Below are 230686 nucleotides of genomic sequence, written 5' to 3' on the forward strand. Positions count from 1 at the left end.
GGGAGTTATAGCTCTTTGGGCTTTTTGCCACTGAAAATTCCTGACTGAGTAATTGACCCAACCATTCTTTTACGATGGTTTTTCCATTAGAACCAGTAATGCCGATGACAGGGCCTTCAAAGCGATTTCGAAGAGCTGCGGCTAAATCCTGCAGGGCAGCCCGAGGATCATCCACTTGAATAAAGTTTCCTCGCTCAAAAGTAGGAGAGTAGGTCGTAGGTATGATGAAATTCCTTACGCCTTTTTGAATCAGCTCCGGTATAAAATCCACACCATTTGCCTTTGCACCTTTCATGGCTACAAAAAGACAATTGGATGCAGAAAGAGTTTGGCGGGAATCGATAGCGACCTGATCGACTACCGACTCAGGGGAATCTGCTATCAGCTTTCCCTTACAGATTATGGCAACCTCTTGAATGGTCAATGCATTAATCATGGCTTATTTCGCCTGTCTTTTTCTTTTTGAAAAACACCTGTTTGATCCATCTCGGCAGAAATATCGCTCCCAAAATCAAGTAAGGATAATAGGAGAGAAGACGCCATAGAATGCTGGTCACAAAGGTGTATCCATCTAAAAATTGAGCAAAAAACTGTCCAAAAAAGAATTCGGCAGTTCCCGAACTTCCTGGAGTTGGAGAAATCATCATGACAATCCACATGATGACTTGTCGTGCAAAAACGATGACGTGATTTTCAAGGCTTAATGGGACAAAAGCAGAAATCAGGGCATTGAGCATTAGGTATCGGGAGCTCCAAATGAAAATGGTGGCCAAGATGATAGGAGTCCAGTAACTCCAGCTTTTACCACTGAGTTCTTTGGAAGCCTCAATGATTTGATTGCCATATTCTTGGGCATCATGCTTCCATTTTCGCAGCCATTTTAGTGAAAATATCTTGATCAAAACCCATTTGAAAACTCGGGGCCTATAAAATAGAGCGGCTGCCATTACTAAGCTGTAAATCGCATAAAGTCCATAGCTAATCCAGAAAATTGCCTGCAAACTATTCTCAAGTTGGCTTTCGAGTACCTGGCTTTCAGGGAAAATATTTCCCTTGGCGAAAAATAGAATAATGGGGGCTCCGATTACAAAGAAAAGATTGTCCAGAATGGCTGTCACCATCACAAAAGAAATCGCTCGGCCTAATTTGATTCCTTCCTTATTTAAAATAAAGATGGCGACGGCTGTTCCACCCACGACAGAAGGAGTCACGGCGGATGCAAATTCCCAGAGTATAATTACATAGATAGCTCTAGTCCAGCTAAGTTCTTGCTGGGTGATTTCCCGTATTCGATAGATATACCCGGCATCCCGAAAAATAATAACTAGGATCGCAAGAAAAACATAAGGAACAGAAGCATCAAAAACCCCTTTCAATGTTTGGGCATTGACATTGGGGTCTAGGTAAAACATGGCAAAGACAATCCCCAGACCGATCAAAATCGGAACCCAAACCTTATTGGGATTCAGTGTTTTGAAAATCTTCTTATTGTCCAGCTTCATATTAGGCTGCGGCGATAGGCTCAGTCTTTTCTACCCAAAAATTATTGTAGCCTTCCCCTATGACAATGGTAACCTGTGAAAGTTGCAGCAGCTCCAAAATGGCCAAGAAGGTATAAATCACAAAAATTTTGTCGGGTTTGTACTCGATAAATTCTGAAAAGGGAACCTGCTTTTTGAAGCTAATTTTTTCCAAAACGAAGTCTTTTTGTTGCTCGATGGTATAGGGATACTGGATAACAGTGTGTTTTGTTTCATCCCTGCGTGCAGCCATTTTAGCCATGCACTTTTGAAATACCTTGAGGAGTTTGTAGAGATCGACATTTTGAAGCTCTGCATCAACGTCATCGATCTTACTAAGGCTTTTTATTTCGGCTGCAATATTACCTCTTTTTTCTTTTGAAAGCCGTTCTGACTCAAGTGCAGCCAAATCCTGAATGACGGATTTATACTTTTTGTATTCGAGTAGATTGCGAATTAGTTCTTCCCGAGGATCTATTTCCTCTCCATGTTCATTCAATTCTGGACGAGGCAAAAGCATCCGGGACTTAATTTTCATCAGCGTGGCTGCAAAAAGAATAAATTCGCTTGCCACCTCAATTTCCATTTGCTCTAGGTGATGCAGGTAATCCAGAAAATCATTCGTGATTTTGGAAATTGGAATGTCATAAATATCCAATTCGTCCCGTTCAATGAAGAACAGCATCAAATCGAATGGTCCTTCGAAAAGCGGTAATTTGATTTCGAAACTCAAGGGATATTTAGATTATTGGTTAATTTTGCGAACTTATAGTCAAAGATATTCAATTAAAGTAAATTAATTGATTTGGTCGAGAAAGGGAGACTTGATTTTAGTTGCTATGCTAACTAAAAAACAATCGATTTCTAACCTAGTTTATCAATCTTGACCATCTAACATAACGCTTCATGTTGATTCAACCAGGAGAACTACTAGCCCAAATAGACAGCCCAGCTGACCTTAAAAAATTTCCTAAAGACAAGCTCGTCCAAATTTGTGATGAGTTGCGTCATTTCATTGTAGATAATGTATCGGTTTATGGTGGGCATTTTGGTGCGAGTTTAGGCGTTGTCGAATTGACAGTTGCTTTGCATTATGTGTTAAATACCCCTGAAGACGAGTTGGTTTGGGACGTAGGTCATCAAGCTTATGGTCATAAGATTTTAACAGGTCGTAGAGATCAATTCCACACAAATCGAATTTTTGGAGGAATCTCAGGTTTCCCAAAGCGTAAAGAAAGCGAGTATGATTCCTTCGGTGTTGGTCACTCCAGTACTTCCATTTCAGCGGCTTTAGGTATGGCAATGGCTTCCAAATATAAGGGAGTCAACAAACAACATATTGCAGTTATCGGTGATGGAGCTTTGACAGGAGGAATGGCTTTTGAAGCCATGAATCATGCAGGAGTTAGCGATAGCAATATCTTGATTATCCTGAATGACAATTGCATGGCTATCGACCCCAATGTCGGTGCATTAAAGGATTATTTGACAGATATCACTACTTCTCATACCTACAATAAGGTAAAGGATGAAGTATGGAAAATATTGGGCAAACTGAGCAAGTTTGGAACATCAGCCCAGGAAGTCATTTCAAAAGTGGAGGGTGCTATCAAATCAGCAGTGCTTCAGCAAAGCAACCTATTTGAATCTTTAAACCTGCGCTATTTCGGTCCGGTTGATGGGCATGATGTTAATCATTTGGTCGAAATCCTTCGTGACCTACGGGATATCCCGGGACCAAAAATTCTTCACTGTGTAACGGTGAAAGGAAAAGGTTATGAACCTGCTGAAAAGGGAAATCATACTACTTGGCATGCGCCCGGTACTTTTGATAAGGTAACTGGAGAAATTTTCAAAAAATCTCCATCCACACCACAGCCTCCAAAATATCAAGATGTTTTCGGTCATACTATTGTAGAATTGGCGGAGCAAGATGAGCGAATCATGGGGGTTACACCCGCCATGCCTTCCGGTTCTTCTCTCAATATTATGATGAAGGAAATGCCTGATCGAGCATTTGATGTGGGAATTGCTGAGCAGCATGCAGTGACACTGTCTGCAGGTATGGCTACTCAAGGTTTGAAGCCTTTCTGTAATATTTATTCCACCTTCATGCAGCGGGCATACGATCAGGTAATCCATGATGTTTGTCTTCAAAATCTCCCCGTTGTTTTCTGTTTAGACCGTGCTGGTTTTGCAGGAGCGGATGGTCCTACGCACCATGGAGCTTATGATATTGCATATTTCCGTTGTATCCCTAATCTTGTGGTGGCAGCGCCAATGAATGAGGAAGAACTCCGAAATATGATGTATTCCTCTCTAAGTCATGAAGGTCCTTATTCCATCCGTTACCCAAGAGGTAATGGTGTGATGCCTGATTGGAGAAAGCCATTCCAGCAAATTCCATTGGGACAAGGCCGAATCGTCAAGGAAGGTGAGGATGTTGCTGTTTTGACCATCGGACATATCGGAAACTATGCAGTTCAAGCCAGCGAAGAATTGGCTAAAGAGGGACTTAATCCTGCGCATTACGATATGCGATTTGTGAAGCCTCTGGATGAGGACTTACTGCATGAGATTTTTGGCAAATTTAAGAAAGTTGTCACCGTAGAGGATGGCTGTCTTATGGGAGGTTTTGGATCTGCAGTGGTCGAGTGGATGATTGATCATGGCTATTCAGCTCAAGTGAAGCGTTTGGGAATTCCAGATGAAATCATAGAGCATGGAGACCAACTGCAATTGCACAAGCTTTGTGGATTTGATCCTGCAGGAATTGCAGATGCAGTCCGCGCTCTCGCAGAAGTCGAAAAAGTCAGCTAAAATTTCATGTCTTCCATTCATTTTTTTGAAAAAGGCTCTGGTCAGCCTGTGGTTTTAATCCATGGGTTTTGTGAAATCGGAGCCATGTGGGAAGACTTTGCTCAGGAGTTATCTAAAGATTTTCGGGTTCTTTGTCCCGATTTACCCGGATTTGGAAAAACTCCCCTTCAAAAAGACCATATCACTTTAGAAGAGGTGGCTGTCCTTTTGGAGGAGTGGCTGGAAGAAAATTCTGTTGAAAATCCCATTTTAATTGGGCATTCTTTGGGAGGCTATGTGTCTTTAGCGATGCTTGAATTAATGGGAAGCCGACTCAAAGGAATCGGTTTATTTCATTCGACGGCCTTTGCGGATGATGAGGAGAAAAAGGCCATGCGGAATCGCACGATTCAGTTTTTGAAGAAGTTTGGAGCAGAAAAATTCGTCAACTCTTTTGTTCCGCCACTTTTTTCGGAGAAACACCGTATTGAATTTGCATCCGAAATCGAAAAGGCCACTGAACAGGCTGGGCAGTCTAGCTTGGAAGGATTGATTGCCTTTTCCGAAGCTATGCGTGACCGAAAAGATAGGTTTGAGGTTTTGAAGAATTTTCACGGTCCGAAGCTGATGATCGCAGGTACTGAAGATGGAGCGGTTAAAATCGAAGCAAGCCGGCAGCAAAAAGAAGCTTTTACAGACTATGTTGAATTGGTGGGAACAGGTCACATGGGAATGATAGAGGACAAGGAAAAGACGTTTGAGATCGTTCGGGATTTTTGTACGAGGATTTAGATATCATTTTTAGGCATTGTTACCTAAGAAGTGGGTTTTAAAAAAATATTAGGTAATATTTTCTTTTTAATTATAATTAATTTATCTTTTGGATAAGTTTTTGGTCAAAGCTTTTTAATTATTCTTAAACTTTTAAATTTTAAAATCATGAAAAATTTATTGAAAACAGCTTTTTCAGGGCTTTTCGCTTCAATTTTATTATCCCTGCCACTTCAATCATTTGCAGGTTGGGAGTTTAAATCAGTGGAAAGCATTGATAGGATGGATGGTAGGACTTATATAGTCACACATTGTGAAACTAAGATAGGTGATGACTGTACTACCCCAGGTAGTGCTACTCGTATGGATATAACTCCTGTAGTGGAGTTGTTAGAAGGTTATGGGTTAATTCGAAAGCTTTAAAATGGATTTGAAGCTTAATTTATATCAGGGATGTCTATTGACATCTCTGATTTTTTATTTCTTTTCTTGTTCAGAAAAAAAGGAAGAATTTTTTTACTCCGAATTCAAGAGTGTAGATAGTTTAGAGGTATTGTTACCACTTAATTATATTTCCCATACTTATTGGACAACCTATTCAAAAGGGGATCAATTTTACCTTATTGAGTATGGATTAAATTCCAATGGTGATTTATTGATTCACACGGTTGATTTTAGGAAAGGAAGTTATTTGGAACCTATTATAATCCCTCGAGAAGGGCCAATGGGATTTAATTCCACTGATGCCTCAGTCTACTTTCATTCTTTTGATTCAATTTTTGTCTTTCCTGCAAGTAAAGAGTCATTTTTTCTTTTTAATTCTAAAGCTAAGAAAGTTGATGAATTCGCTTATAATGGAGGCGATTTTGTGAGCTATTACCGCAGTGGCTTTTATTCTAATGCTGTATTTTTTGATCAGATTGTAGGGATCCCAACTGTGAGTGATATTCGCTATGATGATAAAGATTATTTCGAAAAAGAAATTCCTTTTCGATTATATGATTTAAAAAAGGAAGAATTTAATAGTACGTTTGAGTTTCCGGATTTTCTAAAAGAAAGTTTCTTGCCAAGTGAATTGACTGGTCCCATTTTAGAAAAAATGGGAAAAGATAGAATGATAGTTAATTATAGGTTTTCTGATTCACTTTATGTATTTAATTTTTCAGATAAAACTATTCAATCGATTTATTGTGGTTTAATAGGAAGAGATTCGGCGCCACTTCTAACCCGATATCCTAGTAGAACCCAAGAATTGGAATATAAAATAAAGGAGCCTGATTTTGAAAGTGTATTTTTTAGAAATGATAGGGTATACAGAGTTGTTTCACATTTGAAAGAAGAAAAATTTCGAGACTACACGGGTTTTGAAATTTTAGAGAAAAACCTTCGAGGAGTGACTCTAATTGAATTGGATATTGAAACAGAAGAACAGCACTTTTTTGACTTACCAATAGCTAAATATTTCGTCTTTGATGGTAAATACTTAATAGCAGGTGGTGTTTCTTCAAGGGAAGAAAACGGTGATATTTATAGGAAGTTTTATCGGTATACTTTTTAGCCTAATTCATGGAGGCCCTCACAATTCTATCCTTACCATTCAAGTCCTGAATTATTTCGGCTTTTGAATAACCCATTTCTAAAAGCAAGTCTTTTACTGCTTTTCCGAAGTTTTCATGGATTTCGAAATACAGTCTTCCCCCTGGTTTTATTGCTTTTTTTCCAGCTTCGGCAATTTTCCGATAGAATAAAAGCGGGTCTTCATTGGGTACAAAAAGTGCCAACCCAGGCTCAAAATCCACTACGTTGGTGTGCATACTGGATTTTTCATGTATGGGAATATAGGGAGGGTTAGATACCAAAATATCCAAACCCTCTATTGGAATTTCCTCTTTCAATATATCAGATTTGACGAACTGGACAGGGGCGTGAAGTTCTTGTGCGTTTTTATCTGCAATTTCTAATGCTGATTCGGAAATATCCGTAGCGAAGACTTCTGCATTTTTCATCTCCAAAGACAGAGTGATTGGAATGCAACCTGTTCCGGTGCCGATATCCAAAATCTTCAATCCGTTTTCTGGATTTTCCTTGATGATTAAATGAACCAATTCTTCTGTTTCATTTCGGGGTATCAAGGTGTCTTTCGTAACCAAAAATTCACGACCATAAAATGGCGCTTTCCCGATAATTTGTTGTATAGGTTCCCCCGTTTTCAATCGGGCAAAATCATCCAAAAGTGATTGAGGTAAGTCTTTTTCATCCAGAAAATGCATCATATCCACTCTCCGAAGCCCTAAATGATGTTCCAATAGCCATTCTACCAAATTTTGAGCTTCTTGGATTTCATAAAGCTCAAGTTCTTCGGCCCATTTTTTAACCAAGCTATTGTAATTGATCATGAGTAGCAAATTGGGTTTTCTCTGCGTAAAGGTAAGCACGAATACAGACTCCTATGAAATCGAGCCTGAATTATCCTTTTTTTGAGTTCATTAAAAATATTCTGCATTCCATTTGACAAAAAACTCAAACCAAAGACTCATGAAAAAAACTATCCTATTGCTCTTTTTTGCCCTTCTTCCACTATTGGTTTATTCTCAGGAGAAGCAGGCTTTGTTCTTCGAAATAGATGGGAATTATTGGGAAAAATCCTTAAGCTATCCCCAGCTTTTTGCCCCTGAAAAGGAGAGGTTTGGAGGTGCCCGGTTATTTTTTGGTTTACCCATGGGAGAAAAATGGTCAATTGGTTTGATGGGTAGTTATCAAGCATATTATGAAGCACAGGAAAACGGTTCCTACAATCGAGAGTTGTATGGACCAGAACCTGACGAAAATGGAAATCCAATCATTATCGGCACAAGCCGTGTAGAAATGCCCGTCGGTCTTCAAAATGATTTATTTGGTTTAGGTCTCTTTCTTCAGCGTAGGATTTCTCTCGGAAAAAGGACAACTCTTGCCTTCAATTTCTATGGAATTAGGGAATCAGGGAAAGGTCAATTGGAAATTTTTCCAGATTACTCCTATTTGTATTGGCCCTGTCCGAATTGCCTATCCATCGCTCCGGGACCAATTATCAGGGAAATGGAGGAGAAAAATTGGAAAGCAGGAATTGATATCTCATTTGCTTGGTCGCTCAATGATTGGATGGACTTAGGTATTCGCGCTAATTTTCTGGAATTCCGAAAGCGGACACTTTCTAATAATTCTGATATTGTCAATACGCTTGTTTACGATCCGCTTTGGGCTTTGGCGGATGGATATACGGGAGATCGCTATGATTTTGGCTCGGCTGTTTCAAGAGAGGGCGTTCGGATTTCTCTGACCCTCCGGCCCTTTTGATATTGGAATTAAGAAGACAAGGAAAGAAAGGCTACCTTTGTGTAGAATTTCTCACTAATGAAGCTACATAATAATACCATCCGCGGAGTGCATTCGGCGCTTGAAGCTATTTTCGAACAAGGACAATATGCCGATAAAGTAATAGAGCGTACCCTCAAGTCCAATCCAAAATGGGGAGCTCGGGACCGCTCTTTTATAGCCGAAACTACCTACGAGATGGTCCGCTGGTGGAGATTGATCAACTATCTCAGTCCTTCAGAGGATTATTGGGATCTTTTTGGGACTTATTGGTTGATGCAAGGAAATGAACTTCCCAACTGGGAGGAATTTTCAAAGATCAATCCTCAAAAAATCAAAGAAAAATACGAGAAGCTCGATAATCCTGCCATTCTGGAGTCTGTTCCGGATTGGTTATATCAGCTAGGTAAAAAAGAGTTGGGTGAAGAATGGGAGACCGAACTTCACAGTCTTAATGAAGAGGCGGAGGTTGTTTTGCGAGTGAATACCCTTAAAACTACCCGTGAGCGATTGAAGGCCCAGCTTATGGAAGAAGGGATTCGAACCTATCAGATCAAAGGATATCCAGATGCCTTGATTTTGGAGGAAAGACAAAATGTCTTCCGGTCTGCTGCCTTTAAAGCGGGGCTTTTTGAGGTACAAGATGCTTCCTCTCAATTGGTCGCTGCGGCCTTGGGGGTAGAACCCGGAATGCGTGTGATTGATGCATGCGCAGGTGCAGGGGGAAAAACCCTTCATCTAGCCGCCTTGATGGAAAATAAAGGCAAAATTCTTTCCATGGATTTGGAAGAATGGAAGCTTCAGCAAACCAAATTAAGAGCTCGAAGAAATGGGATTGATATCATTGAGAGAAAGGTGATAGAAGGTTCAAAAACCATCAAAAGACTAAAGGAATCCGCAGATCGATTATTGCTGGACGTGCCTTGTTCTGGCTTGGGAGTATTGCGAAGAAATCCTGATACCAAGTGGAAATTGAGTCCCGAGTCCATCCAGAAAGTGGAGGAAACCCAAGCGGAGATTTTGCAAACCTACCCTTCCATGGTAAAAAAGGGAGGGCAAATGGTTTATGCGACTTGTAGCATTCTTCCTTCAGAAAATGAAAAGCAGGTTCAGAAGTTTTTGGCTTCTGAAGCAGGTAAAGACTTTGAATTGATAGAAGAGAAAAAAGTATTCGCCCATCAAAGTGGATTTGATGGATTTTATATAGCCCGATTGCAAAAGAAATAAAGCTCTATTCTAAGCAGATCGATAAAATCGGGAAGTTGTGAGCACGAACCAAATTCTCTGTCAAGCTGGGCGTGAAGAATTTGGTGATTCCTGACTTCTCAGATTTTGCCAATACCAATATATCTGGATGATTTCGTTCTGCGTAATACATTACTCCGTTCTCCGGATTTTCAGCATTGGTTAGGAATTGCTGAATGGAGGAATCCCCGTCTTTCATATCCTCAAATCGTTCGTCAGATTCTTGATCCTCATAAAAATTATAAGGTGTATTGACAAAAATCAGATCGATCTGAGCTCCAAGTAAGCTCGAAAGGGTCTGTAATTTTTTGAGAACTGGTTTTTGATTTTCCTCTAGGGTAGTCAGAAAAGCAATCTTTTTGATCTCCGGTCTTATAGGGGCATCCTTTACGATAAGCAATGGGATTTTGATATTCCGGAGCATTTTTTGAGCATAGGACCCCATGTAGAAAGGTTTCCTTGATCCCCGACCTTCAGAACCCATTATTACCATGTCAGGCTTGGAGTTAATCACATGTTCAAATACAGTTTCGGAGCCGTAACTGTAAACCAGAGATGAAGTAGCCAAAATTCCCAAATGCTCGAACTCACCTACCAAGGCAAATAATTTGGCATTAGCAGTAGCAATTTCCTGTAAAGTTTCAGGGTAAAACTGTTCCTTTTCCTTTTCTAAATTAACCCAGTCCACCGGAGTGGTCAGGATATGCATTACTTCTACCTTTCCTTGGACTTTTTTGGCGATTTCTTTTGCGAAGAAAGTGGCATAGCCAGCTACCTCCGAAAAATCGGTCATTAGCAGAATTTTGGCTCCAGTCTTCATCTCATAGGGATGTTTGGTAATGCCCTAAATTACAAAACTACATCAGGTTTGGGCGTGAGGAAAGTGAGTTGAAAAGTTGATTTTTATCAGCTAAAACCCAGCTTATCAAGAGATTTCATTCTTAAGCTAAATCTAAAAAGTAAAGCCGATTTCATTCCTTGAATTGTACCTAAGTATCCGTGCTGGTACGGATAAAAAACCCGCATTTTTTGGTATTTCCTTCGAATAAAAAGTAGGTCAACTTGCAAGCTGTATTTCTTTATAATCTTATGAAAAGTCTATTACTAATTTTCCTGCTTCTATTTGTAGAATTTATGCCTGGGTCTGTTTTTTCTGAAAAAGACCTTAAAATCACCAGTTATAATAAGAAAAAACAAGGTAGCAAGGCTCCTAAAAAAGTTTTTATCCGATCCTTTAACGCATATTTTGAAGTATTTGAAGAGGCTTCAGCCAAAACCTCCGGATCTAAGAAAGAGCGAGCAAATCGTACCACATTCACCTCTGGAACTTCTACCAGAATGGGAGTTCAGATACAGGGAGTTGATGTGCCAGATTTTCAACAAATGATTGATGAAGCCTATGAATCTTTTGTCAATCAATTGAAAAGTCAAGGCTTTGAGATCATGACAGCCGATGAAGCAAGCCAATTTGAGTACTATCAAGGATGGACCAAAATGAGAGGGGGGGCTTCCTCGGATTCCCAAGTTGAAGGTTATATCATGGTAACTCCCACGGGATATGAATATTTAGTGAAATCGGTAACAAAAGAAGGGAAAGAGAAAAAAGGTGGAGGGCTTGTGGACCCTACTCCAAAAATTTCAAAGGAATTAGAGAACGCTTTTATCGCAGATGTGACTTTTGCCTTTCCTTTTGTAAATCTTGATGCAGATGCCTCTGTATGGACTAATTCTTCATCTGTAAAAGCAACAATCGGGTATCGAATAGATCCATTTCTGGACCCAAGTGAAAATAACAGGTCGATCTCCAACTTTGGATCTTCTGTGATTCCTACTCAAGTTCGATTCGTTTCCGGCTTGGACATAGGAAGTAGTCCACTGTTCAACGCTAAAGTCGAACCTAAAAAAGCAGTGTTTGCAGAAGGGGTATTTAAAGACAAAAAAATAAAGGAAGTCACCCAAGCACAAACAGATATGTTTTCCAAAACAAGCTATACTCAACTCGTTATGACTTCCGGAGACCAGGCTACTGTTGCTTCCCATTTTGCCGATTGTGACCGAGATGCTTATGTTCAGTTTGCCTCGGGAGCTATGAAGGACATGATTGATACAGGTATTTCTAATTTCTTCGAGTTGACTCAGGAATAGACACTAGACCATTCCTCACACGAGGTTATTTTCTAGGGCAAATTTCAAAAGACCAACCAAGGTGTTGGTCTTTGTTTTTTGGTAGATGTTTTTCCTGTGGGTCTCTACTGTACGCTCAGAGATATGGAGTTTTTCACCGATTTCTTTATTCGAATACTCCTCAAAAATCAATCTGAGTACTTCTTTTTCACGATCAGTCAAGATTCGCTCATCTTCTGGAAAGCGCATTCGCTGAATCAGGATTTTCTGGATTTCTGTACTGAAATACAAACCTCCCCCTGCTACTTCCCTCACGGCTTTAAGCAATTCCTCGTGAGCAGCTTTTTTCAAAACATACCCTTCTGCATTTGTGGAAAGGGCTTCTTTGACCCGATAAGGTTCTTCGTGCATGCTCAGAAAAATCAATTTAGTTTGAGGAAAGAGAGCCTTGACTTTTTGCGCAAAAGCAATCCCCCCAATTTCTGGAATAGAAATATCCGAGACGATCAAGTCCGGTACTTCTGATTGGATCTGAATTAGCGCATGCTCCACGGTGGAAGCGACATGTACCTGCTTAACGAAGGATTGGTTTTGAAGCAAGAACTTCAGGCCGTCCAATAGAATTTGATGGTCGTCAACAAGTAGAATTTTCATAGAAAAAAATCAAATTAATTTGGGTGTTGAACATACGGAAAAGTAACTAAAAGTTCTGTCCCCTGCTGTCCTGGCTGGGTAAATAGTTCCAGTTTTCCATTAAGCAGCTCTGTGCGCGTGGTGATATTTCTCCAGCCGTTTCGCTTGCTTTGTTTGAAAATACCTGCATCAAAACCATTCCCATCATCCAAGATTTGAAGTTGGGCAGTTCCATGATTTTGAGAGATTCTGAGCGAGATTTGATGGGCTTGGGCGTACTTGAGCACATTATTGATCCATTCTTGACAAATTCTGAAAAGATTGATTTCGACTAGTTCATCCATTCGATTGGGAAGGTTTTCTGTCGAAATATCGAGGTGGACTTTTTGACCTGCATTGATGCGATGAGCTAAATCCTCCAAGGCCGGTATCAACCCAAAGCGGATTAATGTAGCCGGCATGAGGTCATAGACCACATTGCTGATTTCCTTGGACATTTCATCCAAAACTAAATCCGTTCGGCTGACGAGTTCAGTTTTTAATTCTTCCTGAGCCTGATTGCTTTTGAGTTGGGAGACATACATCCGAAGGGCTGAAATATATTGCCCAAATCCATCATGAAGGTCTTGAGCCATGCGCCGGCGTTCCTGTTCCTGAGATTCGATTGAGGCTTGGATGTAGGCTTCATTGACTTTCAGCTTCCGGTCTTTTAAAAGAAGATCTTGCTTTCGTTTGTTTTGTTTTTGATAGAAAACAAAAGTACCACCCAACATAAGCAAGAGTAAGCCCAAGGCGGCAAAGCCAAAATAATTTCTTTGAAGGATAGCACTTTGCTCTAAGATTTCAGATTGTTGCAAAGCGATTTGATTTTCCTTCTTTTCCAGATCATATCGTACTTGCAAATCTGTCAGAAGTTTGGCGTTTTCCTCATTGAAAACTTTCTTGTTCAATTCTACATATTCCTCCAAGTAGGCATTTCCTTTCTCAAAGTCTCCTTTTCTGAAATAAATTTTTGCTAAGGCATTTTTCAGGGTTAAGGAGTAATTAACTAGCTCCGGGTTTTCATCCAATACCTGAAGCCCTCGGTTGGCAAATTCCAGTGCCTTATCTGTTTGCCCCAAATCAATGTGCCCTGTGGCCGCATTACTTACGATGCTGAGTTCCATTTTGGGGTCAGGAGTAAAGCCGTCCGAGTCATCCAAGGCGATAGTTAGCATCAGTAGTCCCTTTTCATAGTTTTTTTGTCCTATATAAAGAGCTCCGAGGTTGTCATGCACTCGGTGAAAAAGGACCTTATTTTCAGCAGTTTTGGCATTTTCAATGGCTTGTTGATAGTATTTTTCAGCCCGCTCCTCTTCTCCCATAAGCCTGTAGCAAATACCCAGATTTGCAGATGAAATCGCAATTCCATTTGGATCCTTTAATCGCTCCCGGATTTCCAAAGCTTCCAGATGATACTTGATAGCTTGGTCGTAAAGTTCGAGTTCCTGATTGGCAAGCCCAAGATTCGAAATACTGCTCACAAAATTAGCTTCGAGGGCATTGGGATCATTTCGGCTGATCTCCAGTGACTTGGAGAAATAATCAATGGCTGATTTGTAGTCCGAAGAGTTGAGCCGATTCATCCCTAAATTATTGAATGACCGCTGTTCCAAAGCTTTCCATCCTTGTTTTTGGCTTTCTTCGAGTATTTGGGAAAAAATAATCAGCGAACTGTCTGTCTGCTGATGGACATCGTAGTAGATGCCGAGATTTTGAAGGATTTCAAAGTAAATGCGGGATTTGCCTAACTCCTTTTCAGCCATTTTCAGGACTTCTTGAATTTTGGGTTTGGCTTCTTCTCCATCACTGAAAATCATAGAAAAAGTACGTTGCTGAATGGCTCGATAGCGAATAGAATCAGAGAGGTTCTGATTTTGAAAAACTTGCTCTAAGCTATCAGCTCTTGATTGTTGCTTGCCTAAAGCCAGAGATGTGACTACCAAAAAAATAAAGAGGAAAGAAATGCTGTAGAGTTTTTTCAATGGAGGTATTTTATTCTCACAAAGTAACTTCACTGATTATTTAATCAAACCATTTTTAGCGTAAAGGTTCAGTTTTTTCTTCAAATAATGATGTGGGCGTACTTTCGGGAAAAGTAGGAGAATTTTGAAAACAGCGTTTCCCATTGCTTGCTCTATCCCTTCCAAACCAAATAATATACCCATTGGCACGGATGCCAAATACCCGATTCTTGGTATTTACCCTAGCACTTTTTAAAAACAACTTGCAATCAAAAACGCAGCATGAAACTCAGATCCCTATTACTTGGCCTCCTGGCTTTTGTTTTTTTTGCTTGTCCGGACAAGGACGATAAAATCCCTCAGGGCTCGCTCAATGTCGAAGCCTCAATCGATGGAGAGGCCTGGAGAGGAGCCGGAAATAGTCGAATCACCTCGGTGGGTGGATTTACGGCTTTTGCTATTGCCGCCGGTTCAACTGACCGCTCCAGTTTAGCATTGACATTGGATGCTGAGCGCACGGGGGATTTTGATCTGGCAGGAAAGGGCATTTGGACTACTGCTAATCAGGTGGTTCACACGGCTAGCTCAGGGACGCTCACCATTACCAAGCTTGATAACGATAAGGTTTCAGGCACTTTTTCTTTCGTGGCTCAGCCAGCTACAGGTGGAGGTTCTGAAGTCATAATTACTAACGGGAAGTTTACCGATGTCAATATCATGCGATAATTAAGATTCAATACTTATGAAAAACATAGTCTTACCTCTACTTTTCCTTTTTCTGGTTTTCCAATCTTGTAAAGAGGAGTCCGAAGACCCTCAACCCATTGACTCATTTACCTCGAGCCTTGAGGGAGATTTGGCTGGACAAAGTCTTTCTATCGGAACAGCCGGAATTCAAAGCACCTATTTTTCTGATCAGGGAGAAATTACCGGAGCCTTGGAGGTCGGTGCTCAACTTCCCAATAGTGAGCGATTAACCTTTTTTATCAATGAAGTAAAAGACGGCACAGTCAATCTGAGTCAAGAATTTCCCGCAGTAATGGGTTTGGGTTCCTTTGGCTTGAGAAAAAATGAATCCAAGGATAACAAACGCATTGCCAATACACCGCCTTCGTTTGTCAAATATGCCAATTCTCAAAATACCTTTTTTGCTATTTCGGGTAAGATTGTGATCAAAATCGATGGAGACAATCTCACCTTCGAATGGGAAGTCATATTCAAGGACGCACAGGGCAATACGTTTACTTCTAAGGGTTCAGCCAAAATCAAAGACTATAAATCTATTCAGCGGCCACGCTCTCAGATAAACTCTCCGGCTTCGAATCTTTCCATCACTTCGATAAGTCCAGACTATGGACCGGCAGGCATGGAGGTGACGATCAAAGGAACGGGTTTTAGTGCCCTGAAAAGTGAGAACTCACTCAAATTGGGTGATTTGGATTTGGGAGAACTTACAAGTGCAAGCGCTACAGAGCTCAAAGTGACCGTTCCGGAAAACGGGACTCATGGTAAGTTTTACCTGACCGTATTGGGGGCATCTGCAGAAAGCGGCTCCTTTTTCTACGAGCCGATTATCGAGTCAGTAGACAAAAACGCTGCAAAGTTGGGGGAAGAAGTCGTCATCAATGGGAAGCATTTTGATGCGGATGCAAGTCTTTTGGAGGTCAAAGTTGGAGAAAAAGTGATGGAAATTCTTTCTGCCACTTTGACCAAAATAGTTTTCAAAATCCCAGAAGGAACAGATACAGGAAGTATCACCGTATCTAGAAAAGGAAAACCGGCGGTAGAAGGTCCCGAACTGACCATCACAGCAGAACCCGTCAATGTAGGTCCTCCAATCAATGAAATTTTTGAGGTCATTTCCGGCGAGTTGACCTTTGAGGAGGTCATCGTCAATAGCCACGAATATGGACCATTCTGGAATCTGGAAATAGATAAGGAAAAAAATATCCTCTATGCAGTAGGTGAAAAGGGCTTGGTATCTATCAATCTATCCACCAAATCCATTACCAAAGTCGTGGACACCAGCAATGAAATTTTCCGGAGTGAAATCGGGATCATCAATGCGCTCACCATTCCTCAAACCATTTTTGCGGCGCCTGACGGAAACCTTTATGGAATCAAAAGCGTGTTTGGCCTTCCTCTTTCACCAAATAATGTATTCAAGATGAATTTGGAATCTAAAGCGGTTACCATGCTGGGCAATTCCAAATTCAACAACGGGGCAGGGTTAAATGGGATTTTTGTTGGAGCGAATAAGAGTATCTACATACCAGAGTTTGCATCTGGATACCATTTGGCAGCCTATGACGAAAATCTGGCAAACCGGAATCTGCTCATCGAAGACATGACCGGAGGATTGGCCACTTTCATCATCCCTATGGGTGAAAATAGCTTTCGATTGGTTCGCGACAATACCCTGAACTCCTTGAAATATCATGAGATCAACGGAACTGAAGCTTCGGGTGAAATTGCCATGGGTGCTACACTTTCAGGAATGCAAGTCGGAGGACAGGCACTAACCCAGCCGGTGGGGCTTGATCAGACTGGAGGAGATATTTATGGATTATTTGGAGGAGCAGAAGGAAATGTAGCCAACTATCCTCAATTCGAATACACCTTAGGCGTTCAGCAGGGAGCCACGGGTAACTTCCAAAAGAAAGGAGGCTTCAGGATCAAGCAAACTTTTGAGTACCAGGGGACTACTTACTATGTGAGTTCAAGAAAGACCTTCAATAAGATCATGGGTGTGGATAAAGATGGAAGCATTTATTTTCTGGTCAGTACTCCGATGACCAGTCAAGGAGTCCAGGTTGCAGGGCCTTTGGGTGGAATTTATAAGGTAAGCTTTTGACGGACCTTATCACTATTTTATTGGGAAAGGGGCTGTTTCGGCGGACCTCTTTTCTTTTTTGGAGAAAATATTAGAGCAATCCTTCCTGAGAAAGCTTTGCCCTGATTTCATTATGCTGTTTCCAAAAATCAGACTTGATTTTTTCCATGACTTGTTGAAAGTCGGCCCTTGACCGGATAGGTCCAAATAAAGGTTCATCCTCCAAATACAAAAACCAATATTGGAAATGTTCCTCCTGAGCAAAAGCCTCTAGATATTCCACGGTTTCTACCCAATTTTCATCCAGGGCAGATTGGGTGGCAAGAGCGATATTTCGATAGATAGATTGATCTGATTCAGCAAAAGTTGCAAACTCTTTATATAGCTTCTTTGCCTCTTGGACGTTTCCGGTTTTCTCGTAAACCCATCCAATTTTTGAATTTTCCAATTCATAGATAGCCAGTCCATTCGCCTCTCGAGCTTCCACAAATTGGCGATAGTACATAAAAGCACTATCATATTTCTTTTCCAAATAGAAGAACTTCCCGATATCCTGTAAAATATCAAGACGGCTGGGGTCTTTTTTCCATTCCTTGATCAAGCGTTGAAGCATTTTTTGATTGTCCTTCTCTTCGGCAAAAAGGATGTAAGCTCTCAGGTGCGGGGCATAGTAATTAGTGGAATCATAAACGAGTGAACGATCGATAAACTCCCTAGCCTGCTCCACAAATCCAGCTGTCATCAGGGCATTGGCGAGCTGTAGAAAGCTGTAGCTTTGGGTAGTGGAGTCACCGCTTGCGACTTGGAGCTGGACTGCTTTCAGGGCATATTCCAAGTACTTTTCCGTATCGGGTGCCAAGCGAAAATAGAAATCTGCTAGCATTTGAATTGCCAGGGAAGAATTAGGATTGTACTCCAGGGCCTTCTGTAGATAAGGAAGAGCTAAAGAAAAATCCTCACTTTGGATATAATAAAAAGCCTTTGCAGTCAGGCTTTCAGCAGATTTTGAGTCGTAAAGCAAAGCTTTGTCGGCATAGAAATTGATTTTTTCGGTGTAAAGCTTTTCCGACCGAAACATCTCCAATAAATAGTAACTAATAGCCACGTGGGCATAAGCCAGGGAAAATTCAGGGTCTTGCTCAATCGCCTTTTCGAAGAGTTCGATTCCTCTTTGAAGCCCCTCATCGGTCCTAGAGTGATAGGGCTCTAATGCCTGCAAGTAATAGTCATAGGCTAGAAGATTTTCCGTTGGCCGCTTTTCAATTTGTTGGAGTTCGGTCGGCGTCACGATTACCTTGATCGCATCGGTGATTTGGGTGGCGATTTCATTTTGAAGAGAAAAGATATCAGCCAGTCTACGGTTGTATTGTTCAGCCCAGATTTGGCGCTCATTTGTGGCATCGATGAGCTGAATACTTAGCAAAACCTGCTCACCGACTTTCTGCCCACTTCCCGTGACAAAGTAGCTCACGCCCAGTTCCTCAGCCATTTCAGGGATGCTTTTGTTGGTATTTCGGTATTTCTCTACCGATGAGCGACTGATAACCCTGAGATTTTTGATTTTCTGTAGATTATTGAGGGTGGACTCCATCAGCCCGTTCACGAAGTACAGATTGGTCGAATCAGCACTTTCATTTTTAAAGGGGAGGACTGCTATGGATTTTTCTTCCTGAGATGGCTCTTCGATGTTTTTGGGCCAAAAGAAGTAGGCCAAAGCTATTAACAGAATCACTGCTAAACCTGTGAAAACCCAATATTGAGATCGGTTTCTTGCTGTAGATTTTGAAATTGGATTTTCAGGTTTTTGGAGTTCTTCCACCTTTTTATTTCCTACTTCACCGGGAGAAAAGCCATAGTGCTCCCGAAAGCATTTGATGAAATAAGAAGGGCTTCCAAAACCGACTCGGTAGGAAACTTCAGAAACGCTCAGATTCCCTTCCTTCAACAATTCCATGGCAATTTCCAATCGTACCTGACGGATAAATAGGCTGGCAGAGAGATTGGTTGCCGATTTCACTTTTCGAAGCAGGTTGGAGCGACTCATATTCATCGCTTCGGCCAGCTCGGACACCCCAAATTGCTCATCTGAAGCTCGCTCAACCACGATCGCAGTGGCCTGCGTGAGAAAGTCTTCCATATGTTTTTGGGGCTCCGCCATGCTAAAAATAAAAATTCAAGGTAGGGAAATTTACTGAAAGCCAAAGCTTGTTTTTCCGAAGATTATCCTGCTTTCTTATCCAGGATGCGCCATAGTTTATAAGGATGCGTCATAATTTTTATTTCTGCACGATACTTTATGCTTTTGGCGACTTGCCTTTTACATCGGCCCCTTAGGTCTGTGCGAACTTTGTCTCAAACAAAAATCAAAAAGTTCTCACACAAAAAACAAGATCATGAAAACGTTAAAATTCAACTCGCTCAAAGTCATCCTTGGCCTTTTATTGGTGGCAGCCTTATTCCCCGCCTGTACCAAAGCCCAAGAAAAAACCGTGCAAAGCCAACAAGTCGAGAAGCCACAACTTGATATTCATACTGCCGTCATGACCAATAATTTGGAGGTAGTCAAGCAGCATATTGCCGCAGGCTCGGATATCAATGAAAAGGAGCCATTTAGTGGATCCACTCCTTTGGTTTCTGCCATAACGTTTGGAAAAACTGAAATTGCTAAATCCCTCATCGAAGCAGGAGCAGACCTTTCGCTCGTCAATAATGATGGAGCTACGCCACTTCACGTCGCTGCATTCTTCGGCAGAGTAGAAATCGTCCAATTGCTTCTCGATGCCGATGCGGATAAGACCCTAAAGAATAATTTCGGATTTACTCCTCGGGAAACAGTGATGGGTTCCTTTGAAGAAGTCAAGCCAATCTATGAGATGATGAAGCAGCAATTAGGTCCATTGGGATTGGAATTGGATATGGAACAACTGGAAAAGACCCGTCCAGTCATCGCAATGATGCTTCAATAGTTTATCATTTCTTGATTTACGATCATGACTACTCAAAGAAGATACGATATTGATTGGCTGCGGGTGATTGCAATCGCCCTGCTGCTGATCTACCACATTGCGATTGTCTTTCAGCCATGGGCCATGTTTTTGGGCTTTATAAAAAGCAATGAGCTCATGGAAGGACTTTGGAAACCTATGTCCTTGCTCAATGTTTGGCGAATTCCATTTCTATTTTATGTTTCTGGAATGGGCGTTTACTTTGCTATCCGAAAGAGAAATTGGAAGCAACTACTAATGGAGCGCAGCAAGCGAATCCTGCTTCCTTTCCTCTTTGGGATGGTTGCGATTGTACCCCTGCATTTCCTGATTTTCCAGGCCTACTACCATTTGCCCTTAGGATATGTGCCGCATCCAGCACATTTATGGTTTTTAGGAAATATTTTCGCTTATGTTCTGCTATTGACACCTCTTTTCTTTTTCCTTAAAAAAAGCGAAAGAGGACGGTTTAAGCGGAAATTGGAAGCTTTTATGGGGAATCCCTTTGGTCCGCTTTCGCTTTCTTTGTTGTTTGTACTGGAAGTGTTGTTGGTCAAGCCTCAGGTCTTTGAAATGTATGCCTTGACATGGCACGGCTTCTTTCTTGGTCTATTGGCCTTCTTTTGTGGGTTTCTACTCGTCTACAGTGGAAAGGCCTTTTGGGAAACAATCCTCAAATGGCGCTGGGCTTATCTAGCTTTGGCATTAGGGTTTTATCTAACTCGTTTGCTGGTATTTGATTTAGCTGCTCCGGGCTATCTGCTGGCCATCGAGTCCAATACTTGGATATTTGCAATTTTCGGATTTGGATATAAATATTTGAATAAGCCCAGCGTTTTGCTTAGCTATTTGAGTCAGGCAGCTTATCCAGTTTATATCATCCATATGGTGGCCCTTCATGCAGCAGCCTGGGTGATTTTGCCATTGAACTTACCAGTTTTGCTTAAATTCATTGGCATCGTCGGATTTACCGCAGGATTCTGTTTTGTCGTTTTTGAATTCTTAATCAGAAGAATTCCTTTCCTCAGGCCTTTATTTGGGCTTTCTTGGGATTTTAAAAAAGCAGCAACAAAAAGTATTTCTGTTAGTGCTTCAACTCAAAAGATTTAAAAGAGGCTAAACTCATTCTTGCTAAAGATTTGTCAAGGCTTTCAAATGAATCCAAAACGCAAATGAAAACCAAAACGATTTTCCGAATACTCATGCCTCTGATTGCTATTGCTTGTACTATTTACTTTACGCCTTGGCTTATTCTTCGGGCCTGGTTGGCTCCACTTCCCGATACGGTACAAGAGCAGGTGGATAAGGCGATAGATTATAAATTGGATGGAATCATTGTTTATGTAGACCAAGGGGGAAAAGAGCCTCAATTCTATTCCGCAGGCTGGAAAGATCGGGATCAGAAAATCCCAGCTGACCCAAATTCGCTCTTCAAGATTGCCAGTATCAGTAAGCTCTATATCGCCGCAGCAGTAAGCAAAATGGTTGCTAGTGGACAGCTTTCTTTGGATGATACCTTGGCTGATTTGCTTCCTGAAATATCTAAACATATTGAGAATTCAGATCGAATCACGCTTCGTATGCTCGTTCAGCATCGCTCTGGGATTCCAAATTTTTCTGATCAACCTGACTATCCCTGGGGCGATCCTTTTACCGAAAACAGTCAGGCTTTAGAGCTGATTTATGGTTTGCCTGCTGATTTCGAGCCGGGAGCTGACTATGCCTATTGTAATACCAATTATGTCCTGATTGGGGAGATTTTGGACAAGACTTTGGGTTATTCCCATCATGACTTTATCCGAACTGAGATTTTAGAGCCTCTGGGATTGAAACGAACCTATTGCCTGCTTTCCGAAGTGAATCCGGACGAACTCATGAGTGGGTACTTTATCGGATATCCTTTGGACATCAAAGGAAATGATTTTATCCATCCCGGAGGATCGATGATTTCAACTGCAGAGGAAGTCGGAATTTTCCTCCGAGCCTTAAATGATGGGAGTTTGTTGACCGAAGAAGAGCAGGAGATTTATTCCTCTATCTATGCGTATGAACATACAGGCCTGGTGCCCGGCTACCAAAGCATTGCGAAATACCATCCGGATATCGATGCAGTTGTGGTGCAGTTTGTCAATACCAATGGGGGCTATGCATGGAATATACACGAGATTGTTTACAATCGGGTAGTTAAGATTTTGAAGGAACAATCAGAGTAAAAAAGCGAGGTTTACTTTTCTTCTGCCCCAGTGAGAGCCTTCACTGACCGGATATTAAATAGGCACTTTCCGTTTATTGCCTCACGTATTGAGGCGATTGATTTTCAGAGAAGAGGGGGGAAGAAGGCTCAATAGGTTATTGTCTTCTTAGATCCTGATTTTTCTTAATTCGGCATCATCCATTTGACTTCCAGCGAATTCCAAAAGGTATTCGCATTTTCTTTCCCCAAAAAGCCCAATTCTGCTATCTTTGTGCCTTGTTTTGAGCGGCATAGGCCCGCGTGAGGGATAGAAGCGGTATCCATCCTGCATAGCAGGTGGATAAGAGCGGATAGCCCGACCCCAGAAAGCTGGGGTCACGCCCAAAATCCATTCAAAAAGGAATTCGATAAGCAGGAAGCAGTGAAAACGTATCAGGAATTTAAGCAGGTAGATTATCCGCATATCGGAGAGTCTGTACTGGCCTATTGGAAAGAGAATCAGATCTTCGAAAAGTCCATCGCCAACCGGGAAGGGGCTCAGACCTTTACCTTTTATGAGGGACCGCCTTCGGCTAATGGAACTCCCGGAATTCACCATGTCATGGCCCGGACGCTCAAGGATATTTTTTGTCGATACAAAACCCTTCGGGGCTTTCAAGTGAAGCGTAAAGGCGGATGGGATACGCATGGCCTTCCTGTAGAATTGCAAGTTGAAAAGGAGCTTGGTATCACCAAGGAAGATATCGGTAAGAAAATCTCCGTGGAGGAATACAATAAGCGATGTCGGGAAACGGTCATGCGCTATAAAAATGAATGGGATGATCTGACTGAGAAAATCGGCTATTGGGTAGACCTGGATGATCCTTACATCACTTTTGACAGCAAGTACATCGAGACGCTTTGGTATCTCTTGAAGCGGCTTTATGAAAAAGGCCTTTTATACAAAGGCTACACGATTCAGCCGTATTCTCCAGCAGCGGGAACGGGTCTTTCTTCTCACGAACTGAATCAGCCTGGAACTTACAAAGACGTTAAGGATACTTCCATTACGGCTCAGTTTAAGCTCAAAAATCAGGATAACACTTATATCCTGGCTTGGACTACTACGCCTTGGACTTTGCCATCCAACTCGGCTTTGGCGATTGGGGAAAAGCTTGATTATGTAAAGGTTAAGACTTTTAATCCTTACACCTACGAACCAGTCAACGTGATTTTGGCGAAGGCTCGAATGGGAGCATATCTCAATCCAAAGGCTGCTGATCTGAAATTGGAGGATTATAAGCCGGGCGACAAGTTGATCCCTTTTGAAATCATAGAAGAGTTCAAAGGAAAGGATATGCTCGGCTGGGAATACGAGCAACTTTTCCCGATCGAAGGGTTGGCGCTACCGTATCCTGCCTTTACCGTTGTTGCTGGAGATTATGTCACTACTGAAGATGGTACTGGTATCGTGCACTTGGCGAAAGCCTTTGGTGCGGATGACTTCCGAACTTTGGTGCAGAATAATGTTCCCGGAGTATTTGTAAAGGACGAATTGGGCAATGACATCCCGGTGGTGGATAAGCAAGGGAAATTCCTTCCTGTAGTAGGTGAATATTTGGCTGCCAAAATGAAGGAACATGGAATCACGGCTCATAAAGAATTTGGCCCAGATGATTTCTTTGTGAAGAATTACACGGAAGATGATGAAGGTGCTTCGGATTATAAAAACACGGATATCATTATCTCCATCATTCTCAAGAATGAAAATAAAGCCTTTAAGGTTGAGAAATACGAACACAGCTATCCACACTGCTGGCGTACAGATAAACCGGTGCTTTACTATCCATTAGAAAGCTGGTTCATCAAAACAACCGCTTACAAAGATCAACTGGTAGCACTTAATAAAACTATCAACTGGAAGCCTGAGGCGACTGGAACTGGTCGTTTCGGTAACTGGTTGGAAAATCTGGTGGATTGGAACCTGAGCCGCTCCCGTTTCTGGGGGACTCCACTTCCGATCTGGAGAACTAGTGACGGTTCGGAAGAAAAATGCATTGGTTCGATCTCTGAACTCAACACAGAAATCGAAAAATCCATCGCGGCCGGTTTCATGGAAAAATCTCCTTATGAAGGAAAGGAACTCGACTTACACCGACCTTATGTGGACGATGTGATCTTGGTTTCTTCCAAAGGAGAAAAGATGTTCCGAGAGCCTGATTTGATTGACGTTTGGTTTGATTCCGGAGCCATGCCCTATGCGCAATGGCATTTTCCTTTTGAGAATCAATCCATTTTCAAGCATAATTTTCCTGCTGATTACATCGCAGAGGGGGTAGACCAAACCCGAGGTTGGTTCTTCACCTTGCATGCGATCGCGGTGATGCTTTTTGATTCCGTAGCATTCAAAAATGTAATCGCTAATGGTCTGGTTTTGGATAAAAACGGAAACAAAATGTCCAAGCGATTGGGCAATGCCGTTGACCCATTCAAGACCCTAAAAGAATACGGTCCGGATGCGCTTCGCTGGTACATGCTTAGCAATGCTAATCCTTGGGACAATTTGAAATTCAATTTGGATGGTGTGACTGAAGTGCAGCGTCGCTTCTTTGGGACCCTTCAAAATACCTATAATTTCTTCGCGCTTTATGCCAATTTGGATGCATTTATCTATGATCCATCCAAGGCTATTGTAGTGAAAGATCGTGCTGAACTCGATCAGTGGATTATCTCCAAATTGCAGTCTTTGATCGCGGAAGTGGAGGAAGCAATGGATCAATACGATGCTACCCGAGCTACCCGAGCGATCATGAATTTTACTGTGGACCAACTGTCCAACTGGTACGTTCGTCTGGCTCGAAAGCGATTCTGGAGAGGAGAGATGAATGCGGATAAGCAGGCAGCATACGAAACCTTATACGAGTGCTTGCTTTCCTTGACTCAGTTGATGTCTTCTTTTGCGCCTTTTTATTCAGACTGGTTATACAAAAACTTGACTGAAGCAGGAGAAAGTGGCAAAGAATCCGTGCATTTGACCGATTGGGTTTCGGCAAATCAATCCTTGATCGATGAAGACTTGGAGAGAAGCATGGAATTGGCTCAGACGATTTCTTCCTTGGTGCACTCACTTCGAAAGAAGGAAAAGCTAAAAGTGAGACAGCCTTTGCAGCGTATTTTGATTCCTGTGCTCAGCAAAAAGACACAGGAGCAGATCGAACACGTAGCCGAATTGATCAAAACAGAAGTAAACATCAAGCAAATTGAATTCTTGGATGATGCTTCCGGTATTTTGGTGAAAGAAGTGAAGCCAAACTTGCCTGTTTTGGGTAAAAAGTATGGACCAAAGATGCGCTTTGTGGTTGCTGCTATCAAATCTTGGGGTCAGGATGAGATCAATCAGATAGAACGAGAGGGTAAATTATCCATCGATGTAGATGGGGAAGCAGTGGATTTACTTTTGGAAGAAGTTTTGATTTCTTCACAAGACATTCCTGGCTGGTCGGTAGCTTCTGATGGAGGCGTAACGGTAGCTCTAGATGTGACAGTGACTGAGGATTTGAAGCAGGAGGGAGTCGCCCGTGATCTAGTCAATCGAATCCAAAATCTTCGAAAGGAGATGGGGCTGGAAGTACAGGATAAAATTCATATTCAAATCGCTGATGGCAATACATTGGTGGATGCTTCCGTAGAAAATTTCGGTTCTTACATTCAATCTGAAACCCAAGCGCTGAGTTTGCGTGTGACAGAAGAAGCTAAAGGAGGAACTCTTTTGGACATGGATGATTTCGAAATCGCTGTTATAGTCCAAAAGGCGGAAGGCAACTAATAAGATGAATAAATACCTTAAATATTTTGGAATCACGCTTTTGGTAATCGCCATTGATCAGGCGGTCAAAATGCTGGTTCACTTCCAAATGGATTTTGGTACCCCAGGTCAGATCATAATTTTCGGAGACTGGTTTAAGCTGCATTACACCACGAATCCAGGAATGGCTTTTGGGATGGAGCTTGGGACAGAGTATGGGAAATTGATCCTTACTTCTTTCCGATTAGTCGCCATGTTTGGTATAGGATATTATCTATACTATATCATAAAAAAGAAACAACATCCGGTATATATCATATGTATTGCTATGATATTGGGAGGTGCTATAGGCAATTTGGTAGACTCTATATTTTATGGAGTTTGGTTAAGAAATGCTCCATATGATGCACCGACACCTTGGCTACATGGGCAAGTAGTGGATATGTTTTATTTTGATATTTGGGAAGGATATATACCTGAATGGGTGCCTATTTGGGGTGGTTCCTATACTGCCCTTTGGCCAATTTTTAATGTTGCCGATGCGGCCATATTTATTGGAGTGGCTATTATTTTGATTTTTCAGGGAAAATTTTTCCCGGAGAAACCGAAGGAAAATCACCATCAGGAAAGCGCTCCTTTAGAACAATAGAACTATTTCTACTAGAAATCATCAATAAAAACCCTTTTGACAGCGATGCAAAAGGGTTTTTTTATTATTTTTCGAGCTATTACCCTTTCTAAATTAGCCGAAGCTTGCACTATTTAAAGCCTTGGTTCTTTTGATAAAATTGTATTTAGATGATTGTAGATCCCAGCAAGCCATTTCAAATAGTATATTCTATTTTCAGTCATGAGTATTTAGGATTATTGTTTGAATCTTTTGTAGTCCAGTTGGATGAGCAAGGCAGGCTTTCGCTGGCATATCAAAATATCAGTTCAGCCAATGCTCAGGAATTTGATGCAGGCTTGGATGAAAGGGACTATGAGTTGATTAAGCTCATGGATGCCATGCAGCCTGAGGAGGTAATCAAAGTTTATTTGCCGCAGAAGAAAAAAGTCCGGCCCAAGGATTACCTGCAGCAGATTTATGACCCAAAAACAGAAAACAAACAGGTTCAAGACCTTGTGGAAATTCGCTTAGAACGTCAACGTTCTGCTATTCTTCCTAAATTAATTGGAAGAAGATTGTTTGAAATGGGTTCGGATGGAAGCCCTACTTGGAAGGAAATTGAGGTCATGCCAGAGCCTGCTTCCATCATTTTTCATTTTCATAAAAACCCGGATAATACTCACTACTATCCTACAATCAAATACAAGGGAGAGTCGGTCCTGATTCATGGCAGAGGAGGTTATTTATTGGCGAAAGATCCCGCTTGGTTTACAGTAGAACAAAAGCTATATCATTTTCACAAGCATGTGGATGGAATGAAGCTCCTTCCTTTTTTGAAGAAGAAATTTATTCTCATTGAGAAGAAAATGGAGCCTGTGTATTTCCGGAAATTTATGGCCCCCATGATGACTCAATATGAGGTCGATGCCAGGGGTTTTGAAGTTTCTCGGGAGCATGGAAAACCCGAACCGATTATCCGTATTCATACTTTAGCCGGAACAGATCAGGGTCTTTTTGAAGGTGCCGCTGAAAATGGGGAAGAGGCTAAAATCGTCTTTGAGATTCGTTTCCAATACGGAGACGAAAACTATCCTTTGGGGAAGGCGGATGATGCCGCTTCCAGTCAGCCGGTTACTCTGATTGAGAAGGATGGGGAATTTATGTTTAAGCAGACCATTCGGGCCGTACAAAAGGAAAAATCCATCGTCTCCTATATCAAGAAATTAGGTCTGAATTTGAGCCATGGAAAGGTTGAGCTTCCGAAGACGCAGGCTTTTGAATGGATAGGGGAAAATGAGGAATTGTTGTCTGAGAAGAATATTAAAATCCAACAGCGATCCAATCCTGATGGAAAAATCTACCACATCGGTAAAGCTCAGATCAGCATTGAGGTCAATGAGGGCATTGATTGGTTTGATGTGAAAGCCATGATCAAATTCGGTGTCTACTTGGTTCCTTTCGCCAAAATCCGAAAGATGGTGATGAAAGGGCAGACCGAATTTGAGTTGCCAAATGGTGAAATGGCTGTAATCCCAGCTTCGTGGTTTGTGAATTATTCCGAGCTTTTTTCTTTCATGGAAGAAGGTACCGTCGATGGCCAAGTTATCATGCGAAAGCATCACCTAGCCTTGGCGAAGCAGTTAGAGGAAGGGAATTTGGTGCAGCTAAGCTTGAGTCGAAAACTCGAAAAACTTCGGGATTTTGATAGCATCGATGATTATGAGATGCCGAGAGGCTTTGAAGGCACGCTGCGTCCTTATCAAAAAGCAGGATATAACTGGTTACGCTTTTTAAATGAGTTTCGATTTGGAGGCTGCTTAGCCGATGATATGGGTTTGGGTAAAACCGTTCAAACCCTAGCTCTTTTGGCTTATGAAAAGGAAGAAAATCCAGGGTTCTGTTCTTTGTTGGTGATGCCTACTTCCCTGATATACAACTGGGAATTAGAAGCTAGAAAGTTTTGTCCGGATCTGAAGATTTTGGTTTACTCCGGAACTCAACGTATCAAAGACCCCTGGAAATTCCGTGAGTATGATTTGGTGTTGACATCCTATGGGATTACCCGTTTGGACATTCATATCTTGAAGGATTTTTATTTCAATTATGTGATTTTGGATGAGTCCCAAGCAATCAAAAATCCAAGCAGTAACATCGCCAATGCGGTCAATAAGCTGAAAAGTAAGCAGAAGCTCATCTTGACGGGTACTCCGGTAGAAAATGGAACCATGGATTTGTGGTCTCAAATGAATTTTGTGAATCCCGGGCTTTTGGGCTCTCAGAATAGTTTTAAGAAACAGTTTTTGCAGCCCATTGAAAAGCAAAATGACAAGGACAAATCAGCTAAGCTTCATGCGCTGATCAAGCCTTTTATTCTTCGAAGACTGAAATCCCAAGTTGCTACTGATCTGCCAGAAAAAATCACCAATGTGAAGTTCTCTGCGATGACTGCTGAGCAGGAGAAAGTCTACGAGGAGGTTAAGACCTATTATCGAGAGAAAATCATCGGCGAAAATCCAATTGCCAACTTGGGAAGACAGCAATTCACCTTACTTCGAGGTCTAACTCAACTCCGCCAAATTGCAAATCACCCCAAGTTAGTTCGAGATGACTATGAGGGAAATTCAGGGAAATTGGAGGATGTGACCTACATGCTGCAATCGACCATTTCGGAAGATCACAAGGTCTTGGTGTTTAGCCAATTTGTAAGGCATTTGTCCATTGTTCGGGAATATTTGGATTCAGAAAACATCGATTACTGCTATTTGGATGGTTCGACTAAGGACAGACAAGCGCAGGTGGAACGATTCCAGCAAGATGACAAAGTGAAAGTTTTTTTAATTTCCCTGAAGGCTGGTGGAGTTGGCTTGAACTTAACCAAAGCGGAATATGTGTTCCTTTTGGATCCTTGGTGGAATCCAGCAGTAGAGTCACAGGCAATCGACCGGGCACATCGGATTGGTCAGGAAAACAAGGTCATTATTTACAAATTCATCAGTAGAGGATCTGTCGAAGAAAAAATCATGGCTCTTCAGGACAGAAAATTGGCCTTGGCGGGTGAATTGATTGGAAGCGAAGAAAGCTTTATGAAAAGCCTCGACAATGAGGATATTAGAGCTTTATTGGATTAAAGTTGAAATGTTGTAAAGTGATAAAGTTGTAAAGTGAGTGACTCAGCCTTTTCACTTTGCAACTTTACAAGCTTGGAACTCATTTTTATCATTTTGATTCTCAGTAAGATGACTTTTAAGTTCAAGGTTTAACCATAATTTATTGTTAAATCATGTACAAGGGTTCTGATATTTTTCTAAATTATTACAACGATTACCACTAACATTTTCCTGCACATGCCTAGAGCCAAATCCGATAAAGATCGGAAAATCTTTGTGCTAGACACTTCTGTGATTCTTTACGCACACAACTCCATCATGAATTTTGCCGAGCACGACGTGGTGATTCCAATCACGGTGCTGGAGGAACTTGATCAGTTCAAAAAAGGCAATGACACCAAAAACTTTGAAGCCCGGGAATTTATTCGATTGCTGGATAAGCTTTCACAGGATCACATGATCCACGAATGGACTCCGCTTAATGGAAAGACCAAGGGGAACTTCAAGGTTCTGATGAATCCCGACAATAAGTTGAATGCCAATGTGATTTTCGGGGAAGAAAAGAATGACCATAAAATACTCAACGCAGCCTTATACCTCAAGGAGCATGAGAAAAATCGACGGGTGATTCTAGTTTCCAAGGATATTAACCTTCGACTAAAGGCGAAATCCCTGGAAATCCATGCGGAAGACTACGAAACCGGTAAAATCAAGAATATTGATGAACTGGAAAATACCGGAAAGTACATTCTCGAAGATGTAAATGTTGATGCAATCAATACCCTCTATGAGGTAGGTTTTGTGGAGGCAAAATCGGTTTTGGGTACCAGAAAGCGGAAGGCCAATGCCTACTACATTCTTCGAAACAATAAGAACTCCGTCCTTACCTATTACAATCCAGAAGAAAATATTCTAGAGCGGGTAGATAAGAAGTTGGCCTATAATATCAAGCCAAAAAATGCTGAGCAGACCTTTGCCCTGCATGCCATCATGAACCCCAATATCAAGTTGGTTTCCATTCAAGGGGTAGCTGGTACGGGAAAAACCTTGTTGGCTTTGGCAGGTGCTTTGGAGCAGCGTCGTTTTTACAAGCAGATATTTTTGGCAAGACCAATTGTTCCGCTATCCAACAAAGACATCGGGTATTTGCCCGGGGATATCAAATCTAAATTGAATCCTTATATGGAGCCACTTTGGGATAACCTGAAGTTTATCCAAAATCAATACAAGGAGACCGATAAGGAATACCAGAAAATCACCGAACTCGTCAATCAGGAAAAATTGGTGATTCAGCCTTTGGCTTATATTCGGGGTCGATCCTTATCCAACATCTTCTTTATCGTAGATGAAGCTCAAAACTTAACTCCACATGAGATTAAGACAATCATTTCTCGAGCAGGTGAAAATACCAAGATTGTCTTTACGGGAGATGTGCATCAGATTGATACGCCTTATTTGGATTCTCAATCCAATGGTCTTTCTTATTTGATTGATCGGGTGAAAGATCATCCACTCTATGCTCATATTAAGCTGGAAAAAGGTGAACGATCGGAGTTGGCCAACCTAGCGAATGAGTTGTTGTAAATGAAAGTCTTATTAATGAAAAAAGTCCCTGCCTAATTGGCAGGGACTTTTCTTTCTGGTTGAGTTCTAAAAATTTTCCAAGGATGAAGAATTATCTGTAAGTCGATTCAAAGCGATACTTTCCTGAGCCCAAAGTGATGATAGCTCTTCCATTCTCATACCCAGTTAATTTCAAACCTTTTGACTGATCTAAAGAGGCGCCTCCCTCGGTAATATCACTTTCTGAAATGGCTGGTAGATGTAAAGTGGCAGAGGTATTTGCCGGGACAGTCACTTCATATATCATCTTGTTACCTTCGATGGACCATCCACTCTCGATTTTGCCATACATGGAATCATAATGACCCTTAGCCCAGATCAATTCTCCCGTAGGGTCAGGAGTAGGAGTAAGTGTGAAGGATTTGAACCCCGGTTCACCTCTTTGGATTCCAATCACATAATTGTACATCCATGATCCCACTGCCCCGAAGGCATAGTGATTAAAAGAGTTCATGCTATTATTTCCACCGAATCCATTTTCGATGGTGTAGGAATTTAATCGCTCCCAGATGGTTGTTGCGCCATTAATTACCGGATAAAGCCAGGAAGGGTAAGTTTTTTGCTGGAGAAGTCTATAGGCCTCCTCATGGTGACCATTTGATGACAAAGCTTCATTCAGGGAAGCAGTTCCAATAAATCCTGTCATCAGAGAATATTCCGGTCTTTCTACTCCCGAGTCATCCGTGTTTTTTCGAGCTACAGCATTGACTAAGTGATCAACAACAAAAGGTTTATGTTCTTCATTGATCACATCAAAGGCTAATGGAATGGCATAAGATGCTTGAGTATCCACTAGATCTCCTGGTTTTGGGCGCTCGCTTTCAGAAGGAGGTGGCCCAAATCGGAATCCTACATGACCCGAATGTATGGTTTTATGACTTTCCGGATCAATGTATTTTTCATTAAAGAAGGCTTTTCGGGATGTTCTTAGCTCTTCATATTTTCTTGAGTCCTCTTCTTTTCCGAGAATCTGAGCTGTCTCAGCTACTATTTCAAGGCATCTTACCTGATACGCTGCCCAGAGAAGTGTATTGTCATTTTTATTGTTTTCAGGACTAAGCCAGTCTCCAAGTGGACCTTCATCCAAAACTCCTGTGTCAGGATCAGTTCTGCTCATGAGAAAATCCACATAGGCTTTCATGGCCGGATAATTCTCTTCCAATATTTTGACATCTCCAAACTGCTGGTAGCTTTCCCAAGGGACTTTCACGCCTGCGCTTCCCCATAAAGTTCCTCCGAAACCACCTGTAACAGGAGCTACATCAGGAAATCTTCCATTTTGTCGTTGAAGATCTCTCATTGCTATCATATGCCTTCTGAGAAAGGGTCCAATATCCGCCAAATAAGTTGCCATTTCGGCGAACACATTCAAATCACCACTCCATCCCATTCTTTCGTTTCTTGCAGGAGTGTCGGTTGGAATGGAAAGAAAATTCCCTTGCATGGACCAGCGAATGTTTTGCCATAGGCGGTTCACTAGTTCATTTGAGGATTCGTAGCTGGAAGAAAAGTCATGAACTGAACTCAGTACAATTCCTTTCACATCTTCAAGAGGAAGAGCTTCGTCCATTCCAGTGATTTCTACATATCGATAGCCATGGAAAGTAAATCTTGGTTGAAATGTATCTGCCCCGCCTTTCATTATCCATTGGTCGGTCGTAAGGGCAGCTCTGATATTTTCCATCATGACCATACCCACGTTCGATCCATACTCATCAAGATCAGGATAAAGGACTTCAGAATACCTTAAGTTCAGAATTTCGCCCTTTTCAGTTTCGGACATCTGAATCTGGGGAACCCCAACCATATTTTGACCCATGTCATACACAAATACTCCTGGTCGAACCTCTGTGACACTTTGTGCGATCAGGGTATCAACGGCAGCTACATTTCGCCCAATTTGTCCCAATAATTGCATATTGGAGTAGTCGTGTTCAGATGGTGTAGTACCTTCAAGAGGCACAATGGACGCTGTTTTCCAGGCAGAATCATCATAATCGGCACTGGACCACCCTTCAATTGATTCCTCATAGTTAGCATCATAGACTTCACCCTGAAAAAAACTTCCCATTCGAATCGGGCCATTAGGGTTCACCTTCCATGTTTCCGGAGAGGTGATGATAATGTCCTCTGTCCCATCCTCATAATTGATCACAATTTTTGCGAGAAAGGATTGCCGGTCACCGAAGTAATTCCAGTTATTTCCGGAGTAGGTAATGTTTCCACTCCACCATCCTTCACCCAGCCAGGCACCAAGACTATTTTTTCCATTCTTGAGTTTATCTGTTATGTCATAAGTCTGGTACAAATGATGTTTGTAATATTGAGTGACACCTGGATTAAAAAAGTCGCTACTGATTCTTTTTCCATTCACATGGAGTTCATAAATACCCCTTGCCGTAGCATATACTCTGGCGGATTTTATGGATTTTCCTTCCGTATCAAAAGTAGTCCGAAGCATAGGTGCGGCATTTTTACTGGGATTTGTCAAAAGCAAATTGCCATTAGCTAGCCCATTTAATTCTAGGCCATTTTCCGATTTGGAAAAGCCATCAGAGGAGATGAAAGCTGAAAATGTTTCATCAGACTCCGGCTCTTTTACCAAGGCATTTGATGGATCTCTGAAGTGTGTCACTTCATAGTTAGAGAATATTGCTTTCTGTCCGGGTTTCATTTGAAACCCAATATCCGCTACCATAGGGAAGCTGATATAATTATTCCCTTCTCCAACAGGGTTGAGGTTATAGGTCTCAATATTTCCACCAAAGCCACCGCCTGCTCCCTTGGGATTCAATAAATTTTGATCTTCTCGACCATCTACATACAGGGTTAACAGGCCAAACTCAATGTCGGCAAATACGGAATGTTGCTGATACATATTCCCCTTATTGACGAGACTTAAGGGGATATCAATGGCATACAATGGTGAGTTTTCAGAATCCTTCTCTGTATAACCAACTCGATAGACATTGACTTTTGCCCGGCCATTTTGAGATTCTAGCAGGGGTGAAATATCAAGTTCTAGGCTTAAATAGCTTTCATTTTCATTCACCTCAACACCCATAAGATTTAGATTTTTATCCATGAGTCGAGGGTCATTTCCCCCAAATGCCATGGCGGCTTTTGTGCTTCCACTTTCCTCATCTAATTGAACAGTGTAACCCAGCTTGAATACCGACAATGCATACGAATAGAAAGGAAGATCGATTTCATCGCCTCCTATCCAAGATGCACCGCTCCAAGCCTCAATAGAAGGATTCATCAAGCCAGTTTCAAACCAGGAGCTTTGGGAAACCTCACGACTGTCAGAAGTCCAAATTTTGATGCTAAAGTCATATCGGGTCGTTGGAGATAATGGATCTCCCTCGTATTCTATGCCAAGGGATTCTGAATTCTCAATTCTGCCCGTATTCCAAACCTCCTGACCCTCATCTGAAACCACAATCTGGTAGGCGGTCTGAGATAAGCCTCTAGAATATTCTTCATCAATAAGTTTCCAGGCAAAGCGTGGTTTTTCTACATCAATCCCAAGAGGTTCTTCTAGGTATTCTACTGTCAGGTCATCGAGGTAAAGTGTAGGTTGGGTGGTGCAAGATCCCGCCAGAAATGAGGTGATGAGTAAAGCAACAAGAATCTTCTTAAGCATGAGTCAGTGGTTTGGTGTAAGTAATTTTACTATTTATTTACCAAAGCTTAAAACCACTCAAATATTCGAGTAGTCCGGAAAAAAAGTCCAAGCCAATCATTTGACTGGTTTGGACTTTATAATAGAATGAAGGTGTTAATTGTGTTCACTTAATATTGATCCATCATCATTTGAGTGGAAGGGAGACTTGGTTCAAACTGGACCGTTTCTTGCATCCCAATTTTTTCAATAGTTAAGAATCAAAGCTGAAGGTGTAAACCCCAGAATTCACTTTGTAAATACTGTAATCTTCCTCAGTTCCTTCGAAGCTAATATTCTCATCGTTGGTTATTTGGGATCCACTTTCCATGATTTTTGAAGGATCACTGAAAGGCACATGCACGGTGGCAGTACTGCCTACCGGAACTGTCACCTTCATACTGAATTTGCCATTCACTTCTTCCCAATGGATACCAGCTTCCCCATATGGTGTCACATTGGAATAAGAAACATATTCCATGTCTTCGATTGGTTGGGGTTTGAAAATGATATGCTTGTAGCCTGGGTTTTCGATATCTACGTTCATTCCGGCTAACTTTCTGTAAAACCAGGACAGGCCACCTCCGAACATCGGATGATTCCCGGAACCTGGGCGGAACCAATGTTCCCAAGAAGTGGTATTTCCATTTTCCACCCACCATCCAAAGGAGGGTTGGGTTGTTTTATTCATCGCTTCATAAGCCAAATCATTCATTCCATAATCGGCTAGTACCTCAAAGAAAAACTGAGTACCGAAGATACCTGTGTCCAGATGCCCATCCCGTGCTGCGATGTCCTCTTTCAAAGCATTTATCACCCTTGGTTCCTGATCTTCAGGTACCCCCATGGTAAGAGCAAAAATATTTCCTCCGTTAGGTCCGTAGGTTCCTTTTTCCTCATCATAGAACTCACCGTAGAATCCTTGCATGGTTTGTTCTGCCAAGGCCTCAAATTCAATGGCTTCCTCATTGTAACCAAGTGCTCTTGCTGCTTTTGCAGTGAAATCTGCACACCTCCATAAGTAGAAGGTGTGTACAAGTGCATCCGGTGGTAAATCAAAAGGCTGTGCCCAATCTCCAAGATTTACCCATCGAAATGGCTCATCGGTATGCCCGGTCCGTTGAGAATACATCACACCATTTTGGTCGGTCCATTCCTTCATATAATTGAGGTAGCCTTTCATTCCCTCATAGGTGTTTTCTAACATTTGCCTGTCTCCATAATGAAGGTAGTATTCCCAAGGCATGATGTTAATTGCAGCACCCCATGCAGGACCACCCCCGCAGCCGGGTTGCCATGGGGCTCCATTTGGTACATATCCTGTTTCCGGGTTTTGAGAAGCAACAATGTCGTCGATCCATTTTCGGTAAAATGCCTTCGCATCAAAGTTGTGCATCACCGTGACACAGGCCACTTGACCATCTCCCGTATAGGGAGACCGCTCTCGATTTGGGCAGTCACTTGCGATTCCACCATGCATATTATCAGTTTGGCTTCTCCACCAGATTTCATTGATTTTATTGAAAAGCTCATTTGAGGTTTCAAACTCACCAGTCGTTTCAATATTCGTATAGACAGCTTCCGCAGTAAGCTGATCTGCAGTGAGTTCTCCAGGCCAGTTTGTAAGCTCGGCATATCTAAATACATACCAGCTAAATCGGGTGGCATAGGACTCGTCTCCGGAACCATTCATGATGTAAGAATTGGAACCTGTCGTTTCGGAGGTGCTGTCGTTTGAAATGTATCGGATGGATATTTTCTCTCCAGACTCTCCATTTAGATTGGAAAGTCTTACCCATCCTGTAATTTCTTCACCAAAATCGACCACATAATGCCCCTCATTGACTTCAGTGATTTGGAGTGGTTCAAATACCTCCATGACCCGGTCTGGCTCTGCCATATGAGCAACTAAATCTCCACCGGGAGCCTTTCTTAGAGCGACATTTTCCCACTCAGAATCATCAAAGCCTGGGCTGCTCCACCCTTCTTGCTCCAGCCTAGCATCATAATGCTCACCTTCATAAATAAGATCTGAGATTATTGGGCTTTTATGTGCTTTCCAAGATTCATCACTGATCAATATTTCTTCACTTCCATCGGTATACTTGATGTAAATCTGGCCTAAGAATCGTGGCGTTCCATAGGATGCGGTCCAAGTTTTTGGAGCATTATAAAAGCCATTTCCTAGAATAGCTCCCATGGCATTATTTCCTTGCTGGAGTTGATCGGTGATATCGTAGCTCAGGTACATCACCTTGTATCTAGTGAAGTTATTTTCAATCGGAACGCGATCCGTTTCTATTCCCTCCCGGTGGCCATAATCTGTCTGATTTGGGATGAGGACATCTTCACCGACTTTAGCACCGTTTAGATAAAACTCAAAGTATCCTAATCCCGTGACCAAAGCTTTGGCTTCAGCCACTTCTTTTTCAATGGTAAATTCTTTTCTCAACAAAGGTGCGGGAGGAGGAAGGGAAGATTTTACATCGAATTGATCATTGCTTAGGCTCGCTCTTGGATTTACCGGGTCCGGAAGAGGTTCTTCCCCTTGCCATGGAGCCCCGATCCATTTCGCCTGCCATTCGGAGGAGTCAAGAAGACCCATTCCCCAATGCGCAATGGAGCTCCACTCTGAAGGGACGTCTTGTAAATTCCAGACTTTGACTCTCCAATAATATGTCTCAGTAGATTCTAATTTGGGGCCGTTGTAAATAACCAAATACGATTCTTCTGAGCTCACTTTATCAGAATCCCAAACGTCAGGTTTCCCTGATTCTAACAATTCTTTTGTGCTGGCCACCTGAATTTGATAAGCAGTCTGTCGTTGCCCTCGTTGCCCTTCATTGGCAGAATTTATCCAGGAAAGTCTGGGTTTTTCCACGTCAATTACTGGAGGGTTTTCAAGAAACTCAGTGGTTAACTCAATGGGGGACAAGGGAAGATTCGATTCCTTTTGACTACATCCAATTGTGATCAAAATAACCACCAAGGAAGCCTTCAAATACTGGATTAAATTCTTCATGATTTTGGGTTTTTGAAGCTGTGGAAAGAATAATGAAACAATTGCTTTATGTTTCACAAAAAGCAAGAAATCAGGATAATTTATAAGTCTGATTTATTTCGATTGTAAAGCCAGCCACTGCATGATCGTTACTGGTACACCATTCACGGTAACCGGTCTGCCATCATAATCAGTTTGAGACTTATTCGCATGAGAGTAAATCCATGACCAATGACCTGGATAGTAATAATTCTCCCCACCATAAACGTTTGTGATATCCACCACATGATCATAAAGAGTCAAATGAACATTTGGTGCTCCAGCTGCCTTTAACTTCTCATAAACGGGTATCACCGTATTGCTTGCAACTGTGGTGGAGTCGTCTTTGGAATGAATGAACCACATTGGGATGTCCTTGATATCTTGTACCTGCTCATCAGTTAGATTTTGGGCTCTGTAAGCCAAAGCACTGATATACCCTGCAGCAAAATATTCTGGGTATTCCACAAGTAGTTTCAAACTCATGTACCCTCCATTACTACAGCCACCTACATAAATTCGGTCGGTGTCAATGTCCGGGTGTTTAGCAGTAAAATCATCAAATAAACCCTTCAAGGCTTCGAAGTAAATATCATCTCGCTCTCCTCTAGTAGTTCCCTCTCCACTATCCATCCAGCGAGTAGGAGTTTGTGGTGCAAGTACGTAAGCTCCACCAAAATATTGCTGGATTTCTTCAGAGGCATAGTTTGCTGCACGATTTCCCAATAGTGGTACAGTGGTGTCTGTTCCGCCTTCACCACCTCCATGTAGCCAGATGACTAATGGAGACTTTCCTTCTTTCTTTTTCGGTGTAAAAGAAGCATAGGTAAGAGATATGTCACCTGAAGTGAATTTGCCAGTTAGATCAAATTGATCAACCAAAGGCATCACTTTTCCAGTAAATTGATCCCATGTTTGATTGCCATCCGTAATGCTAAGTTGATAATCTACCCAGAGATTTCCGCTTCCTCGAACATACTGAAAAGGAGAGGCTATCTGCTGTCTAGGTCCTACTGCCAAAACTAAGGTGACATTACTTCCTTCATCCACTCGATTACCATTTTCGTCCGATACATATGCGGAAAGAACCTCCCGCGGACCCTGTGCAGGCTGAATGGGTTGATCAACTGATTCCAACTTTCGAGTGGCATTCACTGTGAAATCTGCTGCATTCACTTCAGTAGTTGTTTGATCAAGAGAAAGGATCACTTTATTCACAGCTGGCCCCCAGTCAAAGCCTTCTACTACAAGTTTGTATGAGTGTTGAGCTTGGGCGCCATTTAGGCTTGCGAAAAGCCAGATTAGGGTAAAAATTTTGATAAAATGTTTCATTGTTAGAGAGAGTTATTTTGGTGATCTATTAGATAAAAGGAGTGGTTGTTCAATACTAAGATAGAATCAAACTAATAGTCTCAAGAATACTGTCCTGCCCTGTCATGGAAAAGAGCATTTCTCGAGTGGATTCTATTTTTGAGCTCTTCGGAATTTGTAATTCCGAAGCGATACTGTATGATTTGTAATCCGCCAACTAGAAAACCATTCAATTGCTCTCATTTTCCTTAAATCTCCTAAAAAGTGAAACCTGAAACTTGCCCAGTTTCTGTCCGTCCGCGATAGAACACTGTCCGAAATCGTACAAGCTTTTCCTTTAAAACCTTGATTTCAGCTCATTTTGAGCCTTTTTTGACTTTGGTAGTCTTTTGGCATATAGGGTAATCACGAAAACAAACCAATTATTGAAAGCCATGAATACTACATTCTTTACCCAAAAAAATATCTGTGCTGCACTGGGATTTGCCATGGCTTTGACGATTGTTATCAAAGCAAAAGTGGAAGCCGATCAGCTGCAACATACTGCCCGATTTGAAACTACTAAACCAACACCACAAGTCGGAATTGAAAGTGCCAAAGGTCCTGAAGTCCTTCAGGTAACTATTTACAAAACAGAAAAGCCCCAGTTAACTGAGGCTTCTTAAAGACAAACTCGTAAGGGTTAATTTGGTTGATTGTTTGGTTACTAGAAAGAGGTGAGCTTTGCTCACCTTTTTTTGTTTATAGAAGAATTAAAGTGGCAATCAATTCTATTGATTTGAAATCAGAATAAAACTTAATTTTTACTTTCAGTAAACAAAAGAAACACCCAAAATTGGACCTTGTACTTTGACTTTGGTACTTAAATCCCCTGTATCTGAAGGATCCGTTCGGGAATACCTGAATGACCTAAATCCAGCATTTATTAGGATATGCTTAGCTATTTTAAATGAATTTAGGTAAGTAAGATCTGAAGAGAAGTCTGAGGAATTTCCCCATCCAAATCCCCCAATACTTCCGTCTACGGTTACTAAAAATTTGCTGCTAATGATAAATTGAGAACGTAACCCAAGCATCAAATCAGTCCATTTTTGATCTTCGGATAGTGTTCCTTCATCCAAAACCCGGTCTCCAAATACCAGGCTATAATCCAGTTCTAAGTTATTCCTCCAAATTTTGGGGCCTGCATTTGCCGCTACTGACCAGCCTTTGATTACTCCGTTTTGGCCTGATTCATAGGATTCAAATAGGATGTAGCGCAATCTCAGATCCAATATTTGTTGTTTCACCTTTAAATCAACCAATAGAGGAGGATCAGGAAACTCCTCGCCTAACCTCGCAAAGGTTCCATCAAAGTTTAGGGATAGGCGTTTATACCTTATTCCAGCCACAATTTGAAATCCGGCATTGGTTATTGATGCCAAGTCTGAAAAGGATTGTCGGATTTTTTGGCCTCCTACATCTGTGGATTGAGAAGCTAAAAGTGCATAAGGTGTAAGGTGAAATCCCCAGTCACTTTGCTTCTCTGTAAAGTCTAGCTGGCCTTCTTGAGCAATGGCAAAATTCAAAGAAAAGGAGAGCAATATTAATACAAATAGCTTTTTCATTTTGAATCTGTTTAAATAAACTAATTCCTTATTAAAAAATAGCTAAATAACTTTACTTATTGGCTAGAGTTGGCTTCTTTTTTACCAGCTCCTACCGGGATGGTCATGAAAAGATATAAGTTTGAATTTTGAGAGGAGTAGTCATATTGTTCCAAGTTGGATTCTTTCATGATATTGACCAATCCGTAATAATATGTCAATCCCAAGCTCATTCCATTCTTCCCTAACTTATATCCAAAACCACCTGAAAGTCCTGCATCAATCCCTCTGATTTGTTCTCGAATATCAAGTAAAAATGAGGCGTCGTCTTGGTCAATGAAGGAGTTTAAAAACTCATCGGAGGCTTTGTTTCTGAGTCCTATTTGACCACCAGCTTGAACAAATAACTTTTTCTCTTTCCCGAGTCTATATTTTAGATGAACTGGAACATAAAAGTATCCCAGCCTTCTTGATATGCTACCGTCATTGAATATAGCGTCCAATTCTGGGTCAAGAAGTGAATACGTAGGAATATCCTTGGCACCTGCATTTGATTTAATTCGTACTCCTGTATTGAGCCATAGGTCATTTTTCATTCTGAAATCAAAATATAATCCCAAGTGAAAAAATCCCTGGCTTTTGGATTGCTCCAAACCACGAAGTTGGGCTTGATTGAATCCTCCCTCGAGACCAAATTCAATATTTTCTGAGTTAAGCTTGTCTCCGAAAAGTAAAGATATAAGTACCTGGCCATTAGAATTTTGAAAAGTAAAAAAGTAAATAAACAGGAAGAATAGAAGAGAAAGCTTGTTCTTAAATGAATTCAATTCTTTTAGTTTTGATGTGATCAGAATCATAGCAGAAATAGTTAATTTGAAAACCAATTTTTCCCCTTTATTCCAAAGCGATAATTCAAGGAAAATAGACCTGCTGTTCGGTCTCCCAGAAATTGGGCCTCTGTCCTAATTTGCCAGCGGTAATTCAATTGCCATTGAGCTCCAATGAGCATATTCCAAGGATTTTCTATGCCTTTATTAAAAGAATAGCTGATGTAGGAATCTTGTATGCTTTCTCCCAAATTGTCCAATCCTTCTCCGAGTCTATTATAGATAAGTGCATATTTGAGTTTGTCTGCAGGGCTCAAATCTTCATACCAATTATCCAGATTTCCCTGAAGCTCTTGGATCCTTTCAGGAGCATTAGGGGCTAGTTCTAAGGATGGAATATTTCCTGTAGTTTCGCTATTGAAGGAAGTGAGCATAGCACCCGCCCAAAAAGTAACATTACTCTGAGGTCTGTTCTTGAATTTGAAGACCGGCCCTGTTCTAATTCCGAATATGGTAACCTTTGCAGGTTCTTCTAATCTAGGATTATAATTGAAAGTCTGATTCATGTCTAAAGAGGCAAATAATCTACCAACTGCCCCAGCTGCCATCAGTCCGTAGCCTACATAGGTTCCACTTACTTCTGTGCTTACATCCAATGGAATTGGTTTCGTTAGGTTGACATTGATGTCTGCCTTTTTTGTTTGACCTACAATTCCATACACATTTAAAAAGGGTAATACCCAAGTGTCAATTCGAATATTGTGTGTGCTAGTTTGTGCCTTTATGTCTTCAAATTCCACCACTTCACTTAAATCGATCATATTGGGTGGGTTTGGATCTGAAAATCTTCCAAACCCCAAGGATAAATCTGTAAGGGATAAAAATTGGGTACCTACCAGATTATTTACCATGATGCCCATAGGGAAGGGGAGACGAACCTTAGCATTGTGGGCCTTATCACCAAGAATTGGTAAAATATATGGGTATGGTTTTTCGAAATAGGAGGAATCACTCGTACTCGCTTTTTTCCCCTTTTGCGCCTCTGTTGAGAAAGGGAGTAAGGCAAAAAGGAGAAGGAAAATTGCCTGGATTTTAAAAATTTTCTTCATAGCAGGTTTTTTTCTTTATGTGGCATTTAGCGTAAGTAAAACCAGTGAGAGTAGAAGAAAGCGAGATTAGAGCTCAACTACCTCGGGCTGATCCATACTTTAATTCACCTTGTATATTTTAGGTTGTTTCCAGCTTCCATCTAGCACTTCTTTTCTAGGTAAGTATAATCTCATAACTATTGAAAATGGTCCCTTTGGTGCAGGCAGCCAATTGGATTCTTTTTCTTTTCCTGGAGATTCATTTTGAAAATAAAGGGTTAGCCCTCCATCTTCGTCAAAAACGAAATCATCCACCATAGGTGAATTGAGTAGATATCGATTAAGCGGGTTCTCTACCAAAAGGCTTGCCGGAAGCTCATACATGGTCAAGGACCAAAACGCATCCACTGGAGGTAAATTTCCTGGCTCAAATCGAAGCTTGTATCTATTTGCACCATTGAGAGGTTGATTATCCGAGTCAACATAATAGGAAGGATAAACAGCTTCTTCAGCACTCACTCCCCAAATTCCCAATACCGCCCCAGCCATTCTCAGGCTGTAATTATTGTTTAGATGACCGCGATTCCCAAATACATCTCCGGAACCTAATTCACCGGTTTCCGCTTTTGCCTTGATTGCGGCTAAGTCCTCCCAAGCATCTGCTATTCCGAGTTTAATCGCTTCTTGAATTTCGGGTGAAAAATCTTCCCAATTAAATTCCATACCCGCACCAATTCTCAGCTTTGCAAAGCGATTCATTAAATCTGCTTCTGATGGATGAACAGGGCAGAATTTGAGAAGATAGTTTAGCTGCTCAAACACCTTTGGGGATGTTCTAATTTCCTCTTGAGTCAATGGTTCAATAAATTGTACCTCAGGTGCTGTTTCTGGTGCAGAAATTCCTAAAAACGAGGATAGCGGTTGAATTTGATATCCGTCTTGGATCTGCTTCACATTTTCAAGATCATCGGGATTGAATAGTTGGGTTCGATAAACAGCATAAACCAACTCCGTTTCGGAACGGATTACTTTTTCTATACCATCAGGAGTTTCACCATCCCACTCAGGTCCGGCAATAAGAAAATTGCCACCACCATTGCCTGTGGTTCGGGTTCCGATAAAGGCAAAGTTATGGGTGTACATATCAATTAATTGCACACTGAAATAACGTCCTTCTTCAATATCCGAAACTGTAAGCACCATTGGTTCTGAACGCAAATCCAATGCAGCAAAGCTATAGGGGGTATCCGAATTTGGGGTTTGTATTGTACGGTCTTCAGGAGTATAAACCCTAGCCAGGTTAATCAGTTTATTCCAGGGGCCCTTGTAGTCCGGGCTGTTTTTGTCCACGAAATAATTATGAAGTCCGCGATAGTGATCCACCATGGGATTCGCATAAGTATAAGCTTCTTTGGCGATGGCGCGCGCTTCCTCAGGGCTAAGTTCCTCTTGCGTGTTGCAAGAATTCAGGAAGATTAAGGCTACTAAAAAAAGGCCTGATTTGATTAGGGTATAAATAGTTTGCTTTTTCATCACTCTCTAATTTTTTTGAACTACTGGTGGTACATATAGTGGATCTAGGGACTCAGGCTCCGGCCAGTAAAAACGGGCCTGAAGAGAAAAGGGGCCGTCATGTGCTGGAAGCCAATTCGACTCTAAATCGGGGCCTGGATTCTCCTTTTGAATATAGATATCCAGAGAGCCGTCGGGATTATACTTTAGGCCTTTTGTATTACTAGCTATGATGTAGCGATCGATCTCATTTGCCACAAGCAATTGCTCGGGTAATTTGTACATTGTGAAGGACCAGAAAGCTTTTACAGGTGGAAGTCGATCTGCCTCAAAATGAACCGTGTAATTGTGCTTAGATCCGTCTAAATCTTCACCGTCTGCATCTACAGTAGCTTCTGGATAGTAAGCTTCTTCCAAGTTGTTTCCCCAAAGTCCAAAATATGCTGCCGCTGCTCTTCTCAAGTATTTACCCTGCATGAATTCCCGGTTTCCAAAAGCTCCCGAAATCAACATCCATCCATTTTGCCGCTCTCCTAGGTTGGAAACTTCTGCTTCAATTTTTTTCATCGCATTGGCTATTCCCGTTTCAATCACCGCTTTTAACTCTGGATCAAGGCCAGTTTCATTAAATGTTTTACCCGGTCCAATACCAATTTTAGAAAATCTGTCGAACAACTCTTTTTCAAAAGGATGAATGGAGGCTGTCGCCATCAATGCATTTAGATAAGAGATGAAATTGATGTTCTTTATCTGATTGGGATTGAAAGGAGGGATATTCGGGTTGTCAGGAATCTTTGCTATTTCACTTAAGCCGATGAAAACATTGAGTGATTCTACTGAAAACCCTTCGAGAATCTTATTGGTAGTTTCCAAATCATCCGGCCCAAAGACCTGCGTTCTGCCAAGGGCTAGGAGGTAATTGCCTTCAGATCGAAACACCTTATTAATGCCATCAGGAACCTCTCCGTCCCAATTAGGGCCTGCAAAAAGGTAGCTACCCTCCTCAAAACCTGTAGCACGTGTTCCCACATAACCGATGTTGTGAGTGTATAAATCAATAATCTGGAAGGAATAATAGCGATTGTCTTCAATCTTAGGGACTTTTAAGATCTGGGGTTGCTCACTTAAATCAAACCAGACGGATGAGTAGATATTATCATTGTTAGGCCGCACAATAATGGTGTCTTTCGCGGTACTCAATTCTGGCTTATGATACAAAACGTTGAATGGTGCTGTGTATGCTCCCGATTCGGGATACATGGCCATGGCAAACATCATTTTATAATGTTCCAACATGGGGTAGGCAAAGATGTATGCTTCTTCAGCAATTTGCTGGGCTTCCTCAAGGTTTATATTTTGCTCCTTTTCGGCACAACGAGTTGAAACGAAAATGATTGAAGAAATAAAAATGAGGGCAAGTAACTTTTTCATTTTGCTTTACTTTAATGGGTTAAAAACACTAAAATTACATCTCTGCAGCCCGCTTTTCGGAAGTACTATACCGTTGAGTATATGAAATGCATGCAATGGTTATTTCTTGAGTATTTCTACCAGAGGTTGTCCTGAAGCTGCTGATGGTATTTTAATTTTTAGGTAATTGGATAAAGTCAATGCGATATCAACCGTTTCTACATTCCGAAAAACAGTTTGATGCTTCAAACCATTTCCTGCAAAAATTATGGGAACAGAAGAATCATATTTCCATGGTGAACCATGTGTACTCGTTACTTGTAAACCATCAAAATCATTGATATACCAATAGGGTTCGTTTACAATGTATATTTCACCTGATCTTTTAGGATTATAATTCCTTAATACCGACCTGTTTAGCTCAGTATCTGCAAGTTTGCCTTCCAGTAAATCAATAGAAGGAATGGCAAAAGCAATGCTTTCCTGATTTTGTAATTCTTTGGCCAGGGTCCGCGAAACTTCATCGATATCCAGATTATTCTGTTCAATAATGTCGCGGTTTAAATACACATAAGGATGGAAATAACCGGAGACAATTTTTTCACTTAGGTTAAATTTCTTTTTAAATACCTCTCTAATGGCTGAGGTATCAACCGAATTGATATCAAAGTAGCCAGCATCAATTCCAAACTTTTTCAGGCGGTCAGGAACATCAGGTGCCCCATGATCGGCTGAAAAAACAATGAGTACATTCTCCAGTCCAATTTTTTCATCCACGAAATTGATCAAATTTGCGAGTGTTCTGTCAAGCTTGATCAGGTTATCCTCGCTCTCCAGACTTGCCGGGCCAAAAGTGTGTCCAATATAATCCGTTGATGAAAAGCTGACGGATAGATAATCAGTAAAATTATCTGTACCCAATTGTTCAGCTACGATTAGTTCTTTTGCAAAATCCAATGTCAATTCATCTCCAACCGGACTCAGTGTTAAAAAGGTTGTGAAATATCCATTGTCCGTATCTCCAAAAGGATGTGGGAATACTACACCATACCCAGGAAGATTTGTTTCATAAGGCATGTCATCTTCTTCTCCATGTATATAGGTTGAAATTTCGTTTGTTAACTCCCAACTTTTATTTGCATAGGATTTATACCATTCTTTCTCATTCCATTTGTTCACCCATCCAGGGTATTCATCGTAGTAGTAAGTGCTGCTTATAAACCCACCGGTGGCTTTACTAAACCAGAATGCTTTTCCGGCATGCCCTGCCATGGGAATTGCGCCACGATCTTTTACCGAAACACCAAATACTTTGGACTTGCCATTGGTAAACATCATTAATTCATCAGAAAATGTGGTTGAAATTATTGCTGAAGGTGATCTTCCATCGGTTGAAGCAGCCGCTTGGGTTGGATCAATCTCAATGGTTTTGTCTACACCTCTACCTGAACCTATCACCGGATAATGGTAGTCTTCCACATTGTATACGGTACGTTTTAAATCTTTATCGTACCATAAATTACTAATCATGCCATGTTTGGAGGGGTCGGCACCTGTTGCTAAGGTGGAATGTCCAACTACTGTTTCGGTATTAGCATGGCGGTGGTGAGCATTTTCGTAAACAATTCCCTGTTTGTATAAATATTTAAACCCCCCTTCAGGTAATCTATCATACACAGTTCTGGGCATATCTGCCCTTAGTTGATCTACAGTTATTTGTAGGATCAATTTGGGATTTGATTCGCCTTGGCCAAACGGATTATTTGAACCAAAAAATATAATTACGCTTAAAAGCAGTAATGATTTTAATATCATTTTCCTTTTTCCCATAAGACCTACTTTTAGATTAGTTGATACTTAGGTCAGAGGGCCACCAATTCGAATCCTTTTTTCCGAATAGCAGCTAGTCTAAAATAAAAAATAAAAAACCCCGGTTCTAGACAATCCTGTACATAATTAAAGGGTTAGGTGATTTTAAAAGTAGAATACACTTGGCTTTTTGCAAACCTCAGCACGGATTTCATGATTTTTTCTCCATGCAATTGTAAAGTGGGGGCTGATAGGTCATCTTTCGTTATTCTTGAATACCAAGCTTCTCCCACTGTTAACCAGAGATCATAAAGATCTTTACTATCCATCGAAAGAGCGAATTGCTTGGCAAAAAGATTTAATAAGAAGGATTTTGCCGACGCTTCATAGGTTTTGATAAACAGCAAATTGTATTCTGGTATGCTCCGATTATGAAAGAGTTGCATATTGAATTGAAGAGGGATAGGATAGTCAGCCAAAAATTCATAGAAATCAGGAAAAAGATATTTACAAGATTTCCCCCTTTCATTAAACTCGGTAACTATCTTCCAATGAACTATCAATAGCTCCTGAATAAATACATCCATATCTCCAAAGTGGTGATAAAAAGATGCTCGGGATACACCCACTTCATTGCTTAATTTATTGACATTTAAAAGCTTAGGGCCAAAAAGTGCAAATTGTTTATACCCTGTTTCAATCCATGTATCTTTCATAAAAACTTTGATAAGAAGCTGAAATATTAAATTGAACTTAAAAAAATCTAATTAGAAATCGGGACAAATTCATTGAAAAAAGCCCAGAAGACAAGAATTTGTCTTCTGAATTTTAGTGGCTTTTTTTACGGTCCCTCAATTTTACTTTTTATTCCAATTAATAAATATCTCGGAAATCAATAAGGGTATGGACCATGAAATCCATAAGTAAGAAGCTCCCGATATGCTAACACAAAAAGATTCAATTATAGGGGAGTCACTTAATATTCGGAAAGTAACAAATGCGGATGGTTCCATATAACGGTTCAGCTAAGTGTTTGGGCGGGAGACGGGACGCAGTCCTATCCACCGTGACGAACACGAGCGCGAAGTGTTTTGCCCCAAGTTACGCAATACCATAGCCCTGATACTTAGCTTTTGTTGGGTGTAGTTTTTCTTTCCAATTTTAATCAGACCTGTCCAACGATGAAACTCCGCTCGCTGAACGCTGGTAATGAAGGCGGGTCTTCATAGAAATAACGAATATCGTCCTTATTATCTGTCATCCCCAGACTATACAGAACGGGCACATAATGGTCGGGTGTGGGAGCCGCCAATTTTCCGAGTTTGTTGCTCTGCTCGTAGTTGATGATGTTCTCGAAGTTTCGCTCGTCAATCTGCTTTTTGAGCCAAGCGTCATAATCGGCTTCCCATCCGAATGGGGTCATGTCGTTTTTTCTCATTTTTTCCCCTACCAACTTTAGGTTGTGAATGAGCGAACCACTACCGATTATGAGTACTCCTTTGTTGCGTAAGGCTTTTAATTGTTTTCCTAACTCAAAGTGATACTCTGGCTTTGCATAATAGTCGATGCTAAGCTGAAAAACGGGAACATTGGCATTGGGAAACAAGTGCATAAGCATAGGCCAAGCCCCATGGTCTAAGCCCCAATCCGTGGTTTCCGTGATGGATGGAACAAGCCTCTTTACCTCATGCGCTATGTCTGGAGCGCCAGTTGCGTTATAATAAACCTTGTAGTATTCGTCTGGAAAACCATAGTAATCGAATATCTGCTCCTGTTGAGGAGAAACATTTACAAAGGTTCCTCTGGTACACCAATGTGCAGAGACTACCAAGGCTGCTTTCACATCATAGGTACTTTGCAGGTTTCTTCCCAATTCGTAAAGACCATTCCAAAATGGACGCTCTTCTTTGGTCATAAGAATATCCATTGGGTTGCCATGAGACGTGAAAAGTACAGGCATTCGTTTTCCCTGTATGGGAAGTGTGTCGGTAAACGCCTTTAAACTGCCTAATGTGCTCATAGCTGCTACTCCTAAAACACTTTTACGAAGAAACGCCTTTCTATCCATCAGAATTATTTTGCTTGGATTGGTGCTTTTTTGGTTCTGCCCCAAGCAATGAATGCTGCTACCAGTGCCAGCATGATATTCATCCCGATAACTTCATTCTCGCCACGCGTAACATGAAAGCCTGCTGCCAACACTTGAACAACAACTAAACCCGCTGCTGCAATTGGAGTAAGTATTGGTTTTATACGCAGTAAAGCAGGAAGCAAAAGACCTAACCCACCCAGAACTTCGCTAATACCGATAAAACGAACCAGTGCCGATGGAACTTCATTTGCCCAAGGTAGCATTTCTGCAAGTGCTTCAATTGGTTGAGTCGATTTCATTGCTCCAGCCATAATGAACATTGCTGCTAATAAGCCTTGCGCAATCCATAATGAGATATTGATTGCCTTGTTGTTTTTTGTAGTTGTCATTTTCTTAAGTGCTAATTGATTACCCGACAAATTTCTTGCGACAATTTGGGCTAAAACTTAAGGTAGCTTAAGAAATGACAATCGGAGGTTACTTACGTGCAATCTTGCGCCTTATCTCGCTCAGGTATTCCGGAGTTATGCCTATGTAAGATGCAATGAGTTTTAGCGGCAACCGTTGAACAAGTGTGGGATAGGTTTCTGTAAAACCAATGTAACGCTCTTCTGCGGTGGCGCTTAGCATTGCAATAAGCCTTTTGTTGGTTGCAATTAAATTGTTGCGCAGTTTAACGTTCATCTGTTTAAGTGCCTCCGTTTCCCAATTTTCTATTTCTGTCAAAACCGCTCTCGAATAAACTTCCACCTCACTGTCTTCTATGGCTTCGATAAACATGTTGGAAGGCAGTTGATGGAAAAAACTGTCCATGTCTGTTATGAGCCAATCCTCAGGCGCAAACTGTAAAATATGTTCTTTGCCCGATCTATCCAGTACATAGCTTTTGAGACACCCTTTTGCAACTCTGTAACCCTTGGTGGTCGTTTCGCCCGCTTGCTGCAAAATTGTCCCTTTTGCAACAGTTACGGTTTCTAGGTTGTTGAATAGTTTCATGAGTCTCTAAACAGCGGCAGGTAGGGTTGTTCAAATTACACCCAACGTTCCGGCTAAGAAACGTAGGGCTTTCGAAGCGATTACTTGTCCACCGAAACTGAAGTTTGCTAAATGAACGAAACTTTCTGAAAGCCTTATCCGCCCTATGTTTTCTTAGCCTTTGTTACCTGCCGTATTTTTTATTAATATCCAAATCAGTACAATCACTGTAAATCTTGCAACTATTCCTAATAAACCACCTTCAGGCCCATAATCCCCTCCCAACCAAAGTTGACTTTCTTCCTTAATATTTATCTCAAACAACCGTTGTTTTATATATCCACTTACCGGAAATCCATAAATGAAACTTTGAAAAAAATTCCAAGAAAAATGAAGTCCCACAGGTAACCAAAGTTTTTCAGTTCTAATAAATGCGTACCCATACATAAGTCCTCCAATAAATGCACTAAAAGAAGATAATAGAGTTGAGCCACTATTCATTATGTGGACAAGGCTGAAAAAAATTGCTGGAACTAATAGAAGGACAATTTTGGACTTGGTAAACTCCTTAAGACCATTTATAAAAAAACTGCGAAATATCAACTCCTCTCCAATAGCTCCTGCCGAGAACATTAGAATTGCAGTTATAAAATTTCCATTCGTCCATGAAAAACTTATTATTTCTATTAGCTCAAGTTTGATTGCGACTAAAAAAATTGTGGTAAAAACGAATGCACCTAGTAAAAGACCACTTACAAGTTGGTATAATGAAAATGGTCGAAATCCAATTTTTTGACCAATTTCTGTGCGTGTAAAATGATTTTTTCTCCACTTTCTTATTGCGTACAAGCCAAATAAAGCGGGTATCAGGTTTCCAAGTATTTTAATAATTACCATGAATCACTTTTTATATGGCAGGTAACGGTTTGGCTATGGCACGTGTCCCGCAGGGCATGTGCTATAGCCGTTGTTGTGGTTAGTTTTTTCTTTTTATTAATTCGCTGAAGTAGAATAGCACTGTAAGTTTGTATAGCCCTGTTCTTTCGAGATCCTTCTCATTAATGCGCCTATGCAATTCATAGTCCATAAGTGAAAATGAAAGACTTAAGGAATCTGGATCAACCGCTGAATAACTAAATATCATTGGCGCTTCTTTCTTCATATCTCCCCGAAAATTAATTGAATTAACTTTCTCAGCAATTGTGGAGTGAATAAAAACATGAGCTGCGTCATCATTTTTCGTGAAGCCAATTTTATTCAATTCGTTTAAAAGGTTTGAATCTAAATCATTCAAAGCAAAACTTGAGGGATATCCCATGACATGATGAGAATACATAAAATCTGCGAGTAGCTCGATCTTACTTTTATTCATCCACAATGGCTCACCAATTGCTTCATAGAATCTATTTTCAATTTGATCCCAAAGGCTTGAATTGAATTGGTTAATTTCTGCTAAGACCAATTCATCAACAATTATATCCAAGTTTTGGGTTTCAGATTTTCTGTCGCAGGAGATCGCAATTATTATTATAAGGAATAGTCTCTTCATTTTCGAAATTAACCACAACTTACTTATTTACGCCATAAAATGGCGGATAGCGTTCTGTTTTGGGTGGCTAAGCGCCATAAAGCCCTAAGAATTGTGGCGTTTATTTTTCCAAAAATCGTCAAATGAAGATTTGACCTAACGGAAAGATGGTGCGCCCTTAGGGATCAATTGGTTTTCGACAGGCTGCTTGCGGTGGTTTTACTTCTAGGCTAATCTTGATCCAATAGGATCATGGTTTTTATTACAGTTGCAATTCACCTGAATAGCCTTCCCTAATTGAAATTTGTATTACCAATTGATAGGCTTTTTACCCAAAAGTTTCACTAATTTTTATTTTTACAATAAACGGTATTCTTGAGATATGTCAAATACCTTGTTTAAGGTATTCTTCATTAAAATTGATCTATTTTCCGAGTATAGGGAGTTTAATCTTGAGCGGGTTAGGTTTTTTTCTTTTTAAAAAGTCTTGGAGTGGGATTTCCTTTTGTTGATTTGACCCTCCTATAGCGTGAGATAAACCATAATACTGCAAAAAAATCCTGCTTCTCTCGAGGCAGGATTCTTTTTTCGTTAATTGGGTGATTAATTAACTTTCCGTAATGGTATTCAATTTCGCCAAGAAACTGTTGTAGTACTGTCTTCCGACCTGAACTACCGCTCCTGACTTGAGATTGATGTCTTTGGTATTGAAGCTTTCGATCTGTCCCAAGTGGACGATAAAGGATTTTTGAACTCGCAAAAACAAATGAGAAGGTAAGATCTCCTCGATTTCCTTCATGGATTTCCGGATACTGTAATCCCGATTTTTGGTATAAATAGTGACCATGTTTCCATTGGCCTCTACGTAATAAATTTCATCATAAGGCACTCGCTCGAAGGCATTATCGGCTTTGATAAAGACTGCATCAGTTACCAAGAATGGACTTTCATTTCCGTTTTTGACCACTGCCGCCTCCACAGCAGGTTTCGTCCGCTTGTTGTAGAGAACGATTTCTACAATGGCATGAATATCATTCGTGTTGAAAGGCTTTACGATAAAGCCGGCAGGTGCGATTCGCTTGGCTCGCTCGATGATAGTGGGGTCACTGTAGGAGGTCACAAAAACCAAGGGTGCATCGACCATTTGCTTGACGATTTCGCCCAATTCGATACCATCTTTGTCGCCCTTTAACTTGATATCCATGAATATCAGGTCGGGGCGGTATTTCTTGATGACCTTGATACACTGATTGGCCGAGTTGGCGATATCTATGTTGACATATCCAAGGAGCTCAAGTATTTCCTGGATATTCTCTGCGATACTTGGATCGTCTTCGACGATGAGAATCCGCTCTTCTTTCATAGCTTGATTAGCAAACTTTAGTGAACAAAATAGAAGGTTTCTATCACATCAAAACCTTGATGTTCCTAAGTTCAGTAATAAAATTCGGAAATCAAATGCTTTTTTTTGTCTATGAAATATTTTTAGAGGCTCATCATTTCCTTAAATCGGGCTGCTTGGCGTCGGCTGACTTCGATTCTGTCTCCTCCTCTGAGAGTTACGACCAATCCTCCGTTAAACCAAGGTTCGATTCCTTCGACCCAACCTAAATTGATGATATGCTTTCGACTCGCTCTAAAAAATGACTTTTCATCCAAGCGCTCATCCAAAGCATTCAGGGATTTGTGAATCATAGGTTTGAAATTGTCGAAATAAACCTTGATGTAGTTTCCGTCAGATTCAAAGAGTCTGACATTAGCAAGGCGAACAAACCAGCATCGGTCACCATCCTTCACAAATACCTGATCGTCCAAAGTTAGTTTCTTGGAGTTGGTGCTTTGAGCCTCTGCTTCAGCTTTTTGCTGTTTTTCGATTTTCCCGGTAAGCTTGGCAATTGCTTCTTCCAAGCGCTTCGGCTCAATTGGTTTCAAAAGGTAATCCAAGGCATTGACTTGAAAAGCTTTTAGGGCATATTCATCATAGGCCGTCGTGAAAATCACGTGAGGAACAGCATCCAATTCTTCTAAGAGATCAAAACCTGTTTTTTCCGGCATTTGGATGTCCAGGAAAATTACATCCGGCTGGAGTTGTTCAATCTTTTCTTTGGCATCCTCTACGTTTACTGCTTCCCCTACTACTTCCACTGTTTCCAGTTGGTTGAGAAGGTTGATCAGCTCTTTTCTCGCCAATCTTTCATCATCGATTACAATGGCTCGCATAGTTTGTTTTTTTATTGTTCTAAGGTAACCCTTTGTTTGGGTATTTTGATTTCTGTGATTACAAATTCGTTTTCGGAGTTAAATATCCGAAAACTGGCCCGATCTCCATAGATCAGCTTGAGGCGTTGTACCGTATTGCTCAGTCCGTGGCCTCCATCGGCAGTAGGCTTCAAGCTAGGTGGTACAGCCAAGTGTCCGCTGTTTTTCACCTGAATATACAAATCATCTTCCAGTCCTTCCCGGCATTTGATTTCGATAATACCTCCTTTGACCAAATTAGAAATGCCGTGCTTGATCGCATTTTCTACGATAGTTTGAAGCATCATGGGAGGGATTTTATAGGAAAAAGCCTCATCCTCTATCCTATAAATGACTTTTAGGCGCTCTTCAAAGCGGATGGATTCCAGCATGAGGTAATCCTTTACCGTATTAAGCTCGTCCTCAAAATCAATGGTTTGTTTTTTATCCATCATCAAGGAAAAGCGGAGAATGTTGGATATACGGGTGATAGCGTTTTTTGCCTTAGTTGGATCCTCATCTACCAATGCTCTTACGGAGTTGAGGGCATTGAAGATAAAGTGGGGATTCAGTTGACTTTTTAAGTGATTGAGGCGGATTTGGTTGATTTTAGCCTCATACTTTAAAGAGGTGTTGTAATTGTCCAAAAAGTGGAAAAGGAAATAGAGCAAAAACCACATCACATAGAAAAGGAATGCGATGAATAGGTTTGCCAGAATTACAAGTATTTGAAAGTCCTCTTCAGGGTTTAAGGTGCCAAAAGCCAAGTTGATTAGAATCTGAGCGCCGATATTCACAAAGCTCAGAGCCAACATGGCCAAAATGGACTGGAATAGTAACTGGGGAATCTTCAGCTTAAACCAATTGTAGCGCTTGACAATAAAGCGAAGGAAATGAGTGGCCCCCAAATTGAACTGGGCCAAAACAATCAGGGCCCAAATTTGGACAGGGGCAATGCCCGTAGGAGAAAGCGAAGCCAGTGCGATCTGCACCAAAGCAATACTTCCCCATCCGAGAATTTGTAAGAGCCAGTATAATTGATTACGGTTCATCGAACCTTAAATATAAAGGAAGAGGATGAAGCTACTTTTTAGATTTTGATAAAAGGACATTTCTACTGATTGTCACCCCTTTCGCGGATTTAATTCCATCTTCAGGAATTTTCCAGTGTGGCTTTTGAAATTAGCGGCGACTTTTTCTGGAGTTCCTTCTACTATAATTTGTCCGCCTTGATCTCCGCCTTCCGGCCCCAAATCCACGATATAGTCAGCCACTTTGATCACGTCTAGATTGTGCTCGATAATTAGGACAGTATTTCCTTTGTCCACTAGCTTTTGCAAGACATTCATCAGGAGCTCGATATCTTGGAAGTGAAGTCCCGTGGTAGGCTCATCCAAAATATAGAAGGTTTTCCCTGTATCCTTTTTGGACAATTCGGTAGCTAATTTCACTCGCTGAGCCTCTCCTCCGGAAAGGGTGGTCGCATGCTGCCCTAAGGTGATGTACCCTAGGCCCACATCGTTCAGGGTTTTGATTTTCCGAAGGATTTTAGGTTGGTTTTCGAAGAATTCCACTGCCTGTTCCACGGTCATTTCCAGGACATCAGAAATAGACTTTCCTTTAAATCGAACTTCTAGGGTTTCCCGATTGTAGCGTTTGCCCTTACAGGTTTCGCAGGGAATATGCACATCCGGAAGGAAATCCATTTCGATGAGTTTCATGCCGGCTCCTTCACAGTCCTCACAGCGTCCTCCTTTCACATTGAAGGAAAAGCGACCCGGTTTGTATCCCCTGATTTTTGCTTCCGGCAATTCTGTAAAGAGTGCCCGAATATCTGAGAAAACCCCTGTATAGGTAGCTGGATTGGATCTTGGAGTTCGTCCAATCGGGGATTGATCTACTTCGATCACTTTATCCAAATGCTCCAAGCCAGAAATCTTGGAGTAAGGCATAGGTTCTTTTTTGGAACTATAAAAATGTTGTCTTAGGATCGGATATAAGGTTTCATGGATCAGGGTACTTTTTCCACTTCCAGAAACACCTGTAATCAAGGTCAAGGTCCCAAGAGGGATGCTTAAATTGACATTTTTAAGATTGTTTCCAGTTGCCCCTTCCAATTCTAAGGAAAGGCCCTTTCCTTTTCTTCGTTCCTCCGGAATAGGTAAGCCTAGTTTACCTTTGAGGTAATCGGCTGTGACGCCACCTTGTTTCAAGATGTCTTTTGGATGACCCTGAGCTACTACATGCCCGCCGTGCCTTCCCGCACCCGGACCCATATCTAGGACGAAGTCTGATTCCAGCATCATGTCCTTGTCATGCTCCACTACGAGGACAGAATTTCCCAAGTCACGCAAGCTTTGGAGTGCCTTGATCAATTTGACATTATCTCGCTGATGTAATCCTATGCTAGGCTCATCCAATATGTAAAGAACTCCGACTAGTTGCGTTCCGATCTGCGTAGCCAAACGAATTCGTTGTGCTTCTCCTCCGGAAAGGGTCCTCAAAGGACGATTGAGTGTCAAATAATCCAACCCTATATCGAGCAAGAAACCGATTCGCTTACGGATTTCCTTCAAAACCTCGGCAGCGATAACCTGCTGTTTTTCATTTAGCCTTTCCTCGAGTCCTTCAAACCATCTACCCAAGTCCCGGATATTCATCATGGCCAATTCCCCGATGTGAGTATCGTCAATCTTGAAGTGCAGAGCCTCCTTTTTTAGGCGATATCCTTCACAATCTGGACAGGTTTTGGTAACAGTAAATTCAGAAACCCATTCCTGAACTTTTTCAGAGCTTCCTTCTTGATGCTTTTGCAGGAAATTGATGATTCCTTCAAAAGTTGTATGCCACTTAGTTCCCGGATATTTGACAGAATCTACTGCCACTTCCACCTGCGAACCGTACAGAAGCACATCGACAACCTTTTCGGGAAGTTTTCCGATAGGGGTACTCATGCTGCACTTATAGTGCTTGAGAATGGCATCGATTTTTTTGAAGATCCAAATATCACGGTACTCCCCAAGTGGAGCGATCCCCCCACGGGTAATGCTTAAACTAGGATCAGGAATGATGCTTTCTTTGGTGATTTCCTCGGTGATACCTAAGCCATTACAAGTTGGGCAGGCTCCATAGGGACTATTGAAAGAAAAAAGATTGGGAGCTGGCTCATCATAGGAAAGCCCTGTCTCCGGATCCATCAGGTATTTGGAAAAATGATGAATCTGGCCTTCCTCATCGCGGACCATCATAACGCCTTTTCCGTGCTGCAAAGCAGATTTGATGGATTGGGTAATCCTATAACGGTCTGCTTCATCAGCCACAATTCGGTCAATGACGATTTCAATGTCGTGGATTTTATATCGGTCCACTTGCATTTTGGGGACCATCTCCATTACCACACCATCTATCCGAACTTTTGAAAATCCCATCTTTCGGATTTGCTCGAAAAGTTCACGATAATGCCCTTTTCTACCTTTTACGACTGGAGCGAGAAGGTAAAGTTTCTTACCGGAGAATTTTGAAAAAAGCTGCTCGATAATCTGATCTTCCGTCTGACGGATCATTTTATTCCCTGTCAGATAGGAAAAAGCCTCCCCTGCTCGAGCATAGAGCAAGCGCATAAAGTCATAAATCTCCGTAACCGTACCCACGGTAGACCGCGGGTTTTTAGAGGTAGTCTTTTGCTCAATGGCAATAACAGGAGAAAGTCCATTGATTTTATCTACATCAGGGCGCTCCATTCCGCCCAAAAATGACCGGGCGTAAGCAGAGAAGCTCTCTAGGTAGCGTCGCTGACCTTCTGCATAGATGGTGTCAAAAGCCAAGGAGCTTTTTCCGCTTCCACTTAATCCTGTGACAACCACCAATTGATTGCGAGGAATCCTCACATCCAAATTCTTCAGGTTGTGCTCCCGTGCTCCAAAGATTTCAATGAATTCTTCCTGCGAGGCAGTGACTTGGCTCATAAACTTGACTGCAATTTTAAATGGCGAAGGTAAGAAATTATTCTACCAAAAGGGATTGAAGTGCCAATAGGAACAACAAGCCAAGGAAGGATTGGTTCAGAATTTTTTGATGATGTTGATCAGTTCCTAGCGAATCAAAACCGGGAGGAGGAATTGCCGGAAAATTCAATAGTAATTTTTATAAACTATCAAATTAAAAAAATATAAGATTGAAATTCTTTATAAAATATAAATAATGTTCTGAAATGTATTCTGAATTAGTTTATGTTCAAAATATAATTACGAATCGCAAAATGACAGAACACCAGTTTCATATGTGATAAAAGTCACTTTTTGGGTTAACTCTTGTCACGACTCGCTAAGCTTTTGTCCTCTACTTTTGAATCATCCAATGCGGATAAAACCCTTTAATCTTATGAAAAAGCTAAGCGCATTATCAGTAATCCTAGCCCTACTCTGGGTAGCCAATCTCAGTACGGTCCTAGCTCAGCAAACTTTCAGTGTAAGCAATGTTGCAGAAATGAAAGTTTCTGGAACTTCCACCTTACATGACTGGGACATGGTCGCAGAGAATGGTGTGGCTGGTCAGGCTGTTATGAAAGTGGAAGATGGGAAAATTGCAGAAATTCAATCGCTCAATTTTGCCTTGGAAACCAAAGCCCTCAAAAGCGGCAAATCTTCCATGGACAAAAATGCCTATGAGGCAATCAATGCAGATGATTTTCCAAAGATCACTTTCCAGCTAACCCAAGTGGAACAGTTGACTGAGTCAACAGTAAAAGCCAAAGGCAAACTTAACATTGGTGGAAATTCCAGGGATATTGTTTTGAATGTAAACTATTCAGTCAAAGGAAACAGTGTCGTTTTCAGCGGCAAACAGGATATTACCTTCGAGCAATTTTCCTTAGAGCCTCCTACGGCGGTATTTGGAACCATCAAAACCGGTAATGAGCTCTCCCTGAGCTTCAATACCACTTACTCAATGAAAAATTAACCCTTTTAATCCTTTTTATTATGAAAAAGCTACTTACTTGGTTGAATGTGGGCATCTTCGCTCTCGCAGCCGTAACAACAACTCTTGCTCAAGAAAGTGAATCTGATAAGCTTCAGTATTTCAGAGCAAATGACAAGAGAGGACTTAACGTCTTTGAAACGCCAAAGGAAACAAACAGCACATTTGAAAAAGTAAAGGTGTTCGTTGGTGGAGACTTCGCTCTTCAGTTTCAGTCTATCAACCATTCTAATTCCTTGAATAATCTGGTGGACCTTGGATCTAATGTCAACTTACCTACTGCCAACTTGAACATCAACACCCAATTGGCGGATGGTCTTCGCTTACACTTGAGAACATACCTTTCTTCCAAGCACCACAATGAGGCTTGGGTAAAAGGTGGTCACATGCAGATTGACAAATTGGACTTCATCAGTCCTGGATTCTTGGAAGGATTCATGAGCGTAGCCACAATTACGGTAGGTTTGGATGAGTTCAACTATGGTGACGCGCACTTCCGAAGATCCGATAACGCACGCGTGATTTTCAACCCTTTCATTGGTAACTATATCATGGATGCGTTTTCAACTGAAGCCTTTGGAGAATTGACTATCCAAAAAAACGGGTTCATTGGTGTGATCGGTCTTACTAACGGTAAATTGAATCAAAGTGTAGTCGTTAACAACAATTCTGACAATAAGGCATCATTCTACGGAAAGTTAGGTTTCGACAAGCAGTTTAATGATGATGTACGCTTCCGTTTGACAGGTTCTTGGTATATAAATAATGGTACAACGACCGGTACTTATCTCTTCGGTGGTGATCGGGCTGGTTCTCGCTACTACAAAATCATGGAAGAAGTTGGAGCAGAAAGAGTAAACGATTTCGAAGGTCGGTTCAACCCACGATTCAAACAAGTATCTGCGATTCAGTTCAACCCATTCTTGAAAGTTTCCGGATTTGAGTTCTTTGGTATCTATGAAATCGCCAATAACTCTGAAGACCAAGGAAATGGTCAATTTACCCAAGTAGCAGGGGAAGCCTTGTATCGATTCGGAGCTATGGAACAGTTCTACCTAGGTGCTCGGTACAATTCTGTAACAGGAAATGCAACAGAGGATGCTGCCGACTTGAAAATTACCCGTACTAATATCGGTGGAGGCTGGTTTATGACCAACAATGTCCTTATCAAATTAGAATATGTGAATCAGCAGTATAAGTCTGGATTTGCAACTGATAGTAAGTACAATGGTGGTCAGTTTAAGGGTGTTAACCTTGAAGCAGCTATCAGCTTCTAATTGATAGAAAGTCAAAATTAGGTATATTTAAGGCTGGCACTGATGAAAGGTGCCAGCTTTTCAACTTGCTTTTGATATGAAAACCTTACTATATATTTTTCTCGGATTGGTAGTTTACTTGGGAAGTATGCCCAAGGAAACTATGGAAGAAAATCAGTGGAAGGTTGCGTCAGAAAGTGAAGTTGTCATAGTTGGGAAAACCAATATCAATACCTTCGAATGTCAGTCATTTAAATATTCAGGAAAAGATGTGTTGACTGAGATTCTCTTCCCAGAACAGAAATATGCGGTATGGTCCGGGGAGGTTGTGTTATCCTCTGATAGCTTTGATTGTTTCAACCGCATTATGACCAAGGATTTTCACGAGACTGTTCGAGCTGAAGAACATCCAGAAATCCGCGTTCGATTTTTAGATTTGGTCCGAAAAAATCTCGGAACTCCACAAGAAAGCTTAACTGGGAACGTGGAAATCACCCTTGCTGGTGTTTGCCGAAGATTTCCTATTTCCTGCAAATTATTCAAAGAAGAAAACGGCAAAACGCTGCTTAAGGGATCCCAAGAGGTTACGTTTAAAGACTTTCAAATCGATCCCCCTGTTAAATTTTTGGGAGCTGTGAAGGTTCAAAATTCCATCAGTGTCAATTTCGGCCTCGTATTAGAAAAGATTTAATTTTTTTAGAATATTCCTTTATGTGAGGAAACTTTCGAGAAAAGTCAAAAAAGGCATCAAAAATTTCAATTTTTTAGCGAGTACAATCAAAAAATTTTAATTTGATTGCTTAATAAATATTTGATGTATGAAAAGAGTTTTATGGCTTTTCGTCGGAGTTTTTCTGATTTTTTCATGTGGTGAAAAATCCGAGTCACTGACAGCATTACCAGCTCCAAAAATCAAGGTTGTAAAAGTCAAAGCCCAAAATGTCCAACTTGAAAAAGACTTTGTAGCTCAGGTTTATGGGAAAGTGGATATCCCTATTAGAGCTAGGACGGAGGGTTATTTGGAGGGAGTTCATTTCCAGGAGGGAAAACTGGTTAAAAAAGGCGAATTACTATACACCGTAGATCAGGATCCTTTTAGAGAAGCTGTCAACGCGGCAACAAGTCAGTTGGCGGAGGCAAAAGTTGCGCTTACTCAAGCGGAAAATGACCTCGCTCGATATGAGCCTTTGGCAGAAATTAATGCAATTTCCCAGAAGGATCTGGATGCAGCAATTGCAAAAAAAGATGCTGCAGAGGCCGCAGTAAATGCAGCACAGGCTAGCTTGAATTTTCAGCAAATCCAATTGGGTTATACCCAAATCAAATCTCCAATAGATGGACTGATAGGAAAGACCAATGCTAAAGTGGGTGAATTTGTGGGAAGGAATCCAAATCCGGTCATTTTGAATACTGTTTCTTTGATTGATTCAGTGAGAGTAGAATTTTTCTTATCGGAGAATGATTATCTCAGTCTTTTCAGAGAATACCAAGAACATCCAGAGCAAGCAAAAGCTCAATTACCCTTGCAGTTGGTGTTATCCGATGGAAGTATTTTTGACCAGGTTGGCTATGTGGATTTCATCGATAGGCAGATTGATGCATCAACGGGTACCATTTTGATTCAGGCTACTTTTCCCAATCCCGATCGCCTGATCCGACCAGGACAGTTTGCCCGAGTCAGAGCTATCATACAGGAAGTTGAAAATGGATCGATTGTGCCACAGCGAACAGTTAGTGAGTTTCAAGGGCGATTTTTTGTGTTCAAAGTAGATTCAAATAATGTGATATCCCGTGATGAGGTTGAGATTTTAGGGAAATACAAAGACTATTTTTTGATAAAATCAGGGGTTTCAGATGGAGATCGTGTAGTCTTGGAAGGTTTACAAATGGTCCGAAATGGAATGACTATAGAACCTGAGGGAGTGGAGTTCCAATCTCAATTCAACCAGTAATTCCATGAGTCAGATCGAAGACCAAAAGCATATCTTTTTCGTCAGAAGACCCATAGTGGCAATAGTGATTGCTCTATTCATGGTCATTATTGGTGGGGTTTCCATTCTTGGATTGGCTATTGAGCAATATCCGGCGATTACTCCGCCGGTGGTTCGTGTAAGTACCGCATTTACTGGAGCCAATGCAATCAGTGTAGAGCAATCAGTAGCTTCTCCGCTCGAGCAGGAGATCAATGGAGTAGAAAACATGCTTTACATGAAATCCACCAATGCCAATGATGGAACCTTGGCACTGGATATAACTTTTGATTTGGGGACGGATCCGGATATGAATACGGTATTTACCCAAACTAGGGCTGCTGCCGCCACTCCTAAACTGCCTGAAGAAGTAAAAAGGCTTGGTGTGAAGACACAAAAATCCATGCCGAATATTTTGATGCTTATTGCATTGACTTCTCCGGATGGTACTTATGATCAGTCATTTTTGGGAAATTATGGATTAATTAATGTACAGGACAAATTGGCTCGAATTCGTGGAGTGGGTCGTGTGCAGGTAATGGGCTCCAGTGATTATTCCATGCGGATTTGGGTGAAACCTGACCGCTTGGCTAGATTGGGAATTACTGTGCCGGAGATTATGAATGCCATTAGGCAGCAAAGCGTCGTCGCTCCAGGTGGAAAATTTGGAGCCGAGCCAGCTCCTCCAGGAACAGAATTTACCTACACTGTAAGGCTCCCCGATCGTCTTGTTACTGAAGAGCAGTTTGGTAACGTGGTCATCCGATCAGAGGCTGATGGCAGCCAAGTAAAAATCAAAGATATCGCCCGGGTGGAATTGGGCGTTGAATCCTATAATTCCTTTTCCAGACTAAATGGAAGTGAGAGTGCCATCATTGCTATCTATCAATCTCCCGGATCTAATGCCGTAGAGCTTTCCCAACAAATTATCTCAACGATGGATGAGTTGAAGCAAAACTTTCCAGATGGGATAGATTATGAAGTTTCTCTAGATTCTACCAAACCAATCACTGCTGGTATAGCTGAAATTATCGAAACACTAGTCATTGCGCTTGTCTTGGTTATTTTGGTGGTTTTTCTCTTTATCCAAGACTGGCGAGCGACCCTAATCCCTACGCTTGCCATCCCAGTCTCTTTGGTTGCTGCCTTTATGGTTTTCCCGCTCTTGGGTTTTTCAATTAACACACTTTCTCTTTTGGGCCTTGTTTTGGCAATTGGTATTGTGGTGGATGATGCTATTGTAGTGGTGGAGGCAGTTCAGGTGAATATGCAGAAGGGGATGAGTCCCAAGGATGCTACTACAGCAGCAATGAAGGAAGTTAGTGCACCAGTAATTGCGACTACATTGGTAATGGTTGCAGTTTTTGTTCCGGTTGCTGCGATGGCAGGGATTACGGGCAAGCTCTATCAGCAATTTGCGATTACTATTGCGATTTCTGTGATTTTTTCATCCATCAACGCCTTGAGTCTCAGCCCGGCACTTTGTTCTCTATTGCTCAAAGATTCCACCGGTCCGCAAAAAGGTCCTTTGGGGAAGTTTTTTGGAGGCTTCAATCGTTGGTTTGATACCAATACAGATCGATATACAGGAGTAGCAAAGCTCTTTGCAGGAAAATTAAAGCGTGGAGCCGTGTATGTTATCATTACCTTGGTAGCAGCAGGTATTTTTGGCAGGATGGTTCCAGGCGGATTCCTTCCAGAAGAAGATCAGGGATACTTATATGTCAATATTCAACTCCCAAATGCCGCCTCCATGCAGCGTACAGATGAGGTCATGCGCCAGGTAGAGGAGATCGTGATGGCTCAGGAAGAAACCGAATTTGCAACTGCTATCTCTGGATTCAGTTTGCTGGCAGGGTCTTTTATTCCCAATACAGGATTTATGTTTGTCACCTTGAAAGACTGGGATGACCGGGAAGCTACCGCAGCTGAAATGATGAGTCGTCTGAACAGGATTTTTGCTACTCAAATAAAGGGAGGTCAAGTCGTGTCCTTTGGTCCACCGGCAATTCCGGGACTTGGAAATGGGTCAGGATTCAGCATCATGATTCAGGATAAGGAAGGCAAGGATCCAGCTTATTTAGCTCAACACACATACGCGTTTATTGAAGCAGCAAAAAGCCGTCCCGAAATTGCTTCAGCTTTTACGACATATCAGGCGACTGTACCCCAGCGTTTTATCGAAATTGATGAGGAAAAAGTGCTGAAAGCAGGACTGCAACTCTCGGATGTGTATAACACCTTTGCCGCTTATTTAGGAGGTGCTTATGTCAATGATTTCAATCGTTTTGGCAGGCTGTACAAAGCCTATATTCAAGCTGAACCTGAATATCGGCAAGGTGAAGAAGGATTGGAGCTTTTTTACATTAAAAACAGAGAAGGGAAATCTGTTCCTATTTCGAGTTTTGTAACGGTTAGACCCATTGTCGGACCTGATTACACCAATAGATTTAACCTGTTCCGTTCCGCTGAAGTTACAGGGGCTCCAGCTCCGGGCTATTCTTCCACACAAGCTTTGGATGCTTTGGAAGAGGTAGCTTCTGAAGTCTTACCGGATGATATGACTTTTAGCTGGAATGCAATGAGCTATCAAGAGCGGGCTGCCTCCGGACAGGCCGGGATTGTTTTTGCTTTCTCTCTATTCTTTGTGTTTTTGATTTTGGCAGCTCAGTATGAGTCTTGGTCAATGCCATTTGCAATTTTGCTAGGAACGCCTTTCGCCCTCTTTGGAGCCTTCTTGTTCTTGTATGTAGCTAGGCTCTTCGATGAATTGTATTTGAATAATATTTTCGCGCAGATTTCTCTGGTGATGCTCATTGCGATGGCAGCTAAAAATGCCATTTTGATAGTAGAATTTGCCAAAATCAAATTTGATGAAGGTATGAGCTTGTTTGATGCGGCAGTAGAATCAGCCAAACTTCGATTCAGACCTATATTGATGACAGTCTTTTCATTCATTCTGGGTGTATTGCCTTTGATTTTGGCAAGTGGTTCGGGAGCAATTGCCCGGAAGGTCATGGGAATGGCTCTGTTGGGAGGTATTGGAGTGGCTACCCTACTGGGCTTGTTTTTATATCCCATGCTTTTTGTGCTGGTAGGAAAGCTGGCGCGCTACGAGCAAAAACGTGATTTGGCCCTAAAATCAGATACAAAATGAGAAGATTACTGGGAATAGCTATCGTAATTTTGGGGCTTTGGTCCTGCAAATCGGGTCAAAATTACCAAGGGGTAGAGGTGTTGGCCTATGACACTTATCGAACGGATGATTTGAGCAGAAGACTGGATTCATTTCCGGTCAATGTGGATACCCTCTTTATTGATTCAGCAGTTAATATCAACTGGTATTCGCTTTTTCCGGATGAGGTGTTGCAGGATTTGATTCAGCAGGCCCTTGAAAATAATCAAGACCTTCAAATTGCTGCAGAATCGATTCAACAGGCACAAGCTGCTTTGGTTGTCCAAAGATCACAGATGCTGCCTAGTATCGGATATTCAGCCGGAGCACAGCGAGGAAATTTTGCGGGATTTAATCTTGGTTCAACTCAAAATGTGTTTACCGGTTTTGGATCGGTCAATTGGGAGATTGATTTCTGGGGAAAATACCGTCGGTTGAATGAAGCAGCTCAAGCGGCAATTCTGGCTTCCGAAGAAGGCCATCGGGCAGTGAAATTAAGCCTTGTTAATACAGTAGCTACTACTTATTTCCGACTCTTGGAATATAAAATGCGGCTCGAAATATCCGAACAAACACTGTCGCTACGGGACAGTATGCTTTCCATCATCGAGCAGCGATTTGATAAAGGAATTATTGCCGAAATTGACCTGAACCAGGCTCAGATTCAAAAGGCTATAGCTGCAGGAAGTATTCCTATTTGGGAAAGATTGATTGTATCATCTGAAAATCTCCTTAGTCGATTAATAGGTCAATTGCCAGATCAAAAAGAGACTGGAATTTCACTTCTTGAGCAGCCTGAAGAAATTGATTTTCCGGAAATCTTACCAGGGGAATTATTGGTTCGCCGTCCGGACATCTTAATTGCAGAACAAGATGTGGTTGAAGCTAATGCCTTTCTTGGCTCAGCCAAGGCGAGTCGGCTGCCTAATATTTCTCTGTCAGGCCTACTTGGAGTAACAGGAAGCCAATTTTCCTCTCTTGGGAGTGATGGGGCTTCTTGGAATATTGGAGCAAGCATTTTAGGTCCATTATTCAATTGGGGCGCGCTTCAGCGGCAGGTGGACATAGAAGAAAGCAGAACCAGACAGGCAATTATAAATTACGAGCGGACAGTCTTGAGTGCCTATGAGGAAGTGGAAAACTTGTTGTATTCCATCGAATCGCTAAAAAAAGAACTGATTGCCAGACGAGAACATGTAGAAGCTGCTGTCAAGGCGCAGTTCCTTTCACAGGAGCGATATAATCAGGGGGTAACTTCCTATTTGGAATACTTGGAATCCCAGCGTCAGGCTTTTGATGCACAATTGAATTTGGCCGGAACCAAGCAAGAATTGCTTAGCTCCTATTCCAGCCTTTATGTTGCCCTAGGAGGAGGATGGTAAGCCCAAAAATCTAAATAGGAATTTTATTTATAGGAGACTGTCTCCCATAATTTGGTTGTCACATTGAGCCCCTGCCGGCAAGGCAAGCGCTCAATGTGAAAGAAATATGCTTTTTAGAAAGCGTTTTTGGAAATCATATTTTTCCTTCACCGCGACTTACCAATTGGAATAACTTTCCAGTTTTGGTCGAAGTATGGGGTCTTTTCATAAAACCAGCGATAGATCTGCCTTGGGTTGGATGCAAATTCTGAATCATCAGCCTTTTTAGCTTCAAACTCCTGCTTGAGTTCAGGATCTTTTCCCAGCATTTGTACAATCATCGGTTCCAAAATGTAAGCTTCGATGTATTCTGTTTGGGATAAAATTGGCATGAAATAACCCCACTGGAAAAAGCTATCTACCGATTGGGGTTCGAGAAGAAGCGCGGCTAAAATACCCTTTTCCTGATCAGTATTCACTCTGACCGAGCCAGGATTTAAAGTGACTTTTCGTTGGATGGGAGTGGTCTCAAAAGACCGAAATCGAACTTTGCCCTCCAATTGCTGATTGGCAAGTTGATAGTCAGTCAGGAAATCAAACTCCAATTCGATTTCCAATGGTCCAGTTAAGGTTTCCATCTCAATTCCATGAATCTTCAGTTTTTCAATGACCTCAGTCCATTCCACTGGTATATAATAGGCCTTTGGAAGATTGACTGATGCAGCAGGGACATCCATCAAGAGACTAGGGACTTGTTGGGTGATGGGTTTGCCTAGCCATTGGACATATTCAGCTCCTGTATTGGGAGACTTGAGTTTTTGAGAAGCAATCCCGAGAAAATCCATCGTATCGGCAGGATTGTCCCGGAATTTGAAACGGACAATCAGCTCCTTCTTAGCTTGGGCTTGGTCATTTGCAATAGCTTTTTCTATGGCATCATGATGAGAGGAAATGGTAGAAATGGCTTGTTCTAAAAACACATAAGTGCCCAAAACCCGTTGCCGAAAAGGCTTTAGGGAGTGATTTTCAATCAATATGGATGGGATATGCCTGGCATCTCCATAGGTATGTGAAAATCTTGGGCTGAAAGAAAAAGCGATATTCCCTTCAGAAAAATCGTCCCCATTTGCCGCAAATAGCAATGGCCCCGGAATATGCCCCCAATCTTTCAGAGCCTGATCAACTTCAGTTTGGAAAGTTTCCGAAAGAAATTGGCTGATGGCAGGAGAGTAGCCACCTGTCTTTACATAGCCATAGGTGACATCATATTGATAATCGGCTCCATCTGTCACGTGTACATCGACATAGAGGTCAGGCTGATACGAATTCAACACACTGATGACAGCCTTCACTCCAGAAGTTTCGACTTTGGTGTAATCACGGTTTAGGTTAAGATTTCTAGCATTGGTTCGCCAGCCCATTTCTTTTGGTCCTCGTTGATTCACCCGACCAAATTCACTCCTTCTTTCGTGCCCATCCACATTAAGAATGGGGATAAATAGAATATTAGCCTTATCCAAAAGCTGCATTTTATCTCCATGAACAATATCTCTCAAAAGCATCATGCCTGCATCTTTCCCATCGATTTCCCCTGCATGAATTCCTCCGTGGAAAAAGAGAGTTGCCTTGTTTTCCTGCGCCAGTTCTTCGGGCGAAAATTTTTGGCTTTTTGAAGCAATCAAGAGAAAAATATCGCGACCCTGTTCACTTTTTCCCAAGGATTTCATTTCTAAATAAGGGGATGAGTTGGCAAGTTTTTGTAGCCAATCCATGGTTTCCTTATAAGTAGGAGATTCGGTTAAATCTGTTAATTCCCCCGGAGTGACCCATGGATTAGAATCTTCCACAATCAAGGATTCAGACTGTCCAGACCAAGGCAATAAGGGAGGCATAAGGTCTTGAGCCAAAAGAGGAAAAGAAGTAAAAAGGAGTATTAAGCTTAGGAGTCGTTTCATTTTGATTGGGATTAGATCAGAAAAATAAAAGCTCAGCTTGGAAAAACCTCGCTGAGCTTTGTGTAAGGTCAAATTTAAGTTTAGGAATTATGCATTATACATGATTTCGTAATATTCCTTGGCCATTCGGTTACTTTCAAAGAAGCCGACCACGTCTTTCATTCCTTTTTGAACGATATTTCTCCAAGCTTCTCGGTCATCGTAGTAAAGAGGAAGAATTTCATTTTCCAGCACTTCATACAGTTTTTCAAAATCGTAATCATCCTGATCTTCCGCATGCATATTGGAATAATCAGCAGGAGGAACGATGAAGCTGTTCTTTCCATGCTCTGCAAATTCGCAGATCCAACCATCATAGGTAGAGAAATTTACTCCGCCATTCATAGAAGCCGTCATTCCGGAAGTACCGGAAGCTTCCCTTGGTACACGAGGATTATTCAACCAAATGTCGGAGGCCTGCTTTAAGCGCTTGCTCAGGGTAAGCTCATATCCTGTACAAACAGCCATATTTGGATAGTTTTTGCTCAGATGGACTAACTGATTGAAAACTGAAATAGCATTGTAATCCAATGGATAAGGCTTGCCAGCCCAAATGATCTGAACAGGGAATTTGGTGTTTCGCATCAAGGCATCGAATCGACGGACATCCCGGGTAATCAATTCCGCCCGTTTATAACTTGCAAACCGACGTGCCCAAACGATGGTCAGCACATTCGGGTTGAAAAGTTTTCCGGTCTGATCGGCTACGATTTCAAAAGCCCGTTTTTTCAAATACCATTTTCGGTCGTCAAAACCTGCTTCGTCATCATTTTCCATGAATCGATACAATTGTTTATCAGACCAGTATTTGAAGTTTTGAGAGTTGGTGATGTGGGTGATTTCGGGAATATTAGGATAAAACTTCCACATTTCACGGCTGACTTCCCCGTGTAGTTTGGAGACACCATTTGCTTTTCTAGCAAATCGAAGAGCAGCCAAACTGTGATTGAAAATATCTCCGGTAAAACCAACCATTTCCTTCACTTCATCGATGGAATAGCCATTGAAGAAGCTCATTTTGTTTAGCAAATGGATGTCATGTTTTTCATTCCCTGCTTCTTCAGGAGTGTGGGTAGTGAACACCAAACGCTTTTTCACCTCTTCCTTTTTGCCAAATTTCCGCATCAAGTGGAAAACCGAACTGACTCCATGAGCCTCATTCAAATGATAGACATCCGGGTTGAAGTTCAATTCATCCAGTAATTTGGCTCCTCCGATACCCAAAAGCAGGCATTGAGCTACTTTGGCTGCAGTGTCGGAGTCGTATAGTTTGTGTGTGATGGTTTGACTGAGGTAATCATTTTCAGGCAAATCGGTACTCAACAAGAAAAGAGGAGCTGATTTGAAGGTGTCAGGAGGTAGATACCAAGCCTTTACCCAAACGGGAACATCATGGACAGTTACCCGAAATTTGATCCCCGTGTCTACTAAGAAACTATAGGTCTTTTCGTACCACTCAGGCTTCAATGTCTGATCTTGATTTCGGGACTGATCGTAATAGCCATATTTCCATAGAATTCCAATTCCGATCAGATTTTGTCCCAATTCATAGGCACTTCGGAGGTGGGAACCGGAAAGGAAGCCCAAGCCACCCGAATAGATTTTTAGGGGTTGGTGAATGGCAAACTCCATAGAGAAGTAAGCCACTTTTTTTGAATATTCAGGAGCGATCTCGTAAGGAACGCTGAAATTTTTAAAGTCGGTCATAGTCTTTGATTTGAGAGCGCCTAATTTATGGGAAAAGGAATGGGAAATGGTGCCCTCTTGGATAAAAAATCAAGGAAAAATCTTGGAAACCGTTTGAAATAAAGAAAAAAGCTGCTCCCTCTCAGGAACAGCTTTTTAATCTTTTAAGCGTTTAGAGCGGCAAGGCCATTTCCATCCGGTTTGTTTTTGACTTGGCAGGTATCGTTCAGGATCATGGTCTCTCCATTTGATGTCGAATAGCTTGGCCAATCCGGAAGAGCTCCTGCATTCGGATTGCCTGTTCGCATAAAGGCTAGAAGGGAAGCAGACATCTTATCAGATAGGTTTCTTGGTCTGGCTCCACCTCCGGTATGCGTGTACATGCGGTCTGTGTTTTGGTACCAGAAACAAATATCAATACAGTGGAATGCCTTCATTCTACCATCGTATAGATTAGGTTCCCATCCAAACCAAGCCAAGTAAACGGGAGCGTTTTGTTTGGACTTGGCATTGGCCGTATTAATGGCTCCTTGGCGATTCGATAAAATCATCGCCCAAATGTCAGCAGGCGAAGCTTCCGGGAAATCTTTTCTATAGGCTGCTAGGATGGATTCAGATTTGTCTCCAAATCTTCCTTTTAATTGTTCTACTACTCCAGCCCAATCGATTTTTTCAAGTTCTGCATTGGTCCGTGATGGATTCCACTCATGGAAAGTCGTACAAATCATCAAAGGCATATTGGAAGCATGAGCGGAAGTTTCACTGAAAAACTCACCCTTTGGAATGTGAAGTCCGTCTGCCACTGGTCCAAATCCTCCCCGGAATCCCGGTTGAGGAAATTCCTTTCGCATCCGCTCCAAAGCAACGTAGGCTACATCCAGATATTCCCTCCAGCTTAAATCATGAAGTTTGTCGAGTGTTGCAGGGGTTAAACCTGCCGCTTCCAATACATATTTTCCGAGCGTTTGTGCATATTCCTTATCATTGGCAGAAAGCATACTACCGCTGAGAGCCACTCCTTTGTGCACGATTCCTTGGGAAGCAGGCATGGCCATGGCGCAGGTCACTTTTGCCCCTCCTCCTGATTGTCCCATAATAGTGACATTGTCAGGGTCTCCTCCAAAATTGGCAATGTTGTCTCGCACCCATTCTAAGGCAAAAATGATATCCAACATTCCTACATTTCCGGAGTCTTTGTATTTATCTCCCCCTACACCGGAAAGGTCCGTAAATCCAATTGGTCCTAAGCGATGATTGATGGAAACGAATACAATGTCCCCGTTTTTGGCAATATTTTCTCCATGATAGCCGTCTTGCTCAATTCCGTTTCCATTGGTAAAACCTCCTCCATGTAGCCAAACCATAACCGGACGCTTTTTGCCTCCAGCCAAGCCATTGGTCCAAACATTCAATCGAAGGCAATCCTCACTCACATCATCATAATTCCAATGGTCTGCAAAGGAATAGTGGACATTGGCATAGCGGTTGTCCATGATCTGAGGGGCTGTATTTCCCCACCAAATAGTCGGCTTGACATCGGTCCAAGGTTCCGGTTTTTTTGGAGCCATAAAACGGTTTTTACCAGAAGTATCAGCTCCATAGGGAATTCCTAAAAAGGTATAAACCCCATTGAGAATATAGCCTCTTACTTTTCCAGAGTCAGTATCCGTGATGGCAATATTGTCTCCTATTTGAAGAAACTGATCATCAGATGATTGGGACTGTGCGGAACGAGCCTGTGCGGAATGGACAAAAGGCACGGAGGCAGCCAAGGTGCCTACTCCTACTTTTTTGAAAAATTCTCTACGGTTGGTATTCATAGGATTAAAGGTTAGGGTTATTGTTTCATTATGAAAAAATAGGGAAAATTCTTGATAATCAATAGATAGGATTGAAATTCGGTAGAAATACTTTTCTACGAATAAAAAAACCGACCCCAATAAATCGGAGCCGGCTTCTTGATACTAGATACTTGTTACTAGATACTAGAATCTTATTGTCCTACCATAAAGATGGCATTGCTTAGAACTAGTTTGCCTGATTCCCAGAATCCTCGGAAAATCGGGTTATCTACAAAGTAAATGAGTTCCCCTCTTCCTTTGGGCTCCACACCTATGGCCATGGATTCTCCCATTTGGGACTTGATTTTGTAGCCGATATAGCCTGTTCGATAAGAATCATTCGAACTGATTTTTCCAGCATTAACACCATCAGTTAGGTATGCATATTTGTCGGAATTATTTTTCAGAGTGTAGAATTTGCCTAGGGTTCCGTAGCCTAATGGATGCGTGATATCCATATCAACTTGGTAAATTGCTCCTGCGGTACCACCCGCGATAGCTAGACGTTCTTCCTGCAGATAAGGAGCAAGTCGTTCTTCTTTAGCTAAGGATTCAGCCGCTTTTTTAGCTTCTTTTTCTTCCTCTTCAGAATCGTATGTTTTGAGATCAAAGCCTTCCTTGTTCGCGAAAAGATTCAAAGCTCCATCAATAGCGATTAGCTTTCCTCCTCCACGTACCCAATCAAGGACTCTTTCTTCTGCAGCTTTGCTAAGACCCCCACCCCAAGTGGAAGGAAGAATCAACACGTCATACTTGCTGAGATCATATCGTCCCAAGTTCTGCATTTCCAAATTGACTAAAGGATAATCCAACTCCTTTTCGAAGAAGTGCCAGATTTCCCCATAGTTCAAGGAAGAAGTTCCTTCACCTCCAGCCAAAGCTACTTTTGGAGCTTGGATTACTCGGATATTTGGTGAGCCGAAGTCTTTCCCTTCTTCCATATAGCCAGTCATCGTAGTTTCCAGCTTGATACCAAATCTGTTGGCTGTTTCGGTCACCTTTTTATCAAAATCAGCTACATACTCATTTCCACCTTTGGTGATCAAAAGAGTACCTGCAGGAAAGCTTTTACCCTCGGTTTTGAATGGAAATTCAGGGTATTTAACTCGGATTCCTTGCTTCAACAGGGCAGCCAAAAATGCTGCATCCCGCGTACCTTCCCAAGAAGCGATATAAGCCACTGGAGTTTTTCCAGCTGTATTTGGAGTAAAGGTTTCCGCTTCAAAATCCTTTGATGGATCCAAGCGGCTTTCCAAAGCATAGGCTTTTACATTGTAGGCATAAGGAAGCGCCCAACTGGTAATATCGTAGGTGATGCTATCATTCAACTGAGGGTTCGGCTCGAAGAATACTTGAGTCAAAACAGCTTTTGGCTGGTAAGCCGATATGACGATATCTTCCTCACTTGTGGAGAAAGTGGTGTTTTTTCCACTTTGGTATTCATAGCCACGAAGACCTGATCTGTTTCCGGCTTGTCCATAGCGAATACCATTTTTGTCCAGTAATTCCAACAACTTGGAAACTTGAGCAGGATTGCTGTCACCTTTGATGACAAAGCTTTTGTATTTGCCTTTTGGATTGCTGGAGTTTTCCTGGAAATATTGACTGTATTCCGCCAAAAGACGATCTGCATTAGAACTGGTAACTTCCACAGCAGACATGGCTGCGGTGTAGTGACCTTCGATTCGATAGCTGAGGGTAACCGTATCTCCAATCGCATTAAAGCCTCCGCGTCCTGCTCGGCCCCCACCTCCCTGCTCAATCGTCATACCGATGGCACCATTGTACATCGGGTAAGTGTCTCCATAAGATGGATAGAGCAAGTCAAAACGCTCCTTGGTGAAATAGAATCGGCCCATTTCATCAAAATATTTCGCAGTATTCTTTCCGAAAATATCCTGAAACTCATGCTGCCAGTCTGTCAATTGCTCATGCAAAGGTTCAGCGGCTGGAGCCATGTAGAAAGGATTATTGATTCCTTGCTCATGGAAATCCAAATGCAACTGAGGCATCCATTGCTGATAGATTTTTAAGCGCTGCTGAGATTCCACCTGAACCTGCCAAGCCCAGTCACGGTTTAGATCAAAAAGGTAGTGGTTTGCCCGTCCACCTGGCCAAGGCTCGTTGTGCTCCACTGACTGAAGATCAGGCTGAAGAATGGTATTCATTTTTTGATTGTACCACATGGCGTAGCGATCCCGGCCATCTGGGTTGATACAAGGATCGATGATCACCACTTGATTTTTCAACCATTCTTGGGATTTACTATTAGTTGGATTTGCTAGGGTATAGATGGTTGAAATAGCTGCTTCCATTCCCACGGATTCATTTCCGTGCACGTTGAAGGACATCCAGTTGATAGGCACAGAAGTGCTGGGAGTACCATCCACGATTCCGGCTCTTTTCAGATTGTCTTCGCGGATTTCTTCCAGGTTAGCCATGTTTTCAGGGCTGGATAGAATTGCCACGAAAAGGGGCCTTTTTTCATTGGTTTCGCCGTATTGCACCAGTTTTACATTGGGATTATTGGCTGCGATATGCTCGAAATAATCCACCATACGGTGATGAGGGGTGAAGCGATCGCCAGGTTTATAGCCAAGAAACTGCTCGGGAGTCTGGATTTGGGCTTGGACAAAAGTCCAGCTTACCAAGCTGAGTAGCGTGAAGAGTAATCTTTTTTGCATAAGAATTTATTTCATTGAATGCCGAATTTAGTGTTAAAACCCTAGCTGTGGAAATCAACTGTGTAAAAGGCTCTGGTGCACCAATAAAAATCCACCGTCTCAATTCAATTTACCATGAAAAACGTAAATTATACTTTCGAATATCATGGTAAAAATATTTGAATTCTAGATTTATATATTTACTTTTACCATGAAAAATGTAAGTCAAATATTCGATTTTCATGGTGAAGAACCGAAAAATTGTTTCGCTTTTACAGGAGTATCTTTCGATTTTCCCCGCTGTAGGGCTTTTGGGGCCTCGGCAGGTGGGGAAGACTACCTTAGTCAAACCCCTGGATTTTGAAAAGGAAAGCCTATATCTCGATCTTGAAAAAGCTTCTGATCGTGCTAAATTGATGGACCCTGAACTATTTTTAAAAACACATGCAGAAAAAACAGTCATTTTGGATGAGATCCAACTTATGCCTGAGCTTTTTTCAGAGTTGCGAAGCTTAATTGATGAGCGACGTGTTCCGGGTCGATATATTATCCTGGGTTCGGCATCTCCTGATTTAATTCGAAAGAGTGCTGATTCTTTGGCAGGAAGAATTGGTTATTTGGAACTAACGCCCTTTTTTCTTGATGAAGTAGAACAAGATGAGGATGAGAAGCTCTGGATACGGGGTGGCTTTCCGCTTTCATTTTTAGCAAAGAGCGAAAGGGAGTCTCAGCTCTGGAGGCAAAATTTCATCAAGACTTATCTGGAGCGAGACTTGGCTCAGATTGGATTGAGTACTGATCCGAGACTGGTAGAGCGTTTTTGGAGAATGTTGGCTCATGCACAAGGAGGAATTTGGAATGGGGAAAGTTTTGCAAGGGCTTTAGGAGTTACTCGCCCAACTGTCAATCGTTATTTAGAATATTTGGAGGGTTCGTTTATGATTCGAGTTCTTCGCCCATTTCACCAAAATATTAAAAAAAGGTTAGTTAAATCACCCAAGGTTTATATTCGAGATACCGGGCTACTTCATTCCCTAATCGGTATTGATTCCATGGTTCAATTGCAAAATCGAATTGAAATTGGATCTTCTTGGGAAGGATTTGTAATTGAGCAAATTATTGCATCAAAAGGAGAAGAGTACGGGTATTTTTTTTATCGTACTCATCAAGGTGCAGAATGTGATCTCTTACTTGTTAAAAATGGGGAAGTACAACGCGCAATTGAAATCAAAAACACACTTTCTCCGAAATTGACCAAAGGCTTAAGGATATCTATGGAGGATACTGGGGCTCGGGAAGGCTTTGTTATTTGTCGAATTGAAGGACAATTTCCGATTTCTGAGAATGTTTTGGCAATTGGACTGAAGGAGTTTCTTTCAGAGTAATTTAAAATATTAGGTTAACCCCTAATCTCCTTTTGAAAAACTGATATCCACCAATATCCCATTTATTCATCCAAGCAGGTTAGGGAAGGAGGTTAATTTATCTGGGTTTTTAATTAAAATTTGCTTTCTTAGTTTTTCTTGACTTGAGCCCCCACCATATAGCGATAGGGATTGAGTCTTAAAAAATAAAATGAAAAAAAGTCAACCCGAAATCGGCCTTTTTATCCCCTGCTATGTGGATCAATTTTTCCCACAAGTGGCAATAGCTACCTTGGAATTATTGGAAAAATTGGGCTGCAAGGTGAGCTATCCTTTGGGTCAAACCTGCTGTGGGCAGCCATTGGCCAACGCGGGATATGAGCGGGATACAGAAGGATCTAGCCGTCATTTTTTGGAGTTATTCAAACAGTTTGACTACATCGTCGCTCCTTCCGGAAGTTGCGTTTTGCATGTAAAAGAGCATTTCCCAAAGCTTTCCGACATGGAGCAAGAGCAAAATCGGGTACATGATCGAATCTATGAATTGACAGAATTCTTGACGGATGTTCTAAAAGTAGATTCCTTGAAAGGATCTTTTCCAAAGAAAGTTGGATTTCATTCTTCTTGCCATGGATTGCGGGGACTTCGCTTGGCTTCCAGCTCTGAGATGAACGTTACCCCTTTCAATAAGGCCAAACAACTTCTACAAAATCTGGAAGGACTGGAGTGGGTTGAACTAAGCCGAGTTGATGAGTGCTGCGGTTTCGGAGGTACTTTTTCCGTGACAGAGGAAGCACTTTCTGTACAAATGGGAAGGGATCGCTTACAAGATCATCAATCTCATCAAGTGGAAATAGTGACTGGAGGGGATATGTCCTGTCTGATGCATCTTCAAGGAATTGCAGATAGAGAAGGGAGCAGCCTGAAATTTATGCATGTGGCAGAAATTCTAAACCAAGCCATCTTATGAGTCATCCTAAAGCCGCAAGTCAGTTTCTGAAGGATCATGCTAATTCCCTTTGGCATGATGAGACGCTTTGGATGGTTCGAGAAAAGCGGGATGCCATCAGTAAGACTATCCCAGAATGGGAAGAATTACGAAACCTTGCCTCCCAAATCAAGGATAAGGTCCTTTCCAATCTCGATGTCTATTTAGAGAATTTTGAGGCAAATGCTCAAAAAAATGGTATTAAGGTTCATTGGGCCAAGGACGCTGCAGAGCATAATCAAATTGTCTTAGGAATCCTACGGGAAAAGAATTGCCAGGCTATCGTCAAGAGCAAATCCATTCTTACGGAGGAATGCCATTTAAATCCCTATTTGGAAAAGAATGGGGTGGAGGTAGTGGACACGGATTTAGGTGAGCGAATTGTCCAATTTCTTCAGCAACCCCCGAGTCATATCGTCATGCCGGCAATTCACTTGAAAAAGCGGGATATTTCGGCACTTTTTCATGAGAAATTGCAAACGGAAAAAGGAAATGAAGATCCTTCTTACCTGACCAATGCCGCTAGACTTCATTTGAGAAAAAAGTTTTTGGGGTCTAAGGTGGCCATTACAGGTGTGAATTTTGGGGTAGCAGAGACTGGTGAATTTGTTGTCTGCACTAATGAAGGAAACGCAGATATGGGAGTGCATCTAGCAGATGTTCATATCGCTTGTATGGGAATCGAGAAGATCATTCCGAGAAGAAAGGATTTGGGAGTTTTCCTACGCTTATTAGCTCGGTCAGCAACTGGACAACCCATCACCAATTACAATTCGCATTTTAGAAGCCCTGCCAAAGGAAAAGAAATCCATTTGGTGCTTGTCGATAATGGAAGAAGTCTTCAATTAGCCCGTGAGAAATTCAGGAATTCGCTGAAGTGTATACGCTGCGGAGCCTGTATGAATACCTGCCCTATCTACCGAAGAAGTGGAGGCTATAGCTACGGAAGCACTGTTCCCGGACCTATTGGATCCATCCTTTCTCCTGGCTTGGATATGAAAAAATACAGCACGCTTCCATTTGCATCTACCCTTTGCGGAAGCTGCTCGGATGTCTGTCCTGTCAAGATCAATATCCACGAACAGCTCTATGAGTGGAGACAGGAAATCACCAAGCATCACGGGGAATTTGGTAAGGGACTTTCAATGAAATTGGCCAGTGGAATTTTCAAAAGCCCTTTGGCTTATAAGATTTCAGGGTCTACTATGAGAAAAGCGATCAAGCTTCTTCCGAAAGGATTGATTTATAATCCTTTGAATGTATGGGGTAAAAACAGAGATCTACCCGAAGCTCCAAAGGAATCTTTTCAGGAATGGTATAAGAAAAATAGAGGATGAGCAGTAGGGAAAATATATTGAAAGCAATCCGTGGTATTCAACGGGAAAGGAAAGAATTACCAACTCTTCCTGATTTCAAATTGGAAGGTGATTTGGTGGATTTATTTATCCGAGCCATCCAAGCCAATAAAGGAGAGGTGATGGGCGAGGAAGAATTCAATAATTGGGTTTCCTCATGCGACTTTCATTCGATTATTTCTTTGTCTGAGCCCTTCCAATCTTTGTCAACCTTCGAACTTCCTGAAGACCCGCATCACCTGAATCATTTGCAACTGGCTATCATTCAAGGGCAATTTGGAGTTGCAGAAAATGGCGCTATTTGGTTGAATGATTCCCAGCTGCCGCATCGGGTACTTCCGTTTATCACCGAGCATTTGGTGATTGTGCTGTCAAAAGAAAACTTGGTGGATACCTTACATCAAGCCTATGAACGAATTGGGGAAGAACACTCGGGCTTTGGATTATTTGTAGCCGGACCTTCCAAAACCGCAGATATAGAGCAATCCCTCGTGGTAGGTGCACATGGTGCGAAAAGTTTGAGAGTTGTACTTATGTGATTTTTGAAATCAAAAAAAACTACCCAATAGGCTAGTTATTGTGAAATCTATGTCATTCAAGCCCCTGTGTAACGGCGGTCAGGCAAGAACTCCGCCCTGTCAAGAGGGCGCTCAAAACCAGTTGAGCTAAGATTCCAATATTTCTTTACAGGCTCTGATTTTTGATGGTTTTATTCTCCTTCTAGCAATTTCTTGTGAATAGCCAAAACCTGAGGAATCAAGAGCATGTTGTCCTTGTTTTTGATGACGAAATCGGCTTTCTCATTTTTAATTTCGTCTGGTAACTGCTGATTGATGATGTGGTTTACTTGATCTTCCGTTCGGTGAGGATCACGCATTAATACGCGGGCCATTCGAACACGTAGTGGAGAACTGACATTAATTAAAGCATCCAGTTTTTTCTCCCCCCCTGTCTCAAAAATTAAAGCTGCTTCCTTCAATACATAAGGGCTTTTTTGTTTAGCAGCCCAATTTTTGAAATCCTCGGCTACTGCCGGATGAACCAAACTGTTGATTTTTTTAACCTTTTCCGGGTCAGCAAAGACGGTTTTGGCTAATAATTCCCGATTGAGTGATCCATCTTCCAGATAACTGCTTTCTCCAAATGCATTGATTATTTCCTGCTTTAATGGATTTTGAAGCATGAGGCTTTTGGCTCGGTCATCGGCATAGTAAACTGGGATGCCTAAAATTTCGAAAAGCTGGGCAACAGTGGATTTGCCAGAACCTATGCCTCCTGTGAGACCAATCAGTTTGGGATTAGTTGCCATAGCTCAACTTAAGAGTAGCGGGTTCTACGCGAACTTGATCTAAAAATGGAGGCATAGGATTAACCTGAACAGCAATGGTTGAGTCTTGCCTGTTTCGCTGTGAGTAGTTTAATACCGCTTCAAATTCCAGATCTTTCAATTCATCTGTATAGCGCTCATCCACCAAATAATACATCATGATAGAAGGGTCTTCCTCGACTAGATGGACGGTTCTTGGAAAATTGACTTTCTTAAGCTTCATGCGCTTGTTCCCTTCCAAGAAAGCAACTACATCGATGTGGACAGAAATGCTACTTTCTTCGATGGAAATAAATTCTGAAAGTTCTTTCGAAATTTCAATTTTCACATTTTTGGTCAGATCTCGGTCTAGGCGCTTTTCATCTAGATTCACAGGAAACTTCCCGTCATAAATTTCTAATATCGATTCAGCTCCAATAACTGTGATTTCCTTGGGTTCAAATTCCGGTTCATTTAACATACGGATATTTTTACCCAAACTGTAACTCATGGAATCCAAAACAGGCCTCATTTTCACGGATCGGATTCGATCGATATCGATTTTTAGCGTGTCGTTTGAGAGCGAAACGATTTGAGTAGGGCTTAGGAATTCAGATAATTCCCTTCTCAAATCGGTAGGAATGAGATAATCTTGAGAAGATGGCTGCTCCAGATTAATGATGAAAGGAGGGGTATTGAAGTTGAAATACTTTCTCAAAAGATCCCATCCATTTCCGTTTATTTCTACCTCTAGGGTAGGGGGTAGAGGTTCGACGGGGATGTATCGTTCCCGGTCGAATTCAAATTGAATTGGATAATCGACAATAGTCGTGTAGTCGTCCTTATTCAGGGCGTTTAAAATCCAAAAAGTGGTAGCCGCTGCTACACAGAGGACTACCACTTTTAGGTTAGAGAGTTTTTTTGGAGAAATCCCCTTAGGGGACTTTTTAGTATCCGGCAAAATTCAACTTATTTAGAAGTCTTTTTGGAGAAATCTAAGGAAATGGCCGACTTTTCCACCGTGACTTTAAAGCCTCGGTCTAGCTCCAGAACAACTGTATCTCCTTCAACAGAGGATACTTTTCCATGGAGGCCACCTATGGTGATTACGGAATCTCCTTTTTTAATTTCGTCGATAAATTTCTTGGTTTCTTTTTGCTTTTTCTGCTGTGGCCTGATCATGAAGAAGTACATGATCAAAATGATGGATCCAAACAGAAAAACCTGACCCATGATACCCGCTCCACCTGCTGGAGCTTGTGCCAAAATGCTTGTTATCATTCGAAATTATCGCTTAACAGGTCCTACAGGTGCTGGTCCTCCTGTTTTAGGAGTTACATTTCCACGCAATCTTAATCTGGTCACAGTAGGATTGGTGTTAGCCTGAATAGTAACGGTAGGTGCCTGAGCTCCAGACTTAGCAGTTGAGTTGAATACTACCTTCACAAAACCAGTCTCACCTGGATTAACAGGAGTTTTGGTCCAGTCAGGGCTAGTACATCCACAAGAAGCAGTAATGTTAGAGATTACCAAAGGAGCTTCGCCATTATTGGTGAAGTTGAATACTCTTTCCACTACCTCACCTTCATTGATGGTGCCGAAGTTGTATTCCATTTCTTCAAATTGGAAGGCACCCAAAGTAGAAGGATCTGCTGCTTGAGTAGTTTGTGCATTTACTGGAGTGATGGAAGAACCTTTTGCCTCCAACTGTGCGATTTTTTCCTCCAATGCTTGGATTTTTTGCTCTTGCTCGGAGCTTTGATTACAAGCTGTAGTAAATGAGAGCGCTGCAAACACTCCCACTAAACCTAGGATTCTTGCTTTCATATTAGTTGTCTTTATTTATTTGATCGATTAGTTTATTTACGTCTTGAAGAAGGTTTTCAGCCTTGCTTTTTGCTTCGTTGATTACTCGCTTTCCTTCGCTCTTGGCCTCATTCAGGTGAAGTTCTTTTCCTTCTACCAATTCTTCAATAAGGTCTTCCAATTCCTTTTTGTATTTGGAAAGTCTGTAAGAAAGCTTGTCTCTTGTATTGCTGCCGCTGTCCGGGGCAAAAAGAACCCCCAATGCGGTACCAATGCCTGCGCCTACAATGAATGCTAAAAGTGAATTACTGTTCTTGCTCATACTGTTTTTATTTATTGTCTAAAAGCCCTCTACCACTCTTACGGATTTTTCCCTGTTCCGTTAATTCACGAGACATCACATCCAAAAGACCGTTTACAAACTGCTTGCTCTTTGGCGTGCTGTAGGTCTTCGAAATATCAATGTACTCGTTAATACTTACCTTCACAGGAATACTTGGGAAAAGCTGCATCTCGGTAATCGCCATGGAGATGATTACCTTATCCGTAAATGCCAGTCTGTCAATATCCCAATTTTTCGTTTTTTGGGCGATTAATTCCCGGTTTTCCTGGTCTTTTTCAATGGTGAAGTTAAAGATATTTTGAAAAAACTCCTTATCCTCTTCCCAGTTCATGGCAATTTCCGGAAGCCCTCCTTCTCCAGATTCTTCTGCCTGTACGGCATTTTTCAAAACCTTGGCAGCCAGACTTCTCACGACGGACTTGTTCTCTGTCCAATTAAGGTCTTTTTCAGAGAAGTGGTTCAAAATCACCTCGTTTTTGAACAAAATCTTTTTCAGAAGGTCTTCCGTAGCTTCCAAGTCTTGCTCCAAACTTGGATTCGAGATCTTCAAATATGCCTGATATTCTTCTGAAGGTTTGATATAATCTCGGAACCATTCCTTGATTTCAAGTTCTACATCTTCCAAATTGACATTATTCCTTGCCAAGGCTGCTTGATAGGAAGGTGAATTCCGAAGCTTTTTGATAACTTGGTTGTTATATAAATTCAGTTCACCTGCGAATTCTACGGAGCTTTCACCTGCTAATTTCCGCTTTTTCTCATGCTCTCGACCCACATGGGCCGCAAAAGCCTGAAGCAGCTCGATAGCCAATAAATAAAGTTGCGGAATACGTTCCGCAGAAGTGACCATATTTTTCAAAAGAAACTCCTGATCTTTTTTATTGGCGTTTCGGTATTGAACGATCGCTTCCTTTACTACCTGCTTGACTTTTGGACTTGCATCCGCAGCATCGATTGCTTTCGTATTGTCCAGATTTTTTTCAAAAATCGACAGCGCCAATTCGGCTTCCCTATTCAGAGCGGCCTTATCCTGAACCTCCATACTATTGAGGTCTGGTTGAAAGGATTCTTTGATAAAATCTCGGGAAAGATTATAGTTGGAAGCTTTACACTGCTCAAAGGCGTAAAGGTTTTGAAAAGCTTTGACCCTGAGGATTCTTCGATTTAACATAATTGTTCAAACAAGCCGTAAATATAGGGATTTTAGGCGGGCTTCCCCCAGCAGATTTTTCATAAAAAAACCACCGGATGCCTGTTCCGGTGGTTCCAAATTTATGGATGTGATTCCTTAAAAAGGAAGTTTAACTCTTCCGATTGCTTCAATCCGCTCTTTGGCAGCTCTGATTGCTGCTTCTTGTGCTGGAATCTCTTCTTTTTCGGATTTTTCCAAGATATGAAGACAGGTATCGTAAATCTTTTCTGTTTGCTTATAAACAGTCTCTTCTTGGTAGTCACCATAATATTCAGCGCCTACATTAATAACACCACCAGCATTGATTAGGAAGTCAGGAGCATAGATAATTCCTTTTTCCAACAAGATTTTACCATGCTTAGCTTCGTCTTTCAACTGGTTGTTGGCTCCTCCTGCGATTACAGCACACTTTAATCGGTCAATGGTATCATCATTGATAGTAGCGCCCAAAGCACAAGGGGCATAAATATCCATATCCAAATTGTAAATGCTATTTGGGTCAACGGCTACTGCACCGGTTTCTAAGGCTACTTTCTTCAGCTTATCCTCGAAAATATCTGTGATCAATACTTCAGCATTTTCTTTTACCAAGTGTTGGATGAGATATTTTCCGACCTGACCAACGCCCTGAACGACGATTCTTTTTCCAGAAAGATCATCCGAACCAAAAGCTTTTTGCGCAGCGGCTTTCATCCCCACATACACACCATAGGCAGTAACAGGAGATGGGTCACCTGCTCCACCTTTGATTTGAGGAAGTCCGGTCACATGTGTGGTCTCCATGGCGATGTACTCCATATCGGCCGTACTCATGTTGACATCTTCAGCAGTGACATAGCGACCGCCAAGGCTTTCTACAAAGCGACCAAATCTTCTTAGGAAGGCTTCACTTTTCAATTTTGGATCTCCAATAATGACCGCCTTTCCTCCTCCTAGATTCAATCCGGCAAGGGCGTTTTTGAAAGTCATACCTCTCGAAAGTCTAAGCACATCCGTAATTGCTTCGGCTTCCGTGGCGTAAGGCCACATGCGGGTACCTCCCAAGGCAGGACCAAGGGTAGTGTTGTGAATTCCGATCAAGGCTTTTAGACCGGTAGCTTGGTCATGGCAAATCACGAGCTGCTCGTGATCCATGGTGGTAATTTGTCCAAAGATGGACCCTTCTTGCAAGGTTTCGGAAGCTTTCGTTTCTAACATGTGAACTTCGCAGTTTAGATTGTGTTATATTTGGGTTGTTCCTTTCCCACGAGAGGTAGGCCGATACAAAATTAAATACTTTTATCGGCCAGCAAAGGAATAATTTACCCAAGTTTCCTTAATCAATTTCTAATTTCAAAAGTTTTTATTTGGTGAAGCCGCTCTGGAGACTTAATAAATATTTATACAAATACAAGGGCTTATTGCTTTTGGGTATCTTTTTTACCGTCATTTCGAACATCTTCGTAATTATTCCTGCCCAATTGGTGAGATTAGCCATAGATTATGTGGTTGAAAGTTTTTCCATTTTTAAGCCAATTCAGCTAGGTGGAATGGGGGATTTGGCCCAAGAAGTTTTTTTAAAATTCGTCTTAGTCTTCGGTGTTTTAATCCTGATAATGGCCCTTTTACGTGGCTTTTTTCTCTTCCTAATCCGGCAGACTATCATCATCATGTCCCGTCGGGTGGAATATGATTTGAAAAATGAGATTTTCGAAAAGTATCAGAATTTACCGCTGAGTTTCTATCGGAAAAATAGTACCGGTGATTTGATGGCTCGGATTACGGAGGATGTCAGTCGAGTGCGAATGTACTTGGGACCGGCTATCATGTATGGGCTTAATTTGTTGATTTTGTTCCCCTTGGTGATCAGCTATATGGTCATGGTAAATCCTCAACTGACTCTCTATTCCCTACTTCCTCTGCCGGTACTTTCGATCAGTATTTATTTTGTCAATAACCTAATTAATGAACGCTCCGAAAAAATTCAGCGTAGCCTCTCAGGCTTGAGCACCTTTGTTCAAGAAGCGTTCTCCGGAATCCGGGTGTTGAAGGCTTTTGTGAGAGAAAAGGATAGTGTCCGGGACTTTGCCACAGCGAGTGAGGATTACAAGGATAAATCCATTCGTCTGACCAAAGTCAATGCTTTATTTTTCCCTTTGATTATGGCTTTGGTAGGGATTTCTACCATCCTGACCGTATATATCGGAGGCCTTCAGGTGATCAATGGTGAAATTGGCTATGGAGTCATTGCAGAATTTATTCTCTATGTCAACATGCTTACCTGGCCGGTTACTTCTTTAGGTTGGGTTACTAGTATTGTACAGCGCGCTGCGGCTTCTCAGACTCGAATCAATGAATTTTTAGATGAGAAAAATGATATCCAAAGTGCCAAGGATTTGGAGGTGCCTATTCATGGAAAAATCACTGTCCGCGATGTTACCTTTATTTATCCTGATTCTGGAGTAAAGGCCCTGGATCATGTAAGTTTCGAAATTCAAGCAGGACAGACATTGGGAATTATTGGAACCACAGGCTCTGGAAAGTCTACTATCGCTAATCTTCTCATGCGCATGTATGACCCGAGTTCGGGAGAAATTTTGATAGACGATAAACCGATTCAGGATTTTAATATTTCATTCCTCCGAAAAAACATAGGATATGTTCCTCAGGATGTCTTCTTGTTTTCGGATACCATTGCAAATAATATTTCCTTCGGGGTAGACCAACCAAATGATGAGCTGATTCAGCAAGCGGCTCGGGATGCGGATGTTTACCAGAATATTGTGGACTTTCCGAAAGGCTTTGACACCATGTTGGGAGAACGCGGCATTACACTTTCCGGAGGTCAAAAACAGCGTGTTTCTATTGCAAGAGCCATAGCCAAAGAACCGCAAATCCTGATTTTGGATGATTGTCTTTCAGCAGTGGATACCAAGACCGAGAATTCCATCCTCAATGCGCTTAAAAAGATCATGAAAGATCGGACTTCAGTAATTATTTCCCACCGGGTCTCTTCAGCCAAGCTAGCAGATCATATCATTGTATTGGATGATGGAAAGGTGATCGAGCATGGAAACCATCAAACCCTGATGGACCAAAAAGGAACCTATGCAGAGCTGTATGAAAAACAAACTCAAGCAGGAGAATCTGTAGAGACAGAACTGGAATAAGCGATTGATTTCCTGTATTTAAGGATAATTTTTTCTAACTTATTGTTCTCAACCAACGAATATTTTTAGCTATGGAAAAGGAAAAAAAAGGCATACAGGAAATCGAGAAAACCCTTCAGGAAATCGGTCATAAAATCGAAGAACTGATTCAAAAAGGTGCCGATGCCAGCGCCGATGTGAAAGAGGAAATCGAAAAGAAGATCGCAGCTTTAAAGGAAAATAAAACCACCTTGGAAGAAGAGCTGCGAAAGGGAAAAGCCTTACTGGAGAAGGAATTCAAAGAAAAGAGGGAGGAATATGAGCCCCGAATTCAAGAGTCTAAGGGATTTCTCAAAGAAGGCTTGAAGCAATTTGGAATGGCATTTAAAGCCCTCTTTTCTGGAAAATGAGTTCTTTTTCAAATGAAAATGGCCGGTTGAAAGACCGGCCATATTTTTATCGTTCGCTGAGTGCATTACATCGATCATAGGATGGATCGATGTCTATAAACACATCTTCTTTGGCTGTGACAAACCACACGCCAAGCAGCTCATCTTCTTTCTTTCGTAAGGCTGCAGCCTTCATTTTCTCATAGTCATCATTCAGATTCGCCCGATGAGCAGGATACCTTGCCTGATAGTATAATATTCGCAGCTTGGTTCCTTCACGTGGATCTTCAAATCGGATAGGTTTGGTGATCGACCCAACTTCCATACTATCAATAGTAAAATAAAGTACCGGGTCTTCTAAAGTCCGCAGGGTTAAGCGATTGGAGCTAGTTCCTGGGTCAGTAAAGAAACCGCCATTATCGGAAGTAGCTCGATCTTCTGAATAATCTTTTGCTGCTTTGGCAAATTCAATGTTCCCATCCAAGATTTCTGTTCGCAAGCTGTCCAAATATCGTTCTGTTCGTTGGATATCTTCCTCGCTTGCTTGAGGGATGCGAAGAATGTGACGGGTATTGTAAGTGTTTCCACGAATTTCGAGAAGCTGAATCATGTGGAACCCAAATTGAGTTTCTACTGGGTCACTGATTTCACCTTGACGAAGCCCCAAGGCCGTAGCCTCGTATTCTGGTGCTAATTGCCCTCTACCAAAAAAGCCTAAATCACCGCCTTGAGCTGCAGAGCCAGGATCCTCAGAATATTGTCTTGCGAGAGAGGCAAAATCAGCTCTTCCAGCCAAAATATCCTCTTTAAACTTCAATAGCTGATCGTAGATTTCCTGTTTAGTCCTTTCGTTGACTTCTGGCTTTCTTACAATTTGACCTACTGTCACTTCTGCCGAAAAGAAGGGTAGGGAATCGGTAGGAATACTCTCGAAAAAGGCTTTTACCTCAGCCGGAGAAACGGTTACTCCCTCGGTGATTTTATCCCGCATTCGCTGAACGATCAATTGCTCCTGAATTGCGTCATACATTTCGGATTTCAACTGATCCGCCGTCTTACCGTACATCTGCAAAATTAGGTTTTCATCTCCACCTATTTGTTGAAGTACCATTTGGAAGCGGTTTTCTGTTTGCAACTCCACTTCCGCATCGGTTACCACAACGGAGTCGATTTCTGCTTTTGCCAGCATCAGCTTATTGATGACCAAAGACTCAAACACCTCGCAACGTGTTGGTGGAGTTATCCCCTGTTGGGATTGGGCAATGGCTTCAATAAAGGTGCGCTGAACATCAGATTCCAAAATGATGTTGTTGTCGACTTTTGCTACAATTTTGTCTAATACCTGGCCGGTAGTCACGGTCTCTTCTTGGGCCATGGCTGATTGGAAAATAAAGACAAAACTGATTGCTACTAGAATTTGGTTTAGTTTACTCATTGTAGGTATGAAAAGGCTAAGCCAGGGTGATTATTGATTCAAAGCAATAAATGCTTCTTCTTTGACTTCTTCGTTGATTTCTACAGGATATTTTTCCCGTAGTGTTTGGATTAATTTTTCGTCCAAATATTCCTGATAGTCTCGAATAACGAGGCCTCGGGTTTCTTCAAACTTTTTAGGACCTGCTGGATAGGAATCGCCTAAGAGAACTAAATGCAGATGTCCATCAATTTCCAGTTCCTGATATTTCTGATTCAAGTCTACTTGGGAAAGAACAGGGCTGCTGGGGATTTCCAAAGTGCCTGATTGAACTTGGAAGGCTAGCGGTTCATTTTCCTCGAACTTATTTTTGAATTCATCAGCCAACTCACTGGAATAGCTTTGATCTCTGAGGAGATTGCGTGCTTCGTTAAGTTGGTTCATATCCAATACCTTGACGATAAGTGCCTCAGTCCGGTTTTTCCACTGATACTGATTCAAGTTATTTTTAAAATATTGCATTTGACCCAAGGAATCCTGTATTCCCTTTTGCCAAACCTCCTGATTCATCAATGAAAATAATAAGATTCCGTCTCGATATTCTTTGAGTAGCATTTGATACTCGAGGTTATTGGATGCCAAATCCTTCTCTTCCAGATCTGCTAGGACGAAAGAAGCGAAGCGGTCATACCAAAGGTCAAAATTTTGCCCATTTGAGCTCAATCTCTGTTCTTGATCCTCGATAAATTTCAAGAAATCATCTACTTGATAGCTGTTTGATCCTGCTTCGAATAGAAATTCGGATCCCCAATCATTAGTCTCGATTACACCTTGGAAATTGGTGGCGGAAATTGGATTGAGCGCTTGTTCTAATCTTCCCACCAACTCTTCATTTTCCTTAAATCCATAGCGGGATTTTTGGATGGCCAATTCCTGAGAATGAATCATAGAAGAGCGAGAGTCTCGAAGAATTCTGGAGCGAATCATAGGCTCAAGTTCCTCAAAGGAATCCAGGGGCTTTTTCCCTTCCAATCGTAAAATATGGTAACCATATCGGGTTTTGACCGGTGGAGAAACCTCCCCTTCCTCTGTGAGAGAAAAGGCCGCCATTTCAAACTCCGGGATCATATTGCCCACGGAAAACCATGGAAGAAGACCTCCTTTTTGGCTGGTGCCAGGATCCTCAGAATAGTTTTTGACTATATCTTCCCACAAGGTTGTGGGCTTTTGAATTTCATTATAAATGTCAGAGATTTTTCTTCTTGCTCTGTCTTCAGATAAGGTATCTGACTCATCCACTCGAACCAAAATGTGAGAAACCTGTACTTGCCCAGGATTTGCTCGTCGATCCTGAACCTGAATAATATGGTAACCAAAGCTCGTCAAAACAGGATCAGATACCTCCCCAGCTTGTAGCATATATGCTGCATCTTCAAAAGGCTGAACCATCTGAAGCGCAGAAAAATACCCCAAATCCCCGCGGTTAACCTGAGCGGATGGATCTTCTGAATATTCTACCGCTAGTTCATTGATAGAAGCGCCATTTTGAATGTCTTCTTTAAGTTTCAGCGCCATTTTCAAAACAGCAATGGAATCTTCTGCACTTGCATTGGGAGGGAATCGAAGCAAAATATGGCTAGCCCGAATGATTTCCTGCATCCGTGAATAGGCTTTTCGTAATTCTCCTTCTTCCAATGAGTTTTTGATCAAATAGGGTGCTTTCAACTGATCTTTAAATGAATCAAATTCCCGCTGAAATTCAGTAGTTTGATGTAAACCTTGAGCTTCAGCTTCCGCTACTTTCAATTTGTAATTGATGAAAAGCTCTAGATTGTCTTCAAATTCTTCTCTGGAAAGTGCAGCAGAAGTTCCTTCCGAATTCATCCCTTTTCCAACCAAATAGATGAATTCGTTAAGCGATACTTCTTGGTTGCCTACCGTCAATAAGGGCTTTTTTTGGCCCATAACGGGCTGAACTGCAGCCCCGATAAGAGTAAAAGCAACCAATAGGTTAAAGGTAAGGGCCGAAAAAGATCGGTAGATCATGAATTGTTGAGCTTTCTATTTCACTGCAATGTTACAAAAATATGAGGATTTTGGGTGAAATGCCCGAGCTTACAGGTATTTAACAAGAATTAGGAGCCAAAAAATTTAATCAGTCGGCAGGTATTTGTCCCGCCTTGAGATTCAAACTCGATTTCATCCATGATTTTTTTCACCAAAATGAGCCCTAAACCTCCCTTGCGTTTTTCTGAAATAACGGTTTTGAGGTCCGGCGCTTCATAGTCCAATAGGTTGAAGGCCTTTCCCTTATCCATTATTTCAAAAACTAATCGATCGTCCTCCTGCCTCAAATTCAGGGAAATATGATCGCTCCCATTACAGTGATGGGAATGGATGATTAGATTGGCACATACCTCCTCTACAGCCAAGATGACCTGATGCTTGTCTTTTTCAGAAAGCATAATCTGGGAAAGATTCTTATTCAGAAATTTCCTCAGTTCTGACAGGGCAGTGGTTTGGCAGATTAGCTGAATTGTATGCTCCATGTTTTAATTTGCGTTCAAAGCAGCTTCTTTCTCTGGGAATATAGGAATCAATTGATCGAGCCCAAGGATTTGAAATACCTCCAAAACCCGAGGGCTGAGGGAAAAGATTTTCAGGGTGATTCCCTGCTCCTGAAAATCCTCCAAATAGGACATAAATACACCCAATCCTGCAGAAGATATGTATTCAATTGCCGAACCGTCAACGAGAATTGATTTTGCCCCATTTTCGGCTAGTCTTCGAATCGATTCATCCAATTGCACCGAGTTGCTGGCGTCTATTTCTCCTTTCGGCTGCAAAATGTAATGTTGGTTTTCCTGTTGGGTTTCTATGGAAAGCATATTTTCTAATTAATTGAATTTGACTACCAGAAGTGAATAATCATCATCGATCAGTCCATCTCCTCCAACAAAATCATGAAGGCTGTCGATCAGTTTGGTTTGAATCTCCTTTGGTGAAAGATGATGGTTCACTTCCACGAGAGCTCGGATTCTTTCAAATCCAAATTGTTGGGATTTTTGATTTTTAGCCTCAACAATTCCATCCGTGAAAAGAATCAGAATATCCCCTGAATGGTACGTAAACTCTTTTTCCTCAACGTGTTTTTCGTATTGCATGTTTCTTAAAATTCCCAATCCCAAACCACCAATTCCGAGATATTCGGCCTTTTGGTTTCCGGATCGGTAGAAAAGGGTAGGAACATGACCCGCCCGGGCATGACAAACTTGATGATGAAGTGTGTCAATGATAAAAATAGACGCCGTGATAAAGTGATTTCGCTCCAGGCAACGACTTAAGGCTGCATTGGAGCGAATCATAAATTCTTTTGGGCTCAGGTTGAGTTGTATCAAGCTTTGAAAGACTCCTTTCATCTGAGCCATGTGGAAAGCAGCAGATGTTCCCTTTCCCGATACATCGCCGATGATCAAAGCATATCTGTGCTGATCCAATTGAAAAGTGTCATAATAATCACCTCCAACCTCATCGGCTGCATTGGAATAAGCACATATTTCAAAGCCTTGATTATGCTCAAGATTAATTGGTAACAAGGCTTTTTGAACACGCTGCGCAATTTTTAATTCCTCCTGATAGCGTTCGTTTTGGATGGCTTGATTCAAGAGTCGATGATTTTCAACCGAAATGCTTGCTTGCCGGGCAAAAGTCTCAATAATGGAGACCATTTCTTTATTGAATCCATCTTTCAGCTCTTTACAAAGGACCATTCGCCCGATTACAGACTTGTTGATTACTAGCGGGACCAAGAGCAGGGAACCAAACTTGGGGTGAGAAATTTTCAAAGGAAGTGGATTCAATAAATCCGCCTTGGACTCTTTTGCCCAATTCTGTGCAGCCGAATTTGATTCGATTAATTGAGAAAGTTCTTCTTTCTCCTTTTCCTCAATCCATCGGGTCTGAATAATGGTTTGATTTCGATCGGTTTGGTACATTTCCAGCCAAGCCCCGTCAGCAAAGGAGGCGCTCATAGAAGAGTCCATCAGGATGTCCAGTACTTTTTCTTCGTCCTCTTCCGGCTGAATCGATTGGCTCAAGCGCTGAAAGTTGATGGCTTCCGTTAGCTTTTGCTCAAAAACAGAAGAAGTAGGCAAATTGAAAAGCGTCACCAAGAAGCTAAATAGGGCATAGATCAAAATGAAGACATACAAGGAAATCAAAAACAGATTATCCAACAGGTTGATTGGATAGGTCTGTTGGGCGCTAGAATAGGCATTAGTCTGTAGAAAGAGGTATACCGAACAGATAATGATGATTGCCAAAAAAAGGAGTGATTTCCACTTTTCTTTGAAGGTGAGGTAGGGAATCCATTTCAGATTTACTGAAAGGAAGCCACCCAAAACTGTCAAAATCACAAACCCAAAAATAAAGCTGTAGCCAAAGGTGTTTTGGCTGAAAAAGACAAAAAACATGGCGATGAGTAGCCCGATTTCATAGGTCTGCCATTGCTGTACTACCTGCTTGGTTTTTTGATAGAGTATGAGTTTTTTCCAAAGTAAGGTGGTCGAAATCAGGAAAATAGCAATCAATGCAAAGTGTACATGGTAAAAAAAGTTTCGGAGAAATGGCTCCTGACCCAGTTTGCTATCGCCGAGAAATTCATAGAACAGCTGAATGACCAAAAAAGCCGCTGATGCGAAAATCCCTGTGGAGGCAGCTCTCCAAAGGAGGTTCAGGAATTCGTTTTGGGCGTTTTTTTGAAGATTGTAATTGTAAAAAAAGTAGACGGTTAGAAAGAAGAGGATTTCTAAAACCCAGGTGATTTCCGGGGCAATTCCGGAATTCAGATTGTTGATCACCCCAAAAAGCCGTACTAAATCCACAAATAGTAAGGACAGCCATACCAAAATGGATAGCAATAGACTCAGTCTTCCGATATGTATGGTGGGAAGTTTGATCATGGATTATACATCCCAATATTACTCAAAGGGATTGGAAAAATTGGGGGCTGACCCATTTTGCTAACTCTTTGAATGTTAAAAAATTTTAATCCGGACGGATTTTATTTACAAGCAAACCAAATCTGTCACGACCTCCTTGCCAAAACGATCTTCAATGAGTTGGAGGATTTTACTTTTATTCATCTGAATTTCCCTTTTGATGGGACCTGAGCTGAGTTTGACAAATAGCTTTTTATCTTGAATAAATACAGATTGCGTACGATCTGCAATGGTCTTTCCAACCAAATCTCCCCACTCATGGATAAGTGATTTTTCACGGAATTTTCCTTCCAGTCGATATGCTTTCAGCAATTCCTGAAAGGCTTCCTCTAATGGAGCTGCTTCTTTTTTTCGTTCTGAAAATGAGGTCATAGGTTAGTAAAATAAAGCTTGGGCTATGCTATCAGCTAGTAGCATTCCTGATTTAGTCAAAGATAGGCTTTTCTTTTCCCACTGTAACCATCCCGCTTGTTCAAATTCCCGGATCTTTATTGATCGTTCATTCAAGAGGTCTTTCTTGAATTTTTCTTGTAGAAATTCTAAATCCACTCCCCATCGTGTACGCAAAGCGGTAAGCAAATATTCGTTGAGACGATCAACTTCCTCCAGAGGCTCAGGAATTAAAGGAAGTAAATTCTGGGATAAAGCTTTGATATAATTTGGGTTGTGACTTGGATTAAGGAAGCGCTGCTCCCCATCAAAAGAATGGGCCCCAGGGCCCAACCCTAAATAAGATTGTCCTTTCCAATACAAGGAATTGTGGAGAGATTCCTGTCCCGGCTGAGCAAAATTGGATATTTCGTACTGAATATATCCCGCTTCTTCTGAAAGGTGTTGAAGGATTTCAAATTGCTCCGCCACAAAATCTTCATCCGCAGGATTGAATTTTCCCTTTTGGGTCCAATTCCCCAAGGCGGTTCCTTCTTCCACAGTCAAGGCATAGCAGGAAAGGTGGCCGGGATGCTGTGAAATTGCCGTTTTTAAATCCTGTATCCAAAGCGAATGATCTGAATGCGGGAATCCATAGATCAAATCCATGCTGAATTTTTTGAATCCTTCCCCCCGTGCCATTTCAATAGCTTCTAAGGATTCTTTTGAATTATGGGCCCGATTGTAAAATTGGAGTACTTCATCCTGGAAACTTTGAATCCCCAGGCTAAGTCTATCAATCCCCAGTTTTTTCCAGGCAGCCAATTTTTTTGGACTCAAGTCATCTGGATTTGCTTCTAGTGTTACTTCCTGAAGATCCAATTTGAAATTGGTATGGATTGCTGATAGAATTTCTTCCAGCCATTCGGGCTTGGCTAAGGAAGGTGTTCCCCCTCCAAAATAAATTGTGGTAATGCTTTCGCCATTCAAGAAATCCTTGCGTAGGATAGCTTCTCGGGCGATCAGAGAAGTCATGTTTTGAAATTGGCTGGTATTTGTGCTGAAATGAAAATCACAATAATGACAAGCCTGCTTGCAAAAAGGGATATGAATATAAATTCCAGCCAATTTGAATTCTTTAATTTGCAAATATAAGTATTAGCCTTTCGTCTGTGTTCCAAAAGTTCCTCTCGGCCTTTTTTCTGTTTTTCATTTTATGCAGTTCTGCATTCTCACAGCATGGCTATTGGCTGAGCTGGAGAGATAGTTTGGATCGAGATACTTCGGGTAATTGGAAGGTTTTTGAAGATTCGGTACAGCGGAATTTTTACCTTGATTCTTTGGTGCAAGTAGCTTGGGAAGAGGGGTATTTAGGTGCTGCTATAGATCGGCTTGAAGACCAAGGCGATTCGCTCTGGGTCAAATTCTATCAAGGACCAAAAATTCAGCAAATCCGGCTAAAACAGGGAAATCTTTCTAAGGACTTTGTACAGATTTCTTCTGCCCCATTAAATTTCACCGAAGTCAATCAACTTTTTCTGGATGTATTGAAGGAAGCGGAGAATACAGGTTTCCCATTCGCCAGTATTCGTTTGGATAGTTTGCAGCGGCAGGGGGAGGAGTTGAGTGCTAGTCTCAAAATTAGTCTTGGTCCCGAAATTCGCTGGGATACACTTCAAATAGAAGGAAACTCGGTCACAAAGGAAAAATATCTTCAGCGACTGTCAAGATTAGAGATAGGGGCTCCCTTTTCTCAAAATGAGCTCGAGCAAGCCACCAAACGAGTAGGTAGAAGTCCTTATTTCAGGTTGGGGGGCGCTCCAAAAATTGATTTTCGCCTACAAAAGGCTAGCCCCGTCTTTCAGTTAAGCGATCGAAATTCCAATGTGTTGGATGGGATTTTGGGAGTTTTGCCCAATGAAAATCAACCCGGAAAGGTCTTGATTACCGGGCAATTAGATTTGGAACTATACCACTTGGGAGGAAAGGGGCGGGATGTGTCGGTTCATTGGCAGCGGTTTAATGAATTGACGCAACGATTAGACTTGGAGGCGAAGGAGTCTTTTGTTTTCGGTTCTGGTTTAGATGTGGCTGCCGAATTCAGTCTGCTCAAGCAAGATACAAGTTTCATTAACCGTAGGCTTGGTGTTCATTTCGGCTATCAGTCGAAAAGCCCATTGTATTTTGATTTTTTTCTGCGAAGGCAAGCGGGAGATTTGATTTCAACAGTTGCTTATAATGAGGTTACCGAACTTCCAGAGACTGCGGATTTCCGATGGTCCGAGTATGGGCTTCATGTGACCTTAGATCTTTTGGATGATGTGATTGCGCCAAGGAAAGGGGTGAAAATAGAATTGGGTCTATCAGCAGGGAATAAGGAAATTTTACAAAATACAGGGATTCCCGAAGAGGCCTATCAGGGATTGGACCTTCGAACGCCGCAATATTCTTTGAAAGGGAAAATAGAAAAGCATTTTTATCTCAAAAGGAACTGGGGGATCTATTGGGGGGCTGCAGCAGGGATGATTCGAAATGAAAATTTGCTTCAAAATGACTTATATCGTTTAGGAGGTTTGCAAAGTATCCGAGGATTTAATGAGAACTTTTTCTTTGCGAGAGACTATTTTTACATGAATTTGGAGCCAAGGCTATTTTTAGGAGAAAATTCCTTTCTCTTTCTTTTTTCCGACTTAGGCTTATTGGAAAACCCGTATTTTGCGGACTCGATTGAGCAAGCCTTGTCTATAGGCTCTGGGATTAGTTTTGAGACGGACTCTGGTGTTTTTCGCTTTGTATATGCAGTAGGAAAAACCAAAGAACAGCCGCTTTCATTACAATTTTCAAAAATCCATTTTGGGTATTTAGTTCGGTTTTGATTTATGAAGTTTCGGTTTTCGGTTTTATTACTTCTTCTTTTTTTGGGTTCAGGGTTGACCTTCCTTCGTGCGCAAGTCCTGGAGGATATGACCGATGCCTGGAAGCGAGAGGAAGTGAAAAGCTGGTTTTCTTCATCCAACCGTCTGGATCAATGGGTTGATTTGAAAGAGTTTCCCGAGGCTTATTTGGTGATGGAAGTTCCAGGACAGACCCTAGTATTTGAAGGGGAACGACTTTGGTTTTTTTCCAAGAAGGATACTTTTTTGCTACGTCAAGTCAAAGATTTACGACAAGAATTTGGGAAGGATTCTATCCAACTGACTTATTTCAAGAAGAGACTGGGTAGTGTCCGTCCTTTGCTCCAAAAGACCGTCAATGCCAAAAATTTGGATACGGTTGGTTTGGGGCAGCAAGCGGAAGTGGAAAGTTTTAGTCAGGTATTTTCTCGACAAGAGGTACGTGATTTTTTCTTAATTGCTTTTTTGATTGCCTTATTTCTTTTGGCAGGCTATCGGCAAGTCTACCCTTATATTTTCTTTTCAATTTTGAGTCCGAGAGGGCTGGTCACGGATGAGGATTTTTCAGAAAGTGGAAGTCTTCAGAAGTTTTTCTCCTTGGATATTTTACTATTCGTCTTTTTGGTGAATATTTTGACCTCCTTGGGCGCGATTATGGGCTTGATTTTCTTTCAGCAGGACTTGCTTTTGCAATGGGGAGTAAATTCATCAGATCGCCTTTTGGGGCTATGGTTAGTAGGTGCAATCGGATTATTGGTTCTTACTATTTTCAAATTTATTGGGATTCGAATTACTGCCACACTCTTTGATTTGACGAGATTGGAGTTTCCTCATTTTTTCTATTTGCTTCGCTTAATCGTTTGGGCTAATTTATTATTTGTCTTAGTAGGATTTTTCTATCTGATGAACGCCTATTACGAACTTGAAATATTCCTTTCTTTATCCTATGAGGTATTTTTTTGGATGTATTTGTTGGGGATAGGGTTTTTGTTTCTCACAATGATGAATCGCTTGTCATTTAAGAAATATCATTTATTTACTTACCTTTGCATCGCAGAATTGGTGCCTTTCCTGATTTTGGTAAAAGGCGTCATGGTTTTCGGACAGTACTAAAAGTAAAACGCATTATTTAAGCATGACTGCATCGACAAAGGACAGGCTCAGACCCGTTAAAAGTATTCTTGTCTCCCAGCCAAAACCAGCCAACGAAAATTCCCCATACTTTCAGTTAGCGGAGAAGTACAACCTGAAAGTGGACTTCAGGCAGTTTATTGAAGTTCAGCCGGTTTCTCCTAAGGATTTTCGAAAGCAAAAGATCGATATTCTCAAACATACGGCGGTGATTTTCACCAGTAGAAATGCGATCGATCACTTTTTCAATATCTGCAAGGAGTTCAAGATTGAGATGCCTCCTGATATGAAGTACTTCTGTATTTCTGATCAGACTGCACATTATCTTCAGAAATACATTGTAATCCGAAAAAGAAAGCTTTTTGTGGGTACAAAGACTGCTCAGGATCTTTTTGATTATTTCAAGAAGCATAAGAATGAAAAGTATTTGTTTCCATGCTCTGATATTCGAAAGGATGATATTCCAGAATATTTAGAAAAGAACAATATCGATTTTACTGAAGCAATCATTTATCATACTGTAGCTGCTGATCTTTCTGATTTGGCAGACGTGAAGTATGATATCTTGGCTTTTTTCAGCCCTTCAGGTATCAAATCCTTGAAAGTGAACTTCCCGGATTTTGTACAGGGACCAACAAGAATTGCTGCTTTCGGCCCGACTACAGCAGAGGCGGTTCGTGAGCAAGGCTTGATTTTGGATATCGAGGCACCACTTCCAAATGCCCCAAGTATGACGGGTGCATTGGAACTTTATATAAAAAAGGCCAATAATTTGTAAGATTAGAAATCAAAATCAGTGGTTTTTCAGTTAAAATCCTTACAATAGTCCTTTAATCTGTAAAAGCCACTTTGGTTATGATTTTGAGCTTACGCTGGAAATATATTTTTGCTTTTGCGATATCGATCAACTTGCTGTTTTCCAGCAAGGTCTTTTCCCAGCAGGATGCGCAGTTTACTCAATACATGTTTAATGGCATGTATTATAATCCCGCGTTTGCTGGGAAAGAAGGCGGATATCGCTTTTCTGCTTTGCACCGTTCCCAGTGGTTTAATTATGCGACCTCCACAGGTGGAGGTGGAGCACCAGTAACGCAGTTATTGACTGCACAAGGAAGGTTAGAAGGTAAGGATATCGGCTATGGACTTACCCTAGTCAATGATCAGATAGGTGCAACAGGGAATTTGGAGATTAATCTTCAGGGAGCCTATCATAAGCAAATTAACCGAACGACACTTAGCTTTGGTGCTTATGTGGGGATGTTTTCGAGTTCCTTGGACTATGGAGAGCTTATCGTAGTGAATCCTGAACCAAACTTACCTACTTCAGGGAAAGAGAATTCCATGAATCTCAACTTTGGTGCAGGACTTTTGGTAGATAGAGGCAGTTATTATATAGGCCTGAGTAGCAGACATATTAATAGGCCAAGTTTTGATTTTGGGGATGGAGGAATCTCAAATCCCCTAGAAAATCATTCTTACCTTTTGTTTGGATATAGGTTCCGGCCAGTGGGACAATTTCGAGTGGAGCCAAGTTTTCTCTTAAAATCTGTTTCTTTTAATAATTTTTCCTTTGACCTCAGCGTTATTGGTACCTATCAAAACCGAATTACCGGAGGTTTGGCATTCCGAGGAGAGGAATCCCTATCAGTTATTTTGGGATATTCACTTTTGCCAGACAATTCGTTGACCTTGGGTTATGCATTCGACTTGGTGATCAGTGGTCTGGAAGCCAAGTCTCCAACCAGTCACGAACTCCTATTAAGGTATCGTTTGACAGGGGTAACTCGGGAGGTTCAGCGGGTGATTCAGCGGACTCCGAGATTTAGGTTTTAGGTTTTAGTTTTAAAATTACAGCGGGAAATAATAATAATTTATTGATTTTAAAGTTGGCAGGTTATTTGCATAAATGTCAAAAATTCCGCTAAATTTCGCTGAATGAGAAGATTTTAAATTGGAAAATCATTTGATGATATAAAAAATGTCATTTATGTATAATAAAATTAACCTACGCTTAGCGAGCATAACATTAGGTCTTGCGATCGCTACAATTCTTCCGGGTTGTGGACTTTTTAGTAAGAAAGGATCAGCCAGTGAAAAGTTGAACAGAAGAGGCGAAGTAACTGGTGTTCCTAAGCGGGCTCAGTGGCAGCAAAATCTCCCTTACGATATGGTGCCTGTGAAGGCCGGTACTTTTTGGATGGGACAGTCTGATGAAGACATCGCTTTTTCTCAATCATCCATGAACAAACAGATCACTATCTCTGAATTTTTTATGGATAAATATGAGGTTTCCAATAATAAGTATCGACAGTTTTTAGAGTCGGTAAGAAATGGAGAACTCACTTATGGTACTCCTACCACCTTAAAAGAAGAACCCCAATTTAATTTAGAAGAATTGAAGCCAGATACCACCGTTTGGTCTACTAGCTTCACTTTTCATTATGGTGACCCATTGATGGAGTTCTATTTCGATCATCCCGCATTTGATGATTATCCTGTTGTAGGCATTACTTGGGACCAAGCTAAGAAGTACTGCGAATGGAGAACTTACTTTATGAATGCCAATGATGAGTTCGAGTTTGATCTTCCAAGTTTCCGATTGCCTACTGAGGCAGAATGGGAATATGCAGCTAAGGGAGGAAAAGACGTGGCTAAATATCCTTGGGGTGGTCCTTATTTGAAGAACAAGAGAGGTTGTCTGATGGCAAACTTTAAACCTGGTAGAGGTAATTACATCGATGATGGCTTTGCTTACACAGCTCCTGTTGATGTATTTGCTCCGAATGGTTTTGGACTACACAATATGTCTGGAAATGTCGCTGAATGGGTATTGGATGCTTATTCACCAACTTCTAGAACTGTAACTTGGGATTTGGACCCGGTATATGATGTGGAAACTGAGCCTCGAAAAGTAATTCGTGGAGGAAGCTGGAAGGATATTGCACACTATTTGGAAACTTCCACTAGAACTTATGAATATCAAGACGTAGCTCAAGCGCATATTGGATTCCGTACCGTAATGACCTTCATCGGTAGATCAGGTTCAATGGATGTAAAATCCAACAAGCGTAGAAGACGATAAGAAAAATTCAATCCTTTTTAATAAAAAACCAAACACCTTAATTCTAACAACAAAAATGGCTAGCAACAGCAACTTCTTTTATTCCAACGTCATGCCGAAGATCTATGGTATCGGCGCGGCTGTCGTAATTCTCGGTGCGATGTTCAAAATTTTGGACTGGCAAGGTGCTAACTGGATGATCGGTATCGGTTTGAGTACTGAAGCCGTGATCTTCTTCCTTTCAGCTTTTGAGCCTAGACCTCAAGAAGTAGATTGGACGAAAGTTTATCCTGAGCTAGCCGGAGGTGAAGGATCAGGAAGAGCAGCAAAAAGTAAAGTAGCTGCTTCCGATGGTGTAACTCAGAAATTAGATGACATGCTTTCTAAGGCGAAAGTTGGTCCTGAACTTATTGAAAGCTTGGGCAAGGGAATGCAAAACCTAGCTTCGTCTGCTGAAAAAATGGGCAACCTAGCCGATGCTGCTGTTGCTACAAATGAATATGCTACAAACGTAAAATCTGCAGCCAAGACTTTGGTTGATATGAATGCTTCTTATGGAAAGACTGCAGCAGCTCTTACTGAAATGTCCGCTGCTTCTCAAGATGCTAAAGAATATCACAACCAAGTAAAGGCTGTAACTCAAAATCTTTCTGCTCTTAATGCAGTCTATGAATTGGAATTGCAAGATGCTAATAGTCATGTGAAGGCATTGAACAAGTTCTACTCTAATATGACTACTGCTATGGAGGGAATTACTGCAGCCGGTAAGGAAACAGAAGCATTCAAAAATGAACTAGCGAAATTGAATGCTAACGTAAGCTCTCTAAATAAAATCTATGGTGGTATGCTTTCAGCTATGAAAGGGTAATCAATTCCATTCATCCAAACTGACAAACCAAACCAATGGCAGGAGTAAAAGAGACACCTAGACAGCGGATGATCGGGATGATGTACCTGGTTTTGACGGCCTTGTTGGCCCTCCAGGTCAGTAATCAGATCCTCCAGAAATTTATCCTCATCAATGATGGGATGGAGCGAACCTCCCGCAACTATATTTTGGACAACCAAGCTGCGGTAAGTTCGATTGAATATACTGTAGAGCAACAGGGAAATAATGAAAAAGACGTTCCTAAAGTTGCTGCTGCAAAACAGATTCGCGATGCTTCTAAAGAGATTTATGATTATTTAGAGGTACTCAAAAGAGACCTGATAGAGCAATCCAATGCGAAAAATGAAGAAGGTAACTTCGTCAATGCAGCATTGAAGAATACAGAAGTTGCCGGTAACATGTTCGTTAATTCCGGCAAAGGCGAAGAATTAAAAGAGACTTTAAATAACTATCCTGCGAGAGTAGAAGAGATTCTTTCAAGTGTAGGAATTACCGATTTGAAATTTGAGCGAATTGCATTGGATGCTTCTGAAATTCCGCTTTTCGCTAATAATAGCGAGGTTAATGGAAAAAGCTTCGTTGCTCTGAACTTTGTAAAGTCACCAGTTGGTGCTGTAATCGCTTTGCTTTCTCAGTATCAAAATGAAGTGCTAAATATTGAAAGTGAAGCACTTACAAACATTGCAAATACCATCGGTTCTTTCTACTTCAAGGCTGATATTACCGAAGCTCAGATTTCTGCTGTTTCTAATATCGTAGCAGCCGGTACTAAGTTTGAAGCTACCATGTTTATTGCTTCTTCTTCTTCCTCTGCCCGTCCTTCCATGTCTTTGGATGGTCGTCAAATCGAGGTTGACGAAAAAGGATTTGGTAGAATTGAGTTCACAGCTACTCCTGCTTCGGAATATGATGACAGAGGATTGGCAAGAAGAGTACTTCAAGGTGAAATCATTACCAATATTGGTGGTGAAGATCAAGTTCTACCAGTTGAATACGAATATTTTGTTGCTCAGCCAGTTGTGAAGGTTTCTTCCGAAGTGGTTCAGCAGTTGTATGCAGATTGTGCTAACGAACTCCTAATTGAAGTTCCAGCACTTGGTAATACCTATGCTCCTGAATTCAATGTAAGTAATGGTCAGGCTATCAAAGGAAACTCTCCTGGTCAAGTAACCATTATTCCAGGTGCTACAGGTAAAGTAACAATCGGTGTTAGTTCAGGTGGAAATAAAATTGACGACGTAACGTTTGATATTAAGCCTGTTCCTGCTCCATCACTTGTACCTACCATGTCTAATGGAACTCCAGTTGATATCGCACAAGCTCAGGCTATCGGTTCTTTGACTGGTTTGCAATTGCAAGCAGTTCCTGAACCAACATTTGGTAGAACAATGGCTAAAGACGCAAACTTTGAAGTAACTGGAGGTGAACTTCGATTGCTTCGAAATGAGGTTCCTAGACAGACCGTACGAATTTCTTCTGGAAACAACCTAGCTATGCGTCAATTGCTTGAAAGTGCCCGACCTGGGGACGATATCGTGATCGAAGTAAATCAAGTAACTCGTACCAACTTTAGAGGAAATAAGATTCCTTCTGAATTGAGACAAATTATTCGAATCGCGATCAAATAATAAGCGTCGAAAAGTTTAAAGATTATGAAAAAGATCCTTCAATATTCCTTCGTTATCATCTTGATGGCAGCAATGTCTTGGACATTTGATGCCCAAGCACAGGTAGCTACGAGTGTCAATCCTTCTGGATTTGGAGACCGTCAATTCAAGATGGACACTATTTTTTCGTCCAAGCGAATCCGCGAAGATGATAAAATGTATCAAATCGGTGTTTGGAGGAGAATTGATCTTCGAGAGAAGTATAATCTTTCACTCTATGGCTCTGGTGATACCAAGTCTAATGGGATCATCAATCAGATTTATAAGGCCGTAGTTGAAGAAAATGCATTGGAGGTATTTGGAGATGAAGATTTCACACAGCCTCTTTCTATCGCTGAATTCCAAGAAAATTTCTGGTTGAATGCCTTGGGAGATAGCATTTTCGTGAAGCAATTGTATTATTTGGATTTCAAAGAGGATTTCGTTTTTGATAAGCATCACTCCGACATGGTTTTCGATGTGAAGTACTTGCATTTAGTGATGCCATCTCAAACCAATTCTAATGCAGGTGAAAAAACTATCGGTTTCATCCGATACAAGGATTTCTACAACTACTTCAAGGACCATCCCGAAGCACGTTGGATCAACTTCCAAAACCTGTCTAAAAGCTTAACTTACGATCAGGCTTTCGATACCCGACTATTTAGATCCGTGGTTCGAGAATTTACCAATCCTGATGAAGCCCTAATTGCAGATATGGTTAATCCAGATCATCCCAATCCGGAAATGCAGGCTTACCTAGATGCTTTGGCCTTCGAGTACAAACTACTAGAATTTGAAAATTCCCTCTGGGAATGGTAATAGAAAAGGGAGCTTAATCGCTCCCTTTATTTTTTTCCATCCATTCCAGCAATTCTTTTGCTCGGCTTTTTCCAATTACCTCCACAAGTTCTTCCTCAGAAGCTTCTTTGATCTTCTTTACGGATTTAAAATGCTTTAATAATTTATTTGCGGTAGATTCCCCAATTCCGGGAATAGCTGTCAGCTGAGTTCCAAAAGCATTCTTACTTCTAACCTTTCGGTGAAAAGTAATGGCAAAGCGGTGAGCTTCATCTCGGATTCGTTGTAAAAGCCTTAGGCTTTCCGATTTTTTATCGATGTGAATAGGGTACATGTCTCCGGGGAAGTAAATTTCTTCCAAACGTTTTGCAATGCCTATTATGGGCATTTTGCCATAGATACCCAATTCTTGCAAAGCTTCTACAGCAGCCGAAAGCTGACCTTTTCCTCCATCGATCACAATGAGTTTTGGTAGGTTTTTACCTTCTTCCAATAAGCGCTTGTAACGCCTTCCTACGATTTCCTTCATACTTGCGAAATCGTTGGCCCCTTTTACTGTTTTGATATGAAAGTGTCTATATTCTTTTACAGCCGGCTTACCATTCAGAAAGCAAACCATACTGGCTACAGGACTTGTTCCTTGAATATTGGAGTTATCAAAGCATTCGATATGGTCCGGAATTTCGGGCAAACTCAAGTCATCCTGTAATTGTCGGATTACTCGGTCTTTTTTATCCTTATTTAATCCCTGAAGTAAAGCTTTCTCTTGTTTATAGAATCGAGCGTTTTTCAAGGATAGTTCAATCAATTTCTTTTTATCCCCGATTTTTGGGTTTACAAGGTTCAATCCATCGATTGGGTTTTCAATTTCAAAGGGAACTAGTACTTCTTCAGCATCACTTTGAAATTGGTCCTGTAGGCGAATTAAAGCAGTCAAAAGAAGCTCTTCATCCGTTTCATCGAGTTTCTTTTTTAGCTCAACATTTTTTGAGACAATTAAAGCCCCATTTTTAACCCGCATGTAGTTGACATAAGCATATTTCTCATCTACCACCAAGGTACATACATCGTGATTATGAATATTGGGATTCGCGACAAGTGATTTAGCTTGATATTTCTCCAGTAAGTCAAGTTTTTCCTTTGCTCGTTGGGCTTTTTCAAATTCCAGGTTTTCTGCAAATTTCTGCATCTCCTGCTTGAAATAGGCCTTGGGTAAACCCAGATTTCCCTTCAAAATATGCTTTGCTTGATCTAGGTCTTTCAGATAGTCTGATTCTTTTTGCAGGCCAACACAAGGACCTTGACAGTTGCCAATATGGAATTCAAGACAAACCTTATATTTTCCTTCTTGGATTTTGTAAGGAGAAAGATCCAGCTTACAGGTCCGGATGGTGAACAGCGAACGAATCAAATCCAACACGTTATTCATGGCCTTCACACTTGCAAAAGGACCATAATAGATTCCTCTTCCAGGGATCACTTTTCGGGTCTGAAAAATGCGAGGAAAGGGTTCTTTGGTGACCAGTAAATAAGGGTAAGTTTTATCATCCCGAAGAAGGATATTGTACTTTGGCTGAGATTTTTTGATCAGGTTGTTTTCCAGAAGGAGCGCATCAAACTCCGAGTTAACTAGGGTGATTTCAATCCGTTCGATTTCCCGAACCATACGTCGGGTTTTGTGATTGACTCCCGTGTTTTTGTTGAAATAACTGCTGACGCGTTTTTTCAGGCTTTTGGCTTTTCCTACATAAATCAATTCCCCTGCGGCATTGAAATACTTGTACACTCCAGGATGATCTGGAAGTAAGTTGTATTCGTTGGGACTATATGAAGAGGATTCCATAGCGCTAAATTAAAAAAACAGCTTTGAAGCAAAGCTGTTTTTAGAAGGGAGTATTTATTTAGACTTAAAAGTCATTCTTTTTGGCATCGTAATCAAAATCCACGAATCGTTGACTTTCTTGCTCATAGACGTCACAGTCGATTTCGATACTTAATGGTCGCTCAGGTCTTGGGAATGGCCCTTTGGTATAGCCTAGGTCTTTATCTGCATAAACTTTCTCCATGTATTTGACCCAAACCGGTCTCGCCGTTCGGCTACCTTGACCAGAAATCCAACTTCTAAAGTGAATAGCTCGGTCATCTCCTCCAACCCATACTCCAGAAACCAAATCTTTACTGATTCCCATATACCATCCATCGGACGCATTTTGAGTAGTACCGGTTTTTCCACCAAGCTCATTGCCTTCGCGAAGACTCCATGGCACACCTTGGCTAGTTCCTGATTCCTCTTCAAATCCTCCTCTAAGCATGTAAGTCATGAGATAGGCATGCTCTTCACTCATGGCAGGTCGTTTCTTTGGTGTGAACTGCTGAATGACATTCCCGTTTTTGTCCTCGATCCGATCGATATAGAATGGGGTAGTGTATTCTCCTTTGTTGACAAAAGTTCCAAAAGCTCCCACCATTTCGAAAATGGAGACGTCATTTACACCTAATGCCAAAGCTGGGACTTCTTCCAAATCACTGGTAACCCCAATTCTTCTGGCAGTTTCCACTACCACTTTTGGGCTAAGCTTTTTCATCATATAAGCAGTTACCGAATTGACGGATTGAGCCATTGCCTTTCGGATGGTCATTTTTTCGTAGGTAAACTCCCCATTTGCATTGGAAGGACTCCAAGCAGGTTGGCCTGGAATGAAAACTTCTACAGGCTGATCGATCACGGAATAACAAGGGCTGTATCCATTTTCTATAGCTGCAGCATAAACAAAAGGCTTGAAGGTAGAACCTGGCTGACGTTTACCCTGCTTGACATGATCAAATTTGAAGTACTTATGATCGATTCCTCCGACCCAAGCCTTGATATGGCCGGTGTGCGGATCCATGCTCATAAAGCCCGCTTGCAAATATTTTTTGTAATAGCCCAGGGAATCCATCGTACTCATCAGCGTGTCAATTTCGCCTTCCCAAGAAAAGACCTTCATCGGTTTTTTCTCATTGAGCTTAATATTGATAGAGTCCTCATCGCTTTTGTAGCGAAGCTTCAGCAATCGGTATGCTTCCGTCCGCTTGACAGCATTTTCAATGAAATTTGGAATCACTCGGTTTTCACTATCCACCCAAGGGTCACGTCCATTCATTTCTTTGTAAAATGCTTTTTGTAGCTCTTTCATGTGCTCTGCCATTGCTTCTTCCGCATAGCGTTGCATTCGGCTATCGATGGTAGTGTAGATCTTCAGCCCATCTCCAAACAAGTCATAGGAACTTCCATCAGGTTTTAAATTTTCCTTGCTCCATTTCAATAAATCTGCTTTTAGGATTTCCCGGAAATAGGTGGCAAGTCCCTTGTTGTGATTGGCGACATTATAATCCAATTCAATAGGTAATTGCGCTAATGAGTCATATTCAGCTTCAGTCAAAACGTCATTTTTGACCATTTGGCTCAAAACGGTATTTCTCCTGCGCAAAGAATTATCCGGATTGTAAACCGGAGAGTAATAAGTCGGTGCTTTGAACAAGCCCACCAAAACTGCAGCTTCCTGAACATTTAGCTCAGAAGGCTCCTTGTTGAAGAATGTTTCAGCCGCAGTTTTAATACCATATGCATTTGATCCGAATTCGGAGGTATTTAAATAAAGGGTCAGGATTTCCTTTTTGGTATATGCCTTTTCCAATTGAGTGGCTACGATCCATTCTTTGGTTTTGATGATGAGCATTCTTAGCCCTGGCACCGAACTCAAAAGTCCCTGGTTTGCATCTGTTCGAGTTTTGAATAGGTTTTTAGCGGTTTGCTGACTCAAGGTAGAACCACCACCTGCATCCTGACCCAATAAGATGGATTTGACAAAAACCCGAATCATGGCTTTCAAGTCTATCCCGGAATGCTCTTCAAATCGAACGTCCTCCGTCGCAATCAACGCATTGACAAGGTTAGGGGATAATTCATTGAAGGTAACCGGACTTCGATTTTCCCGATAAAAAGTCCCAAGCAACACACCATCAGCTGAGTAGAGCTCCGAGGCAACTTCAGTATCAGGATTCTCTAAAGCTTTGAAATCGGGAAGGGGGCCAAAAAGCCCCAAGAAATTCACACTGACCATCCAAACAAAAACAATGAATCCCAAAACGCCTGCGGCGAAGGCAATCCATAGAATTTTGATGGTTTTATTTACCCAGGTTGGGGTAGTTGGTTTTTTTGATTTACTCATATGATTAATAGGCGACCTTAAAGAAGGCTCGATACTCTTCGATATTTTTTGTTCGGTTTAAAGTCTGGAAGTTTTCAATGGAAATGAAGAATGCATTTCCTTTGATCTTGTCAGTAATATTTGGCGACTCGAAATCCTCCATGAATTTCTGATAATATTCTTTAGCCTTTTCAGCATTGTTGAATGGACTAATGATGAAAATGGCATTTTCTCTATTCATGTTCATATTTCCGGTACGGAGTCTGGCATTGGAGAAGTTTTTCGCATGGAAATTTTCCAAGTCTCCAATGACTCCCTGGAATTGCTCAGCTTCTTCCGGATTCATCACCAAAACCATGATATGGGTTTGATTTTCATTCAGTTTAAATGGAGAATCCGATAAATCCGGTTTGATTGCTGTAGAATCTGCTTCTGCAAGCACCTGATTAGCTGAATCCAAAGCCGTCGAGTCAACCGGATTCAATGCTGCCAACTCTTCTGCCGACAGCAAGGGTTTTAGCATATTTCTTGCCAATTCCACCAATTGTTCATCTTGGGAATTTTCGATGTATGCCTCCAATCGGCCTCTGAACCTGTCCTTACTCTCGATTTTTCCCGTTACCATGATGTCTAGCAACAAAAGGCGTTCAGTATTTCGGGTAAGGGGATATTCCTCTAAAGTCCGCTGAATCAATTGTCTAGCCTGTCGGTACTGTCCAGCATAATACATATCATAAGCTTGCTCGTAATTTTTTGAGGAAGCCAAATAGGCTAAATTCCCCGAAGCAGCATCCGGATTATTTACCGAGAAAGTGTATTGAGATTCCGGGAATTCCCGATTGAGGCGACTGACATATTGTTGGAAGTTGCCACCTCGATCTTTTTGAGCGAGATAAAGCAAGTAATAGGCTTCTGGTTTTCGGCTGCTAGTAGGATATTCTCGCACCAAAATCTCCAAATTATCGATACTTGCCTCATCTTCTTCCAAATCAAAATAGAGAAGTTTACCCAATTCGAAGTAAGATTCCTCCAACTCTTCATTCAAGGTTGCTATCTCTTCCTCGCTTTGTGGGATTTGTGCCAAAAGGCTTTCGATATCGGGTAATTGGCTGAGAGGATTCTCTTCACTTGAACTCAAAGAATCAGGTTGGGATTCAGGACTAGTTGGTGAATTAGTTTGAAAAACTGCTGCACTTCTCCGCCAATTATCCTGCAATGGGCGATTTCCCCAAACCCGTCGGAAATCAATAGCTCCTTGCTGCATGGCTACTGCATTGTCGAAGTAGAAAGTTGAACCAGAACCGCGATCTGAAAAGGCGAGTAGGTTGTCGAAAATGCTGGTACTCTTAGGCTGCTCTTTTTCCCTAGCTTCTGCCAATAGGCGCTCTTCTTCCTTTTTGATGAATTGTTCTGCAATCAGCCGCTGCTCTTCTTCACTGAGCCCACTTAACCTTACCAAGCTGTCATTGCTTTGGATTCGCTCAACATGAAATACATATTGGTCTAGGACTTCTTTTTGGTCGGCTATCTGAGCAGCTACAGGGTCGGTTTCTTTTATAAAGGTAAGCGCCGAATCCAAATAGTATTTGGTTGCTCTGTAGTCACTGTATTCTTCCAGATAAATATCAGCCAACTTTTGATAAATGTATCCTTTCAATCGCGGATTGCTTCCCGGTTCTTTTGCCGCTTGATGAAGCAAGTCAACTGTTAAGGGCAGATCGCCTTGCTTCTCCTCAAAAAGCGCTCTTTCATAAACCACCACATCTTTTAGATCCTTGTTTTTGGGATCTTTGTATAGAGCCTCATAGTAATTGCGAACTTTACGCAAGTCTTTAGAGGCATTGAGTTCGGCTACTTGCTGCGCAAAAAGTTGTGCGAAAAATGCCCGCTCGTAAGGTGGATTTCCTTCCAATGTCTTTTTGTAAAAATCATAAGCTAAATTATCCAAACCTTCACGCTGATAGCGTTGTGCTAAGATGAAGTAAATGCGGGAAGCTTCTTTTTTATTTTTGGAGTATTCCACAGCACGGTCCAAAGCACCAATGACCCCATTTTGATCATTTCGCTTTTCGTAATAATAGGCCAAGGTTTTGTATAGCTCGAAGCGATTGTCTTCCGAGATCTTTTGCTCCTTGGAAAGGTAGTCAATGGTAAAGTTGGCGTTTTCGATTTCTCCTAAATCCACATAAATGCGAAGCAGCCCAATGAGAGCCTGATGGCGAAGGTCCCGGTCCTTGCTTTCTACATTTACATACTTCAGCGTGTTTTTAGCGTCATCAAAATCCGCTTGTAGATAGTCGATTTTTCCCAAAAGAAAATAGCTATCGTCTACCCATTTGGAGATGCGATGCCATTCGATGGCTTTGGATGCTAGTTCCCGGGATGATTCCAACTTCTCCTGATTTGCCTGAATGACGCCGGAATCTATGGGGATAAAAACCGGTAGAATCTGCGTGTAGTCTTCTTTGTAATCTGCCCTGTTTTCGTCCAAAACCTCCTCAATTTTCACATCTGCTAAGTAATAAGCATTGTAGTGAGAAGTGAGATTGTGGAAAGCCCGATTGGTGAAGGTGTCCCGCTCGGATGAACAGGCAGCCAAGAGTAGGAGGAAAAGGAAAAGAACTCTATTTAAAAAACGCATGCAGACTTTCAGAATTGATTAGCAAAATAGTCTTTATTGGACAAAAGAGGAACGATTCGGGATTTCTATTTATTTCAAAACAAAGGCCACACCTTCTTGAAGGGAAAAATTTTTACCTAATTTAAGAGAATGAATCCCTCCCAAAAGTCTTCGGATACAAAAGAAAAGAAGCCGGTTCCAAATCCCCCGACTTTTGTGAAGTACATCGGGCTTTCCTTTCAACTTTTCGCCATTATCGGAGCAGGGACTTGGTTTGGTTGGTGGGTTCAGCAGAAATCAGCCATGAAGTTCCCGGTTTGGCTACTTCTATTTAGCTTTTTATCAGTTTTTGTAGCCTTTTATCAACTGTGGTTATCCATGAAGCAGGACCGATAGTTTGAGAGAAATGGGCTACCTTTGCCCAAAATTCACCTTCATGAAGATTCTCAACAACTTACAGTTCAAGTTCTTTTTGTTATCTGCTGTCCTTGCGATTCTGATTTTGGGACTTCAGGTAGTCTTTCCTGCAATCATTCATGAACGCATCTGGGATATCTATTTTTTCCTCTTAATCCTCTCATTTTTAATAGGATTACTTCAGGGAGCACTGCTTAAAGCACTTTCTGAAAATTTCTTCCAAATTTCAGTTTTGGCTATGATACTAAGGTTGATTGCCTCTTTGGTCTTCATTGGAATAGAAGTTTGGCCCGGAATGGAAAATATTATTTTGTTTATAGCGGATTTCTTTGTGATTTTTTTGTTCTACTTAATATTTGATATATACGCCTTTCTATCTAACTTGCGCCCGATTTCGAAGTAGCCCTCAAAAAAAAGAGTTGATGACGCGCAAATTTCTGGTCCTAAGTCTTTTATTTTCAGCTTTTTTGCTGTTCAATACTCCACAGTCCTTCGCAGCAGGTTCTGAGGAAGACAAAACAAGCTTCATCATGCATCACGTGAAGGATTCGCATGAGTGGCATATTGCGACTTTTGGACATACCCACGTAACCCTTCCGCTTCCAGTAATTGTCTATTCATCCGATCGCGGATTGGAGTTTTTCAGTTCCACTGATTTTCAAAATCACGAGACTCATGCTTTTGGAAAAGAGTATGCGCACGAAGGCTATTATATCGATGAGCACGATCATTTGGGAAGAGTAGATGGTGCAAGCTTTTTAGAGCTTTCCATTACCAAAAACGTGGTCATGATGTTCATCGTGATGATTCTTTTGGCTTGGGTGGCTTTGTCTGCAGCAAATCACTACAAAAAGAACGGTGCTGTTGCTCCAAAGGGTGCCGCGGCGATCATCGAGCCAATTGTGATTTTTGTTCGCGACGAAATTGCTCAAAAATCCATAGGTCCGAAATACAAAAAATTCGTTCCTTATCTCTTGACTTTATTCTTATTCATCTGGTTTGGCAACCTGCTAGGTCTACTTCCAGGTGCAGCTAATATGACTGGAAACATTGCTGTTACCATGACTTTGGCGGTGTTGACATTCATCATTACCAATGTCAATGGAAATAAGGATTACTGGAAGCACGTATTTGCAACTCCTGGAGTTCCGATTCCAATGTTGTTGATTATCGTTCCGGTTGAAATCATTGGTTTGTTTACGAAGCCTTTTGCCTTGATGGTCCGATTGTTTGTGGCGATTACGGCAGGTCACATTGTAATCCTAGGTTTCATTGCCTTGGCATTCATCTTTGAATCATACACAATCGGGGTAGTAAGTACCTTGATGGTGACCTTTATCAATATCATCGAATTGCTTGTAGCTACTATTCAGGCTTATGTATTTACGCTGTTTACAGCAATGTACATTGGTAGTGCGGTGGCTGAACATGCTCATGATGATCATCATTAATTAGGAATTTCTTTGTTCAATTTATAAATACAACTACTATGTTAATGTCTATCTTGTTGACTGCTGGTTACGCTCTAATGGGAGCTGGTATCGGTGCGGGTATTGTTGCGATTGGCGCAGGACTTGGTATCGGTCGTATCGGTGGTCAGGCAATGGAATCTATTGCTCGTCAGCCTGAAGCTGCTGGTAAGATCCAAGGTGCTATGTTGATCATCGCAGCTTTGATCGAGGTGGTTTCCCTGTTCGCAGCGGTAATCTGTTTGTTGATTGCTTTGAATATCGCAGGCATCAGCTAAAAAATCTGATTGGGGAATGGCGTTAGGCTTTTCCCCTTTCTTTCTCTCTATTGAACAAACTGAATTAAATCATACATCATGGATTTGATAACCCCTGGTTCCGGTCTTATTTTCTGGCAGCTTTTTGGCTTCCTGGGATTGCTTTTCATTCTGATCAAATTTGCTTGGAAGCCTATGTTGGCAGCCTTGGAAGAGCGTGAAAGCAGCATTGAAAATGCATTGAAGTCAGCTGAAATCGCTCGAAACGAGATGGCTAACCTGAAGGCTGAGAACGAAAAGCTTTTGGCTGAAGCTCGTTTGGAAAGAGATAACATTTTGAAGAAAGCTCAGGAAGCTTCTAACAAAATGATTGAAGAAGCTAAAACCGAAGCTCAAAAACAAGGTGCACAGTTGATCGAAAATGCGAAAGCAGTGATCGAAACTGAGAAAAAAGCTGCTCTTGCTGATGTAAAAAATCAAGTGGCTGCTTTGACCCTTGAAGTAACAGAGAAATTATTGAAGAAAAACTTGTCTGATGATGCTTCTCAGAAAGCATTGGTGGATGAGTTTGTTAAAGATTTGAAGCTTAACTAATCCGACCTCCATGTCAAACCATCGAGTAGCCTCCCGCTATGCCAAGTCCATTTTGGAACTGGCCCTTGAAAAGGGTAATCTGGAGGAAGTACATGCAGATTTTCAGAAACTTTCAGCAATCGAAAAGGCTAATAAAGAATTGGGCTTTTTGTTGAAGAACCCTGTGGTTACTTCTGATAAAAAGTTAAAGGTCTTGAAGGCTTTGTTTGTTGATAGTGCTCAAAAAATGACAATGACCTTTTTTGAGATTATTTCCCGTAAAAACCGGGAGGCAATTCTGGTGGATGTAGCCCAGGAGTTTGAAAATCAATATAATAAGTATAAGTCTATTCAGGTCGCTCAATTGACTACTACATTCCCGATCGATTCCAAGCTTCGTGAGGAATTTGTAAAAATCGTAAAGGAGATTTCCGGCTTGAAGACTGTAATTCTGGAAGAGAAAGTTAATCCGAACCTTATAGGCGGATTTATATTGAAGGTCAATGACCGGCAGCTTGATGAATCATTGAGCAGCAAATTGAGAATTCTAAAGTCAGAATTCTTGCAAAATCATTACGAAAGTAAAATCTAATCAAAAAGCATTAATCAATCGATATCATGGCAGAAGTAAGACCAGATGAAGTTTCGGCAATCCTAAGAGAGCAACTCGCAGGTGCCAGAACAGAGGCCGAACTCGAAGAAGTGGGTACAGTCCTTCAAGTAGGGGACGGTGTAGCCCGTATCTATGGACTTTCTAAGGCTCAGGCCGGTGAATTGCTGGAATTCGACAATGGTCTGAAAGCAATGGTGCTGAACCTTGAAGAGGACAATGTCGGTGCGGTATTGTTTGGTGATTCCAAAGCAATCAAAGAAGGTGATACTGTAAAGCGTACCAAGAAGATTGCCTCCATCCAAGTAGGTGAGGGCATGTTGGGACGTGTAGTAGATACTTTGGGTAACCCTATCGACGGTAAAGGTCCTATCACAGGTGATTTGTACGAAATGCCTTTGGAGCGTAAAGCACCTGGGGTAATCTATCGTCAGCCTGTAACTGAGCCTCTTCAAACTGGTATCAAGTCTATCGATGCCATGATTCCTATCGGTAGAGGACAACGGGAATTGGTAATCGGTGACCGTCAGACTGGTAAGACTGCGGTTGTAATCGATACCATCCTTAACCAAAAAGAATTTTATGACAGAGGCGAGCCTGTATTCTGTATCTACGTGGCAGTAGGTCAGAAGGCATCCACTGTTGCCGGTGTGGTAGCAGCTTTGGAAAAAGGTGGTGCTCTTCCATATACAGTAGTTGTTTCTGCAGCTGCTTCTGACCCTGCTCCAATGCAGTTCTTTGCTCCGTTTACCGGTGCAGCGATCGGAGAATTCTTCCGTGATACAGGACGTCCTGCTTTGGTGGTTTATGACGACTTGTCTAAGCAAGCTGTTGCTTACCGTGAAGTTTCCCTATTGTTGAGAAGACCTCCGGGACGTGAAGCATATCCTGGTGATGTATTCTACCTACACTCAAGATTGCTAGAAAGAGCTGCGAAAATCAACAAGTCTGATGAGATCGCACAGCAAATGAACGATCTTCCTGAGTCTATCAAGCCTTTGGTGAAAGGTGGAGGTTCTTTGACCGCTCTTCCAATCATCGAAACTCAGGCAGGTGACGTTTCTGCTTATATCCCGACTAACGTAATTTCCATTACTGACGGTCAGATCTTCTTGGAGACCAACCTTTTCAACTCCGGTATCCGTCCTGCGATCAACGTAGGTATCTCCGTATCCCGAGTAGGTGGTAACGCACAGATTAAATCCATGAAGAAAGTAGCTGGTACTTTGAAGTTGGATCAAGCGCAGTTCCGTGAATTGGAAGCTTTCGCAAAATTCGGTTCTGACTTGGATGCTACTACTAAGCGTACTATCGAAAGAGGTCGTCGTAACCAGGAAATCCTAAAGCAGCCTCAATACGCTCCTGTTTCTGTGGCGCATCAGGTTGCCATCATCTACGCTTCTACTAGAGGCTTGATGGATTCCGTTCCTGTAGAGAAAGCTCGTGCATTCGAGAAAGAATTCTATACCCTGTTGGATACTTCTTATCCTGAGGCTTTGGAATTGATCTTGAAAGGAGACATCGACGGTGCAGGTGAAGTGTTGAAAAAAGCAGCCGCTGAATTGGCTCCAAAATTTGCAAAGTAATATTTGAATCTATTCCGGAGGTGAAAGCCTCCGGAGATTATACCACGTAGTAGAAAAACGCAAGGATGGCTAACCTGAAGGAAGTAAAGCAGCGAATCAACTCGGTAGTTTCTACCCAGCAGATCACCAAAGCGATGAAAATGGTGTCCGCTGCGAAACTGCGTAGAGCACAGGACCGCATTGTGCAAATGCGTCCTTATTCCCAAAAGCTGACCAATATCCTAACCAATGTTTCTGCCGCTTCTGACGGAGCTGCGGATATCATTTATGCCCAAAAGCGAGAAGTAAACAAGGTCTTGATTGTACCTGTGACTTCTGATAAAGGACTTTGTGGCGCATTCAACTCCAACATCGTAAAGGCAACAAATGCGGCCATCCGTGAGCAATTTGCCGGTAAGGAAATCACTATTCTTCCATTGGGGAAGAAAGCTTTTGAAACTTTCAAAAAGCGTGAATTCCCAATTGTAGATCAGTTTTTCGGAGTATTCACCGACCTTTCTTTTGACACTGTTCGTGAAGCAGCTGAATTTGCCATGAATGGATTTGCTGCGGGAGAATACGATCAGGTAGTGTTGGTGTATAACGAATTCAAAAACGTAGCTACTCAAATTATCCGAACTGAGCAGTTTTTGCCGATGGCAAAAGAGGAAAATGAGCAGGAGGAAAAAGCTACTGAAACTGATTATATTCTAGAGCCTTCCCGTAGCTACATCATCGAAGAGTTGGTGCCTACTTCCTTGAAGATTCAGTTCTATAAGGCAGTCTTGGAAAGCAATGCTTCCGAGCATGGTGCCCGAATGACTGCGATGGATAAGGCGACTGAAAACGCGGGAGAATTGTTGAAAGAATTGCGTCTGATGTACAACCGTACTCGTCAGGCGGCGATTACCAACGAAATCTTGGAGATTGTTGCCGGTGCAAACGCACTCGAAGGAAGCTAATTATCAATCAACCCATATTCGAAACCACAGCTCCAAAGGCTGTGGTTTTTTGTTTTGCTTTTTTTATATTCAACTAAAGTTTTTAAGATATGATGTTCAATTTACCTGAGGATCAGTTTCTTCCTGTTCAATTTTTATCTGCAACCTTTAAAAAAACATCAGCAACCTATAAGTTTTATTGGTTTCTTTCTTTGATTCAATTGCTTGAGGAAGAAGGTTTAAAAATTGAAAAGCGAAAGATTTTTGCTCGAATGCTTGCAAATGCATGGTATACTGTAAACTATTTCAAAGTCTCTTTCGGAAAACAAGATAAAATTCAAGAGGCAATATCCTATTTTCATCAGAAGAAAGGTATTCCCATTGACCTAGGAAGGACTCGAGTTTGGGAAAGAATTCTTTCTTTTAGTGATCATGGTTCAATATCTGTTCTTTCGCATTTTGATAATCAAGTTCCTCACTGGTTTCTATCCCCATGGTTTCCAAAAATGAGCAAAAGCCAGATTTATCTCAATTCCCGAGATTCAAAAAGAAGAGTTCCTTATTTTTTAGACTCCGATTTTGTTGAGATAAATACTGAATGGCTTGGGTACTTTTTAAAAAACGCAGCAATTTTAAAGGATTTTTGCTTTTGGAATTTGAGTTTGTTTTTGCAAAAACAGAATCCAAATGTACCCGACATCCCAAATAAGCTTATCAAACCAATAAATCGGGCATCTCTTAATAGGCAAAAGAAGGATTTCTGGAATTTTTATTTTGATGAAGTCAAAGAACAGAAATGCATTTATTCTGGCGAAAATCTTACATCTAAAAACTATGTATTAGATCATTTTATACCCTACAACTTTGTTTCTCATGATTTGAACTGGAATCTGGTACCAGCACATTCATCAATTAATGCATCTAAAAGCGATAAACTTCCACGACTAAATCAGTATTTTGATTCCTTTTTTGAAATTCAAAAAAGAGCGCTTGAAATCGTCATCAAGAGAAATCCAAGTACAAAATTTATTGAAGACTATTTGTCAATTTTCCCATCTATCGAGAGTTTTCAGTACTCTGGTTTACCAAAAAATAGATTTAAAGAAACAATAGAGCCTTTAATTACTATAGCTCATAACAATGGATTTGAATATTATGAGCCAAAAATCTAATTCTTTTTCTCACCTAACAGCGAAAGAGCGGACATCGCTGTCATTTCCCGCCAGAATAGTAAAGGAAAGAGATTTACTAAAGGGTGAAATTTTGGATTTTGGATGCGGTTTTGGGAAAGACGTTGAAATTTTATCAAACCATGGTTTTTCAATTGAAGGATATGATAAACATTATCAACCTAACTATCCTGAAAAGAGATTTGATACAATTATCTGCTTTTATGTGTTGAATGTCTTGATACCTGAGGAACAATCCTTGGTGTTAATGGAGATTTCGGCATTACTTAAGCCTTCTGGAAAAGCGTACTTTGCTGTTCGGCGAGATTTGGTTTATGAGGGATTTCGTACCCACAAAATCCACCAAAAGCCTACTTACCAAACAAATGTTTTTCTTCCTTTCAGATCAATTTTCAAAAATGATAATTGTGAGATTTACGAATACCAGCATTTCAATCAAGTAAAAACCAAAGGCTCCGATTGTCCTTTTTGTAATCCAAGTTCAGAATTTGAATTAATCCTTGAATCTGCACAAACCTTTTCAATTTTTGATAAGTACCCAGTCAGCCCAGGTCATTCTTTAATAATTCCTAAAAGGCATGTCTCCAATTATTTTGACTTGAGTTTTAAAGAGCAATCTTCTTGCATCTTTATGCTCAATGAGGTGAAAAAGAACCTTCAAAAACGCTTTAAACCTGATGGATATAATGTAGGGATCAATATTGGGGAAAAAGCTGGACAAACAGTTTCTCACGTGCACATCCATCTAATTCCCCGATATTCTGGAGATGTAGAAAATCCTAGAGGTGGAATTAGAGGCGTAATCCCAGATAAAAAGGATTATTAAATCGTTCTTCTTGAGGAAATCGCCCCATCAATCGAAAATTTTCCACCTCCAAATACTGCCAAGCCTAAGAAGGTTAGGAAAAACATCAGTGGCAGTTCTTTTCTTGAAAAGGGATCATCCCAATGCGCATAGAAAGCCGCAGTGAGCATGGTAATCATAAGAGGGATGGTAGCTAGGCGAACCTTAAATCCAATGATGACCAATGCCGCACAAACTACCTCCGCGAAGGTAGCTAAGGCCAAAGAAACTGTAGGTCCCAAACCAAATGGGTCAGCAAATTTCACTTCATCCGCCATCAGACGACCAATTTTTGGGATACCGTGAGTCATTATCATAGCTCCTGCACCTAGGCGAATAATTAATAGGACGAGGCTTTTTTCGATGGTTTCACGCATAAGATTAAAAGGGTTAGTTGGTTGAGTAATTCAAAAATAGAACGAGTGTCCAAAGACAGAAGTTAAATTTTATTGGCTTTAAATTACTTAGGATGATTGGCTTAAGGCTTTTTTGTCTTGACTTGTATTCCCACAGATATACACAGAAAAAGTCACAGATAAGCTCAGATCGGTTTCTATTAATGAAAAAAAATGCTCATCAGTTAAATCTACCTACTTTAAACCCAGCCAATTCCATCGCTGTTTCTTTTTGCTGATGAAGTTCTGATAATAGCTTACCCGTGGCCGGGGCCATGGAAATTCCCATCATGGAATGGCCGCTTCCCACTAAGACATTGGAATAGCCGGGAGCGTAGCCGATGTAGGGAAGTCCGTCAGGCGAGCAGGGACGCAATCCCTTCCAAATGTCTTCCTGCTTGGGGAATTTGGCTTGGAAAGTAGGGTAGTAGCGATTGATGGATTCAAAAATCCCCTGCACGCGTTTCATATCGATTTTTTGGTTGGTGCCTGCAATTTCCAGTGTGCCTCCAAAGCGAATCTGATTTCCATAGGGACTGACGGCGACTTTTCTCTCCGTCAAAATGGTAGCTTGTTTGATTTCGGGCCTATTTTCCTGTAAAAAAGAGTAGCCTTTTCCACCCATCATGGGTAGAGAGAATCCGAGCATTTTTGCTAATTCTCCCGACCAAGAACCTCCGCATAGTAGGACCTTTTCTGCCTCCAACTTTCCTTTGTCAGTTAGTACGGCCTCTACTTTCCCGTTCTTTTTCTCAAAACCAAAAACCTGTGTTTCAGTAAGGAATTGAACGCCTTTTTCTTCCAAATAACTTTTCAAAAAGCTATAAAGCGCACCGGGGTCCAAATGGGCATCACCTGGAAAAAGTACTGCTCCTCTAGCATTCACCTCCAAATTAGGTTCTACTTTTTGGATATCGGCAGGACTTAGGATTTCTGCTTCCAAACCATATTTTCTCGCCAAATGGGCAAATTCCACTTCCTCCTTTTCCACCGCTTCTGTTTGATAAAGCATCATCAGCCCCTTTTCCTGAAAGGCTAAGCTTGCTTCTGTATGCTCATCTCGGAATTGAAGATAGAGAGATTTGGAAAGTAGGCTGATGGTTTTGAGGTAGGGGATGGCTTTTTCTACCTGTTTCTGATTGGCAGATTTAAAAAAAAGCAGACTCCACTGCAGTAATTTATAATCGAATCGGGGATGGATATAGAAAGGGCTTTTGGAAGAAAACATCCAAGAAATCCCTTTGGCTACCATTCCTGGAGCAGCGAGGGGAATGATATGGCTGGGAACAATCATACCCGCATTGCCCGTGGAGCAATTGTCCTTCAAATCCGTCCGATCTACAACTACAACTTCGATTCCTTCTTTTTGAAGAAAATAGGCAGAAAACAATCCGACGATGCCTCCGCCGATGATGATGGTAGGTTTCATATAACTTGTACTAAGTACTAGGTACAAAGTACCAAGAAGCTAAACCTTAAAGGTCTTTGTACTTGGTACTTTTAACTTTGTACAATTAAATAACTTGAAATCCGTGTACATAGGGATCATCATCGTCTAAGATGATGGTGTTGTAGCCATAGACTTTTGCCCAGCCTTCAATACTTGGAATGATAGCTGGCTTTCCTGCGATTTCTGTGACTTCCTCAATTCTCCCAATGAATTTTGAACCGATAAAGCTTTCATGAATAAATTCATCTCCCGGCTTCAGCCAGCCTTTGGCAAACCACTGTGCCATGCGTGCTGAAGTACCGGTGCCACAAGGAGAGCGATCAATAGCCTTGTCTCCGTAGAATACCGCATTTCGGGCCGTGCTGTTTTCATCCAAGGTTTTTCCAGTCCACATCACATGGGAGAGGCCTCGGATTTTTTCGTATTCTGGATGAACAAAATCATAGATTTCATTCATTTTGCTCCGAAGGTTTCTAGCCATGCTGATCAATTGCTCGGCTTTAAAATGCTCCAATCCTGGAAAGTTTTCCTGTGGATCCACAATGCAATAGAAGTTGCCTCCATAAGCCACATCAACAGTGAGTTTTCCGAGCTCCTCGATCTCGATTTCAAGGTTTTCAGCTGCCAAATAGCTTTTGACATTGGTTAATTTGACAGACTTCACCTTTTTTCCTTCCTGCTTGTATTCTACCAAAACCAATCCTGCCGGAGCTTCCATTCGCAAGAAGCCTTGGGTTTTGGGATAGATCAATCCCTCTTCAATGGCAATCGTAATTGTGCCGATCGTGCCATGTCCGCACATTGGGAGACAACCCGAAGTTTCTATAAAGAGGATTGCAAAATCATTTTCCGGATCGTGTGGAGGAAATAGCATAGAACCCGACATCATATCATGACCTCGAGGTTCGAACATCAGTCCTGTTCGAATCCAGTCATAATGCTCCAGAAAATACTGTCGTTTTTCGAGCATTGTATTCCCCTTCAAAAAGGGAACTCCTCCGGAAACTACCCGGACAGGATTACCGCAGGTATGGGCATCGATGCAAGAGAAGGTGTGGCGGGATGACATTTATTGTAGGTTTGGGGGATCTTATGTTTGATGAAATAAAGTTGAGATCAAGTTTTTTTATCAAGAAGATAGCTGCGCAGATATGAAAGATATGTCCGCTAAAGCGGACAAGAAAGCATAGAGATTCAATGTTATCTAGGCCGAATTTTTCGGCCATATCTTGCGAAGCATATCTTTAAAAATATCTTATTTTTCAAATTCTCCATCCACCATTCTCCAAATCCCCAAAGGATTTCCGTCTTTCAAGGCATCAGGAAGTAATTCCTGCGGCATATCTTGGAAAGCGATGGGGCGGGCAAAGCGCTTGATGGCATAAACACCCACAGAAGTACTTCTAGCGTTCGTGGTAGAAGGATAAGGGCCTCCGTGCTGCATGGCATAACCCACTTCCACTCCGGTAGGAACCCCCTTGAATAAAAGTCTGCCGCATTTCTCTTCGAGGAGATTCAATAGGAATAATTGATCTTGAAGTTCTTCCTGTTCCGCCCAAATCGTCACTGTCAACTGTCCATGAAGATGCTTGGCAATTTCGATTAGTTCATCCTCATTTTCATACACCACCATCATCGCAAAGGCTCCGAAAACTTCTTTTTGGAAGACGGTATCTTGTAGCCAATCGCTTGCTTTGATCTCTGCTAAAGCGGTACTTCCGTTGATGAGATGCTGGGCATCCGCAACTTTCACCCAACGCAATTCCTCGCGTGATTGGAGGTATTGAATGGAATTGTAATAGGCTTCTGCAATTCCAGGGTGCAGCATGGGAGCCGAAGCAATATCATTCAATTCGTCGGCAATGGCTTTTTCAAAAGCCTTCGCTTGAGATTTGGGTACAAAGATTAGCCCTGGATTGGTGCAAAATTGTCCCACTCCCAAAGTCAAAGACGCAACAAAAGCTTTTGCGAGGACATCATTTTCATTTTGAAGCTTTTTTGAAAAGCAGAAAATCGGATTCACCGATCCCATTTCTGCATAGACTGGTATAGGTTCCTCCCGTTGATTAGCTAAGTCGAATAATGCCTTTCCACCTGCATGGGAACCGGTAAAGGCTACCGCTTTCGCCAAAGGATGCTTCACTAAAGCCTGACCTTCCGGAATTCCTCCCTCCACATGGGTGAAAAGAGCAGAAGGCATATTGGTTTTCAAAATCGCTTCATGAATGCACTCGGCAACTTTTTGAGAGGTCTTGGGATGAGCAGGGTGGGCCTTGTAAATTACCGGGCAGCCTGCAGCAAGGGCTGAAATGGTGTCTCCACCTGCTGTGGAAAATGCCAAAGGAAAATTACTTGCACCAAAAACAACTACAGGCCCTAAAGGAGTTAGCATTCGTCGGATATCGGCCCGCGGTAGGGGAGTTCTATCCGGCATAGCAGGGTCGATGGTTGCTTCTATCCAAGAACCTTCTTTGACGACTTTTGCAAAAAGACGGATTTGGCCGACTGTGCGTCCCAATTCCCCGTTGATTCTTCCTTCAGGCAAATTGGATTCTATGACAGCGAGAGAGACGATTTCTTCGCGATTTGATTCAAGTGTATCTGCAAGCTTCTCCAGAAAAGCTCCCTTTTCCTGTCCTGAGACATTTTTATAGAAAAGAAAAGCTTCTTGGGCAGCGTTGAAAAGGTTGTCTAGGTTCATGGTTTATTAATTTTTGGAAATACTATAGAAATACATGGAAATACTCTTCGCTTCGCTCAGAGAAATATTTCATCCCGCTTGCGGGATTTTTTTCAATTGTATTTCCACCGTATTTCAATCTTATAATAACGGCCGATTTTTGATCCCATCCAAAATGATTTTCTCAATTCTTTCTCGCTCTTCCCCAATCAAAGTCAATCTCGGGGCGCGGACATATTCTGAACCGATTCCACAGTGATGTTCAGCCAGTTTAATGTACTGAACCAATTTCGGATGAATGTCCAATTCCAAAAGTGGTAAAAACCAACGGTAGATTTCCCGAGCTTCTTCGATTTTACCTTCTTGGACTAAATTATAGATGGCTACAGTTTCCTTTGGAAATGCACAGACCAATCCTGCGACCCAACCAACAGCCCCCATCAGCAATTCTTCCATGGCCAAAGTGTCTACTCCACAGAGAATTTGGAATCGATCCCCAAATCGATTGATCATGCGGGTGACATTGGAAATATCACGTGTAGATTCCTTGATGGCTTGAATATTCGGGCATTCCGCCAATTCGGCAAACATGTCTACGGTTACCAAAGTCTTGTAGTCTACCGGATTATTGTAAATCATCATGGGCAGACTCGTGGAATTTGCTACAGCCTTAAAGTAAGTCACCACTTCCCGGGCATCAGCGGCATAGCGCATAGGAGGCAAAATCATCAAGCCGGAAGCTCCCAATTCCTCTGCTTTTTTTGCCCAAAATACCGCATCTTGAGTAGCTCCCTCAGCAATATTGAGGATGACAGGTACTTTTCCATTGATATGTTTTACCGTTTCTCGGGTCAGGGTGATTTTCTCTTCCTGAGATAAAACAGAGCTTTCTCCCAAGGTGCCCCCTAGAATAATTCCATGGACTCCTGACTCTAATTGAAAGTCCAGGTTTTTGAAAAATAGGTCCATATCCAAACTTCCATCTGGGTGAAATTTGGTAGTGACAGCCGGGAATACGCCTTTCCAATTCATGATGTTTTTGATTTTTTCACAGAAAAGCCTGTGGGTTGGATGAATAAATAATTTCCATCAAAGGTACTTTCTAGGACTCCGGAATTCTTTTACAGAATTAATGTATTGTGATACTATTTTGACAATATCAAAAAGATTAGGCTTTGAATTGAAATAATTTGATACCATTTTTATCAAATGGCTAAAGTAATTTCCTTTCAGGTTCCCAAGTCGAAAAAGGAGTTTGTTCGCTATCAGGAGGATAGAGGAAAGCACTTTTATGACAAATTGCATCAGCATCCGCAATTGCAATTGACAGTTATTTTGGAAGGGAAGGGGCAGTTCCTAAGCGGCGATTATGTAGGTCGCTTTCAGCCCGGAGATGTGTTTTTTTTAGGAGAAAATGCTCCTCATGTTTTTCGAAGTGATTCGGAATATTTTGAAGAGGAAAGCTCCTTGCAGGTAGCTGGGAATACGATTTTTTTTGACTTTGAGGCGATTCAAATTTTGGGTGAATTGGAGGATTTGGAAGGTTTGAATCACTTTCGGGATTTCTCAGGAGGCTGTTTTCAAGTAAAGGGAATCCCTCAGGAGGAGATTAAGCAAGAAATGCAGCGATTTTCAATGCTAAAAGGACTTGATAGATTTCAATCGGCTTTTCGCTTATTGGCAATTCTTGATCGAGCGGGAGAAGAATTGGTCTCCCTAAACCGATCGGTTTTGAGTAGGGGATTTACCGAGCGGGACGGTTCGAGGATGAATCAGGTCATGCAATTCCTGCTGGAAAAACGCTTTGAAAAAATCGCTTTGGAGGAAGTAGCAGCAGTTGCTAATCTGTCCAAGGAGGCTTTTTGTCGGTTTTTTAAACTCCGAACCCGAAAGACCTTTACCCAATACCTTTTGGAACTTCGGATTAATGAAGCTCAAAAGCTCCTTCGAGAATCTGACCTGGGAATTGCGGAGATCGCTTATCAGGTCGGATTTGAAAACCTTTCTTATTTCAATCGGGGCTTTAAGAAAATTGCCGGAATCACACCCAAAGAATGGAGAAAGCTCAATTCTTAGCTCACTTTTTTAGGATCAAAAACTTCGAGTCCATGACATTCCCCAAAAACAAATAGTCTCCAAATGGAATAGCGACAGAGGTGGCAGAAAGGGTTTTTCCATCATCGAGCCAAACTGATTCTACTTGGGATTGTCCCTTGCTGTAAGAAATTTTCAAAATCTCGGAAGGAGCAAATTCCTTTTTCCCTGAAGCATAGGCCGAGAAGGTCATCAAATCAGGGTGTGCACCTGTCCAAATTGCTCCTGATTCATCGATTTCTAAATTATCAATACCGCTTCCTATCGAAATATCCTCCACCTTGACCAAATCACCATTTTCTTGAATGTCATACACTCGAATTAGGAATCCTCGGGAGGAGGCTACAAATAATTTTTCACCGGATTGGTCAGGAACAAGTCCATTGGGATAGGCTAAATCTTCCGCCACAATTCGGAAATTTTCTCCATCAAAATAACCCACATTGGCAGCTGCCACACCCAAATAGTTTTCTGCAAATACTCCCAATTTTGATGTATTTCCATGATCATTGGAATAATAGAATTTGTCTTTTCCTACCAAAACCAAATCATTGGGAGAGATGAGTAGCGGATCCTGAAGTGTTCGATCGAATTGTACGTTTCCATCCTGAATCCTGAAAAATTCTATAGAATGCTTTCCATCCACATGGTTGATAACTGCCAGTTGGTATTGGCTAGGGCCTATTTCAATAAGACTGATTCCATGAGGATAAAGTGTCAGATTTTCCGGAACCGAAATTTCCTTGGTTTCAAAAGGAGTCTGCCTCAAATCCAACAAAAAAAGCCCATGCAAGCCATCTTCTCCGGCCCGTCGTTTGGCTCTATCGTCTACGGATAAAATCAAAAAACTGTCCTTTTTAGCCAAAGCCATGTCTTCCACTCCCGGAAGGTTAATGGTTTGGAAAATTTCCCCAAAATCATGTTTAGGTTCGATATCTCGAAAATATCCTGTGGAGGAAAAAGTGTGGAAAATAAATGCAATCAATCCAAAAATCAGGATTAGGAAATAGAGTGCGATTTTCTTCATAGGGTCGGATAGTATACTAAAAGACAATATACTTTTTTCTGTTTTTCGAGATTAATAGAGGTTGAGAAAAAGCGAGAAGGCGTGAAATTTTTCACGCCTTCTTGATTCTGGTTTCCTTTAGTTAGAGGTACTAATTCTCGTTGATCACTTTTGCGGCATCTGTAGTGCTTATTTCGATTATAGGATTGCCTCTATACATAATTTTGGAAGCATCGGTAGCTTTTCCTTGCAAAATATCTACAACAGTTATTTCAAGCTTTGATGCATCTTTTAATCCAACGTTTACTGTATTTGCCAGGAAGCCAAAGCCAAATACTTTACCTGCATCTGAAATTTCGATATTGAGAGTATTGGCATTGCCATTTAAGGTGAGTTTTGATGCGTCCTGCATTTCTAGATTTAGTACTTCAGATATCATAGACAATTCGCCTTCTGCAGCATCTTTTAACTTGAGCTTTTTTAAATCCGGAACCTGAATATCCAAGATGAAAGTGGAGTTTTTGTAAGAACCATTCTTCAGGGAGATTTTAAGCGTATTGTCTTCTACTTTTGTGATTAGGTTTTCAGTCATATTTGTATTGGTAGTCGCCAAAATCTGCTGAATTGGACCCTGTGTGATTTTCACTGTTATGTTTTCTCCTGCGATAATATTTTGGAAGGAATCTAGATCTCTTTCGATAGTGACGAGATCCTCAGATCCTGAGAAATGATTGGTCAAATCGCATCCCATCAGCATGGAAAAGCTGATAAGGAAAATGCTGGTTTTTAAGATGTAGTTTTTCATAGTTTTTGGGGTTTAGTTTTTTAAAAGAATCGGATACCGGCTTTCATTCCATACCAGAATTGACTGCCTATATTTCCATTATCATAAGTTCTTTCATGACGGATTTTTGGATCTCCATAAGCAAAGAGTTTGGGATGGTTTTCGATGCCTGTTTCAAATACTCGGAAGTTCATAGTAGGTCCACCGAAAACAGCAATTTTAGAACTGATTTGATATTCAAAACCTAAATAAAATCTATTGATCAAGTTTAGGTCAATCACCTCTCCCTTACTTACTTGCTCTGAGGTGGCTTCGATATTCAGGTAAGTCTTCTTTCCCAGTCTTGGAGAGGTTCCAATACCATATCCAAATGACCAAGTCACTTCATTCTCAATTTCTGGTCGTATACCTGCAAAAAGGATATTGTAAAAAGGCCTAACACCTGTTCGCCATGCCATATTGAAAGGCATAACTTCATTTGTACTTAGCTCCAGCGTATGGTAGCCGGATTTCACTACGCTTATCAACCCGATGGGAACTCCAGCAATACTGTCAGCATAGTTAAAAAGGGCGATTTGTGCTCCGTTTACCTTTCTGGCAAAATTGAGGACACCACTGACCTGTGTACCATTCACATCGCCGATTGAAAAGTTGCTTACTCCAGCAAGTTGGGTTCCTTTCAAGCTTCCAACGGCAAAGTTCATCACTCCAGCTCCTTGAAACCCTTCTACACTTTTTGTGGTGAAATTGATAACCCCTGCAAGTTGAGCTCCCTTTACCGACCCGGTAGTGAAATTTGTTACACCTGCTGCTTGAAAGCCATCAACGGAATCCAAGTTTGAGTTGATTACTCCTGCGAATTGAGCTCCTTTCACCTTACCATTTACTTGGTTAAAAACACCTGCAAACTGGGCATAACTCACATCGCTCCGATTGATATTGAATAGTCCAGCCAATTCCAACTTATTGGTACCGGCAGAAAATCCTCCTAATACATTGATAGAGTAGTCATTGATGGTAATCCCTGAGTTTATTCCATTGGTACCGACAAAAGGGACAAATGAAATCTGGAAATCTTGGTGGAAGTACACTTTAGAATTTTCTTCCTTTTCTGTTTGGGCTTGAAGGGGATTCAAGGCGAAAAGAAAGATTCCAGCAATAATCAATTTTAAATTTTTCATTGGTTTAGGTTTGTTTTCGCCTATATGACAAGCGAAGAAGCCCTAACCCCTATGAGAGATATAAATTTTTTGAAAAAAGTTTGAAATGTTTGTTTAAAGCCTAAAAAAAGCGAATTCCAGCTCTAAATCCCCACCAAATTTCCTGTCCCAGATTCAGGTTTTCAATGCTTTTTCGACCAAAAACTCGTGGATTGAAGTAAGCAAATGTTTCTGGGTGATCATCAAAACTGGTATCAAAAATCCGAATATTGAAAGAAGGTCCTCCGTAAATGCCTACTCCTTTGGCTAATTGATAGTCTATTCCCAGATAAATACGGTTTATGAGATTCGTGGCAAGCACTTTCCCTTTATTCATTTGGGATGTGTTCAATTCAAAATTGAGATAGGTCTTTTTCCCTAGCCTTGGCGAGGTGCCTATTCCATATCCAAATGACCATGTTGTAGAATCAGCTTTTTCAGGTCGGATTCCTGCAGAAAGGATATTGTAAAACCCTCTTGTTCCCGTCCGCAAACCAATATTAATCGGGTAAATTTCATCTGCGCCAATTTCGATGGTATGATACCCTTTTCTTACAAAACTCAATAAACCAATAGAAGCTCCATTGACACTATCAGCATAATTGAAAAGGCCAAATTGAAATCCTTCCACATATCCTCCTGCTATATTTCCTAGGATGCCAGCCTGAACTCCTTTGACATGTTTGTGGGTATAGTTTGCTAAAGCAGAGGCCTGAAAGCCATTTATACTTCCTCCGGAAATATTCAATAATGGCGAAGCTTGAACTCCCTTGACATCTCGAAGCGTAAAATTGGTAAGACCTGCACCCTGAAATCCCGATAATGAATCTAAGTTTACATTTGCTAATCCTGCAATTTGAAAACCTTTTACTGATCCACCCACCTGATTTATGAGCCCTGCTATTTGAACTCCACTGACCTGACCCCGATCTAAATTAAAAAGTCCTCCAAGCTCGAATTTATTGGTTCCGGCGGAGTAGCCTCCGAATAGATTGATGGAATAATCATTTACTACACTTCCTGAAAGTTTATGATTTGTTCCCAAGAAAGGCAGTATAGAAAACTGGAAATTTCTAGAAAGAGTATCTCTTACGTTTTTACTGTTTTTGACCCCAATCGATTCTTTAGCCCATTGCAGAAAATCCTTCATTGGTTTTGTAAGCGTCTCGGCAGTCTCTTTCCTCAGAAAAATCCGTTTAAATGAAGACCGTTTTTGATCCACCAGAAGTGTATCAGTATATCTCTCCTGATTGATGATCAATTCAAAATCTTCGCCTGTGGGATTTTTTAAAGCAATTTCGAAGAACCCAAACTCATCAGTCGTAGAGGATTTGAGCGTGATGGGGTCATAAACTGTAGCGTTTCGTATTCTTTCTCCTGAACTTTCATCAACGAGGTATCCGCTAATCGTAATTTCTTTTTCAGGAGCAGGGGCGGGCGAAAGAATGATATAATTCCCTTTTTGCTTGTATTTAATTTTTCCCTGGAAGACTGTTTCAAGAATCTCTCTGCAGGATTTATCTGTAAAATCCCCAGTAATTCTTTGGCTTATATCGATGGCTGAAGGACTATAAGAAAAAAATCCTCCAACCTCCTGTGAAAGTCGATTTAGAAAGTCATCCAAACGCTCATTTTCTACTTTGATACTTATTTCCTTTTCTAAAAGACGATTTTCTTCAGAATGAATATTGAAGCTGAAAAGAAGAAAGGTGGATATATAAAAAAGGATTTTTCTCATCGATTACATTCTAAAAGCATCCCTCACCTGAAAGTGTGATTCCCTCTTCCGTTTGCCTTATTTCCAATCCCAAAGTTTCGGCAATGATGGAAATAACCTCCTCCAATTCCTCATTTTCAAAATTCACGGTCAATGTGCAATTGCCGATATCCCCTTCCAAAAAAATTGCTGTTTGGTAGACCTCGCTTAATTGAGTTACTATATTTTCGAGCGTCTGATTCTCATAGGAGAAAACTTTTGATTGATATGCAGCGACATTCCGGTCCGCCACATCTAGCTGGAATTCTCCGGTAGTTTTATTATAACTAGCTTTTTCCCCGGCAGAGATGTTTATTCCATCTGTATCTATTTTGTAAATGTGAACTTCCCCAGAAAGAACAGAAACTTCGACTTCGGAGCTTTGGGGATAGGCTTTCACATTGAATTCTGTTCCTATGTCCTCAATAACTAGCTCTTCCACTTTCACTTGCCAGTTTACCTTTTTGTCCTCAGGAATGGATATCAAGGCTTCTCCACTTAGTTCAATGACTCCAGTGTTCTTGCGTTCGTTATAGGTTACTTTAGAAACCGATTCACGGTTTAATGCAAGAATTGTCTGATCTGGAAGGGTATGTATTTGTACTTCTGTTTCACTTGTAAAGTTGAATTCTTCTTTTGAACCCAAACTCTGAAAGAAAAGATAAGAAAGGGCTGCTATCAGGATTAAACCTGCTGCTGCTTTCCAGAAGCCAATGAATGCAGTTCCTCCCTTTGGTTTGGAATCTATTCTTGCTGAGACTTTTTTCCATGCTTCTTTGGAGTCAAATTTTTCATTAACAGCAAATTTTGCCCGCTGAAAAATTTTCAGAGCGTCAGCTACATATTTTTCATTTTCCTCGGATTGTGAACGCCACTTTTCAAGCTGTTCAATTTCAGATTGATTGCATTCATCCGTAATGAATTTTGCGATTAGGGTCTCTATGTCAAATTCTTCTTTTTCGCTCATGGATCAAGAAAATTTTTCAATAGCAAAAGGATTAGCGGAAGGTATTCCTTGAGTTCTTCACGCATAATTTTCAAAGCCTTACCCATTTGGTTTTCCACTGTTTTGATGGAAATATTGAGCTGATCAGCGATTTCCTTGTATTTCAATTCTTCAAATCGACTCAAAGAAAAAATCAAGCGGCACTGTTCAGGTAATTTCTGCATGGCCTCTTTGATTTTCTGTTCTAGTTCACCTCGAATAGCCATAGAATCAGAAGCCAACTCAAATCCCGCGCTGTCCATTTTGCTCCATTCTTGATGTTGATTTTTCACCTTTTGGTGTTTTATTTCATTCAAACAGGAATTTCGAACTACGCGATATAAATAGGCTTTGGCAGAAGTCTGAATTGTGATTTCTTCACGCTTTTCCCAGATTCGAACAAAGGAATTCTGAACTACTTCCTCTGCCTCCTCACGGTCGTTTAGTAAGGAAAAAGCATATTGGCAAAGTGGTTGGTAATATTCATGAAACAGCATTTCCAGAACTTTCTCGTCACCAAGTTTGATAGAATTAAAAATCTCCTGATCTATGTTCTGCATGGAAATGAATTATTCCTTCAATTTAACACATAAGGGGATTTATTAATAGGACAAGTGAAATCGCTTTTACCCCTATCTAGAAATTAAAGAATTGTAGAAGAAGCTTAATCCAGGAATTCTGAATTCAAAATGCTAAAACTCAAAATTCTAGAAATCAAGCTCCTTCAAACTGAGTTTGACAAAAAGACAGGAATTAAGGAGCCTAAATTCCTTTGCATTAATTAAAGTTCTTGATCAGTTGGTAGCTAAACTGAATGATTTCCTTGTAATTCTCCTTGCTGATTTTTTCATCAATCCCATGGAATCGTTCCATAGATTTCGGATCAAGCCGAACAGGATAGAAGCGGTAAACATCATCCGAAATATCAATGAAATAGCGAGAATCAGTTGCGCCTCCCAATAGTCCCGGTACCACAACTGTCTCAGGGAACATGCTTCTGATGGTTTTCTCAAGGATTTTGTAAGATTCTGAATCGGCGCTAGATACAGCTGGAGGGTTTGTTAAAAAGCCTACGGGTTCTACCTGTACTTTGTCTGATACGATGCTTTCAATATGAGCCTGCACAGACTCTATGCTTTCTCCGGGAAGTATTCGGAAGTTGATGGTCGCTTCAGCTACGGTAGGAATTACATTATTTTTCACTCCTCCTTCAATGATGGTAGGGGCTGTGGTTGTATGCGCATTTAGTCCTTCCAAAAGCTGTTTCTTGAAGAGCCAAGGGTTTGCAAAAGCTACTCGGGTCAGGAAGGGAAGTTCGGGGCCAAGGTATTCCAATTGTGAATCAATTGGAGGAATTAGCTTGTAGGGCAATTGGTTATTTTCCAAATCCACAATGGATTTTGCAAGGATACCGATGGTGTTCTCCTTGGGAGGTGCAGAACTGTGACCTCCATTTGTTCGCACAATTAATCGGAAGGATGCAAAACCCTTTTCTCCCAAATTAATCATGGCTACGGGAGCTTCCACACCGGGAACCATTCCTTCGGCAATATAACCGCCTTCGTCTATAGTCATCGCAGCCTGAACACCCTGTGACTTGAGGTATTCGGCGATTTTGGCAGCACCCTTTGGACCTCCCACTTCTTCATCATGACCTGAAGCAATGTAGATCGTTCTGGCAGGCTGATAATTTTCTTCAAGGAGTTTTTCGATCGCTTCCATCACTGCAATCAAGGTGCTTTTATCATCCATTGTCCCTCTGCCGATGATATGCGTATCGGTGATTTTTCCTTCAAATGGACCTGCTTCCCATTGATTCAAGGTAGGTTCGTCCACAGGAACCACATCCTGATGAGACATGAGAATGATGGGTTTTAGAGATTCATCGGACCCTTGCCATTTGTACAACAGACTGTAGGTGTTGATTTTTTCTAAACTCAGGTTTGCATGGAGTAGGGGAAATGTTTCCTCCAAAAATCGGTGAAATCCAAAAAACTCTGCAGAATCAGGAATTGCATCCTCATTGAAGGAAATGGTTTTGTATTGGATAGCCTTTGAAAGGTTTTGATAAACCTCATCGGAAATGGTTACTCTTTCAATGGGTTCAGGATCAACTTGCTTGGAGCTTAATCGAAAGGTGTTGATCAATAAAATGGCTACAATCACTACAAGAGCAATGAGCAAAGCAAAGATTAATTTCTTCATAGGTGATGAGTTTGCCAGGGAAATCTAACAAATGAAAGTAATCAAAAAAGATTTGACAATAGGTTCTGTAGGAGTGATTTAAATCAGGCTAAGGTTAATAAATGATTTTCAGCGAACGGTGATATGAAAGCAGTTCTGCTTTCGTTCCTTGATCACGAAGATTTTATTTTCTTTTTGGAAGTGACTGAGCACTTTCTCCAATTGCTTTTGCATCTTCCAGTTGAAGGCCTTTTTGCCATTAAATCGGATGTAGGAAATATCAAAAGAAAGTCCATAAGAGTGAGAACTAGTTCCTTTGGTTGCATTTCGATTTCTACGGCTCAGTTTCTTTTGCTGCTCGATAGTGCGCGTACCTGAGGAGATTGTGAAGAAGCTTTCTCCACCGACTAAGTTCTGAAAAGTCTGACCTAGCTCCTCCAGAACTTTTTTTGATTCAGGAGTGAGATAGGGATGGCTGTGAGTAAGTTTTTCGACCTGATAGCCTATTCCTGAATTGATTTCCACTAAAGCTCCATTTTCCACGAGTTGGAAAAGTTGCTTTTCGTCCAAAATAAGTGCACCGCTTAACTCTGCAGCGGAAAGGTGATCGGAATAGGAATCTTTACGTAGTTGGGCTTTGTACTCCTTTAGGTCAGGTATGATAAGGATTTCCTCCGGTTCGGGTATCTCTAAGGGTTGCTGCTCTTTGTCGGAACTTGGATCACCTATAAGGCTTGTATAAGTTTCGGTGAGTTGCTTTTTGAGTGTGGTCGGGTAAGTGACCATAGCAAGGGTGCCTAATGAGAAAAGTGTAATAAAAAGAATTACGAAGAACAGGGAGGTTTTCTTCATGAGAAGTAGAATTGCACTTTATCAAGATGATATTTGAAGGTAAGAAATGAGGGTAATTGAGCCAAATTTTAATTTTTGAACGGTTCTGATTCCTGCTTTATTGCAAATTAAGCTTTTCAAAAAAATGGCCCTGCTTGTTGAGACAGGGCCAGTTTATATTATTCTATTTCTACATCAATCGTGTTGTCATCCGGTATTCGGTCGATCAGTTTATTATATGGGTCAATTCCAGCCATGACAGGCTCGCCTTTCACCCTTACGGTGATGGTGCTTTGACCAGGTTTGATCTTGTGTTTTTGGATGTACAAAGGATTCACTCGGGTTCGTCCATTTTCGTCTGTATCCTCATCGGCAAATACTCCGATATCAATGTAATCGCCTTCATACTGAGCTTCAGATTCTTTACCCGTTTCGTCAGCGTAGAGTTTTTGAGACCGGATATTTAGCGTGATTTCATACTCATCATCGGATACTTTTGTTGCTTTTACCTCTTCAGCTCGATTGTCATACAGTGTGATTTTGTTCCAAGTATCATCCAAATAATACTGAATGCTATCAGGAGTAACTGATTGAAGATGTCGATAAAGATCCGAGCTCCCAGGGAAAGGAGGACTTTCCCGAAGGCCAAATTCCTGATTAAAGGAATGGAGGGCAGAGTCCATGGCATGAGCTCCTATCAAATCCCGAAGGCCATATAAAATCAAACTTCCCTTATAGTACCACTGATATGCGCGATTACAATTAATAAAGGTGTTTTCCTTTTTGGATTCGTTCGCCCTACCGGATAGGTAACGATCTAATTCATCCTTCAGAAAACGTTTCATATTGTCTTTTCCATACCTCCTTTCGGTCAAAATCAGGGCGGAAAATTCAGCCAAGGCTTCCGAAATCAAATTGGATCCACGGGTATAATTCGGGGTAATCTGATGCCCCCACCACTGATGGGCGAGTTCATGGGCTGTTACATAATACACATAGTCAAAATCATTCGGATCGCTGAATTTGGCCACCCAGCCAAAGCTTTCCGAAAAGGGAACCGTATTCGGGAAGGACTGCGCAAAGCCTGCATATCGTGGGAACTCAAGCAGTCGCATTTGTCTAAACTGGAAGTCCCCGTAGGTTTCTGAGAAATAGGTCAAACCATCCTTATAAGCCTGTAAGAACCGATCCAAGTTGTAAGGATGCTGCTCATCGTAGAAGATTTCGATGTTCACCTTCTTTCCATCCGGAAGGGTGGCTTCTTCCCGAAGAACTTCATAATCCGCTGAAACAAAGGTGAAGAAGGACTGAATGGGCGTGTCCTGAATGTAGTGGAAATAGCGTCTTCCATTTTCTTCCCATTCTCGCTGCAAGTATCCTGGAGCAACTGCAATTTGAGAAGGAACTGTACTTACCACTGCTTCGAATTGAATGAAATCTGCGTCATCCACAAAAAGAAGTGTACTTCTTCCTTTTGGGTCATCATGTGGAGGAAGGTCCTCGGGCTTTTCCGGAAGATCGTACTTTCTTCTATCCTCATCCGAAGAAATTTCTGCTTGTGCATTATACCCTATTTCTGGAATTCCTCCAGAGAAGAAGGTTCCGTTATATACGATTTGTCTTCCAAAGCCAGAATTTGGAAATCCATTGTACCCAGCTTTACTGATAATCGTGAAATTCAGGGTGTCTCCGGGCATCATAGTTTCCGGTAGAGCTGTGATTTTATACCATTCCCGTTCAGCTTTCTTTCCAAATACCTGGAATTTGCTTGGTTCATAGACTAGAGGGAAGCGATGGTTTAAGGTGTCTCCATTTAGAACAACTTTGAAGTCACTTAAGTCAGTGGAATTGAAATGTATGGAGTCAATCGGGCTGTCTGTTTTATTGACCATTTCGACTTCAGCCTGGAAATAAGCCTGACGCTCCATCGGATAAAGATCCGCTTGAATATTCACCTTCGTATATTTTGGCTGTGGGATGCCTTCATATTTTTTCAATTGCTTTTCATAAGCTACCATTCGTATCGTACCCTCATCCGGAGTGCGGTAATTATTTTTATAGACTACATTATTGAAGATATATCCTCCTGATATCAAGGCAACCAACAAGAAAAGGAAGGAAAGTCTTGGTGCAGGCTTGGAGAGTCGGGACTTAGCAACTTGCCAACGGCTTTTCCAGGAACTTTCTGTTCCCCGACTGAAGAAAATACTGAAGAAAAGCACCAAAAATATTCCCCATGCTGTCCAATAGAGATTAAACCAAAATAGCGGCTCGCCAAAATGGCCCAACCCATTCATGTCACTCCAAGTGTACCCTGGCTTGTAACTGTAGAAGAACAGATTGAAGTTGTAGTCAGCAAAATTTCTCAAAATCAACATCACCAGCCAGATGGCAATGGCAGTCGCATGACCAGCAAATTTGTTGTTCACCACCACATGCACAGCGAATACCAACATCACCATCTGAAGGTAATCTGGCAAGGATATTAGGTAGCTATCAACCAAGTAGACAGGAAGGTCAAAATTGAAATAGCCTTTAAGACTTTGAATAAGGATCCCGACAAAAATCGGAACAGTCGTCAAAACCAAACAGATAAAGGCCATTCCCAAAAACTTGGAGGCGATGATCACGCTGTCCTTTACTGGAAAAGTATCATTAATGACTGAATATCCTGTGGACTGATCTCGATGAAGTGCCTCTCCCGTGAAAAACACGATGATGATGAATACAAAAAGATTGTAATCAAAGGTTTTGTATTCCATCAAAAAGGAGGTGGAGGGATAGTTGGGTACGCTGTAGAGCGTCATCCCAATCCAGAAATCCAAAACAAGGAATATCAAACCACCCAATAGGATGGAGCGGAAATACACGTCCTTGGTGATATTTTGGACTTCGATTCGCGTAAGTGTCTTCAAGCTATTCCATTGGTATTTCTTGGAGAAATCTGGAATTACTGAAATCACTTTTTGAACGATTCCTGTGGACTCTTCCTGCTTAGCTTTGCTCTTTTTCTGAGCAGTTTGGAAGAAGTAGCTAAAGCTAAATCGGAAATATGAGGCAATAAATAGAACCAGTCCAACGCTTACCCAAAGGATCCGATTGAGCAATAAATTCCCCTCTAAGGGAAGGAAAAAGTTGTTTTGTTCATAAGGCGTGAGGTATCGGGTCTGAAGACTGAATGAGTTTAGTCCAAAGGGGTCAATTAGCTGGACCAAGTCTTTGTTTTCAATATCCTGAGAAAGGAAATTCGCAAGGAGATAAATGATAAATACCACAATCCCACCGGAATAAATGGAGCGGATATTTCGGGTGAAGATGATTAGCGCGAAAAACAAAGCACTGGCCAGCCATAAATTGGGCAAGAGAAGTGTAAACCAAGGCTGGAAATAGTTGACCAATAAATTGGGACCATAACGCTCGGCTTCTGTTCCAAATGCCGGGCCTAATAAACTTCCTAGATAAATCCCCAAGAGAGCTCCGAGGGAAATGAATAGTAGGGTGACAAAAGATCCCCAAAACCTTCCCATAAAATACCCGAATTTGGTAATGGGATAGCTGAAAAGAAAGGTTCCGGTTTTATGTTCTAGATCACGATACAACGGCACTCCCATAACAGCGGAGGCGATCAAGATTCCAAAAATGGAAATCAACAAAAGCAGGTTGGCAATGACAATTGGGGCATTGTGAAAGACTTTTTCAGATGCCGGTGTATTGCCAAAACCAATCAACAGTAAGGCTACCAATAGCAGGAGAAAGAAATAAATCCAGGTAGCCGGCCGACTGAATCGGTATTTGAGTTCGAATAAAAAGATGTCTTTAAACATAGCCGGCGATTAAATAGTGATCGGATCTACTTTCTTCGAAATAAAGCTGAAGTATACATCTTCCAAATCTGCTGCTGCAGGTTCAAATCCGTTGCCTGGATCAGATTCACTTTCAATTCGTAGGCTTAATTTTCCAGAAATCAATTTGGTGGAAATGACATGGAAGTCTTTTCGATAATGATCCAACTCTGATTTTTCGATGGTTTTTTGGTAGATTTTTCCATTTACTAGAGCCAAGCCTTCTTTTGGTGTTCCCTGCATCAAAACTTCTCCTGTGCAGATAATGGCCATATTGGAACATAGGGTATTAACATCTTCTACAATATGTGTCGAAAGGATGACAATGGTATTTTCACCGATTTCAGAAAGTAAGTTGTAAAAACGATTTCTTTCCGAAGGGTCAAGTCCTGCAGTAGGCTCATCCACAATAATTAAACTTGGATTTCCCACCAATGCTTGAGCAATTCCAAAACGCTGTCTCATTCCACCGGAATAGGTTCCAAGCGCTTTTTTTCTGTCTTTAAATAGGTTTACCCGATTCAAAAGAGAAGCAACAACCTCTTTTCGTTCTGACTTATTGCCGATCCCTTTCATTTGGGCGATGTGGTCGAGCATGGTCTCTGCATTGATTCGAGGATATAGTCCAAAATCTTGAGGTAAGTAGCCCAATCGTTCCCGAACTGCCTGTTTATCATGGAGGACGTCAATTCCATCTAATTGAATACTGCCTGAGTCTGCCTCTTGGAGAGTGGCGATTGTCCGCATGAGGGTAGATTTTCCGGCACCGTTTGGTCCTAAAAGTCCAAACATGCCTTGAGGGATGGTAAGCGAAACCCCATTTAATGCTTTGACACCATTGGGATACGTTTTGGAAAGGTTGTTAATGATGAGTTCCATAGAAAATTTGTTAAGGAAGGCTATGTGATAAAATTTAGAATTATAAAATAAGCTAGCTCAATATAACGATTTGATTTTTCGGAACTTAGAAAAATTAAAATTTGAATTAGCTGTCCAAGAGATGCATAATTTGGATGAATGGCTGCTTAGACTTCAGGAAAAATCTTTAATTCGGTATCTTCAATTTCAAAAGCTCAATATTCCATGAGATTTAAAATTCAGGTTCTTTTTGTTTTAGGGTGGCTTTTTGCTGCTTGTCAATCTAAGAGTTTTGAAAGGGAATCCGGCCAAGTTGAATCCTTTGCTGAAATGGTAGCTGCCGGAGTCAAACCAATTGCTTTAGGACCTCCCATGACCCCTGCAGAGCTTGATCTTTTTATGCCTGAGGCAGAACGGTTGGCGGGAAAATATGGAATTCAGCTTTACAGAGAATCGGACTTAATCAAAACACAGCTTTTCCCTGCTGAGGTAAGTGATGGGAAAGAAGTACTCATTCTATTTCAGGAGCCTATTTATTTGCAGGCATATCAAGATTTGAAAAATGAAATAGAATCCGCAAAACCTGAGGAATTACAAGATTTGAGTAGAAGGTTTGGACGCCTTTTAGGCTATCCGGTATGGAAAATCAACGAACTACTAGAGGCTAATTCAAACTTCAGGGATTTGGAAGATTTTGGAATTCAGGGGCAGGAACTGAACTGGTACTATCGCGATTTACCCAGAGCAAAATCTTTTTATCAAGACAAGCTTGGGTTAAAACTTTTGAGTGAGACAGAAAGTAAGGTGACTTTTCAAATCGCAGGCGATTCACGATTGGTTCTTCATGATGTGAAAAGCTCGGGCTATAATGGCATTGAACCAAAGTCTGTTGCTTTGGCATTGCTGACAGATGATTTGGATACTTGGTATTCTCACATGCAAAAGGAAAATATACCTATAAAATACTCTCTCAAACGGAATCCTGGAGGTCCTCATGATGGGTTCGTGGCGGTTGACCCGGAGGGGTACTTATTGGAATTTGAGATTTTTTACCAGCATCCTGAAAATGAGCGATTGATTCCAGAATTGCATCAGTTAGCGGAGGAAGCTACAACCTTGGGTAAGTCATTTTCTTTCAAAGGTTCAATCACTTGGCTGTATTATAAAGATATGCTTCCTGCTCAGCAATTTGTGGAGGAAAAGCTCGGACTCCGGCTTAGTGCTGATCAAGGTTGGGCGAAAATATATAAACTATCCTCCAATTCTTACCTTGGGTTAGTTGATGGACTCCGAGGAATGAATTCCTTTTCGGAGGAAAAGTTGGTGGATTTGAAAATCAGCCTGAAAAACCCGGAAGGCTGGGAGGAATATTTACAATTAACTTCAAAGGATACATCTCGCAATTCCGGTAGTTTCAAAGATTCGGGTCTATATACCATTTACTTCAAATAAGTTTTTGCTATGAAAAAACTAATACTCACCCTTTCATTTTGCCTTTGTTTGAGTTTGGCTTGGGCCACTGAGCTTGCAAACATGATTCAAACCTATCAGGCGGATCGTGGAGCTTTAAGCCGCTTGTATACCAATCCGCTTTCTGACGAATACTTCAATCGAATGGAAGCATTCAACAAAGAGTATTTGCAAACTCTTGAAAGCTTCAATTATGATTCTTTTTCCGAAGATGGCAAGATCGATTATGTGCTTTTCCGAAATTACTTAGAGAAGGAATTAGCGGAATTGAATCTTGAACGAAGGGCTTTTGACGAAGTAAAATCGGTAGTCGCTTTTGGGGGACCCTTGCATGATTTTGTGGTTGCCAGAAGGCGAGCTAAGCAACCTCGATCACAGGATTTGGCGGCGGAATGGAATATGGTTGCCAAGGAAGTGGATGGCCAATTGGCTGAACTTTCCTCCAAACCCAAATATAATTCTTGGCAAAAGGCGGATTTGGCAGCTTCTGCTGTAGAAAGCCTTCAAAGGACGGTCAAAGAGGCCTATGATTTTTATTTCGATTACGATCCCGAATTTACCTGGTGGATGCCCGAGCCCTGGAAAAAATTAAATGCTAGCCTGAGCGCATATGCCAAAGCACTTCGTGAGCACTATACGAATTCGGTCAAAGATGATGGAAGTGGGATTATTGGCAAACCTATAGGAAGGGAAGCTCTTCTGAATCAATTGGCTTTTGAAATGATCGCCTATAGTCCGGAAGAATTGATTGCAGAAGCTGAGCGTCAGTTTGAATGGTGTGAAAAGGAAATGCTCAAAGCGTCCAATGAATTGGGTTTTGGAGATGATTGGAAAGCAGCTTTGGAAATGGTTAAGGAAACCTATTTGCCTGCAGGTGCTTGGCCGGAAGAGGTGGTTAGATTGGGGAATGAGGCGATTGAGATTATGGAGAAAAATGATTGGATTACTGTTCCGGAATTAGCAAAGGAAACTTGGAGAACCAGTATGATTTCAGCAGAGCGGCAGCGGGTAAGTCCATTCTTTTTGGGAGGAGAGGTGATACAGATTTCCTATCCTACTTCCGAAATGAGCCATGAAGAAAAAATGATGTCCATGAGGGGGAATAATCCTCATTTTTCCAGAGCTACCGTACAGCATGAATTGATTCCTGGACATCATTTGCAGCAGTTTATGAATCAGCGTTACATGACGCATCGCAGATTGTTCCGCACTCCATTTTGGACGGAAGGATGGGCTTTGTACTGGGAGTTTGTCCTTTGGGATAGGGATTTTCCAAGAGATGCCAAGGACAAAGTCGGAATGCTTTTCTGGAGAATGCACCGCTGTGCCCGAATTATTTTCTCCCTAAACTATCATTTAGAGAAAATGACGCCTCAAGAATGTATTGATTTGTTGGTGGATCGAGTGGGGCATGAGTATGCCAATGCAGAGGCGGAAGTTCGTCGGTCTTTTGAAGGACGGTATGGCCCGCTTTATCAAATTGCCTACATGATTGGAGCTTTGGAGTTTTATTCTTTGCGACAGGAAATGGTCGAATCAGGCAGAATGGAGGAAAAAGCTTTTCATGATTTGATCATGCAACAAAACACCATGCCGGTAGAAATACTTCGTGCAAAGGTGACCGGAAATACTTTGGATAAAAATCACCGGGCAAGCTGGCGGTTTTTGGATTAAATTGAACGCTAAAATTATTGACAAATGTACAAGTTTCTAATACCCTTTCTATTTATTGGGACGATGGCTTATGCCCAGTCTCCGCTTCGCTCTCAAATCGATCAAAAGGCAGCAGAAGTTGAATCTCAAGTGATCGAGTGGCGGAGGGATTTTCACAAATACCCCGAACTCGGAAATCAGGAATTTCGCACAGCAAAGATCATTGCGGATCATCTTCGTTCTCTTGGAATGGAAGTTACGGAAGAGGTCGCTGTGACTGGGGTCGTTGGAGTTTTGAAAGGAGGAAAGCCCGGTCCTATGGTGGCTCTTCGGGCGGATATGGATGCTTTGCCAGTAACCGAGAGAAATGATCTGCCTTTCAAATCGGTCAATACCGCCGTTTACAATGGTCAAGAAACGGGTGTCATGCATGCTTGTGGTCACGATTCCCATGTGGCTATTTTGATGGGTGTTGCGGAGGTTTTGGCTGGAATGAAGGATCAGTTGAAAGGTTCGGTGAAGTTTATTTTCCAACCTGCGGAAGAAGGCGTTTATGATGTGGACATCGCCGGTGCTGAACTAATGGTTAAAGAAGGGGTGATGGAAGATGTGGATGCCATTTTTGGCTTGCATATTTGGTCACAAATTGAGGCTGGGAAAATCGGATATCGATCTGGTCCATTTATGGCAGCAGTAGATAATTTGGAAGTGACCATCACAGGAACTCAGGCCCATGGAGCCGCTCCTTGGTCTAGTGTGGATCCCATTGTGACTTCAGCTCAGGCGATTATGGGATTACAAACTATCCTCTCTCGAAATGTGAATATCACCGAAAATCCTGCAGTAGTAACTGTGGGTGCTATTCATGGAGGTATTCGTCACAATATCATCCCGGAAAAGGTGGAGATGATCGGGACTATCCGAACTTTTGGAGATGAGCAGCAGGCTTTGGTTCATAAGCGGATTACCGAAATCATCACCAATATTGCCGAAAGTGCGGGAGCCAAAGCAGAAGTGAATATTGGAAAACTCTATCCATCCACGGTTAACCCTCCTGAGCTTACCTCTCAGATGATGCCTTCCATGGAAGCTGCAGCTGGGAAAGGAAATGTAATTGCGATGCCTCCGGTTACTGGAGCAGAAGACTTTAGCTTTTTCCAACGGGAGAAACCCGGCTTTTTTATTTTCCTCGGAGGAATGAAAAAAGGAGGTGATCCTTTGACTACGCCTTCCCACCACACGCCGGATTTCTTTATCGATGAAAGCGGATTCATCCTAGGGGTAAAGGCCTTGAGTTACTTTACAGTGGACTTTATGGAAAGTGTGCAGTAGGCAGTGAACAGTTTGCAGAAGATTATAAAAAATGGAGCATGTAATTTCACATGCTCCATTTTTTATTTTTTCATAGAAAGGAATTTTAGCTTCCTACCAAAAAATATAAGCCCTTGTTACGCTGCGTTGGTCTTTATGGTTTTAATTTCTTCAAACTCTTTTGCTTTTTGATTAAGCTCCTCTTCGAGATCATAATCATCTTGAAGACCTAACCAAAATTTGGGAGTTGTTCCAAAAAACTTTGCAAGCCTTAATGCAGTATCTGCAGTTATTCGTCTTTTGCCTTTAATTATTTCACTAATTCTGGTTTGAGGTATGAAGGTTTCTTTTGAAAGGCGGTAGGCGGAAATTTCCATTGGTACCAAAAACTCTTCATTTAGAATTTCCCCTGGGTGGATATTGTTGAGCTTCTCCATATTGAATAGGATTAATGGTAATCAGTTATTTGTACTTCATATGCATCATTATTATTCCATTGAAAAACAATTCTCCATTGGATATTTATTCTGATGCTATAATAATCGATTAGGTCACCCCTCAATTTTTCTAAATGATTTGCAGGTGGAATCCTTAGGTCGTTAATATTTTGAGCATTATTTATCATTCTTAGCTTTCTTCTGGCAATATTTTGAATCTCGTTTGGGAGTTTTTTGGATCTAATTCCTTCCCAAATTTTTTCGGTTTCTCTATCACCAAATGTTTTGATCATTAGTTATGCTTTGCGTTACTAACGTTAAAGGTAAGCAATAAGTTCTTGTTTAAGAAGAGTGTGTGGTCGAATTTTTTTGAAGCTAACTTCTGTATATCAGACTAATACCCCGCTATGCCAACTCAAACCAATGTAATTGTCGAAGCATGTAAATTCACATGCTCCCTTTTTTATTTCTTCATTAAAAAGAATTTCAACTTCCTACCAAAAAATACAATCCAGCTGCCAACGCTGCTCCGGCAATTGGTCCTAAAATCGGGATCCAGGCATAAGCCCAATCGGAACTTCCTTTTCCGCTAATAGGTAATAGTTGATGAACGATTCTTGGCCCCAAATCCCGGGCGGGATTTATGGCATAGCCTGTTGTTCCTCCCAAAGCCATACCGATGACCCACACCAAAAAAGCCACGGGCAAGGCTCCAACTGATCCCAGGCCGATAGGTGTTTGATTACTGTCTTCGATTTTTGCCCCTGTGATATATAGGATCACAAAAATCAAGACAAAAGTCCCGATGACTTCTGAGATAAAATTATTTTTCAAGTTTCTAATTGCTGGACTTGTCCCGAATGGTGCCGCGATTTCTCCAGGGTCCTGGGTAACTTTAAAATGGTCAATATGAACTATATAGGATAAAAATGCGCCCAAGGAAGCACCAACAACTTGGGCTCCTATGTAGCCAGGAACCATTCCCCACTCGAATTTTCCAGCCAATGCCAATCCAATGGTTACAGCCGGGTTTAGATGAGCCCCGCTATAAGGTCCAGCTACCACCACTCCGACAAATACGGCCAAAGCCCATGCTGTGGTAATCACCAGCCAGCCTGAATTATTTCCCTTGGTTTGTGGTAAGACCACATTGGCGACAACCCCTGAACCTAATAGAAGCAAGAGCCCGGTTCCTATAATTTCTGCTATGTATGGATTCATGTTATTCTACCCAGTTTTTTGATCGTTCGACTGCTTTGTGCCAAAAATGCAATAATTTTTCCCGCTTATCTTTATTCATTTCGGGTTGGAAGCTTTTATCTGCCTGCCAAAGTGATTGAATTTCGGTTTGGTCCTTCCAGAAACCAACCGCCAATCCAGCTAGGAAGGCTGCTCCAATGGCTGTGGTTTCAATGATTTGAGGCCGTTTAATTTCACAATCCAAGAGGTCGGATTGAAACTGCATCAGGAAATTATTGGCCGTAGCACCTCCATCCACTCGAAGTTCCTTCGTCTTTTCACCGGCATCTTTTTCCATGGCTTTGATGACATCATAGACCTGATAGGCAATAGCCTCCAAGGCCGCTCGAGTAAAATGTGCAGTAGTCGTTCCACGGGTAATCCCAAAAAATGCTCCTCTTGCATTTTGGTCCCAATGAGGAGCCCCTAGTCCCGCCAAAGCCGGAACAAAATAGACGCCTTCATTATCGTCCAAGCTCGTAGCTAGTTTTTCGGATTCTTTGGCGTGCTTAAATAATTCCAAACCATCCCGTAGCCATTGGATAGCAGCCCCGCCAATAAAGACAGAGCCTTCCAAGGCATAATTTATCTCATTCCCGATTTTCCAGGCTACGGTAGTTAGCAATTGATTTTTGGATTGAACAGCCTCTTTACCGGTATTCATGACCAAAAAGCATCCTGTTCCGTAGGTTGTTTTGGCCATGCCAGGTTCGGTGCAGAGTTGACCGAAAAGGGCAGCTTGCTGATCACCTGCAATTCCTGCAATAGGGATCTTGCTTCGCAAAACATCGCCGGCTGTTTCGCAGTACACTTCGGAGCAACTTTTGACTTCTGGAAGCATGGATTTGGGTATCCCAAAAAGGGAAAGTAATTCTTCATCCCATTGCTGAGTGTGAATATTGAACACCATAGTACGGCTGGCATTGGTAATGTCTGTCAAATGATTCTGGCCCTTGGTTAATTTCCAAACCAACCAAGAATCCACCGTTCCAAAAGCCAATTCCCCAGCCTCGGCTTTTTCTCGAGCTCCTTCTACATTGTCTAGAATCCAGCGGATTTTGGTGGCTGAAAAATAGGCATCGATGATCAAGCCGGTCTTGGAAGCAACAAGCTCAGAATGACCTTTTTCTTTCAATTCGTTACAAAAGGCAGCTGTTCTCCGGTCTTGCCATACAATAGCTTTATAAATTGCTTTTCCGGTTTTTCGATCCCAAACAAGGGTAGTTTCCCTCTGATTGGTAATTCCGATTCCCGCGATATCATCCACAGCTATTCCCTGATTGACCAAGACTTCGATCATCACCGAAGATTGGGAAGTCCAAATCTCCTCCGGGTCATGTTCTACCCAGCCTTGTTTGGGAAAATACTGCTTGAATTCTTTTTGGGCGACAGAAATGATTTGCCCTTGCTTGTCAAAAATGATGGCTCTCGAACTGGTGGTCCCTTGGTCCAAGGCCATGATATAGGGTTTTGTTTGGGTCATTTTGGGTTATTTCGATTTATCCTTTATGCAAAGAATTAGGGTTATTGTCAGGCTTTAATTAAATACTTTTCAGCCACTTTTCTAAAATCTTCCAGTTCCCGTTCTATCCAATTCTCATCCTTTTGCATTTCCTTGGCCATTAGTTTGGCTACTTTTTCAGCCGAATCCAATGCAGCTTGAGCATCAAGAATCAGCATTCGAATTCGCCTTGATAGAATATCTTCGACTTTGACGGCCATTTCTTCCCGAACAGACCAAACTACTTCAGCCAAAATATTGGGGAAGTCGGGATGAATCCTTTCAGTGAGTTCGGGATGCTCTTTTGACAGTTTTTGAATATAGGCCGCATCTGAACCATAAACCGTCCAATGTCCACCGGGAACTTTATTGGTGTATCCATGAAGTTTCATTTCAAAGGATTCACTCGGAGCCAATAATTCTTTTGTGATTTCTTGATAATGATCCACGGTATCTTCACCCATTTTTCGAAAAGTCGTCCATTTTCCTCCTGTCAGGGTGACCAGATTGCTTTCTGAAATAATGACTTTATGTGAGCGTGAAATTTCCTTGGTTTTTGCCCCTTCCTCCTTTGGACGGGCTAAGGGGCGAAGGCCAGCAAATACAGATTTGACATCTGCCCGAGCGGGAGCTTTTGTCAAGTAGCCATCTGCTGTTTCAAGCACAAAGTCAATTTCCTTTTGAAGAGCTTGAGGTTCCAGTTTGGCTTTTTCGCGGAGCGTATCTGTGGTCCCTACAACTAGTTTTCCATGCCATGGCACGGCGAAGAGAACTCTTCCATCTTTTGTTTTTGGAATTAGTAATGCATCTTTTCCACCTAAAAAATCCAAATCCATCACTAGATGAATTCCTTGGCTCGGTTGGATCATTTTTTCCGCATTGGGGTTATCCATTTGGAGAATTTTGTCGGCAAAAACTCCCGTTGCATTGACAATCATTTTGGCTTTAAGCGTGTATTTTGTTTTGTCCAGTTCATCCCGAACTTTTAAACCAACGAGTTTGCCGTTTTCATCTTTAATCAAGCCACGAACTGAGGCATAATTGAGGATGCAAGCCCCAGCATCATCTGCTGTCATTGCAATTGCCAAGGCTAGCCGAGCATCGTCAAATTGTCCGTCGTAATAGACCACTCCTCCTAATAATCCTTTGGATTTGATTCCGGGTAGTCTATTGAGCGTTTCATCTTTAGAGATAAATTGACTTTTTCCGATTCGAAGTTTTCCAGCCATCCAATCGTAGACTTTAAGTCCTGCGCTATATTGAATGCGGTCAAACCAGGAATAAATGGGGATAATAAATGGCTGATTGGAGGTTAGATGTGGGGCGTTTTGTAAAAGTTTCCCTCTTTCCTTTAAGGCTTCCAATACCAGCCCAATGTCTCCTTGGGCCAAATACCGTACCCCACCGTGAACCAATTTGGTACTACGGCTCGAAGTTCCTTTTGCGAAATCCGCCTTCTCTAAAAGTACTACGGAAAGTCCCCGAGAAATTGCATCCAAGGCTACTCCCAATCCTGAAGAACCTCCACCTATTACAGCGATATCCCAGGTTTTTGTGGAGTCAGCTAGTTGCTTTATATTTTCTTCTCTTTTCATTATTTTTCAAAAGTAGAAACAAAAGAAACAAAAAGAAATAATAAAAAAGTAAGATGTAAATATTTTCTTTGCGTTTTCTTTCTTTTTATAATTTAGTGAAAAATTCAATTCAAATGACACTGGCGGAGCGACATCGTTATATTTTGGATCAATTGGAGAAGACGGGACTGGTGACTGTCTCTGACTTGTCCAAAGCACTGAATGTGACCATGGTGACTGTGCGGAAGGATCTCAAGTTGCTTGAAAAAAAGGGCTTGCTCTATCGCTCCCATGGCAGTGCTACCTCTGTCTCACCCTATGTATCGGATCGCTCGGTGCAGGTAAAGAAGCTGGAGCAAGTAGAGGAAAAGAGTCGAATTGCTCAAAAGGCTTTGGATTATTTGGAGCCGCATGAGGCGATTATCATCGGCTCGGGTACGACGGTCGGTGCCTTTGCGCAGGCAATACCGAGGAACTATCCACTGACGGTCTTGACGGCTGCGATGAATGTAGTCTTAGCACTAATTGATACGGCGGAGCTCGAATTGGTACAGCTTGGCGGTGTGGTAAGGAAGAGTAGTGGTTCGGCAGTGGGTCATTTTGCCGAAGAGATGTTAAAGAGTTTTGCTTGTAATAAATTATATCTCAGTGTAGATGGAATCAGTCTCGAGCATGGCTTGACTACCTCCAACATGATGGAGGCGCACTTGAATGCGGAAATGATTCGCTCGGTGCAGAAGACAATCATTCTGGCTGACAGCCACAAGTTTGGCCGAAAAGGCTTTGGGAAAATCTGTGATCTTGAGGATATCGATGTCATCATCACGGATGCGGGCATTCCTGAAATCTATAGAGAAAAGCTGGAGGGAAAAGGGATAGAGGTGGTGGTTGTTTAAAAATAAATTAAAAAATAAATGAAATAATTTTGAAGTTTTAAAAAAAAGAATAGTTTTAAATAGATATAGATTTTAAACTGGTTTTTTCTTATTCGCAGCTATCGACCAAGCTGTGATTTGGTCTTTTTATATCAATTTTATAACTATGAAATTTATTAAAATTTTAACTTTATTTCTAGGCTTTAGCCTATTTGGAATCTCAAATTCTTATGCGTTTTTATGGACTCCTCAGGAAAGAGATTGTACTGCAACTTTAACTTATACCATTGAAATAGCAGGGGTTGAAGTTGAATTCACAGAAACATGGGAGGGTACAAAACAAGTCTGCAAGGATGGAAATAGTTTTTGTTGGGCTTCAGATTGTGCTTAAATTATGAACTATAAATTTGTGTTAAGTATGCTCATTTTGAGCATACTTTCCTTTATTATTGGTTGTAAGAATTCAGATCATTTAGATGAAGAAAGAGCTAATTCGAAGTTTGATTGGGTTGAATCCAGCAATATTTCGTCTGATGAATTAAAGATTTTGGATCAAGGCAATAATGTCTTCATCGATCGAAGTGGAATAGATCAGACTATTCATTTGTCTGAGTTGATTTCTGAATTTCATTACTTACAGCTTAAAAATGATCAAGGACATTTATTGGGTGATATCGATAAAATATTATTCACTGACTCCTTGATTTTTGTGATGGATCAATACATTACTAATACTCTTCAAGTTTTTGAAAGAAGTACAGGGAATGAGGTAGCCTACCTTGAAAAGTCCGGAGAAGGTCCAAGGGAGTTTTTAGAGATTTATGATTTTGATATAGATCGAGACAAAAACCAGCTTTTACTATTCGATGGGAAACTTTCCAAAATATTGGTTTTTGATTTTAGTGGTAAATTTATAAAGGAGTTCAAAATTCCAAGAAGAGCTCAGAATTTTAGAAAGACTTCTTCTGATGAATATATTTTTTACACTGCAAACCTTCCAAATGATCATCTTGAAGGGGGTAGTAGGTGCGGATATTTTGTATTAAATTCTGATTTTGAAGTTAAATCTTGTTTCAGTATTGATGAAGAACTCGAAGAATATGGAAATTATTTTTCAAGAGATTATTTTTCTTCTGACGGTCATAACATCTATTTATTCCCGCGATTCGGGAATGATTTCTTCAGAATCAATAACCAAGAAAAGGAATTGATTCAATTGGTTTCTCTGAAGATTAAAGGTGGAATTGAAAAGCAGGATTTTGTTGGAGATGGTATTTCATTTGTTAGTGATAGGAAAACAGATAAGAAGTTCTTTTCACATGGAGGGAGTTTTATTACTAACAAAATTTATGGTTTAGAATTTCAAAGGTTTGGAGGAAACTCCTTCCATTATTTTGAAAGAATAAATTCCAAGGAGCAATTTTATGGGACTAAATTTGACTTTGATATTCCAGGAATGCCGTTTTTTTCTTTTCCTATTTCTTCCTATGAAAATGAAGCAATTTCTGTAATTAAACTCCAACCACTGAGGAATTTTGGAATTGATAATTTTAAGGAGTCTTTGAAAAAATTAAATATGTTGACTGATCAATTTGCTGAATTCTTGGATAGCATTGAAGATTTCGATCAACCTGCAGTTATGATAATGGAATTCAGATAGTTAAGAAAAAAAAGAGGATAGAGTTTGTGTTGGTTTAATACTCTTTATATAACTTTCTCACCACCAAACTCCCGCTTTTTTCTAAGCTGACCTCGTAAATAAAGTCATATTCGATATCTTCTAAATCTTCGAATTTTTCTCCATCACCCACAAAATAATTTGCTAATTGACTAACTGTATTGCTGTGACCTACAACTAGAATATTTCCTTCTAAGCTCCGTAGCTGCTCTACAAGCGCATCTTGATTTCTAGGATCGTAGGATTGGATACTTAATCCAAATTGCTCAGCAGTTGGTTGGGCTGTTTGACGGGTTCTCTTATAGTCAGAGCTGAAAATGTGTTTGATTTCTTGATCCTCAAGAATCTGTGCAAGCTTTTTTGCCCGAACCTGTCCCACTTGCGCCAAATCAGGATCAGGATTATCCACGAGTTGCTTCTCGGCATGCCGCACGATGAAGACTGTTTTGGGGGAATTTTGGGAGGTGCAGGAAAAGAAAATTAAGACAAGAATGAAAAGGGTGAGTAGATTTTTCATGGTTTTAAAAGATATGCTTTACAAAATAAGCCTTCGGCAAAGAAATACCTCACTTCGTTCGGTTAGAAAAGCCTTCGGCAAGATATAGCCTCGTTCCTCGTCTGAAATATGGCTTCGCCGAAATATGCTTCGCGAAATATAATGGAAATAGGCCTTCGGCGAAATATGTTCGGCTGCGCCTTACGAAATATACCTCATTTTGTTCGTGCCTGCCTGCCGTGGCAGGACATATACTTCGCTACGCTTTGTAAGATACAGCCTCGTTCCTTACCTGAGATATGGCTTTGAAGAAATACGCTTCGCGAAATAATCATTGAGGAATCGTCACTGCGACGACGAAGGAGGAAGCCCGCCTCCCGTAGGGCAGGCAGTCTCAAATGCATGAAATACAACTTCGTAGAAATATTTCGCCCGACAAAGAAGGGCTTATTTCAATTGTATTTCTACCGTATTTCAATTTCCTTCTTTCCTACTTGTCGGGAGATTTAATTACCCTGAGAAGGAATTATCAATATGCTGATCCTTGGCCTTTACGGCTTCAAATTCATAAAACTGCTCCCAAAACTCAGTTTCAGGAAGGGCAGCTCGTAGATATAGTTTTTCCTTTTTGATCGGGTGAACAAACACCAAATGAAATGCATGGAGATTGATGCTCGCATCCGGGTTAGGCTTGGGGAAACCATACTTCAAATCTCCCCGAATCGGACAACCCATAGAAGCCAATTGTACACGAATCTGATGAGGGCGACCGGAAACAGGACGGACTTCGAGTAGCCAATGATCATTAAGTTTGCCAAGCGTTTTGTAGTTGAGTTCGGCTTTTTGCGAACCAGGAACTTCCCGCTCATGGGCAGTCACAATATTTTTTTTCTCATCCTTGGTCAGCCAATGGGTTAGTTTGCCTGCTTCTTCCCTTGGACGTTTTTTCACTACAGCCCAATAAACTTTGTGAATATCCCGCTTTCGGAAGAGCTCCATCATACGTTCCAAACCCTTGCTGGTACGTGCAAAAACCACCAATCCGCTCACAGGTCTATCCAATCGGTGCACAGGATGCAAAAAGACTGCTCCTGGCTTGTTGTATTTTTCGGCAATGTACTCCTTGCAGTAATCGGTGAGTGTCTTGTCTCCGGTTTTGTCACCTTGAACGAGAATTCCCGCAGCCTTATTGACTACAAGTAAGTGATTGTCTTCGTAAACGACGTTGAATGGCTTCTTTTTCATAGATGCCACAAAGGTAGGCAATTTGTCATTAGTTAGGGCTAGCCTAGCTTTTCTCTTGCCTTTTTAGTTTAATCAGCTTATACTAGCGTTTTAATAGATTGAATTATGAAGTTATCCCAATTTGCTTTAGTCTTTTTGATTATTTTTTCTTGCACTCCTTTTGAAAAAGAGGCGAATAAGAATGAAGCTGATTCCAAAACCATTTCTTTAATAGCTGAAGATTCTACGGTCGTCAGAGATGTTCTTGCATCTACTTTTATATTTCAGGATGGAGATCAGGAACATTTGATTTTCCGTGATGCTCCGGCGTCGACCATCTATATTTTTGATCGAAAGAGTGGAGACCTAGTATATAAATGGACCAAAACAGGGGATGTGCCGGGAGCCTTTTCCATGGCAGTAAGTAATTTGAATATTTCGGAATCCGGCGAAATAGTAATGGTTGATCCCAATAGTGGCTTACTGGTTTTTGGTAAAGATGGGCAATTAATCAAAAGAGCAAATCCAGTAGCGAATCAGTGGAGTTTTGGTGGCGCATTTAATCTTTTTAGAGTCAATGAACTGGTGACAATAAAGGGTGAAAGATATTTACTCTATTCCTTGGACAAGCTGGAGGCGGAACAAGAATATACAGCCGAGTATCTAAAAAACCGGAAAAATCTAGTTTTGACTAACTTGGAAACGGGTGAACATCGTTTGATTTTGCCTTTTCCTGAGGGTTCAAAGTTTTTGAATGGAAAGGTTTATCCTTTTGAGGATTTCAGACCTCGATTTCTCGTTGATGAAATTGAGAATAAGCTTATTGTGATTTTTCAAAATGAGCCCATTCTATACACCTATTCCTGGAATGAAGGAGCTCCTGAATTGCTTTCCAGTATTAGGATTGATTTGCCGGGGTTTGAGGAAAATGAGGGTTGGGAGCCTGGATCAATTCAAATGGCCCAAATTACCGATCAGGAGAATGAACCCTTCCCAGCTCGAATTCAGGGTTTGGAAGCCGTTGAGAATGGTTTCTTGCTTAGCTATAGTACGAAACCAACAGACTTAGATAACTATAATCGCTACAAAAGCAAGGAACGAACAAAGGAAGGCTTAAACCAAATCTTCGAGGAAACTCGTCGGAAAACCGTTTTTGTAGATTTAGATGGGAAAGTTTTTCCAGTTGATTTTCCAGATATGCATTACGAAAGTTTCCAAATCATTGATGGAAAAATTCACTGGATGAAAAAGCCTATCCCCGGGGAAGAGGCAGAAGAGTTTACCGTCTATTGGGGAGAGCTTCGGGCCGATTGATTTAATCCAGCTTTTTCGCAATATCTTTCATAATCGATTCGGCGTGCACGATAGAGTTTTCGATAAAAAACTCCCGGGTATTTAATCCTCCGCAGACGACTCCGGCGAGATATACTCCCGGTACATTGGATTCCTGATTGGCTTGATCGTAGCAGGGTTGGCGCTTTTCATCGAGGGATAATTCCACTCCTAATTGATCCAAAAGAGCAAAATTGGGTTTGTATCCTGTCATTGCTAACACAAAGTCATTTTCAATGGTGACTTCACCATCAGGGGTGGAGATCACTACTTCATGCTCTCGAATCTCCTTGACTTTGGATCGGGTGAATGCTTTGATGGAGCCTTCTTTGATTCGGTTCATGATATCGGGCCGAACCCAATATTTCACATTTTCATCCACTTCATCGCCGAGTAATACCATGCTGACTTCGGCTCCTTTTCTCCAGCATTCCAAAGCTGCATCCACCGCAGAATTGGCTCCGCCTACAACTAGTACTTTTTGAGCTACGAATGGCCAAGGTTCTTTGTAATAGTGCATGACTTTGGGAAGTTCTTCACCGGGTACATTCATCAAGTTCGGTAAATCGTAGAAGCCGGTTGCCAATACGATTTTGCGTGTGTGATAAACTGCCTTTGAAGTAGTGATTTTAAAAAATCCATCTTCCTTCTCTAAGGTTTGTACAGCCTCATATAGGTTGACTTTGAGCTTGAAGTGAAAATAAATCCGTCTGTAATACTCCAAGGCCTCCGTTCGGGTAGGCTTATTACCAATGGACATAAATGGGATTCCAGCCATCTCCAGTCGATCCGATGTGGAGAAAAAAGTCATGTTGACGGGATAATTGTAGATGGAATTGGTCAGGGCTCCCTTTTCGAGAATCAGGTAGTCTAGGCCATTTTTCTGTGCTTCGACTCCACAAGCCAAGCCAATTGGTCCTCCTCCTACAATGATAACGTCAAATAGGTGATTCATAAAAGTTTGATGTTTAATTAGGTTTGAAGAAGCGCTTTTGTATCTGTAAAATTAGCATAATCCCATTGAAAGCGACGTTCTTGGATTTCAATCTGTCCTTTTTGGTTTTGAATGACTGCGCTAGAAGAAACGGTTCCGTAATTTCCTTCCGTTCGAATTAATTGAGCCGAAAGTGCTCTTTCTAGGCTTTGCGGTGCTCCCGTATCCGGGAGTTTTTCGATAGGGTAGGTTTCCGTTGATTTGAGGATTTGGAGCAAATTGCCATGTTCGATTTTTTCATTTATCGCTTCCTCTAACTGTCTTTTTGCTAATTCTACTTTTGGCCAAGGGTCATTGATTAAACCATTGCTGAGTCCATGGATTCCCGGTTCTATTTCCTTGATTTCTTTACCATAGTTACTCAAGTAAAAAAGCGAATTCCCATCTGAAACCAATAGATTAAACCCTTCGTAGCGGTCTTGATCTTTTTGGATTTCTCTAAGGTAATCTTCGGGAGAAATGCTGTTTTCTAGAAAGTCCTGAACTAGTTTTCCGCGGCTGATTTGACCCTGACCCATGTTTCGGAAATCCCGATAATTCGTCAAAAGAGACCATCTACCATTCGGATGAAAACCCATCCAAGTTCCGCCACTTCGTAGATCTTTTCCCGCTAAAATTCCACTTTCCCATTGATGAAGGGGAGCAGTTGGCCGATCGAAAAACTCATCTCGATTAGCAGAAATGATTAGAGGGAAATTAGAATGTTGTTTCCAGGAAAAAGCTACGAGGCACATGATTTTTAAATCTAATGCTTCAACCAGCATGAGCTGTAGCAGGTTCAAAAAAAAGACCGCTTTTATGGAAAAGCGGTCTAAAAAAAATGGGAAAAGGAAAATTAGAATGTCACTGTGACTTCGTTGGAGCAGGTAGAGGTTCCTCCTTCACAAATTTTATAAGTCATGCTGCCTCCGCCCTTATTTGATGTTTGATCAGTAAAACTTGAACCAGAAACATTTGAAGCAATGATGCTTCCGTCACGATAGATATCCACTGAGCCGGTATTGCCCGACCAGGTAAGCTCTGCTCCCCATCTGCCCTTTACTTTGAATCCTTGGGCCGAAAGATTAATGCCAGTAGGATCACTAGGGTCTCCTCCACCATCTCCAGGATCTCCTCCTCCACCGTTATCAGGTGTACCTAAGGTATAAACCAAGTTATTATTAACACTTAAAGAATTTGAAACAACTGATTTTGCTGCGGTTGCTGATAAGTAATCATAGACTTCTTGTGCAGAAGCGCTAGGATTAGATTCTAAATATAAGGCTGCAGCACCTGCTACGTGGGGAGATGCCATCGAGGTTCCGCTTAGCCTTGCTGTTGCAGTGCTACTAGTATACCATGCGGCAGTTATAGAAGAGCCTGGCGCAAAAATATCAACACAATCTCCGTAATTAGAGAAAGAAGATCGACTATCACTGCTTGTCGTTGCTCCAACCGTGTAGGCATTTGGAGCGCTTGCTGGGGAAGAGTTGCAGGCATTAGTATTATCATTTCCAGCTGCTACAACTGTAGGAATACCAGCATTATACATTCTATTGACAGCATTATTAATAGTACTACTTGCTCCACCTCCCAGAGACATATTTGCTACAGAAGGTCCTGAAGCATTAGCTGCTACCCAATCCATACCAGCTATAACACCACTCCATGTACCACTGCCGTTACATCCCAAAACTCGAACAGCAACCAAGGATACATTTTTGGCTACTCCATGAAGAGTGCCTCCTACAGTTCCCGCGACATGGGTGCCATGGCCATTACAATCTTCAGAATTTCCGCCAAAGGCATCAAATCCCTGCAAAGCTCTTCCTCCAAATTCAGCATGGTCTGTACGAATTCCTGTATCAATGATATAGGCTGTAACACCTTGTCCAGTCGAATTATAAGTATAAGTACCATCCAGCGGAAGGGAAGCCTGATCAATCCGGTCGATTCCCCAAGTAGCATTAGATTGCGTAGTGGTGGTATATACATAGCCGTCTGGCTCTACATAACTCACTGAAGGGTCATTCTCCAGGTCTGAAAGTTGGGTCGGAGTTAATTCTGCCGAAAAGCCTGGAAGAAGATTTCCATACACGCGTTCGATTTTTTCCTCTTGGATATTGTGTCGAGCAGCGATGGTATTGGCAACTACGCGCATGCCAGCCTGAACAGATTCATAATCATCAGTTCTTCTGAATCGGACCGTTTGATCATTGAGGACCACAATGTATTTTCCGGGAATAAATTCCGGCTCACCTGTTTGTGCAACTTCGTCTAGGGCAGTAAGTTGAACTTCCTGTTCTATTTCAGAGCAGGCACCTATGATCAAAATCAAACCCAAAAGGAATCCACCACTGGGTTTTAGATATGATTTGATTGATGAAAACATAGCTTGATTTATTGATGGTTATGGGACTAAATAGCAAAAAATATTTTGAAAATAACAATCACTAAAACATAAAATTTTGTTTAAGACCTATATATCAAAATCAAACAGAATTTTATCCCGAAAAAATAGTATTTTGTGTTTTGAAACTTGTATTTGAAATAAATAAATGGGAGAAAAAAAATTTATAATTATCACCGGTGCTGCCAGCGGTATAGGTTTAAATCTCGCTCAAACCCTTGAAGAACAGGGGGAAAGATTGGTATTGGTTGACTTTAACAAGGAAGCGCTTTTTGGGAATTTTAAACCTTCGGACCGAGTGAAATTGGTGGTAGGTGATGTATCTCAAAAGGAAGTCTGGCAGCAAGTGATTGAAATCTCTCAGAACGAATCCAGTTCTATTACTCACCTGATAAATAGTGCGGGAGTGATTCGCCCTGGGTTTGTAACTGATTTTGAGATTTCGGATATCGATTTTCATCTTAATGTCAATACGAAAGGGAGTATTTTGGGTACTACTTTGATTGGACGATTAATGAAAAAGCAAGGCTTCGGACATATTATCAATATTTCTTCCCTGGCAGGCTTGGCTCCTGTTTCGGGTTTGAGTCTTTACACTGCATCAAAGTTTGCAATACGTGGTTTTTCTTTGGCGGTAGCTGCTGAATTGAAAAAATTTGGAGTCCATGTATCGGTAGTTTGCCCTGATTTAGTTAATACCCCTATGCTAGATTTACAATTGGACTATCCCGAAGAAGCAGTTTTGACTTTTAGTGGTCCTAAAAAGGTTCTCCAGCCTGAAGATCTTACACAGTCAATCCTCAACTTGATGAAGAAACCAAGACTATTGGTCTGTATTCCAGAGAATCGGGGGCTGCTAGCAAAAATTGCCGGGGCTTGGCCTTCTTTGGCAGAGGTTTTTAGAAAAGGACTGGAGAAAAAAGGAAAAGAGACTATCAAGAGATTAAAATAAATCCCTGATATCTCGTGGTTTAACACTTTTTAATACGACTATTATCGTACTTTTTTGGAAATTACGATTCCTTTCGTATAACTTTGTACGAAAGCTATCGTATAATTCGCCATGAGTAAACCTACAGAAGCCGAACTTGAGATTCTTTCCCTGCTTTGGGAAATGAAAGAAGCCAGTGTTCGTCAGATTCACGAGCGACTATCGGAAACCAAGGAGACTGGATACACTACTACCCTCAAAATCATGCAAATTATGCATGCGAAAGGGATGGTAACACGAGATGAAAAAAGCCGAACCCATATTTATCGCGCTGCGATCAAACAAGGGGAAACGCAAAAGTCCTTGTTGAAAAACCTAATGAATTCTGCCTTTGGAGGTTCTGCTAAATCATTGGTAATGCAGGCCCTAGGTCAAGAGGAGCCCAGCAAGGAAGAGCTGGATGAGATTCGAGCATTTTTAGATCAACTTGAAAACAAAAAATCATGAACCTTTTAAATGATTGGATTCCGGATCAATTGCTACAGGCCTTGGGTTGGACCTTAGTGCATTCAATTTGGCAATGGATTCTAGTAGCAGGATTGCTATGGGGGGCATTGCGGATTTTTTCAAAAAAATCTCCTCAATTCAAATACAATCTTTCGTTGGCTTCGTTGGGGCTTGGATTTTTTGCAGCTTTCGGGACATTGATTTATGAATGGTCATTGCTGACCGAATACGGAGAAAAATCCAACATCATTTGGGCTGTCCTAGATTCCCCAAATTCGGTAAAGCAAGATATTGGTTTGCTGGAAAACTCGGTGATTTGGATTGAATCTCAGCTTCCATTTCTAGTAAATGTTTGGTTCTTGGGAGCAGTTCTATTCCTATTTCGACTATTTAATAATCTTTCGGCAGTAAGAAGCTTACGTTTGAGTAGTAAGCCTTCTTCTGATTCAAGATTGGATGGATGTTTAGAAGTGCTGTCCAAACGATTGAATATTTCACGAAAAATCTCCTTGAAAATCTCCTCAGAAGGTTTGTCACCTATGGCCTTTGGGATATTCAAGCCCCTCATTCTAATTCCAGCTGGATTGGTTTTTCAGCTTTCACCCAAACAGATCGAAGCCATCCTTGCACACGAACTCGCCCATATCAAGCGGAATGATTACCTCTTAAATTTGATTCAATCCATACTCGAAGTGGTCTTCTTTTTCCATCCTTGTTTCTGGTGGATTAATCAAACTGCGAAGGAACTTCGGGAAAATGCCACCGATGATTTGGCAATTTCTACTGGAATCGAACCTCAGATCCTTGCAAAAGCTCTCGCCGAGGTGCTCAATTATTCACAACAGCATGTGCCGGATTTGGCTTTGGCAGCATCCAAACGCAGAAATCCAACCCTTCATCGAATCAAAAGAATGCTGGGTTTCCCGGCACAGAACTATCCACAAAACCCTATTATTTCACTACCCATGTTATTTACCCTATTACTTACCGCTGGAATCCTGGCTAATGCAAGTCAGCATGATTCCCCTGAGAAGAGGGAGGTACTTCCTCTAGTCTCAATTGAAAACCCTGAGTTGGATTTTATTGCTCAAAATCAGCTAGTTGAGCCAATTATGATTTCGGTTCAGGATACCACCGATCAGGAGAAAAAAGTGATTGTTATCCCCGAAAAAGGAGAGCAATCATGGACTAATGAAAATGGCAACACATACGTTTTTCGACAAAAGAATGGCAATCAAAAGTTCCGCTATGAAATCAAGGGAGACACCTTGATTGTGGATGGAGATACCATTGTCAAAGGCGGAAAAAGCTTCTTTGTAATTCAGGGTGTACCTGCACCTGAGTTTGATTTTGAATCCATGCCCAAGCTCGAATTGGATGAGATGATTGCTATGCCGGCCATTCCACCAATGCCAGAATTTCCTGCTGAATTTTCATTTGAATTTTTCGGAGATATGGAGCCATTCATTTTCGAACCAGGCGAGCCGATGATTTTCGACTTTGATTCCGACATGTTTTTCTTCCCTGATACAGCTGAAATGACCAAGGAGGAATTAAAGAATTGGCAGAAGGACCGCGAGCGTAAGATGAAGGAATGGGAAGAGCAGCGAAAGGATCATGAAAAGCGAGCGAAAGAATGGTCCAAGAAGATGGAAGAGCGTGCAAAGGAATTTGAGGAGCGGTGGAAGGAAAATGAAAAGGAGCGGGAAGAACAGCTGAAAATGTGGGAGGAACAAATGGCTCCAAAAATGGAAGCTTGGGAAAAAGAAATGAAGGCTTGGCAAGAGCAATGGGAAGAAAAGCAGGCTCCCAAAATGGAGGAATTTCAACAAAAGCTGAAAGAGTGGGAAAAAAGCCAAGCTCCTAAGATTGAAGAGTTTCAGCGAAAAATGGAAGAATGGAGGCGTGAAAACGAAGTTAAACTTCAGGAGTTTCAGCGAGCTATGGAAGAGAAAATGCAAAAACTCAAAGAAGCAGAAAAAGACAAATAATTTGTGTGTTGATACCTATTGAAAAGCAGTGGCTCTTGGTCACTGCTTTTTTTATGCTCTGGGAAATTCTCCCACTTTTTTTGAAAGGTTTCAGAAATTTTCAGACTTCTGTTTTTCTACTTTTAACAAAAACGGCCAATTTGGCCTGAAAATGAGCTTTTTGAGCGAAAATCTAATTCGTGGTTAACTACCTGATAGCCAATTAAAATTCCTCGATTTTTTTTCAAAAATATTGGGATGGATAAAACTTTTAGCTACTTTTAAGTCAAAGTGGGAAAAAGTGGAAGAAAGTGGTAGAATGTGAAAATCATTTTATTACTTTTGTTTTTACTAAAAACTTGTCCAAAGCGCTAAGGGGAAATGTTTAACAGCCATTACGATTGTAAGCTAGATCCGAAAGGTCGTCTGGCGTTGCCTTCAAAGATCAAGGCAGCGATACCGGAGGCTAATGGATCCACTTTGATGCTTCGAATGGCTGAAGATCGATGTCTGGCTTTGTATCCGATGGTGGAATTCAAGAAGCTGGAAAATCAGATAAAATCGCTCAATATCAACAATCCTGAACAGCGTGCTTTGCAGCGGGCATTTTTCAACTCGGTGGTGGATGTGGAGCTCGATAGTGCCGGCCGGGTTTTGATCCCAAAGCAATTTCAGGCTTATGCAGGTCTAGAAAAAGAAGTAGTAGTCGCTGGAAATGGGATACGCATTGAGATTTGGAATCCAGAGAATCATGCGAAACATGTAATCCCTGATCCTGCGGACTTGTCGGCACTGATGGAAAAATATCTCTCCTAAGTCATGACTACTTCTGTGTACCATATTCCAGTGATGCTCGCCCAATGCACTGAAGGCTTGGCTATTAACCCGAACGGGGTGTATGTCGATGTTACGTTCGGTGGAGGTGGTCATTCCAGGGAAATTCTGAAGCATTTGGACAATGGACACCTTTATGGTTTTGATCAAGATCCTGATGCTGAGGCTAATGCAATTGAGGATGATCGCTTCACTTTTGTGGCTGCCAATTTCCGGGATATCAAAAAGTTTCTTCGGCTATATGGCGTTCGAGAAGTAGATGGGATATTGGCAGATTTGGGAATTTCTTCCCACCAGATCGATGAACCTAAAAGAGGTTTTTCTACGCGTTTTGAAGGGGAATTGGATATGCGGATGAACCCTAGCCAAGGATTGAGTGCAAAAGATGTCCTCAATACTTACGAGGAATCAAAGCTACATCGGATTCTAGGGATGTATGGTGAAGTCAAAAATGCCAAGACTTTGGCGCAAGGAATTGTGTCGGAGCGAGTGGATAGACCATTTGAAACGACAGAAGGCTTTACCGCTTTTTTGAAAAAATATGCTCCGAAAGGGAGAGAGTTTAAATATTTCGCGCAGGTATTTCAGGCTTTGCGAATTGAAGTGAATGATGAGTTGGGTGCTTTGGAGGAATTCCTTTTGAGTGCCGTCGATCTTTTGAAGCCTGAGGGAAGATTGGTAGTGATGAGTTACCACAGTCTAGAAGATAGACTGGTAAAAAATCTCATAACCAAAGGGAAGTTTCAAGGGGAATTGGAAAAGGATTTTTTCGGCAACCCTATTCGTCCTTTGGAGCCTGTCAGCAGAGGTGCTATCACTGCTGATGCGAAGGAAATAGCTGCAAACCCCCGGGCAAGAAGTGCGAAACTTAGAATAGCAAAGAAAGTAGGCAAATGAGTCAAAACACATTTAAGAAAAAATTGAAATCAGGCAACAGGTCCAAGTCGACCCGTCCCCGGAAGACGATTTTCTCTTGGATGGAGGAAAAGCTGAATGTGACCCGGATTCTCGGAGAAGGAGTTCCGGTACAATTGGTTCCTCCGGTTGGCTTTGTAGTCTTATTGGCTTTGATCTATATCTGGAGTAATCACCGGGCTGAAAATATGGTCCGAAAGATTGAAAAGGTACAGCAGGAAGTGGAGGACATTCGGGCGGATGTGACAACGCTGGAAGCAGAATACATGCTAAGTAGCATGCAGTCTGAATTGGCAAAAAAAGTAGCAACAAAAGGAATCATAGAACTTAAAGAACCACCTGTCAAAATAGAAATCGAAGAGTGAATATCAAGCGTTCCATAGTGCTTCGAGTGAGGGTTGTTTTTATCCTCATTGCGCTCGTTACGACGGCGATTCCTCTTCGTATTGCCAAAATTCAATTTGAGCAGGGTGATAAATGGCGGGAAAAAGCACAAACGATCAATTTCCAATATCGGGAAGTGCCAGCCACTCGGGGAAATATCTATGCGGGTGACGGAAGCCTTTTGGCTACCAGTTTGCCATTTTATAGAGTAGCCTTGGATCCTACTATGTCCAAAAATTCAACTTTTGAAGAGGGGATTGATTCTTTGGCTCAGTTGCTCTCCGGATTTTATAAAGACAAATCAGCCAAGGCTTACAAGCGAATGATTACCGATGCTCGCTTGGATAAAAAGCGCTACATCGTTCTAAACAGAAGACAAATTGGCTATCAAGACATGCAAAAGATGTCTCAGTGGCCTATCTTCCGAGAAGGTCGGCTCGGAGGAGGAGTACTTTTTGAGAAAGTAGAAAAACGTTATCGTCCTTTCAATTCCTTAGCCAGCAGAACGGTAGGCTTCATCAATGAAGATGAATACGGAGCAGGTATCGAGTACAGCTTTAATAATTATTTGAAGGGAAAAGACGGAAAAGCTCTTTTTCAGCGATTGGCGGGAGGTAGCTGGAAGCCTGTTTTTGATGCTGAAGACATCAAGCCGGAAGACGGATATGACGTAATCACCACCTTGGATGTGAATATTCAAGATGTGGCAGAGACAGCTTTACTCAGACAATTAGAAGCTCGGGATGCAGCATTCGGTTCGGTGATTGTCATGGAAGTCAAAACCGGGAAAATCAAAGCCATTGCTAACCTCCAAAAGAATAAGAGCGGTCGAGGTTATGGAGAGAATTACAATTTCGCAATTGGAGATCAGGGAAATACTGAGCCCGGTTCTACCTTCAAATTGTTCTCCATGCTAACCCTATTGGAGGAAAATAAGATTTCTCTAGATGAAAAAATCGAGACTGGAAACGGTGCTCACCGATTCTACAATCAGATAATGCGTGATGCCAAAAATGGAGGTTATGGAACGCTAACCATTCGAGAGGCTTTCGAGAAATCTTCCAATGTTGCCATCTCCAAATTAGTAGATGAGCATTTCGGTTCCAGTCCATCCAAATTTATGGGCTACCTAGAAAAGGTTGGCTTAAATGAACCCTTTGATTTTCAGCTTGCCGGAGAAGGTAAGCCTTTCTTCAAAAAGCCCGGAGAAAAAGATTGGTATGGTACTTCCTTGCCTTGGATTTCCATTGGCTACGAAAGCAAGCTTAACCCCATTCATACCTTGGCCCTCTACAATGCCGTGGCCAATAATGGAAAGATGGTGAAACCGTATTTGGTGCAGGCCATTGTAAAAGGAAATACTTTTGAAAAAGAGTACGGAACAGAAATAATCCGAAAGCAAATCGCATCTGAAAAGACCATTAAGCAACTGCAGGAACTATTAGAAGGAGTGGTCGTGAGAGGTACTGCTAAAAATATTTCAGATGCTGAATATTCTATTGCAGGAAAGACAGGGACCGCACAGAAATTAGAAAATGGTCAATACACCAAGCGGTATTACACCAGCTTTGCAGGGTATTTTCCAGCGGATCGCCCTAAATACTCCATGATTGTTGTGATTGATAGTCCTTCAGGATTTGCAGCGTATGGAGGGGACGTTTCAGCACCGGTTTTCAAAGAAATTGCTGATAAAATTTATGCCTTGGATTTGGAATTGAATCCAAATTCTCAGACTCAAATTGCTTCAGCGCAGCCAAATTCGGCTCTTCCCTATGTCCGAGCAGGAAAGGCAGAAGAAATCCATCAGATTTTCGAAAAGCTAGGAATTAAAGCCTCTCCAACTCAACCCGAAGAATGGGTGAAAGTGGTAGCTGACGATAATAAAATCGATTGGCGAATCAATGAAAGCGACCCGAATACGGTTCCGGATGTCTCAGGTCTTCCCTTGCGGGATGCGCTATTTATTCTTGAAAACAAAGGCATTAGAGTGAATTATCAAGGAAAGGGATTGGTGAAAAGTCAGTCGCTTATTCCTGGAAGCAAATTAGAACCCAATACGACCATAAATCTGGAGCTCGGATAAGTGAAAGTTTTAAAGGACATATTATATAAAGTATCCCTCCTCACTACCCAAGGTGACATGGAAGTGAAGGTGAAGGACTTGGTTTTCGATAGCCGAAAGGTATCTAAAGGTTCTGCCTTCGTTGCTGTCTTGGGGACCCAAGTGGATGGACATGATTTTATTCCTACTGCTATTGAAAAAGGGGCGAGAGTAGTCGTCTGCGAAAAATTACCGCAAGACTTATCAGAAGGAGTTACCTGGGTTCAGGTGACTGATTCTGCCAAGGCTTTGGGAATCATGGCATCCAATTACTATGACAATCCTTCCCTGCAGATCAAGGTAGTAGCAGTTACTGGCACCAATGGTAAGACAACGACTGTCACCTTATTGCATCAGCTGTTTATGGCAATGGGTTATAGTACGGGGCTTCTTTCTACGGTTGAGAATAAAATCAATGAGGAAGTAATCCCGGCTACTCATACCACACCGGATGCGGTCAGTATTCAGGCCTTGCTTCGCCAAATGGTAGATGCCGGCTGTACCCATTGTTTCATGGAAGCGAGCTCCCATGCCATTGTACAGGAGCGTATTGCCGGGTTGCAGTTAGCTGGAGCAATTTTTACGAATATCAGCCATGATCATCTGGATTATCATAAAACCTTTGATGAGTACATCAAGGCTAAAAAGAAGCTATTCGATGACTTGCAAAAAGATGCTTTTGCCTTAGTCAATGGAGATGATAAGCGTGGGCTGGTTATGCTTCAAAACTGCAAGGCTACTCATCAGACTTACGCATTAAAATCAGCTGCTGACTTTAAGGCCAAAATTATTTCCAATACCATCGAAGGTCTTGAATTAGACTTGAATGGAAAACAGGTATGGTTTAGGCTGATTGGAGCATTCAATGCATACAACCTGCTGGCTGTCTTTGGAGCAGCAGTGCTTTTGGGAGAAGATGAAGAGGAGGTATTGCAGCATCTGTCTGCTATTCCTGGAGCGAAGGGTCGTTTTGATCGCATTTCCAAAGCAGGAATTACGGCTATTGTGGACTATGCACATACTCCTGATGCATTGGAAAATGTGTTGAAAACCATCAATGGGGTGAGAACTGGTGGAGAGCAAGTAATCACGGTAGTGGGTTGCGGTGGAAACCGGGACAAAGCCAAGCGTCCTGTGATGGCTAAGATTGCTGTTCAGGAAAGCGATAAGGTCATTTTGACCTCAGATAATCCTCGGTTTGAAGATCCCGAGGCAATTCTCGATGATATGCAACAGGGCGTTGGTCCATCTGATCTTCGAAAAGTGCTTCGAATTGTCGATAGAAAAGAAGCAATTCGAACAGCCTGCATGCTTTCTCAAAAAGGAGACATCATTCTGATTGCCGGAAAAGGGCATGAAGACTATCAAGAAATCCAAGGTGTAAAGCATCATTTTGATGATGCTGAAGTGGTAAATGAAATTTTAGATCAATTGAGTCAAAACTGATATGCTATATCCGATTTTTGAATATTTAGACCAAGTATTGGATTTTCCGGGAGCGGGAGTGTTCCGCTATATTTCTTTCCGGGCTGGCATGGCAGCATTGGTTTCGCTGATCATTACGATCACCTTTGGAAATCACATCATCAATTGGATCAGAAATAAGCAAATCGGAGAGACCGTCCGAGACTTAGGGTTGGAAGGGCAGGCTCAGAAAAAAGGAACTCCAACCATGGGAGGCTTGATGATAATTGCGGCGATTGTGATCCCAACTCTACTTTTCGGAGATCTAGACAATATTTACATCATTCTGCTGCTAGTTACCACTGTTTGGTTGGGAGGAATTGGGTTTGTGGATGATTACATCAAGGTTTTCAAGAAGAATAAGGAAGGGCTGAAAGGTCGCTTCAAAATCGTGGGTCAAATCGGAATTGGAGTGATTGTAGGGGCTACACTTTATTTCCATGAAGATGTGGTAATCCGTGAGTTTTCTACACCTGTTTCAGTAGAAAGTGGGGTAGTTGAAACTCCCGCATTTCAGGATGTGAAAGCCTTGAAAACAACGATTCCATTCGTCAAAAACAATGAGTTGGATTACGAAAGATTGCTTGGGTTTTTGGGTGAGTCAGTAACTCCAATTCTCTACATTTTGGTAGTGATTTTCATTATCACAGCGGTATCCAATGGGGCGAATATCACTGATGGAATAGATGGGCTCGCAGCCGGAACTTCGGCAATCATTGGTCTGACCATCGCCATTTTTGCTTACCTCAGCGGTAATGCCATTTTCTCTCAATACCTGAATATCATGTATATCCCCAACTCAGGGGAGCTGGTGATTTTTGCATCTGCCTTTATTGGAGCATGTATTGGATTCCTTTGGTACAATGCCTATCCGGCCCAGGTTTTTATGGGAGATACAGGGTCCTTGATGTTGGGTGGGGCGATTGCGGTCATGGCCTTGACACTTCGAAAAGAACTTTTGATTCCGATCATGTGCGGGATTTTCGTGATCGAAAATCTTAGCGTGGTTTTGCAGGTCAGCTACTTCAAATACACAAAAAAGAAATTTGGGGAAGGGCGTCGGATTTTCTTGATGTCTCCTTTGCACCATCATTATCAAAAGAAAAATATTCCTGAGGCAAAAATCGTCACCCGTTTTTGGATTGTGGGGATTTTACTGGCAGTCATTACACTAGCAACCTTGAAATTGAGATAAACCTTGAAAAACGTAGCCATCATAGGAGCAGGAGAAAGTGGATTGGGAGCAGCATTGCTAGCCCAGCGGATAGGCTATGGGGTATTCGTAAGTGATGCTGGTCAGATTAGTGCGGATCGTAAGCAAAGGCTTATTGATGCGGGAATTGAATTTGAAGAGGGCCATCATTCAGAAGAAAGGATTCTTGATGTGGATTTGATTGTCAAGAGTCCAGGAATTTCTTTCCAAGTGCCTATTATTCAAAAAGCACTTGATAAGGGTTTGGCAGTAGTGGATGAATTGGAGTTGGCGCACCATTTTTCAAATGGAAAAGTCATTGCGATCACAGGAACAAATGGTAAAACTACGACTACCTTATTGACTTACCATTTGCTAAAAGAAGCAGGTCTAAATGTAGGTCTAGCGGGTAATGTTGGTCATAGTTGGGCTGCTCAATTATTGGAGTCGGATAAAGATTGGTGGGTGATTGAAACTAGCAGTTTTCAAATTGACGGTTTCCAGACATTCCATCCTCATATCGCTATGCTGACCAATATTACCCCGGATCACCTGGATCGATATGAGTACAAAATCGATAATTACGTTGCTTCTAAATTCCGATTGTTCATCAATCAGAAGAAGCAGGACTATGCGCTATTCCTAAACGAAGATTCGCTAAGCCAAAAAGGATTGGCTTCTTCGAAAATCCGAGCTAAGAAGGTTTTTATTTCTCTAAATGAAAAAGATGCTAGCAGCTTCTTGGATGGAGAGATGCTTCATATCGGAATTGGGGATGAGCCGATTCAAATTTCCAAGGAACTACTTCCGATTCAAGGGAAGCATAATGTTCTCAATGCACTTTTTGCTATTTCTGCAGCTCGATTGGCAGGATTAAGTCAGGAGGAAATTGAAAAGGGTATCAAGACTTTCCAAAATGCTCCTCATCGCATGGAAAAAGTGTCCGAACTAGATGGTGTAGTCTATGTGAATGATAGTAAGGGTACCAATGTGGAAGCGACTGCTTATGCACTGGAAAGCTATCCTTCGGGAATTATCTGGATAGCAGGAGGTGTGGACAAAGGAAATGATTATTCCTCCATTCTCCCATTAATCCAAGGAAGGGTAAAAGCCTTGATTTGCCTTGGAAAGGATAATCAAAAGCTTCTAAAAGCATTTAACGGAGTCATTCCTGTCATTCGGGAAACTCAAAATATTCAGGAAGCAATCGCATGGGGAAGGGAATTGTCCCAGCCTGGAGATGTGGTATTGCTTTCGCCTGCCTGTGCCAGTTTTGATCTTTTCAAAAACTATGAGGACCGAGGCAATCAGTTTAGAGAGGGAGTGTTGAACCTTAAAATGAAAATCAGCGCATGAGCCAATTTAAGTCATGGATCGATGAGCATTTCAAGGGAGATCCCATCATTTGGGGGATCGTGATACTGCTATCTCTATTCAGTATTCTGGTAGTGTATTCTGCCACTGGCTCTTTGGCATATAAATATGCGGGAGGAAATACCGAGTTGTATTTGGTAAGACATTCTGTTTTGGTATTTGTCTCCTTGGCAGTGATGTGGTTAGCCCACAAGGTGCCTTATAGAAATTACGCCCTCTATGCAAGGCTAGCGATGTACTTGTCCATGCCTTTGCTTTTGATCACGTATTTGTTTGGTTCCAATATTAATGAAGCAAATCGCTGGTTAACTATTCCGGTGATTAACCAAGCCTTCCAGCCTTCTGATTTGGCCAAGTTGGCTTTGATAGCTGCCTTGGCGGCTATGTTGGCGAGACGTCAGAATAATATCACAGACTTCAAAAGCACCTTTTTGCCTATCATCATTGCGATAGGAATTATCTGCGCTTTGATCGGTCTGGCGAATATGTCTACAGCCATCTTGTTACTTTCTACCTGCCTCTTGATCATGTTTATCGGTCGGGTGCCCCTCAAATACCTGATGATAGTAGTGATGGTAGGTGTATTAGGCCTGACATCAGCCATTTTCTTGGGACAACGCGGTGAGACTTTTAAATCCCGAATTCAGGACTTTGTGGAGTCATCAACTGATGAATCCAAGATTCCTTTCCAGGCAGAACAATCATATATCGCTATTGCTACAGGAGGGATTACGGGGAAAGGTCCTGGAAATTCCGAGCAACGAAATTCATTACCTCACCCTTATTCCGATTTTATCTATGCCATCATCATTGAGGAATATGGAATGGTGGGAGGAATGTCGGTGCTGTTTCTCTACCTAGCCTTGCTCTATCGAGGAATGCGCATCGTAGCCAATTCTAATAAAGCATTTGGAGGACTACTCTCTGCAGGATTGAGCTTTGCCTTGGTGATTCAAGCATTGGTGAATATGGCTGTAGCCGTCGGCCTAGGTCCTATCACAGGATTGCCATTGCCTCTTCTGAGTATGGGAGGGACTTCCTTGGTATTTACAGGGATTTCTTTAGGGATTATTCTTTCGGTGAGCCGTGGTGATCATCAGGATGAAATGCAGACTGGAAGCGCCATGAATAGACCAAAACTTAAAACTGCTTAACCATTAGTACTACACCTACATATCGCCTGATGATCAGTGGAGGAGGAACCGGAGGTCATATCTATCCGGCCATCGCCATTGCTAATGCCTGGATGGAAAAACATCCAGACAGTGAGGTGCTTTTTGTGGGTGCTTTGGGGAAAATGGAAATGCAAAAAGTGCCAGAAGCTGGCTATAAAATTATTGGACTTCCTGTAGCAGGTCTACAGCGAAAATTTACATTGGCAAACCTTAGTTTCCCAATCAAATTGTTGAAAAGCTTAAGTCAAGCAAAACGAATCGTAAAGGAATTTGATCCTCAGGTAGTAGTAGGAGTGGGAGGCTATGCAAGTGGTCCGGTACTCTATGCTGCTCAAGGGAAGAAAATACCAACGCTTATTCAGGAACAGAATTCTTATGCAGGCCTGACCAATAAAATTCTTTCCAAAAAAGCGAGAAGAATCTGTGTGGCCTATCCAGGAATGGAGAAGTTTTTCCCAGCAGACCGCATAGTCAATACTGGTAATCCGGTAAGGAAAGACTTATTGAATTTGGAAGGAAAGCGGGAAAAGGCTTTAGACCATTTTGGGTTGGATAGCAATCGTAAAACCGTCTTGGTTCTTGGTGGATCCCTAGGAGCCCGAACATTAAATCAGGGAGTCCTCAGGGAGATGGAGGAGTTTGAAAAAGATGGATACCAAGTTCTTTGGCAGTGCGGTAAATTTTATTTCCAAGAAATGGCTGATCGTACTGAGCAGTCCGGATTGAAGCATATTCATGTGCGGGAATTTATCCGGGAAATGGATTTGGCCTATGCCGCTGCTGATGTGATTATTTCCCGTGCAGGCGCTTTGTCTGTATCTGAGCTTTCGCTGGTTGGAAAACCTGTGATTTTTATTCCTTCACCCAATGTGGCTGAAGACCATCAAACCAAAAATGCGATGGCTTATGTGATGCATCATGCGGCAGTTTTGCTAAAGGATGTCGAAGCCATTGGGAATTTGAAGAAGGAGGTTGATCAGATTTTGAATAATCCTGACTTGGCAGAAAGCCTAGGTGAAAACATTAAGAAGTTGGCAAAACCACATGCCACAGAAACAATAGTAAATGAAATCGAAAAACTGGTAGCGTGAAATTGGAAGGCATACATAGCGTCTATTTCCTAGGGATCGGAGGGATCGGCATGAGTGCCCTTGCTCGCTGGTTCCATCAGGCTGGCTATGCAGTAGCCGGATATGACCGCACGCCTTCCCCTTTGACTGATGAATTATTCGAGGAAGGAATCAAAATCAGTTTTGAAGATCAAATTTCTGCAGTCCCTGAGAAATACATAAATGAAAAGAAGGGATTGCTGGTTGTTTGGACTCCAGCCATTCCAAAGGATTCTGTCCTGTACCAATTCTTCACCTCAGGTGGTTTTGCGATGAAAAAAAGGTCAGAGGTTTTAGGAATGATTACAGCTGATCATTATACCATTGCCGTGGCTGGAACCCACGGAAAAACTACAACCTCATCTCTAATTGCTCATTTGCTGAAATCAGCTGGTAAGCCGGTAACAGCGTTTTTGGGAGGGATTACCCAAAACTACCAGAGCAATCTGATTTTAAATACTACAAAAGAAGCTACCATCATGGTGGTAGAGGCTGATGAGTTTGATCGGTCATTCTTGAGACTTCATCCGGATGTGGAGGTAGTGACAAGTGCCGACCCTGATCATTTGGATATTTATGGGGATGAAGAAACCATCTTAGAGGGATTCAGAGAATTCATCAAGCTTCTTCAGAAAAAAGGGAAACTCTTGATTCAGGAAAAGGCTGCCGCTAAAATCGGAACTGAAAATCTTCCTCAAAAAGGAGTGAAAATTTATGGGCTTCGGTCAGCAACCGGAATTCATGCTGAAAATGTGCAGGCAAGACCAGGTTCTTTTGCCTTTGATTATGAAGATGGAAAGGTCCAAATCAAGAATTTGGAATTGTTTATTCCAGGTTTTCATAATGTAGAAAATGCGCTTTCTGCTATTGCTATAGCTTTGGATCATGGTCTCTCTCCAATGGAAATCAAAGCTGGTTTGGCCTCTTTCCGAGGAGTGAAAAGACGATTTGAAATATTGGTTCAGGAGGGTGGAAAAGTATATATCGACGATTACGCTCACCATCCTGAAGAGATTAGAGCTTGTCTGAGTTCGGTGCGTGCAATGTATCCAGGTAAGAAATTGACCGTGGTATTTCAACCACATCTTTTCTCCAGGACAAGGGATTTTGCCGAAGGATTTTCAGAAAGCCTTTCCCTCGCCGATCAGGTGCTTTTATTGGATATCTACCCTGCTCGAGAATTACCGATTCCGGGAGTAAGTTCTGAGATGCTTTTTGATGATATCCACACTGCGGATAAAAAGATTGCTTCGAAGGAAAAGGTATTCGAGGTATTGGAAGAGTGGAATCCTGAGCTCTTGGTAACCATGGGAGCCGGAGATATCGATAGGCTTGTACCAAAAGTGAAAGACTGGATGCGTTCACGATTAAAACCTGAGTTGCTATGAAAAAGACGCGGATTCGAAAGTTTATCGGCTTCTTAATTCTGAGCGTGATTTTGCTTGGGTTTATTGGCTTTGTCGAAAAGCAAAGTCAATACAAAACCTACCAAGGATTGGAGGTGCAGATTCAAGGAGTTAGTGGTCTGTACTTCGTGGATTCGAAAGAGATCGAATCCCTGGTTCAGGAAGGTTTCCCGAATCTAAAGGCAGGAATGATGCTGGAAGAAGTGCCTTTGAAAGAGATCGAAGATAGACTGAAAGGACATCCTTTTGTGAAAAACGCGGATGCAAGTCTGGGTCAAAAGGGAATTCTTCAGCTATGGATTGAGCAACATCAACCCATTGCACGAATTGCTAGGCCTCTTGCCGCTGACGCCTATATCACTACGGAAGGGAAAATCATTCCAACCTCTCCTAGTTACACCAGTCGTGTCCTGATTCTACATGGACCACAATTGGAGAAGTTGTTGGATCAGGGTGAGGTCATGACCGAAATGCCCGAATTGATGGATTTGATCACCTTCATTAATGGGGATGAGTTTTGGAAAGCTCAAATCACTGAAGTAGAAGTGAATAGCAAAACAGATATCCGCCTTTATCAGCAAGTGGGAAGACAGGTGATTGAGCTGGGAGATGCCGGGAATCTGGCTGATAAGTTTGAGCGGATCCAGATTTTCTACAGTGAGATTTTGCCAAGAAAAGGGTGGGATGCCTATGAGAGAGTCAGTGTGAAATTTAAAGAACAAATAGTCTGTGAATAATAGCTTGGGTATGGAAAATGAAAAATTAATCGTCGGACTGGATATCGGTACCACAAAGATTTGTGCTATCGTCGGTCGCAAAAATGAGTATGGAAAGCTCGAAGTGCTCGGAATGGGCAAAGCTGTCTCTGATGGCGTAGAGCGTGGAGTTGTCACCAACATTGACAAAACCGTTCATGCTATCGAAAAGGCTGTTGAAGAAGCATCCGACATGGCTGAGGTAGAAATTGCCGAAGTGATCGTCGGGATTGCCGGGCAACACATCCAAAGTAAGATTCAAAGTGGCAGCATCATGCGACAGCCCACTGAAGATGAAATTACAGTGGAGGATGTTCGTCGACTTTCTTCCGAAATGGAAAATATCCTTGTGCCTCCGGGAAATAAAATTATCCATGTCATGCCACAGGATTACACCGTGGATTATGAAGGTGGGATCAAGGATCCGGTGGGTATGTCAGGTACTCGCCTGGAAGCAGATTTTCACATCATTACTGCACAAACCACAGCTATCAACAACATCAACCGATGTGTTCGCAGAGCCAATCTTTCATCCAAGCAATTGATATTAGAGCCTTTAGCGAGTTCGCTTGCAGTACTCAGCGATGAGGAAAAGGAAGCAGGGGTTTGTTTGGTGGATATCGGTGGTGGAACCACAGACGTTGCCATTTTTTACGAAAATATCATTCGACATACAGCCGTGATTCCTTTGGGTGGAAATATCATCACCAAAGACATTAAAGAAGGGTGCATGGTGATGCAAAACCAAGCGGAGTTGCTGAAGACCCGATTTGGAAAAGCTATTGCTGAAGAGGCTAATCCTAATGAGATCGTTTCCATACCCGGTCTCAGAAATCGGCCTCCAAAGGAAATTTCGATCCGAAATCTTGCCTCTATCATCCAAGCTAGAATGGAAGAGATTATCGAGATCGTCCAAAACGAAATCATGCAAAGCGGATACTACAAAAAGCTAGCAGGTGGAATTGTCATAACCGGAGGTGGATCCCAGCTTCAGTTTGTAGCGCAGCTATTTGAATACATGACTGGCTTGGATACCCGAATCGGTCATCCTAATGAGCATTTGGGCAAAACAGTCATTGAAGAAGTGAAGAGCCCAATGTATGCAACGTCAGTAGGGTTGGTTTTGGCCGGCTTCAAATCACTGGATGATCGCGAAGAACTCTACAATCAGCGGATTGCAAATGCTGGAGGGACGACCAAAACAATCAAAAAAGAATTTAATGCAAAAGATATTTTCCGAAACATCGGTGAAAAGCTGAAAAGCATCATTCACGATGATATAGGAGACGATAGTAATTACTAGGGCTTATGATTGGGGGGAGATCAAGGATTCTGTCCTTGATTTCCCCGATTAAAACTCAATTAACAATAGAAAATAACTAGTTCACCAATTCAATAAATATGTCAGATAACATGAAAGATTACAGATTTGATCTTCCAAAGAATCAAAAATCGATTATCAAGGTAATCGGTGTCGGAGGTGGCGGTTCGAATGCCGTCAACCACATGTACAATCAAGGAATTAAAGACGTGGAGTTTGTAGTAGTCAATACCGACGCACAAGCTTTGAAGTCTAGCCCTGTTCCTTTGAGACTTCAATTAGGCGCCAACCTGACCGAAGGTCTCGGTGCGGGTGCCAATCCTGAGCAAGGCCGAAATGCTGCTCTTGAATCACAAGAAGAAATTCGGGAATTGCTTGCAGACAATACCAAGATGGTTTTCATCACTGCCGGAATGGGTGGTGGAACCGGTACAGGCGCAGCGCCGATTTTAGCTAAAATCGCCAAGGAATTAAATATTCTGACGGTGGGTATTGTGACTGCTCCATTTATGTTTGAAGGTCGTAAGAAAATGGCTGTTGCTCAAGCAGGCATTGAGGCACTTAGAGAAAATTGCGACACGGTTTTGGTCATCTTGAATGACAAACTCCGTGAGATTTATGGCAACTTGGCTATTCGTACTGCATTTGGTAAAGCGGATGATATTTTGACAACCGCTGCTAAGTCTATAGCAGAAATCATCACCGTTCATCAAGACGTCAACGTTGACTTCGAGGATGTCAAGACGGTAATGAAAGATGCAGGAGCGGCTGTGATGGGATCTTCTACTGAAGAAGGTGAAGGTCGAGCTATTCGTGCTGCCGGTGCTGCAATTTCTTCTCCGCTTTTGAACAATGTTGATATCAAAGGAGCTCAGAAAATTCTTCTTTCCATCATGTCTGGAGAGGAAGAAGAGCTGTCAATGGACGAATTGAGCGAGATTACTGAATACATTCAGGAGAAAGCCGGTGACAACGCCGAGGTGATCTTCGGTCAAGGTATTGATCCGGAATTAGGTAAGGCTATTCGAGTGACTGTAATTGCTACAGGATTTGAAATGGATAAGCTGGATAAAAGTTCCTCCTCTACTGAAGCTGCGAAAGTTCAACCTACTCCTGTTGTATCTACGCCAACAGCCACTCCTGAAGTGCAAGATGAGGATGTGAAGACAGTTATCAACTTGGAAAGTGGAAAGTCTGAAAAAGTAAAAGAAGAACCAATTTCCAATGGAAGCACCTTCGTTTTTTCAACCCCTAAGACTCCTATTCAAAGCACAGAAGGTCCGGTAAAAGAAGATCCAAAGCAGGAAAGTTTCAAATTTGATTTTCCATCAGCTAAAGAGAAAACAGCTGAGGTAAAATCTACTCCTGAACCTGAAAAAATCGTACATGATCTTTATGAGGAGGAAGAAGAAACTCCGAAGAAGGAAAATCTTTCTGAAGAAGCTTCAGCCGAGCCAGCAAAGCCGGTATTTGCCAATGATTATTATGAGCAAATGAAGCAGAAGGCTATTCAGAGAGCTCATGAGCGATTCGAAAAGTTGAAGGGAAGCCGTTCCTTGAATCCAAGTCCTGAGGAGTTGAAAGAGAAGTTGGAAGTTCCGGCTTACCTTCGAAAGAATGTGACATTGAACGAACCTGAGCACAGTTCTGAAAACTCTATCAGCAAGTTCAATATCAATGATGAGAATGAAATTTTAGGAAATAATCGATTTCTACACGACAACGTGGATTAATCCCTAAAATTCAAGAAGCATTTCCGCTTGGGTATGTAGTAATTCTAAATAAAGCTTGTTGGTGAGCAAGTTATCTGACATATTCTGCTCTATTTTCGCCAGTTTTGGTTTTAGAGCTAGGACATGCATCCCCAAGTAGTGAAATATATCAGTGAGGTGGCTCAATGCGATGCCACCTCCTCCTATTCCAGAGGAAAGGCCGACTAGTGCGGCCTTTTTATTTCTAAAGGAATTCGGGTAGGTCATTCCGTCTATGAAGGTTTTTAAGACTCCAGGAAAGGACCCATTGTATTCCGGAACGATAAATACAAACTTTTTACCTTCCTTTACCCGTTGGTGAAACTGATTGAACCCTTCGTTTTTTCCATTATTTTCATAGAGTGCTGTTTCAATAAAATCAGCTGGTAAATCCTCTAATTCTAAGATTTCAGATTCAGCCCCTTTTTCTTTTAGTATTTGTTGGTACTGTAGGGCAATTAGTTTAGAAACGGAGTTTTTTCGGTTGGTGCCTAGGATAATTTTTATCATAGCTAGAATCAAATATGATAGCAATACAAGCTAAGCCCCCCAAAAGTTCGAGGAATGGCTGAGTTTCCTATCTTTGAGTTAAAATTTTCCCTTATGAACTACCTATCCCAAATTCACGAAGCCGCTCAATTTTTGAAAAACCTATGTCCAGATCCGGTTGAAAATATGATCATTTTGGGCACTGGTCTTGGGAAATTGGGAGAGGATATTGATCCAATTTTAGAAGTGGACTATGGGGATATCCCTCATTTTCCAGTTTCAACAGTGGAGACCCATTCTGGGAAATTGGTGATGGGAACCCTCGCCGGGAAAAAGGTCTTGGCAATGAAGGGGCGTTTCCACTATTATGAAGGGTATTCTATGAAGCAGGTGACCTTTCCTGTTCGGGTACTCAAGCATTTGGGAGTGAAGCGTTTGTTGGTTTCCAATGCATCGGGAGGCTTAAATCCAGAGCAGGAAGTTGGGGATGTGATGATTCTGACAGATCATATTGATCTTTTTCCAGATAATCCGTTAAGGGGAGAAAACCCTGCTGAATTTGGGCCAAGATTCCCTGATATGAGTGACGCGTACTCAGAGCGATTGGTAAAATTGGCTCTGGAAATTGCCAAAGAAAATGGGATGAAAGTTCACACCGGCGTTTATGCAGGAGTGGCTGGACCCAATTTGGAAACGCCTTCCGAGTACAAATACCTTCGAATAATTGGGGCGGACGCAGTGGGAATGAGTACGGTTCCAGAAGTGTTGGTTGCGCGTCAATCAGGCATGGAAGTCTTTGGTATTTCAGCCATAACGGATTTGGGTGTACCTGGGAAAATCCACAAAATCACGCTTCAGGACGTGGTGAACGCAGCATCAAAGGCTGAACCCGTTTTAAGTAAGATAATTTACCATTTGGTGGAGCGGCTTTAGTCCTGCGGAAGTTGATCTATTGCCTGAAGGACAGATTCCATGTATGATTTTATTCCCTCAGGCCAGGTGGCTGGATCCGTATCAATCTGCCAGTAAAGTGCTCCTGATGCATTTTCAAAAGCAAGATAAATTGCTCCTTGATCATAGCAATCGGGGCATCCAACTACCGCAAATTGATTATCCAATAAATATTGAGGGAAATTGGCTTCTAAGTTTTCAGCAATTGGGACCCATTGAGCATCGAGTGGTTGGGAGCGATAGGTAATAAGAGCAGCCTCTCGAAAGCTATTCAAATTGTCTACATAGAGCTTCCCATTTTCTAGTTTGTAGATCTTAATGCAGTTACCTGTACATATTGCAGACCACCAACCAAAAATGAATGCGTCCTTTTGAGGCTCTTCATCTTCTTGCTTACAACCAGAGAAGAGAAGTAAAATCATCAGACCATAAACATAAATTCGGTTCATAGTAATGACTTTTTTATGGACTTTTACGTAGTAAAATTGAGACAAGTTTTTCAAATTAGAAAGTATATAATTTTCAAAACTAAGTTTTGACTCATGAGGTTTCCTTTATTTTTCATTCTTTTTTTTCTGATATCCTCTTTATCCTTTGCCCAAGCTATTCCCGATTCCTTGAGATTCAATTTTGGTGATCCCAATGGGGAACATGAATCCACCTATATTTTGACGGGTAAAATTCTAGATCAAGACTCAGGTGAACCTATAGAAGGCGTGGGTTTACATATCGATGGGTTTTATACTGGGACCAACACAGATAGATTTGGAACCTACCTGGTAAATCTAACTCCCGGCTTTCATCGAGTGACCTTTAGACACTTGTCAAAAGTCCCTGTTTTCACGGAAGTCACCTTGTTTGAAAATGGAGTGGTAAACCTTCAAATGGTTGACAAAAACTATGAATTGGAAGGAGTTGTCGTTTTATCCGATGAGCCGGATCGAAACGTGCGAAATCCAATTACTGGAATCACAAAACTCACCACTCGTGAATTGCAGGCTATTCCGGCTTTTCTTGGAGAAGCTGATATTTTCAAGGGATTGCAACTTTTGCCTGGGGTAAGTTCGGTAGGAGAAGGAACTTCTGGTATCAATGTGAGAGGGGCAAAAACCGATCAGAACTTACTCTTGATGGACGAGGCTATCGTGCTAAGTTCCAACCATGCACTCGGTTTTCTTTCAGCTTTTAATACAGATGTAACGGAGACTTTTACACTATATAAAGGCAATCTTCCAGCGACCTTTGGAGGAAGGGCGGGTTCTGCATTGAATATTCAAATGAGGCCGGGATCTGATGAAAACTGGCAAGGTCAAGTAGGGCTAGGTACTTCAAATGGGAAATTGGTTATCGAAGGCCCGCTCAAAAAAGATAAAGCAAGTCTGATTTTTGGTGGGAGGATTTCAAATGCCAATTGGCTATTAGGTCAAGCTCGCGATTTTGATATTCAAAATTCCAAGTTGAATTTCTACGATGGCTACTTCGGAGTAGCATGGAATGTATCACCCGGACATGATATAGAAGCCCGCACTCTGTTGACTGGGGACTATTTTAAATTCTCCAATGAATTTGGCTATGATTGGTCCAATCGTGTGAGTAGTCTCAACTATCGGGGAGTTTTAGGGGAAAACCTGTCCATTCGAGCCTTGTTTGCAGATGGAGATTTTTCCAATGCCTTTTTTGATCCGGAGGGACTTGATGCCGCTGAAGTTCGGAATGGAATGCGCTACCAACAAGGGAAAGTGACCTTGACTTGGGCAAATGAAAAATTAGCGATCAGCTCTGGATTGGAAGGTGTGCGCTATTCAAGTAAGGACGAAGAACTGAATCCATTTTCTTCGGAATCCAATATCAGTCCTGAAAAAGCAGGAAAAGAACAAGGATTGGAATTAGGAGCTTTTGCCAGTTTGGAATGGGATATAAGCGAGAAAACAGGTCTCGTTGCTGGATTGAGATATTCCTTCTACAATCAATTGGGGCCTGACACGGTGTATCAATACAATGAAATTGGTCCGATCTCGGAAGATAGAATCACCGGAGAGGAAGTTTTTGGAAAAGGATCCATTCAAAGCTATTCAGGTTTTGAACCACGATTATCCATCAGGCATAATTTGGCAGAAAACACCTCGGTAAAGGGGAGTTATGCTCGACTATACCAATACATTCAATCTGTGAGCAATACCTTTGGTCCTACACCGATTGATCTTTGGCAGCTCAGCACCCGTTATATTCCTCCTCAACAGTCGGATAATTTTTCTTTGGGGATTTTCAGAAACAGTAAGGACAATAAGTTTGAGTTTTCGGTTGATGGCTTTTATAGAACTACCCAAAATCAAGTTGAATACCGTGATTTTGCACAGATTTTCTTGAATCCCCATTTGGAGACGGAAATAGTTTTGGGAGAAGGGAAAGCTTATGGAGTCGAGTTTTTATTCAAAAAAAACCTAGGCATACTGACAGGATGGGTAGCATATACTTATTCTCGCTCATTTTTCAGAAGTTCGGGGCAGTTTGAAGAAACCCAAATTAATCGCGGAGAATGGTTTCCCAGTAACTATGACAAGCCTCATGAGGTGAATTTTATTCTTAGCCGAAAGATGTATCCCAGAGGTTTGTTTAATCTGAGTATCAATTATGCTACAGGGCGCCCTGTAAGTGCTGTGAACGCCAGCTATGTGATTAATTCATTGATAATTCCTGAGTACAGCGATAGGAATCAATATCGTATACCAGATTATTTCCGAGTAGATGTTTCCTATACTCTGGAAAAGGTATTTTCAAAGAAAGGAGATAGTCTGAATTTCAGTATTTATAATTTATTAGGTCGGAGAAATGCCTATTCGGTTTTTTGGCAAAAGGACGGAGACAGTCGCCAATTGAGACCTTATCGACTAGCAGTTTTGGGGTCGATTTTCCCGTCTATTACTTATAGTATTCAATTCGGAGGAGGTGAAGATGAATAATTGGAGACGTTTTTCGATTCTGGCAATGATTTTCCTTGTATTCAACTCCTGTGTGGATCAAATCAGTTTTCCGCTGGATCGAGGAGTGGAAAAACTGATTGTATATGGTCAATTGAGCAATCTGGATGAGGATAAATTTGTTTTTCTTTCAGAGACTACCTCGGCAGATCGAGAACCTCTATTCGCCGGTCAATATCTAGTCTTGAATGACCTGCCTAGGCCTGTGACTACCGCACAGGTTTTTGTGGTCAATACAGACAATCAGCGCTATTTGTTGAATCAAATTGAACCCGGGAAGTATATGCTCCCAAGGAATGTGGAGATTAGAGAAGATGTCTCCTATTTTGTTGAAATTCTGATTGATGGGAGGGTTTACCGATCCGAACCTGAGCAAATGCCCCAGGTTGTAGGAGAGGATGAGTTGGGTTATACCTTCTCAAGAGGAAATTTTGAAGGAGCTCCGGAGACCGCTTTTATTTCCATTGTTTCGGATGTGCAATTGCCAACCGCAGATATTCCTTATTTTCTACGTTGGGATGTGGATGAGGCTTATTATTGGAATTTGACCTTTTTTCCCAACCCTTTTAACAGGGCACCACCGGATTGCTATGTGTTTGGTTTTCCAGATCCAGAAAGAATTACGCTTTTCAATGGTGAGAATGCTCCTGCTTCAGGACAAGGAGGCTCGCAAATAGTAGCTGAACGGATAGTAGATGAATCCTTCTTGAGCAGACATTATTTCAATGTCCGACAGGTAAGTACTACCCGAGGGTCACATGATTATTGGAGGCGGATACGTGAATTGGTAAATAATTCAGGATCAGTATTTGACACACCACCTGCTCCTGTTCGGGGAAATGTTAAGAATATTTCAGACCCGGATGAAGTAGTTCTCGGCTACTTTGAAGTGGTTCGTGTTTCTCAAAATCGAATTTACACCACGCGAGCGGATGTTCCGTTTTTTATCCCGGAAGTCTGCACTTATGATCCTGCCAGGCCATTGGATAAATATCCGCGAACTTGCCTTCGATGCAGTGAGTTTCCGAATAGTACCACCCAGACTCCGCATTGGTGGTTTGATCAATGATGCCCTTCTAGCCAATTGTCAAAATTTCGCTGAATTGAATTGCTGATTTTGTATTTTGGGAAAAATCAAACCCAAAAAACCTATGAAAATCAGATTTTCAATACTTGCCATTCTTGTTTTCCTTGTTGGATTTTCTTATGCAGAAGCCCAGCAATTCCGAGCCTTAGTATTCAGTAAAACTACCGGATTTCGGCATCAGTCTGTTCCCGTCGGTGTTGTGGCAGTACAAAACCTCGGTCGGTCCCATGTTTTTGCCGTGCATACCACGGAAGATGCTTCCTACTTCACTGATGAAAACTTAGAAAAGTTTGACGTAATTATCCTGTTGAGCACTACAGGGACGATTTTTAATGAAGAGCAAAAAGCAGCTTTTCAGCGATTTGTGCAAAGTGGAAAAGGGGTGGTTGGTGTCCACGCTGCTACAGATACTGAGTACGAATGGCCATGGTATAATCAAATGATGGGAGCTTATTTCTTGGCCCATCCACGGCAGCAAACCCTTCGTTTGGAAGTGGTAGATTCCGATCACCCAGCTACCTGGCATCTTCCAAAAAACTGGCTTTGGACGGATGAATTGTATGAATTCAGAAATATCAATCCAAACATTAAAGTCCTAATCAACGCTGACGAATCCACTTATTCTCCGGCAAAGCCTATGGGTGAAAAGCATCCTATGGCTTGGTACCATGAATTTGATGGAGGAAGAGTATTCTACACAGCATTAGGACATGTGGAGTCTGCTTATGAAGATCCTGATTTCTTGAAGCATTTGTATGGAGGGATTTGGTATGCTGCAACAGGAGAGCCTTTTAAATAAATAGAATCAATGATTTTGGAACTTATCCCCATAGAATGGGTTTAACTTTACAAAAAAATCAGAATCCTATGCTAAAAGCTCAGTCCAGGCCTGTCCATTTGTATATGGAGGCAAATCCAAATCCTAATTCTTTGAAGTTTGTTGCCAATTTCATGTTGGTGGATGACGGTTTGAGTTTTGACTATCCATCTGCGGAACAGGCGACTAATAGTCCTCTTGCACAGGAATTGTTCAATTTTGCAGCTGTGGAGCGGGTTTTCATCGCCTCTAATTTTGTGACGGTTACCAAGTCTGAATCTGTAGAATGGCCGGAAATTCAAACCATCATTCGGGATCATATTAAATCCTATCTGGAAGCAGGTAAAAAACCTGTTCAGGCAGAATTCGATAAAGATCCTCTGTTTGATGAAAATGATTCTGAAATCGTTAAAAAAATCAAGGGTATTCTCGATGAATATATTCGTCCTGCAGTAGAACAAGACGGTGGAGCTATCGTATTTCACTCATTTCAAGATGGAGTGGTGAGGGTATTGCTTCAAGGTTCTTGTTCAGGTTGCCCTTCCAGTACCATCACATTGAAGGCAGGAATTCAAAATCTTCTGACCCGAATGCTTCCTGAAGTGAAGGAAGTGGAGGCAGAAGGTATCTAAGTTTATTAAATGGGAATAAAAAAATGGGCTTGGGCACTGTTAGGAGTAGCTTCCCTAGGATTTCGTTGGGTAGCATCTAATTCTCCTGAATGGACTGAGCACTATTATTCTCGAGGATTATTTTTATTCATTCGACAAGCATTTGATATGACGCTGGGGAACTTACCTTTTCCCAGCGTCTTTTTATTTATCCTTTTTATTGGGACTTTATTCCTGTTTTTAATCCGAAAATTAAGCCGGTCCCCAAAGGGAAAGAAGAGATGGATTTTTGCCTTTCGCTCACTTCTTAACTTTTCTGGTGCTTTGATTTTCTTTTTTTTGATTCTCTGGGGTTTCAATTATCAGCGAACATCCATCATTCAGCAATTAGGGCTTGAAGTAAAGCCTTTGAATTTGGAGCAGCTGGAAGAAGAAATTGAGGAGAGCCATCATCAATTAGTCAGCTTGCGGCAGCAAATAAAAGCTGATACTTCGGCGATAGAAGAAATCGTCGATTATAGAAGTTTGGAAAGTCAAGTAAGGAAAAACCTTTCTCAAAATCTAGCTTTGGTGAAGCTTGAATATCACGGGAATCCCCGAACTCGGATGTTTCCACCCCCAGGCTTTATGCGAAAAATGGGAATTCTAGGAATTTATTTTCCTTACACAGGTGAGAGCTACATCGATCCAACCTTGCACCCCCTTGAGCAACCGTTTACAATTGCTCATGAAATGGCTCATAGTTTTGGGGTCACAGATGAAGGAGAGGCGAATTTTGTAGCTTGGGTTGTTGGTACGCGTTCTTCGGATCCTTTACTAAAGTACACAGCCTATTTGCGATTGTTCTTGTATCAGGTTCGGGATTATTATCGGATGGACCCTGATGGATATAGAGTTTGGTTAGAAAAATTAGATCGAGGGGTACTTCAGGATATTCGCTCTATTCAAGATAGAAATGCGAAATACCCTCCTTTTTCCATCGAATTGAGCAGAAAAACCAATGATTTATTCTTAAAATCTCAAGGTGTCAAAGCCGGGGTTTTGAGCTATCAACAATTGCCAATGTTGGTATATGCTTGGAAACAAAAAGCCGGTAATTAATTACTCGGACGATTGACCTTTTTACGATTTCCGATCCATACTCCCAAAATCACGGCTGCAAATCCTAAATAGTGTCCTAAAAGCAAAACTTCTCCATCCCAAACTCCCCAAAGGATAGCTACGATTGGAATCAGGTAGGTAACGGAACTGGCAAAGACTGGACTAGCGGTTTTGACCATCATATTGAAAAGAATCAATGCCAAGGCGGTTCCTACAATTCCTAAAATTGCCACATAACCTAGGGCCCGCCATGCACCATCGACTGAGGAGAGTTTGTAGGCGAATTGGGTTCCAGCCATTAAATAGATTAGAGCAACAGGTAATACTAGGAGGAGGGAAATAGCAGTAATTTCTACAGGACGAAGGGTGACGAATCGATATTTGATCAAATTGAGGTTAAACCCATAACAGGTACAGGCTAGGATCACAAAAAAAGCATAAGCATTTATTTCGCTAAAGGCCCCAAAGCCATTTCCTTCTTTTACAAGAACCAATACCGTCACACCTAGAAATGCGATGGCTAAGCCAAGGGCATTCTGTCGGGTGATTTTGGATTTAAAAAAGATGGCTCCTACCAACACGACAAATAAGGGGGTCAATGCATTCAAAACTCCAGTCAAAGAACTGCTGAGTTGAGTTTGGGCTTTTGCAAAAAGAAAGGCAGGAATAAAACTTCCCACTAACCCTACCAAAATCAGATTTTGTATTTGTGTGCTTGTCAAACGTCGCACTCCAGGAAGAGAAATTGGCAATAAAAAACTAGCAGCAGCTACAATTCGAAATGCTCCCAATTCACCCGGAGAGAAAACTTCTAAGCCTCTTTTGATCAAAATAAAAGAGCTTCCCCAAACCAAAGCCAAAACGATGAGGAATCCCCAATTTTTCAATGTGTTTTCAGAAGAGTGATCGGACATGGATAGGATGATCTATTCTACCGCAAAAGAAGCAATTCCATTCCGGAATTGTTTGTGAAAATTACAAGATTGGGATAAATGGGCTGAAAATTCTTAGAAAACGTAATCAGCGTAAACCTCGCCTACCTTATCTAGAATTTCACAAACCTCCTCATAGCTTTCCGCAGTCACCATTTCAGTTCTGTAGCTTTTGAAGTTGGGCATTCCTCGGAAATAATTAGTGTAATGTCTGCGCATTTCAAGGATTCCAAGTTTTTCCCCTTTCCATTTAACAGAGAAATCCAGGTGTTTTTTAGCCACATTGAGGCGTTCTGCTAAATCTGGCTGAGGTAATTTTTCACCGGTTTGTAGGTAATGCTTGATTTCATTAAAAATCCATGGGTATCCAATGGATGCTCGCCCTATCATCATTCCATCCACATTGTATTTGGCTTTGTATTCAGCCGCTTTTTCCGGAGAATCAATATCCCCATTTCCAAAAACCGGAATACTCAGACGAGGATTGTCTTTCACCTGATTCAGATAGGTCCAATCAGCCTCTCCCTTATACATTTGCTGACGGGTACGTGCATGAATTGAAATAGCTTGGATCCCTACATCTTGTAGTCGCTCAGCCACTTCGACGATTCTGATTGTTTCATGATTCCAGCCAAGTCGAGTCTTCACGGTCACTGGAATTTTAACCGCCTTGACAATTTCAGCCGTCATGGATACCATTTTGTCGATATCTAGAAGAATTCCCGCTCCCGCACCTTTACAGGCTACTTTATGCACTGGACAGCCGTAGTTGATATCTAAAATATCCGGACCTGCTGCTTCTGCAATTGCTGCGGCTTCCCGCATGGACTCGATTTCATTTCCGAAAATCTGTATTCCGATAGGACGTTCGTACTCAAAAATATCGAGTTTTTGGACGCTTTTTGCGGCATCCCGGATGAGTCCTTCTGAACTGATAAACTCCGTATACATTAAATCAGCGCCGTTTTCCTTGCAAACTGCACGGAATGGGGGATCGCTGACATCTTCCATGGGTGCCAGTAACAAAGGGAATTCTCCCAGCTCCAACTTTCCTATCTTTACCACTGCTTATTCTAAATTTGGCGTAAATTTACGGCCAATTATGGAGATTTACGAAACTCAGCGAGAAATCGCACAGCGGAAAAGCTGGCTTTTGTCCCTGGTAGTCATTGTTTTAGTGTCATTTGGCGTGCTGATTGTCCTTCAGGGAATCGCATTGGGCCTTGTTCCTTTTCTTTTTGGAATTGGTCTAGAGGACATTGTGGCCCTCTTATCTGGTGATTTTTCAGTTCCGAATGGTCGGATGGCCTTATATTTTGTCCAAGGCTTAGGCTCCGGGATAGGATTTATGGTAGCCGGCTACATCATTTCCAGTTGGATTGACAAAGCTAACTTGAGATGGGATATTCAATTGAGTAGAACTCAAGGAAAGAAAATTCTTATCACTGTCTTTTTGACTTTTGGGGCAATGTTGTTCAATGCCCTGTTAGTGTATTTAAATGCTCAAATGGAGCTACCGGAGGCACTTTCAGGATTGGAAAGTTGGATGAAGGAAATGGAAAAAGACTTAATGGAAATGACCATGTTCCTGACCGATTTCCAGAATATAAAAGAGTTATTGATGGGAATTCTGGTTATTGGGGTATTTGCGGGGTTGGGAGAGGAGCTATTCTTCAGAGGAGTTCTTCAGCCAAAAATGCATTTATATACAGGTTCTTACCATTGGGGAATTTGGTTGACAGCAGCGATTTTTTCAGCTATTCACATGCAGTTCTATGGATTTTTACCACGCTTGTTTTTAGGAGCTTTGTTTGGTTACCTCTATGTTTATTCAGGAAGCTTGGTATATCCCATTTTGGCTCATATCTTCAATAATTCCTTTACTGTATTATTAGTATATGCTTCTGCTCAGGGATGGATTGAGTTTGATTTGGAGTCTACAGATACCGTTTCTTATCCAGCAGCCCTTTTAGGACTATTGGTTCTTTCGGCAGGATTCTATTATTTTAAAAAAACGAAGCCCTCCGAACATGAAGGATTGGATCAAAGTATTTGAAACACCTCAGCAAATCCGAGCTGAAATCGTCAAAGGAGTTTTGGAAGAAAATGAAATTCCAGCGGTGGTCTTGAATAAAAAAGAAACGGTCTATCAAGTGTTTGGTCTATATGAAGTTCATGTAAACCGTGCGGATGCTTTGAGAGCCACTACCCTGATCAATAATGAGATCTCGTTTTAATATCAACAATTACAGCAATCTTGGCCAGCGAGCCATTACAGCCGTTGTGGGAGCTGCAATTGTTATTTCTTCGATCATATATTCAGATTGGACCTATTTTTTGGTGTTTGCCTGCATTTTGGGCTTTTCTCAAATGGAATTCTACAAATTGTGCGGATTGGACGGGATGTTGCCTTTGAAGAGTTTTGGGACATTTTTAGGACTCTTGATTTTCACACTAACCTTCATGATTGAGAAGGAACAATTGCCCAATGAGTATCTCTATCTGATTTTTCCGATCATCTCCTTGACTTTCTTTATCAAGCTGTACAAAAAGACGGATAAAAAGCCATTTACAGGTGTTGCATTTACCTATTTAGGTATTTTTTATGTCGCAGTACCTTTCTCCTTGTTGAATTTGGCGGTGTTTTCAGTGGATAAAGTGTATCACTTTGAAATCATTCTTGGCTGTTTGCTGATTCTTTGGGCCAGTGACACAGGAGCTTATTTTGCCGGGACCAAATTTGGAAAAACGAAGTTATTTGAGCGGGTTTCTCCCAAAAAATCTTGGGAGGGATTTCTTGGTGGAGCATTCTCCGCCATTGCAGTTGCATTTTTATTGGCCCGATATTTTCAGTCTATTCAAGACTGGAAGTGGTTGGTGATTTCCGGAATTATCATCATTGCCGGGACTTATGGAGATCTCATTGAGTCCTTGTTTAAGCGGTCAATTGAGATCAAGGATTCAGGTCATGGTTTGCCTGGACATGGAGGTTTTATGGATCGGTTTGACGGTTTGCTTTTGTCGGCCCCCTTTATTACTGCTTTTTTGAAAATCTTCTGATTGTTCGGAAGGGCTAATCTGAAAAACTACGTAATATTGTATTGCATTTCACTACTCTAATTTAAACCCAATATGGCTTACATTGAACCGGCTCCAATTAAGGATAGAGAGAATCCTTTGGAGTCAATGATGGAAAGATTCAACATCGCGGCAGAGAAACTTGGTCTTTCCGATGAAGTTTACAATGTCTTAAAAAATCCCGCTCGTCAAGTAATCGTTTCCTTGCCCATCACGATGGACAATGGGAAAATTCAGGTTTTCGAGGGAATCCGTGTGGTTCACTCCAATATCCTGGGTCCTGCAAAAGGGGGAATCCGATTTGCTCCAGATGTGCATTTGGATGAAGTGAAGGCACTTGCTGCTTGGATGACCTGGAAGTGTGCGGTAGTGGATATTCCCTATGGAGGTGGTAAAGGAGGAGTTCGTTGCAACCCTAGAGAAATGTCCAAAGGTGAAATTGAACGCTTGATGCGTGCCTACACCATGGCTATGATTGATGTTTTTGGTCCGGATAAGGATATTCCTGCTCCCGATATGGGTACTGGACCGAGAGAAATGGCCTGGTTGATGGACGAATATTCCAAAGCTCATGGAATGACCGTAAACTCGGTAGTTACTGGTAAACCTCTTGTTTTGGGAGGTTCATTGGGTCGAACTGAAGCGACAGGACGAGGAGTAATGGTGTCTGCATTGGCAGCTATGCAAAAACTGAAAATTAATCCTTTCCAAGCCACTTGTGCAGTGCAAGGATTTGGAAACGTAGGATCTTGGGCTGCTCGGTTATTGGAGGAAAGAGGCTTAAAAGTCGTTGCAATTTCTGATCATACTGGTGCATTCTATGACGAAAAAGGAATTGATATTGTGAAAGCTATCGAATTCCGAGATGCAAATGGAGGTCATTTGGAAGGATTCAAAGGTGGTGACAAAATGGAAGACCCAATGGATCTATTGACCTTGGATGTGGATGTGTTAGTGCCGGCTGCGGTGGAGGATGTGATCACAGCTAAAAACGTGGATCAAATTAAGGCAAAATTGATCGTAGAGGGTGCTAATGGACCTACTTCTGCTAAGGCAGATGCGATCATCAACGAAAAAGGAATCATGGCTGTGCCTGATATCTTAGCAAATGCTGGTGGGGTTACTGTTTCCTACTTCGAGTGGGTTCAAAACCGATTAGGTTATAAATGGACTGCTGACCGTGTGAACAGACGTTCCGATCGGATCATGAAGGATGCGTTTGAACATGTATATGAAGCTTCCAAAAAATATGATGTTCCTATGCGGATTGCAGCTTACATTGTGGCAATCGATAAAGTAGCAAAGACATATACATTCCGAGGAGGATACTAAAAACTCCAAGTATATTCAGAATCATGTATCTTTACGGCGCAGGTTTTCCTGCGCCTTTTATTTTCAAAAGATATGACCATACACCGAGAAGGACGCGTACTCTTGTTTTGGCTGATGATCATTTTGGTTGCCGGCAATTACCTTCTGTATTATTTCTTTCCTGATGCCAGGTTTTGGCTCAACGTAAGCATGTTGGGAAGTTTGATACTGTATTTGTTGATTTTACAGTTTTTTCGAAATCCCCTATTTACCCTTCCTCAGGAAGAGGGTGTAGTTTATGCGCCAGCTGATGGTAAAGTGGTGGTGATAGAAGAGACTGAAGAGACCGAATATTTGAAAGAAAAGCGAATCCAGGTTTCCATTTTCATGTCTCCTTTGAATGTTCATGTGAATCGCTCACCTATCAAAGGAGTGGTGGAGTTTTTTAAATATCACCCTGGAAAATACTTGGTGGCTTGGCATCCAAAATCCAGTATTGAAAATGAGCGGACTACGATGGTGGTTCGTGCAGAATCTGGGACAAAAATCTTGGTTCGCCAGATTGCTGGTGCTTTGGCAAGACGAATCAAATGGTATGTGAAGGAAGGTGATACGCTTCCTCAATGCGGAGAATTCGGCTTTATTAAGTTCGGATCTCGAGTGGATGTGTTTTTGCCACTTGGTACAGAAATTTTGGTTTCCTTGGACCAAAAAACCAAAGGAGGAAGAACACCAATCGCTAGACTTAAATCATAAAAAAAGGCAGATTTTATTCTGCCTTTTTCCATGCTCTGGTCATTTCTTTTTTTCCTGGAGGTCCTGGAGGGGTCTCTACTTCCAATCCCAATTCTTTTAAGTCCCGCTTCAATTGTCCTTTTGCGCTGTAAGTGGTGAAAACTGCTCCCGGGCGCATGCTGTTTACTACTTTAGTCAGCATATCCTTTTCCCAAAGTTCCGGCTGCTTGCTTGGAGCAAATGCATCAAAAAACACCACATCCGTAGGGTAGAGTTGAGCTTCCTGCAAACTCACCTTGTCTTTTTTGAAATTAAAATATTCTGAAATAGGGCCTCCCTCATTCCATGGAGCATCATGCAGCGCTTCAAAATATTTATGATAATGCCAGATGGCATCGTTCTGATGGATGAAATTCAGTTGAGAATAAATTTCTTTTTCTAGGGGATAGGGCTCGATAGTATGGTATAGTACCGGAATTTGGTACTGTTCTGCCCATACTAAGGTCAGCCAAGCATTTAATCCAGTGCCAAAGCCTACTTCGAAGATGCGGATTGGATATTTTTTGGGATTCATGGCAACCCAAGAATCCAATCCATAAATCATGAAAACATGCAAAGATTCCCGATAGGCTCCGTGAAAGCTGTGGTAGGTTTCTTTTAGCTCTTCGTGATAGAGTGAATGGGAACCGTCTTCAGTTGTGATGATTTTTATATTTCCACTCATACTTCATAAATCAAGGCCACACAATAAGCAGAAACTCCTTCTTCTCTTCCAACAAAACCTAGCCATTCAGTGGTAGTAGCTTTGATGGAAATATCTCCCTCGTCCACTGCCATCACTTCGGAAAGGCAGGTTTTCATGGCTGGAATATGTGGGTTGATTTTAGGATTTTGAAGACAAATCGTCATATCTAAGTTGCCAATTTCAAATCCGGCTTCTCGAAGAAGTTTTAGCACTTCTTTAAGCAAAATCTTGCTATCTATTCCTTTGTATTTGGGGTCCTTGTCTGAAAAATGGTATCCAATATCCCGCAAATTGGCTGCGCCAAGCAAGGCATCACAAATGACATGAATCAAAACATCCGCATCTGAATGGCCTACTGCACCTTTGGTGTGAGGGATTTTTATTCCTCCCAACCAGAAATCTTGTCCCTCCTTTAATTGGTGGACGTCATAGCCAAAACCTATTCGAAATTTGCTCATTTGTTTGTCGATTGATAATGTAAAACTGTGGACTTTTCAGGTCTAATCAAAGTATGAGCCCAGTCCATGATTTGGTTAGGAGTGATGGAAGATTTCCGATCGAATTCATCCCAATATAGGTCAGGATGGCCCAAATTTGCATAAAAGGCCAGATTCATCACCCGATTGATCAATTGGATGGATTCGTAAGTTTTCATGGCTTCTCCTTGATTTTTGACCTTTTGAAGAGTGAGTTCATCTACACCCTTTTGAAGAAATTCCTCTAAGAACTTATCCAATTTAGCTTCAGCATCCTGACTACTTATTCCTGCTTCCATTTTTCCTGAAAACACCAATAATCCTGGGTCCAAGCTTCCTAATATGTAGGCTCCGCATGAGGCAAACTCTTTCCCGCCTCTTACCAGTTCCTGCTCGATCGGAGAGGATTTTCCAAATCCCAAAATATCCGTTATCAAATCCGCTTCTAAATATCCTACTTCTCCTTTGCCAGGCATTTTGAAAGTCTTGAAGAGTAGATCTGTAGGAACAGCGGCTGTATGGGTCTTTTCTCTTTTTTCGTTTTGCTCGGGCTCCTGATAAATTTTTTCCTGAGGCTGTGATGCAGGAGGAATATCTCCAAACCACTTTTCTGCCATTTTCATGATTTCCCTTGGGTTCACATCGCCGCCAATAACCAAAATGGCATGGTTAGGTGCGTAATTCTTTTTATAAAAATCCCAAACATCCTCTTCAGTATAGTTGACGATATCCTCCGTGGTAGCCCCAATCGTAGGCCAGCGATAAGGATGAACCTCATAGGCTATAGGCCGTAATAAATGCCAAATGTCACCATACGGTTGATTGAGATAGCGCTGCTTGAATTCTTCTAATACAACTTTCCGCTGGGTTTCGATGGTTTTTTCCACCAGTGAAACATGAAGCATGCGGTCCGATTCCAACCAAAAAGCTGTTTCCAAATTGCTGACCGGAAGAGTCATGTAGTAATTGGTAATGTCCGGACTGGTAAAAGCATTGCAATTACCGCCAACCCGCTCCAAGGCCCGATCGAAAACTGGTACATTTTGAGAACTGCCAAACATTAAATGCTCAAAAAAATGGGCTAAACCTGTTTTTCCAGGTTTTTCATTTCTTGACCCTACCTTATAGAGTAAATTGAAAACAGCAATTTTAGAATGAGGATCAGGATGGATAATCACCTCTAGTCCATTGTCCAGAAAATGTCTTTCGTAGGGGAATTTCATCGGTGGCAAAGCTACACTTTTTTGAGTTTGACCGCTTCTATGGGTAAAACCAATTTTAGGCAAAAGGTTCTACAAATCAATTGAAGAATGATAGCCTCCGTCCATGTAAGAGTCTGGTGATTTTCCTAAAAAAGCCGAACTTTGGATAAACATCAGTAGTTTGCCTTCGAAAACCCATCATCCTTACTCTTATGAAGCATCATTGTATTGATCTGAAAAAAACTGGACAGTTCTCGAATTTTTTTCTGGATTACCTTGATGGGAAAGTTGAATTACGACCTTTTTACAATCATGCTCCCAAAATTGAGAGCTTTCATAATGCCATAAAGGAAAAGCGTTATCCGGAAGCCCATCGGCAAGTTTTGGTGGAAAGTCTTCAATCCCAATACGCTGATATTTCTCTTTTCGAAGAAGAAAAAGACCAAATTCAAAAGCTTGTTTTTTCAAACACCTTTACGGTTACTACCGGTCATCAGCTCAATCTGTATACAGGTCCACTCTATTTTATTTACAAAATCGTTTCGACTATCCGATTGGCGGAGGAGTTGAAAAAAGCATATCCGGATTATGATTTTGTGCCTGTTTATTGGATGGCTACGGAAGATCACGACTTCGACGAGATCAATTATTTCAAACTGGATGGTAAGAAATACCAATGGCAATCGGATCAAACTGGAGCTGTTGGGAATTTTGAGTTGGATAAGAGCTTTCGTGAATTTGAAAAGACTATCCCTTTTGCGGCTGAAGTTTTCAAAGAGGCATATAGAAAAGCCAAGACCTTGAAAGATGCGGTTTTGAATTATGTCCATGAATTGTTCGGAAAAAAAGGTTTGTTGGTCGTGGATGCACAAGTTCCTGCTTTGAAAGGATTATTCCGGCAGGTGATGTATGAGGATGTTTTTTCACATGCGCCCCACAAAGAAGTGGTCTTGAAAACAGAGTCTTTGGAATCCTTGGGTTACTCAGGTCAGATTTTTCCAAGAGAAATCAATTTCTTCTACATGGATCAGGGAATCCGGGAGCGAATCGAGCAGCAGGGAGATGAGTATTTGGTATTGAATACTGACCTCCGTTTTTCAAAATCTGAGTTAGAAAATTTAATCGAGGCCCATCCCGAGCGATTCAGTCCAAATGTCGTTTTGAGACCTTTATACCAAGAGACTATTTTGCCCAATTTGGCTTATTTGGGTGGACCTGCTGAAGTGGTGTACTGGTTGCAGTTAAAAGGAGTATTTGATCATTTTTCTGTTCATTTTCCGGTGTTGCTCCCTCGAAATTTCGCTTTGATTTTAGAGCCGTTAATTATTCAGAAAATGGAGCAATTGGGCTGGTCCGAAAAAGACTTATTCCAAGATTTCGATACTTGGAAAAGGGAATTTGTAGCTTCTGAAGCATCTGTGGATTTTGAATTGGAAGAGGAGAAAGAAAGGCTTTCTGATGTTTTTGATAAAAAAGGAAAAGAAGCCGAGAAGCTGGAGAAAAGTCTAGGAGAATCTTTCGAAGCTGCAAAAGTCAGAGCTTTGAAGATTTTGGATCAAATGGGCAAAAAGATTCGAAAGGCCGAGGAGCGTAGATTGGAGGTTCAAATCAAGCGAGCTGAGGCGATTTTTGATTATATTCAGCCAGGAGGTAGCCCTCAGGAACGGGTGGTGAACGTTATGCAGTTTCTTTTAGCTGATCCAGAATTCATCGAAAAGCTTTATTCGGTTTTTGATCCACTTGATTTTTGTATGAATGTCATTGAGGCATGATTTCCGAAAAAGCTGAGATTAGGAAAGAATATAAGCGAAAAAGGGCTGCTCTTTCTGAAGATGAAAAGGAGAGAAGGTCTGGAGCTATTTTTATTCAGTTTTTGGCATGGCTTGAAAATTGGTCCTCCTCAAAAACTGTACACATGTACTTCCCTATAAAAAAGCAGGGAGAAGTAAACACCTTTCCCATACTTCATTGGTTTTGGGAGAGTGGTTGGTCAGTTTTTGGATCTCTCATCGACCAAGAAACGGGAAAAATGGTTTCTGCCCGAATTCCTCAAAATACTCACTTTGTCGAAGATTCTTGGGGGATACCCATTCCTCAGGAGGTTGAGAGAGTTCCTGCAGAAAAGTTTGATTTAATTTTAGTTCCTTTGCTTGCTTACGATCAGGAAGGATGGAGAATTGGATTTGGGAAAGGGTATTATGATCAATTTCTTGCAGGTTTAGATTTTCAGCCGGTGAAAGTAGGCTTGAGTTTTTTTGATCCGGAAGAAAAGCTAGCGCATGAAGCGCATGATATTCCTTTAGATTATTGCATTACACCAGAAAAAGTCATTAGATTTTAAGTCAAAATATTTCGATATGAAAAATGCAGTTTTGCTTTTTTTCTTTTTTGGGCTGTTTGTTTTTACAGCAAAAGCACAAGTAGGTGCATATAATACAATGGTGGGAGTGACAGGTGGAACGAATGTAGGAGGCACTGTAAAGCAATTTATTTCTGAAACAGGTGCTGTAGATCTATTGGTTTATAATCGTTGGAGGGGTTGGGTAGGAGCTTTATTGTATGAACACCACTGGGATATTCGTGAATTTGATGGCTTGGAATGGTATGTAGGGGCTGGAGCTCATTATGGTATCTGGAAAGACGGAAAAGGGGAGCCTCCTTGGGTGTATAAAATAGATCAGGATTACAATGTTTTTGGGGTTGATGCGATTGTGGGGTTAGAGTACAATATCAACCATAGTAATTTTTACATTGGGCTATATTGGAAGCCGGCATATAACTTTGAAGAGTTTACAAAGCTTTGGGAAGACGAAGCAGCCGTTACTTTAAGATATTCTTTTTGAAATTTCGTATATCTCTAAAAAACAGAACCCACTTTTAGGGAATTTGCAAAAAAATCTAGTCAAAGCTGTGTTTTTGAACCCTGAACCCTGAAAAAAATTAATTTTTGGAAAAAAATATTTCTATCTTTTTTGCCTTTCAGAATTTTATTTTAAAAATAGACCACTATACGTTTATTAATTTTTAGAGAATCGATTTTGACAAAAGTCAAGCTGATTTTTTTCATGATTTTCCACAAAAAATTTTTTCAATTTTTATTGCCTCTGAGAGATAGGCCAAATTTTGTTTTGTTAAAGTCCAAATATCTCAATCGAACAGTTAATATTTCTTAAATGAGCGTTACTAGCCAAATAATCATTTTTTCTAGCCGTTCAAACAAAATTTTCACCGTTTATTTTCAAAATTTCTGTTAAAATTTACCTATTCAAAGATTTCATTTAAAAAATGAATGAAAATAATCAAAAATTAAACTTTATCAGCTTTAAGTATAATTATATAAATATAAAAATCAAGCTTTCTCTATTTTGATTTTCCACAGAAAGGAATTTTCTTTACGCATCAACTAAACTAAAATACCTTATGAGAAAAGCTTTACTCTTTGTTGTTGCGCTTTTCACCATGATGCTCAGTTATGAAGTATCGGCGCAACAGCGGGTAATTACCGGACAGGTAATTTCCGACGAAGATGGCCTTGGCTTGCCAGGTGCTACCGTTCTCGTGAAGGGTACAACTGTAGGTACTACCACCGATTTGGATGGTAATTACTCTATTAGTGTACCAGAGGGCGGTGAGATCCTGATTTTCTCTTTTGTAGGTCTTGAGACCAAAGAGGAAGTCATCGGCAACCGGACCGTGATCAACGTGACCCTGACGACTGACGCAGCCCAGCTATCCGAGGTGGTAGTTACTGCGATCGGTATCGAAAGGGAGAAAAAAGCCTTGGGTTATGCAGTTACCTCCGTAGGTAACGAGCAACTCGAAAACCGTCCTGAGCAAGACGTTGCCCGCGTTTTGCAAGGTAAAGTACCGGGTGTGAACATTACTTCCACCAATGGTATGTCAGGTTCTGGTACCAACATGGTAATCCGTGGTTATTCTTCTGCGACTGGTTCTAACCAGCCATTGTTCGTAGTAGATGGTGTTCCTTTCAACACTAGCACTAACAACCAAAATGGATTTACTACTGGTGGTGCAACCACTTCTTCCCGATTCTTGGATATCGACCCTAACAACATCGAGTCTATTTCCGTGTTGAAAGGTCTTTCTGCAACCGTACTTTACGGTGATCAGGGACGAAATGGTGTAATCTTGATTACAACCAAATCTGGAGCTTCTAAGCGTAAAGCTGCTGAAGTAACCATCAACCAATCCATCTTTACCAATGAAGCGGCATCCTTGCCAACTTATGGTACTACTTATGGTAATGGTTTCCAGCAAGCACCTGGTTTCTTCTTCTCCAACTTTGGACCGAGAATGGATCAAGGACTTACAGTAAATCACCCTTATGCAACTTCTTCTGTTCAGAAAGTAAGAGAGGCATTCCCTCAGTTCTGGGTAGATGGTATTGTAGGTGGTACTCCAGTGCAGTATGAGTATAAGTCTTATGCAGATCCATCTCAAATCTTCTTCCAGACTGGTTTGATCTCTAATACTTCCGTACAAATTGCGGGTGGTTCTGACCGTACTGGATTCAATGCTAGCTTCGGTTACACTGACGAAGAAGGTTTTACTCCTGGTAACAACTTGAAGAAATATAACTTCGGTTTGGGTATCAACTCTGCTGTAAATGATAAGCTTTCTGTGAAGTCTTCTTTCACTTTCGCTATCACCGACTTGGAGTCTCCTCCAGTTAACGCAGCATTCGGTTCTGGTCCTTCTGGAGGTATCCCTTCCGTATTTGCTCACGTATTGTATACTCCTCGTTCTGTGGATTTGGGTGGTCTTCCATTTGAAAACCCAATTGACAGAAGCTCTGTATACTACCGAGGCGGTAACGATATCGTAAACCCGAACTGGTTGGTGAAATACTATCAGAATACTTCTGATGTTCAGCGTTTCTTCAACTCTACATCTTTGATTTACGATATCAATGACGATTTCTCTGTGACGTATCGTATCGGTTTGGATACTTATACTGAATTACAAGAGTTGAGATACAACAGAGGTGGACCATCTGCTTCTTTGGCAACTACTTCCGGTTATTACAGATCTGTTAACGTTCAGAATACAATCTGGAACCAGGATTTGATCATCAACTGGAAGAAGCAATTCTCTGATAAGTTTGGAATGAGTGCCTTGATCGGTGGTAACTCTCGTTATGATTCTTATGCTCAAAACGGTGTTGCTTCTCAAGGTCAGTTGGCTTTCGGATTGTTCCGTCACTCTAACTTTACAAACTCATCTTCTAATGACGCTTACAGTGGTAGTAACTTGAACTTCACTCAGGAAGAAAGAAGAATGGGGGTTTACGCTAACGTAACCTTGGATTACTCCAACTACCTATACTTCAACCTTTCTGCTAGAAATGATTGGACTTCTACTGTAGAGCCTGAGAATAGAAGAATTCTTTACCCAGGTGCTTCTGTTTCCTTCATTCCTAGCACTGCTTTCAACTGGAATAGCAGCACAGTAAATGATTTGAAACTTCGTTTAGGTTATGGTACTTCTGCAGGTTTCCCTGCACCATATAGAACAAGAAACGTATTGGTTCAAAGTGCACGTGCATTTGATAGAGATGGTTCTGTAACTCAGACTCACTCTGTATCAAACGTTTTGGGTAACCCTAACTTGAAGCCTGAGCTTCACGAAGAAATTGAATTCGGTGTGGAAGGTGTGATGTTCAACAACAAATTGAGATTCGACCTCTCTTTGTATCAGAAAAACACCAGAGACTTGATCACTCAATCTCCAATTGACCCATCTACTGGATTTACCTCTACTGCAATCAACATTGGTAAGATCAGAACTCGTGGTATTGAATTCCAAGCTACCGTAACTCCTGTTTCTACAGCTTCTGGATTTGAGTGGAATTCTACTATCAACTGGGGCATGTATCGTTCAGTAACAGTTGAATTGGGTGCTGGACTTGATGAAATCGTTGTGGCAGGTTTCACTACCTTGGGTAACTTTGCAATCCCGGGTGAGCCATTCAACGTGATCAAGGGTATCGGATTCGAAAGAGATGAGCAAACTGGTCAGCCTATTGTACTTTCCAATGGTATCTATAAGCCTGCTGCAGATCTTCAAATCTTGGGTGACCCTAACCCACGATGGAACGGATCTTGGATCAATAGCTTCTCTTACAAAGGCTTTACTTTGAACGCAATGCTTGAGTATCGTCACAAAGGTGCCGTATTCTCTAATACAGTAACTGCGACTCTTGCCCGAGGTGTGACCAAAGATCCGGTTGTTGATCGTGAATTTGCTTTCATCATGCCAGGTGTTAAAGAAGACGGAACTCCTAACGACATTATGATTACCGCTTCTGATTACTTCTTCTCTGGATATCAGGGTGCTACTGATGAGCCTAACGTATTCGATGGTTCTATGGTCCGATTGAGAGAATTATCTTTGGGATATGAGTTGCCTTCTACTTTGATGGCTAAGACTCCATTCAAAAGAGCTTCTATTGCCTTGAGTGGTACTAACCTTTGGTTCCTAGCCTTGAATTTCCCACCAAACATGAATTACGATGTTGACGTGTTGGGTACAGGTGTAGGTAACGGTTTGGGCTTTGACTTTGTAACAGGTCCTAGCTCCAGAAGATTCGGTGGAACTGTAACCCTTACATTCTAATCCCAAACAGAATCAATTATGAAAAAGAGAATATATAGTTTATTGTTGGCTGCGAGTACTTTGTTTGCGGTTTCCTGTGATCTTGATCTATTGGAAAACCCAAATGCAGTAAATGCTGACACAGCAGATCCAAGTTTTCTGTTAAACAGAATTCAGTTGGATTATCAGTCCCTATTCAACACGATTGGGGATGACGGAATGAGATTGACCCGTATTATCAATCAGGGATCAGCTCAGTACGAAGGTGCATATACTCCTGTTACTACAAACGGTTATTGGAGTAATGCTTATGCAAACATCTTAGCAGATATTCAATTTTTGGACGGAGTTACAAGAAATCCTGATACTGGTGAAACAAGAACTGAATTTTATAGACATATGGGTATTGCAAATACCATAAAGGCTATGGTTCTTTTCCACTTGGTGGATTCTTATGGTGATGTTCCTTATTCTCAGGCTTTGGATCCAAATGAATTCAATCCTGCGGTAGATTCCGGAGAATCTGTTTATGATGCTGCATTTGCAGCTTTGGATCAAGCGAAAGATTATTTTACAGATCCAGATGGTTCAGGTGCTCCTAATGACTACTATTATGGTGGTGGCTCTAGCTTTAGAACACAGTGGGTTCGGTTAGTGAATACCTTGAAGTTACGTTACTATCTTAACAGAAAGTTGGTAGATCCTTCTGGTTCTACTTCCGGAATTAACGCATTGATCGCTGAAGACAATATGTTGAAGGAAGGAGATGACTTTGTATTCCAATTTGGAACAACTGCTGCTGACCCTGATTCTCGTCATCCAAGATTTGCTGGTCAGTATACTTCTGGTGGTGGTGATTATCAGTCCACTTACTATATGTGGCACTTAACTGAAGCAAAAGGATTTGATGATCCAAGAGCTAGATTCTACTTCTATCGTCAGGTATTGGTAAATTCTACCAATCCAGATGAAATTGAGTGTATTACTCAGTTGCCTCCAGCTCAATACCTTGTAGGTGGTTTCATTTACTGTCTACCAGGTGAGAGAGGATATTGGGGTCGTGATCACCTTGATCCAGACGGTATTCCACCAGATGGTTTGAAGAGAACTGCATGGGGCGTATATCCTGCAGGTGGTCGATTCGATGATGACTCTGCTTCTCCTGTGAACAACCCATCTTTGGGTGCTCAAGGAGCTGGTATCCACCCAATCATGTTGGCTTCTTATGTTGATTTCATGTTAGCTGAAGCTGCGTTGACTTTGGGTACTTCCGGTGATGCAAAAGCTTATATGCTTGACGGAATTAAAAAGCATATGAATTTCGTTATCGATTGGAGTTTGGGTACTTCTCAGGCTGGTGTTATCACTTCTTTCTTCAGTGATGAAGAAATTGATTTGGATGAGGAAGTTGCATCTTACCTTGAGTATGTTTCTGATGAGTACGATGCAGCTGCTTCTGCTGATGATCGTATGGACATCATTGGTCGTGAGTACTGGTTGTCTCTATTCGGTAGCGGTATTGAGGCATTCAACTTGTACAGAAGAACTGGTAAGCCTGATAATATGCAGCCAGGATTGGAGCCAAACCCAGGAACTTTCCCTCGGTCATTCTTCTATCCTAACAACTACATGGTTACTAACAACAAGGCTGTTCAGAAAGCAGATCAATCCGTACAGGTGTTCTGGGATACAAATCCTGCTGGTAACGCTTGGGTTTATTAACCAAAAATTCTAGAAAAATATGAAAATGTTAAAATATAGTTTCGGTTTGCTAGCAAGTGTGCTGATCTTATTCAGCTCTTGTAGAGATTTCGTTGAGCCGAATATCCCTTATACCGATTTCGATACAGGGGCATATTTGAGAACAATCGCACGGACTAGCACAACCTTCAATTTCTTCGATTTGACTAATTCCAAGTTTGCATTGACTTTGGAAGCTGTTGATGCTGAAGATGGAAATACCGTAGAGACGGTTGAGATTTATGTTCGTCACAGACGATTGATCCCAGGTGTAGGATTGGAGTTTACTCCATCTTCTGGCGATAATTTGGTTAAGACTCTTCAGAAAACTGATTTCGCTCCAAACTCAGAGTCTAGATTTCTTCGAACTTCTTTCGAGATTACTGCTCTTGAAGCAATTCAAGCTGTTGGATTGACTCCAGCTGATATCGAAGGTGCAGATGTATTTGAATTCCGCTTGGTATTGAATGATAGATTCGGTCGTTCATTCACCAACACATCTGTTAACAACAACGTTGCAGGTGCTCCATTCTATGCATCTCCATTCCAGTACAATGTCAGTGTGATCTGTCCATCAGATCTAGCAGGTACTTATGACTTTGTACATACTTCTGATTACTGTGGAGATGCTACAATTACTGGTCAAACCACTTGGACCGCAATTGCTAGTGCTCCAGGTTCTTACTCTGTAGATGATGCTGCATTTGGTCTTTGGGGCGAATGTTATGGTGATCCATGGGAAGGTACCGTTAGAATTAGTGATGCTTGTGGTAAGTTGACCATGTCTGGTACAGATACCTACGGTGATTCTTACTCCATGACTGTTGTAAGTGCTAATGCAGATGAGTTAGTATTTGATTGGATCAATACCTGGGGTGAATACGGTACAGTTACTGTTAAATCCAATGCTGGAAAGCCTTGGCCTGCAGGATTGAGATAATCCATCTATAAGTAATTGAATAATAGCGGTGTTTTTGCACCGCTATTATTTTTTAAACTAATATTTGGATAAGCAAATATCCAATTTTTTAAAACAACATATTCAGGTTAGTTTTGTTGTGCATAGACAAAATAACCATGGATAAATTTTCCTTCATTGCGAATGCTCATGTTTCTTACATCGATGAGTTATACGCATCCTATAAATCTAATCCCGAATCTATCGATCAAAGTTGGAAAGAGTTTTTTGATGGATTTGATTTTGCCTTAACCCAATATGGTGAAAGCGAAGATGGACCATCTGCTGTAGCTGCGTCTGCTGCATCTCCATCGAAAAATGGTTCTTTGGCGACTCCGGGTACCATTATGGACATGGAGCAATTACCTAAAGAAATAAAGGTAAGAGCTTTGATTCATGCTCATCGATCCAGAGCACACTTACGTTCAAAAACCAACCCTGTTCGAGAAAGAAGAGATCGTAAGGCTTTGATCGATCCCCAGGATTTTGGATTAGGTCCGGAGGATATGTCCACTGAATTCCAGGCCGGAAAGGAAATAGGAATCGGTCCAGCAAAATTGTCTGAAATTATCGCGGCTCTCAAAACTATTTATGAGGGTTCTATGGGATTTGAGTATCTCTATATTCGCGACCCAGAAATGTTGGATTGGTTTAAAACCAAGGTCGAAAAAGAAGCTTTGGCTTTTAATCCATCTACTGAAGAAAAGAAACGAATACTTTTTAAGTTAAATCAGGCAGTAGTATTCGAAAACTTTTTGCATACCAAATACTTGGGGCAGAAACGATTCTCACTGGAAGGGGGAGAAAGTACTATCCCATTTTTGGATGCTGTAATTAATGCGGCAGCCAATTTGGGAGCTGAAGAAGTGATGATAGGGATGGCTCACCGTGGTCGCTTGAATGTTCTTGCCAATATCATGGGTAAAACCTATGAACAAATTTTCTCTGAATTTGAAGGAACTGCCAAGCCAGACCTGACCATGGGTGATGGTGATGTGAAATATCACATGGGATATTCCTCGGATATTGTTACTCCTGATAACAATAAGATCCACCTAAAATTAGCTCCTAATCCATCTCATTTGGAAGCAGTTAACCCGGTTGTAGAAGGTTTTATTCGAGCAAAAATCGATTCTGAACATCATGGTGATGCCAGGAAAGCTGTTCCGATTTTGATCCATGGTGATGCTGCTGTAGCAGGCCAAGGAATTGTTTATGAGGTAACTCAAATGTCTGGTTTGAAAGGATACAATACCGGTGGAACCATTCATTTTGTTATCAATAACCAAGTTGGATTTACTACGGATTTTGACGACGCCAGATCTTCAATTTATTGTACAGATGTCGCCAAAATTATTGATGCTCCGGTAATTCACGTAAATGGTGATGATGCTGAAGCGGTGGTTTATGCTGCGAAATTGGCGGCTGAATTCAGACAAAAATTTGGAAGGGATATTTTCGTAGACATGGTTTGCTATCGTCGTCATGGACATAATGAATCAGACGAGCCGAAATTTACCCAGCCTGAACTTTATAATATTATTTCGAAGCATCCGAACCCAAGAGAGGTTTACATCAAGAAATTGACTGAGCGAGGGGATATTGATGCTAAGATTGCGAAGCAGATGGATAAGGAGTTTAGAAAACTCCTTCAGGATCGCTTGAATATGGTGAAGGAAAAACCACTTCCTTACCACTTGACCAAATTTGAAAGAGAATGGGGAAATCTCCGTCATTCCAATCCGGAAGACTTTGAAAAATCTCCTGAAACTGGGATTTCTTCTGAAGCCATTGATACAGTTGCAAAGGCTTTGACTGCCATTCCAAAAGGCTTCAAAGCGATCAAACAGATCGAAGTTCAGATGAAGCAACGCAAAGAAATGTTCTTTGAATCGAAGAGCTTGAACTGGGCCGCTGCAGAACTTTTGGCTTATGGATCGCTTCTTTTGGAAGGAAAAACAGTTCGATTGACCGGACAGGATGTACAAAGGGGTACTTTCTCCCATAGACATGCTGTCATCCATGATGCGAATACAAATCAACCGTATAACTCGCTTCGTGAAATGCCAGAGCGAAAAGGTCAATTCTACATTTATAATTCCTTGCTTTCTGAATATGCCGTTTTGGGATTTGAATATGGATATGCCATGGCGAATCCAAATTCTCTGACTATTTGGGAAGCACAGTTTGGAGATTTCGCAAATGGAGCACAAACCATGATTGACCAGTTTATTTCTTCCGGTGAATCAAAATGGAGAAAGCAAAACGGTATCGTAATGCTCCTTCCTCATGGATATGAAGGACAAGGACCTGAGCACTCCAATGCAAGACCGGAGCGTTTCTTACAGCTTTCTGCTGAATATAACATGGTGGTCGCCAATATTACGACTCCATCTAACTTCTTCCATCTCTTGAGAAGACAATTGACTTGGGAATTTAGAAAGCCTTGTGTGGTGATGTCTCCAAAGTCACTTTTACGCCATCCAAAAGTGATGTCTCCAATCGAGGAGTTCACTTCAGGAAGCTTTAGAGAAATCATTACAGATTCTTCTGCGGATCCTAAAAAGGTGAAGCGAGTTATCCTTTGTACAGGAAAGATCTACTATGATCTTGAAGAGGTAAGGGAAAAGGAGAAGATCGATAATGTAGCAATTATCAGAATTGAACAAATCTATCCGCTTCCTAAAAAGCAAATCATGGAGGCATTGAAACCGTTCAAAAATGCAGAATTGGTATGGGTACAGGAAGAACCTGAAAATATGGGCTATTGGACCTATTTGCTGCGCTTACTTTATAAGGAGTTGAGCTTGGAATTGATCGCAAGAAAGGTTTCTGCCTCTCCTGCTACAGGCTACAACAAAGTCCATGTGGAAGAACAAAAGAATATTGTATCCCGAGCCCTTAAATTTTAAATCAATCCAGAATAATCATAGTGATGCTTTGACCGAAAGGTAAAAGCCAAAACCAAAATCTCATGAGCAAAGAAATCAAAGTTCCGGCCGTTGGAGAATCCATCACAGAAGTGACAGTTGGTCAATGGTTTAAAAAGGACGGTGACCAAGTCGAAATGGACGAAGTGCTGTGTGAATTAGAATCTGATAAAGCAACATTTGAACTTCCGGCAGAGGCTGCAGGTACACTCCGAATTAAAGCAGAGGAAGGTGATACCCTGGAAATCGGTGCGGTGATATGTGTCATCGAGGAGTCAACTAGCGGTGTTGCTACTGAAAAGCCAAGTGCTGCTGCTCCATCAAAAGCAGGTTCTGAATCTGCTGCTCCAAAAGCTACAGGAGAGGTGAAAGAAATGGTAGTTCCTACTGTTGGAGAATCCATTACTGAAGTGACCTTGGCTAATTGGTTAAAAGCTGATGGAGACTTTGTAGAATTGGATGATATTATTGCCGAGGTTGATTCTGATAAGGCAACATTTGAATTGCCTGCAGAAGCAACTGGTATTTTGAGACACGTTGCTCAAGAGGGTGAGACTCTTGAGATTGGAGGATTGATTTGTAAAATTGAGGTGATGGAAGGAAAGCCAGCCGCTACTAGCTCTGCAACTCCATCTACCACTCCAGCTGCTGTTTCAACTCCTTCTAAGGAATCTTACGCTACAGGTCATGCTTCACCTGCTGCTTCTAAGATTTTGGCTGAAAAAGGAATTAATCCAGAGGAAGTGAAGGGAAGTGGAAAAGACGGCCGCATCACTAAAGAAGATGCTCAAGCCGCTCAAAAACAAGTTTCTGCTGCAGCAAAGCAAGAGAATAAAGTAGAACCTGCAGCTCAACCAGCTATTCGAGTAGCTGGCTCACGAGATGAAAAGCGCGAGAAGATGTCTTCCCTTCGCCGAACAGTTTCACGACGCTTGGTTGCGGTGAAAAATGAAACGGCAATGTTGACTACTTTCAACGAAGTTAACATGAAGCCAATCATGGATCTTCGATCCAAATACAAGGAACTGTTTAAGGAAAAGCATGGTGTAGGGCTAGGCTTTATGTCATTCTTTACCAAGGCTGTTTGCGTAGCATTGCAAGAGTGGCCGGCAGTAAATGCGAAAATCGATGGAAACGAAATTGTTTACCACGATTACTGTGATATTTCAATCGCGGTATCTGCACCAAAAGGATTGGTGGTTCCGGTAATTCGCAATGCAGAAGGATTGAGTTTCGACCAAATCGAAAAAGAAGTGGTTAGACTTGCGACTAAAGCCCGCGATAATAAATTGTCTATCGAGGAAATGACTGGTGGTACCTTTACGATTACTAATGGTGGTGTATTTGGCTCCATGATGTCTACTCCGATTATCAATGCTCCACAGTCTGCCATCTTGGGAATGCATAACATTGTAGAGCGTCCTATGGCTGTAAATGGGGAAGTAAAGATTCTTCCGATGATGTATGTGGCTTTATCTTATGATCACCGTATCATTGATGGAAGAGAATCTGTGAGCTTCTTGGTACGAGTGAAGCAGCTTCTTGAAGAGCCAGAGCGTTTGCTTTTTGGAGTTTAATTCTAGTACAAAGAACCAAGTATTAAGTACGATGAATATAAGATAAAAGATGTTTTAGGTAAATTGTAGAGTATCATTTATCTAAACTCTCTTATTATGCATCGATTTAAAGAACTCAAGGTTTGGCAAAAGGCCATTGATTTAGCGGTTGAAGTCTATCAGGTTACAGAAAGTCTACCAGCAAAAGAGCAGTATGGACTGGTTTCACAAATTAATAGATGTGTAATTTCTATTGCGTCAAATATTGCAGAAGGGGCGGGTAGAAATTCTAATAAAGACTTCAATAATTTTCTGGGGATAGCTTTGGGCTCATCATTTGAGCTCGATACTCAAATAATTATTTCAAACAGATTGGGTTATATCAATGATAAGACGTTTGAAAAATTAGAATCTGAGCTTGAACATATCCAAAATATGATTGTAAAGCTCAAACAAAATTTGAATATATAACCTCAATGTGCTTAGTACATCGTACTTGGTACATTGTACAATCAAAATAAAATGTACGACTTAATTGTAATTGGCTCAGGACCCGGTGGATATGTAGCGGCTATCAGAGGCGCTCAATTGGGAATGAAAACGGCCATTATCGAGAAATATCCAACCCTTGGAGGTACTTGCCTAAATGTTGGTTGTATTCCTTCAAAGGCTCTTTTGGATTCTTCCGAGCATTACCACAATGCCCTGCATACATTTAAAACCCACGGCATCAATCTTTCCAACCTCAAGGTTGATTTGAAGCAAATGATTGCTCGAAAGGAAGATGTGGTTAAGCAAAATGTGGATGGGATTCAATACTTGATGAAGAAGAATAAAATCGATGTCCATCAAGGATTTGGTTCATTTGTCGATGCGAATACCATTAAAGTGACAAATGCAGATGGTAGTGAGAAGCAAATCCAAGGAAAGAATATCATCATTGCTACTGGTTCAAAACCTGCTTCTTTACCTTTTATCAAAATCGATAAGGAACGAATTATAACCTCTACTGAAGCATTGAAGCTGAAAGAGATTCCTAAACATTTGATCGTGATCGGTGGTGGTGTGATTGGAATGGAATTAGGTTCCGTTTATGGCAGAATGGGAGCGAAGGTTTCAGTGGTGGAATATTTGGATTCCTTGATTCCTTCCATGGACAAAACTATGGGTAAGGAATTGCAAAAGTCACTTAAGAAACTTGGTTTTGATTTTTATCTCAAGCACAAAGTCACTGCTGTTGAAAATAAAGGCAAGGAGGTAGTTGTAACTGCTGAAAATAGCAAAGGGGAGAATGTCGAATTGAAAGGTGACTATGTTTTGGTTTCCATCGGTCGCAGACCTTATACAGATGGATTGAATGCCGAAGCAGCAGGAGTAAAAATCAATGAAAGAGGTCAGGTAGAAGTGAATGACCACTTGCAGACTTCTGTCCCACATATTTATGCGATTGGAGATGTGATTAAGGGGACTATGTTGGCGCATAAGGCTGAAGAGGAAGGCGTATTTGTAGCGGAAACTATAGCAGGTCAAAAGCCCCATATCAATTATCTTCTTATTCCTGGAGTTGTTTACACTTGGCCGGAAGTAGCTTCTGTAGGCTACACGGAAGAGCAATTGAAAGAAAGTGGTAGAAAATATAAAGTTGGTAAATTCCCATTCATGGCTTCCGGTCGTGCGAGAGCCTCAATGGATACTGATGGATTGGTGAAGGTTTTAGCTGATGCTGAAACTGATGAAATCCTAGGCGTTCATATGATTGGTCCAAGAACAGCCGATATGATTGCCGAGGCTGTTGTTGCTATGGAATACCGGGCTTCAGCTGAGGATATCGCTCGCATGTCTCACGCACATCCAACTTACACGGAAGCATTTAAAGAAGCTTGTTTGGCTGCGACCGAAAATCGAGCTTTGCATATTTAATTCACCGATTTGAAAAGAATGAAAGCCATTTCCTTCAAAGGATTTGGCTTTTTTATTTTCTATCAAAAATGATTTAATTCATTCATGACTTATAAAATAGCTTTTTTGGGCGCAGGGAATGTCGCTTGGCATTTAGCTCCTGCTTTGGAGAATGCCGGACACCAAATCACAGAGGTCTATTCGCGGAATTTAGATCATGCAAAAAGGGTGACCGGGCGGCTTTATACCGCTACTCCCAAGGATGATTTAGATTTCTCCGAAAGTCAAGCTCAGATTTTTATACTAGCTGTAAAAGATGATGCGATTCCAGAGGTTGCTGATGCGGTAATATTACCTGATGAGAGTATTTTGGTACATACATCCGGATCTCTTCCTTTGGATATTTTGAATTATAGCTCAGCTACTTATACAGGCATTTTTTATCCTTTGCAATCTTTCACTGCTGGGCAAAAAATGGATATTTCGGAGGTTTCCTTTTTGTTGGAATCAGATGATCAGGAAATCTTGAAAATTCTGAAAAAATTAGCCAAGAGCCTCTCCCATCATATTTATACTGTTCGATCCAAAGACAGAAAGGCGGTGCATATCGCAGCTGTTTTTGCTAGCAATTTTACTAATCATATGATTCGAATTGCTGAGGAATTGATGCAAAGGCAAGGCTTGGACTTCGAAATGTTAAAACCCCTGATCGTGGAAACAATTTCAAAAAGTTTGCAGATTGGAGCGAAAAAAGCTCAAACAGGTCCCGCAATCCGAGAAGATTACGAGACCTTGGAAGAGCATCACCGATTTTTAAATTATAATGAACAGCTTGCCGAGATTTACAGGCTGATTTCTCAGGATATTATCGATTCTTAGCCATTCCAAGAACCGAATTTCCCGTTTTGATAGTCTTGGTAGGCCTCATAAATCTGCTGCTCGGTATTCATGACAAATGGTCCCTGAGCCACTACAGGTTCATTGAATGGTAGAGCGTGACCTAGAATCACAACTGAATCCTCCTCTGCCTGTACTTTCAGCGTTGAACCTTCATTTGAAAATTCAACCAAATTTCTGAAAGGAACGCTTTGTCCATTCACGTTTACTTTCCCTCGGACAATGTAAAAGAAGATATTCTCAGCCGCAGGGATTTCCTTTTCGAATTCTCCTCCTTGATCGAGATAAATAGTACTCAAGCTAACCGGGAAATTCCCCTCAAAGGCGCCAGAAACACCACTCCATTCTCCAAATAGCTGCTGGATTTTTACCTTTCCTTCATCTAGTTCTAATGTTGGAATTTCTTCTTTTTGTAATCCTACATACTGAGGAGATACCATTTTCTTCGCTGCTGGCAGATTCAACCAAAGCTGCAAAATTTCCAGGTCTCCACCTTTCTTTTTGAATTCCGAACTGGAAACTTCTGCATGAATAAGACCTTTGCCAGCAGTCATATATTGAACTCCTCCTGCCTCGATCACAGATTCATGACCTGATGAGTCTTTATGCATAATGTCTCCCTCCAAAATAAAAGTGACGGTTTCCATTCCCCGATGAGGATGGGGGCCAAAAGGCAATCCTCGGTTATTAGCTGGATAGGTTTGGAACCCATGATGATTCAAAAAAAGAAAAGGATCTATCATATCTAAGCTCCGGGTAGGCATCGGGCTGTAGGTGATTAAATCAGCTATTGGGCGGTATTCTGAACCATGTATTTTTTTAATAGATCGAAGAGTCATATGCATTTGGTCTTGATTCGTGTATAGACATGTAATCCTGAATTATCCTAGAAAGTTCAGTTTTTTCTGTAGGAATTTCAGTGAAATTTTTGGTCTAATGCCAAAATGGTATTCAAAAGGACATTGGCGCCATTTGCAATGTCTTCTTTGGTAGAAAACTCCTGAGGAGAATGGCTAATCCCATCTTTACTTGGAATAAAAATCATTCCCATCGGGGCGATTCGAGCCATTTCTTGAGCATCATGTCCTGCCCCACTTGGAAGGCTAAGAGTTGATAAACCCAAAGACTCAGCGGCAGATTGAATGACTTTTCGAATCTCCGGATCTGCCAAAGCCGGTGTGGATGCTACATCAATGTGACGGATATCTAGCTCCACATTGTATTCTTCAGCGAATTGGAAGGCTTGCTTCTCAAGGTTCCGATAAATGTCCCAAATCTTTTCAGAGGATAAATCACGCATTTCCAGATTTAATTTTACTTCTGCTGGTATTACATTTCCTGCTCCGGGGAAGGCTTCAATTTTTCCAACTGTTCCCACTTGACGGCCTTCTATAGATCGGACAGTTTCATTCACAGCAAGAATGAATTTGGCAGCAGGAAGCATGGGGTCTTGTCGTAGATTCATGGGTGTAGTTCCTGCATGGTTGGCAAATCCTTTAAAAGTAAATTCCCACCATTCGATGGCAACAATTCCTTCCACTACGCCAATATCCAGCTTTTCATTGTAGAGATTGGCTCCTTGTTCGATATGGAGCTCCAAAAACGCCGCAAGATCACCGGGTTTTCTGGCTACCTCAGGAATTCGGTCTGGTTCTCCTCCTAGTTTTTTGATTCCTTCATATTGGGTGATTCCTGCATTGCTTACTACTTGAAGAGCTTCCTCGCTTAGGGAACCAACCAAAGCTCTGCTTCCAATTACCCCGCCTTCCTCATTGGTGAAAATGATCACTTCCAAAGGATGCTGGGTTGTGATGGAGTTTTCTTGTAGTGTTTTGATCACTTCAATCGCACTCAAAGATCCAACGGGTCCATCATAATCTCCTCCATTTGGCACTTCATCTATATGCGAACCGAAGGCAATTGGCTTGAGATTAGGATTTTGACCGGCTCTTTTTCCAATAATATTTCCTGCATAGTCAATGGAAACATCTAGCCCAGCTTCCCTCATCAATCCCATAACGTATTCACGTCCTTGAATATCAAATTCTGAGAAGGCTACCCGATCCGAACCTCCTTGTGAATTTTTGCCAAAAGTGGAAAGCTTCATTAAGCTTTCGTGTAGTCTGTCTGAATTGACTTTTAATTGTTGAGCAAAGGATGGAAATGATAGGAATAAGGAAAGAATAAATCCTAGGGTAAGTATTTTTTTCATGAGGGCAATGATTTGAAATAAAAAAGTCCTTCCCCAAAAGGAAGGACGATTGAATTATTTAAGCCAAGCTAGCTGGACTTCATCGGGAGCTTTCATCCTGTCAGCCAAGCGCATGTATCGGTCGGCAAGGTTGGATAAATAATCCTGGGCTTTTGCAGCCATGTCATTTAGTCCTGTCAATGCTTCGATTTTCCAATGGTCAACCAAGTGTTGGATAATTCTTGCATAATCCCAGCCGGTATAGATGCCCACCTTTTGGGTGATTGCAGAGAATTGCTCGAAAAGAGAAGGGTTACTTCCACCTTGGCCCATCAACACGGCTGGCATGACTATTTGCTTACGCATCATTTTTTCAAAAGCTAGAATAGCTCCACTAGGGTCGATTTCGAAAATCTTTGACATGAAAGTTTTATAGGCTTTTTCATGCCTTGCTTCGTCGCCTGCAATGGTTTTACAGATTTTCGAAAGCACATGATCTCCAGCTTTATCAGCCAATTTCCCCGTATTCACATGGGAAATCTTGGTGGCTCTTTCCTGAAAACTAGTATAAATCATAGCCTGATAAGGATCTGATTCTGATTTCGGATCAAAACCATTCGTGATCAATCGGTGGATAGTGCGTTCTACGGCGTTCATATCCACTCGACCCGTAAGGTAGAGGTATTTGTTCAGCAAATCCCCATGTCTATTTTCTTCTGCAGTCCAGGATTTTGACCAGCGTACCCAACCTGAAGGATTGAGCAATGATCTTTCATCATTGATGCCTTCCAAAAGGTTGAAATAAGTCTGGTAGGAAGGAAGTGCTTCCTCAGTGATCATATTTCCGATTAGGGAAGTCAAAACCGTGTCAGGGATTCCTTCGGCTCTTTTTTGAAGTAATTTTACTTCTTCGAAAACTTCTGGGTTTTGAAAATCTGGAAGAAAATCGGAAGGTTGCCAACAGTCATCGGGATCAACAAGAATGTTATCTACTGCTTCACCGACGATGTCATCCAACTGGGAAATTACTTCCATATTTTTCTCCAGTTCGTGATTGATTGGCTTTGATGTACTCATAAAATAGCTTTAATGCTGGTTTGAGAAATTATTATTCCTACAAGTTAAGCACTAATGGGCAGAAATAGTATTAAAAAAGCTAAATCACACTTTAGCTTCCACCAAAGGACGTTTTTGGGGATATAAAAAAAGCCTGCAATAATTGCAGGCTTTGAAGCTAAATTCTTTGACTGATTAATAGTCTAATTTATACGCAGCTACCTTGTTCTTAAAGAAGGTTGGAACGTAAACGATGTTTTCAGAAGGATTGAATCCGATATCAGCAGTATTGGATTCAGCTTCTTTTGTGTCTAGCATTTTGGTGGCGCCATCAGGTGAAACAAACCAGATTTCTCCAACCCATCTTGAAGCCACAAAATTGTCATTTCCCAAAATTACCAATCCGTCTCCACCAGTTACTTCAGCATTTACAATCGTAGTGCTTCCGTCTGCATTCCATTTCTTCAATCCACTTTCATCCAAACCATAGATGGTGCCATCATTTGCGACAGCGATTCCATTGATAGAATTATGCCCTTCAGAAATAGTGGAAATGCTTCCATTTTGGTAGCTATGGACTTTTCCGGTATTCATGTCGGTGAAATAAACCACTCCATCATGAGCAGCTACATCATTTAGGAATTGAGCTCCTTCCACCGCCCATTTGTTCGTGATTTCTCCTGATTCAAGGTTGATCTCCACCAATTCATCAATATCAGTCACATACAAATGACCATTGGAAATAGCCATTCCTTTAGGAGCATTTAAGCCAGTTACCCAGTCTTGCTCGATGATACTTCCATCAGTTCCAATGATAGAAATAGAACCCTTTCCGTCTTTTTCTAATGGATTTTGACCGATAATGTTGGAAGTGTAGATTTTTCCTGTGGATTCGTCAAATAATACTGACTCCACAGTTTCCAAGGTAGGTTCGGTTTCCCAAAGCATGGTGAGGGTAGGAGTTTTCACCTCTTCCACTACTACGGTTTCTTCTGTTTCAGTCGTTTTTTGAGGAGTACATTGGGCAAAAACTACTCCGGCAGCTAATCCCAAAAGGCTAAATTTTATTCCAGTTTTCATATTCATGAGGTTTAGATTTTTCTAACTTTCTCTCAAATTTCGTAATTATCTTTCACCAAATAAAATCCTGTTTCAGGTGTTTTGTTTAAGTTCTATCCAAATTTTTTAAAAGAGAAAAAAGGCAGTTACGGGAAATGTTCCGAATCTATATTTTATGTTTTTACCGCTTGTGGATTTCTAATCCTTGTATACTCCAAAGCTGTTATATTCAGGACTTTAATTATCCGCATTTATGAAAAAATTCTTAATTCCGAGCCTTTATCTAGGATTACTGATAGCCTGTAATTCCCCAGAAAAGACTATTGATTACACTCAAATGAGTGATGAGGACCGTCTAGCAGCTGCCAAAGAAATCGCTCATCAAACTATTATGGTTGATGGTCACGTTGACCTTCCCTACCGGATGAAGGTGGGAGGCTTTACCCTTCAACGAGAAATATTGGATGTGTCAGTCCGTACTCCTGATGGCAACTTTGATTTCCCGAGATCCAAAGAAGGAGGATTGGATGCACCTTTTATGTCCATTTATATTCCTGCCGGTAATCAACAAATTCCTGGTGCCTCAAAAGCGCTTGCTGATTCCTTGATTATGATGACCGAGCGCTTGGCCAATACTTTTCCAGATAAGTTTGCTATGGCCTACAGCCCGGCCGATATCGAGGCGAACTTTGCCAAAGGATTGATTTCACTTCCAATGGGTATGGAAAATGGAGCTGGTCTCGAGGATGATATCAAGAATGTGGAATACTTTCATCAAAGAGGTATCCGCTATATCACTTTGACGCATGGAAAAGCAAACCTGATCGGAGATAGTAGTTACGATTCCTTGAGGCCTCATGGAGGTTTAAGCGAGTATGGTGAGCAAGTGGTAAAGGAAATGAACCGGGTAGGAATAATGGTTGACTTGAGTCATGTCTCCGATGATACTTTTAAAGATGCTTTGGCTATCACCCAGGTACCGGTTATTGCTTCTCACTCTTCAGCTAGAAAATTCACCCCTGGTTTTGAGCGAAATATGAGTGATGAGCTGATCAAAGCAATGGCTGAAAATGGGGGAGTAATGATGATTAATTTCGGCGGAAGTTTTATCGATTCTACCTATGCTGCAGGTCAAGCAAAAGTTCGAGAGCACATTGTGAATTGGCTTGCAGAAAATAATTTGAGCCGTAGAGACTCTGCTGCTCAGGCTTATATCGCTGAATATGCAGCAGCAAATAATCCATTCCCAACCGTACAAAAAGTTGCCGATCATATTGATCATGTGGTTAGTCTGGTTGGAATTGATCACGTAGGCTTTGGATCTGATTTTGATGGAGTAGGGGATTCATTACCTACAGGCTTAAAGGATGTATCCATGTTCCCGAATTTGATCGCTGAGCTTTTAAAGAGGGGATATTCTCGGGAGGATATTGAGAAAATATGTTACAAAAACATTTTCCGAGTTTGGAAGGCAGTGGAGGATTTCGCATCCTCTCAGCAGTAAGCTTTGATTTAAAAAGCTCCTTTTCTTACGAATTAGGAGCTTTTTCGTTTTTCGTTTAGTGGATTTTAAAGAAAATTTTTCTGATTAGTTCGAATCTTGACTAACATTATTGCTCCAAGCATGGTTTTTCAAAAATTATTTCGAAATTCCGACTCTATTTAAATTATTCAATTCGATAAAAAAGATGAAAAGTTATTTACTCGTTTTTTCGTTCCTCTTCCTAGGTTTTACTGGATTTGCTCAAATTGCGCCAGTCACAGAAAACAGCATTTTCATGCAAGGTGTGAAAGGTTGCTATTCCGATTATTACATAGAATTTTATAATCGAGGAGCTCAAAAGCCAACTGATGGCGAATATGAAGTTGTAATCTCCATTATCAATTCAAATAATAACCAAAGCGAATGCTACATGGGAAAAGCCACGGTAGCAAATGGAAAATTTACTTCTCCGGTTTATATTCAGAAGACTGATGGAAGTTATATGCCAATAAACCGGATGATTAAAGCACTTGATCAGGATTGGCTTGAAAATCAGGATATGAATACCATTAATGAGGTTTCTGATGGAATGACAGCACTGTTTTATACACAGGAGAAATATTGGGTTCGATTGTTTTTCCCTTCATTGATTAATAGTAAATCAGTTAGCAATCAAAAAGCTCCTCCTGCAAAAGAGTTGTTGAAAGCAGGAAATTGATCAAAATCCTTTCATTGAAAAGACATTATTTTTCCCTTGAGCAGCAAACTCAAGGGTTTTTTTATGCCAAAAATTCCGAAAAAATAAGATCCATCGAAAAAAAATAGACAAAATGACTTGTTTTTAGACTTGGCGATTCTTTTGATGAATAGAATTAAAAAGTAACTAAACCACTAGCGATACATGGATTTCAAGCAATTTACTATCAAGTCTCAGGAGGCGATCCAAAAAGCCGTTGAGTTGGCGATGGGTGCTGGGCAACCTACCATCGAGCCGGCTCATTTGCTTAAGGGGATTTTTACTGAGGATGAAAATGTTACCGATTTTGTCTTCAAAAAACTCGGTGCAAATAAGCAGTTGATTACCCAAAAGCTTGATGAGCAATTGGGGAAACTTCCTAAAGTAAGTGGGGATAATCAGCAGCCTTATCTTTCAAGTGCTGCCAACCAAGCTTTGACCAAAGCGAAGGATTATCTTAAAACCTTTGGGGATGAATTTGTCGCCATTGAGCATTTGCTCTTGGGGATTTTGGCAGGCGCAGATGCCACTGCCCAACTCTTGAAAGATCAAGGTATAGCTGAAAAGCCCTTGATTGAAGCAATTAAAGAACTACGAAAAGGAACTAAAGTGACTGACCCTAACGCAGAAAGTAAGTATAGGGCTTTGGAAAAATATTCCAAAAACCTAAATGAGTTGGCCAAAAAGGGCAAAATCGACCCTGTCATTGGCCGAGATGAAGAGATCAGGCGCGTGTTGCAAATCTTGGCAAGACGTACAAAAAATAATCCTATCCTATTGGGTGAGCCTGGGGTAGGTAAAACAGCGATTGTAGAAGGATTGGCTCAGCGAATCGTTTCTGGGGATGTGCCCGAAAACCTAAAATCAAAAACCCTCATCTCTTTGGATATGGGTTTGTTGGTAGCTGGCGCCAAGTACAAAGGTGAATTTGAAGAGCGACTGAAAGCCGTCATTAAAGAGGTGACCGACTCGGAAGGGGAGATCATTCTTTTTATTGATGAGATTCACACCTTGATCGGAGCAGGCGGTGGAGGTGAAGGGGCCATGGATGCCGCCAACTTACTGAAGCCAGCTTTGGCAAGAGGGGAATTGCATGCTATCGGTGCGACTACTCTTAAAGAATACCAGAAATATATCGAAAAGGATAAAGCCCTCGAGCGAAGATTCCAAGCTGTTATTGTTGATGAACCGGATGTTGCGGATGCGATTTCCATCCTCCGAGGAATCAAGGATAAATATGAATTGCACCACGGGGTTCGGATTAAAGATGATGCAGTAATCGCGGCAGTGGAATTATCCCAACGTTATATCACCGATCGATTCTTGCCTGATAAAGCCATTGACTTGATGGATGAAGCAGCAGCCAAACTGAGAATGGAGATTGATTCTTTGCCTCAGGAATTGGATGAGTTGAATCGTCGAATCATGCAATTGGAAATTGAGCGAGAAGCGATCCGAAGAGAAAAGAACAAGGATAAAGAAGCTTCTTTGAGCAAAGAGATTGCAGAGCTTTCCGAAAAACGTCAGTCGGTAAAGGCTAAATGGGAAAGCGAAAAGGCTGTGATTATGGGCATTCAGCGCGAAAAAGAGAACATTGATAAGTTCAAGCTGGAAGCCGAGCAAGCTGAGCGTGCCGGTGATTTTGGAAAAGTAGCCGAAATCCGATACGGAAAGATTGTGGAATCTGAAAAGAAATTGGAATCCTTCCAAAAGCAACTGATAGAAATGCAATCTGGCTCACCTCTCCTTAAGGAAGAAGTGGATGCTGAGGACATCGCAGCCGTTGTTTCCAAATGGACTGGAATTCCGGTAAGTAAAATGATCCAATCCGAGCGAGAAAAATTACTCCACTTGGAGGATGAATTGGGTAGACGCGTGGCAGGACAGAAAGAAGCGATCGCCGCACTTTCCGATGCAGTTCGTCGAAGCCGAGCAGGATTGCAGGACCCAAGACGTCCGATTGGTAGCTTCATCTTCATGGGTACGACTGGTGTGGGTAAGACTGAGTTGGCGAAAGCCCTCGCTGAATACCTCTTCAATGATGAAAATGCCATGGTGCGAATTGACATGTCCGAATACCAAGAAAGACATGCCGTCAGCCGATTGGTAGGAGCGCCTCCGGGATATGTGGGATACGATGAAGGTGGACAATTGACCGAAGCAGTTCGAAGAAAGCCTTACTCTGTTATTCTCTTGGATGAGATCGAGAAAGCCCATCCGGATGTATTCAATATCCTATTGCAGGTTTTGGATGATGGCCGTTTGACTGATAATAAAGGGCGAATCGCCAACTTCAAGAATACGATCATCATTATGACCACCAATATCGGTTCGCACTTGATTCAGGAACGATTTGCCGAAATGGAGGACTGGAACAAGGAAGAGGTTTTGGAAAAGACCAAAGGAGAGGTTTTCGACCTTCTCAAGAAATCTGTTCGACCTGAATTCCTCAACCGGATTGATGAAGTGATCATGTTTGAGCCTCTCAACAAAGAGATAATCCGCAAAATCGTGGATATCCAATGGAGAGAAATTCAAAAGCGATTGTCTGAATCCAATATTGAGATCGAGGCTACTCCAGAGGTATTGGATTACTTGGCGGATGTTGGGTTTGATCCTCAGTTTGGAGCCAGACCGCTTAAGCGAACGATGCAACGATTGATATTGAATGAGCTTTCCAAGGAAATCTTGGCTAGATACATTAAGAGTGATTCAGCAGTAATGGTTGACTTGGATGCTGATAAGCAGGTGTATTTCAAAAATATTGAAACGCCGGTCGTTGTAGAGTAATTTTTGCTCTAACTCTTTTATGACCCTCGAGATAAATCCTTCTCGAGGGTTTTTTATTTTACAAGGTTTGCAAGGCTAAAATGGCTAATTGTATTTTTCCAATTTTTCTAAAAAGAAGTCCTTCCCCTTTCGTAACTTACCTTTCACCACCAAACCAATCTATCATGCGATTTAAATTCATTCCCATTTTGCTGGGACTGCTTGTGCTTTTTTCACCAGAAATAGCGTTTTCCCAGAAATCTAAAAAGAAAACTGAGCCTGCTCAAACGGCTACTTTTGATACTGCCCTTTACAATGCGATGGAATTTCGCCTTGTTGGACCATTTCGAGGTGGCCGAGCAACGGCAGTTGCTGGGGTTGTACAAGAACCTTTGACCTTTTACATGGGCTCCGTTGGTGGAGTCTGGAAAACCACAGACGCCGGTGAAAGCTGGTTTAATGTCTCTGATGGCTATTTTGGGACGGCTTCAGTTGGAGCGATTACCGTAGCCGAATCCGACCCAAATGTGGTTTATGTGGGAATGGGGGAAGCGCCTGTCCGAGGTGTGATGACATCCCATGGAGACGGGGTCTATAAATCTACTGACGGAGGAAAAACCTGGAAGAACATGGGGCTTTCAGAGATTCGCCAAATTTCAAAGATCGTTGTCCATCCTTCCAATCCTGACTTAGTGATCGTGGGAGGTCAAGGAAGTCCCTATGGAGCCACTGATGCCCGGGGAATTTATCGCTCTGAAGACGGAGGAGAAACTTGGGAGAAAGTTCATTATGTAGATGAAAACTCAGGGGTTTCAGACCTTAGTATGGATATGAAAAACCCCCGAATTGTTTACGCGGCCTATTGGGATCATCGAAGATTTCCATGGAAAGTACAAAGTGGAGGCCCGGGAAGTGGAATTTATAAGTCCACGGACATGGGAAAAACTTGGGAAAAGCTTTCTGAAGGTCTCCCAAAAGGAGTGATGGGTAAAATTGGCGTATCTGTATCCCGAGCAAATCCAAATACAGTTTGGGCAATTATTGAAGCGGAGGACGGTGGTTTATATCGATCTGATGACGCAGGAAAATCTTGGCGCTTGGTAAATGGAGATCGTTTACTTCGGGCAAGATCCTGGTATTACATGCATATTTTGGCTCACCCTACTGAGCCTGAAACGGTGTATATCATGAATGCTCCTCTGGTGGAATCGAAGGATGGAGGGAAAACATTCGTCAATCTTCGCACTAGACATGGAGATAATCATCAGCTTTGGATCAACCCATCTCATCCTCAATACATGGTTAATGCTAATGACGGTGGAGGAAATGTTTCTATTGATGGAGGAAAAACCTGGTCACGACAGGATAATCAGCCTACCGCTCAATTTTATCGGGTGAATGTAGACAAGCAGTTTCCTTATCGGATTTATGGAGGTCAACAGGATAATTCTTCTGTCTCCATTGCTTCACGAGCAAATGGTGGAGGAATTGGTTGGGATGAGTTTTATCCGGTTGGAGGTTGTGAATCAGCCTATTCAGCCTTTGATCCAGAAAATCCGATCTACGTATATTCCGGATGCTATCAAGGAATCATTACTGAGTGGAATTCCCAAACAGAATTGGAAAAAGACGTGATGGCTTATCCTTATCAGGGTTTGGCATCCAAGCCCGCTGAGGTTAAATATCGATTTAATTGGAATGCGCCTATCATCGCCTCTAAGCATGACCCATCTGTGATTTATCATGCTGGAAATGTGGTATTGAAGACCACTAATCGAGGCTTGAGTTGGGAGGAAGTTTCGCCTGATTTGACTAAGAATGATCCAGAACATTTGGATAATGGTGGAGGTCCAATTACCAATGAAGGGGCAGGAGGGGAAGTCTACCACACCATTATGTATTTAGCCGAATCTCCTCATACTCCAGATGTCTTGTATGCTGGAGCTGATGATGGATTGCTTCATGTGACTCAGGATGGTGGTAAAAGCTGGACCAATATCACCATCCTAAATACACCGGATGGAATGGTCAATCAGATTGAAGTTTCACCGCATGACCCGGCAACGGTTTATGTGGCATTTACAAGCTATAAATTCAATGATTTCACGCCTCATATTTTCAAGTCTACGGACTATGGAGCTAGCTGGACTCGTCTTGTTAATGGAATCCCTGATGAAGCTTTTGTTCGGGTAGTTCGAGAAGATCCAAATCAAAAAGATTTGTTGTATGCAGGAACAGAAACTGGCCTTTATGTTTCTTTCAATGGAGGTCAAATGTGGGAGAAATTCCAGTTTAACTTACCTGTAGTTCCTATTAATGACTTGATGATTCAGGACAATGACATGATCATCGCCACTTCAGGAAGAGCGTTTTGGGTGATGGATGACCTTAACCCTTTGTACGAGCTGAAAGAGGCCGCTTCTTCAGATTTCCATGTTTATGAGCCTGAAACTGCTATTCGGGATTATGCGATGCGGGGGAATAACCCTCAGTTAGGGCAAAATCCATATCCCGGCTTTTCTATTCTATACTATTTGAAAGAGAATGCTGATTCAGTCCTTTTGGAAGCAGAGGTCCAAGATATGAATGGAAAAGTACTTCGAAAGTTCACTACGGATACCAAAGCCAAAACCGGAAAAATCAAGAAAAAAGCTGGGATGAATAGGCTTAATTGGGATTTGAGTTTGGATGCTTTTGAAGGTGTGGAAGGGGTGTTTTCCGGAATCGGTTCATCTGCTCAGCGAGTGATCCCCGGTAATTACAAACTTGTGATGCGCTATGGTGATCAGGAAATAACCCAAGATCTTACAGTCAAAGCTGACCCTCGATGGACTGCAACTGCCGCTCAATATCAGGAGCAAGAAACCCAGCTTCTGACTTTGCGGGAAGCCATTATTGATACCCGAAGTATGGCAGAGGATCTTCGAAGTATTCGAACTCAAATTAAGGATTTGCAAAGCCGCGTCGATTCAGAAAAGTATGAGGCTTGGCATACTCAGGCCAAAGAAGTACTTGCTTCTATTGATAGTGCAGAGTCTGAATTGATTCAAACAAAGCAGAAGACTTTCCAGGATGTGATCAATTTCCCGAATAAATTGGATGCAGATTTACTGCATATATACGGTGCCATCAACGAGGGAGAGCCTCCTGTTACGGAAGGGCAGAAGCAGCGAGCTAAGGACCTACTTGATGTTTATTCAAAGGTTAAGGTCCAAGTGAATCAAGCTTTGCAAGATACCAAAGCTTTGGAAAAAGCCATGATCGATCAGAAGATCCCGATTTTGGCTCCGAAAAAGGATTAAATTGGAAAGAGTATCACGGTAATAATCGTCATTGCGAACGAAGTGAAGCAATCTCATTTAAGTAAGAGAGATCGCCTGCCATCCGGGAGGCGGGCTTCGCTTAGCTCGCGATGACGTTTTTTTTAAGGGTTCCACTCAACTTTTTAGAGCCTCACAAGTTTCTACACCATGTTAGAACACTTCTTCCAATGTCCCCATTGCTTTCAGGAGATTTCCATGCTTCTCGATCCCTCTGTCGGCCGACAGGAATATATCGAGGATTGTGAAGTTTGCTGCAATCCCATTGAGCTTCAGGTGGAGTTTGAGGATGGTGAATTGGTCTATTTTGAAGCTAACTCAATTGAACAATAATGTTGTTTAAGGAAAGTGATTCCCTAGAAGAAATTTGGCAAGTAGTCAAGCATGAACTACATCGAGGGGCATTAGATGCTAAGCATCCTTTTCATTGGGTGAATTTGGGTACGGTTTCTTCGGATTTTCCATCAGTTAGGACTGTAGTGCTGAGAAAGGTAAGTGAGGAGTTTCATTTTTTTGTTTATACAGATTACCGATCAGAAAAGTGCTCGGATTTGAAGATCAACCCGAATGCTACGCTTCATTTTTACCATCCTAAAAAGCAGGTCCAAATTCGGGTAAAAGCTCAAACTAAGCTTCATTATCAGGATGAATTAGCAAGAGAAATTTGGAGGACTATTCCAGCACAACGAAGATCAGAATATTCCGCCGCCAAAGCCCCAGGAACTCCCATTCCCCATTTCCAAGCGGGCAGTAAAGAGGGAAATCCTTCTGATCATTTTTTATGTGTTTTGGAATTTTTGCCGATAGAAATTGAGCTTTTGCAGCTTCAAAGAAAAGGACACTTGAGGTTATTCTTTTCGAAAAAGGAAAACTGGCAAGGGACTTGGATGGTGCCTTGATTTTCGATCCTGTTTTACCCTTGGGAGTTTATACTCATCAACTCCCGAACAGAAATTGCTGGAATAGATGATGATTTAAAATCCTTGAGATTCCGAGTAATGATATAATCGATCCCAACAATCTCCTCAGCAGTAGTGATTTGCACAGCATCTTCGAAATCCTTGTGAAGTGACCTAAGCGCAGTCAAAAAGCCCTTTGCTGTTACATCAGAGATCTTAATCATTTCGGCTAATTCGAGCAGTGTTTCTCTTAGTTTTTTATCCTCCAAATATTTTTTTAGTACGTAGTGGGTATTTGCCAAGACATGAGTGGAGGTGTAAAGCTCAATTTTTCCGGATTCAGCAAGTTGAAAAAGCTCTATTGCTTCCTGCGTAAATGGAGGTCTATTAGTCAAAAAGTCAATAATAATATTAGTGTCTAGAAAGATTTTCATCTCAAATACTTTTCCTCCAGTCCTTTTCTTAATTCTTCTTCCAAATCAAAGTCGGCAGGAATTTCAATCTTTCCCGAAATGTGTTTGATCTTTGAAGAAATTTCTGAAGATGCAGGCTTTTCAGTCAGATTTTCAAAAAAATCCTCTACTAAACTGGAGAGGCTTTTTCCAGTTTGGGAGGCATAGACTTTTGCCTTTTCGATGATATCCTCATCCAAAGAAAGAGTGAGCTTTTTATTCATACGTATAAAATTAAAAATTATACGTGAATTATTCAATAATACCTGTTTTTCTGCCTTAAATATTCCACCAATAGGTGAATTTCAGCACAATTGATCTGTTTTTGGTATAAAAAGGAGCTGGAAGGTAATTATCCGTGTAAACAATAAACAAGTCCGATGCAGGCTTAAATCTCCATTGGAAACGGGTATTCAGATTGATGTTTTTGATTTGTTCATTGTACTGAACAAATGCTGTGAAAAAGAGGGTATTGGTCATGGTCACATCTACCCGTGGGCCTACCAACCAAAAATCTGTATTCCCCCAAGGTTCTGGAAGATTGATGCGATTGAAATTCGTGCTTAAGGCCAAACTGACATAGGGCTGAAAACGATAGCCAAGATCCGTGGTGAAATTATATCGTTTTCCATCAGCGTAATATCCACCAAGTCGAGTAGTGAAGCTGTAGGTAAATAAACTTTGGGGCTTGGAGGTGTATTCTGCACCTAAGGCCGTCCAAGAATGGTCTGTTCCTGCTGGCAGTGTTTCTCCAGAAAAATTGGTGGGATCAAATGGTCTTTGCAGTTTGATAAAGTCATAAGCCGTCCATAGCATAAAAGTGCTTTGGCTTCGCCATTTGATGCTGTAGGCCACATAGGTGGTGTTATCGGTTTTGACTCCTTCCTTGTTGAAGAAATAGGTTACGCCGATATCGGGTCCATGACTGAGGATTTTTTCGCTTACTGGAAACCAACGATAACCGATGGTAGGGTTGATTTTGGTATAGCCTCGTCGGGGGACATAACCAACTTCTGCCGTGTAGTTTTCAGAAACCAATTCATGCTGCCAATTCCAGGTCAGATTACCGGATGCATATTTTAAATTGGCTGCATGCACAAAGCCATTTGCCAAGTTATCCGGCCCGAAGCTTTGGAGTAGCATGGCTTTTCCAGTCCACAAATTATTAGAAGAAGCCAGGTTGTATTCTAGCCCCACATTCCGGTTGAATTGAGAGTAAACAGGCGCTTCTGAATCTGGATCAGGATTGTAGTTTAGGGATTGCTTGTTGATGAAAATCCCAGTGATATTACTTCTGGCCCCAACCTGTCTTTGCAATGCCATCACGGTGAAATTTTGAGAGGGAAGCCCCTCCTCACTTACTTCTCCCGTCTGCATATTCATGGCTCCGATACGCCAGTCCTTGTTGATTTTCCCGCTAAGTCGGGCGCCAAATTGGATAGGAGCATTGAGACCGATTCTTCTGGAGAAAAAGGGCCGGATTGTACTATAGCCGAAGTTGGCGAAGAGATCTCCGTTCTCTAGAAAGAATTGCCTTCTTTCTGGGAAAAAGAGCTCAAATCGATCCAAATTGGTCACTTGTCGGTCTACTTCCACTTGGGAAAAATCTGGATTGACCGTCAAGTCCAAATTCAGGGAAGAAGTCAGGGAAATTTTAGCATCCATCCCGATTTCTCTTCGATAGGAAGTTTCCCCATTGTTTTCAAAATCCTTGGAAACTCCTCCCAATAAATAGGGAATGACTGAAATATTGGCCCCCGGGTCAGGAGGTGGATTATCCCAAACAAGAATTCCAGTGTAAGCTAAGGATGCTGAAGGGAATTGTCGAGGTACTGGAGCCCAGCCTGATTTTTCGGTTGTCTTGAGGTCGAGTCGGGAAAAGTTCACTCCCCATTCTTTAATTCCCTTTTTGTATCGAATGGATTTGAAAGGAATGGCTGCCTCAAAAATCCATTTGTCCTCGTAGTTACGGACTTTGGAAGTCCATTTGTTATCCCAACTTAAATCTACGCTTCCACCATTGTACATGATGCCGTCCCATTGGGCACCGGCGGCATTGGCTCCAAAAGAAAACCCATTTGTTTGATCATCAAAAGGATCCATGAAAAGGAGGAAGTTGTCATTTTTCCCAAAGCTGAAATCTCTTCGTAGAGACTCCACCATGTAGGGGCCTTCGACTGCATGGTGATTGACGACGATTAAGTACAAGTTTTGGTCGTCATAAGTCATTCTGACATCAGTTTTGACCTGAGCAAAACTCGTGTCCATTGGGGTAATCATAAAAAAGTCAGTGGCCACTTCGGCGTCTAGCCAGGCTTGTTCATCAAGAACTCCATCAATAATGATTTCCGAACTTGCTTTTTGGATAGCCAAGCGGTAGGCATCATTGATTTTTTGAGCTTTCACAGGGAATACAAGCAAAAAGCCAAGAAGAAAGGAAAGTAGGCGTAATCGGGTCATGGGGATAAAGCCCTCAAAATTAAGATTTTTGGAGGCTGATTTTTGTGACTTTTATAGCAAAGGCTGGATGAATGGATTATTGTTTGACTCGGAAGGAGAAAGTAAGATTGATCTGTCTTCGGATGAACTGTGAGTCTCCTTCGGTGTAGAAGTTTACTCCTTCGGTAATGAATCGATTTCTTCTGGAATTGAGAATATCATTCACTGTGAAGATCAAACGGCCTCGCTCGTCCAAAATTTGTTTACTTGCAGAAAGGTCCATGAAGAATATTCCTTTCCTTACGCCTTGAGCCGTTTTTTGTCTTGCATCATAATTGGTTCTAAGCTGCAAGTCCCAACCTCCTTCCAAGGTAAATCGGGAAGTTTGCCTTGCTAAGAATGAAGTGGTTTTCGCTTGAAAATCTGCTTGAATATTACTTCCGTCAATATCTGCATGAAAGAAATTCAAATTCAGATCCAGTTTCCACCAATTCACTGGTCGATAGTCTGCACTGAATTCTAGGCCGAATGATTGCTCTCCTGTCAAATTGTAGGGTAGGGTGGTAGCAAAACCCTCTTCATTGACAGTTCGTATCCGTTCGATTTTGTCGACCGTATTCCGAAAATAAGCTGTTGAAAATAGTGTTCCTTTCTCGAAATATTTGATGTGACCCAGTTCGAAGGCATCCGTAAATTCAGGATCTAAATCTGGATTGCCACTGAAGAAATTCCGCTGATCGGAAAAAGTCACATAGGGGCTGAGATCATTGTAAACCGGTCTCCTTACTCGACGGGAATAGCTGAGTTGAAATGCGTTTTCTTCCGAAATATTGTAGGTCAAATGTGCACTTGGAAATAGATTGGTGTATTTGCGTGGATTCCGCTCATTGGTTTCTGCCAAAATCGTCTCCACATCCGTATGCTCCGCACGAAGGCCCGCTTGGTAGCTCCAATTTCCCGTTTTGTTTCCCAGAATTCCATAAGCTGCCAAGATATTTTCATTGTAGAGGAAAATATTATCCAAACCAGGAAGCGGCACTAAATCCCCGCTTTCGTTTTCTTGGGAAACGATAAAGTCGTTTTCCATTTCCCGAAAACTGGTTCGAATTCCTGTTTCAAACTTTCCTTCCGTTCCTAATGGCTTGGTGTAGTCCACTTGAAGCAGGTATTGATTTTCGAATTCATCATTTAGGGAAGTCTGCACCAAATTCTCTTCGGGAATGGCTTGTCCATTTTCATCAAATCGAAACTCGGTAAAGAGCTGATCTGAATTTTCCCAATAATTCAGGTAGGTAAAGGTTGCCGTTAGTTCATGGCCTTTTTCTGCAAAGCTCCGCTTGTAATTCAATGCAATTTCCGAGTTGGGCTCTTTTTCTTTTTCGTCTTGTCTTCGAAGGGAGTAGCCTAGGAAATTATCCAAAGAATTTAAATAGTCATCATAGCGGATATCGGTGATTCTTCTACCGTCAGTTCTACGCCAAAGGTAAGACAAGGTCAAAACGCTTTGTTCGGAAAAGAAATAATCCAAGCCTCCGCGAATATTATTATTCCAACCTCGAAGCTCTCCTGAATTGGCTTGGTTTAAAATCAAGGTATTTCCATCTTCATAGACTTCTTGGTACTGTTCGCTTACATAAGGCTGATATCTGCGCGCAAAACCATAATTGATGAACCAGTTGATCCGGTTTTTCCGGTAGTTCAGATTGGCAGAGAATCCCAGATTTAAGGGAGTGCCCGCAATTACTTCAAATGATCCATTGAAACCCTGTTTATTGTCCTTTTTTAGGATAATGTTGATTACGCCGGCCATTCCTTCTGCTTCATAGCGCGCAGAAGGGTTGGTAATGACTTCGACTCGCTCGACGAGATTGGCGGGGAGCTGACGCAATCCTGAGGAGCCTTTGAAGCTTACTAAACCAGAAGGTTTTCCGTCAATCAAAATCCGAACATTTGATGAGCCTCTAAGCCGAACATTACCCTCAGGATCCACGGCTACAGAAGGTAAATTCATCAAAATATCCGTAGCTGTTCCTCCGGCATTGGCCAAGTCTTTACCTACGTTGAAAATTCGTTTATCCAAAGAAAGCTCCATCAAGGTTTTTTCCCCCTGAACGAGAACTTCCTCCAAGTCTTCAGCAGAAGATTTGAGAAAAATGGTACCTAAATCCACTTGAATGCCAGATCGGGAAAGCTCAAAGAGCTCGCTTTTAAAGGATTCAAATCCCATGAATTCTACCAATGCGTAGAACTTCCCAAAAGGTAGATCGATGGTAAAACTTCCATTTTCTTCAGTAATCCCCCCTCCAACAAGGCTGTCGGAAGGAGAGTAAACTGCTACAGAAGCAAAAGAAAGGGCTTGTTTGGAATTTTGGTCCTGGATTTTTCCCTGCAGTTTCCCTTGCGAAAAGGCAGGGAGGCTAAAAAGCAGAAAGCAGGTAAACCCGGCTAAAAAAAGCCGAAAGTTGAATTTTGGCGTTATCATAGGTTTGTAGGCTGGGCTGGTAAGTTTTAGCTCACCATTAAGAATCTTAATTTAAAATTCTTAAATGGGAATTAAACTTAAATTTTTACCAATGGTGTGAGGGATGTTGGGTTTGGGGAAACGCCCTTAATGAAGACTGAATTTTTTAGCGACAATTACAGTCAAAAACTATTTTTTAAATATTCAATAGCTTAAATTTATTCTTGTAATCAATTCATTTTCAATTATGTGGATCGCTAGTAAAAATGGATTTATATCCATTGTTCAACATCGGGATATGCCCGATCAGGTATTGCTTCGGGCTCGGGTTAAGAAAGATTTGGAATCACTTTTTCCAAGTGAGGAGATCATTGCCACTCCGGAGGCGGATTATGGTTTTCGGGTATTTGTGAGTAAAGAAAAGGCTGTAGAAATCATCTCCAAGCAGGTAATGGATATCGACTATCCCAACTTTAAAAATGCTATCGCGAAGATTCCGAACCAAAGGGATAAGCTTGATGCGTATCATGACATTTGGGGTGTGATGTGGAACTATGCAAAAAATCAATGAATATGAAAATCACGTTTGTTACAGGTCCGAGCGGGGTCGGAAAAAGCAGCTACATTGAGCGGGAATATTCCGGAAAAGAGAAGGTATGTATCTTCAATATTTCGAGAAAAGCGAGGGATCTTTTTGGAAGTTATGAAGCTATGGAGGATGGCGATAAGGAATTGCAGGCTATAAACGAATCCTGCAGCGAAGCATTTATGGCCTTGATGGATGGGAATGAAGTGGTCGTGGAATACTACACTGATGGGTATGATGATGGGCTTTTTGCTCTTTGTAATAAAGCTAAATCTTTGGGGATCCGAACTGAGGTCATCACGCTCACCACAGATGCGGATGTGGCATGGGTGCGTGTCCAAAAAGCTGGAAGAGATTATTTTCCTTCTTCAAGAATTAAAGAAGATACAGAAATGGTATTGATGGGAGTGCTGGAGGATGTGGAATTCAATTTGGATTTTGAGAGAATCTGTGAAATAGGAGCAGAAGGTGGCACCATTAATTTTTATCGTTTTAAAAAGGGGAATCAGGATCGTTTTTTCTTTACTACAGATGAGAGTGGGTATTTTGACTTTGAGCCTGATTATGACTTTGAGAAAATCCTTGGGGTGAATTACATTGAAGAGTTCGATAATTTCAAAGAAGCTTTTTCTGCATTGTTGGAGAAGTACCCGATTTTTCGTCTTTATCCATTGGGAATCCATGATAAATACAAGCGGGAATTCAAGGAGGCCTATCAAAACTTTCTCAAACAGGAAGGGATTCTAGAGGAAGATCCTACTTGGGGTCATCATTTTAATTAAACTCCTAGAGCGAAGCTAGCTTTATGATTTTCAGCTAAATCTACCTACCTTTTAACATGCTATAAATTCAAATTTTATGAAAAAGTTAGGCTTAGCTTGCTTGGTGCTATTCATGAGTTTTTCTCTGACAGCCTTGGCTCAGGATGAAATTCCAGCCCATATCAAAGATCACATTACTTATCCTGTTTTGGACTTTCATCCATTTGTTGGAGTTATGCCTATTCAGGATCCAGCTTTAATGTATGATTCTACTTTGGAGTATAAGGTGGTTTTGGACTTATATGGAAGAATTCGGGATACCACAGCTATACATCAGACCTTTTTGGAGGTAGCAAGAACCTATAATTTGGGGATTGCCACAGGTGTCCCAGCTGAAAAACTTCATATCGCTGCAGTTATTCATGGAGGTTTGGTTCAGGCCATCTTGAATAAAGAGAAGTATCAGGAGAAGTTTGGGAAAAGCAATCCCAATTTGGAAGCGCTACAAAAATTAAAAGAGGTTGGAGTGGAATTTTATGTCTGTGGGCAAAGTATGGGATTTATGAACATCAAAGAAGAAGAAATCTCTGACTTGGTTCACCCC

The 230686-nt window shown here is 41.5% G+C and carries 190 protein-coding genes (2 of these 190 only partly in view); 102 read left to right on the top strand and 88 right to left on the bottom strand.

The annotated features are described in order from the left end of the window. The 3 genes in view from E4S40_RS07140 to E4S40_RS07150 are tightly spaced (at most 1 nt apart) and all read right to left on the bottom strand, a layout consistent with a single transcriptional unit that may run on beyond the window. Window positions 1–436: the beginning of a bifunctional UDP-N-acetylmuramoyl-tripeptide:D-alanyl-D-alanine ligase/alanine racemase gene (locus tag E4S40_RS07140; RefSeq protein WP_135072651.1), read on the bottom strand. It extends 2024 nt beyond the left edge of the window; only the first 436 of its 2460 coding nucleotides appear in the window; it begins with the start codon at window positions 434–436; the stop codon falls past the left edge of the window. Then, a complete protein-coding gene (locus E4S40_RS07145; RefSeq protein WP_135072652.1) occupies window positions 429–1502 on the bottom strand; it encodes a lysylphosphatidylglycerol synthase transmembrane domain-containing protein in 1074 nt (357 codons plus the stop codon). The genes E4S40_RS07140 and E4S40_RS07145 overlap by 8 nt, the downstream gene beginning before the upstream one ends. A 1-nt stretch (window position 1503) precedes the next feature. After that, window positions 1504–2253: a segregation and condensation protein A gene (locus E4S40_RS07150; RefSeq protein WP_135072653.1), complete on the bottom strand. Its 750-nt coding sequence runs from the start codon at window positions 2251–2253 to the stop codon at window positions 1504–1506. A 173-nt stretch (window positions 2254–2426) separates the two neighbouring features. On the opposite strand from E4S40_RS07150, the gene dxs reads away from it, so the two are divergent. From dxs to E4S40_RS07170, 4 genes are all read left to right on the top strand, one after another. Next, window positions 2427–4340: a 1-deoxy-D-xylulose-5-phosphate synthase gene (gene dxs / locus E4S40_RS07155; RefSeq protein ID WP_135072654.1), complete on the top strand. Its 1914-nt coding sequence runs from the start codon at window positions 2427–2429 to the stop codon at window positions 4338–4340. Window positions 4341–4346: 6 nt separating this feature from the next. Next, the gene (locus E4S40_RS07160; protein ID WP_135072655.1) at window positions 4347–5111 is read left to right on the top strand and encodes an alpha/beta fold hydrolase; all 765 of its coding nucleotides are present in this window, start codon (window positions 4347–4349) and stop codon (window positions 5109–5111) included. Window positions 5112–5258: 147 nt separating this feature from the next. After that, window positions 5259–5513: a hypothetical protein gene (locus E4S40_RS07165; RefSeq protein WP_135072656.1), complete on the top strand. Its 255-nt coding sequence runs from the start codon at window positions 5259–5261 to the stop codon at window positions 5511–5513. A gap of 514 nt (window positions 5514–6027) precedes the next feature. Then, the gene (locus E4S40_RS07170; protein ID WP_135072657.1) at window positions 6028–6648 is read left to right on the top strand and encodes a hypothetical protein; all 621 of its coding nucleotides are present in this window, start codon (window positions 6028–6030) and stop codon (window positions 6646–6648) included. 1 nt (window position 6649) lies between these two features. Here the strand turns inward: E4S40_RS07170 and prmC are convergent, their stop codons facing one another. Continuing rightward, window positions 6650–7486 (bottom strand): peptide chain release factor N(5)-glutamine methyltransferase, encoded by an 837-nt coding sequence (gene prmC / locus E4S40_RS07175; protein ID WP_135072658.1) that lies wholly within the window; start codon window positions 7484–7486, stop codon window positions 6650–6652. A gap of 139 nt (window positions 7487–7625) precedes the next feature. Between prmC and E4S40_RS07180 the strand changes: the two genes are divergently transcribed. After that, entirely contained in the window at window positions 7626–8423 is a 798-nt protein-coding gene (locus tag E4S40_RS07180) for a hypothetical protein (RefSeq protein WP_135072659.1), read from the top strand. Window positions 8424–8480: 57 nt separating this feature from the next. Next, window positions 8481–9668, top strand: a complete 1188-nt coding sequence (locus E4S40_RS07185; protein WP_135072660.1) for an RsmB/NOP family class I SAM-dependent RNA methyltransferase — start codon at window positions 8481–8483, stop codon at window positions 9666–9668. 4 nt (window positions 9669–9672) lie between these two features. On the opposite strand, the gene E4S40_RS07190 is transcribed toward E4S40_RS07185, so the two are convergent. Beyond that, window positions 9673–10506 (bottom strand): universal stress protein, encoded by an 834-nt coding sequence (locus tag E4S40_RS07190; protein ID WP_135072661.1) that lies wholly within the window; start codon window positions 10504–10506, stop codon window positions 9673–9675. 269 nt (window positions 10507–10775) lie between these two features. On the opposite strand from E4S40_RS07190, the gene E4S40_RS07195 reads away from it, so the two are divergent. Next, window positions 10776–11831: a hypothetical protein gene (locus tag E4S40_RS07195; RefSeq protein WP_135072662.1), complete on the top strand. Its 1056-nt coding sequence runs from the start codon at window positions 10776–10778 to the stop codon at window positions 11829–11831. A 15-nt stretch (window positions 11832–11846) separates the two neighbouring features. Here the strand turns inward: E4S40_RS07195 and E4S40_RS07200 are convergent, their stop codons facing one another. Next, window positions 11847–12464: a response regulator gene (locus E4S40_RS07200; RefSeq protein ID WP_135072663.1), complete on the bottom strand. Its 618-nt coding sequence runs from the start codon at window positions 12462–12464 to the stop codon at window positions 11847–11849. A 14-nt stretch (window positions 12465–12478) separates the two neighbouring features. Beyond that, a complete protein-coding gene (locus E4S40_RS07205) occupies window positions 12479–14467 on the bottom strand; it encodes a tetratricopeptide repeat-containing sensor histidine kinase (protein ID WP_135072664.1) in 1989 nt (662 codons plus the stop codon). 261 nt (window positions 14468–14728) lie between these two features. Here E4S40_RS07205 and E4S40_RS07210 point away from each other — a divergent pair, with 261 nt between their 5' ends. Both E4S40_RS07210 and E4S40_RS07215 read left to right on the top strand, forming a co-directional pair. Beyond that, a complete protein-coding gene (locus E4S40_RS07210; RefSeq protein WP_135072665.1) occupies window positions 14729–15172 on the top strand; it encodes a DUF6252 family protein in 444 nt (147 codons plus the stop codon). A 16-nt stretch (window positions 15173–15188) separates the two neighbouring features. Continuing rightward, on the top strand, window positions 15189–17300 hold the full coding sequence (locus E4S40_RS07215; protein ID WP_135072666.1) for an IPT/TIG domain-containing protein: 2112 nt from the start codon (window positions 15189–15191) through the stop codon (window positions 17298–17300). A gap of 70 nt (window positions 17301–17370) precedes the next feature. On the opposite strand, the gene E4S40_RS07220 is transcribed toward E4S40_RS07215, so the two are convergent. Continuing rightward, the gene (locus E4S40_RS07220; RefSeq protein WP_237563144.1) at window positions 17371–19416 is read right to left on the bottom strand and encodes a helix-turn-helix domain-containing protein; all 2046 of its coding nucleotides are present in this window, start codon (window positions 19414–19416) and stop codon (window positions 17371–17373) included. A 256-nt stretch (window positions 19417–19672) separates the two neighbouring features. Between E4S40_RS07220 and E4S40_RS07225 the strand changes: the two genes are divergently transcribed. From E4S40_RS07225 to E4S40_RS07255, 7 genes are all read left to right on the top strand, one after another. Further along, window positions 19673–20245 carry an ankyrin repeat domain-containing protein gene (locus E4S40_RS07225; protein ID WP_135072668.1) on the top strand — a complete coding sequence of 191 codons (573 nt, stop codon included), beginning with the start codon at window positions 19673–19675 and terminating at the stop codon, window positions 20243–20245. Between the two features lie 24 nt (window positions 20246–20269). Beyond that, entirely contained in the window at window positions 20270–21373 is a 1104-nt protein-coding gene (locus E4S40_RS07230; protein ID WP_135072669.1) for an acyltransferase family protein, read from the top strand. A gap of 62 nt (window positions 21374–21435) precedes the next feature. After that, on the top strand, window positions 21436–22476 hold the full coding sequence (locus E4S40_RS07235; RefSeq protein WP_135072670.1) for a serine hydrolase domain-containing protein: 1041 nt from the start codon (window positions 21436–21438) through the stop codon (window positions 22474–22476). Between the two features lie 402 nt (window positions 22477–22878). Further along, window positions 22879–26262 (top strand): isoleucine--tRNA ligase, encoded by a 3384-nt coding sequence (ileS, locus tag E4S40_RS07240; RefSeq protein ID WP_135072671.1) that lies wholly within the window; start codon window positions 22879–22881, stop codon window positions 26260–26262. A gap of 4 nt (window positions 26263–26266) precedes the next feature. After that, window positions 26267–26890 (top strand): lipoprotein signal peptidase, encoded by a 624-nt coding sequence (locus E4S40_RS07245; RefSeq protein ID WP_135072672.1) that lies wholly within the window; start codon window positions 26267–26269, stop codon window positions 26888–26890. 149 nt (window positions 26891–27039) lie between these two features. Beyond that, entirely contained in the window at window positions 27040–29979 is a 2940-nt protein-coding gene (locus tag E4S40_RS07250; RefSeq protein WP_135072673.1) for a DEAD/DEAH box helicase, read from the top strand. Window positions 29980–30195: 216 nt separating this feature from the next. Beyond that, window positions 30196–31542 carry a PhoH family protein gene (locus E4S40_RS07255; protein WP_135072674.1) on the top strand — a complete coding sequence of 449 codons (1347 nt, stop codon included), beginning with the start codon at window positions 30196–30198 and terminating at the stop codon, window positions 31540–31542. Window positions 31543–31633: 91 nt separating this feature from the next. Here E4S40_RS07255 and E4S40_RS07260 read toward each other — a convergent pair whose 3' ends face one another. The 3 genes from E4S40_RS07260 to E4S40_RS07270 all read right to left on the bottom strand — a co-directional run bounded on the left by E4S40_RS07260 (window position 31634) and on the right by E4S40_RS07270 (window position 39617). Further along, window positions 31634–35227, bottom strand: coding sequence for a family 78 glycoside hydrolase catalytic domain (locus E4S40_RS07260; protein WP_135072675.1), 3594 nt, complete (start codon window positions 35225–35227; stop codon window positions 31634–31636). A gap of 232 nt (window positions 35228–35459) precedes the next feature. Then, window positions 35460–38267 carry a family 78 glycoside hydrolase catalytic domain gene (locus E4S40_RS07265; protein WP_135072676.1) on the bottom strand — a complete coding sequence of 936 codons (2808 nt, stop codon included), beginning with the start codon at window positions 38265–38267 and terminating at the stop codon, window positions 35460–35462. Between the two features lie 93 nt (window positions 38268–38360). Next, window positions 38361–39617 carry a prolyl oligopeptidase family serine peptidase gene (locus tag E4S40_RS07270; protein ID WP_135072677.1) on the bottom strand — a complete coding sequence of 419 codons (1257 nt, stop codon included), beginning with the start codon at window positions 39615–39617 and terminating at the stop codon, window positions 38361–38363. 413 nt (window positions 39618–40030) lie between these two features. Between E4S40_RS07270 and E4S40_RS07275 the strand changes: the two genes are divergently transcribed. Continuing rightward, window positions 40031–40261 carry a hypothetical protein gene (locus E4S40_RS07275; protein ID WP_135072678.1) on the top strand — a complete coding sequence of 77 codons (231 nt, stop codon included), beginning with the start codon at window positions 40031–40033 and terminating at the stop codon, window positions 40259–40261. A 144-nt stretch (window positions 40262–40405) separates the two neighbouring features. On the opposite strand, the gene E4S40_RS07280 is transcribed toward E4S40_RS07275, so the two are convergent. The 16 genes from E4S40_RS07280 to uvrA all read right to left on the bottom strand — a co-directional run bounded on the left by E4S40_RS07280 (window position 40406) and on the right by uvrA (window position 58626). After that, complete coding sequence (locus E4S40_RS07280; protein WP_135072679.1) at window positions 40406–41203, bottom strand: hypothetical protein; 798 nt, start codon at window positions 41201–41203, stop codon at window positions 40406–40408. Window positions 41204–41259: 56 nt separating this feature from the next. After that, window positions 41260–42039 carry a porin family protein gene (locus E4S40_RS07285; RefSeq protein ID WP_135072680.1) on the bottom strand — a complete coding sequence of 260 codons (780 nt, stop codon included), beginning with the start codon at window positions 42037–42039 and terminating at the stop codon, window positions 41260–41262. Window positions 42040–42050: 11 nt separating this feature from the next. Next, the gene (locus E4S40_RS07290) at window positions 42051–43118 is read right to left on the bottom strand and encodes a hypothetical protein (protein WP_135072681.1); all 1068 of its coding nucleotides are present in this window, start codon (window positions 43116–43118) and stop codon (window positions 42051–42053) included. A 99-nt stretch (window positions 43119–43217) separates the two neighbouring features. Then, entirely contained in the window at window positions 43218–44630 is a 1413-nt protein-coding gene (locus E4S40_RS07295; RefSeq protein WP_135072682.1) for a DUF1254 domain-containing protein, read from the bottom strand. Window positions 44631–44636: 6 nt separating this feature from the next. Continuing rightward, entirely contained in the window at window positions 44637–46040 is a 1404-nt protein-coding gene (locus tag E4S40_RS07300) for a DUF1254 domain-containing protein (protein ID WP_135072683.1), read from the bottom strand. Between the two features lie 99 nt (window positions 46041–46139). Next, window positions 46140–47849: an alkaline phosphatase family protein gene (locus E4S40_RS07305; RefSeq protein ID WP_202615345.1), complete on the bottom strand. Its 1710-nt coding sequence runs from the start codon at window positions 47847–47849 to the stop codon at window positions 46140–46142. A gap of 134 nt (window positions 47850–47983) precedes the next feature. Next, entirely contained in the window at window positions 47984–48544 is a 561-nt protein-coding gene (locus E4S40_RS07310) for a TetR/AcrR family transcriptional regulator (protein ID WP_135072684.1), read from the bottom strand. A 449-nt stretch (window positions 48545–48993) separates the two neighbouring features. Then, on the bottom strand, window positions 48994–49896 hold the full coding sequence (locus tag E4S40_RS07315) for a dioxygenase family protein (RefSeq protein ID WP_135072685.1): 903 nt from the start codon (window positions 49894–49896) through the stop codon (window positions 48994–48996). 5 nt (window positions 49897–49901) lie between these two features. Next, window positions 49902–50309 carry a DoxX family protein gene (locus E4S40_RS07320; RefSeq protein ID WP_135072686.1) on the bottom strand — a complete coding sequence of 136 codons (408 nt, stop codon included), beginning with the start codon at window positions 50307–50309 and terminating at the stop codon, window positions 49902–49904. An 88-nt stretch (window positions 50310–50397) separates the two neighbouring features. After that, window positions 50398–50916, bottom strand: coding sequence for a Crp/Fnr family transcriptional regulator (locus E4S40_RS07325; protein WP_135072687.1), 519 nt, complete (start codon window positions 50914–50916; stop codon window positions 50398–50400). Between the two features lie 153 nt (window positions 50917–51069). Continuing rightward, window positions 51070–51792, bottom strand: coding sequence for a CPBP family intramembrane glutamic endopeptidase (locus E4S40_RS07330; protein WP_135072688.1), 723 nt, complete (start codon window positions 51790–51792; stop codon window positions 51070–51072). 79 nt (window positions 51793–51871) lie between these two features. Next, complete coding sequence (locus E4S40_RS07335; RefSeq protein WP_135072689.1) at window positions 51872–52444, bottom strand: hypothetical protein; 573 nt, start codon at window positions 52442–52444, stop codon at window positions 51872–51874. 586 nt (window positions 52445–53030) lie between these two features. Beyond that, a complete protein-coding gene (locus tag E4S40_RS07340) occupies window positions 53031–53786 on the bottom strand; it encodes a LytR/AlgR family response regulator transcription factor (protein WP_135072690.1) in 756 nt (251 codons plus the stop codon). 122 nt (window positions 53787–53908) lie between these two features. Beyond that, entirely contained in the window at window positions 53909–54643 is a 735-nt protein-coding gene (locus tag E4S40_RS07345; protein ID WP_135072691.1) for a LytR/AlgR family response regulator transcription factor, read from the bottom strand. Between the two features lie 11 nt (window positions 54644–54654). Beyond that, a complete protein-coding gene (locus tag E4S40_RS07350) occupies window positions 54655–55713 on the bottom strand; it encodes a sensor histidine kinase (protein WP_135072692.1) in 1059 nt (352 codons plus the stop codon). A gap of 72 nt (window positions 55714–55785) precedes the next feature. Beyond that, entirely contained in the window at window positions 55786–58626 is a 2841-nt protein-coding gene (uvrA, locus tag E4S40_RS07355; protein WP_135072693.1) for an excinuclease ABC subunit UvrA, read from the bottom strand. Window positions 58627–59041: 415 nt separating this feature from the next. Here uvrA and E4S40_RS07360 point away from each other — a divergent pair, with 415 nt between their 5' ends. The 6 genes from E4S40_RS07360 to E4S40_RS07385 all read left to right on the top strand — a co-directional run bounded on the left by E4S40_RS07360 (window position 59042) and on the right by E4S40_RS07385 (window position 67421). Beyond that, on the top strand, window positions 59042–59620 hold the full coding sequence (locus tag E4S40_RS07360) for a YceI family protein (RefSeq protein ID WP_161971783.1): 579 nt from the start codon (window positions 59042–59044) through the stop codon (window positions 59618–59620). A 20-nt stretch (window positions 59621–59640) separates the two neighbouring features. Then, complete coding sequence (locus tag E4S40_RS07365; RefSeq protein ID WP_135072695.1) at window positions 59641–60915, top strand: hypothetical protein; 1275 nt, start codon at window positions 59641–59643, stop codon at window positions 60913–60915. 76 nt (window positions 60916–60991) lie between these two features. Further along, on the top strand, window positions 60992–61585 hold the full coding sequence (locus E4S40_RS07370) for a YceI family protein (RefSeq protein ID WP_135072696.1): 594 nt from the start codon (window positions 60992–60994) through the stop codon (window positions 61583–61585). A 127-nt stretch (window positions 61586–61712) separates the two neighbouring features. After that, window positions 61713–62846 (top strand): efflux RND transporter periplasmic adaptor subunit, encoded by a 1134-nt coding sequence (locus tag E4S40_RS07375; RefSeq protein ID WP_135072697.1) that lies wholly within the window; start codon window positions 61713–61715, stop codon window positions 62844–62846. A 4-nt stretch (window positions 62847–62850) separates the two neighbouring features. Then, window positions 62851–66021: an efflux RND transporter permease subunit gene (locus E4S40_RS07380; protein WP_135072698.1), complete on the top strand. Its 3171-nt coding sequence runs from the start codon at window positions 62851–62853 to the stop codon at window positions 66019–66021. Further along, window positions 66018–67421 carry an efflux transporter outer membrane subunit gene (locus E4S40_RS07385; RefSeq protein ID WP_135072699.1) on the top strand — a complete coding sequence of 468 codons (1404 nt, stop codon included), beginning with the start codon at window positions 66018–66020 and terminating at the stop codon, window positions 67419–67421. The genes E4S40_RS07380 and E4S40_RS07385 overlap by 4 nt, the downstream gene beginning before the upstream one ends. 146 nt (window positions 67422–67567) lie before the next feature. Here E4S40_RS07385 and E4S40_RS07390 read toward each other — a convergent pair whose 3' ends face one another. The 4 genes from E4S40_RS07390 to E4S40_RS07405 form a co-directional block, all read right to left on the bottom strand. After that, window positions 67568–69355, bottom strand: coding sequence for a M14 family metallopeptidase (locus E4S40_RS07390; protein WP_135072700.1), 1788 nt, complete (start codon window positions 69353–69355; stop codon window positions 67568–67570). An 87-nt stretch (window positions 69356–69442) separates the two neighbouring features. Continuing rightward, entirely contained in the window at window positions 69443–71101 is a 1659-nt protein-coding gene (glgP, locus tag E4S40_RS07395; RefSeq protein ID WP_135072701.1) for an alpha-glucan family phosphorylase, read from the bottom strand. A 143-nt stretch (window positions 71102–71244) separates the two neighbouring features. After that, window positions 71245–72900, bottom strand: a complete 1656-nt coding sequence (locus E4S40_RS07400; protein ID WP_135072702.1) for a carboxylesterase/lipase family protein — start codon at window positions 72898–72900, stop codon at window positions 71245–71247. 173 nt (window positions 72901–73073) lie between these two features. After that, window positions 73074–75605, bottom strand: a complete 2532-nt coding sequence (locus E4S40_RS07405) for a M14 family metallopeptidase (RefSeq protein WP_135072703.1) — start codon at window positions 75603–75605, stop codon at window positions 73074–73076. A 221-nt stretch (window positions 75606–75826) separates the two neighbouring features. Between E4S40_RS07405 and E4S40_RS07410 the strand changes: the two genes are divergently transcribed. The 4 genes from E4S40_RS07410 (at window position 75827) to E4S40_RS07425 (ending at window position 79830) form a co-directional block, all read left to right on the top strand. Then, window positions 75827–76969, top strand: coding sequence for an ATP-binding protein (locus E4S40_RS07410; RefSeq protein ID WP_135072704.1), 1143 nt, complete (start codon window positions 75827–75829; stop codon window positions 76967–76969). 190 nt (window positions 76970–77159) lie between these two features. Then, complete coding sequence (locus tag E4S40_RS07415; protein WP_135072705.1) at window positions 77160–77918, top strand: (Fe-S)-binding protein; 759 nt, start codon at window positions 77160–77162, stop codon at window positions 77916–77918. Further along, window positions 77915–79273 carry a lactate utilization protein B gene (locus tag E4S40_RS07420; protein WP_135072706.1) on the top strand — a complete coding sequence of 453 codons (1359 nt, stop codon included), beginning with the start codon at window positions 77915–77917 and terminating at the stop codon, window positions 79271–79273. The genes E4S40_RS07415 and E4S40_RS07420 overlap by 4 nt, the downstream gene beginning before the upstream one ends. Beyond that, the gene (locus tag E4S40_RS07425) at window positions 79270–79830 is read left to right on the top strand and encodes a LutC/YkgG family protein (protein ID WP_135072707.1); all 561 of its coding nucleotides are present in this window, start codon (window positions 79270–79272) and stop codon (window positions 79828–79830) included. The genes E4S40_RS07420 and E4S40_RS07425 overlap by 4 nt, the downstream gene beginning before the upstream one ends. A 170-nt stretch (window positions 79831–80000) precedes the next feature. On the opposite strand, the gene coaE is transcribed toward E4S40_RS07425, so the two are convergent. From coaE to E4S40_RS07460, 7 genes are all read right to left on the bottom strand, one after another. Next, a complete protein-coding gene (coaE, locus tag E4S40_RS07430; protein ID WP_135072708.1) occupies window positions 80001–80600 on the bottom strand; it encodes a dephospho-CoA kinase in 600 nt (199 codons plus the stop codon). Then, on the bottom strand, window positions 80590–81498 hold the full coding sequence (locus E4S40_RS07435) for a YbbR-like domain-containing protein (RefSeq protein ID WP_237563145.1): 909 nt from the start codon (window positions 81496–81498) through the stop codon (window positions 80590–80592). Before E4S40_RS07435 ends, coaE begins: the two co-directional genes overlap by 11 nt. Before the next feature lie 68 nt (window positions 81499–81566). Continuing rightward, on the bottom strand, window positions 81567–81878 hold the full coding sequence (gene yajC / locus E4S40_RS07440; RefSeq protein WP_135072710.1) for a preprotein translocase subunit YajC: 312 nt from the start codon (window positions 81876–81878) through the stop codon (window positions 81567–81569). Between the two features lie 6 nt (window positions 81879–81884). After that, window positions 81885–82424, bottom strand: a complete 540-nt coding sequence (locus E4S40_RS07445; protein ID WP_135072711.1) for a DUF1573 domain-containing protein — start codon at window positions 82422–82424, stop codon at window positions 81885–81887. A gap of 1 nt (window position 82425) precedes the next feature. Continuing rightward, window positions 82426–82725, bottom strand: a complete 300-nt coding sequence (locus E4S40_RS07450) for a YtxH domain-containing protein (protein WP_135072712.1) — start codon at window positions 82723–82725, stop codon at window positions 82426–82428. A 7-nt stretch (window positions 82726–82732) separates the two neighbouring features. Continuing rightward, window positions 82733–83917, bottom strand: coding sequence for a transcription antitermination factor NusB (nusB, locus tag E4S40_RS07455; RefSeq protein ID WP_135072713.1), 1185 nt, complete (start codon window positions 83915–83917; stop codon window positions 82733–82735). A 117-nt stretch (window positions 83918–84034) separates the two neighbouring features. After that, entirely contained in the window at window positions 84035–85135 is a 1101-nt protein-coding gene (locus E4S40_RS07460; protein ID WP_135072714.1) for a Glu/Leu/Phe/Val dehydrogenase dimerization domain-containing protein, read from the bottom strand. A 152-nt stretch (window positions 85136–85287) separates the two neighbouring features. Here E4S40_RS07460 and E4S40_RS07465 point away from each other — a divergent pair, with 152 nt between their 5' ends. Both E4S40_RS07465 and E4S40_RS07470 read left to right on the top strand, forming a co-directional pair. Next, the gene (locus tag E4S40_RS07465; RefSeq protein ID WP_135072715.1) at window positions 85288–87087 is read left to right on the top strand and encodes an ABC transporter ATP-binding protein; all 1800 of its coding nucleotides are present in this window, start codon (window positions 85288–85290) and stop codon (window positions 87085–87087) included. 71 nt (window positions 87088–87158) lie between these two features. Beyond that, entirely contained in the window at window positions 87159–87476 is a 318-nt protein-coding gene (locus E4S40_RS07470) for a hypothetical protein (RefSeq protein ID WP_135072716.1), read from the top strand. A 46-nt stretch (window positions 87477–87522) separates the two neighbouring features. Here the strand turns inward: E4S40_RS07470 and E4S40_RS07475 are convergent, their stop codons facing one another. The 7 genes from E4S40_RS07475 to hemW form a co-directional block, all read right to left on the bottom strand. Further along, a complete protein-coding gene (locus E4S40_RS07475; RefSeq protein ID WP_135072717.1) occupies window positions 87523–88890 on the bottom strand; it encodes a peptidylprolyl isomerase in 1368 nt (455 codons plus the stop codon). Window positions 88891–88920: 30 nt separating this feature from the next. Then, entirely contained in the window at window positions 88921–90915 is a 1995-nt protein-coding gene (locus tag E4S40_RS07480; RefSeq protein ID WP_135072718.1) for a peptidylprolyl isomerase, read from the bottom strand. An 89-nt stretch (window positions 90916–91004) separates the two neighbouring features. Then, a complete protein-coding gene (locus E4S40_RS07485) occupies window positions 91005–91418 on the bottom strand; it encodes an ATP-binding protein (protein ID WP_135072719.1) in 414 nt (137 codons plus the stop codon). Window positions 91419–91421: 3 nt separating this feature from the next. Next, the gene (locus E4S40_RS07490; RefSeq protein ID WP_135072720.1) at window positions 91422–91757 is read right to left on the bottom strand and encodes an STAS domain-containing protein; all 336 of its coding nucleotides are present in this window, start codon (window positions 91755–91757) and stop codon (window positions 91422–91424) included. Between the two features lie 9 nt (window positions 91758–91766). Next, window positions 91767–93830: a SpoIIE family protein phosphatase gene (locus tag E4S40_RS07495; RefSeq protein ID WP_135072721.1), complete on the bottom strand. Its 2064-nt coding sequence runs from the start codon at window positions 93828–93830 to the stop codon at window positions 91767–91769. A 105-nt stretch (window positions 93831–93935) separates the two neighbouring features. After that, entirely contained in the window at window positions 93936–94241 is a 306-nt protein-coding gene (locus tag E4S40_RS07500) for a DUF721 domain-containing protein (RefSeq protein WP_135072722.1), read from the bottom strand. A 3-nt stretch (window positions 94242–94244) separates the two neighbouring features. Beyond that, window positions 94245–95387: a radical SAM family heme chaperone HemW gene (gene hemW, locus E4S40_RS07505; protein WP_317129219.1), complete on the bottom strand. Its 1143-nt coding sequence runs from the start codon at window positions 95385–95387 to the stop codon at window positions 94245–94247. A 23-nt stretch (window positions 95388–95410) separates the two neighbouring features. Between hemW and E4S40_RS07510 the strand changes: the two genes are divergently transcribed. From E4S40_RS07510 to porN, 8 genes are all read left to right on the top strand, one after another. Beyond that, entirely contained in the window at window positions 95411–97114 is a 1704-nt protein-coding gene (locus E4S40_RS07510) for a POTRA domain-containing protein (protein WP_135072724.1), read from the top strand. A gap of 3 nt (window positions 97115–97117) precedes the next feature. Beyond that, complete coding sequence (locus tag E4S40_RS07515) at window positions 97118–98245, top strand: DUF4271 domain-containing protein (protein ID WP_135072725.1); 1128 nt, start codon at window positions 97118–97120, stop codon at window positions 98243–98245. Window positions 98246–98267: 22 nt separating this feature from the next. Further along, window positions 98268–99041, top strand: a complete 774-nt coding sequence (locus tag E4S40_RS07520; RefSeq protein ID WP_135072726.1) for a uroporphyrinogen-III synthase — start codon at window positions 98268–98270, stop codon at window positions 99039–99041. 77 nt (window positions 99042–99118) lie between these two features. Further along, entirely contained in the window at window positions 99119–100096 is a 978-nt protein-coding gene (locus tag E4S40_RS07525; protein ID WP_135072727.1) for a PorP/SprF family type IX secretion system membrane protein, read from the top strand. Window positions 100097–100250: 154 nt separating this feature from the next. Further along, window positions 100251–101345 (top strand): T9SS ring complex lipoprotein PorK/GldK, encoded by a 1095-nt coding sequence (gene porK / locus E4S40_RS07530; RefSeq protein ID WP_135072728.1) that lies wholly within the window; start codon window positions 100251–100253, stop codon window positions 101343–101345. 55 nt (window positions 101346–101400) lie between these two features. Next, entirely contained in the window at window positions 101401–102192 is a 792-nt protein-coding gene (gene porL / locus E4S40_RS07535; RefSeq protein ID WP_135072729.1) for a type IX secretion system motor protein PorL/GldL, read from the top strand. A gap of 35 nt (window positions 102193–102227) precedes the next feature. After that, window positions 102228–103841, top strand: coding sequence for a type IX secretion system motor protein PorM/GldM (gene porM / locus E4S40_RS07540; RefSeq protein WP_135072730.1), 1614 nt, complete (start codon window positions 102228–102230; stop codon window positions 103839–103841). Window positions 103842–103904: 63 nt separating this feature from the next. Further along, window positions 103905–104681: a type IX secretion system ring subunit PorN/GldN gene (gene porN, locus E4S40_RS07545; RefSeq protein WP_135073095.1), complete on the top strand. Its 777-nt coding sequence runs from the start codon at window positions 103905–103907 to the stop codon at window positions 104679–104681. A 13-nt stretch (window positions 104682–104694) separates the two neighbouring features. On the opposite strand, the gene uvrC is transcribed toward porN, so the two are convergent. The 3 genes from uvrC to porW all read right to left on the bottom strand — a co-directional run bounded on the left by uvrC (window position 104695) and on the right by porW (window position 111491). Beyond that, on the bottom strand, window positions 104695–106503 hold the full coding sequence (gene uvrC, locus E4S40_RS07550) for an excinuclease ABC subunit UvrC (protein ID WP_135072731.1): 1809 nt from the start codon (window positions 106501–106503) through the stop codon (window positions 104695–104697). A gap of 64 nt (window positions 106504–106567) precedes the next feature. Next, window positions 106568–108871, bottom strand: coding sequence for a penicillin-binding protein 1A (locus E4S40_RS07555; RefSeq protein WP_135072732.1), 2304 nt, complete (start codon window positions 108869–108871; stop codon window positions 106568–106570). Window positions 108872–108875: 4 nt separating this feature from the next. After that, window positions 108876–111491, bottom strand: coding sequence for a type IX secretion system periplasmic lipoprotein PorW/SprE (gene porW, locus E4S40_RS07560; RefSeq protein ID WP_135072733.1), 2616 nt, complete (start codon window positions 111489–111491; stop codon window positions 108876–108878). A gap of 129 nt (window positions 111492–111620) precedes the next feature. Between porW and E4S40_RS07565 the strand changes: the two genes are divergently transcribed. The 10 genes from E4S40_RS07565 (at window position 111621) to E4S40_RS07610 (ending at window position 119318) form a co-directional block, all read left to right on the top strand. Then, window positions 111621–111866: an AtpZ/AtpI family protein gene (locus tag E4S40_RS07565; protein WP_135072734.1), complete on the top strand. Its 246-nt coding sequence runs from the start codon at window positions 111621–111623 to the stop codon at window positions 111864–111866. 40 nt (window positions 111867–111906) lie between these two features. After that, complete coding sequence (locus tag E4S40_RS07570) at window positions 111907–112290, top strand: hypothetical protein (protein ID WP_135072735.1); 384 nt, start codon at window positions 111907–111909, stop codon at window positions 112288–112290. A 19-nt stretch (window positions 112291–112309) separates the two neighbouring features. Beyond that, window positions 112310–113338: a F0F1 ATP synthase subunit A gene (gene atpB, locus E4S40_RS07575; protein WP_135072736.1), complete on the top strand. Its 1029-nt coding sequence runs from the start codon at window positions 112310–112312 to the stop codon at window positions 113336–113338. 38 nt (window positions 113339–113376) lie between these two features. Beyond that, window positions 113377–113634: an ATP synthase F0 subunit C gene (gene atpE / locus E4S40_RS07580; RefSeq protein WP_026947636.1), complete on the top strand. Its 258-nt coding sequence runs from the start codon at window positions 113377–113379 to the stop codon at window positions 113632–113634. 78 nt (window positions 113635–113712) lie between these two features. Beyond that, a complete protein-coding gene (locus E4S40_RS07585; protein WP_135072737.1) occupies window positions 113713–114207 on the top strand; it encodes a F0F1 ATP synthase subunit B in 495 nt (164 codons plus the stop codon). A gap of 10 nt (window positions 114208–114217) precedes the next feature. After that, window positions 114218–114778 carry an ATP synthase F1 subunit delta gene (gene atpH / locus E4S40_RS07590; RefSeq protein ID WP_135072738.1) on the top strand — a complete coding sequence of 187 codons (561 nt, stop codon included), beginning with the start codon at window positions 114218–114220 and terminating at the stop codon, window positions 114776–114778. 26 nt (window positions 114779–114804) lie between these two features. Beyond that, window positions 114805–116382: a F0F1 ATP synthase subunit alpha gene (gene atpA / locus E4S40_RS07595; protein WP_135072739.1), complete on the top strand. Its 1578-nt coding sequence runs from the start codon at window positions 114805–114807 to the stop codon at window positions 116380–116382. A 65-nt stretch (window positions 116383–116447) separates the two neighbouring features. Then, window positions 116448–117323: an ATP synthase F1 subunit gamma gene (gene atpG / locus E4S40_RS07600; RefSeq protein ID WP_135072740.1), complete on the top strand. Its 876-nt coding sequence runs from the start codon at window positions 116448–116450 to the stop codon at window positions 117321–117323. A gap of 200 nt (window positions 117324–117523) precedes the next feature. Further along, on the top strand, window positions 117524–118474 hold the full coding sequence (locus tag E4S40_RS07605) for an HNH endonuclease domain-containing protein (RefSeq protein ID WP_202615347.1): 951 nt from the start codon (window positions 117524–117526) through the stop codon (window positions 118472–118474). Further along, window positions 118458–119318 carry an HIT family protein gene (locus tag E4S40_RS07610; protein WP_135072741.1) on the top strand — a complete coding sequence of 287 codons (861 nt, stop codon included), beginning with the start codon at window positions 118458–118460 and terminating at the stop codon, window positions 119316–119318. Before E4S40_RS07605 ends, E4S40_RS07610 begins: the two co-directional genes overlap by 17 nt. Here E4S40_RS07610 and E4S40_RS07615 read toward each other — a convergent pair. The 5 genes from E4S40_RS07615 to E4S40_RS07635 all read right to left on the bottom strand — a co-directional run bounded on the left by E4S40_RS07615 (window position 119315) and on the right by E4S40_RS07635 (window position 124893). Further along, complete coding sequence (locus E4S40_RS07615) at window positions 119315–119713, bottom strand: DoxX family protein (RefSeq protein WP_135072742.1); 399 nt, start codon at window positions 119711–119713, stop codon at window positions 119315–119317. The genes E4S40_RS07610 and E4S40_RS07615 overlap by 4 nt on opposite strands. 199 nt (window positions 119714–119912) lie before the next feature. Next, the gene (locus tag E4S40_RS07620; protein ID WP_135072743.1) at window positions 119913–121160 is read right to left on the bottom strand and encodes an NAD(P)/FAD-dependent oxidoreductase; all 1248 of its coding nucleotides are present in this window, start codon (window positions 121158–121160) and stop codon (window positions 119913–119915) included. A gap of 85 nt (window positions 121161–121245) precedes the next feature. Next, a complete protein-coding gene (locus tag E4S40_RS07625) occupies window positions 121246–122250 on the bottom strand; it encodes a 4-hydroxyproline epimerase (protein ID WP_135072744.1) in 1005 nt (334 codons plus the stop codon). Window positions 122251–122436: 186 nt separating this feature from the next. Continuing rightward, a complete protein-coding gene (locus tag E4S40_RS07630) occupies window positions 122437–123882 on the bottom strand; it encodes an aldehyde dehydrogenase (NADP(+)) (RefSeq protein ID WP_135072745.1) in 1446 nt (481 codons plus the stop codon). Between the two features lie 120 nt (window positions 123883–124002). Beyond that, a complete protein-coding gene (locus E4S40_RS07635; protein WP_135072746.1) occupies window positions 124003–124893 on the bottom strand; it encodes a dihydrodipicolinate synthase family protein in 891 nt (296 codons plus the stop codon). A 177-nt stretch (window positions 124894–125070) separates the two neighbouring features. On the opposite strand from E4S40_RS07635, the gene E4S40_RS07640 reads away from it, so the two are divergent. Continuing rightward, the gene (locus E4S40_RS07640; RefSeq protein WP_135072747.1) at window positions 125071–125937 is read left to right on the top strand and encodes a helix-turn-helix domain-containing protein; all 867 of its coding nucleotides are present in this window, start codon (window positions 125071–125073) and stop codon (window positions 125935–125937) included. A gap of 1 nt (window position 125938) precedes the next feature. Here the strand turns inward: E4S40_RS07640 and E4S40_RS07645 are convergent, their stop codons facing one another. The 10 genes from E4S40_RS07645 to E4S40_RS07690 form a co-directional block, all read right to left on the bottom strand. After that, on the bottom strand, window positions 125939–126982 hold the full coding sequence (locus E4S40_RS07645; RefSeq protein ID WP_135072748.1) for an SMP-30/gluconolactonase/LRE family protein: 1044 nt from the start codon (window positions 126980–126982) through the stop codon (window positions 125939–125941). 130 nt (window positions 126983–127112) lie between these two features. After that, a complete protein-coding gene (locus E4S40_RS07650) occupies window positions 127113–127766 on the bottom strand; it encodes a GIN domain-containing protein (RefSeq protein ID WP_135072749.1) in 654 nt (217 codons plus the stop codon). 20 nt (window positions 127767–127786) lie between these two features. Continuing rightward, complete coding sequence (locus E4S40_RS07655) at window positions 127787–128926, bottom strand: hypothetical protein (protein ID WP_135072750.1); 1140 nt, start codon at window positions 128924–128926, stop codon at window positions 127787–127789. 100 nt (window positions 128927–129026) lie between these two features. Next, a complete protein-coding gene (locus tag E4S40_RS07660) occupies window positions 129027–130682 on the bottom strand; it encodes a peptidase associated/transthyretin-like domain-containing protein (RefSeq protein ID WP_135072751.1) in 1656 nt (551 codons plus the stop codon). A 10-nt stretch (window positions 130683–130692) separates the two neighbouring features. Continuing rightward, window positions 130693–131667: a FecR family protein gene (locus E4S40_RS07665; protein ID WP_135072752.1), complete on the bottom strand. Its 975-nt coding sequence runs from the start codon at window positions 131665–131667 to the stop codon at window positions 130693–130695. Further along, window positions 131664–132245 carry an RNA polymerase sigma-70 factor gene (locus tag E4S40_RS07670; RefSeq protein WP_135072753.1) on the bottom strand — a complete coding sequence of 194 codons (582 nt, stop codon included), beginning with the start codon at window positions 132243–132245 and terminating at the stop codon, window positions 131664–131666. Before E4S40_RS07670 ends, E4S40_RS07665 begins: the two co-directional genes overlap by 4 nt. A gap of 217 nt (window positions 132246–132462) precedes the next feature. Further along, window positions 132463–133890: a M20 family peptidase gene (locus E4S40_RS07675; protein ID WP_135072754.1), complete on the bottom strand. Its 1428-nt coding sequence runs from the start codon at window positions 133888–133890 to the stop codon at window positions 132463–132465. 108 nt (window positions 133891–133998) lie between these two features. After that, a complete protein-coding gene (locus E4S40_RS07680) occupies window positions 133999–134721 on the bottom strand; it encodes a DUF5715 family protein (protein WP_135072755.1) in 723 nt (240 codons plus the stop codon). Between the two features lie 158 nt (window positions 134722–134879). Next, window positions 134880–138524 carry an ABC transporter permease/M1 family aminopeptidase gene (locus E4S40_RS07685; protein ID WP_135072756.1) on the bottom strand — a complete coding sequence of 1215 codons (3645 nt, stop codon included), beginning with the start codon at window positions 138522–138524 and terminating at the stop codon, window positions 134880–134882. Between the two features lie 9 nt (window positions 138525–138533). Further along, a complete protein-coding gene (locus E4S40_RS07690) occupies window positions 138534–139421 on the bottom strand; it encodes an ABC transporter ATP-binding protein (protein WP_135072757.1) in 888 nt (295 codons plus the stop codon). A gap of 204 nt (window positions 139422–139625) precedes the next feature. Between E4S40_RS07690 and E4S40_RS07695 the strand changes: the two genes are divergently transcribed. Genes E4S40_RS07695 through E4S40_RS07705 form a run of 3 tightly spaced genes read left to right on the top strand, consistent with a single transcriptional unit; the run spans window position 139626 to window position 143855 of the window. After that, window positions 139626–140852, top strand: coding sequence for a VOC family protein (locus E4S40_RS07695; RefSeq protein ID WP_135072758.1), 1227 nt, complete (start codon window positions 139626–139628; stop codon window positions 140850–140852). A gap of 9 nt (window positions 140853–140861) precedes the next feature. After that, a complete protein-coding gene (locus E4S40_RS07700) occupies window positions 140862–142544 on the top strand; it encodes a DUF885 family protein (RefSeq protein WP_135072759.1) in 1683 nt (560 codons plus the stop codon). Window positions 142545–142568: 24 nt separating this feature from the next. Further along, entirely contained in the window at window positions 142569–143855 is a 1287-nt protein-coding gene (locus E4S40_RS07705) for an amidohydrolase (RefSeq protein ID WP_135072760.1), read from the top strand. Between the two features lie 116 nt (window positions 143856–143971). On the opposite strand, the gene E4S40_RS07710 is transcribed toward E4S40_RS07705, so the two are convergent. The 5 genes from E4S40_RS07710 to E4S40_RS07730 all read right to left on the bottom strand — a co-directional run bounded on the left by E4S40_RS07710 (window position 143972) and on the right by E4S40_RS07730 (window position 148606). Next, a complete protein-coding gene (locus E4S40_RS07710) occupies window positions 143972–144271 on the bottom strand; it encodes a HigA family addiction module antitoxin (protein WP_135072761.1) in 300 nt (99 codons plus the stop codon). 11 nt (window positions 144272–144282) lie between these two features. Then, window positions 144283–144564, bottom strand: a complete 282-nt coding sequence (locus E4S40_RS07715; RefSeq protein ID WP_135072762.1) for a type II toxin-antitoxin system RelE/ParE family toxin — start codon at window positions 144562–144564, stop codon at window positions 144283–144285. A gap of 193 nt (window positions 144565–144757) precedes the next feature. Next, window positions 144758–145492 (bottom strand): MIP/aquaporin family protein, encoded by a 735-nt coding sequence (locus tag E4S40_RS07720; protein ID WP_135072763.1) that lies wholly within the window; start codon window positions 145490–145492, stop codon window positions 144758–144760. Between the two features lies 1 nt (window position 145493). After that, entirely contained in the window at window positions 145494–146993 is a 1500-nt protein-coding gene (gene glpK / locus E4S40_RS07725) for a glycerol kinase GlpK (RefSeq protein ID WP_135072764.1), read from the bottom strand. A gap of 47 nt (window positions 146994–147040) precedes the next feature. Beyond that, on the bottom strand, window positions 147041–148606 hold the full coding sequence (locus E4S40_RS07730) for a glycerol-3-phosphate dehydrogenase/oxidase (protein ID WP_135072765.1): 1566 nt from the start codon (window positions 148604–148606) through the stop codon (window positions 147041–147043). Window positions 148607–148719: 113 nt separating this feature from the next. Here E4S40_RS07730 and E4S40_RS07735 point away from each other — a divergent pair, with 113 nt between their 5' ends. The 3 genes from E4S40_RS07735 to E4S40_RS07745 all read left to right on the top strand — a co-directional run bounded on the left by E4S40_RS07735 (window position 148720) and on the right by E4S40_RS07745 (window position 151120). Then, complete coding sequence (locus E4S40_RS07735) at window positions 148720–149481, top strand: DeoR/GlpR family DNA-binding transcription regulator (protein WP_135072766.1); 762 nt, start codon at window positions 148720–148722, stop codon at window positions 149479–149481. 145 nt (window positions 149482–149626) lie between these two features. Continuing rightward, a complete protein-coding gene (locus E4S40_RS07740) occupies window positions 149627–149851 on the top strand; it encodes a hypothetical protein (protein WP_135072767.1) in 225 nt (74 codons plus the stop codon). A gap of 3 nt (window positions 149852–149854) precedes the next feature. Further along, entirely contained in the window at window positions 149855–151120 is a 1266-nt protein-coding gene (locus E4S40_RS07745) for a 6-bladed beta-propeller (protein ID WP_135072768.1), read from the top strand. A gap of 34 nt (window positions 151121–151154) precedes the next feature. On the opposite strand, the gene E4S40_RS07750 is transcribed toward E4S40_RS07745, so the two are convergent. Continuing rightward, window positions 151155–151655, bottom strand: a complete 501-nt coding sequence (locus E4S40_RS07750; protein ID WP_135072769.1) for a SixA phosphatase family protein — start codon at window positions 151653–151655, stop codon at window positions 151155–151157. A gap of 489 nt (window positions 151656–152144) precedes the next feature. Beyond that, window positions 152145–152879, bottom strand: a complete 735-nt coding sequence (locus E4S40_RS07755) for an RluA family pseudouridine synthase (RefSeq protein ID WP_135072770.1) — start codon at window positions 152877–152879, stop codon at window positions 152145–152147. Window positions 152880–152984: 105 nt separating this feature from the next. Here E4S40_RS07755 and E4S40_RS07760 point away from each other — a divergent pair, with 105 nt between their 5' ends. After that, the gene (locus E4S40_RS07760) at window positions 152985–154172 is read left to right on the top strand and encodes a DUF4221 family protein (RefSeq protein WP_135072771.1); all 1188 of its coding nucleotides are present in this window, start codon (window positions 152985–152987) and stop codon (window positions 154170–154172) included. Window position 154173: 1 nt separating this feature from the next. On the opposite strand, the gene E4S40_RS07765 is transcribed toward E4S40_RS07760, so the two are convergent. From E4S40_RS07765 to E4S40_RS07775, 3 genes are all read right to left on the bottom strand, one after another. After that, a complete protein-coding gene (locus E4S40_RS07765; RefSeq protein ID WP_135072772.1) occupies window positions 154174–155145 on the bottom strand; it encodes a YpdA family putative bacillithiol disulfide reductase in 972 nt (323 codons plus the stop codon). A gap of 17 nt (window positions 155146–155162) precedes the next feature. Next, window positions 155163–155918 carry an NRDE family protein gene (locus tag E4S40_RS07770; RefSeq protein WP_135073099.1) on the bottom strand — a complete coding sequence of 252 codons (756 nt, stop codon included), beginning with the start codon at window positions 155916–155918 and terminating at the stop codon, window positions 155163–155165. Between the two features lie 101 nt (window positions 155919–156019). Beyond that, the gene (locus tag E4S40_RS07775; RefSeq protein ID WP_135072773.1) at window positions 156020–157555 is read right to left on the bottom strand and encodes a S8 family peptidase; all 1536 of its coding nucleotides are present in this window, start codon (window positions 157553–157555) and stop codon (window positions 156020–156022) included. A 166-nt stretch (window positions 157556–157721) separates the two neighbouring features. Here E4S40_RS07775 and E4S40_RS07780 point away from each other — a divergent pair, with 166 nt between their 5' ends. The 16 genes from E4S40_RS07780 (at window position 157722) to ftsZ (ending at window position 176744) form a co-directional block, all read left to right on the top strand. Continuing rightward, window positions 157722–158525 carry an SDR family NAD(P)-dependent oxidoreductase gene (locus tag E4S40_RS07780; RefSeq protein ID WP_135072774.1) on the top strand — a complete coding sequence of 268 codons (804 nt, stop codon included), beginning with the start codon at window positions 157722–157724 and terminating at the stop codon, window positions 158523–158525. A gap of 111 nt (window positions 158526–158636) precedes the next feature. Continuing rightward, window positions 158637–159011 carry a BlaI/MecI/CopY family transcriptional regulator gene (locus E4S40_RS07785; RefSeq protein WP_135072775.1) on the top strand — a complete coding sequence of 125 codons (375 nt, stop codon included), beginning with the start codon at window positions 158637–158639 and terminating at the stop codon, window positions 159009–159011. Continuing rightward, complete coding sequence (locus E4S40_RS07790; RefSeq protein ID WP_135072776.1) at window positions 159008–161002, top strand: M56 family metallopeptidase; 1995 nt, start codon at window positions 159008–159010, stop codon at window positions 161000–161002. The genes E4S40_RS07785 and E4S40_RS07790 overlap by 4 nt, the downstream gene beginning before the upstream one ends. 360 nt (window positions 161003–161362) lie before the next feature. Further along, window positions 161363–161797, top strand: a complete 435-nt coding sequence (mraZ, locus tag E4S40_RS07795; protein WP_135072777.1) for a division/cell wall cluster transcriptional repressor MraZ — start codon at window positions 161363–161365, stop codon at window positions 161795–161797. A 3-nt stretch (window positions 161798–161800) separates the two neighbouring features. After that, window positions 161801–162712 (top strand): 16S rRNA (cytosine(1402)-N(4))-methyltransferase RsmH, encoded by a 912-nt coding sequence (gene rsmH, locus E4S40_RS07800; protein WP_135072778.1) that lies wholly within the window; start codon window positions 161801–161803, stop codon window positions 162710–162712. After that, window positions 162709–163095: an FtsL-like putative cell division protein gene (locus E4S40_RS07805; protein WP_135072779.1), complete on the top strand. Its 387-nt coding sequence runs from the start codon at window positions 162709–162711 to the stop codon at window positions 163093–163095. The genes rsmH and E4S40_RS07805 overlap by 4 nt, the downstream gene beginning before the upstream one ends. Next, the gene (locus E4S40_RS07810) at window positions 163092–165197 is read left to right on the top strand and encodes a penicillin-binding protein (RefSeq protein WP_135072780.1); all 2106 of its coding nucleotides are present in this window, start codon (window positions 163092–163094) and stop codon (window positions 165195–165197) included. Before E4S40_RS07805 ends, E4S40_RS07810 begins: the two co-directional genes overlap by 4 nt. After that, window positions 165198–166661, top strand: a complete 1464-nt coding sequence (locus E4S40_RS07815; RefSeq protein WP_135072781.1) for a UDP-N-acetylmuramoyl-L-alanyl-D-glutamate--2,6-diaminopimelate ligase — start codon at window positions 165198–165200, stop codon at window positions 166659–166661. Window position 166662: 1 nt separating this feature from the next. Then, complete coding sequence (mraY, locus tag E4S40_RS07820) at window positions 166663–167874, top strand: phospho-N-acetylmuramoyl-pentapeptide-transferase (protein WP_135072782.1); 1212 nt, start codon at window positions 166663–166665, stop codon at window positions 167872–167874. 3 nt (window positions 167875–167877) lie between these two features. Beyond that, window positions 167878–169227 carry a UDP-N-acetylmuramoyl-L-alanine--D-glutamate ligase gene (gene murD / locus E4S40_RS07825; RefSeq protein ID WP_135072783.1) on the top strand — a complete coding sequence of 450 codons (1350 nt, stop codon included), beginning with the start codon at window positions 167878–167880 and terminating at the stop codon, window positions 169225–169227. Then, window positions 169224–170399, top strand: coding sequence for an FtsW/RodA/SpoVE family cell cycle protein (locus E4S40_RS07830; protein ID WP_135072784.1), 1176 nt, complete (start codon window positions 169224–169226; stop codon window positions 170397–170399). Before murD ends, E4S40_RS07830 begins: the two co-directional genes overlap by 4 nt. A gap of 29 nt (window positions 170400–170428) precedes the next feature. Further along, window positions 170429–171511 carry an undecaprenyldiphospho-muramoylpentapeptide beta-N-acetylglucosaminyltransferase gene (gene murG / locus E4S40_RS07835; RefSeq protein WP_135072785.1) on the top strand — a complete coding sequence of 361 codons (1083 nt, stop codon included), beginning with the start codon at window positions 170429–170431 and terminating at the stop codon, window positions 171509–171511. After that, complete coding sequence (gene murC, locus E4S40_RS07840) at window positions 171508–172917, top strand: UDP-N-acetylmuramate--L-alanine ligase (RefSeq protein WP_135072786.1); 1410 nt, start codon at window positions 171508–171510, stop codon at window positions 172915–172917. The genes murG and murC overlap by 4 nt, the downstream gene beginning before the upstream one ends. Further along, window positions 172914–173672, top strand: coding sequence for a cell division protein FtsQ/DivIB (locus tag E4S40_RS07845; RefSeq protein ID WP_135072787.1), 759 nt, complete (start codon window positions 172914–172916; stop codon window positions 173670–173672). Before murC ends, E4S40_RS07845 begins: the two co-directional genes overlap by 4 nt. Window positions 173673–173682: 10 nt before the next feature. Further along, window positions 173683–174993 (top strand): cell division protein FtsA, encoded by a 1311-nt coding sequence (ftsA, locus tag E4S40_RS07850; protein WP_135073101.1) that lies wholly within the window; start codon window positions 173683–173685, stop codon window positions 174991–174993. A gap of 110 nt (window positions 174994–175103) precedes the next feature. Further along, window positions 175104–176744, top strand: a complete 1641-nt coding sequence (gene ftsZ / locus E4S40_RS07855; protein WP_135072788.1) for a cell division protein FtsZ — start codon at window positions 175104–175106, stop codon at window positions 176742–176744. A 3-nt stretch (window positions 176745–176747) separates the two neighbouring features. Here ftsZ and E4S40_RS07860 read toward each other — a convergent pair whose 3' ends face one another. Next, complete coding sequence (locus E4S40_RS07860) at window positions 176748–177272, bottom strand: NADPH-dependent FMN reductase (protein ID WP_135072789.1); 525 nt, start codon at window positions 177270–177272, stop codon at window positions 176748–176750. A gap of 93 nt (window positions 177273–177365) precedes the next feature. On the opposite strand from E4S40_RS07860, the gene E4S40_RS07865 reads away from it, so the two are divergent. Further along, complete coding sequence (locus E4S40_RS07865; protein ID WP_135072790.1) at window positions 177366–178184, top strand: purine-nucleoside phosphorylase; 819 nt, start codon at window positions 177366–177368, stop codon at window positions 178182–178184. Here the strand turns inward: E4S40_RS07865 and E4S40_RS07870 are convergent. After that, window positions 178181–178651 carry a hypothetical protein gene (locus E4S40_RS07870; RefSeq protein ID WP_135072791.1) on the bottom strand — a complete coding sequence of 157 codons (471 nt, stop codon included), beginning with the start codon at window positions 178649–178651 and terminating at the stop codon, window positions 178181–178183. The genes E4S40_RS07865 and E4S40_RS07870 overlap by 4 nt on opposite strands. A 93-nt stretch (window positions 178652–178744) precedes the next feature. Between E4S40_RS07870 and E4S40_RS07875 the strand changes: the two genes are divergently transcribed. The 5 genes from E4S40_RS07875 (at window position 178745) to E4S40_RS07895 (ending at window position 184796) form a co-directional block, all read left to right on the top strand. After that, on the top strand, window positions 178745–181162 hold the full coding sequence (locus tag E4S40_RS07875; protein ID WP_135072792.1) for a TonB-dependent receptor: 2418 nt from the start codon (window positions 178745–178747) through the stop codon (window positions 181160–181162). Next, window positions 181155–182249: a DUF4249 family protein gene (locus E4S40_RS07880; RefSeq protein ID WP_135072793.1), complete on the top strand. Its 1095-nt coding sequence runs from the start codon at window positions 181155–181157 to the stop codon at window positions 182247–182249. The genes E4S40_RS07875 and E4S40_RS07880 overlap by 8 nt, the downstream gene beginning before the upstream one ends. Before the next feature lie 82 nt (window positions 182250–182331). Next, on the top strand, window positions 182332–183066 hold the full coding sequence (locus E4S40_RS07885; protein ID WP_135072794.1) for a ThuA domain-containing protein: 735 nt from the start codon (window positions 182332–182334) through the stop codon (window positions 183064–183066). A 68-nt stretch (window positions 183067–183134) separates the two neighbouring features. After that, window positions 183135–183716, top strand: a complete 582-nt coding sequence (locus E4S40_RS07890) for a NifU family protein (RefSeq protein WP_135072795.1) — start codon at window positions 183135–183137, stop codon at window positions 183714–183716. A gap of 9 nt (window positions 183717–183725) precedes the next feature. Continuing rightward, window positions 183726–184796: a DUF3810 domain-containing protein gene (locus tag E4S40_RS07895; protein WP_135072796.1), complete on the top strand. Its 1071-nt coding sequence runs from the start codon at window positions 183726–183728 to the stop codon at window positions 184794–184796. On the opposite strand, the gene E4S40_RS07900 is transcribed toward E4S40_RS07895, so the two are convergent. Further along, a complete protein-coding gene (locus tag E4S40_RS07900; RefSeq protein ID WP_135072797.1) occupies window positions 184793–185710 on the bottom strand; it encodes a DMT family transporter in 918 nt (305 codons plus the stop codon). The two genes, E4S40_RS07895 and E4S40_RS07900, sit on opposite strands and share 4 nt — an antisense overlap. 93 nt (window positions 185711–185803) lie before the next feature. Next, window positions 185804–186793 (bottom strand): tRNA dihydrouridine synthase DusB, encoded by a 990-nt coding sequence (dusB, locus tag E4S40_RS07905; protein WP_135072798.1) that lies wholly within the window; start codon window positions 186791–186793, stop codon window positions 185804–185806. A 37-nt stretch (window positions 186794–186830) separates the two neighbouring features. On the opposite strand from dusB, the gene E4S40_RS07910 reads away from it, so the two are divergent. The 5 genes from E4S40_RS07910 (at window position 186831) to E4S40_RS07930 (ending at window position 190873) form a co-directional block, all read left to right on the top strand. Next, complete coding sequence (locus E4S40_RS07910; protein WP_135072799.1) at window positions 186831–187784, top strand: CPBP family intramembrane glutamic endopeptidase; 954 nt, start codon at window positions 186831–186833, stop codon at window positions 187782–187784. Further along, window positions 187759–187965, top strand: a complete 207-nt coding sequence (locus E4S40_RS07915; RefSeq protein ID WP_135072800.1) for a putative signal transducing protein — start codon at window positions 187759–187761, stop codon at window positions 187963–187965. Before E4S40_RS07910 ends, E4S40_RS07915 begins: the two co-directional genes overlap by 26 nt. Next, a complete protein-coding gene (locus E4S40_RS07920) occupies window positions 187949–188788 on the top strand; it encodes a phosphatidate cytidylyltransferase (protein ID WP_135072801.1) in 840 nt (279 codons plus the stop codon). Before E4S40_RS07915 ends, E4S40_RS07920 begins: the two co-directional genes overlap by 17 nt. A gap of 72 nt (window positions 188789–188860) precedes the next feature. Beyond that, entirely contained in the window at window positions 188861–190138 is a 1278-nt protein-coding gene (locus E4S40_RS07925; protein ID WP_135072802.1) for a Glu/Leu/Phe/Val family dehydrogenase, read from the top strand. A gap of 72 nt (window positions 190139–190210) precedes the next feature. Next, window positions 190211–190873 (top strand): phosphatidylserine decarboxylase family protein, encoded by a 663-nt coding sequence (locus tag E4S40_RS07930; RefSeq protein WP_135072803.1) that lies wholly within the window; start codon window positions 190211–190213, stop codon window positions 190871–190873. A gap of 13 nt (window positions 190874–190886) precedes the next feature. On the opposite strand, the gene mnmD is transcribed toward E4S40_RS07930, so the two are convergent. Genes mnmD through E4S40_RS07945 form a run of 3 tightly spaced genes read right to left on the bottom strand, consistent with a single transcriptional unit; the run spans window position 190887 to window position 193296 of the window. After that, window positions 190887–191576 (bottom strand): tRNA (5-methylaminomethyl-2-thiouridine)(34)-methyltransferase MnmD, encoded by a 690-nt coding sequence (mnmD, locus tag E4S40_RS07935; RefSeq protein WP_135072804.1) that lies wholly within the window; start codon window positions 191574–191576, stop codon window positions 190887–190889. Beyond that, window positions 191573–192055, bottom strand: a complete 483-nt coding sequence (gene ispF, locus E4S40_RS07940) for a 2-C-methyl-D-erythritol 2,4-cyclodiphosphate synthase (RefSeq protein ID WP_135072805.1) — start codon at window positions 192053–192055, stop codon at window positions 191573–191575. Before ispF ends, mnmD begins: the two co-directional genes overlap by 4 nt. Beyond that, the gene (locus tag E4S40_RS07945; RefSeq protein WP_135072806.1) at window positions 192052–193296 is read right to left on the bottom strand and encodes a M16 family metallopeptidase; all 1245 of its coding nucleotides are present in this window, start codon (window positions 193294–193296) and stop codon (window positions 192052–192054) included. The genes ispF and E4S40_RS07945 overlap by 4 nt, the downstream gene beginning before the upstream one ends. Before the next feature lie 191 nt (window positions 193297–193487). Between E4S40_RS07945 and bshC the strand changes: the two genes are divergently transcribed. From bshC to E4S40_RS08000, 11 genes are all read left to right on the top strand, one after another. Further along, on the top strand, window positions 193488–195047 hold the full coding sequence (gene bshC / locus E4S40_RS07950; protein WP_135072807.1) for a bacillithiol biosynthesis cysteine-adding enzyme BshC: 1560 nt from the start codon (window positions 193488–193490) through the stop codon (window positions 195045–195047). Then, entirely contained in the window at window positions 195044–195616 is a 573-nt protein-coding gene (locus tag E4S40_RS07955) for a 5-formyltetrahydrofolate cyclo-ligase (RefSeq protein WP_135072808.1), read from the top strand. The genes bshC and E4S40_RS07955 overlap by 4 nt, the downstream gene beginning before the upstream one ends. Window positions 195617–195632: 16 nt before the next feature. After that, window positions 195633–196118, top strand: coding sequence for a hypothetical protein (locus E4S40_RS07960; protein WP_135072809.1), 486 nt, complete (start codon window positions 195633–195635; stop codon window positions 196116–196118). A gap of 577 nt (window positions 196119–196695) precedes the next feature. Then, on the top strand, window positions 196696–199911 hold the full coding sequence (locus E4S40_RS07965) for a SusC/RagA family TonB-linked outer membrane protein (protein WP_135072810.1): 3216 nt from the start codon (window positions 196696–196698) through the stop codon (window positions 199909–199911). A gap of 18 nt (window positions 199912–199929) precedes the next feature. Continuing rightward, window positions 199930–201612 (top strand): SusD/RagB family nutrient-binding outer membrane lipoprotein, encoded by a 1683-nt coding sequence (locus E4S40_RS07970; RefSeq protein WP_135072811.1) that lies wholly within the window; start codon window positions 199930–199932, stop codon window positions 201610–201612. A gap of 25 nt (window positions 201613–201637) precedes the next feature. Then, window positions 201638–202570 (top strand): hypothetical protein, encoded by a 933-nt coding sequence (locus tag E4S40_RS07975; protein ID WP_237563147.1) that lies wholly within the window; start codon window positions 201638–201640, stop codon window positions 202568–202570. A 137-nt stretch (window positions 202571–202707) separates the two neighbouring features. Continuing rightward, on the top strand, window positions 202708–205500 hold the full coding sequence (locus E4S40_RS07980) for a 2-oxoglutarate dehydrogenase E1 component (RefSeq protein ID WP_135072813.1): 2793 nt from the start codon (window positions 202708–202710) through the stop codon (window positions 205498–205500). A gap of 62 nt (window positions 205501–205562) precedes the next feature. Continuing rightward, on the top strand, window positions 205563–207095 hold the full coding sequence (gene odhB, locus E4S40_RS07985; protein ID WP_135072814.1) for a 2-oxoglutarate dehydrogenase complex dihydrolipoyllysine-residue succinyltransferase: 1533 nt from the start codon (window positions 205563–205565) through the stop codon (window positions 207093–207095). 96 nt (window positions 207096–207191) lie between these two features. Then, window positions 207192–207545, top strand: a complete 354-nt coding sequence (locus E4S40_RS07990) for a four helix bundle protein (protein ID WP_135072815.1) — start codon at window positions 207192–207194, stop codon at window positions 207543–207545. A gap of 51 nt (window positions 207546–207596) precedes the next feature. After that, a complete protein-coding gene (gene lpdA / locus E4S40_RS07995) occupies window positions 207597–208994 on the top strand; it encodes a dihydrolipoyl dehydrogenase (RefSeq protein ID WP_135072816.1) in 1398 nt (465 codons plus the stop codon). Window positions 208995–209078: 84 nt separating this feature from the next. Further along, on the top strand, window positions 209079–209852 hold the full coding sequence (locus E4S40_RS08000) for a Rossmann-like and DUF2520 domain-containing protein (protein WP_135072817.1): 774 nt from the start codon (window positions 209079–209081) through the stop codon (window positions 209850–209852). Here E4S40_RS08000 and E4S40_RS08005 read toward each other — a convergent pair. The 4 genes from E4S40_RS08005 to E4S40_RS08020 form a co-directional block, all read right to left on the bottom strand. After that, a complete protein-coding gene (locus E4S40_RS08005) occupies window positions 209849–210709 on the bottom strand; it encodes a pirin family protein (RefSeq protein ID WP_135072818.1) in 861 nt (286 codons plus the stop codon). The genes E4S40_RS08000 and E4S40_RS08005 overlap by 4 nt on opposite strands. Before the next feature lie 77 nt (window positions 210710–210786). Then, complete coding sequence (locus E4S40_RS08010; RefSeq protein WP_135072819.1) at window positions 210787–212082, bottom strand: Zn-dependent hydrolase; 1296 nt, start codon at window positions 212080–212082, stop codon at window positions 210787–210789. Window positions 212083–212136: 54 nt separating this feature from the next. Next, complete coding sequence (locus E4S40_RS08015) at window positions 212137–213138, bottom strand: acyl-ACP desaturase (protein ID WP_135072820.1); 1002 nt, start codon at window positions 213136–213138, stop codon at window positions 212137–212139. Between the two features lie 174 nt (window positions 213139–213312). Further along, window positions 213313–214197 carry an NHL repeat-containing protein gene (locus tag E4S40_RS08020; protein WP_135072821.1) on the bottom strand — a complete coding sequence of 295 codons (885 nt, stop codon included), beginning with the start codon at window positions 214195–214197 and terminating at the stop codon, window positions 213313–213315. A gap of 232 nt (window positions 214198–214429) precedes the next feature. Here E4S40_RS08020 and E4S40_RS08025 point away from each other — a divergent pair, with 232 nt between their 5' ends. From E4S40_RS08025 to E4S40_RS08050, 6 genes are all read left to right on the top strand, one after another. Further along, window positions 214430–215680, top strand: coding sequence for a dipeptidase (locus E4S40_RS08025; protein WP_135072822.1), 1251 nt, complete (start codon window positions 214430–214432; stop codon window positions 215678–215680). A gap of 184 nt (window positions 215681–215864) precedes the next feature. Further along, complete coding sequence (locus tag E4S40_RS08030; protein WP_237563148.1) at window positions 215865–216377, top strand: hypothetical protein; 513 nt, start codon at window positions 215865–215867, stop codon at window positions 216375–216377. A 183-nt stretch (window positions 216378–216560) separates the two neighbouring features. Beyond that, window positions 216561–219185: an ATP-dependent chaperone ClpB gene (gene clpB / locus E4S40_RS08035; protein ID WP_135072823.1), complete on the top strand. Its 2625-nt coding sequence runs from the start codon at window positions 216561–216563 to the stop codon at window positions 219183–219185. A 164-nt stretch (window positions 219186–219349) separates the two neighbouring features. Further along, on the top strand, window positions 219350–222466 hold the full coding sequence (locus tag E4S40_RS08040) for a WD40/YVTN/BNR-like repeat-containing protein (RefSeq protein ID WP_135072824.1): 3117 nt from the start codon (window positions 219350–219352) through the stop codon (window positions 222464–222466). 168 nt (window positions 222467–222634) lie between these two features. Then, complete coding sequence (locus E4S40_RS08045; protein WP_135072825.1) at window positions 222635–222817, top strand: CPXCG motif-containing cysteine-rich protein; 183 nt, start codon at window positions 222635–222637, stop codon at window positions 222815–222817. Beyond that, window positions 222817–223383, top strand: coding sequence for a pyridoxamine 5'-phosphate oxidase family protein (locus E4S40_RS08050; RefSeq protein WP_135072826.1), 567 nt, complete (start codon window positions 222817–222819; stop codon window positions 223381–223383). Before E4S40_RS08045 ends, E4S40_RS08050 begins: the two co-directional genes overlap by 1 nt. 14 nt (window positions 223384–223397) lie before the next feature. Here E4S40_RS08050 and E4S40_RS08055 read toward each other — a convergent pair whose 3' ends face one another. The 4 genes from E4S40_RS08055 to E4S40_RS08070 form a co-directional block, all read right to left on the bottom strand. Next, on the bottom strand, window positions 223398–223817 hold the full coding sequence (locus tag E4S40_RS08055; protein ID WP_135072827.1) for a type II toxin-antitoxin system VapC family toxin: 420 nt from the start codon (window positions 223815–223817) through the stop codon (window positions 223398–223400). Beyond that, window positions 223814–224059, bottom strand: a complete 246-nt coding sequence (locus E4S40_RS08060) for a DUF6364 family protein (RefSeq protein ID WP_135072828.1) — start codon at window positions 224057–224059, stop codon at window positions 223814–223816. Before E4S40_RS08060 ends, E4S40_RS08055 begins: the two co-directional genes overlap by 4 nt. A gap of 55 nt (window positions 224060–224114) precedes the next feature. Beyond that, window positions 224115–226295 carry a DUF5916 domain-containing protein gene (locus tag E4S40_RS08065; RefSeq protein WP_135072829.1) on the bottom strand — a complete coding sequence of 727 codons (2181 nt, stop codon included), beginning with the start codon at window positions 226293–226295 and terminating at the stop codon, window positions 224115–224117. Window positions 226296–226371: 76 nt separating this feature from the next. Next, entirely contained in the window at window positions 226372–228756 is a 2385-nt protein-coding gene (locus E4S40_RS08070; protein ID WP_135072830.1) for an outer membrane beta-barrel family protein, read from the bottom strand. 226 nt (window positions 228757–228982) lie between these two features. Here E4S40_RS08070 and E4S40_RS08075 point away from each other — a divergent pair, with 226 nt between their 5' ends. The 3 genes from E4S40_RS08075 to E4S40_RS08085 all read left to right on the top strand — a co-directional run. Then, the gene (locus tag E4S40_RS08075; protein WP_135072832.1) at window positions 228983–229306 is read left to right on the top strand and encodes a hypothetical protein; all 324 of its coding nucleotides are present in this window, start codon (window positions 228983–228985) and stop codon (window positions 229304–229306) included. Window positions 229307–229308: 2 nt separating this feature from the next. Next, window positions 229309–230103 (top strand): hypothetical protein, encoded by a 795-nt coding sequence (locus E4S40_RS08080; RefSeq protein ID WP_135072834.1) that lies wholly within the window; start codon window positions 229309–229311, stop codon window positions 230101–230103. A gap of 76 nt (window positions 230104–230179) precedes the next feature. After that, window positions 230180–230686: the 5' portion of a DsrE family protein gene (locus E4S40_RS08085; RefSeq protein WP_135072836.1), read on the top strand. Its footprint extends 72 nt past the window's final position; 507 of the gene's 579 nt are visible here — the first part of the coding sequence; its start codon is at window positions 230180–230182; its stop codon lies off the right edge, out of view.

The organism is Algoriphagus kandeliae (genome assembly GCF_004571135.1).
GTDB classification, from domain to species: Bacteria; Bacteroidota; Bacteroidia; order Cytophagales; family Cyclobacteriaceae; genus Algoriphagus; species Algoriphagus kandeliae.

Coding starts and splice junctions, on each gene's coding strand:
- E4S40_RS07145 (WP_135072652.1), bottom strand. CDS start 1,502: ATGAAGCTGGACAATAAGAAGATTTTCAAAACACTGAATCCCAATAAG.
- dxs (WP_135072654.1), top strand. CDS start 2,427: ATGTTGATTCAACCAGGAGAACTACTAGCCCAAATAGACAGCCCAGCT.
- E4S40_RS07160 (WP_135072655.1), top strand. CDS start 4,347: ATGTCTTCCATTCATTTTTTTGAAAAAGGCTCTGGTCAGCCTGTGGTT.
- E4S40_RS07165 (WP_135072656.1), top strand. CDS start 5,259: ATGAAAAATTTATTGAAAACAGCTTTTTCAGGGCTTTTCGCTTCAATT.
- prmC (WP_135072658.1), bottom strand. CDS start 7,486: ATGATCAATTACAATAGCTTGGTTAAAAAATGGGCCGAAGAACTTGAG.
- E4S40_RS07180 (WP_135072659.1), top strand. CDS start 7,626: ATGAAAAAAACTATCCTATTGCTCTTTTTTGCCCTTCTTCCACTATTG.
- E4S40_RS07185 (WP_135072660.1), top strand. CDS start 8,481: ATGAAGCTACATAATAATACCATCCGCGGAGTGCATTCGGCGCTTGAA.
- E4S40_RS07190 (WP_135072661.1), bottom strand. CDS start 10,506: ATGAAGACTGGAGCCAAAATTCTGCTAATGACCGATTTTTCGGAGGTA.
- E4S40_RS07195 (WP_135072662.1), top strand. CDS start 10,776: ATGAAAAGTCTATTACTAATTTTCCTGCTTCTATTTGTAGAATTTATG.
- E4S40_RS07200 (WP_135072663.1), bottom strand. CDS start 12,464: ATGAAAATTCTACTTGTTGACGACCATCAAATTCTATTGGACGGCCTG.
- E4S40_RS07210 (WP_135072665.1), top strand. CDS start 14,729: ATGAAACTCAGATCCCTATTACTTGGCCTCCTGGCTTTTGTTTTTTTT.
- E4S40_RS07215 (WP_135072666.1), top strand. CDS start 15,189: ATGAAAAACATAGTCTTACCTCTACTTTTCCTTTTTCTGGTTTTCCAA.
- E4S40_RS07220 (WP_237563144.1), bottom strand. CDS start 19,416: ATGGAAGACTTTCTCACGCAGGCCACTGCGATCGTGGTTGAGCGAGCT.
- E4S40_RS07225 (WP_135072668.1), top strand. CDS start 19,673: ATGAAAACGTTAAAATTCAACTCGCTCAAAGTCATCCTTGGCCTTTTA.
- E4S40_RS07230 (WP_135072669.1), top strand. CDS start 20,270: ATGACTACTCAAAGAAGATACGATATTGATTGGCTGCGGGTGATTGCA.
- E4S40_RS07235 (WP_135072670.1), top strand. CDS start 21,436: ATGAAAACCAAAACGATTTTCCGAATACTCATGCCTCTGATTGCTATT.
- E4S40_RS07245 (WP_135072672.1), top strand. CDS start 26,267: ATGAATAAATACCTTAAATATTTTGGAATCACGCTTTTGGTAATCGCC.
- E4S40_RS07250 (WP_135072673.1), top strand. CDS start 27,040: ATGATTGTAGATCCCAGCAAGCCATTTCAAATAGTATATTCTATTTTC.
- E4S40_RS07255 (WP_135072674.1), top strand. CDS start 30,196: ATGCCTAGAGCCAAATCCGATAAAGATCGGAAAATCTTTGTGCTAGAC.
- E4S40_RS07260 (WP_135072675.1), bottom strand. CDS start 35,227: ATGCTTAAGAAGATTCTTGTTGCTTTACTCATCACCTCATTTCTGGCG.
- E4S40_RS07265 (WP_135072676.1), bottom strand. CDS start 38,267: ATGAAGAATTTAATCCAGTATTTGAAGGCTTCCTTGGTGGTTATTTTG.
- E4S40_RS07270 (WP_135072677.1), bottom strand. CDS start 39,617: ATGAAACATTTTATCAAAATTTTTACCCTAATCTGGCTTTTCGCAAGC.
- E4S40_RS07275 (WP_135072678.1), top strand. CDS start 40,031: ATGAATACTACATTCTTTACCCAAAAAAATATCTGTGCTGCACTGGGA.
- E4S40_RS07280 (WP_135072679.1), bottom strand. CDS start 41,203: ATGAAAAAGCTATTTGTATTAATATTGCTCTCCTTTTCTTTGAATTTT.
- E4S40_RS07285 (WP_135072680.1), bottom strand. CDS start 42,039: ATGATTCTGATCACATCAAAACTAAAAGAATTGAATTCATTTAAGAAC.
- E4S40_RS07290 (WP_135072681.1), bottom strand. CDS start 43,118: ATGAAGAAAATTTTTAAAATCCAGGCAATTTTCCTTCTCCTTTTTGCC.
- E4S40_RS07295 (WP_135072682.1), bottom strand. CDS start 44,630: ATGAAAAAGCAAACTATTTATACCCTAATCAAATCAGGCCTTTTTTTA.
- E4S40_RS07300 (WP_135072683.1), bottom strand. CDS start 46,040: ATGAAAAAGTTACTTGCCCTCATTTTTATTTCTTCAATCATTTTCGTT.
- E4S40_RS07305 (WP_202615345.1), bottom strand. CDS start 47,849: ATGGGAAAAAGGAAAATGATATTAAAATCATTACTGCTTTTAAGCGTA.
- E4S40_RS07310 (WP_135072684.1), bottom strand. CDS start 48,544: ATGAAAGATACATGGATTGAAACAGGGTATAAACAATTTGCACTTTTT.
- E4S40_RS07315 (WP_135072685.1), bottom strand. CDS start 49,896: ATGGATAGAAAGGCGTTTCTTCGTAAAAGTGTTTTAGGAGTAGCAGCT.
- E4S40_RS07320 (WP_135072686.1), bottom strand. CDS start 50,309: ATGACAACTACAAAAAACAACAAGGCAATCAATATCTCATTATGGATT.
- E4S40_RS07325 (WP_135072687.1), bottom strand. CDS start 50,916: ATGAAACTATTCAACAACCTAGAAACCGTAACTGTTGCAAAAGGGACA.
- E4S40_RS07330 (WP_135072688.1), bottom strand. CDS start 51,792: ATGGTAATTATTAAAATACTTGGAAACCTGATACCCGCTTTATTTGGC.
- E4S40_RS07335 (WP_135072689.1), bottom strand. CDS start 52,444: ATGAAGAGACTATTCCTTATAATAATAATTGCGATCTCCTGCGACAGA.
- E4S40_RS07340 (WP_135072690.1), bottom strand. CDS start 53,786: ATGAAAGAAGAGCGGATTCTCATCGTCGAAGACGATCCAAGTATCGCA.
- E4S40_RS07345 (WP_135072691.1), bottom strand. CDS start 54,643: ATGCGAGCCATTGTAATCGATGATGAAAGATTGGCGAGAAAAGAGCTG.
- E4S40_RS07350 (WP_135072692.1), bottom strand. CDS start 55,713: ATGAACCGTAATCAATTATACTGGCTCTTACAAATTCTCGGATGGGGA.
- uvrA (WP_135072693.1), bottom strand. CDS start 58,626: ATGAGCCAAGTCACTGCCTCGCAGGAAGAATTCATTGAAATCTTTGGA.
- E4S40_RS07360 (WP_161971783.1), top strand. CDS start 59,042: ATGAAAAAGCTAAGCGCATTATCAGTAATCCTAGCCCTACTCTGGGTA.
- E4S40_RS07365 (WP_135072695.1), top strand. CDS start 59,641: ATGAAAAAGCTACTTACTTGGTTGAATGTGGGCATCTTCGCTCTCGCA.
- E4S40_RS07370 (WP_135072696.1), top strand. CDS start 60,992: ATGAAAACCTTACTATATATTTTTCTCGGATTGGTAGTTTACTTGGGA.
- E4S40_RS07375 (WP_135072697.1), top strand. CDS start 61,713: ATGAAAAGAGTTTTATGGCTTTTCGTCGGAGTTTTTCTGATTTTTTCA.
- E4S40_RS07380 (WP_135072698.1), top strand. CDS start 62,851: ATGAGTCAGATCGAAGACCAAAAGCATATCTTTTTCGTCAGAAGACCC.
- E4S40_RS07385 (WP_135072699.1), top strand. CDS start 66,018: ATGAGAAGATTACTGGGAATAGCTATCGTAATTTTGGGGCTTTGGTCC.
- E4S40_RS07390 (WP_135072700.1), bottom strand. CDS start 69,355: ATGAAACGACTCCTAAGCTTAATACTCCTTTTTACTTCTTTTCCTCTT.
- glgP (WP_135072701.1), bottom strand. CDS start 71,101: ATGACCGACTTTAAAAATTTCAGCGTTCCTTACGAGATCGCTCCTGAA.
- E4S40_RS07400 (WP_135072702.1), bottom strand. CDS start 72,900: ATGAATACCAACCGTAGAGAATTTTTCAAAAAAGTAGGAGTAGGCACC.
- E4S40_RS07405 (WP_135072703.1), bottom strand. CDS start 75,605: ATGCAAAAAAGATTACTCTTCACGCTACTCAGCTTGGTAAGCTGGACT.
- E4S40_RS07410 (WP_135072704.1), top strand. CDS start 75,827: ATGGTGAAGAACCGAAAAATTGTTTCGCTTTTACAGGAGTATCTTTCG.
- E4S40_RS07415 (WP_135072705.1), top strand. CDS start 77,160: ATGAAAAAAAGTCAACCCGAAATCGGCCTTTTTATCCCCTGCTATGTG.
- E4S40_RS07420 (WP_135072706.1), top strand. CDS start 77,915: ATGAGTCATCCTAAAGCCGCAAGTCAGTTTCTGAAGGATCATGCTAAT.
- E4S40_RS07425 (WP_135072707.1), top strand. CDS start 79,270: ATGAGCAGTAGGGAAAATATATTGAAAGCAATCCGTGGTATTCAACGG.
- coaE (WP_135072708.1), bottom strand. CDS start 80,600: ATGGCAACTAATCCCAAACTGATTGGTCTCACAGGAGGCATAGGTTCT.
- yajC (WP_135072710.1), bottom strand. CDS start 81,878: ATGATAACAAGCATTTTGGCACAAGCTCCAGCAGGTGGAGCGGGTATC.
- E4S40_RS07445 (WP_135072711.1), bottom strand. CDS start 82,424: ATGAAAGCAAGAATCCTAGGTTTAGTGGGAGTGTTTGCAGCGCTCTCA.
- E4S40_RS07450 (WP_135072712.1), bottom strand. CDS start 82,725: ATGAGCAAGAACAGTAATTCACTTTTAGCATTCATTGTAGGCGCAGGC.
- nusB (WP_135072713.1), bottom strand. CDS start 83,917: ATGTTAAATCGAAGAATCCTCAGGGTCAAAGCTTTTCAAAACCTTTAC.
- E4S40_RS07460 (WP_135072714.1), bottom strand. CDS start 85,135: ATGTTAGAAACGAAAGCTTCCGAAACCTTGCAAGAAGGGTCCATCTTT.
- E4S40_RS07470 (WP_135072716.1), top strand. CDS start 87,159: ATGGAAAAGGAAAAAAAAGGCATACAGGAAATCGAGAAAACCCTTCAG.
- E4S40_RS07475 (WP_135072717.1), bottom strand. CDS start 88,890: ATGAGTAAACTAAACCAAATTCTAGTAGCAATCAGTTTTGTCTTTATT.
- E4S40_RS07480 (WP_135072718.1), bottom strand. CDS start 90,915: ATGATCTACCGATCTTTTTCGGCCCTTACCTTTAACCTATTGGTTGCT.
- E4S40_RS07485 (WP_135072719.1), bottom strand. CDS start 91,418: ATGGAGCATACAATTCAGCTAATCTGCCAAACCACTGCCCTGTCAGAA.
- E4S40_RS07490 (WP_135072720.1), bottom strand. CDS start 91,757: ATGCTTTCCATAGAAACCCAACAGGAAAACCAACATTACATTTTGCAG.
- E4S40_RS07495 (WP_135072721.1), bottom strand. CDS start 93,830: ATGATCAAACTTCCCACCATACATATCGGAAGACTGAGTCTATTGCTA.
- E4S40_RS07500 (WP_135072722.1), bottom strand. CDS start 94,241: ATGACCTCATTTTCAGAACGAAAAAAAGAAGCAGCTCCATTAGAGGAA.
- E4S40_RS07515 (WP_135072725.1), top strand. CDS start 97,118: ATGAAGTTTCGGTTTTCGGTTTTATTACTTCTTCTTTTTTTGGGTTCA.
- E4S40_RS07520 (WP_135072726.1), top strand. CDS start 98,268: ATGACTGCATCGACAAAGGACAGGCTCAGACCCGTTAAAAGTATTCTT.
- E4S40_RS07525 (WP_135072727.1), top strand. CDS start 99,119: ATGATTTTGAGCTTACGCTGGAAATATATTTTTGCTTTTGCGATATCG.
- porK (WP_135072728.1), top strand. CDS start 100,251: ATGTATAATAAAATTAACCTACGCTTAGCGAGCATAACATTAGGTCTT.
- porL (WP_135072729.1), top strand. CDS start 101,401: ATGGCTAGCAACAGCAACTTCTTTTATTCCAACGTCATGCCGAAGATC.
- porM (WP_135072730.1), top strand. CDS start 102,228: ATGGCAGGAGTAAAAGAGACACCTAGACAGCGGATGATCGGGATGATG.
- porN (WP_135073095.1), top strand. CDS start 103,905: ATGGCAGCAATGTCTTGGACATTTGATGCCCAAGCACAGGTAGCTACG.
- uvrC (WP_135072731.1), bottom strand. CDS start 106,503: ATGGAATCCTCTTCATATAGTCCCAACGAATACAACTTACTTCCAGAT.
- E4S40_RS07555 (WP_135072732.1), bottom strand. CDS start 108,871: ATGAGTAAATCAAAAAAACCAACTACCCCAACCTGGGTAAATAAAACC.
- porW (WP_135072733.1), bottom strand. CDS start 111,491: ATGCGTTTTTTAAATAGAGTTCTTTTCCTTTTCCTCCTACTCTTGGCT.
- E4S40_RS07565 (WP_135072734.1), top strand. CDS start 111,621: ATGAATCCCTCCCAAAAGTCTTCGGATACAAAAGAAAAGAAGCCGGTT.
- E4S40_RS07570 (WP_135072735.1), top strand. CDS start 111,907: ATGAAGATTCTCAACAACTTACAGTTCAAGTTCTTTTTGTTATCTGCT.
- atpB (WP_135072736.1), top strand. CDS start 112,310: ATGACGCGCAAATTTCTGGTCCTAAGTCTTTTATTTTCAGCTTTTTTG.
- atpE (WP_026947636.1), top strand. CDS start 113,377: ATGTTAATGTCTATCTTGTTGACTGCTGGTTACGCTCTAATGGGAGCT.
- E4S40_RS07585 (WP_135072737.1), top strand. CDS start 113,713: ATGGATTTGATAACCCCTGGTTCCGGTCTTATTTTCTGGCAGCTTTTT.
- atpH (WP_135072738.1), top strand. CDS start 114,218: ATGTCAAACCATCGAGTAGCCTCCCGCTATGCCAAGTCCATTTTGGAA.
- atpA (WP_135072739.1), top strand. CDS start 114,805: ATGGCAGAAGTAAGACCAGATGAAGTTTCGGCAATCCTAAGAGAGCAA.
- atpG (WP_135072740.1), top strand. CDS start 116,448: ATGGCTAACCTGAAGGAAGTAAAGCAGCGAATCAACTCGGTAGTTTCT.
- E4S40_RS07610 (WP_135072741.1), top strand. CDS start 118,458: ATGAGCCAAAAATCTAATTCTTTTTCTCACCTAACAGCGAAAGAGCGG.
- E4S40_RS07615 (WP_135072742.1), bottom strand. CDS start 119,713: ATGCGTGAAACCATCGAAAAAAGCCTCGTCCTATTAATTATTCGCCTA.
- E4S40_RS07620 (WP_135072743.1), bottom strand. CDS start 121,160: ATGAAACCTACCATCATCATCGGCGGAGGCATCGTCGGATTGTTTTCT.
- E4S40_RS07625 (WP_135072744.1), bottom strand. CDS start 122,250: ATGTCATCCCGCCACACCTTCTCTTGCATCGATGCCCATACCTGCGGT.
- E4S40_RS07630 (WP_135072745.1), bottom strand. CDS start 123,882: ATGAACCTAGACAACCTTTTCAACGCTGCCCAAGAAGCTTTTCTTTTC.
- E4S40_RS07635 (WP_135072746.1), bottom strand. CDS start 124,893: ATGAATTGGAAAGGCGTATTCCCGGCTGTCACTACCAAATTTCACCCA.
- E4S40_RS07640 (WP_135072747.1), top strand. CDS start 125,071: ATGGCTAAAGTAATTTCCTTTCAGGTTCCCAAGTCGAAAAAGGAGTTT.
- E4S40_RS07645 (WP_135072748.1), bottom strand. CDS start 126,982: ATGAAGAAAATCGCACTCTATTTCCTAATCCTGATTTTTGGATTGATT.
- E4S40_RS07650 (WP_135072749.1), bottom strand. CDS start 127,766: ATGAAAAACTACATCTTAAAAACCAGCATTTTCCTTATCAGCTTTTCC.
- E4S40_RS07655 (WP_135072750.1), bottom strand. CDS start 128,926: ATGAAAAATTTAAAATTGATTATTGCTGGAATCTTTCTTTTCGCCTTG.
- E4S40_RS07660 (WP_135072751.1), bottom strand. CDS start 130,682: ATGAGAAAAATCCTTTTTTATATATCCACCTTTCTTCTTTTCAGCTTC.
- E4S40_RS07665 (WP_135072752.1), bottom strand. CDS start 131,667: ATGAGCGAAAAAGAAGAATTTGACATAGAGACCCTAATCGCAAAATTC.
- E4S40_RS07670 (WP_135072753.1), bottom strand. CDS start 132,245: ATGCAGAACATAGATCAGGAGATTTTTAATTCTATCAAACTTGGTGAC.
- E4S40_RS07675 (WP_135072754.1), bottom strand. CDS start 133,890: ATGAAGAAATTAATCTTTGCTTTGCTCATTGCTCTTGTAGTGATTGTA.
- E4S40_RS07680 (WP_135072755.1), bottom strand. CDS start 134,721: ATGAAGAAAACCTCCCTGTTCTTCGTAATTCTTTTTATTACACTTTTC.
- E4S40_RS07685 (WP_135072756.1), bottom strand. CDS start 138,524: ATGTTTAAAGACATCTTTTTATTCGAACTCAAATACCGATTCAGTCGG.
- E4S40_RS07690 (WP_135072757.1), bottom strand. CDS start 139,421: ATGGAACTCATCATTAACAACCTTTCCAAAACGTATCCCAATGGTGTC.
- E4S40_RS07695 (WP_135072758.1), top strand. CDS start 139,626: ATGAGATTTAAAATTCAGGTTCTTTTTGTTTTAGGGTGGCTTTTTGCT.
- E4S40_RS07700 (WP_135072759.1), top strand. CDS start 140,862: ATGAAAAAACTAATACTCACCCTTTCATTTTGCCTTTGTTTGAGTTTG.
- E4S40_RS07705 (WP_135072760.1), top strand. CDS start 142,569: ATGTACAAGTTTCTAATACCCTTTCTATTTATTGGGACGATGGCTTAT.
- E4S40_RS07710 (WP_135072761.1), bottom strand. CDS start 144,271: ATGGAGAAGCTCAACAATATCCACCCAGGGGAAATTCTAAATGAAGAG.
- E4S40_RS07715 (WP_135072762.1), bottom strand. CDS start 144,564: ATGATCAAAACATTTGGTGATAGAGAAACCGAAAAAATTTGGGAAGGA.
- E4S40_RS07720 (WP_135072763.1), bottom strand. CDS start 145,492: ATGAATCCATACATAGCAGAAATTATAGGAACCGGGCTCTTGCTTCTA.
- glpK (WP_135072764.1), bottom strand. CDS start 146,993: ATGACCCAAACAAAACCCTATATCATGGCCTTGGACCAAGGGACCACC.
- E4S40_RS07730 (WP_135072765.1), bottom strand. CDS start 148,606: ATGAAAAGAGAAGAAAATATAAAGCAACTAGCTGACTCCACAAAAACC.
- E4S40_RS07735 (WP_135072766.1), top strand. CDS start 148,720: ATGACACTGGCGGAGCGACATCGTTATATTTTGGATCAATTGGAGAAG.
- E4S40_RS07740 (WP_135072767.1), top strand. CDS start 149,627: ATGAAATTTATTAAAATTTTAACTTTATTTCTAGGCTTTAGCCTATTT.
- E4S40_RS07745 (WP_135072768.1), top strand. CDS start 149,855: ATGAACTATAAATTTGTGTTAAGTATGCTCATTTTGAGCATACTTTCC.
- E4S40_RS07750 (WP_135072769.1), bottom strand. CDS start 151,655: ATGAAAAATCTACTCACCCTTTTCATTCTTGTCTTAATTTTCTTTTCC.
- E4S40_RS07755 (WP_135072770.1), bottom strand. CDS start 152,879: ATGAAAAAGAAGCCATTCAACGTCGTTTACGAAGACAATCACTTACTT.
- E4S40_RS07760 (WP_135072771.1), top strand. CDS start 152,985: ATGAAGTTATCCCAATTTGCTTTAGTCTTTTTGATTATTTTTTCTTGC.
- E4S40_RS07765 (WP_135072772.1), bottom strand. CDS start 155,145: ATGAATCACCTATTTGACGTTATCATTGTAGGAGGAGGACCAATTGGC.
- E4S40_RS07770 (WP_135073099.1), bottom strand. CDS start 155,918: ATGTGCCTCGTAGCTTTTTCCTGGAAACAACATTCTAATTTCCCTCTA.
- E4S40_RS07775 (WP_135072773.1), bottom strand. CDS start 157,555: ATGTTTTCATCAATCAAATCATATCTAAAACCCAGTGGTGGATTCCTT.
- E4S40_RS07780 (WP_135072774.1), top strand. CDS start 157,722: ATGGGAGAAAAAAAATTTATAATTATCACCGGTGCTGCCAGCGGTATA.
- E4S40_RS07785 (WP_135072775.1), top strand. CDS start 158,637: ATGAGTAAACCTACAGAAGCCGAACTTGAGATTCTTTCCCTGCTTTGG.
- E4S40_RS07790 (WP_135072776.1), top strand. CDS start 159,008: ATGAACCTTTTAAATGATTGGATTCCGGATCAATTGCTACAGGCCTTG.
- mraZ (WP_135072777.1), top strand. CDS start 161,363: ATGTTTAACAGCCATTACGATTGTAAGCTAGATCCGAAAGGTCGTCTG.
- rsmH (WP_135072778.1), top strand. CDS start 161,801: ATGACTACTTCTGTGTACCATATTCCAGTGATGCTCGCCCAATGCACT.
- E4S40_RS07805 (WP_135072779.1), top strand. CDS start 162,709: ATGAGTCAAAACACATTTAAGAAAAAATTGAAATCAGGCAACAGGTCC.
- mraY (WP_135072782.1), top strand. CDS start 166,663: ATGCTATATCCGATTTTTGAATATTTAGACCAAGTATTGGATTTTCCG.
- E4S40_RS07830 (WP_135072784.1), top strand. CDS start 169,224: ATGAGCCAATTTAAGTCATGGATCGATGAGCATTTCAAGGGAGATCCC.
- murG (WP_135072785.1), top strand. CDS start 170,429: ATGATCAGTGGAGGAGGAACCGGAGGTCATATCTATCCGGCCATCGCC.
- E4S40_RS07845 (WP_135072787.1), top strand. CDS start 172,914: ATGAAAAAGACGCGGATTCGAAAGTTTATCGGCTTCTTAATTCTGAGC.
- ftsA (WP_135073101.1), top strand. CDS start 173,683: ATGGAAAATGAAAAATTAATCGTCGGACTGGATATCGGTACCACAAAG.
- ftsZ (WP_135072788.1), top strand. CDS start 175,104: ATGAAAGATTACAGATTTGATCTTCCAAAGAATCAAAAATCGATTATC.
- E4S40_RS07860 (WP_135072789.1), bottom strand. CDS start 177,272: ATGATAAAAATTATCCTAGGCACCAACCGAAAAAACTCCGTTTCTAAA.
- E4S40_RS07865 (WP_135072790.1), top strand. CDS start 177,366: ATGAACTACCTATCCCAAATTCACGAAGCCGCTCAATTTTTGAAAAAC.
- E4S40_RS07870 (WP_135072791.1), bottom strand. CDS start 178,651: ATGAACCGAATTTATGTTTATGGTCTGATGATTTTACTTCTCTTCTCT.
- E4S40_RS07875 (WP_135072792.1), top strand. CDS start 178,745: ATGAGGTTTCCTTTATTTTTCATTCTTTTTTTTCTGATATCCTCTTTA.
- E4S40_RS07880 (WP_135072793.1), top strand. CDS start 181,155: ATGAATAATTGGAGACGTTTTTCGATTCTGGCAATGATTTTCCTTGTA.
- E4S40_RS07885 (WP_135072794.1), top strand. CDS start 182,332: ATGAAAATCAGATTTTCAATACTTGCCATTCTTGTTTTCCTTGTTGGA.
- E4S40_RS07890 (WP_135072795.1), top strand. CDS start 183,135: ATGCTAAAAGCTCAGTCCAGGCCTGTCCATTTGTATATGGAGGCAAAT.
- E4S40_RS07895 (WP_135072796.1), top strand. CDS start 183,726: ATGGGAATAAAAAAATGGGCTTGGGCACTGTTAGGAGTAGCTTCCCTA.
- E4S40_RS07900 (WP_135072797.1), bottom strand. CDS start 185,710: ATGTCCGATCACTCTTCTGAAAACACATTGAAAAATTGGGGATTCCTC.
- E4S40_RS07910 (WP_135072799.1), top strand. CDS start 186,831: ATGGAGATTTACGAAACTCAGCGAGAAATCGCACAGCGGAAAAGCTGG.
- E4S40_RS07915 (WP_135072800.1), top strand. CDS start 187,759: ATGAAGGATTGGATCAAAGTATTTGAAACACCTCAGCAAATCCGAGCT.
- E4S40_RS07920 (WP_135072801.1), top strand. CDS start 187,949: ATGAGATCTCGTTTTAATATCAACAATTACAGCAATCTTGGCCAGCGA.
- E4S40_RS07925 (WP_135072802.1), top strand. CDS start 188,861: ATGGCTTACATTGAACCGGCTCCAATTAAGGATAGAGAGAATCCTTTG.
- E4S40_RS07930 (WP_135072803.1), top strand. CDS start 190,211: ATGACCATACACCGAGAAGGACGCGTACTCTTGTTTTGGCTGATGATC.
- mnmD (WP_135072804.1), bottom strand. CDS start 191,576: ATGAGTGGAAATATAAAAATCATCACAACTGAAGACGGTTCCCATTCA.
- ispF (WP_135072805.1), bottom strand. CDS start 192,055: ATGAGCAAATTTCGAATAGGTTTTGGCTATGACGTCCACCAATTAAAG.
- E4S40_RS07945 (WP_135072806.1), bottom strand. CDS start 193,296: ATGAAATTCCCCTACGAAAGACATTTTCTGGACAATGGACTAGAGGTG.
- bshC (WP_135072807.1), top strand. CDS start 193,488: ATGAAGCATCATTGTATTGATCTGAAAAAAACTGGACAGTTCTCGAAT.
- E4S40_RS07955 (WP_135072808.1), top strand. CDS start 195,044: ATGATTTCCGAAAAAGCTGAGATTAGGAAAGAATATAAGCGAAAAAGG.
- E4S40_RS07960 (WP_135072809.1), top strand. CDS start 195,633: ATGAAAAATGCAGTTTTGCTTTTTTTCTTTTTTGGGCTGTTTGTTTTT.
- E4S40_RS07965 (WP_135072810.1), top strand. CDS start 196,696: ATGAGAAAAGCTTTACTCTTTGTTGTTGCGCTTTTCACCATGATGCTC.
- E4S40_RS07970 (WP_135072811.1), top strand. CDS start 199,930: ATGAAAAAGAGAATATATAGTTTATTGTTGGCTGCGAGTACTTTGTTT.
- E4S40_RS07975 (WP_237563147.1), top strand. CDS start 201,638: ATGTTAAAATATAGTTTCGGTTTGCTAGCAAGTGTGCTGATCTTATTC.
- E4S40_RS07980 (WP_135072813.1), top strand. CDS start 202,708: ATGGATAAATTTTCCTTCATTGCGAATGCTCATGTTTCTTACATCGAT.
- odhB (WP_135072814.1), top strand. CDS start 205,563: ATGAGCAAAGAAATCAAAGTTCCGGCCGTTGGAGAATCCATCACAGAA.
- E4S40_RS07990 (WP_135072815.1), top strand. CDS start 207,192: ATGCATCGATTTAAAGAACTCAAGGTTTGGCAAAAGGCCATTGATTTA.
- lpdA (WP_135072816.1), top strand. CDS start 207,597: ATGTACGACTTAATTGTAATTGGCTCAGGACCCGGTGGATATGTAGCG.
- E4S40_RS08000 (WP_135072817.1), top strand. CDS start 209,079: ATGACTTATAAAATAGCTTTTTTGGGCGCAGGGAATGTCGCTTGGCAT.
- E4S40_RS08005 (WP_135072818.1), bottom strand. CDS start 210,709: ATGACTCTTCGATCTATTAAAAAAATACATGGTTCAGAATACCGCCCA.
- E4S40_RS08010 (WP_135072819.1), bottom strand. CDS start 212,082: ATGAAAAAAATACTTACCCTAGGATTTATTCTTTCCTTATTCCTATCA.
- E4S40_RS08015 (WP_135072820.1), bottom strand. CDS start 213,138: ATGAGTACATCAAAGCCAATCAATCACGAACTGGAGAAAAATATGGAA.
- E4S40_RS08020 (WP_135072821.1), bottom strand. CDS start 214,197: ATGAAAACTGGAATAAAATTTAGCCTTTTGGGATTAGCTGCCGGAGTA.
- E4S40_RS08025 (WP_135072822.1), top strand. CDS start 214,430: ATGAAAAAATTCTTAATTCCGAGCCTTTATCTAGGATTACTGATAGCC.
- E4S40_RS08030 (WP_237563148.1), top strand. CDS start 215,865: ATGAAAAGTTATTTACTCGTTTTTTCGTTCCTCTTCCTAGGTTTTACT.
- clpB (WP_135072823.1), top strand. CDS start 216,561: ATGGATTTCAAGCAATTTACTATCAAGTCTCAGGAGGCGATCCAAAAA.
- E4S40_RS08040 (WP_135072824.1), top strand. CDS start 219,350: ATGCGATTTAAATTCATTCCCATTTTGCTGGGACTGCTTGTGCTTTTT.
- E4S40_RS08045 (WP_135072825.1), top strand. CDS start 222,635: ATGTTAGAACACTTCTTCCAATGTCCCCATTGCTTTCAGGAGATTTCC.
- E4S40_RS08050 (WP_135072826.1), top strand. CDS start 222,817: ATGTTGTTTAAGGAAAGTGATTCCCTAGAAGAAATTTGGCAAGTAGTC.
- E4S40_RS08055 (WP_135072827.1), bottom strand. CDS start 223,817: ATGAAAATCTTTCTAGACACTAATATTATTATTGACTTTTTGACTAAT.
- E4S40_RS08060 (WP_135072828.1), bottom strand. CDS start 224,059: ATGAATAAAAAGCTCACTCTTTCTTTGGATGAGGATATCATCGAAAAG.
- E4S40_RS08065 (WP_135072829.1), bottom strand. CDS start 226,295: ATGACCCGATTACGCCTACTTTCCTTTCTTCTTGGCTTTTTGCTTGTA.
- E4S40_RS08070 (WP_135072830.1), bottom strand. CDS start 228,756: ATGATAACGCCAAAATTCAACTTTCGGCTTTTTTTAGCCGGGTTTACC.
- E4S40_RS08075 (WP_135072832.1), top strand. CDS start 228,983: ATGTGGATCGCTAGTAAAAATGGATTTATATCCATTGTTCAACATCGG.
- E4S40_RS08080 (WP_135072834.1), top strand. CDS start 229,309: ATGAAAATCACGTTTGTTACAGGTCCGAGCGGGGTCGGAAAAAGCAGC.